Origin of the sequence: Pelomonas parva, assembly GCF_043555835.1 — a bacterium.
GTDB classification, from domain to species: domain Bacteria; phylum Pseudomonadota; class Gammaproteobacteria; order Burkholderiales; family Burkholderiaceae_C; genus Pelomonas; species Pelomonas parva.
Window position 1 is genome coordinate 56,117 of sequence record NZ_JBIGHV010000004.1, and the last position, 221,395, is coordinate 277,511.

General features: G+C 68.9%; 212 protein-coding genes, 2 tRNA genes, 3 pseudogenes and 1 riboswitch (2 of these 218 cut by a window edge). Of the genes and pseudogenes, 89 read left to right on the top strand and 128 right to left on the bottom strand.

Annotation, left to right across the window (positions count from 1 at the left end; translation table 11 throughout):
• Positions 1-170: the 5' end (the start) of a winged helix-turn-helix domain-containing protein gene (locus ACG00Y_RS10910; RefSeq protein WP_394478692.1), read on the bottom strand. Its footprint begins 2,470 nt before the window's first position; the window shows 170 of its 2,640 coding nt (coding positions 1-170); its start codon is at positions 168-170; the stop codon falls past the left edge of the window.
• Positions 171-278: 108 nt separating this feature from the next.
• Here ACG00Y_RS10910 and ACG00Y_RS10915 point away from each other — a divergent pair, with 108 nt between their 5' ends.
• The 5 genes from ACG00Y_RS10915 to ACG00Y_RS10935 all read left to right on the top strand — a co-directional run bounded on the left by ACG00Y_RS10915 (position 279) and on the right by ACG00Y_RS10935 (position 4,750).
• On the top strand, positions 279-1,955 hold the full coding sequence (locus tag ACG00Y_RS10915; RefSeq protein ID WP_394478693.1) for an alkaline phosphatase D family protein: 1,677 nt from the start codon (positions 279-281) through the stop codon (positions 1,953-1,955).
• Positions 1,956-1,974: 19 nt separating this feature from the next.
• A complete protein-coding gene (locus ACG00Y_RS10920; RefSeq protein WP_394478694.1) occupies positions 1,975-2,553 on the top strand; it encodes a DVUA0089 family protein in 579 nt (192 codons plus the stop codon).
• A gap of 32 nt (positions 2,554-2,585) precedes the next feature.
• Complete coding sequence (locus tag ACG00Y_RS10925; protein ID WP_394478696.1) at positions 2,586-3,653, top strand: alpha/beta fold hydrolase; 1,068 nt, start codon at positions 2,586-2,588, stop codon at positions 3,651-3,653.
• A 117-nt stretch (positions 3,654-3,770) separates the two neighbouring features.
• Complete coding sequence (locus ACG00Y_RS10930) at positions 3,771-4,169, top strand: hypothetical protein (protein WP_394478697.1); 399 nt, start codon at positions 3,771-3,773, stop codon at positions 4,167-4,169.
• An 11-nt stretch (positions 4,170-4,180) separates the two neighbouring features.
• The gene (locus tag ACG00Y_RS10935; RefSeq protein ID WP_394478699.1) at positions 4,181-4,750 is read left to right on the top strand and encodes a PEP-CTERM sorting domain-containing protein; all 570 of its coding nucleotides are present in this window, start codon (positions 4,181-4,183) and stop codon (positions 4,748-4,750) included.
• Between the two features lie 63 nt (positions 4,751-4,813).
• On the opposite strand, the gene ACG00Y_RS10940 is transcribed toward ACG00Y_RS10935, so the two are convergent.
• Positions 4,814-6,502, bottom strand: a complete 1,689-nt coding sequence (locus tag ACG00Y_RS10940) for a methyl-accepting chemotaxis protein (protein WP_394478700.1) — start codon at positions 6,500-6,502, stop codon at positions 4,814-4,816.
• 161 nt (positions 6,503-6,663) lie between these two features.
• On the opposite strand from ACG00Y_RS10940, the gene ACG00Y_RS10945 reads away from it, so the two are divergent.
• A complete protein-coding gene (locus ACG00Y_RS10945; RefSeq protein WP_394478701.1) occupies positions 6,664-8,463 on the top strand; it encodes a glycosyltransferase family 2 protein in 1,800 nt (599 codons plus the stop codon).
• Positions 8,464-8,512: 49 nt separating this feature from the next.
• On the opposite strand, the gene ACG00Y_RS10950 is transcribed toward ACG00Y_RS10945, so the two are convergent.
• Positions 8,513-9,484 (bottom strand): PEP-CTERM sorting domain-containing protein, encoded by a 972-nt coding sequence (locus tag ACG00Y_RS10950; RefSeq protein WP_394478702.1) that lies wholly within the window; start codon positions 9,482-9,484, stop codon positions 8,513-8,515.
• Between the two features lie 153 nt (positions 9,485-9,637).
• Here ACG00Y_RS10950 and ACG00Y_RS10955 point away from each other — a divergent pair, with 153 nt between their 5' ends.
• Together ACG00Y_RS10955 and ACG00Y_RS10960 are read left to right on the top strand one after the other, a co-directional pair.
• A complete protein-coding gene (locus ACG00Y_RS10955) occupies positions 9,638-10,843 on the top strand; it encodes a glycosyltransferase (RefSeq protein ID WP_394478703.1) in 1,206 nt (401 codons plus the stop codon).
• 93 nt (positions 10,844-10,936) lie between these two features.
• Positions 10,937-11,134, top strand: a complete 198-nt coding sequence (locus tag ACG00Y_RS10960) for a hypothetical protein (RefSeq protein WP_394478705.1) — start codon at positions 10,937-10,939, stop codon at positions 11,132-11,134.
• Between the two features lie 50 nt (positions 11,135-11,184).
• On the opposite strand, the gene ACG00Y_RS10965 is transcribed toward ACG00Y_RS10960, so the two are convergent.
• From ACG00Y_RS10965 to ACG00Y_RS10990, 6 genes are all read right to left on the bottom strand, one after another.
• Entirely contained in the window at positions 11,185-11,607 is a 423-nt protein-coding gene (locus tag ACG00Y_RS10965; RefSeq protein ID WP_394478706.1) for a GFA family protein, read from the bottom strand.
• A 121-nt stretch (positions 11,608-11,728) separates the two neighbouring features.
• Entirely contained in the window at positions 11,729-12,127 is a 399-nt protein-coding gene (locus ACG00Y_RS10970; protein WP_394478708.1) for a VOC family protein, read from the bottom strand.
• 88 nt (positions 12,128-12,215) lie between these two features.
• Positions 12,216-12,653, bottom strand: coding sequence for an SRPBCC family protein (locus ACG00Y_RS10975; RefSeq protein ID WP_394478709.1), 438 nt, complete (start codon positions 12,651-12,653; stop codon positions 12,216-12,218).
• Positions 12,654-12,835: 182 nt separating this feature from the next.
• Positions 12,836-13,117 carry a hypothetical protein gene (locus ACG00Y_RS10980; RefSeq protein WP_394478711.1) on the bottom strand — a complete coding sequence of 94 codons (282 nt, stop codon included), beginning with the start codon at positions 13,115-13,117 and terminating at the stop codon, positions 12,836-12,838.
• Between the two features lie 445 nt (positions 13,118-13,562).
• Positions 13,563-13,877, bottom strand: a complete 315-nt coding sequence (locus ACG00Y_RS10985; RefSeq protein ID WP_394478712.1) for a hypothetical protein — start codon at positions 13,875-13,877, stop codon at positions 13,563-13,565.
• A 120-nt stretch (positions 13,878-13,997) separates the two neighbouring features.
• On the bottom strand, positions 13,998-14,390 hold the full coding sequence (locus ACG00Y_RS10990) for a hypothetical protein (RefSeq protein ID WP_394478714.1): 393 nt from the start codon (positions 14,388-14,390) through the stop codon (positions 13,998-14,000).
• Between the two features lie 144 nt (positions 14,391-14,534).
• Here ACG00Y_RS10990 and ACG00Y_RS10995 point away from each other — a divergent pair.
• Both ACG00Y_RS10995 and ACG00Y_RS11000 read left to right on the top strand, forming a co-directional pair.
• A pseudogene (locus ACG00Y_RS10995) lies at positions 14,535-14,714 on the top strand (tyrosine-type recombinase/integrase); the annotation flags it as partial.
• On the top strand, positions 14,711-14,941 hold the full coding sequence (locus tag ACG00Y_RS11000; RefSeq protein ID WP_394478716.1) for a DUF6429 family protein: 231 nt from the start codon (positions 14,711-14,713) through the stop codon (positions 14,939-14,941). The pseudogene ACG00Y_RS10995 and the gene ACG00Y_RS11000, both read left to right, overlap by 4 nt.
• Before the next feature lie 150 nt (positions 14,942-15,091).
• On the opposite strand, the gene ACG00Y_RS11005 is transcribed toward ACG00Y_RS11000, so the two are convergent.
• Complete coding sequence (locus ACG00Y_RS11005; protein ID WP_394478717.1) at positions 15,092-16,726, bottom strand: response regulator; 1,635 nt, start codon at positions 16,724-16,726, stop codon at positions 15,092-15,094.
• A 109-nt stretch (positions 16,727-16,835) separates the two neighbouring features.
• Positions 16,836-18,065, bottom strand: coding sequence for a class I SAM-dependent methyltransferase (locus ACG00Y_RS11010; protein ID WP_394478718.1), 1,230 nt, complete (start codon positions 18,063-18,065; stop codon positions 16,836-16,838).
• 56 nt (positions 18,066-18,121) lie between these two features.
• On the opposite strand from ACG00Y_RS11010, the gene ACG00Y_RS11015 reads away from it, so the two are divergent.
• On the top strand, positions 18,122-18,319 hold the full coding sequence (locus ACG00Y_RS11015; RefSeq protein WP_394478720.1) for a type II toxin-antitoxin system VapB family antitoxin: 198 nt from the start codon (positions 18,122-18,124) through the stop codon (positions 18,317-18,319).
• Positions 18,316-18,717: a type II toxin-antitoxin system VapC family toxin gene (gene vapC, locus ACG00Y_RS11020; protein ID WP_394478722.1), complete on the top strand. Its 402-nt coding sequence runs from the start codon at positions 18,316-18,318 to the stop codon at positions 18,715-18,717. The genes ACG00Y_RS11015 and vapC overlap by 4 nt, the downstream gene beginning before the upstream one ends.
• 4 nt (positions 18,718-18,721) lie before the next feature.
• Here the strand turns inward: vapC and ACG00Y_RS11025 are convergent, their stop codons facing one another.
• Entirely contained in the window at positions 18,722-19,393 is a 672-nt protein-coding gene (locus tag ACG00Y_RS11025) for a histidine phosphatase family protein (protein WP_394478723.1), read from the bottom strand.
• A 53-nt stretch (positions 19,394-19,446) separates the two neighbouring features.
• On the opposite strand from ACG00Y_RS11025, the gene ACG00Y_RS11030 reads away from it, so the two are divergent.
• Genes ACG00Y_RS11030 through ACG00Y_RS11040 form a run of 3 tightly spaced genes read left to right on the top strand, consistent with a single transcriptional unit; the run spans position 19,447 to position 21,877 of the window.
• Complete coding sequence (locus tag ACG00Y_RS11030) at positions 19,447-19,893, top strand: GNAT family N-acetyltransferase (RefSeq protein ID WP_394478725.1); 447 nt, start codon at positions 19,447-19,449, stop codon at positions 19,891-19,893.
• The gene (locus tag ACG00Y_RS11035; protein ID WP_394478727.1) at positions 19,886-20,545 is read left to right on the top strand and encodes an alpha/beta hydrolase; all 660 of its coding nucleotides are present in this window, start codon (positions 19,886-19,888) and stop codon (positions 20,543-20,545) included. Before ACG00Y_RS11030 ends, ACG00Y_RS11035 begins: the two co-directional genes overlap by 8 nt.
• 57 nt (positions 20,546-20,602) lie before the next feature.
• Entirely contained in the window at positions 20,603-21,877 is a 1,275-nt protein-coding gene (locus tag ACG00Y_RS11040) for a hypothetical protein (RefSeq protein WP_394478729.1), read from the top strand.
• Here ACG00Y_RS11040 and ACG00Y_RS11045 read toward each other — a convergent pair.
• From ACG00Y_RS11045 to secA, 8 genes are all read right to left on the bottom strand, one after another.
• Positions 21,874-22,314, bottom strand: a complete 441-nt coding sequence (locus ACG00Y_RS11045) for a GNAT family N-acetyltransferase (protein ID WP_394478730.1) — start codon at positions 22,312-22,314, stop codon at positions 21,874-21,876. The genes ACG00Y_RS11040 and ACG00Y_RS11045 overlap by 4 nt on opposite strands.
• On the bottom strand, positions 22,311-24,437 hold the full coding sequence (locus ACG00Y_RS11050) for a prolyl oligopeptidase family serine peptidase (RefSeq protein WP_394478732.1): 2,127 nt from the start codon (positions 24,435-24,437) through the stop codon (positions 22,311-22,313). The genes ACG00Y_RS11045 and ACG00Y_RS11050 overlap by 4 nt, the downstream gene beginning before the upstream one ends.
• 87 nt (positions 24,438-24,524) lie before the next feature.
• A complete protein-coding gene (argJ, locus tag ACG00Y_RS11055; RefSeq protein ID WP_394478734.1) occupies positions 24,525-25,754 on the bottom strand; it encodes a bifunctional glutamate N-acetyltransferase/amino-acid acetyltransferase ArgJ in 1,230 nt (409 codons plus the stop codon).
• A 116-nt stretch (positions 25,755-25,870) separates the two neighbouring features.
• The gene (locus ACG00Y_RS11060; RefSeq protein ID WP_394478736.1) at positions 25,871-39,124 is read right to left on the bottom strand and encodes a YDG domain-containing protein; all 13,254 of its coding nucleotides are present in this window, start codon (positions 39,122-39,124) and stop codon (positions 25,871-25,873) included.
• A gap of 77 nt (positions 39,125-39,201) precedes the next feature.
• Complete coding sequence (locus ACG00Y_RS11065) at positions 39,202-40,899, bottom strand: ShlB/FhaC/HecB family hemolysin secretion/activation protein (protein WP_394478737.1); 1,698 nt, start codon at positions 40,897-40,899, stop codon at positions 39,202-39,204.
• A 537-nt stretch (positions 40,900-41,436) separates the two neighbouring features.
• Complete coding sequence (locus ACG00Y_RS11070; RefSeq protein WP_394478739.1) at positions 41,437-42,024, bottom strand: FxDxF family PEP-CTERM protein; 588 nt, start codon at positions 42,022-42,024, stop codon at positions 41,437-41,439.
• A gap of 24 nt (positions 42,025-42,048) precedes the next feature.
• Complete coding sequence (locus ACG00Y_RS11075; protein ID WP_394478741.1) at positions 42,049-42,609, bottom strand: FxDxF family PEP-CTERM protein; 561 nt, start codon at positions 42,607-42,609, stop codon at positions 42,049-42,051.
• 215 nt (positions 42,610-42,824) lie between these two features.
• A complete protein-coding gene (gene secA, locus ACG00Y_RS11080) occupies positions 42,825-45,569 on the bottom strand; it encodes a preprotein translocase subunit SecA (RefSeq protein WP_394478743.1) in 2,745 nt (914 codons plus the stop codon).
• A 179-nt stretch (positions 45,570-45,748) separates the two neighbouring features.
• On the opposite strand from secA, the gene ACG00Y_RS11085 reads away from it, so the two are divergent.
• The gene (locus tag ACG00Y_RS11085) at positions 45,749-46,084 is read left to right on the top strand and encodes a hypothetical protein (RefSeq protein ID WP_394478745.1); all 336 of its coding nucleotides are present in this window, start codon (positions 45,749-45,751) and stop codon (positions 46,082-46,084) included.
• A 235-nt stretch (positions 46,085-46,319) separates the two neighbouring features.
• Positions 46,320-46,631 carry a hypothetical protein gene (locus tag ACG00Y_RS11090; protein WP_394478747.1) on the top strand — a complete coding sequence of 104 codons (312 nt, stop codon included), beginning with the start codon at positions 46,320-46,322 and terminating at the stop codon, positions 46,629-46,631.
• 128 nt (positions 46,632-46,759) lie between these two features.
• On the opposite strand, the gene ACG00Y_RS11095 is transcribed toward ACG00Y_RS11090, so the two are convergent.
• From ACG00Y_RS11095 to petA, 8 genes are all read right to left on the bottom strand, one after another.
• Positions 46,760-48,127 carry a Fic family protein gene (locus ACG00Y_RS11095; RefSeq protein WP_394478748.1) on the bottom strand — a complete coding sequence of 456 codons (1,368 nt, stop codon included), beginning with the start codon at positions 48,125-48,127 and terminating at the stop codon, positions 46,760-46,762.
• Positions 48,128-48,384: 257 nt separating this feature from the next.
• On the bottom strand, positions 48,385-48,687 hold the full coding sequence (locus ACG00Y_RS11100) for a hypothetical protein (protein ID WP_394478749.1): 303 nt from the start codon (positions 48,685-48,687) through the stop codon (positions 48,385-48,387).
• A 235-nt stretch (positions 48,688-48,922) separates the two neighbouring features.
• Positions 48,923-48,998 (bottom strand) — tRNA-Thr (locus ACG00Y_RS11105).
• Positions 48,999-49,025: 27 nt separating this feature from the next.
• The gene (locus ACG00Y_RS11110; RefSeq protein WP_394478750.1) at positions 49,026-49,529 is read right to left on the bottom strand and encodes a ClpXP protease specificity-enhancing factor; all 504 of its coding nucleotides are present in this window, start codon (positions 49,527-49,529) and stop codon (positions 49,026-49,028) included.
• Complete coding sequence (locus ACG00Y_RS11115; RefSeq protein ID WP_056874934.1) at positions 49,529-50,146, bottom strand: glutathione S-transferase N-terminal domain-containing protein; 618 nt, start codon at positions 50,144-50,146, stop codon at positions 49,529-49,531. Before ACG00Y_RS11115 ends, ACG00Y_RS11110 begins: the two co-directional genes overlap by 1 nt.
• A 139-nt stretch (positions 50,147-50,285) precedes the next feature.
• Complete coding sequence (locus tag ACG00Y_RS11120; RefSeq protein ID WP_394478752.1) at positions 50,286-51,056, bottom strand: cytochrome c1; 771 nt, start codon at positions 51,054-51,056, stop codon at positions 50,286-50,288.
• A gap of 24 nt (positions 51,057-51,080) precedes the next feature.
• On the bottom strand, positions 51,081-52,487 hold the full coding sequence (locus ACG00Y_RS11125) for a cytochrome b (RefSeq protein WP_394478753.1): 1,407 nt from the start codon (positions 52,485-52,487) through the stop codon (positions 51,081-51,083).
• A gap of 8 nt (positions 52,488-52,495) precedes the next feature.
• The gene (petA, locus tag ACG00Y_RS11130) at positions 52,496-53,092 is read right to left on the bottom strand and encodes a ubiquinol-cytochrome c reductase iron-sulfur subunit (RefSeq protein ID WP_394478755.1); all 597 of its coding nucleotides are present in this window, start codon (positions 53,090-53,092) and stop codon (positions 52,496-52,498) included.
• Between the two features lie 177 nt (positions 53,093-53,269).
• Between petA and mscL the strand changes: the two genes are divergently transcribed.
• Complete coding sequence (gene mscL, locus ACG00Y_RS11135; protein WP_394478757.1) at positions 53,270-53,692, top strand: large conductance mechanosensitive channel protein MscL; 423 nt, start codon at positions 53,270-53,272, stop codon at positions 53,690-53,692.
• Positions 53,693-53,825: 133 nt separating this feature from the next.
• A complete protein-coding gene (locus ACG00Y_RS11140) occupies positions 53,826-56,231 on the top strand; it encodes a DUF1631 family protein (protein ID WP_394478759.1) in 2,406 nt (801 codons plus the stop codon).
• On the opposite strand, the gene pdxA is transcribed toward ACG00Y_RS11140, so the two are convergent.
• On the bottom strand, positions 56,215-57,210 hold the full coding sequence (gene pdxA, locus ACG00Y_RS11145) for a 4-hydroxythreonine-4-phosphate dehydrogenase PdxA (protein WP_394478761.1): 996 nt from the start codon (positions 57,208-57,210) through the stop codon (positions 56,215-56,217). The two genes, ACG00Y_RS11140 and pdxA, sit on opposite strands and share 17 nt — an antisense overlap.
• Before the next feature lie 165 nt (positions 57,211-57,375).
• On the opposite strand from pdxA, the gene ACG00Y_RS11150 reads away from it, so the two are divergent.
• Positions 57,376-59,193, top strand: coding sequence for a rhamnogalacturonan lyase B N-terminal domain-containing protein (locus tag ACG00Y_RS11150; protein ID WP_394478763.1), 1,818 nt, complete (start codon positions 57,376-57,378; stop codon positions 59,191-59,193).
• Between the two features lie 18 nt (positions 59,194-59,211).
• Here the strand turns inward: ACG00Y_RS11150 and ACG00Y_RS11155 are convergent.
• A pseudogene (locus tag ACG00Y_RS11155) lies at positions 59,212-59,334 on the bottom strand (Nif3-like dinuclear metal center protein); the annotation flags it as partial.
• A 121-nt stretch (positions 59,335-59,455) separates the two neighbouring features.
• On the opposite strand from ACG00Y_RS11155, the gene ACG00Y_RS11160 reads away from it, so the two are divergent.
• On the top strand, positions 59,456-60,376 hold the full coding sequence (locus tag ACG00Y_RS11160) for a M14 family metallopeptidase (RefSeq protein WP_394478764.1): 921 nt from the start codon (positions 59,456-59,458) through the stop codon (positions 60,374-60,376).
• A 4-nt stretch (positions 60,377-60,380) separates the two neighbouring features.
• On the opposite strand, the gene ACG00Y_RS11165 is transcribed toward ACG00Y_RS11160, so the two are convergent.
• Together ACG00Y_RS11165 and ACG00Y_RS11170 are read right to left on the bottom strand one after the other, a co-directional pair.
• Positions 60,381-60,944, bottom strand: a complete 564-nt coding sequence (locus ACG00Y_RS11165; RefSeq protein ID WP_394478766.1) for a hypothetical protein — start codon at positions 60,942-60,944, stop codon at positions 60,381-60,383.
• Positions 60,945-61,149: 205 nt separating this feature from the next.
• Positions 61,150-61,896, bottom strand: a complete 747-nt coding sequence (locus tag ACG00Y_RS11170) for a Nif3-like dinuclear metal center hexameric protein (protein WP_394478768.1) — start codon at positions 61,894-61,896, stop codon at positions 61,150-61,152.
• Positions 61,897-61,914: 18 nt separating this feature from the next.
• On the opposite strand from ACG00Y_RS11170, the gene ACG00Y_RS11175 reads away from it, so the two are divergent.
• Positions 61,915-63,099: a trypsin-like peptidase domain-containing protein gene (locus tag ACG00Y_RS11175; protein WP_394478770.1), complete on the top strand. Its 1,185-nt coding sequence runs from the start codon at positions 61,915-61,917 to the stop codon at positions 63,097-63,099.
• Here ACG00Y_RS11175 and tatC read toward each other — a convergent pair.
• The 12 genes from tatC to argB form a co-directional block, all read right to left on the bottom strand.
• Positions 63,075-63,878, bottom strand: a complete 804-nt coding sequence (gene tatC, locus ACG00Y_RS11180) for a twin-arginine translocase subunit TatC (protein ID WP_394478772.1) — start codon at positions 63,876-63,878, stop codon at positions 63,075-63,077. The genes ACG00Y_RS11175 and tatC overlap by 25 nt on opposite strands.
• Positions 63,878-64,348 carry a Sec-independent protein translocase protein TatB gene (gene tatB / locus ACG00Y_RS11185; RefSeq protein ID WP_394478774.1) on the bottom strand — a complete coding sequence of 157 codons (471 nt, stop codon included), beginning with the start codon at positions 64,346-64,348 and terminating at the stop codon, positions 63,878-63,880. Before tatB ends, tatC begins: the two co-directional genes overlap by 1 nt.
• Positions 64,349-64,585, bottom strand: coding sequence for a Sec-independent protein translocase subunit TatA (gene tatA / locus ACG00Y_RS11190; RefSeq protein ID WP_394478776.1), 237 nt, complete (start codon positions 64,583-64,585; stop codon positions 64,349-64,351).
• A gap of 48 nt (positions 64,586-64,633) precedes the next feature.
• Positions 64,634-64,981: a histidine triad nucleotide-binding protein gene (locus tag ACG00Y_RS11195; RefSeq protein ID WP_394478778.1), complete on the bottom strand. Its 348-nt coding sequence runs from the start codon at positions 64,979-64,981 to the stop codon at positions 64,634-64,636.
• Positions 64,981-65,304 (bottom strand): phosphoribosyl-ATP diphosphatase, encoded by a 324-nt coding sequence (locus ACG00Y_RS11200; RefSeq protein WP_394478779.1) that lies wholly within the window; start codon positions 65,302-65,304, stop codon positions 64,981-64,983. The genes ACG00Y_RS11195 and ACG00Y_RS11200 overlap by 1 nt, the downstream gene beginning before the upstream one ends.
• Complete coding sequence (gene hisI / locus ACG00Y_RS11205) at positions 65,297-65,686, bottom strand: phosphoribosyl-AMP cyclohydrolase (RefSeq protein ID WP_394478781.1); 390 nt, start codon at positions 65,684-65,686, stop codon at positions 65,297-65,299. The genes ACG00Y_RS11200 and hisI overlap by 8 nt, the downstream gene beginning before the upstream one ends.
• Positions 65,687-65,690: 4 nt before the next feature.
• On the bottom strand, positions 65,691-66,116 hold the full coding sequence (locus ACG00Y_RS11210; RefSeq protein ID WP_394478783.1) for an NUDIX domain-containing protein: 426 nt from the start codon (positions 66,114-66,116) through the stop codon (positions 65,691-65,693).
• Complete coding sequence (locus ACG00Y_RS11215; protein ID WP_394478785.1) at positions 66,113-66,979, bottom strand: ATP-binding protein; 867 nt, start codon at positions 66,977-66,979, stop codon at positions 66,113-66,115. Before ACG00Y_RS11215 ends, ACG00Y_RS11210 begins: the two co-directional genes overlap by 4 nt.
• Before the next feature lie 23 nt (positions 66,980-67,002).
• A complete protein-coding gene (slmA, locus tag ACG00Y_RS11220; RefSeq protein ID WP_394478787.1) occupies positions 67,003-67,626 on the bottom strand; it encodes a nucleoid occlusion factor SlmA in 624 nt (207 codons plus the stop codon).
• 9 nt (positions 67,627-67,635) lie between these two features.
• Entirely contained in the window at positions 67,636-68,322 is a 687-nt protein-coding gene (locus tag ACG00Y_RS11225; protein WP_394478789.1) for a response regulator, read from the bottom strand.
• A gap of 76 nt (positions 68,323-68,398) precedes the next feature.
• Positions 68,399-69,073: a pyrimidine 5'-nucleotidase gene (locus ACG00Y_RS11230; protein WP_394478790.1), complete on the bottom strand. Its 675-nt coding sequence runs from the start codon at positions 69,071-69,073 to the stop codon at positions 68,399-68,401.
• A complete protein-coding gene (gene argB, locus ACG00Y_RS11235) occupies positions 69,073-69,978 on the bottom strand; it encodes an acetylglutamate kinase (RefSeq protein WP_394478792.1) in 906 nt (301 codons plus the stop codon). The genes ACG00Y_RS11230 and argB overlap by 1 nt, the downstream gene beginning before the upstream one ends.
• 66 nt (positions 69,979-70,044) lie before the next feature.
• Between argB and ACG00Y_RS11240 the strand changes: the two genes are divergently transcribed.
• From ACG00Y_RS11240 to ACG00Y_RS11250, 3 genes are read left to right on the top strand one after another with little or no spacing between them, the layout of a single operon-like run.
• Positions 70,045-70,938 (top strand): cation diffusion facilitator family transporter, encoded by an 894-nt coding sequence (locus tag ACG00Y_RS11240; RefSeq protein WP_394478794.1) that lies wholly within the window; start codon positions 70,045-70,047, stop codon positions 70,936-70,938.
• Entirely contained in the window at positions 70,935-71,375 is a 441-nt protein-coding gene (dtd, locus tag ACG00Y_RS11245) for a D-aminoacyl-tRNA deacylase (RefSeq protein ID WP_394478796.1), read from the top strand. The genes ACG00Y_RS11240 and dtd overlap by 4 nt, the downstream gene beginning before the upstream one ends.
• Entirely contained in the window at positions 71,375-71,734 is a 360-nt protein-coding gene (locus tag ACG00Y_RS11250; RefSeq protein WP_394478798.1) for a cupin domain-containing protein, read from the top strand. The genes dtd and ACG00Y_RS11250 overlap by 1 nt, the downstream gene beginning before the upstream one ends.
• A 21-nt stretch (positions 71,735-71,755) precedes the next feature.
• Here the strand turns inward: ACG00Y_RS11250 and ACG00Y_RS11255 are convergent, their stop codons facing one another.
• Entirely contained in the window at positions 71,756-72,538 is a 783-nt protein-coding gene (locus ACG00Y_RS11255; RefSeq protein WP_394478800.1) for an SDR family oxidoreductase, read from the bottom strand.
• Positions 72,535-72,864: a nuclear transport factor 2 family protein gene (locus ACG00Y_RS11260; protein ID WP_394478802.1), complete on the bottom strand. Its 330-nt coding sequence runs from the start codon at positions 72,862-72,864 to the stop codon at positions 72,535-72,537. The genes ACG00Y_RS11255 and ACG00Y_RS11260 overlap by 4 nt, the downstream gene beginning before the upstream one ends.
• Positions 72,865-72,963: 99 nt before the next feature.
• On the opposite strand from ACG00Y_RS11260, the gene ACG00Y_RS11265 reads away from it, so the two are divergent.
• The gene (locus tag ACG00Y_RS11265; protein WP_394478804.1) at positions 72,964-73,875 is read left to right on the top strand and encodes a LysR family transcriptional regulator; all 912 of its coding nucleotides are present in this window, start codon (positions 72,964-72,966) and stop codon (positions 73,873-73,875) included.
• Between the two features lie 160 nt (positions 73,876-74,035).
• Here ACG00Y_RS11265 and ACG00Y_RS11270 read toward each other — a convergent pair whose 3' ends face one another.
• The 13 genes from ACG00Y_RS11270 to ACG00Y_RS11330 all read right to left on the bottom strand — a co-directional run bounded on the left by ACG00Y_RS11270 (position 74,036) and on the right by ACG00Y_RS11330 (position 92,069).
• Complete coding sequence (locus ACG00Y_RS11270; RefSeq protein ID WP_394478806.1) at positions 74,036-77,320, bottom strand: GH36-type glycosyl hydrolase domain-containing protein; 3,285 nt, start codon at positions 77,318-77,320, stop codon at positions 74,036-74,038.
• Positions 77,317-78,039 (bottom strand): carboxylesterase family protein, encoded by a 723-nt coding sequence (locus tag ACG00Y_RS11275; protein WP_394478808.1) that lies wholly within the window; start codon positions 78,037-78,039, stop codon positions 77,317-77,319. Before ACG00Y_RS11275 ends, ACG00Y_RS11270 begins: the two co-directional genes overlap by 4 nt.
• Positions 78,036-80,996, bottom strand: a complete 2,961-nt coding sequence (locus ACG00Y_RS11280; protein WP_394478810.1) for a glucosidase family protein — start codon at positions 80,994-80,996, stop codon at positions 78,036-78,038. The genes ACG00Y_RS11275 and ACG00Y_RS11280 overlap by 4 nt, the downstream gene beginning before the upstream one ends.
• A gap of 44 nt (positions 80,997-81,040) precedes the next feature.
• Positions 81,041-81,853 carry a carbohydrate ABC transporter permease gene (locus tag ACG00Y_RS11285; RefSeq protein WP_394478812.1) on the bottom strand — a complete coding sequence of 271 codons (813 nt, stop codon included), beginning with the start codon at positions 81,851-81,853 and terminating at the stop codon, positions 81,041-81,043.
• A complete protein-coding gene (locus tag ACG00Y_RS11290) occupies positions 81,850-82,743 on the bottom strand; it encodes a carbohydrate ABC transporter permease (protein ID WP_394478814.1) in 894 nt (297 codons plus the stop codon). The genes ACG00Y_RS11285 and ACG00Y_RS11290 overlap by 4 nt, the downstream gene beginning before the upstream one ends.
• Complete coding sequence (locus tag ACG00Y_RS11295; RefSeq protein WP_394478816.1) at positions 82,740-84,011, bottom strand: sugar ABC transporter substrate-binding protein; 1,272 nt, start codon at positions 84,009-84,011, stop codon at positions 82,740-82,742. Before ACG00Y_RS11295 ends, ACG00Y_RS11290 begins: the two co-directional genes overlap by 4 nt.
• A gap of 7 nt (positions 84,012-84,018) precedes the next feature.
• Positions 84,019-85,446 carry a glucoamylase family protein gene (locus tag ACG00Y_RS11300; protein WP_394478818.1) on the bottom strand — a complete coding sequence of 476 codons (1,428 nt, stop codon included), beginning with the start codon at positions 85,444-85,446 and terminating at the stop codon, positions 84,019-84,021.
• Between the two features lie 71 nt (positions 85,447-85,517).
• Entirely contained in the window at positions 85,518-88,451 is a 2,934-nt protein-coding gene (locus tag ACG00Y_RS11305; RefSeq protein ID WP_394478820.1) for a TonB-dependent receptor, read from the bottom strand.
• 43 nt (positions 88,452-88,494) lie between these two features.
• Complete coding sequence (locus tag ACG00Y_RS11310; protein WP_394478821.1) at positions 88,495-89,499, bottom strand: LacI family DNA-binding transcriptional regulator; 1,005 nt, start codon at positions 89,497-89,499, stop codon at positions 88,495-88,497.
• A gap of 443 nt (positions 89,500-89,942) precedes the next feature.
• Entirely contained in the window at positions 89,943-90,908 is a 966-nt protein-coding gene (locus tag ACG00Y_RS11315; protein WP_394478822.1) for a tripartite tricarboxylate transporter substrate-binding protein, read from the bottom strand.
• 18 nt (positions 90,909-90,926) lie between these two features.
• Positions 90,927-91,067, bottom strand: a complete 141-nt coding sequence (locus ACG00Y_RS11320) for a hypothetical protein (RefSeq protein ID WP_394478824.1) — start codon at positions 91,065-91,067, stop codon at positions 90,927-90,929.
• A 40-nt stretch (positions 91,068-91,107) separates the two neighbouring features.
• Positions 91,108-91,407: a hypothetical protein gene (locus ACG00Y_RS11325; protein WP_394478825.1), complete on the bottom strand. Its 300-nt coding sequence runs from the start codon at positions 91,405-91,407 to the stop codon at positions 91,108-91,110.
• A 101-nt stretch (positions 91,408-91,508) separates the two neighbouring features.
• Positions 91,509-92,069: a GNAT family N-acetyltransferase gene (locus ACG00Y_RS11330; protein WP_394478827.1), complete on the bottom strand. Its 561-nt coding sequence runs from the start codon at positions 92,067-92,069 to the stop codon at positions 91,509-91,511.
• Between the two features lie 249 nt (positions 92,070-92,318).
• Here ACG00Y_RS11330 and ACG00Y_RS11335 point away from each other — a divergent pair, with 249 nt between their 5' ends.
• The 5 genes from ACG00Y_RS11335 (at position 92,319) to ACG00Y_RS11355 (ending at position 97,908) form a co-directional block, all read left to right on the top strand.
• Positions 92,319-92,741 carry a CopG family transcriptional regulator gene (locus ACG00Y_RS11335; protein WP_394478829.1) on the top strand — a complete coding sequence of 141 codons (423 nt, stop codon included), beginning with the start codon at positions 92,319-92,321 and terminating at the stop codon, positions 92,739-92,741.
• A gap of 19 nt (positions 92,742-92,760) precedes the next feature.
• The gene (locus ACG00Y_RS11340) at positions 92,761-93,783 is read left to right on the top strand and encodes an extracellular catalytic domain type 1 short-chain-length polyhydroxyalkanoate depolymerase (RefSeq protein WP_394478831.1); all 1,023 of its coding nucleotides are present in this window, start codon (positions 92,761-92,763) and stop codon (positions 93,781-93,783) included.
• A gap of 172 nt (positions 93,784-93,955) precedes the next feature.
• Entirely contained in the window at positions 93,956-94,384 is a 429-nt protein-coding gene (locus ACG00Y_RS11345) for a hypothetical protein (protein WP_394478833.1), read from the top strand.
• Complete coding sequence (locus ACG00Y_RS11350) at positions 94,381-95,844, top strand: RAD55 family ATPase (protein WP_394478835.1); 1,464 nt, start codon at positions 94,381-94,383, stop codon at positions 95,842-95,844. Before ACG00Y_RS11345 ends, ACG00Y_RS11350 begins: the two co-directional genes overlap by 4 nt.
• 42 nt (positions 95,845-95,886) lie before the next feature.
• Positions 95,887-97,908 (top strand): diguanylate cyclase domain-containing protein, encoded by a 2,022-nt coding sequence (locus ACG00Y_RS11355; RefSeq protein WP_394478837.1) that lies wholly within the window; start codon positions 95,887-95,889, stop codon positions 97,906-97,908.
• A 16-nt stretch (positions 97,909-97,924) separates the two neighbouring features.
• Here ACG00Y_RS11355 and htpG read toward each other — a convergent pair whose 3' ends face one another.
• The 6 genes from htpG to ACG00Y_RS11385 all read right to left on the bottom strand — a co-directional run bounded on the left by htpG (position 97,925) and on the right by ACG00Y_RS11385 (position 104,363).
• Positions 97,925-99,805: a molecular chaperone HtpG gene (htpG, locus tag ACG00Y_RS11360; RefSeq protein WP_394478839.1), complete on the bottom strand. Its 1,881-nt coding sequence runs from the start codon at positions 99,803-99,805 to the stop codon at positions 97,925-97,927.
• A gap of 80 nt (positions 99,806-99,885) precedes the next feature.
• Positions 99,886-100,332, bottom strand: coding sequence for a type II toxin-antitoxin system VapC family toxin (locus tag ACG00Y_RS11365; RefSeq protein ID WP_394478841.1), 447 nt, complete (start codon positions 100,330-100,332; stop codon positions 99,886-99,888).
• Positions 100,319-100,606, bottom strand: a complete 288-nt coding sequence (locus ACG00Y_RS11370) for an AbrB/MazE/SpoVT family DNA-binding domain-containing protein (RefSeq protein ID WP_394478843.1) — start codon at positions 100,604-100,606, stop codon at positions 100,319-100,321. Before ACG00Y_RS11370 ends, ACG00Y_RS11365 begins: the two co-directional genes overlap by 14 nt.
• A gap of 66 nt (positions 100,607-100,672) precedes the next feature.
• A complete protein-coding gene (locus tag ACG00Y_RS11375) occupies positions 100,673-101,797 on the bottom strand; it encodes a 3-deoxy-7-phosphoheptulonate synthase (protein WP_394478845.1) in 1,125 nt (374 codons plus the stop codon).
• A 214-nt stretch (positions 101,798-102,011) separates the two neighbouring features.
• Positions 102,012-103,475, bottom strand: coding sequence for a metalloprotease TldD (gene tldD, locus ACG00Y_RS11380; RefSeq protein WP_394478847.1), 1,464 nt, complete (start codon positions 103,473-103,475; stop codon positions 102,012-102,014).
• Between the two features lie 9 nt (positions 103,476-103,484).
• A complete protein-coding gene (locus ACG00Y_RS11385) occupies positions 103,485-104,363 on the bottom strand; it encodes a LysR family transcriptional regulator (protein ID WP_394478849.1) in 879 nt (292 codons plus the stop codon).
• A 91-nt stretch (positions 104,364-104,454) separates the two neighbouring features.
• On the opposite strand from ACG00Y_RS11385, the gene ACG00Y_RS11390 reads away from it, so the two are divergent.
• Entirely contained in the window at positions 104,455-105,426 is a 972-nt protein-coding gene (locus ACG00Y_RS11390) for an NAD(P)H-binding protein (RefSeq protein WP_394478851.1), read from the top strand.
• Between the two features lie 104 nt (positions 105,427-105,530).
• Positions 105,531-106,712 (top strand): PQQ-dependent sugar dehydrogenase, encoded by a 1,182-nt coding sequence (locus ACG00Y_RS11395; protein WP_394478853.1) that lies wholly within the window; start codon positions 105,531-105,533, stop codon positions 106,710-106,712.
• Here the strand turns inward: ACG00Y_RS11395 and rsmI are convergent.
• Positions 106,690-107,610, bottom strand: a complete 921-nt coding sequence (rsmI, locus tag ACG00Y_RS11400) for a 16S rRNA (cytidine(1402)-2'-O)-methyltransferase (protein WP_394478855.1) — start codon at positions 107,608-107,610, stop codon at positions 106,690-106,692. The genes ACG00Y_RS11395 and rsmI overlap by 23 nt on opposite strands.
• Between rsmI and ACG00Y_RS11405 the strand changes: the two genes are divergently transcribed.
• The 3 genes from ACG00Y_RS11405 to ACG00Y_RS11415 are packed head-to-tail and all read left to right on the top strand — an operon-like array spanning position 107,603 to position 109,231.
• The gene (locus ACG00Y_RS11405; RefSeq protein WP_394478857.1) at positions 107,603-108,007 is read left to right on the top strand and encodes a YraN family protein; all 405 of its coding nucleotides are present in this window, start codon (positions 107,603-107,605) and stop codon (positions 108,005-108,007) included. The genes rsmI and ACG00Y_RS11405 overlap by 8 nt on opposite strands.
• Positions 108,008-108,023: 16 nt before the next feature.
• Positions 108,024-108,602 (top strand): SIS domain-containing protein, encoded by a 579-nt coding sequence (locus tag ACG00Y_RS11410; protein WP_394478859.1) that lies wholly within the window; start codon positions 108,024-108,026, stop codon positions 108,600-108,602.
• A gap of 17 nt (positions 108,603-108,619) precedes the next feature.
• Complete coding sequence (locus ACG00Y_RS11415; RefSeq protein WP_394478861.1) at positions 108,620-109,231, top strand: BON domain-containing protein; 612 nt, start codon at positions 108,620-108,622, stop codon at positions 109,229-109,231.
• Between the two features lie 3 nt (positions 109,232-109,234).
• Here the strand turns inward: ACG00Y_RS11415 and ACG00Y_RS11420 are convergent, their stop codons facing one another.
• Genes ACG00Y_RS11420 through ACG00Y_RS11430 form a run of 3 tightly spaced genes read right to left on the bottom strand, consistent with a single transcriptional unit; the run spans position 109,235 to position 112,326 of the window.
• Complete coding sequence (locus tag ACG00Y_RS11420) at positions 109,235-110,125, bottom strand: NAD(P)-dependent oxidoreductase (protein ID WP_394478863.1); 891 nt, start codon at positions 110,123-110,125, stop codon at positions 109,235-109,237.
• A 2-nt stretch (positions 110,126-110,127) separates the two neighbouring features.
• Positions 110,128-111,264, bottom strand: coding sequence for a PilT/PilU family type 4a pilus ATPase (locus tag ACG00Y_RS11425; RefSeq protein WP_394478864.1), 1,137 nt, complete (start codon positions 111,262-111,264; stop codon positions 110,128-110,130).
• An 18-nt stretch (positions 111,265-111,282) separates the two neighbouring features.
• Positions 111,283-112,326: a type IV pilus twitching motility protein PilT gene (locus ACG00Y_RS11430; protein ID WP_394478866.1), complete on the bottom strand. Its 1,044-nt coding sequence runs from the start codon at positions 112,324-112,326 to the stop codon at positions 111,283-111,285.
• A 26-nt stretch (positions 112,327-112,352) separates the two neighbouring features.
• On the opposite strand from ACG00Y_RS11430, the gene ACG00Y_RS11435 reads away from it, so the two are divergent.
• The 6 genes from ACG00Y_RS11435 to ACG00Y_RS11460 all read left to right on the top strand — a co-directional run bounded on the left by ACG00Y_RS11435 (position 112,353) and on the right by ACG00Y_RS11460 (position 118,592).
• Positions 112,353-113,021, top strand: a complete 669-nt coding sequence (locus ACG00Y_RS11435) for a YggS family pyridoxal phosphate-dependent enzyme (protein WP_394478867.1) — start codon at positions 112,353-112,355, stop codon at positions 113,019-113,021.
• Positions 113,018-114,427, top strand: a complete 1,410-nt coding sequence (locus ACG00Y_RS11440) for an aminotransferase-like domain-containing protein (protein WP_394478869.1) — start codon at positions 113,018-113,020, stop codon at positions 114,425-114,427. The genes ACG00Y_RS11435 and ACG00Y_RS11440 overlap by 4 nt, the downstream gene beginning before the upstream one ends.
• A gap of 45 nt (positions 114,428-114,472) precedes the next feature.
• Complete coding sequence (locus ACG00Y_RS11445) at positions 114,473-115,165, top strand: c-type cytochrome (RefSeq protein WP_394478871.1); 693 nt, start codon at positions 114,473-114,475, stop codon at positions 115,163-115,165.
• The gene (locus ACG00Y_RS11450; protein WP_394478873.1) at positions 115,162-116,451 is read left to right on the top strand and encodes a c-type cytochrome; all 1,290 of its coding nucleotides are present in this window, start codon (positions 115,162-115,164) and stop codon (positions 116,449-116,451) included. Before ACG00Y_RS11445 ends, ACG00Y_RS11450 begins: the two co-directional genes overlap by 4 nt.
• A 213-nt stretch (positions 116,452-116,664) precedes the next feature.
• Positions 116,665-118,221, top strand: a complete 1,557-nt coding sequence (locus ACG00Y_RS11455; protein ID WP_394478875.1) for a methyl-accepting chemotaxis protein — start codon at positions 116,665-116,667, stop codon at positions 118,219-118,221.
• 35 nt (positions 118,222-118,256) lie between these two features.
• Positions 118,257-118,592 (top strand): TonB family protein, encoded by a 336-nt coding sequence (locus tag ACG00Y_RS11460; protein ID WP_394478877.1) that lies wholly within the window; start codon positions 118,257-118,259, stop codon positions 118,590-118,592.
• 1 nt (position 118,593) lies between these two features.
• Here the strand turns inward: ACG00Y_RS11460 and ACG00Y_RS11465 are convergent, their stop codons facing one another.
• The gene (locus ACG00Y_RS11465) at positions 118,594-119,028 is read right to left on the bottom strand and encodes a cold-shock protein (protein ID WP_394478879.1); all 435 of its coding nucleotides are present in this window, start codon (positions 119,026-119,028) and stop codon (positions 118,594-118,596) included.
• A gap of 71 nt (positions 119,029-119,099) precedes the next feature.
• Here ACG00Y_RS11465 and ylqF point away from each other — a divergent pair, with 71 nt between their 5' ends.
• Entirely contained in the window at positions 119,100-120,038 is a 939-nt protein-coding gene (gene ylqF, locus ACG00Y_RS11470) for a ribosome biogenesis GTPase YlqF (RefSeq protein ID WP_394478881.1), read from the top strand.
• 15 nt (positions 120,039-120,053) lie between these two features.
• On the opposite strand, the gene ACG00Y_RS11475 is transcribed toward ylqF, so the two are convergent.
• Both ACG00Y_RS11475 and ACG00Y_RS11480 read right to left on the bottom strand, forming a co-directional pair.
• On the bottom strand, positions 120,054-120,221 hold the full coding sequence (locus ACG00Y_RS11475) for a hypothetical protein (RefSeq protein WP_394478883.1): 168 nt from the start codon (positions 120,219-120,221) through the stop codon (positions 120,054-120,056).
• Between the two features lie 71 nt (positions 120,222-120,292).
• Entirely contained in the window at positions 120,293-121,480 is a 1,188-nt protein-coding gene (locus ACG00Y_RS11480; RefSeq protein WP_394478885.1) for a YbfB/YjiJ family MFS transporter, read from the bottom strand.
• Between the two features lie 80 nt (positions 121,481-121,560).
• On the opposite strand from ACG00Y_RS11480, the gene ACG00Y_RS11485 reads away from it, so the two are divergent.
• Positions 121,561-122,379, top strand: a complete 819-nt coding sequence (locus tag ACG00Y_RS11485; protein ID WP_394478887.1) for a M90 family metallopeptidase — start codon at positions 121,561-121,563, stop codon at positions 122,377-122,379.
• 54 nt (positions 122,380-122,433) lie between these two features.
• On the opposite strand, the gene ACG00Y_RS11490 is transcribed toward ACG00Y_RS11485, so the two are convergent.
• From ACG00Y_RS11490 to hrcA, 9 genes are all read right to left on the bottom strand, one after another.
• Positions 122,434-122,988 (bottom strand): protein phosphatase CheZ, encoded by a 555-nt coding sequence (locus ACG00Y_RS11490; RefSeq protein WP_394478888.1) that lies wholly within the window; start codon positions 122,986-122,988, stop codon positions 122,434-122,436.
• 125 nt (positions 122,989-123,113) lie between these two features.
• Positions 123,114-123,908: a DUF2520 domain-containing protein gene (locus ACG00Y_RS11495; protein ID WP_394478890.1), complete on the bottom strand. Its 795-nt coding sequence runs from the start codon at positions 123,906-123,908 to the stop codon at positions 123,114-123,116.
• On the bottom strand, positions 123,905-124,669 hold the full coding sequence (locus ACG00Y_RS11500; protein WP_394478892.1) for a class I SAM-dependent methyltransferase: 765 nt from the start codon (positions 124,667-124,669) through the stop codon (positions 123,905-123,907). Before ACG00Y_RS11500 ends, ACG00Y_RS11495 begins: the two co-directional genes overlap by 4 nt.
• A gap of 88 nt (positions 124,670-124,757) precedes the next feature.
• Positions 124,758-125,672: a serine O-acetyltransferase EpsC gene (gene epsC, locus ACG00Y_RS11505; RefSeq protein ID WP_394478894.1), complete on the bottom strand. Its 915-nt coding sequence runs from the start codon at positions 125,670-125,672 to the stop codon at positions 124,758-124,760.
• A 48-nt stretch (positions 125,673-125,720) separates the two neighbouring features.
• The gene (locus ACG00Y_RS11510) at positions 125,721-128,741 is read right to left on the bottom strand and encodes a PAS domain S-box protein (protein ID WP_394478896.1); all 3,021 of its coding nucleotides are present in this window, start codon (positions 128,739-128,741) and stop codon (positions 125,721-125,723) included.
• A 116-nt stretch (positions 128,742-128,857) separates the two neighbouring features.
• Entirely contained in the window at positions 128,858-129,457 is a 600-nt protein-coding gene (locus ACG00Y_RS11515) for a YdeI/OmpD-associated family protein (protein ID WP_394478898.1), read from the bottom strand.
• 3 nt (positions 129,458-129,460) lie between these two features.
• Positions 129,461-130,570 (bottom strand): ThuA domain-containing protein, encoded by a 1,110-nt coding sequence (locus ACG00Y_RS11520; RefSeq protein WP_394478900.1) that lies wholly within the window; start codon positions 130,568-130,570, stop codon positions 129,461-129,463.
• Positions 130,567-131,718 carry a PDDEXK nuclease domain-containing protein gene (locus tag ACG00Y_RS11525; RefSeq protein WP_394478902.1) on the bottom strand — a complete coding sequence of 384 codons (1,152 nt, stop codon included), beginning with the start codon at positions 131,716-131,718 and terminating at the stop codon, positions 130,567-130,569. Before ACG00Y_RS11525 ends, ACG00Y_RS11520 begins: the two co-directional genes overlap by 4 nt.
• A gap of 358 nt (positions 131,719-132,076) precedes the next feature.
• Complete coding sequence (gene hrcA / locus ACG00Y_RS11530; protein ID WP_394478903.1) at positions 132,077-133,084, bottom strand: heat-inducible transcriptional repressor HrcA; 1,008 nt, start codon at positions 133,082-133,084, stop codon at positions 132,077-132,079.
• 67 nt (positions 133,085-133,151) lie between these two features.
• On the opposite strand from hrcA, the gene ACG00Y_RS11535 reads away from it, so the two are divergent.
• The 3 genes from ACG00Y_RS11535 to rapZ are packed head-to-tail and all read left to right on the top strand — an operon-like array spanning position 133,152 to position 136,635.
• Entirely contained in the window at positions 133,152-134,018 is an 867-nt protein-coding gene (locus ACG00Y_RS11535) for an NAD kinase (RefSeq protein WP_394478905.1), read from the top strand.
• Complete coding sequence (gene recN / locus ACG00Y_RS11540) at positions 134,018-135,715, top strand: DNA repair protein RecN (RefSeq protein ID WP_394478907.1); 1,698 nt, start codon at positions 134,018-134,020, stop codon at positions 135,713-135,715. Before ACG00Y_RS11535 ends, recN begins: the two co-directional genes overlap by 1 nt.
• Positions 135,712-136,635, top strand: coding sequence for an RNase adapter RapZ (gene rapZ, locus ACG00Y_RS11545; RefSeq protein ID WP_394478909.1), 924 nt, complete (start codon positions 135,712-135,714; stop codon positions 136,633-136,635). The genes recN and rapZ overlap by 4 nt, the downstream gene beginning before the upstream one ends.
• A gap of 153 nt (positions 136,636-136,788) precedes the next feature.
• On the opposite strand, the gene ACG00Y_RS11550 is transcribed toward rapZ, so the two are convergent.
• Positions 136,789-137,754 carry a hypothetical protein gene (locus tag ACG00Y_RS11550; RefSeq protein ID WP_394478911.1) on the bottom strand — a complete coding sequence of 322 codons (966 nt, stop codon included), beginning with the start codon at positions 137,752-137,754 and terminating at the stop codon, positions 136,789-136,791.
• A 227-nt stretch (positions 137,755-137,981) separates the two neighbouring features.
• Between ACG00Y_RS11550 and ACG00Y_RS11555 the strand changes: the two genes are divergently transcribed.
• Genes ACG00Y_RS11555 through ACG00Y_RS11565 form a run of 3 tightly spaced genes read left to right on the top strand, consistent with a single transcriptional unit; the run spans position 137,982 to position 141,204 of the window.
• A complete protein-coding gene (locus tag ACG00Y_RS11555) occupies positions 137,982-138,374 on the top strand; it encodes a BlaI/MecI/CopY family transcriptional regulator (RefSeq protein WP_394478913.1) in 393 nt (130 codons plus the stop codon).
• On the top strand, positions 138,371-140,086 hold the full coding sequence (locus tag ACG00Y_RS11560) for a M56 family metallopeptidase (protein ID WP_394478915.1): 1,716 nt from the start codon (positions 138,371-138,373) through the stop codon (positions 140,084-140,086). The genes ACG00Y_RS11555 and ACG00Y_RS11560 overlap by 4 nt, the downstream gene beginning before the upstream one ends.
• Before the next feature lie 2 nt (positions 140,087-140,088).
• A complete protein-coding gene (locus ACG00Y_RS11565) occupies positions 140,089-141,204 on the top strand; it encodes an FAD-dependent oxidoreductase (protein ID WP_394478917.1) in 1,116 nt (371 codons plus the stop codon).
• A 12-nt stretch (positions 141,205-141,216) separates the two neighbouring features.
• Here the strand turns inward: ACG00Y_RS11565 and ACG00Y_RS11570 are convergent, their stop codons facing one another.
• From ACG00Y_RS11570 to mutM, 3 genes are read right to left on the bottom strand one after another with little or no spacing between them, the layout of a single operon-like run.
• Positions 141,217-141,519 carry a hypothetical protein gene (locus ACG00Y_RS11570; RefSeq protein WP_394478919.1) on the bottom strand — a complete coding sequence of 101 codons (303 nt, stop codon included), beginning with the start codon at positions 141,517-141,519 and terminating at the stop codon, positions 141,217-141,219.
• Complete coding sequence (mutY, locus tag ACG00Y_RS11575) at positions 141,520-142,536, bottom strand: A/G-specific adenine glycosylase (protein ID WP_394478921.1); 1,017 nt, start codon at positions 142,534-142,536, stop codon at positions 141,520-141,522.
• Positions 142,521-143,339, bottom strand: coding sequence for a bifunctional DNA-formamidopyrimidine glycosylase/DNA-(apurinic or apyrimidinic site) lyase (gene mutM / locus ACG00Y_RS11580; protein WP_394478922.1), 819 nt, complete (start codon positions 143,337-143,339; stop codon positions 142,521-142,523). The genes mutY and mutM overlap by 16 nt, the downstream gene beginning before the upstream one ends.
• Before the next feature lie 40 nt (positions 143,340-143,379).
• Between mutM and ACG00Y_RS11585 the strand changes: the two genes are divergently transcribed.
• The 19 genes from ACG00Y_RS11585 to ACG00Y_RS11675 all read left to right on the top strand — a co-directional run bounded on the left by ACG00Y_RS11585 (position 143,380) and on the right by ACG00Y_RS11675 (position 161,151).
• Positions 143,380-145,110 (top strand): tetratricopeptide repeat protein, encoded by a 1,731-nt coding sequence (locus tag ACG00Y_RS11585; RefSeq protein ID WP_394478924.1) that lies wholly within the window; start codon positions 143,380-143,382, stop codon positions 145,108-145,110.
• Complete coding sequence (locus ACG00Y_RS11590; RefSeq protein WP_394478926.1) at positions 145,107-145,634, top strand: outer membrane lipoprotein LolB; 528 nt, start codon at positions 145,107-145,109, stop codon at positions 145,632-145,634. The genes ACG00Y_RS11585 and ACG00Y_RS11590 overlap by 4 nt, the downstream gene beginning before the upstream one ends.
• Positions 145,618-146,517 (top strand): 4-(cytidine 5'-diphospho)-2-C-methyl-D-erythritol kinase, encoded by a 900-nt coding sequence (gene ispE / locus ACG00Y_RS11595; protein WP_394478927.1) that lies wholly within the window; start codon positions 145,618-145,620, stop codon positions 146,515-146,517. The genes ACG00Y_RS11590 and ispE overlap by 17 nt, the downstream gene beginning before the upstream one ends.
• A 40-nt stretch (positions 146,518-146,557) precedes the next feature.
• A tRNA-Gln gene (locus ACG00Y_RS11600) sits at positions 146,558-146,634 on the top strand.
• Between the two features lie 64 nt (positions 146,635-146,698).
• On the top strand, positions 146,699-147,661 hold the full coding sequence (locus ACG00Y_RS11605) for a ribose-phosphate pyrophosphokinase (protein WP_394478928.1): 963 nt from the start codon (positions 146,699-146,701) through the stop codon (positions 147,659-147,661).
• 150 nt (positions 147,662-147,811) lie between these two features.
• The gene (locus ACG00Y_RS11610) at positions 147,812-148,432 is read left to right on the top strand and encodes a 50S ribosomal protein L25/general stress protein Ctc (RefSeq protein ID WP_394478929.1); all 621 of its coding nucleotides are present in this window, start codon (positions 147,812-147,814) and stop codon (positions 148,430-148,432) included.
• Positions 148,433-148,513: 81 nt separating this feature from the next.
• Positions 148,514-149,146, top strand: a complete 633-nt coding sequence (pth, locus tag ACG00Y_RS11615) for an aminoacyl-tRNA hydrolase (protein ID WP_394478931.1) — start codon at positions 148,514-148,516, stop codon at positions 149,144-149,146.
• Positions 149,143-149,568, top strand: coding sequence for a hypothetical protein (locus ACG00Y_RS11620; protein ID WP_394478933.1), 426 nt, complete (start codon positions 149,143-149,145; stop codon positions 149,566-149,568). Before pth ends, ACG00Y_RS11620 begins: the two co-directional genes overlap by 4 nt.
• Positions 149,564-149,795: riboswitch (cobalamin riboswitch) on the top strand. Its footprint overlaps the gene before it by 5 nt.
• Before the next feature lie 75 nt (positions 149,796-149,870).
• On the top strand, positions 149,871-151,736 hold the full coding sequence (locus ACG00Y_RS11625) for a TonB-dependent receptor domain-containing protein (RefSeq protein ID WP_394478935.1): 1,866 nt from the start codon (positions 149,871-149,873) through the stop codon (positions 151,734-151,736).
• A gap of 7 nt (positions 151,737-151,743) precedes the next feature.
• A complete protein-coding gene (gene cobU, locus ACG00Y_RS11630) occupies positions 151,744-152,301 on the top strand; it encodes a bifunctional adenosylcobinamide kinase/adenosylcobinamide-phosphate guanylyltransferase (RefSeq protein WP_394478937.1) in 558 nt (185 codons plus the stop codon).
• Positions 152,294-153,148: an ABC transporter substrate-binding protein gene (locus ACG00Y_RS11635; protein WP_394478939.1), complete on the top strand. Its 855-nt coding sequence runs from the start codon at positions 152,294-152,296 to the stop codon at positions 153,146-153,148. The genes cobU and ACG00Y_RS11635 overlap by 8 nt, the downstream gene beginning before the upstream one ends.
• Positions 153,145-154,128, top strand: a complete 984-nt coding sequence (locus ACG00Y_RS11640; RefSeq protein ID WP_394478940.1) for a FecCD family ABC transporter permease — start codon at positions 153,145-153,147, stop codon at positions 154,126-154,128. The genes ACG00Y_RS11635 and ACG00Y_RS11640 overlap by 4 nt, the downstream gene beginning before the upstream one ends.
• Positions 154,125-154,883 carry an ABC transporter ATP-binding protein gene (locus ACG00Y_RS11645; protein WP_394478941.1) on the top strand — a complete coding sequence of 253 codons (759 nt, stop codon included), beginning with the start codon at positions 154,125-154,127 and terminating at the stop codon, positions 154,881-154,883. Before ACG00Y_RS11640 ends, ACG00Y_RS11645 begins: the two co-directional genes overlap by 4 nt.
• Complete coding sequence (locus tag ACG00Y_RS11650) at positions 154,880-156,169, top strand: cobyrinic acid a,c-diamide synthase CobB (protein WP_394478942.1); 1,290 nt, start codon at positions 154,880-154,882, stop codon at positions 156,167-156,169. The genes ACG00Y_RS11645 and ACG00Y_RS11650 overlap by 4 nt, the downstream gene beginning before the upstream one ends.
• A gap of 3 nt (positions 156,170-156,172) precedes the next feature.
• Entirely contained in the window at positions 156,173-156,742 is a 570-nt protein-coding gene (cobO, locus tag ACG00Y_RS11655; protein ID WP_394478943.1) for a cob(I)yrinic acid a,c-diamide adenosyltransferase, read from the top strand.
• Positions 156,742-157,671 carry an adenosylcobinamide-phosphate synthase CbiB gene (gene cbiB, locus ACG00Y_RS11660; RefSeq protein WP_394478944.1) on the top strand — a complete coding sequence of 310 codons (930 nt, stop codon included), beginning with the start codon at positions 156,742-156,744 and terminating at the stop codon, positions 157,669-157,671. The genes cobO and cbiB overlap by 1 nt, the downstream gene beginning before the upstream one ends.
• A complete protein-coding gene (locus tag ACG00Y_RS11665; protein ID WP_394478946.1) occupies positions 157,668-158,645 on the top strand; it encodes an aminotransferase class I/II-fold pyridoxal phosphate-dependent enzyme in 978 nt (325 codons plus the stop codon). Before cbiB ends, ACG00Y_RS11665 begins: the two co-directional genes overlap by 4 nt.
• Positions 158,642-160,084, top strand: a complete 1,443-nt coding sequence (locus ACG00Y_RS11670) for a cobyric acid synthase (RefSeq protein ID WP_394478947.1) — start codon at positions 158,642-158,644, stop codon at positions 160,082-160,084. The genes ACG00Y_RS11665 and ACG00Y_RS11670 overlap by 4 nt, the downstream gene beginning before the upstream one ends.
• A gap of 14 nt (positions 160,085-160,098) precedes the next feature.
• The gene (locus ACG00Y_RS11675) at positions 160,099-161,151 is read left to right on the top strand and encodes a S1/P1 nuclease (RefSeq protein WP_394478948.1); all 1,053 of its coding nucleotides are present in this window, start codon (positions 160,099-160,101) and stop codon (positions 161,149-161,151) included.
• A 13-nt stretch (positions 161,152-161,164) separates the two neighbouring features.
• Here ACG00Y_RS11675 and ACG00Y_RS11680 read toward each other — a convergent pair whose 3' ends face one another.
• From ACG00Y_RS11680 to hisF, 4 genes are read right to left on the bottom strand one after another with little or no spacing between them, the layout of a single operon-like run.
• Complete coding sequence (locus tag ACG00Y_RS11680; RefSeq protein ID WP_394478950.1) at positions 161,165-161,413, bottom strand: YfhL family 4Fe-4S dicluster ferredoxin; 249 nt, start codon at positions 161,411-161,413, stop codon at positions 161,165-161,167.
• A gap of 2 nt (positions 161,414-161,415) precedes the next feature.
• The gene (coaD, locus tag ACG00Y_RS11685; RefSeq protein ID WP_394478951.1) at positions 161,416-161,913 is read right to left on the bottom strand and encodes a pantetheine-phosphate adenylyltransferase; all 498 of its coding nucleotides are present in this window, start codon (positions 161,911-161,913) and stop codon (positions 161,416-161,418) included.
• Positions 161,910-162,524, bottom strand: coding sequence for a 16S rRNA (guanine(966)-N(2))-methyltransferase RsmD (rsmD, locus tag ACG00Y_RS11690; RefSeq protein ID WP_394478953.1), 615 nt, complete (start codon positions 162,522-162,524; stop codon positions 161,910-161,912). Before rsmD ends, coaD begins: the two co-directional genes overlap by 4 nt.
• A complete protein-coding gene (gene hisF / locus ACG00Y_RS11695) occupies positions 162,521-163,282 on the bottom strand; it encodes an imidazole glycerol phosphate synthase subunit HisF (protein ID WP_394478955.1) in 762 nt (253 codons plus the stop codon). The genes rsmD and hisF overlap by 4 nt, the downstream gene beginning before the upstream one ends.
• Positions 163,283-163,394: 112 nt before the next feature.
• Here hisF and ACG00Y_RS11700 point away from each other — a divergent pair, with 112 nt between their 5' ends.
• Positions 163,395-163,976: a CHRD domain-containing protein gene (locus tag ACG00Y_RS11700; RefSeq protein WP_394478957.1), complete on the top strand. Its 582-nt coding sequence runs from the start codon at positions 163,395-163,397 to the stop codon at positions 163,974-163,976.
• Here ACG00Y_RS11700 and hisA read toward each other — a convergent pair whose 3' ends face one another.
• The 11 genes from hisA to ACG00Y_RS11755 are packed head-to-tail and all read right to left on the bottom strand — an operon-like array spanning position 163,977 to position 171,748.
• A complete protein-coding gene (gene hisA, locus ACG00Y_RS11705) occupies positions 163,977-164,726 on the bottom strand; it encodes a 1-(5-phosphoribosyl)-5-[(5-phosphoribosylamino)methylideneamino]imidazole-4-carboxamide isomerase (RefSeq protein WP_394478958.1) in 750 nt (249 codons plus the stop codon).
• Between the two features lie 54 nt (positions 164,727-164,780).
• Positions 164,781-165,428 (bottom strand): imidazole glycerol phosphate synthase subunit HisH, encoded by a 648-nt coding sequence (hisH, locus tag ACG00Y_RS11710; RefSeq protein ID WP_394478959.1) that lies wholly within the window; start codon positions 165,426-165,428, stop codon positions 164,781-164,783.
• Positions 165,428-166,030 carry an imidazoleglycerol-phosphate dehydratase HisB gene (gene hisB / locus ACG00Y_RS11715; protein WP_394478960.1) on the bottom strand — a complete coding sequence of 201 codons (603 nt, stop codon included), beginning with the start codon at positions 166,028-166,030 and terminating at the stop codon, positions 165,428-165,430. The genes hisH and hisB overlap by 1 nt, the downstream gene beginning before the upstream one ends.
• The gene (gene hisC, locus ACG00Y_RS11720) at positions 166,018-167,097 is read right to left on the bottom strand and encodes a histidinol-phosphate transaminase (RefSeq protein ID WP_394478961.1); all 1,080 of its coding nucleotides are present in this window, start codon (positions 167,095-167,097) and stop codon (positions 166,018-166,020) included. The genes hisB and hisC overlap by 13 nt, the downstream gene beginning before the upstream one ends.
• Positions 167,084-167,539 carry a PIN domain-containing protein gene (locus ACG00Y_RS11725; protein WP_394478962.1) on the bottom strand — a complete coding sequence of 152 codons (456 nt, stop codon included), beginning with the start codon at positions 167,537-167,539 and terminating at the stop codon, positions 167,084-167,086. Before ACG00Y_RS11725 ends, hisC begins: the two co-directional genes overlap by 14 nt.
• An 11-nt stretch (positions 167,540-167,550) precedes the next feature.
• Entirely contained in the window at positions 167,551-167,790 is a 240-nt protein-coding gene (locus ACG00Y_RS11730) for a CopG family transcriptional regulator (protein ID WP_394478963.1), read from the bottom strand.
• Between the two features lie 57 nt (positions 167,791-167,847).
• Positions 167,848-169,155: a histidinol dehydrogenase gene (hisD, locus tag ACG00Y_RS11735; protein WP_394478964.1), complete on the bottom strand. Its 1,308-nt coding sequence runs from the start codon at positions 169,153-169,155 to the stop codon at positions 167,848-167,850.
• On the bottom strand, positions 169,152-169,808 hold the full coding sequence (gene hisG, locus ACG00Y_RS11740; protein ID WP_394478966.1) for an ATP phosphoribosyltransferase: 657 nt from the start codon (positions 169,806-169,808) through the stop codon (positions 169,152-169,154). Before hisG ends, hisD begins: the two co-directional genes overlap by 4 nt.
• On the bottom strand, positions 169,805-170,047 hold the full coding sequence (locus tag ACG00Y_RS11745) for a BolA family protein (protein WP_394478968.1): 243 nt from the start codon (positions 170,045-170,047) through the stop codon (positions 169,805-169,807). The genes hisG and ACG00Y_RS11745 overlap by 4 nt, the downstream gene beginning before the upstream one ends.
• Positions 170,048-170,075: 28 nt before the next feature.
• Entirely contained in the window at positions 170,076-170,831 is a 756-nt protein-coding gene (locus tag ACG00Y_RS11750; protein WP_394478969.1) for an ABC transporter permease, read from the bottom strand.
• Positions 170,828-171,748: an ABC transporter ATP-binding protein gene (locus ACG00Y_RS11755; RefSeq protein WP_394478971.1), complete on the bottom strand. Its 921-nt coding sequence runs from the start codon at positions 171,746-171,748 to the stop codon at positions 170,828-170,830. The genes ACG00Y_RS11750 and ACG00Y_RS11755 overlap by 4 nt, the downstream gene beginning before the upstream one ends.
• A 60-nt stretch (positions 171,749-171,808) precedes the next feature.
• On the opposite strand from ACG00Y_RS11755, the gene ACG00Y_RS11760 reads away from it, so the two are divergent.
• From ACG00Y_RS11760 to ACG00Y_RS11775, 4 genes are all read left to right on the top strand, one after another.
• Positions 171,809-172,471 (top strand): TetR/AcrR family transcriptional regulator, encoded by a 663-nt coding sequence (locus tag ACG00Y_RS11760; RefSeq protein ID WP_394478972.1) that lies wholly within the window; start codon positions 171,809-171,811, stop codon positions 172,469-172,471.
• Positions 172,472-172,484: 13 nt separating this feature from the next.
• A complete protein-coding gene (locus ACG00Y_RS11765) occupies positions 172,485-173,258 on the top strand; it encodes a hypothetical protein (RefSeq protein WP_394478974.1) in 774 nt (257 codons plus the stop codon).
• A gap of 108 nt (positions 173,259-173,366) precedes the next feature.
• Positions 173,367-173,708 carry a hypothetical protein gene (locus ACG00Y_RS11770; protein ID WP_394478976.1) on the top strand — a complete coding sequence of 114 codons (342 nt, stop codon included), beginning with the start codon at positions 173,367-173,369 and terminating at the stop codon, positions 173,706-173,708.
• A gap of 108 nt (positions 173,709-173,816) precedes the next feature.
• A complete protein-coding gene (locus tag ACG00Y_RS11775) occupies positions 173,817-174,167 on the top strand; it encodes a hypothetical protein (protein WP_394478977.1) in 351 nt (116 codons plus the stop codon).
• Positions 174,168-174,170: 3 nt separating this feature from the next.
• Here ACG00Y_RS11775 and ACG00Y_RS11780 read toward each other — a convergent pair whose 3' ends face one another.
• Complete coding sequence (locus ACG00Y_RS11780; protein ID WP_394479678.1) at positions 174,171-175,586, bottom strand: wax ester/triacylglycerol synthase family O-acyltransferase; 1,416 nt, start codon at positions 175,584-175,586, stop codon at positions 174,171-174,173.
• Between the two features lie 121 nt (positions 175,587-175,707).
• Here ACG00Y_RS11780 and ACG00Y_RS11785 point away from each other — a divergent pair, with 121 nt between their 5' ends.
• Positions 175,708-175,959 carry an acyl-CoA-binding protein gene (locus ACG00Y_RS11785; protein WP_394478979.1) on the top strand — a complete coding sequence of 84 codons (252 nt, stop codon included), beginning with the start codon at positions 175,708-175,710 and terminating at the stop codon, positions 175,957-175,959.
• Between the two features lie 29 nt (positions 175,960-175,988).
• On the opposite strand, the gene ACG00Y_RS11790 is transcribed toward ACG00Y_RS11785, so the two are convergent.
• The gene (locus ACG00Y_RS11790; protein ID WP_394478980.1) at positions 175,989-176,315 is read right to left on the bottom strand and encodes a polyhydroxyalkanoic acid system family protein; all 327 of its coding nucleotides are present in this window, start codon (positions 176,313-176,315) and stop codon (positions 175,989-175,991) included.
• A 138-nt stretch (positions 176,316-176,453) separates the two neighbouring features.
• Here ACG00Y_RS11790 and ACG00Y_RS11795 point away from each other — a divergent pair, with 138 nt between their 5' ends.
• A complete protein-coding gene (locus ACG00Y_RS11795) occupies positions 176,454-177,221 on the top strand; it encodes a tetratricopeptide repeat protein (protein WP_394478981.1) in 768 nt (255 codons plus the stop codon).
• 138 nt (positions 177,222-177,359) lie between these two features.
• Positions 177,360-177,809, top strand: coding sequence for a hypothetical protein (locus tag ACG00Y_RS11800; protein ID WP_394478982.1), 450 nt, complete (start codon positions 177,360-177,362; stop codon positions 177,807-177,809).
• Here the strand turns inward: ACG00Y_RS11800 and ACG00Y_RS11805 are convergent.
• The 3 genes from ACG00Y_RS11805 to ACG00Y_RS11815 are packed head-to-tail and all read right to left on the bottom strand — an operon-like array spanning position 177,806 to position 181,346.
• The gene (locus tag ACG00Y_RS11805; protein WP_394478984.1) at positions 177,806-178,339 is read right to left on the bottom strand and encodes a GNAT family N-acetyltransferase; all 534 of its coding nucleotides are present in this window, start codon (positions 178,337-178,339) and stop codon (positions 177,806-177,808) included. The genes ACG00Y_RS11800 and ACG00Y_RS11805 overlap by 4 nt on opposite strands.
• Complete coding sequence (locus tag ACG00Y_RS11810; protein WP_394478986.1) at positions 178,336-179,352, bottom strand: aminopeptidase; 1,017 nt, start codon at positions 179,350-179,352, stop codon at positions 178,336-178,338. Before ACG00Y_RS11810 ends, ACG00Y_RS11805 begins: the two co-directional genes overlap by 4 nt.
• Entirely contained in the window at positions 179,349-181,346 is a 1,998-nt protein-coding gene (locus ACG00Y_RS11815) for a molybdopterin-containing oxidoreductase family protein (protein WP_394478987.1), read from the bottom strand. The genes ACG00Y_RS11810 and ACG00Y_RS11815 overlap by 4 nt, the downstream gene beginning before the upstream one ends.
• A gap of 291 nt (positions 181,347-181,637) precedes the next feature.
• On the opposite strand from ACG00Y_RS11815, the gene ACG00Y_RS11820 reads away from it, so the two are divergent.
• Positions 181,638-183,017, top strand: coding sequence for a TAXI family TRAP transporter solute-binding subunit (locus ACG00Y_RS11820; RefSeq protein ID WP_394478988.1), 1,380 nt, complete (start codon positions 181,638-181,640; stop codon positions 183,015-183,017).
• A gap of 54 nt (positions 183,018-183,071) precedes the next feature.
• Here ACG00Y_RS11820 and ACG00Y_RS11825 read toward each other — a convergent pair whose 3' ends face one another.
• The 6 genes and pseudogenes from ACG00Y_RS11825 to ACG00Y_RS11850 form a co-directional block, all read right to left on the bottom strand.
• The gene (locus ACG00Y_RS11825) at positions 183,072-183,653 is read right to left on the bottom strand and encodes an RES family NAD+ phosphorylase (protein WP_394478990.1); all 582 of its coding nucleotides are present in this window, start codon (positions 183,651-183,653) and stop codon (positions 183,072-183,074) included.
• 9 nt (positions 183,654-183,662) lie between these two features.
• A complete protein-coding gene (locus ACG00Y_RS11830) occupies positions 183,663-184,133 on the bottom strand; it encodes a hypothetical protein (protein ID WP_394478992.1) in 471 nt (156 codons plus the stop codon).
• A 19-nt stretch (positions 184,134-184,152) separates the two neighbouring features.
• Positions 184,153-184,308 (bottom strand): hypothetical protein, encoded by a 156-nt coding sequence (locus ACG00Y_RS11835; protein WP_394479684.1) that lies wholly within the window; start codon positions 184,306-184,308, stop codon positions 184,153-184,155.
• A 39-nt stretch (positions 184,309-184,347) separates the two neighbouring features.
• Positions 184,348-184,458 (bottom strand): annotated as a pseudogene (locus tag ACG00Y_RS11840) (DNA polymerase III subunit beta); the annotation flags it as partial.
• A gap of 172 nt (positions 184,459-184,630) precedes the next feature.
• On the bottom strand, positions 184,631-186,013 hold the full coding sequence (locus ACG00Y_RS11845; protein WP_394478993.1) for a sensor histidine kinase: 1,383 nt from the start codon (positions 186,011-186,013) through the stop codon (positions 184,631-184,633).
• Positions 186,010-186,678, bottom strand: a complete 669-nt coding sequence (locus ACG00Y_RS11850) for a response regulator transcription factor (protein WP_394478995.1) — start codon at positions 186,676-186,678, stop codon at positions 186,010-186,012. Before ACG00Y_RS11850 ends, ACG00Y_RS11845 begins: the two co-directional genes overlap by 4 nt.
• Positions 186,679-186,755: 77 nt before the next feature.
• On the opposite strand from ACG00Y_RS11850, the gene ACG00Y_RS11855 reads away from it, so the two are divergent.
• Both ACG00Y_RS11855 and ACG00Y_RS11860 read left to right on the top strand, forming a co-directional pair.
• On the top strand, positions 186,756-187,991 hold the full coding sequence (locus ACG00Y_RS11855) for an ABC transporter substrate-binding protein (RefSeq protein ID WP_394478997.1): 1,236 nt from the start codon (positions 186,756-186,758) through the stop codon (positions 187,989-187,991).
• Positions 187,988-189,055 (top strand): ABC transporter ATP-binding protein, encoded by a 1,068-nt coding sequence (locus ACG00Y_RS11860; RefSeq protein ID WP_394478999.1) that lies wholly within the window; start codon positions 187,988-187,990, stop codon positions 189,053-189,055. The genes ACG00Y_RS11855 and ACG00Y_RS11860 overlap by 4 nt, the downstream gene beginning before the upstream one ends.
• 50 nt (positions 189,056-189,105) lie before the next feature.
• Here the strand turns inward: ACG00Y_RS11860 and ACG00Y_RS11865 are convergent, their stop codons facing one another.
• The 3 genes from ACG00Y_RS11865 to ACG00Y_RS11875 form a co-directional block, all read right to left on the bottom strand.
• Complete coding sequence (locus ACG00Y_RS11865) at positions 189,106-190,257, bottom strand: YbdK family carboxylate-amine ligase (RefSeq protein ID WP_394479000.1); 1,152 nt, start codon at positions 190,255-190,257, stop codon at positions 189,106-189,108.
• Between the two features lie 55 nt (positions 190,258-190,312).
• Positions 190,313-191,122 carry a gamma-glutamyl-gamma-aminobutyrate hydrolase family protein gene (locus ACG00Y_RS11870; RefSeq protein ID WP_394479001.1) on the bottom strand — a complete coding sequence of 270 codons (810 nt, stop codon included), beginning with the start codon at positions 191,120-191,122 and terminating at the stop codon, positions 190,313-190,315.
• 85 nt (positions 191,123-191,207) lie between these two features.
• Positions 191,208-191,366, bottom strand: coding sequence for a hypothetical protein (locus tag ACG00Y_RS11875; protein ID WP_394479002.1), 159 nt, complete (start codon positions 191,364-191,366; stop codon positions 191,208-191,210).
• 158 nt (positions 191,367-191,524) lie between these two features.
• On the opposite strand from ACG00Y_RS11875, the gene ACG00Y_RS11880 reads away from it, so the two are divergent.
• Both ACG00Y_RS11880 and ACG00Y_RS11885 read left to right on the top strand, forming a co-directional pair.
• The gene (locus tag ACG00Y_RS11880; protein WP_394479004.1) at positions 191,525-192,604 is read left to right on the top strand and encodes a porin; all 1,080 of its coding nucleotides are present in this window, start codon (positions 191,525-191,527) and stop codon (positions 192,602-192,604) included.
• A gap of 161 nt (positions 192,605-192,765) precedes the next feature.
• Complete coding sequence (locus ACG00Y_RS11885; RefSeq protein WP_394479005.1) at positions 192,766-193,476, top strand: energy transducer TonB; 711 nt, start codon at positions 192,766-192,768, stop codon at positions 193,474-193,476.
• 132 nt (positions 193,477-193,608) lie between these two features.
• Here the strand turns inward: ACG00Y_RS11885 and ACG00Y_RS11890 are convergent, their stop codons facing one another.
• The 5 genes from ACG00Y_RS11890 to ACG00Y_RS11910 form a co-directional block, all read right to left on the bottom strand.
• Positions 193,609-195,687 (bottom strand): putative bifunctional diguanylate cyclase/phosphodiesterase, encoded by a 2,079-nt coding sequence (locus tag ACG00Y_RS11890; protein WP_394479007.1) that lies wholly within the window; start codon positions 195,685-195,687, stop codon positions 193,609-193,611.
• A gap of 155 nt (positions 195,688-195,842) precedes the next feature.
• On the bottom strand, positions 195,843-196,202 hold the full coding sequence (locus ACG00Y_RS11895) for a hypothetical protein (protein WP_394479008.1): 360 nt from the start codon (positions 196,200-196,202) through the stop codon (positions 195,843-195,845).
• Positions 196,199-196,624: a putative toxin-antitoxin system toxin component, PIN family gene (locus ACG00Y_RS11900; RefSeq protein ID WP_394479010.1), complete on the bottom strand. Its 426-nt coding sequence runs from the start codon at positions 196,622-196,624 to the stop codon at positions 196,199-196,201. The genes ACG00Y_RS11895 and ACG00Y_RS11900 overlap by 4 nt, the downstream gene beginning before the upstream one ends.
• Positions 196,625-196,663: 39 nt before the next feature.
• Complete coding sequence (locus tag ACG00Y_RS11905; protein ID WP_394479011.1) at positions 196,664-198,127, bottom strand: chemotaxis protein CheW; 1,464 nt, start codon at positions 198,125-198,127, stop codon at positions 196,664-196,666.
• Between the two features lie 7 nt (positions 198,128-198,134).
• Positions 198,135-199,844, bottom strand: a complete 1,710-nt coding sequence (locus ACG00Y_RS11910) for a methyl-accepting chemotaxis protein (protein WP_394479012.1) — start codon at positions 199,842-199,844, stop codon at positions 198,135-198,137.
• A gap of 140 nt (positions 199,845-199,984) precedes the next feature.
• Here ACG00Y_RS11910 and ACG00Y_RS11915 point away from each other — a divergent pair, with 140 nt between their 5' ends.
• On the top strand, positions 199,985-200,407 hold the full coding sequence (locus ACG00Y_RS11915) for a PilZ domain-containing protein (RefSeq protein WP_394479014.1): 423 nt from the start codon (positions 199,985-199,987) through the stop codon (positions 200,405-200,407).
• Between the two features lie 21 nt (positions 200,408-200,428).
• On the opposite strand, the gene ACG00Y_RS11920 is transcribed toward ACG00Y_RS11915, so the two are convergent.
• The 8 genes from ACG00Y_RS11920 to ACG00Y_RS11955 all read right to left on the bottom strand — a co-directional run bounded on the left by ACG00Y_RS11920 (position 200,429) and on the right by ACG00Y_RS11955 (position 209,344).
• The gene (locus ACG00Y_RS11920) at positions 200,429-201,886 is read right to left on the bottom strand and encodes an MBL fold metallo-hydrolase (protein WP_394479016.1); all 1,458 of its coding nucleotides are present in this window, start codon (positions 201,884-201,886) and stop codon (positions 200,429-200,431) included.
• The gene (locus ACG00Y_RS11925; RefSeq protein ID WP_394479018.1) at positions 201,883-203,382 is read right to left on the bottom strand and encodes a S1C family serine protease; all 1,500 of its coding nucleotides are present in this window, start codon (positions 203,380-203,382) and stop codon (positions 201,883-201,885) included. The genes ACG00Y_RS11920 and ACG00Y_RS11925 overlap by 4 nt, the downstream gene beginning before the upstream one ends.
• Positions 203,383-203,535: 153 nt before the next feature.
• The gene (locus tag ACG00Y_RS11930; protein WP_394479020.1) at positions 203,536-204,081 is read right to left on the bottom strand and encodes a hypothetical protein; all 546 of its coding nucleotides are present in this window, start codon (positions 204,079-204,081) and stop codon (positions 203,536-203,538) included.
• A gap of 16 nt (positions 204,082-204,097) precedes the next feature.
• Positions 204,098-204,976: a glycoside hydrolase family 16 protein gene (locus ACG00Y_RS11935; RefSeq protein WP_394479022.1), complete on the bottom strand. Its 879-nt coding sequence runs from the start codon at positions 204,974-204,976 to the stop codon at positions 204,098-204,100.
• Positions 204,977-205,006: 30 nt separating this feature from the next.
• Complete coding sequence (locus ACG00Y_RS11940; protein ID WP_394479023.1) at positions 205,007-206,344, bottom strand: GH1 family beta-glucosidase; 1,338 nt, start codon at positions 206,342-206,344, stop codon at positions 205,007-205,009.
• An 11-nt stretch (positions 206,345-206,355) separates the two neighbouring features.
• Entirely contained in the window at positions 206,356-207,174 is an 819-nt protein-coding gene (locus tag ACG00Y_RS11945) for a carbohydrate ABC transporter permease (protein WP_394479025.1), read from the bottom strand.
• Positions 207,171-208,067 (bottom strand): carbohydrate ABC transporter permease, encoded by an 897-nt coding sequence (locus tag ACG00Y_RS11950; RefSeq protein WP_394479026.1) that lies wholly within the window; start codon positions 208,065-208,067, stop codon positions 207,171-207,173. Before ACG00Y_RS11950 ends, ACG00Y_RS11945 begins: the two co-directional genes overlap by 4 nt.
• Entirely contained in the window at positions 208,067-209,344 is a 1,278-nt protein-coding gene (locus tag ACG00Y_RS11955; RefSeq protein WP_394479028.1) for an ABC transporter substrate-binding protein, read from the bottom strand. The genes ACG00Y_RS11950 and ACG00Y_RS11955 overlap by 1 nt, the downstream gene beginning before the upstream one ends.
• Positions 209,345-209,633: 289 nt before the next feature.
• On the opposite strand from ACG00Y_RS11955, the gene ACG00Y_RS11960 reads away from it, so the two are divergent.
• The 6 genes from ACG00Y_RS11960 to ACG00Y_RS11985 all read left to right on the top strand — a co-directional run bounded on the left by ACG00Y_RS11960 (position 209,634) and on the right by ACG00Y_RS11985 (position 219,160).
• Positions 209,634-210,686 (top strand): LacI family DNA-binding transcriptional regulator, encoded by a 1,053-nt coding sequence (locus ACG00Y_RS11960; RefSeq protein WP_394479030.1) that lies wholly within the window; start codon positions 209,634-209,636, stop codon positions 210,684-210,686.
• Between the two features lie 553 nt (positions 210,687-211,239).
• Positions 211,240-214,260 (top strand): TonB-dependent receptor, encoded by a 3,021-nt coding sequence (locus ACG00Y_RS11965; protein WP_394479032.1) that lies wholly within the window; start codon positions 211,240-211,242, stop codon positions 214,258-214,260.
• 97 nt (positions 214,261-214,357) lie between these two features.
• Complete coding sequence (locus ACG00Y_RS11970) at positions 214,358-215,896, top strand: tryptophan halogenase family protein (RefSeq protein WP_394479034.1); 1,539 nt, start codon at positions 214,358-214,360, stop codon at positions 215,894-215,896.
• Entirely contained in the window at positions 215,893-216,603 is a 711-nt protein-coding gene (locus tag ACG00Y_RS11975; RefSeq protein ID WP_394479036.1) for a SapC family protein, read from the top strand. The genes ACG00Y_RS11970 and ACG00Y_RS11975 overlap by 4 nt, the downstream gene beginning before the upstream one ends.
• 8 nt (positions 216,604-216,611) lie before the next feature.
• Positions 216,612-217,619 (top strand): cupin-like domain-containing protein, encoded by a 1,008-nt coding sequence (locus ACG00Y_RS11980; protein WP_394479038.1) that lies wholly within the window; start codon positions 216,612-216,614, stop codon positions 217,617-217,619.
• On the top strand, positions 217,616-219,160 hold the full coding sequence (locus tag ACG00Y_RS11985) for a tryptophan halogenase family protein (protein ID WP_394479040.1): 1,545 nt from the start codon (positions 217,616-217,618) through the stop codon (positions 219,158-219,160). The genes ACG00Y_RS11980 and ACG00Y_RS11985 overlap by 4 nt, the downstream gene beginning before the upstream one ends.
• Positions 219,161-219,372: 212 nt before the next feature.
• On the opposite strand, the gene ACG00Y_RS11990 is transcribed toward ACG00Y_RS11985, so the two are convergent.
• A protein-coding gene (locus ACG00Y_RS11990) for a molybdopterin-dependent oxidoreductase (protein ID WP_394479042.1) crosses the window boundary here: on the bottom strand, positions 219,373-221,395 show its 3' portion. The gene runs 182 nt beyond the window's last position; only the last 2,023 of its 2,205 coding nucleotides appear in the window; the start codon falls outside the window, past its right edge — the gene reads right to left on this strand; its stop codon occupies positions 219,373-219,375.

A 221,395-nucleotide genomic window follows, 5' to 3' on the forward strand; every position in this document is an offset into this window, starting at 1 on the left:
GCCAGCGCCTGCGTCAGCAGAGCCGTCTTGCCATAGCCGGCGGGGGCGCAGACCAGCAGCACGCGCTGTTCGTCCAGCGCCTTGTCGACGGTCGCCAGCAGCGCCGGTCGCGGCAGCAGCAAGCCGTCGCGGGGGCGCGGCGCGCGGGTCTTGGTGTGGGCGAGGGCCATTGGGCGAAATGATAAGGACGTGCCCGGCTGATCCGGCCCATGGTTTCACTGTCGCAGCCCGGTCATGCCAGGTGGCGATAGTCGCGGCCACATCAAACGAGGTCAGCCATGGGTCGCCCCACCAAAGTCCAGCCCGCACGCACCGGCAACAACCGCCGCGACTTCTTCAAGCGTTCCGGGGCCGGCGCCGCCGCCCTGGCGGCAGCACCCGCGCTGCTGCCGCTGAGCGCACAAGCCGCCGTCAACACCGTCTTCCAGCATGGCGTGGCCAGCGGCGACCCGCTGGCGAACCGCGTCATCCTGTGGACGCGCGTGACACCCGCCACGCCCAAGCCGGCCGTCACCGTCACCTACGTCATCGCCACCGACCCGGCGCTGACCCAGGTGGTGCTGCGCGGCAGCACCAAGACCAACCCGGGCCGCGACTACACCGTCAAGGTCGACCCCGCCGGCCTCAAGCCCGCGACGACCTACTACTACCAGTTCACCGCCGAGGGCGCCTCCAGCCCCGTGGGCCGCACGAAGACGCTGCCCACCACCGGCGCGCAAAGTCTGCGCATGGCCGTGGTGAGCTGCTCCAACCACGCCTACGGCTACTTCAATGCCTACGGCCGCATTGCCGCGCGCGCCGACCTCGACCTGGTCATGCACCTGGGCGACTACCTCTACGAATACGGCGCCGGCCAGTACGGCAATGTGCGCACGCCCGAGCCGGCGCACGAGATGGTGACGCTGGCCGACTACCGCCTGCGCCACGCCCAGTACAAGCGCGACGTGGACTCGCAGGCCATGCACCGCCAGCATCCGCTGGTCGCCATCTGGGACGACCACGAGATCACCAACGACGGCTGGAAGGACGGCGCGCAGAACCACCAGCCCGGCACCGAGGGCGACTGGAACGCCCGCGTCGCCGCCGGCCTGCAGGCCTATTACGAGTGGATGCCTGTGCGCCCGGCCAACGGCAACCTGCGCGACAACCACCGCGGCTTTGCCTACGGCGACCTGGCCGACCTGCTGATGCTGGAGGAGCGCCTCAGCGCCCGCTCCAAGCAGCTGACCACGGCCACGCACGCCACCGCCTTCGGCCCCGGCTTTGCGACCACCGACCCCGGCTACGGCGACCCCAGCCGCACGCTGCTGGGCGAGGCGCAGGAAGCCTGGCTCATCAACCGCCTGCGCACCACGCCCGCGCGCTGGAAGCTGCTGGGCCAGGGTGTCATGTTTGCCCAGCTCAAGGCGCCCGGCACCGACCAGGCAAAGGACCCCGGCCTGTACTTCATCAACGGCGACCAGTGGGACGGCTACGAGCCGGCGCGCAACCGCCTGTACGCCGCCATCCAGGGCGACGCCACGAACGCGAAGGTCGACAACCTTGTCGTGCTGACCGGCGACATCCACAGCAGCTGGGCCGCCGACCTGCACCCCAACCCCTACAACCCGGCGGCCTATGACAAGACGACCGGCGCGGGCTCGCTGGGCGTGGAGTTCGTCGGCACCTCGGTCTCGTCGCCCGGCATCGACACCGACACGACCGGCGCCGTGGCCGGCGCCATCCGCTTCTACAACCCGCACTTCAAGTACGTGAACCTCACGCGCCGCGGCTACATGCTGCTGGACGTGAACCGCGACCGCGTCGTCGGCGAATGGTGGTATGTGGACACGGTGGCCAGCCCCAGCAACGTCGAGACCTTCGCCACCGCCTTCGAGGTACGCAACGGCGAGAACCGGCTGCGCCCCTCGGCCCAGACGCCCACGCGCGCCAACCCGCCGCTGCTGGCTCCCTGACCTTTTGCCGAGAACTCCCATGCGCCATCTCATCGCCATCGCCCTGCTCGCGGCCACCTCGGCCCAGGCCGCCGACCTGAGCCTGTCCGGCCAGGCCATCAACCACAACGACAAGATCGTCATCGACTTCCAGGTCGCCGCCGGCAGCACGGTCAGCCTGTGGACCGACTCCTGGCAGTCGGGCCTGAACTTCGACCCGCAGCTCTTCCTCGCCAGCGGCGGCGCCATCGTCAATGCCGACGACGACGGCGGCAGCTTCATCAACGCTGGCGCGGGCGACTTCGACGCCGGCCTGCAGTTCACGGCCGCTGCGGCCGGCAGCTACCGGCTGGTGCTAAACGCCGCCTCCAACGACGCGCTGGGCACCACGCTCGGCGACGGCTTCGCCTACGACGCCGAGGCGCCTATCGCGCTGGCAAGCTGGGATCAGCCCAGCTACGACCTCAACGCCAACGACCAGAAGGGCGGCTTCTGGCGCCTGCACCTGAGCGGCGTCGAGCAGGCCGCCGTGGTGCCCGAGCCCGACCGCTACGCCATGCTGGCCGCCGGCCTGATGAGCATCGCGCTGGTCGTGCGTCGGCGCCAGCGCAAGCAGTAAGCCAGCAGGACTGGGCCGCTTAAAGTGGCCCCATGTCCACGCCGGCCGCACTGCGCCAGGAACTGCGCTTCACCCACCTGCCCTCGGGTGCGCGCATCGCCTGGGCGCGCAGCGGCCATGGCCCGGCCCTGCTGCGCGCCGGGCACTGGATGACGCACCTGGAGTACGACGCCGTCTCCGCCATGTTCCGGCCCTGGCTGGAGCGGCTGGGCCAGAACTTCACGGTCTACCGCTACGACGAACGCGGCTGCGGCCTGTCGGGTAGTGACGACGTGGCGGCCGGCCTGGAGTCGTCAGTCGAGGAGATCGCCGCCGTCGTCGCGGCCGCCGGCCTGCCACGCGTCGCGCTGCTGGGCATCTCCGGCGGCGCGGCGCCCGCCATCGCCTACGCCGCGCGCCACCCCGAGCGCGTCAGCCACCTGGTGCTGCTGGGCGGCTATTCGCACGGCCTGCTGTGCCGCCAGCTCAGCGCGGAGCAGCGGGCCTACCTGCAGGCGCAGGCCCAGCTGATCGAACTGGGCTGGGGCGTGCGGGATGCACCGGTGCAGCAGTTCTTCACCAGCACGATGATCCCGGACGGCGCGCCCGAGCAAGTGGCCGCACTGAACGAACAGCAGCGCCGCTCCTGCGACGCGGCGCGCGCGGTCAGCCTGTTCCGCTCACGGCTGACGCTGGACGTGCGGGCCGAGATCGGCCGCGTGCAATGCCCGACGCTGGTGTTTCACGCCGACGGCGACGCGGCCGTTGGCATCGAGCAGGGCCGCGAACTGGCCGCCGCCATTCCCGGCGCGCGCTTCGAGTCGCTGCGCACGCGCAACCACGTGCCGCTGGCCGGCGAGCCCGCCTTCGAGCGATTCTGCGAGGCCATGACGGAGTTCGTGGGCGCGGGTGCGGGCACGTTCAATGGCACCGCCTTCACACCGCGCGAGCGCGAGCTGCTGGCGCTGGTGGCACGCGGCTGCGACAACCTGCAGATTGCCGCCCAGCTCGGCCTGGCCGAGAAGACGGTGCGCAACGGGCTGTCCAGCCTGTACACGCGGCTGGGCGTCGAGGGCCGCAGCCACGCCGTCGTGCGGGCGCGCGAACTCGGCTTCTCGTAGATCGGGACGGCTGTCCCGGCCGCAGCCCGCGTTTTCGCGCCGAAGCGGACGCCTGTCCCGTAGCCCCGCGGGCCACGCTGGCCTGCAATGGGTGACCTGTTCAACAAGGTTCACCCCATGGCAAGACTTGACTCCATCTTTCACCCCGCCGCTCGCTCCGTGCGGCTGTTCGGCCTCTACCTGATCGTCACCGGCACCGCGCTGCTGCTGGCCCCGGCTGCGCTGCTGACACCGCTGGCGCTGCCCGTGCCGCAGGACGTCTGGGTGCGCATGGCCGGCGTGCTGGCGCTGGCCCTCGGCGCCACGGACGTGCTGACGGCGCACGCCGGCTCGCCGCTGCTGTGGCGAGCCACCGTGTGGCGGCGCGCCGTGGCCGGCGCCGCGCTGCTGGGGCTCGTCGCGGCCGGCATCGCGCCGCCCGCCGTCATCCTCTTCGCCGCCATCGACATCGCTGCCGCCTGCTGGACCGCCCGGGCCCTGCGCAGCGTCAAGCCCACCCCGCTACAGCACGCCTGAAGGAAACACGCATGAACCGCATGACCCACCACCACCTGCCCCGCCTCGCCTCCACCGCCCTGCTCTGCGCCACGCTCGGCGCGGCTCAGGCCGCCAGCTTCAGCGCCAGCGTGCAGGGCAGCTCCGAGATCGTCGAAGTCGTCGACCCCAACGGTCCGGTCGTGCGGGTGCAGACCCTCGCCGAAGGCAGCGGCATTTGGGGCCCGCTGACCTACCACTCCGGCGACGTGATCGACCTGGCCACCGGCCAGGGCACGGGCACCAACCGCTTCGTCGCGGCCAACGGCGACGAGCTGCACGGCAGCTTCAGCGTGCAGATGCTGCCGGGCGCCGACGCTTCGCTGTTCAGCCTGATCGGCCAGGTCAGCTTCACCGGCGGCACCGGCGCCTTCGTCGGCGCCACCGGCGGCGCCAGCTTGCTCGGCAGCGGGCAGTTCATCTCGCCCTCGATGGCGATGACGCGCTTCGACTTCAGCGGCGACGTGTCGGCCGTGCCGGAGCCAGGTTCGGTCGTGCTGATGCTGGTCGGGCTGGCCGGGCTCGGTTGGTTGAGCCGCAGAGAAACGGGGCTTGCCCCTTGACGGGTGGGTCAGCGGCCGGCGCCAGCAATCGCTGGTCAAGCCGGGCCAGCTGGCCGCCGGCGGTCAGAAGCTTTCCCAGTTGCCCTCGGCCTTGGCGGCCATCACGGGCCGCGCCGGTGCCGCCGTCGCGGCGGGTGGCCGGGCCGCTGGCGGGGCGGGCCGGCGCTTGGCCACCGCAGCCGGCGCGGGCACCCGTACCTCGCTGCCGAGCTTGAACTGGTCCACCACCTCGGCCAGCCGCGCGGCCTGGTGCTTCAGGCTTTCGGCCGCTGCGGCGGACTCTTCGACCAGCGCGGCGTTCTGCTGCGTGACCTGGTCGAGCTGGTTGACGGCTTCGCTGACCTGGTTGATGCCCTTGGCCTGCTCGCCGCTGGCCGCGTCGATCTCGCCGATCAGGTCGGCCACGCGCTTCACATGGGCGACGATCTCGCCCATGGTGGTGCCGGCCTCGGCCACGAGGTGCGAGCCGGCATCCACCCGCTCGACGCTCTGGCCGATCAGGCTCTTGATCTCCTTGGCGGCCTCGGCCGAGCGCTGCGCCAGCACGCGCACCTCGCTGGCCACGACCGCAAAGCCGCGCCCCTGCTCGCCGGCGCGGGCGGCCTCCACGGCCGCGTTCAGCGCCAGGATGTTGGTCTGGAAGGCGATGCCGTCGATGGTGGCGATGATGTCGACGATGCGCCGCGAGCTGCTGGTGATCTCGTCCATCGTCGTGACGACGCGGCCCACCACTTCGCCGCCCCGGGACGCCACGCCGCTGGCGCTGCTGGCGAGCTGGGTCGCGGTGCGGGCGATGTCGGCGTTCTGCTTCACCGTCGCGCTCATCTCCTCCATCGAGGCCGCCGTCTGCTCCAGGTTGGCGGCCTGCTCCTCGGTGCGCTGCGACAGGTCGGCGTTGCCGGTGGCGATCTCGGACGAGCCGGTGGCGATGGAGTCGGAGCTGTGGCGGACCTGGCTGACGATCTTCACCAGGCTCTCGTTCATCGCCACCAGCGCCCGCAGCAGTTGCGCCACCTCGTCACGCCCATGCACGGTGATGCGCTGGCGCAGGTCGCCGACGGCGACGGCCTCGGCCAGCTGCACGGCCACGGCGACCGGGTGGGTGATGGAGCGCGTGATCAGCCAGGCCAGCACCGCGCCCACGCCGAGGGCGAACAGCGCCGCTGCCAGCGTGATCCATTCGGCGCGCTGCTGGATGGCCTGGGCGGCCTCGAACTCCTGCTGGGCCACGCGCACCTGCAGGCGCTGCAGTTCGCCCAGGCTGGCCGCCACCTGCGGCGCCATCTCGGCCACCTTGCCGTCGTAGAGCGCCCGTGCGGCCTCGGCATCGCCCTTGAGCAGCGCCGCGCGCGCCGGTGCCAGGCCTTGCTGGGCGTAGCTGCTGCGGGCGGCCACGAAGCGGTCGGCCAGCTGCTTTTCTTCCGGCGTCAGTTGGGTCGCCAGGTACAGCTTCAGCAGCTCGTCGATGGCCTTGATGTTGCTGGCCATCTCCTCGGTGTGCCTGGTGATCACCGCCGGCTCGGCCTTGAGCATCATGTCCGCGAGCAGGAAGCGGTTGCGGATCGTCAGCCGGCTGATGTCGCCCAGCTGGGCCAGCGGCACGGTGCGGTCCTGGTAGACCGTCTCCAGCCCGGCGGCCACCTGGCCCAGGGCGGCCCGCCCCAGCAGCGCCACGGCGGCCAGCAGGCACAGCACGACGCCGAAGGCCAGCCCCAGGCGCGGGCCAATCCTGATCTGCTTCAACCAATCCATGTTGTTCTCCCATGAAGTGGCGCAACTCTAGGCAGGGCCCGACTGCGCTGTCAAAGAATTTTGTGCGACGCAGCAATGGCCAGGCGGCGAGCACGGCGCGGCGGCACGGGGCGCGCCTCTAGGATTCGGCTTCCGCCAGCCGCGCGAGCCCAAGCCCCCTGATGAATCCAACCGCCCTGCCCCGCTTCAGCGTCATCGTCGCCAACTACAACCATGCCGCGCTGGTCGGCCGCGCCGTCGACAGCGTGCTGGCGCAGGACTACCCGCCCGGGCTGCGCGAGGTCATCGTCGTCGACGACGGCTCTACCGACGACTCGCGCGAACGGCTACAGGCCTGGGCGGGCTGCGACGACGTGAAGCTGGTGTGCCAGGAGAACCGCGGCCAGACGGCGGCCTTCGCGGCCGGCCTGGCAGTGGCGACCGGCGACTATGTCTGCCTGCTGGATGCCGACGACCGCTGCCATCCAACCAAGCTCGCCGAGATCGCCCGCCACCTCGGCACGCTGCAGGTGGACGGCGACAACCTCTTCCTCTGCCACGACCTCGACATCCTTGACGGCGAAGACGGCGAGCCCATCGCCGGTGGCTGGTTCGAAGTCATCAACCAGCAGCGCTTCGGGCCGCTGCTGCACATCTCGGCGGCGCATCACTTCTTCCCGTTCGCCGTCACCTCGGGCATGGTGTTCGGCCGCCTGCTGCTGCAGCGGGTGATGGCGCAAGTGCCGCTCTGGGAGTGGCGCATGGGCTCGGACTTCGTGCTCGGCCACGTGGCCATGATCCTCACGGGCGAGGTGCACTACCTGCAACAGCGCCTGGGCGACTACGTGGTGCACGGCAACAACAACCTTGCCAGCATCGAGAACGGGCGCTTTCGCGCCAAGCCCGTCTGGAATGACCGCGGGCCCAAGCACCTGCGCCTGCTGGAGCTGATCATCGATGCCCAGCCCTTCACGGAGCATCAGCGCGACGACCGCCTGGGCTACATCGGCCGGCTGGCCCACGTCCTGCGCGCCGACCCGCTGAGCCGGCGCCACCCGCAGCCGCTGCTGAGCTTCATCGTCGATGCCCAGGGCGCCCCGCCCGCCTGGGCGCTGGCCACGGCCCAGGCGCTGGCGGCGCTGAGCGGCAGCCACCACGAGGCCGTCTGGGTGGGCGACGCGGCGACGCTGACCGCCCTGCCCGCCGCCTGCACCGGCCCGCGCGCCGAGACGCCCGACGGCGCCGATGCCTATGCCCGCATGCGCGCCGGCTTCCTCGCGGCACGCGGCGGCTACCTGTGCTTCCTCGGCGCCGGCGACCGGCCGGACCCGCTCTTCACCGCCAAGCATCTGCGCGCCCACCGCTTCGGCAACCTGCCCATGCTGACGGCCAGCGACCTGCGCCTCATCGATGCCGACGGCGTGCTGGTGCATCACGGCATCCTCCTGACGGCCAGCGGCTGGGGCGGCGGCACGGTCAACGCCTTTGCCCACGTGCTGCGCGACTGGCCGCTGGCGCCGCTGTCGGCGATGGTGCTGCGCCGCACGCCCTTGCTGGCCGCCTTCTTCGCGCTCGACCGCCTGCCGCTGCCGCCGCGCGCCGCCGGCTGGCTGCTGGCGCATTACCTGCTGCAGATGGGCGGCGCCACGCGCCTGGCCGAGAACCTGATGGACCTGCGCCTGCCGCGCGAGGCGACGCCCAATGCGTCCTGGCTGTCGCAGTTCGTCGACCGCGACGGCCCGCTGCCGGCCATCGACCTGGCCGCTGCGGCGGAACAGCTGTTCGCCGCCTATGCCCGCGCGAGAACGCGGGAACGCATGTTCTTCTCCGACGGCTGGGAGACGCGCTTCCTGCGCTGGCTGCTGCAGTCGGGCGGCGGCGACACGCCCGCACGGCTGGAGCGCCAGGCCCTGGCCGCCGACGACGCGGCCTGGGGGCAGCGCATGCAGGCCCAGCTGCGCGCGCTGCTCAACCGGCCCTGAAAAAACAAGGCGCCCGAGGGCGCCTTGTTCGTTCAGGGGCGAGTGACGATCACTCGCCGTCGCCCTGCTTGCGCTTGCGCCGCGCCAGACCGGCTGCGCCGACCGCCAGGCCCACCAGGGCCAGGCTGGCCGGCTCCGGCAGGTCACGCGCGTCCACGGCAGTGAGCGCGAAGGCTTGCGGTTCACCGTTCAGCTCGAGCGGGTCGCCGTAGAAGGACGACGCGCTACCGGCGAACACCTCACCGTAGCCACAATTCATGCTGCGTGCATCGCCATAGCCAACACCGTCGCCGTAGCCGCAATCGCCGCCGGTGAAGGTGTAGGTGCCGACGTTGGCCATTGCACTGTTGTCCACCTCGGACAGCACATCGACAAAGTCGCCGGCCGCGACGATGCCGAGGTTCACGCTGTAGTAGGCGCCGCTCCAGGCGTAGTTGCCGTCGCTGAAGTTGTCGTCGCTGCCGAAGAGGTCGACGCCGCTGCGCGAACCCGTGCTGCCGGTGTCATCGGTCGTGACGATGGCGGCCGAGCTGAACACCGAGTTCCAGCCCGTGGTGCCGTTCAGGTTCGTCTTGACCGAGGCGGAATACCTGGAGGTCAGGGACTCGCCGCTGTCCAGAGGGCGATAGTTGGCGTTGGCCGAGATGTTGCCGCCGTAGATGTAGAAGCTCAGCGTGTAGTGCTGGGCCACGCCGGTCGTGTTCGTGAAGCGGTGGGCGAACTGCGCATGCGCCGCGCTGTTGCCGACGCCGGCGCTGTTGGAGTTGACCGCATAGGCGCCGCCGACGTTGGCGAACGCGTAGCCATAGGAGCTGCCGGTGGGGTCGCTGATGGACGATTGGCTGCTGACGTAGCTGCCGTCGCCGGTGGCATACGTGGCGGGCGAGGCTGGGCCGCTGGCAACCGCCGCCATCGAACTGGCGCCGACGACCGGCGCGGCGTTGGCAACGCCGACCTGGCCCAGCAGAGTGGCCAGCGCGGCAAGGGTGAGCCGGGAAAGACTGGATTGGGGCAAGATCATGTTCAGGTGCTCCTTCTTGGTTGTTTTGCGAAACGATGAACGCCTCGCACCCGCAAGCTCCGGGCCAGCAGAAAATTTCCAATGCCCACAGCCATTTAGCTTGCAGACCTCACCCCCCTAATTCGTTTTTTGTAAAGCTTCTCGACACCGCCTATGCCCCGCATCTTGATGGTCTGGGAGATGGGGGCCAACATGGGCCACATCGACCGCCTGCTGCTGACCGCCCGTGCGCTGCGTTCACGAGGGCACGACGTGAGCTTCGTGCTGCGCGACCTGTCGCGTGCCCACGCACGCATCGCCGCCGAGGGTTTCGCGATGGGCCAGGCGCCCGTCTGGCTGCCGCAGCTTGCCAACCCACCCCGGCTCCACAACTACACCAGCGTGCTGGCCGCCGCCGGCTGGCTGGACGCCCCCGGGCTGGCCGGCCTGATCGGCGGCTGGCGGCGCTGGTACGACCTGCTGCAGCCCGACGTGCTGATCTGCGACCACGCGCCCACCGCCCTGCTGGCGTCCCGGGGCTCGGACATGACCGTCTGGACCATCGGCACCAGCTTCGAGGTGCCGCCGCGCGGCGAGCACTTCCCGCCCATGGCGCACTGGGACCCCGCCGCCGCCGGGCGCAGTGCCGCCGATGACGCGCTGCTGCTGCCGGTGGCCAACCAGGCGCTGGCGCTGCTGGGCCTGGCGCCCTTGCGCCGCCTGATCGACCTCTTCGACGGCTGCCACCAGGCCATCGCGTCCATCCCCGAGCTGTCGCACTACGGCGGCTATGGCGCCGACATGCCGTTCTGCGGCCCGACCTACGTCGGCGACAGCGGCGCCCAGCCCGTCTGGCCCGGCGGCAAGGGCGCGCAGGTGTTTGCCTACCTGAGCCCCACCCACCCCGAATTCGCGCGGCTCATGCAGGCGCTGCGCGAACTGGGCGTGCGCGCACTGGTCCACGCCAAGGGCCTGTCCCCCGAGGCCGCGCAGCGCCTGGCCGGGCCGCAGATGCGCTTCGAGGCGCAGCCCGTCAAGCTGGACGCAGCCCTGGCCGAGGCAGACCTGGTCGTCTCCCACGGCGGCCTGGGCACGGCCACTGCGGCGCTGCTGGCCGGCAAGCCGCAGCTCGCAGTGGCCAACCACATGGAGCAGTTGATGACCGGCCGGCGGCTCGGCACCCAGGGCCTGGGCATCGCCGTGCCGCCCGGCGCCCCCAACCCCGACTGGCGCCGGCTGATGAGCCAGCTGCTGGAGGATGGCCGCTTCACCGCCGCCGCGCGCGCCGTGGCCGAGCGCCATCGCGGCGAAAGCGCGGCAGGCACGGCAGAACGCCTGGCCGACCGCGTCGAGGCGTCACTGGGCGAAGCGCGTCATTGATCCCGGCCATCGTCCCGGCCTGAACGTCGGCTTGTCCTACCTGCGACGGGCAAGCTGGCACTCACCATGCGGCTTCAACTACCGACATGAGCCATGACCGACCCGCGCAACGTTGCCCACGACAAGAAGGTGCATCAGCAGAAGAAGCACCGGGGCGAGGAAGTGGCGCCCGGCGCCGACCACACCCCCCAACCCGGCAAGAAGACCCACATGGAGAGCCACGCTTCCGACATCCCCAAGCCTCCCGACGAGGCTGCGCCGATGCCGACTGAAGAGAAGCCGCTGACTTGACTCCTTTGCGCCATGCGGGCACGACGTGCTCGATGCCATGAACCCAGCCACTAGCCAAACTCCTGGTGCTGAGGCAGGTCATCGGTGATCGTGAACCATGGCGCCTTGGACCCCACAAAGATGTGCGCCGTGGGGCGGATGGTTGGCGCATCGACAAGCGTGCCCAGGGTGACGTGCACGAACTGGCCTTCTCGAACCACCGAGTACAGCAGCGACCCACAGGTCTTGCAGTGAGCGTCATGGGCGTCGGCCTGCCCGAAGACCGACAGGCGCTCCTTGCCCTTTGTGACGCGGAACTTGCTGCGCTCAATGCCTGCGAATGGCTTGAAGGCCGACCCTGTGGCGCGGCGGCAGTTGGCGCAGTGGCAGTTCTGGGCGTAAACGAACGCGTCGACGACGGCGTACTGAACCTCGCCACACAGGCAACTGCCACCAAGCGTTTGAGAGTTATCGCCGGCGTTGGACTTGTTCACTTGATGGTCCCGGTTGACACGGCGGCCATTCCTGGCGCCGAAGGTTTGCACTGAGCCAAGCCGCCGGGCGGCGGGCCGTACTGGCGTCTTCTCACGAGATGGGCTGCCGCCTTCGGCGCGGCTATGGTTGTCCGATCTGCTGCGCCACCTCCCAGCTGTGCCCTGCGGGATCGACGAAGTTGGCAGTTCTCATGCCCCATGGCCTGTCCCTCGGGCCTGTGAGAATCGCGACGCCCTGACTGCCAAGCCGGGCGCACACGGCGTCGACATCCGCCACCCAGATGCTGATCTGGAAACGCGAGCCCGCTTCTCTTGGGGCGACTGAGCCCGGCGCGACGATCTCGGCGGCGCTCTCCACCTTCAGCAGGTTCACCAGCAAGTTCTCGAACTTCGCCACCGCCGAGTTCCCGTCCTCGAACACGATGGGCACCTGGAACACCCGGGCATAGAAGTCCTTCGCGGCCGGCAGGTCCTCCACGAAGAGGCTGATGGCGCTGAGGGTGTCGGTTGCGTTCGTCATGGGATGTCCTTCTGCAGCGTGGGCATGAAGGCACGACGAACGAAGCCACGTCAAATCGACAGCTTGCGCCGGGGTGCGGCGTCGCTGGCTACCGCTCGCAGAGATCCTTGAGGCGCGCCAGGGCCTTGGGATAGGTGTCGAGCATGTACTGCTCGTACTCGGGAACCGTGTCCAGCGTCACTGTCACGCGGCATCCGCCCGGAACATCGACGAAGCGGTAGTTCTCGTGTGCCGGCGCCCACGCCCGGACCTTCTCGCTCGTGGTGTCCTCGACACCGTCTACTATCATGCCGATGTGGCGGATCGACACATACTCGTTGGGCGTGTTCTCAGCAATGACTGCCGACATCCCGTCGCCAGACGGCGCGAGGAACTGGATCTTGGCGCCCTTGCCCCAGGAGCCGACGAAGTAGGACCCCTCACAGAATGGCGCTGTCCAAGCCTTGTAGCTCTGTGCACCAAGCATGTTGGCCCAAGCGACTGCTCGCGGCGCGTTGATACCGATCTCGAACGTCAGTGTCTTCATGATCGACTCCTGCAATGCCCAAAAGGCAGTCTCGGGCGCTCAACTTCTCGACGGACGCCTGAACTGAGAATTGATTTGACGCGAAACGTCCGAGCCGGCGCGGATGCGGGCCGGGAACTCCAAGCCGACCTGTCACAGATGACCGGGAAAGGCTTGTGAAGCCTGGACTGCCCTGGGATTCTCTACGCGCGAGTGTCAATGCCAACCGCGTGGCCCTGCGAACGTGACATGGCCAGTAGAGCGGCCTCCAACATCTTGGTTGAAGTGATGTCGCCGCGAGACTGCGCGCCATCGATTCCCGCGCGAACTCTCTCTACGAAGTTGATTCTCTCCGGATCGGTGGCCGCGTGACTTTCACCGATGCCTCCTGCTACTGGCACCTTCATTGTCATCGCCATGAATGGCCTGCTCTCGTCGAGCGACATCTTGCCGCCGCGAATCTGCTCGTTGAGCCAGCTTCGCATGTCTTGTCTTGTCATGCTGCCGAAGTCGGCCCTTCTGACGCCTTGTTCATCCGCTGCCATGGGGCTTTGCCCGAATTCGGCTGAGGCCGACACCGTGGCAGTTGTGCCAATTCTTGTTCTCTGAACAGAGTAGATCTCAGTCGTAGCTGGTCCAACTCTCATGCTGTTCTCTCCTTCCCTGCCGAAATGAGGATTCCTCCGTCATTGGAGACGTTTCGCTCAGCCGTGCGCGGACGCAGATTCTTGCCCCACTGTTCGACAGTAGTGCTGCGAGAAGCGGGGAAGAAGGGCAAGTCTTCTCGTGAAAGAACCCGCCCAGGCGCCCTACGTTTGCCGATCACCGTCAGAGGTGGCTTCTGCGGCCGAACGTGAAAGGTCAGCGGGCGGCGAAGCCGTCCGCTGCAGCAAAAGGTTGAACCGCACCGTTCGATCGAACCACAACGACTCAGCCAACAGAGCTGCCCTCCACAGCCCGCTCCGTGCTGCACATCGCGCAGTATCTTGCCTGCGGCGTCCGGAGCGGCTTCCCACATTCTCGGCAAGGCGGTCCATAAATACTGACCCGGTGATGGAACAAGGCATTGGGGTTCGCTTCCTTGAATCCGGTGATTCGCTCGTAGGCAGTCAAAGCCTCTTGGCCAAAGCCCTTTGTGCTGGCTTCGGCAAGGGAGCATTGATGCATCTCTCGGTATGCCTTGATCTGCGTGACCGCATTCGCAAGCGAAGGAGCGACCTGCTCCCACTCGTCCTCGGTCAGCATCGGAAGATCCATTCGACAGCGCCAGCAGTAGATCGTTCGCGGCATGTGCGGTTCAACGTTGGAATTCAGCCGATCAGCCAGCGGAGCTGGCGCAGGTCGGCTGCAATGACCGGTTGAGCGTCATTTTGGCGCCGACCAAGGGTCCATTCGGGTGACCTTCTGGATGGAGCCAGACCACAGACCCAAGTGGCCTTTATCCGTCATCGAGAAGACACCCTCAACGATGACATATCGATTGTTGGCGCTTGCCGCTGACTTCTTTCGCACGCCCTCGACATCGAGCCAAAGCCCGTTCTTCGTGATGCCCTGCAAATAGTCTTCTCGATGGAGGTAAATCGCATTGCCTTCGAACTCCAGCCGGGCGAAGCCTATTACGACTCTGACCTGCTTGCCGTCGAACTCCCTCGGCGTAGCGATGAGACTGATTAACGAGACGTCGACCGGCTGTGCAGACGCCGCGGTCGCGAAGGCAAAAAGCCCGATAAATGCCGCACGCCTCTTCATGATGCTCAACGTGTTATCAATCGCAGATGGGCGTCGCCTACCACGGCTACCGTCGCGCTAACCAGCTCCACGACGGGCTCGGTAAGCGCTTGATCCAGCTGAGACTTCTGGCGATTTGACTGTTGTTTCATACTATGTCGAGCTGGCAATAGGCGCCACTGCTTCGCCACCCATCTGCTGCAAGCCGGCAGCGACATCCGCACGGTGCAGGAACTCCTGGGCCACTCCGACGTGGCCACCACGATGATCTACACCCATGTGTTGAAGTTGGGCGGCGGCGCCGTGCGCTCGCCGCTTGATGCATTGACTGCGGCGCGACCGGAGGCCCTATGAACCTGGACACCGAACGGATCGATGACGCCGTGCTGGCCTTGCTGCTGCTGGGCCTGCATGACGGTGATCGCGCGTGGAAGTCCTTCGACTGGGACGCGATGGGGCGGCTGCACGAGAAGGGGCTGATCAGCGACCCTGTCGGGAAGGCGAAGTCCGTGGCCTTCACCGAGGAAGGGCTGCACAAGGCGCAAGCCCTGCTGCAGTCGCTGTTCGCCAAGCCGGATTGAGGCACGGGCTTGCACGGCTTCAGCCCATAGCCAGCCACTGCGCCAACCGCTGCTCCCGCAGCCCCATGGAACCGCTTGATCTCCGCAGGCCGGCGTGCAGCCAGCGCCTCGGCGTGGCCTGCTGGACGCGGCGGCCTGACGGCCGTTGGCTCAGCCCTTTCGCTCCAGCAGCCGCCGGCCCGCATCGGTGTAGCTGGCGTGCAGGGGCTCTATCGTCTGGCGCAGCCGGTGCAGAGCATCGGGCGCCAGGTGCTGGCCATGGTGGTTCAGCGTGGCGCGGGCCAGGTTGATGATGCGGGCGTTGAGGCTGCCCTGGGCCAGTCCGGCCAGCGCTTCCAGCGTGCGCTGGTGTTGCTTGCTGACCAGGTGTGCCATTGCCTCGTTCGCCTGCGCGTTGATGTCGAGGGCGGTGTCGCGCACCAGGTGCTCGATCGCGGGCATGGCGGCGGCGGCTAGCTCCAGCAGGCGGGTGCGTGGGCGCGACACGCAGAAGCGCCGCGCCAAGCGCGTGGCCCAGGTCGTCGCCTCCGGAATCGGCTGCTGCCCGGCGCAGCGCACCAGCAGCAGGATCAGGTTGCTGGCCATCTCGTAGCTGAAATCGGGCCGGTCGATCTGCTCGGCCAGCTCGCGCAGGCCCGCCAGCGCCGACGCGGCACGCCGCAGCGCCAACTGCAGCGCCACTTCGGCGGTCAGCTTCAGCATGCCAACGCGGTAGCTGTCGGGGTGACGGCCGAGAGCACCGTCCAGGAACTTGTATGTCCGCTCGCAGCCTTCGGCGCTGGCCAGGTCCAGGCTCGCGATGGCCAGCCCGACGACGCCCTGGTAGTCCAGCGTGCGCGACTGCGCGCCAATCGTCAGCGCTGCACCGAGGTGCTTGGCCGCCTCGCTGCTCTGGCCGAGGTAGAGCTGCAGCGAACCGAGCTTCTGCAGGCGCGACACATTGCCGGGCGTGATCTGCACCGCCTTGGCGAACACGTCCACGGCCGCCTCGACCTTCATCTCCTCCAGCAGCGCATGGCCGTAGACGTCGTAGGCATCGGCATACGCCGGGTTCTCCGTCAACAGCGTCTCCAGCGCGCGGCAGGCCTTGTCGGCATCGGCGCCGCCCAGGTCGATCTTGGCCAGGCCCAGCCGGGCCCAGGGCACGGCCTTGTAGGCCAGCAGCGCCTCGAACATGCGGCGCGCCGCGTCGAGCTGGCCCAGGCGCAGGTAGAGCTCGGAGCCGATCCGCGCGGCATAGACCTTGTAGGTCGGGCTGTCGCGGAACATCGCTTCGCACAGCAGGGCCGCCTTTGCGTAGTCGCCGGCCTCGATGGCCTGGAACACCAGCCTGAAGGCCTGCTTGCGCTCCAGCACCACCTGCAGCCGCTCCTCGAACTGGCGGGCGGTGAAAGGCTTGAGCAGGTAGTCGTCGAGCGCGCCTTCCAGGGCGTCGGCGACATGCTGGTAGCGAGCCTCGCCGGTCACCATGATGAAGGCCGTCTGCATGGGCAGGCCCTTGGCCTGGCGCAGTTCGTCCAGCAGGTCCTGGCCCGTCATGTCGTGCGGGCCCTGCTGGCGAAACGTCATGTCGCTGACGATCAGGTCATAGGCTTGCGGCGCGTTCTTGATCAGGCGGCGTGCCTCCTCCGGCCGGCGCGCCAGTTGCAGATGCTGATGCCGAACGCCCAGCTCGCGCAGGATGCGGCTGAGCACCGAGCGCGACAGCTCGCCTTCGTCAATGATCAGGACGTGCAGCTGATCGGCCGGCACGCCGCCGGACAGCCACCGCGGTTGGTTTCCCAAGGACACCTCTCCCAAGTCGCCCCAAGGCTGGCCACGAGTGCCGGACGATGAGGATGCGTGCGCATCTTTCCACATTCGACAGGCGCCGGCAGGCTGCGCGTCGGATCGCTCAGTGCTGCGCCAGCAACTGCTCCAGCCGCTGCTCCCGCAGCCCGTAGAAACGCTTGATCTCCGCAATCTGCGCCAGCAGCTCCGGCCGGCGCGCGGCAAGCGCCTCGGCCGCCAGGCCTTGGGCCTTCACGGCCAGGATCATCTTGTTCTTGCTGGTGTGCTCCAGCGCGATGAACTCGAACACCTGGGTGCGGTAGCCCTGGCTCTCCAGCAACAGCGCGCGCAAGCTGTCGGTCACCATCTCGGCCTCCTGGCCCAGGTGGATGCCGTGCTGCAGCATGGGCCGCAGCACCGCCGGCATCGTCATCTGCGGGCGCAGCTCCTTGTGGCAGCAGGGCGAACTCATGATGACCCGGGCGCCCGACTGCAGGCCGACGTGCAGCGCATGGTCGGTGGCGATGTCGCAGGCATGCAGCGCGATCATCACGTCCAGCGGCTGCACGGCCTGGGTGCGCACGTCGCCCTGGTCGAAGCGGATGCCGGTGATCTGCTCACCGGCTATGACGGCGTTGCACAGCTTGACCATGTCATCGCGCAGCTCGATGCCGGTCACGCGCGGCGTGTGGCCGTGGGCCTGCAGCCACTCGTGGACGGCAAAGGTCAGGTAGCCCTTGCCGGAGCCGAAGTCGGCCACCCGTACCGTGCCGGCCAGGCCGGCCTCTTCGACGGCCGAGGACAGGATCTCGACGAAGCGGTTGATCTGCTTCCACTTGCGCGCCATGGCCGGCACGAGGGCGGGCTCGCCCTTGACGAGGTGGGTCAGGCCCAGTGCCGACCAGACCGGCCGGGCCATGTCCAGCGGGCGTTGCTTGGCCTTGTCGTGGGTCGCCGGCACCGGCGCTTCGGCGCCTTCGACGCGCGTCACCCGCAGCGTCTCGCGGCCCTTGCGGCTGACGGCGAACTGCACTTCCTCGGTCGCCGTGTGCAGGTGGGCATTGCGAAAACGCGCGCCCAGCAGCGTGGCGATCTCGGCGACGCCGGCCTCGGGCGCATGGTTCTTGGTCACGTCTTTGGTGCGGTGCCGCCACAGGAAGCTCAAGGCCGCCTCGCCGCGCAGCTCGACCAGGCGCACGGTCAGGCGCTCGACGTCCTCGTCGTCGCCCACCGGCCCCGACAGCAGCAGCTTGCCGAACTGGCCGCCGGCCAGGGCCAGGCGGATGAGGTGCAGGAAGCGCTCGGAAGCGGGTGCCGTGGCGGCGGGGGGCGGGGTGATCAGGCTTGTGAACATCGAAGCGGATTGTCTTCGAGGCGAAGATAATGTGTATCCCGTCGCAGGAGATACACATGCGGACCAACATCGTGATCGACGACGAGCTGATGACCCAAGCCTTGAAGGCCACTGGCGCCAAGACCAAGCGCGAGGCGGTCGAGCTGGGCCTGCGAACACTGCTGCAGCTGAATCAGCAGGCAGAGATCCGGAACCTGCGCGGCAAGGTGCAATGGACGGGCGACCTCGACGCCATGCGGCGCGACGGCAAGTGATCCTCGTCGACTCCAGCGTCTGGATCGACTACCTGCGCGGCACCGACACGCCGCAGACCCGCAAGCTCGATGGGCTGCTCGGCACCGTTCCTCTGGCCGTCGGTGACCTCATCCTCACCGAGGTGCTGCAGGGTTGCGGCAGCGAACGGCAGTTCAACGAGGTGGAACGACTGCTGTCGTCGCTCACTAGGGTCACGCTGGGCGGCCCGGACATCGCCGTCGAAGCCGCCCGCAACTTCCGCCGTTTGCGCGCCAAGGGCGTCACGGTGCGCAAGACCATCGACACGGTGATTGCCACGCGCTGCCTGCTGGACGGCTACGAGCTGCTGCACGACGACCGGGACTTCGATGCGTTCGAAACGCACCTGGGACTGCGCGTCGTGCATTGCGAGGATTGATCTCTCAAGCGTGCGTGACCAGCCCGCGCGTCTGAGCCGTATCCAAATGAGGCAAGGTGTTGAACGTGACCAGGTGATGCCGCTTCGGGTTGAACGCGAACTCCGTGACCGCCGAGTTGCGGATGCGCAGGTTCAGCTCAACGAAGGTCTCGGGCGGGCAGGCCAGCACCTGGCTGACGGCCGTGGCGATCGGCCCGCCGCTGGAGACGATGAGCACCTGCTTGCCCACGCCCAAGGCCAGCACGCGCGCCAGCGCATCGGCCACGCCGGCGGCGAAGTCGGCGTGCGCCGGCATGCCCACCGGCGCCGTCTCGCCGCGCATCCAGGCCAGCAGGCCTTGGCGCAGCAGGCGGAAGTGCTGCTTGACAGCCTCGGGGTCGGTCGGCGCGGCCAGCGGCCCGGGGTGGATGGCGCGCACGACGGCTTCGCTGTCGTACTCGTTCAGGCCCGGCAGCGCCACGGCAGGCAAGGCCTCGCCGTAGCCCTCATTGATGCCGGCCAGCGACTGCGCATGCCGGCGCAAAGTGCCGGTGAAGACGGCGTCGAAGCGCTGGCCGCGCTCGCGCCAGTAGGCGCCGAGATGGCGGCATTGCTCGTGGCCGGTGGCGCTGAGCTGGTCGTAGTCGGCAGCACCAAAACTGGCCTGGCCATGGCGGACGAGGTAGAGGCTTCCCATGGCGAACATCATGTCCGGGGGAGGCGCCCGCAGCTGTCGCGACAATGACGCCAATGCTGCTGCGACTTGCCACCCCCGAAGACAGCCCCGAACTCTGGCGCGTGCGCTATGCCGTGACGGAGAACACGCTGACGCCCGGCCGCATCGCCGACACGGATCTGCACGCCTATCTGCAGGACTACGGCCGCGGCTGGGTCATCGAACTCGAACCCGGGCGCATCGCGGGCTTCGCCATCGGCGACGCCCGCGACGGCAACATCTGGGCGTTGTTCGTGGACCCGGCGCTGCACGGCCAGGGCCACGGCCGGCGGCTGCACGACGTGATGGTGGACTGGCTGTTCGCGCAAGGCCTGACCCGCCTGAACCTCGGCACCGAGCCCGACTCGCGCGCCGAGGCCTTCTACCGCCGTGCCGGCTGGCGCCCGACCGGCGAAGGCCTGGACGCCCACGGCGACAAACGCTTTGAACTGAATCGCGAAGACTGGAATCCCCATGCTTGAGACCCATGAAATCGAGACCGGCCCCCACCCGCGCACGACGCTGATCGTGCTGCACGGCCTGGGCGCCGACGGCCATGACTTCGTGCCCATCTGCGGCGAGCTGGACCTGACCGCCCTCGGCCCGGTGCGCTACGTGTTCCCGCACGCGCCGCAGCGGCCGGTGACCATCAACAACGGCTATGTGATGCGCGCCTGGTACGACATCCGCGTCACCGACCTCGTACGCGAGGAGGACGAAGGCGGCCTGCGCGAATCGCAGCAGCAGATTGCGGAGCTGATTGACCGCGAACGCGAGCGCGGCGTGCCGGCGGCGCGCATCGTCGTGATGGGCTTCTCGCAGGGCTGCGCGATGACGCTGATGACGGCACTGCGCTACCCCGAGCGTCTGGGCGGCGCCGTGGGGATGTCGGGTTATCTGCCGCTGGCCTCGCTGGCCGCCGCCGAGCGCTCGGCGGCCAACGCCGACCTGCCGATCTTCCTGGCCCACGGCACGCACGACCCCATCGTGCCCCACGCCCGTGGCGCCGCCAGCCGCGATGCGCTGCGAGCGATGGGCCACGAGGTCGAGTGGCACGACTACCCGATGCCGCACTCGGTCTGCGCCGAAGAGGTCGAGGCCATCAACGCCTGGCTGGTCAGGCAATTGGCCTGAGTTCGCAGGCCTGTTTTGCGGGTCGCATGCATGTGGCCCGGCGATGATTCATGAGTCATGGAGCGCCTGGCCGAACAGATCGTTGACTGGCACAACCGCCACCCCCTCGCACGCCGCATCGGCGTGGGGGATGTGCACACCATCGGCGTCATCGCCCTGCCCTTCGTGCGCGCGAATGCGCAGTCCGGCGCTTTCGTGGAGCCGGTGCTGACGGATGCCGTCAGCGCGTTCGACGAACTCGCCGGCTCGCCGCCGGTGTCGCGCTGGGCGGTGGGTGCGCAACGCCTGGGCGCGCTGCCACGCCTGCTGCAGACCTTCCTGGGCGGGCGCCGGCGCACGCAGTGGCGGGCCTTCAGCGAAAAATTCCTGCCCGGGCTGAGCGCGGGGCGCATCGAGCGTTTCGCGCTGGCGCACGGCTTCGCCGAGCCGCCCGCCACACCCGAGAGCCGGCCCTGGCGGGTCATCGTCATCGACGAGCGGCTGGCCAGCGCCCATGCCGGCTGGCCTTTCGAGCTCTACCTGATGAGCGCCGGCATCGACGTCGGCAGCGCCCGCACCCGCGTGCTGAGCGGGCGCGGCATTCCGTCGCAGATCCTTGGCCGCCGCCTGTGGGACCCGCTGCGCGCCGGCGCCGCAGCCGGCGTGCTGGTGCTGCTGCTGGCAGCAGCGACCTGGCTGCTCTGGCCCCACCGCGCGGCCGAGCCGGTCGTGCCGCCAGCCTCGGCGGCCTCAGCGGCCTCGGCGGTCGCCCCGGCCGTTGCGGCCGCCGCGTCCCTGCCGGCGCCGGCCGCGTCCGAGCCGGCATCCGAGCCAGCGCCCGAGCCGGCCGCCTCGGCGCCGGACGATGCCGCCAGCGACATTGCAGCCCCCCCGGTGCCGGACATCCGGCCCCGCTTCGTCGAGCGCACCGACGGCAAGGTGCTGCCGCCGCTGCATGGCCGCTCGGTGCCGGAGAAGGCGCCAGAGCCAGCCGCCGACAAGACGGCGGTGTCGAAGCCCGCAGACAAGCCCGCCGCCGCTTCAGCCGCCTCGCCCATCAAGCCCGAACCCGTGGACCCGCGCCTGGCACAGCTGGCCCAGGCGCCGGACAAGATCGTCGTCGCCCTGGTCGGCCCGCCCGGCAGCAAGGCAGACGCCGAGGCGCTGCTGCAGAAGATGCGCGCCGGCCTCGTGGGCGTGCACAGCAACCCCGATTCACTGCAGGCCGACGTCATCCAGACGCCCGACGGCTGGCGCGCGACGGTCTGGCCCTTCCCGAGCCGGGAGCAGGCTCAGCTGATCAATGCGACGCTGGTGGCGCGCGGGCTCAAGACCAAGGCGGTGAACTTCTAGGTCCGGCGGATGACGAAGGCGCGCTTGTCGCCGCTGTCGAAGCCGCAGCCCTCGTAGAAGGCCCAGACGGCGGGGTCCTTGCGGCTGGTGGTCAGCACGACCTTGTACGCGCCCGCGGCCCATGTTTGCTCGATGGCATGGCGAATGACGGCCCGACCATGGCCCTGCTGGCGATGGTCGGCATGGGTCACGACGTTCTCGATGACGCCGTAGCTGCGCCCGCCGCGCGTCAGGTTCGGGATGACGACGAGGTTGCAGCTGGCGATCAGCGCATCACCCGCGAACAAGCCGAAGTGGCGCAGCCCGGGATGCGCGAACACGGCGCGCACCGCCTCTTGCGAAGGCGGTACATCACCGGCGTTCAGGTGCTCGTAGAGCGCCATGAGGGCGTCGACATCGCCGACGCCCAGGTCGCGAATCGCGACCGCTACCGTCACTTCACTTCCAACTTCATGGTGTTGGCAATGAAGGCCAGCACGTCGCTGCGCTCCTCGATGATCTTGGAGGTGGGCTTGCCCGCGCCGTGACCGGCATTGGTCTCGATGCGGATCAACTTGGGCGCGGCGCCGGTGTCGACGGCCTGCAGCGCGGCGGCGTACTTGAAGCTGTGCGCCGGCACGACACGGTCGTCATGGTCGGCCGTCGTGATCAGCACGGCCGGGTACTTGGCGCCACTCTTGATGTTGTGCATCGGCGAGTAGGCGTGCAGCGCACGGAACATCTCGGGGCTGTCCTTGCTGGTGCCGTAGTCCGACGCCCAGGCCCAGCCGATCGTGAAGTTCTGGTAGCGCAGCATGTCCATGACGCCCACCTGCGGCACGCCGGCGGCGAACAGGTCCGGGCGCTGGTTGACGACCGCGCCGACCAGCAGGCCGCCGTTGCTGCCGCCGTTGACGGCCAGCGTCGCCGGGCTGGCGATGCCCTGCTTGACCAGCCATTCGCCGGCGGCGATGAAGTCGTCGAAGACGTTCTGCTTCTTCAGCTTGGTGCCGGCCTCGTGCCAGGCCGAGCCGTACTCGCCGCCGCCGCGGATGGCGGCGATGACGTAGACGCCACCCATGCGCAGCCAGGTGGCGGCCGTGACACCGTAGCCCGGCGTCATGGCGATGTTGAAGCCGCCGTAGCCGTACAGCAGCGTCGGGTTGGTGCCGTCCAGCTTCAAGCCCTTCTTCGCGGCGATGAAGATGGGGAAGCGCGTGCCGTCCTTGCTGGTGACGAACTCGCGGCGGGTCTCGAACTCCTCGGCATTGAAGGCGGTCTTGGGCTTCTTGAACAGCGTGATCGCGCCGGTTTTCACGTCGTAGCGCAGCACCTCGGCCGGCGTGGTCAGGCTGGTGAAGCTGAAGAAGGTTTCCTTGTCGGTCCAGCGGCCGCCGAAGCCGCTGGCCGTGCCGATGCCGGGCAGCTTGACCTCGCTGAGCGGCTTGCCGTCGGCGCCGTGCACACGCACCAGGGTGGCCGCGTCGTTCAGGTAGCTCAGCAGGAAGCGGCCGCCGACGGCGGATGCGCCGGTCATCGCATCCTTGCCCTCGGCCACCAGCGTCTTCCAGCCGGCCGGCGCGGGGTTCTTCAGGTCGATGGCAATGAGGCGGCCGCGCGGCGCGTCCTTGTCGGTCTTGACGATCAGCTTGCTGCCCAGGACGGCGACCGGGTTGTACTGGGCGTCAAAGTCCAGCGTGAGGGTCTGCGGCTTGCCGCCGGCGAAGCCACCCTTGGGCAGCGGCAAGGTCATCAGGCCGTTCTTGCTGCCGCCTTTCCAGACGGTGATGAGCAGCAGCTGGCCGTCGTCCGACACGTCGGCACCGAAGCCCCATTCCTTGTTGTCGCGGTTCTCGGCGACGAGCACGTCTTGGGCCTGAGGCGTGCCCAGGCGGTGGTAGTAGAGCTTGTGGAAGTAGTTGGCGCCGGTGAGCTTGGCGCCTTCGGCGGGCGCGTCGTAGCGCGAGTAGAAGAAGCCCTTGCCGTCGGCCGTCCAGGCGGCGCTGCTGAACTTGACCCAGTCGATCTTGTCTTCCAGGTCCTGGCCGGTGGCGACGTCGCGCACCTTCCAGGTCTGCCAGTCGGAGCCCGCGCCTGCCACGCCATAGGCCAGCAGCTTGCCGTCGCGCGAGGGCACGGCGCCGGTCAGCGCGACGGTGCCGTCCTTGGAGAAGCCGTTCGGGTCCAGCACGACAGTGGGCGTGTCCTTCAGGGACTTGGCGGTGTACAGCACGTTCTGCTGCTGCAGGCCGTCGTTGCGGCTCCAGAAGTAGCGGCCGCCTTCCTGGAAGGGGATGCCGAAGCGCTCGAAGTTGTACAGCTCGGTGTAGATACGCCGCGCCGGCACCCGCTGCGGCATGGCGGCGAGGAACTTGTCGGTGACCTCGTTCTGGGCGGTGACCCAGGCCTTGGTCTCGGCGCTGTTGTCGTCTTCCAGCCAGCGGTAGGGGTCGGCGACGGTCGTGCCGTGGTAGGAGTCGACCTGGTCGACCTTGCGCGTGACGGGATAGTTCAAGCCTTGGGCCTGGGCGCTTGTGGCGAGCATGGCCGAGATGGCGAGGGCGGGCAGGGTGAGCTTCATCAGGGGTGTCCTGGTTGAGAGGACACTGATTTTCGGCGACGCGCGCGGGCGCCGCCGATGGTCATGCGATGAAACCCTGAGGGCCGCTCAGCTCCGGTAGTCGGCGTTGATGGTCACGTAGTCGTGGCTGAGGTCGCAGGTCCAGACCGTCGCGCTGGCCGCGCCGCGGTTCAGGCCGACGCGGATGGTGATCTCGCTCTGCTTCATGACGCGCTGGCCGTCTTCCTCGCGGTACTCGGGCCGGCGGCCGCCGCGGGTGACGACGTGGACATCGTCCAGGTGCAGGTCGATGAGGCTCTGGTCCAGGTCGCCGATGCCGGCGTAGCCGACCGCCGCCAGGATGCGGCCCAGGTTGGGGTCGCTGGCGAAGAAGGCCGTCTTGACCAGCGGCGAGTGGGCGATGGCGTAGGCCGCCAGCTTGCACTCGGCCTCGTCGCGGCCGCCCTCGATGGTGATGGCGATGAACTTGGTTGCGCCCTCGCCGTCCCGAACGATGGCCTGGGCCAGCTCCTGCGCCAGTGCGATCAGCGCCTCGCGCAGGGTCTTGGCATCGGCGCTGTCCAGCGACGTGATCTCGGCGTGCGCTGCGCGGCGAGAGGCGATCAGCAGGAAGCAGTCGTTGGTGGACGTGTCGCCGTCGATGGTGATGCGGTTGAACGAAGCATCCGCCGCTTCCTTGACCAGCGGCTGCAGCAGGGCCGGGGCGATGTTGGCGTCCGTCGCGACGAAGCCCAGCATCGTCGCCATGTTGGGCCGGATCATGCCGGCGCCCTTGGAGATGCCGCTCAGCGTGACCGGCACGCCGCCCAGCGTGATGCGACGCGACGCGGCCTTGGGCAGCGTGTCCGTCGTCATGATGCCCAGCGCCGCCTCGCCCCAGCCATCGTCGCGCAGCGCCGCCAGCGCGCCAGGCAGGCCGGCGGTGATGCGGTCGACGGGCAGCGTCTCCATGATGACGCCGGTGGAGAAGGGCAGCACCTGTTCTGGCTTGCAGCCGATCAGCTCGGCCAGCGCCTGGCAGGTCTGGCGCGCACGGGCCAGGCCGTCGGCGCCGGTGCCGGCATTGGCATTGCCGGTGTTGATGAGCAGCGCTCGCACGCCCGAACCGGCGGCCAGGTGCTCGCGACACACCTGCACGGGTGCGGCGCAGAAGCGGTTGGTCGTGAAGACGCCGGCCACCGCCGCGCCCTCCTCCAGCGCGATGACGCTGAGGTCGCGCCGGTTGGCCTTGCGCACGCCGGCCATCGTCACGCCGAGGCGCACGCCCGGCACGGGCAACAGGGAGGCGGGATCGGGGGCGGAGAGATTGACGGGCATGGCGCGCTCGGGTTGGTCAGGGAAAGCGCGCGAATTCTATGAAGTGACGGCGACGGCGCCGTGGCACCCGCCCAGGTTGACCCCGGACGGGTGGCCCCTCCTACCCCTGCCTGCCCTCACCTGGCATTGCCCAGGCGGACGCGCGCGGAGGCCGCCTGGCCATCGGAGGTCTGTGCCACGACCTGCACGTCGAGCGCGCCGGTGCCCGCTGGCGGCACGCCTTCCAGGCGGCCCGTCTGCGCATCGATGCGCAGCCAGGCCGGCAAGGGTCGGCCGTCGCTCAGGGTGGCGCTGTAGGTCACCTGCGCGCCGGCCGGCGGGCTGAAGAGGCGGTCGGTCGCGAAGCCGCGGCCGATGTCCGCAGGCTGCAGTTGGGTGACCGGCTGAAGCACGACCAGGCGCGCAGCGGTGGGAGCGGCGGTCGAGCCGGCATCCACCGCAGCGGCCGCAGGAGCCGAAGGCGCCGCAGCGGCGACGGCATCCGGCGCCGGCGCGGCATTGGTTGGCGCTGCAGCCGGCGCCGCAACCCCACCGCCCAGCACCGTCAACGAACCGGACGGCCCCATCGCTGTGCCGCCGGCCGCCGGCAGTGGCGCGTTCAGCACCGGCTGCGTGACGGACGGGTTGGCCAGCGCGTCGCCGGGTGTCTGGACGACCTGCGTCTGCAGGTTCTCGGACTTGACGGCAGGCGAGGGCTTCACGGTGAGCACGCCGTCCACCAGCGTCAGCGCATAGTTCTGCGCACTGGCACCGCTGATCTGGATGGCGTAGCTGCCGGGTGGCGTGCCCGCGCCGCTGGGGGCGCTGAGGGCGGCACCCTGGACGACGGCGGCGGTGTCCTGGTAGCGCAGCTGGCTGGCGTCGAGCGACCAGGTCAGTGCCGGGTCCTGCTCACCGGCCGTCTTGGTCTTGTCGTCGGCCGTCAGCGTCAGGGGCGCCTGGGTCACGGTCAGTACGCCATTGCGCACGGTGACCGCGTAGTTGGCCGCCGTGGCCTGGCCGCTGATGGCGTGCGTGCCGGCCGTGGCCTGGGCGCCGGTGGCCGTGCTCACGCCGGCCACCTGCACTGCGGCGGCACTGTCGCCGTACTTGAGCTGGCTGGCGCTCACGGTCCAGGTGGCCGTGGGTTCGGCCGCGCCGTAAACCTTGGTCAACGGGTCGAAGGCCAGCGTCAGCGGCGCCTTGTCCACGCTCAGCGTGGCTGGCACGAACTGGGTGATGCGGTAGTTGGCATCGAGCTTAAGCGTGCCCAACGTGATGGCGTGGTTGCCGGCTGTGGCCTGGGCGCCGGTGGCGGTGTCCAGCTGGCCGGTGGCGGCGCCGGTGTCGCCCGCGACCAGGCCGGTGAGGCGATAGCTGAGCGTGGGGTCGGCGTCGCCGTAGACCTTGCGCTGGTCGTCGGCCGTCACGCTCAGCGCACGCGGCGTGATCGCGGCGCTGGACTGCGGCTGCACGTCGACCGTGTAGTTGCCCAGGTCCGCGCCGCCCAGCGAGGCGACGACCGCGACGACCTTGCCCTGGCCGACGTTCCTGTCGGCGAAGTTGCCGGTGACGCTGTTGACCAGGACCTGGTCGCCCGTCACCAGGCCCTGCCACTGCACGCCCTGTGCGCTGACCTGGGCGGCCAGCGTGCCGTCGTAGACCTTGTCCTGCGCCTGCAGGCCGGTCACGGTCAACGACCTGGGGGCGATGTCGGCGGCCAGGCCGGTGGGCTGGCTGATGCTGTAGTTGCCCGCAGCGGCGCCCTCCAGCGTGCCGGCCACGGTGATGGGCTTGGCCGTGCCGACGTTCTTGTCGGCGAAGTGGCCGGTCTGCGTCAGCGTGACGACATCGCCGCCGACGAGGCCGACGACGCTGCCGCCGCTGAGCGTGGCGACGGTGCTGCCGTCGTAGACCTTGGTGGCAGCGACGGTGCCGGAGATGGTCACCGTGCGCGAGCTGACGCTGGCGCTCAGGCCCGTGGGCTGCACGACGCTGTAGTTGCCGGCGTCCGTGCCCGCCAAGGTGTTGGCGGCGATGACGGCCTTGGCTGTGCCGAAGTTCCGGTCGGTAAAGTTGCCGGCCTCCACCAGCGCCACGGTGTCACCACTGACGATGCCCACCAAGCTGCCGCCGGTCAGCGTGGCCGCCGTGCTGCCGTCGTAGACCTTGTCGGCCACCGTGGTGCCCGTGACCGAGACAGCCTTGGGCGCGACCGTGCCGGTCAGGTTGGTGGGCTGGATGACGCTGTAGTTACCGGCATCGCTGCCGGCCAGAGCGCTGGTGGCGATGACGGCCTTGGCCGCGCCCACGTTCTTGTCGGCGAAGGCGCCGGTCTCGTTCAATGTGACCGAGTCGCCCGCCACGAGACCGGCGACGCTGCCACCACTGAGCGTGGCCGTGGTGCTGCCGTCATAGACCTTCTCGGCCACGACGGTGCCGGTGACGGTGACGCTCTTGGGTGTGACGCTGCCGCTGAGGTTGGTGGGCTGCGTGAGGCTGTAGTTGCCGGCATCGGCGCCGCCCAGCACGCCGGCCGCGGTGACGGACTTGTTGCTGCCGGCGTTCTTGTCGGCAAACATGCCAGCCTGCGTCAACGAGACGCTGTCGCCGCCCACGAGGCCTTGCAGCATGCCGCCGGTGAGTGCGGCGGCCGTGCTGCCGTCGTACACCTTGTCGACGACCGTGGTGCCTGTGACCGTGATGGTCTTGGGCGTGACGGCCGCTGTCAGGTTGGCGGGCTGCGTCAGCTGGTAGTTGCCGGCATCGATACCGCCGAGCGTGTCGGTCGCGGTGACGGTCTTGACCGCCGCCGCGTTCTTGTCGGCGAACTGGCCGGACTGGGCGAGCGTGACGGTGTCGCCACCCACCAGGCCGCTCAGGCTGCCGCCGCTCAGCGAGGCATGGGTGGTGCCGTCGTAGACCTTGTCGGCCACCGTCGTGCCACTGACCGTGATGACCTTGGGCGTCACGCTGCCGGTCAGGTTGGCGGGTTGTGTCAGCGCGTAGTTGGCGGCGTCGCCACCGCCCAGGGAATTGGCGGCGGTGACGGCCTTGCCTGCGCCGACGTTCTTGTCGGCAAAGGCGCCGGCCTGCGTCAGGGTCACCGTGTCGCCGGTGACCAGTCCGTCCAGGCTGCCACCCACCAGCGTCGCAGCGGTGCTGCCGTCGTAGACCTTCTCGGCCACGACGGTGCCGGTGACGGTGACGCTCTTGGGTGTGACGCTGCCGCTGAGGTTGGTGGGCTGCGTGAGGCTGTAGTTGCCGGCATCGGCGCCGCCCAGCACGTCGGCCGCGGTGACGGACTTGTTGCTGCCGGCGTTCTTGTCGGCAAACATGCCAGCCTGCGTCAACGAGACGCTGTCGCCTCCCACGAGGCCTTGCAGCGTGCCGCCGGTGAGCGCGGCAGCCGTGCTGCCGTCGTACACCTTGTCGACGACCGTGGTGCCCGTGACCGTGATGGTCTTGGGCGCGACGGCCGCTGTCAGGTTGGCGGGCTGCGTCAGCTGGTAGTTGCCGGCATCGCCGCCGCTCAGTGTGCCGGTGGCGATGACGGTCTTGGCTGCGCCTGCGTTCTTGTCGGTGAACTGGCCGGATTCGGCCAGCGTGACGGTGTCGCCATTCACCAGGCCGCTCAGGCTGCCGCCGCTCAGCGAGGCGATGGTCGTGCCGTCGTAGACCTTGTCGGCCACCACTGTGCCGCTGACGGTGATGGTCTTGGGCGTGACGCTGCCGGTGAGGTTGGTGGGCTGGGTCAGCGCGTAGTTGCCAGCATCGGCGCCACCGAGGAAGTCGGCTGCCGTGACCACCTTGCTGGTGCCGGCGTTCTTGTCGGCGAAGCTGCCAGCCTGCGTCAGCATGACGGTGTCGCCATTGACGAGGCCATCCAGGCTGCCGCCCACCAACGTGGCGGCGGTGCTGCCGTCATAAACCTTGTCGGCAACGGCCGTGCCGATGACGGTGATGGTCTTGGGCGTCACGGTGCCGGTCAGGCCGGTGGGTTGGGTGAGCGCGTAGTTGCCGGCGTCACCGCCGCCCAGTGTGCTGGTGGCCGTCACCGCCTTCGTGGCGCCGACGTTCTTGTCGGCGTAGTGGCCGCTTTCGGCCAGCGTGACGGTGTCACCGCCCACCAGGCCCTGCAGACTGCCGCCGGTGAGTGCGGCGGTCGTCGAGCCGTCATAGACCTTGGCCGCCACGGTGGTGCCGGTGACGGTGATGGCCTTGGGCGTGATGTCGGCCGTCAGCGTGCCCGGCTGCGTGATCGTGTAGTTGACCGCGTCGCCGCCGCCGAGCGTGTCGGCAATCGTCACGGTCCTGGCGATGCCGGCGTTCTTGTCGGCAAAGCTGCCGGCCTGCGCCAGCGTGACGGTGTCGCCAAACACCAGGCCCTGCAGGCTACCGCCGGTGATGGCGGCCGTGGTGCTGCCGTCATAGACCTTGTTGGCCACGGCGCTGCCGGTGACGGTGATGGCCTTGGGCGTGATGTCGGCCGTCAGGCCGGTGGGCTGCGTGATGGTGTAGTTGCCCGCGTCGCCGCCGCCGAGCGTGTCGGCAATCGTCACGGCCTTGGCGATGCCGGCGTTCTTGTCGGCAAAGCTGCCGGCCTGCGTCAGCGTGACGGTGTCGCCGCCCACGAGGCCCACCAGGCTGCCGCTGCTGATCACCGCCGTCACCGTGCCGTCATAGACCTTGGCAGCCGCAACGCTGCCGGTGACCGTGAGGGCCTTGGGCGTGATGTCGGCTGTCAGGCCGGTGGGCTGGGTCAGCGAGTAGTTGCTGGCGCTGCCACCGCCGATGCTGTTGGCGGCTGTCACCGGCTTGGCCGTGCCCGCGTTCTTGTCGAGGAAGCTGCCAGCCTGTGTCAGCGTGACGGTGTCGCCGCCAACGACGCCCTGCAGCGTGCCGCCGCTGAGCGCGGCCAGCAGGCCGCCGTCGTAGACGCGGCTGGCCACGCTGGTGCCGGTCACCGTCAGCGCCTTGGGGCTGATGGTGGCGGCCTGGGTGCCAAAGCTCAGCGTGTAGTTGCCGGACTGCGCGCCGGTCAGCGTCAGGCCACCGAACTGCACCTGCGAAGCCAGCAGGACCTGGGCGCTGTCATAGGTGGCCGTGGCCGTGCCGGTCAGCGAGACGGTGTCCAGCGAATACGGCTTGCCGTCTGCCGTGCTGCCGGCGCCGGCCGTCTGGCTGGCCAGCAGCGCGCCGCTGCCGGTGGGCGTGGCGGCCGTGTTGCCGTCGTAGGCCTTGCTGGCCGCGACCGAGAGGCCGCTGACGTCCAGCGCCTTGGGCGTGATGTCCGCCGTCACGGAGCCGGCGCTGATCGTGTAGTTGCCGGCGTCCGCGCCGCCGAGCGTCAGGCCCGACAGCGTGACCGACTTGCCCGTGCCCGCGTGGCGGTCCGCAAACGCACCGGCGCCCGTGCCGGAGAGGGACACGGTGTCACCGCTCAGTGCCTTGCCGTCGTTGAAGGTCGCACCGCCCGAGGCGATGGCGCCGGTGCCCGTCACCTGCGCGGTGGTCGTGCCGTCGTAGACCTTGCCGGCTGCGCTCAGGCCCGTGACGTTGATCGCCTTGGGGTTGACGACGAAGTTGCTGCTGCCGGGGGTGACGTTGACCTGGTAGCCGAGGTCGGCGGCGAACGTGCCCTGCCCGTTCAGCGTCACCGTGTAGGTGCCGGCCGGGATGAAGCCGGCGCCGGAGGGCGTGTAGCTGCTGGTGGAGAAGTTCAGCGCGCCGGTGGTGGCCGAACCCTGGGTGTCGCCGTCGATGAAGCCGGCAACATTGACACCGGGCACCGCGCCCGCCGTGCCGTAGTCGATGGTGGAGCCGGCGCCGACCGAGACGGTCAGCGTGGGTGCGGTGCTGTAGAGGAACCAGCTGCCGCTGGCCGCATAGCCCGGCGTGGCGCCGGCCGCATAGCTCTGTGCATAGTGCTTGCTGTAGCCGGTCATGCCCTCGGTGGTGTCGGTGGGCGTGGTGGAGTAGACGAGGTAGCGGCCGTTGGGCGCGCTCAGGCCGGTGTTGGCGGCCTTGTTGTTGACGAAGTTGCGGCCGGCGGCCAGCACGATGTTGGCGTTGTTGCTGGTGACGGTGCCGTCCAGCGTCAGGTCGGCACTGGCGCCGCTGGCGTGCAGCGTGATTCCGTTGTTGGCCGTCAGGCCGCTGCTGTCCACCGCCGTGCTGCCGTTGGTTTTGAGGTCCAGGCTGCCCAGGTTGCCGGCGACGTTGCCCACGGTGTTGGTGCCGGCGGTCAGCGTGGCGGTGCCGTCGTAGCCGAAGCGCATGCGCGCGGCGTTGACCGTGCTGCCCGACGCCTGAGTGAGGTTGCCGGCATCGAGGCTGAAGAGCAGGTTGCCGGTGCTGGCCGTCACGGCGGACGAAGCGCCGAGCGCAATCGTGCCGTCATAGACGAAGAGCTCCAGATCACGGCCATTGGCCGCGCCGGACTTCAGCACGCCGTTGACGTTCATGCCGCCGCTGCCGCCCGTGATCTGCAGGTGGGCATCCAGCGTGCTGGCGCCGCGCAGCATCGATGCCTGCGTGAAGTCCAGCGAATTGACGACCATCGCGCCGCCCTGGCTGTCACTGCCAAGCTGCACCTTGTCAAAGCCCGAGCTCTGGTGGATGACGGCACCGACCTCGGCCGTCGTCATCGACATGCCTGTGCCGCTGGCCGCACCCAGTGTCATGCCGGCGGCAAGGTCGGCCGCAGAGACCTGCAGCGTGCCGGAGCCGCTGAGCTGGGTGTCGGACGCCAGCACCAGCCCGCCACCGACGGCGCTGTGGCCGCCGGCATACAGCTCGATGCGGTCCGTGACGCCGCCGCCCAGATGCGCACCACTGTTGAAGCGGATGCCGCGGCCCAGGCTGCCGCTGTCGACGCCGTTGTTCTTGACCTGGACGAACAGGCCGCTGAGGTTGGACAGGCGGACGGTGCCGGCGTCGTTGCTGGTCTTGTCCGTGCTGTTGCGCAGGTCCATCCACAGATGGCCGCCGCCGACGTCCACGGACGTGCCGGCCGCCTGGCTGATGACGGCGGTGCAGGTGCTGCAGTCGTTGTCGACCACGCCGTTGGCCACGCTCTGGTTGGCGATGGCGGTGAAGTTGCCGCCATCGGTGTCGATGTTGGCGCGCAGGTGCACCGAGCGGCCGGCTTCCAGCTTCAAGTTGCCACCGGTGCCAATGGCCGACACGTTGATGTCGCGCAGCACGGTGATGTCGTTGCTGGCCTGCAGCGTGACGCTGGTGCCGGCGTTGAGCAGCGCGGTCAACGCGGCGGGCGTGATGACGACGTCCGCGCCGGTGTTGGCCGAGAAGCCCAGCGTGCCGCCGCTGAAGCCCACGGTGTTCAGGCCGCCGGTGGTGCCGGCGAAGAGGCTGCCGCCCCAGTTGCTGTTGCCGCCGCTGCCGTTGACCTGGTCGACCGTGGTGGGCGTGGCGCTGTTGTCGGCCACCAGCGTCAGCCCGTAGGCGTGGCTGGCGTTGTTGCCTGACGTGGTGTTGGGCGCGACCCAGACCAGCGGCCGCCAGGCCACCTGCTCGGCGCCGGTGACCGCAGCGGGCAGCAGCGTGGCACGCACATCCGTGAAGAAGCTGTAGCCATCGGAGGCCGTGGTGGCCAGGCCGTCGGCGGCCGAGGCCGCGCCGATGAGGCTGTTGCGCCAGCTCACCGGGCCGGCCGCGCCGTGCGCGCCGGAGAACAGAGTCACGGCGCCCGCACCGTCGATGCCGCAATAGGCCAGGTTGCTCAGCAACAGCAGGTCGCCGGTGGCGACGAGGTTGCCGCTGACGTTGCGCTTGAGCGTGATGCTCTGGCCGCTGACCGCATCGCCCGCGCTGCTGCCGGTCAGGCTGTTCGTGTCGGAAACGACCGCGCCGACACCCGTCTCGCCGTACGCGTGGCCGTTGCTGGCGTTGACCCAGGTGGCGGCGCCCGCGCCGGCCGCGGGCGTGCCGCTGCCATTGCCGTAGACGCTGGTCCAGTCCACCGAGCGCACCATGTAGCTGGTGGTGCCGCCGCTGCGCAGCACGACGACGCCGGGGTCGATGACGGCGCCGTAGGTGGCGAAGTCGTAGCTGGACAGGCTGCGGCCGACGTGGTCGCCCGCCGTGGCGCCGGTAAGGCTGTTGGCCGCCGTCACGGTGCCGGCAATGCCGCCGGCCGGTGCGAACGTGACCGCACCGACGCCGGTCGTCGCGCCGTTGCTCCACCAGGGGCTGGCGATGACGTGCCGCCCGCCGTCCAGCGCCGTGATGCCGGACAGCAGGTAGTGCAGGCCCGTGCCCGGGTCGACCCAGGCGTTGTAGCCGATGGCATCGCCCGCTTGCGTGCCCACCAGGCTGTTGCTGCTGTTGATGCTGCCGCCAGCCGCGCCCGTGCGCAGTTGGCCGTTGCTGCCGTTCAGCCAGGTGGCGGCGCCCAGCGACGTGGGCGCGTCGGTCCGCGTCCATGCCGAAGTCTGCTGCCACAGCGGCGAGCCGATGACCGCATTGCCGTCTGCCAGCGCGACAACGCCACCCGCGCCCACGCGGTCGCCGGTGTTGTCGGACGTGCGGATGGTCCAGTCGTTCACGAGCACGTCGCCGCGCACGATCTGGTAGATGTAGTCGTTCGGCACGGTGAAGCCGAAACCGGCAGAGCCGGTGGTGCCGACCAGGCTGTTGCTGCCGTCCACGGTGCCGGTGATGCCGGCGGTGCCGCTGCCCCAGGTGACCGCGCCGCGCTCGTCCCACCACTGCGGGTTCAGCAGCACGAAGTTGCCGTTGGTCAGCTGCGTGACGCCGTCCAGCGGCAGGCGGTACCCGAGCAGGTCGCTCGCATGGCTGCCCACCAGGCTGTTGGCCGCCGACAGCGTGCCGCCGCTGCCGCCACCGGCCAGCGCGCCGGTGCTGCCGTTGAACCAGCTCACGGCGCCGGCCTGGGTGGCGCCGGTGTTGTTCCAGCCCGGGCTGGCCACCAGCACGTTGCCGTTGCTCAGGCGCTGGACGATGGGCGTGCCGTTGTAGGTGAAGCCGGTGTAGAGGTAGTCGTAGGACTCTTCGATGGCCAGGCTGCGGGCCGGCGTGACGCTGAAGCTCTTGCCCAGCGTGATGTTGGCGCCGCCGACGTAGAACTGCCCGGTCTTGACGTCGCTCGACGTGCCGAAGGAGTACGGGCCGGTGGGCCGAATGCTGGCCGTGGTGACGGGGTCGCCGCCGACGGTGGCGTCGCTGATGACGGGCACGACCCAGTTGGTGTTGGGCAGGGTGCCCAGGCGGTCGCCGGCGGCGGTGATGGCGCTCTGGTTGACGTCGCTGTAGGTGTCGGGCGTGCTGCCGACCAGGCTGTTGCTGGCCGAGACGACGCCCGTCCGGTTGCCGCTGCCGACCCAGGTGATCGCGCCTCGGCCGCCGTTCCAGTAGGGGCTGATGGCGATGTAGTTGCCGTTGTCCAGCGTCTGGCCAAGCAGGCCGAGGTGGTCGCCCGTGGTGGTGAGCCGGTAGGTGGTGTCGGTGAAACTGATGCCGCCGCGCGTGGCATTCGCGCTGCTGGTGCTGAACACGTCGGCGACGCTGCCCACCAGGCTGTTGCTGGACGAGATGGTGCCGGCCAGGCCGGCGCTGCCGTCGCCCCAGGTGATGGCGCCCTTGCCGCCGTCCCAGCCGGGGCTGCGCACGAGGAAGTCGCCGTTGGCCAGCAGGTCGACGGTGGCGCTGAGCACGGCGTTCCAGTCGCCCATGACCTTCTGCAGGTTGCTGGAGTCGTTGGTGCTGGCGACGCTGCGCTGGTCGGCGTAGTGCAGGCTGCCGACGTAGTCGCCGGCATGGTCGCCCACCAGGCTGTTGCTGGACGACACCGCGCCGCCCACGGCGTTCTGGCCGGTGGCGTAGCCGGTGCTGCCGGCCAGCCAGGTCACGGCACCGTAGGACACGGTGCTGGTGGCGCTGCTGCGGTTGCCCCAGTCGGGGCTGAGCACGAGGGCGTTGGGGCGCAGGCCGTCGCCGTCCAGCGTGCCCACAGGCAGCACGCCACCGGAGCCGACACGGCTGCTGGCGGTGGTGCCGTAGAGGCTGTTGTTCGTGGACAGAGCGCCGGTGATGCCCACCGTGCCGGAGCCGCGCACCGCAGCGCCGCCGTCCACCGCGCCGACATCGGCGTTCGGCGCCAGCACGATGTAGTGGCTGCCGGACAGCTCCGCCACGCCGGTGCCCACGCCGTCGCCTGCGGTAGCGCCAACGAGCGCATTGCTGGCGCTGACCGAGCCGGCCAGGCCCGTGGCGCCAGCCGCAAACGCCACCGCGCCTCGGCCGGTGTTCCAGTCGTTGTCGACAACGAGGTAGTTGCCGTTCTTCAGCACCTTGACGCCGGTGCTGCTGGCGATGGCCCGCAGGCTGGTCGTGTCGCTACCGCTGTAGATGCGGGTCGAGATGGGCGAGGTAGCACTGTTGCTGACGCTACCCAGCAGGTCGCCCACGCCGCCGATCAGGCTGTTGCCGCTGCCCACCGCACCGCCCGTGGCGCTGCTGCCGAAGATGTTGCCGGTGCTGCCATCGACCCAGGTGACGGCACCGTTGGGGCTGTTCTCGAGGAAGCGGCCGACGGTCGCATTGCCGCTGTCGGCCCAGTAGGGACTGGCCACGACATAGCCCTGGCCGCCGCCCACCGACTGCACGCCACCGCTGGCGACGAAGTCGTAGCTGTGCGTGCCCACCAGGCTGTTGCTGCTGGAGACCGCGCCCACCGTGCCGCCCGCCGCGCCATAGGTGGCGGCGCCGGCATAGATGTTGGCGCCGTTCGTGAAGGTCGGGCTGGACACGGCATAGCTGCCGCCGGGCAGCGCGGTGAGCGTGCTGCCCACGGCGTCGCCCGACGCGCCCGGGGGCGCCGTGCGCAGGTTGTTGTTGCCGCTGTCCTTGTTGATGAAGGGCAACGACGAGCTCAGGCCGACAACGTAGACCTGCTTGCTGTTGCTGTCGATGTCCGAAGGCGCCTGGCTGCGGATACCGGTGCTGCCCACCAGCGCGGTGCTGGCCGACACCGCACCGCCGGCCGCCGCATTCGCCAGCGCACCGGTGCTGCCATTCATCCAGGCCACAGCGCCGCGGCCGTTGAACCAGTTGCCGGCCGCGATGGCGACGTTGCCGTCGGTCAGCTCGACGAGCTTCGTCGTGCCCTCCACAGCCACGCCGCCGTACACGTCGTAAGTGGTGACGCTGCCCAGGCGGTCGTTGGCCGTGATGGTCACGCTGCCGCTGGTGTTGACCGTCTCGCCGGCATAGACGTAGCGCGTGACGCTGTCGGTGTTGGCCGTGCTGCCCAGCAGGCTGTTGCCGCTGCCGATGGCGGCGCTGCCGCTGCCGGCCGCGCTCTGCCAGGTGATGGCACCCGCCGAAGCCGTGGTGTTGGACTGGATGGCGTAGGCGCTGGGTGCGACGACGTTGAACGGGTCGGTGACCGTGAGGCTGAAGGTGTTGACGCCGCTGACCGTGCCGTACTTCGGGCTCAGTACCAGGTAGTTGTCGTTGCCCAGCACCTTCACGCCGCCGCCACCGGCCTCGTCGCCCGCGTTGCTGCCACGCAGGTTGGCCAGCAGCGCGCCACTCTGGCTGTTGAACAGGTAGACGGCGCCGGTGGCGGTCGTGCCGCCCGTGTCGGCCTTGGGCGCCGTGATGATGACGTTGCCGTTGCCCAGCACGTGCGTGAACGTACCGAAACCGCTGGTGGCCGAGGCGGTCGGGTCCGCCAGGTCCAGGCTGGCCAGGGAGCTGCCGGCGTTGTCGATGATGATGTTGCGCGGGTCCAGCAGCAATTGGCCCGGGCGGCCGTCGCGGCTGCTGAGGTCAGCCTGGCCCTGGAAGACCAGGTCCTGCTTGCCCGACACCTCGGCCTGGCCGCCAGCACCGGTCTGCATACCGCCCCGGGCACTCAGCGCGCCGGCGAACAGCGTCTTGTTGTCGGACCACACCACCACCTGGCCGCCATCGCCATGCGCTCCTTTGGCGTCTGCGCGGAGCGTGGTGGATGCGTTCACCCCCACGTCCGTCGCATGGCCGATGTCCGCCTCGCCGCCCTGGAAGCCACCACCCACGCGCACCCGCCCGCCCAGCGTGCTGCCGCTGGCATCCAGCGTGGCGGCGCGCAGCTGCACGCTGCCAGCCGTCAGGTCGACATGGCCGCCCTGCCCGGCCGAAGCCTGGGCGCTCAGCGTGCCGGAGCTGTAGATGATCGAGCGGCTGTCGGCGCCGGTGCTGCCGGTCACCGCGATGCTGCCGCCGCGCGTGGCGCCATCGGCCGCGATGCCGGCCTGCGCCGTCTGGATGATGGTCTCGGCCTGGATCTTCACCGCGCCGCCGGCGCCCTGCGTGGACGACACGTCCAGCTTGCCCGACTGGCCCACGTAGTCGCCCTGCACCGAGATCCGCCCGCCGTCGCGCGCGGCGATGCTGCCACCCAGGTCCAGGTTGCCGCCGCTGAGCTGCACGCTGCCGCCCTGCGCCGAGATGCTGCCGCTGTTGTTCACCAGGCGCACCACGCCGTCCTGCTCCACCATCCGGGCGGCACTGCTGCCGCCGGCCACGGCCTGCTGCTGCAGCTGACGCGCCGCGCCCGCCGCAAGGATGACCTGGCCGCCATCGGCCACGATGGCCTGGCGGTTGTCGATCAATGTCTGGATCGTGGCGGCCTCGACCTTCACGCCCAGCAGCTGCGCGCCGTCGAAGTTCAGCGTGACGGCGTCACCGCCGGCCAGCGCCACCGTGCCGAGGCGCGCACTGATGACGCCCTCGTTGCGCACCTCGGGCGCCAGCAGCGCCACATAGCCCGCTGCGGCGGCCGACAGGCTGCCCTGGTTGACGACCGCGCCGGCCACCGCCCCGCGCGTGAAGCGCGAACGGCCGGCCATGAAGTCCTCGTCAGCCAGGTGCAACGTGGAGGCGACAAGGCCGCCCACGTCCACCTGCGCGCCCTTGCCAAAGACGATGCCGTTGGGATTGACCAGCATGACCTGGCCGTTGGACGTCAGCTTGCCGAAGATCTGCGAGACATCCGAGCCGACGACGCGGTTCAGCGCCACGGACTTCGCGTCGGGCTGCTTGAAGTTCACCTGCGCCTGCGCGCCGATGTCGAAGCTCTGCCAGTTGATGGCGGCCTTGCCCGTCGTCTGGTTCACGTCCAGCCGCGCACCGCTTTGCTGCAGCTGCGCCTGGCCCTGCGTGACGACGCCACCCTGGGGCAGCGCAGTCGGCGCTGGGGGCGCCTGCTGCGCGAAGGCCGACAAGGCCGCACCCGCCATCACCGCACCGGCCACCGCCCTGGACGCCCCCGAGCGGCCCTTGCCGCGGCCGCCGACATGCTCGGCCACCGCAACGAAGGCGCCGAGCGCATCGTTCCACACCAGCCTGAACGCACGATTCATTGCACCGGGACCACGAGCTTTCATGTCACACCTCTGAATTCGTCTTCAATCAGGCCAGGGTGGCGAGACGCGCGGGCTCAGAAATACTTGGCCAACGACAGCAGCGCCCGCGTCTCACGATGCGTGCCATCTGCGTCGGCCAACGTCACCGGGTTGCGCGTGGGGTTCACGCCGTGCCGCTGTGCCAGGCCTACGCGAACCTGCACGGCGCCGGGCGCGTTCCAGTTCAGCTCCAAGCCCGAGCCGCGCAGATGCAAGCGGTTGGGCTGCAGCGTGGCCACGTTGACGCGTTCATCGCGCCACCCCAGGGCTTGGTCGTGGAATACCGTGACCGCCCACGTGTCGGAGAACTTGTACTTCCAGTCCGCCGTCACAAGCAGGCCGGTGTCCACACTGGGCTCCGACACGCTGTAGGCGCGCACGGCATACGGGCCCGACACCTGGAACTTCTCGGCCGAGTCCAGGTTCTTGCTGGCGATCTGGGCGGATGCGGCGAGCGTGAGGGTCTGCTGCGCGTTCAGTCGCTGCATGCGGGTCACGGTGCCGCTCACCTTGGCAAAGCGGCCATTGCGGGCCGGACCGCCGGCGACCTGATCGCTGGAGAGGTCGACCGCATTGCCGGACAGATCCAGCCGGCCCGCCGCCAGCTGGCCCGACACGATCCACACGCCGCCGCCGGCCCAGTCGTCCAGGCTGTCGAGATTGAAGCCCAGCGTCACCAGGTCGATGTGCTTGCGGCTCAGCTCGATACCGGCCACGAGGTTCTTGAAGCTCTTGCGTTCGGCGCTGCCCTGCAGGTTCAGATTGCGCTCGGCGCTGCGCTGCACGGGATAGATCAGCGTGCCACCCACCGTGTTGGCCTTGCCGGAATAGCGCACCGTGTTCAGGCTGTAGCCATAGTCCAGGCCCGACGCCTGCACCGAGGCCCTGAGGCCGTCGCTGCCCACCGGCAAGGACAAGCCCGCGCGTGCATATCTGGACCCCTCGCTGGCGAAGGTCATCAGCGTCCACTGATCGCCGCGCGCCAGCGGGCCGTTCAGCGCCAGATTCACCGCCGCACGGGCCGCGCCAGTGGCGCGCGCGCCGGTGTTGTCGAGCAAGGCACTGCCGGTGAGCAGCGGCGCGTCCGTCACAGCCACGACGATGCGACTGTCGCCCTCCTTCTCGCCCGGCTCCAGCACCGAGGCGGCGTGCATGCCGGGCATCTCATTGAGCAGCGTCACCGAGCGCTGGATGTCATCGGTTCGCAGCGGCTCGCCCTCGCGCTGGCGGGCCAGCATGAACTCGCGCACGCGCGACTCGGGCAACGCACGCGGTGCGCCGCGGTTCTCGATGCGCAGGCCCGACAGGCGCCCCTCGGCGACGCGAATCACCACCACGCCGTCGCGGATCTCCTGCTCGGGCAGCCAGGCTCGCGCCAGGTAGCCGCTGCGGCGGTAGGCCTCGATGAGGGCGTCAGCCGCGCGCTGCAGCGACGCGAGGTCGGACTTCTGTCCGACCCAGGGCTTGAGAACGGCCTGCACGGTTTCGGCGTCCAGCAGCCTGGCCCCCTGCACGTCGAAACGTTTCACGAGGACGGCCACGCTGGCAGCCGCCTTGGACGGCGCGGGCTGCGCGGGTGGCGGCAGGTCGGGCCTGCGCGTTCGGCTGGACGCCCTCTCGGCTTCACGCAGCAGGTCTTCACCCGTGGGTGGCGTCTGCGCTTGCGCAGTCGAGCCGAGGGCCAAGTACAGGCACGCCGCCAGGGGGGGCAGCGATCGGGGGGCTCGCAGCATTCACGTCTCCAGCTATTGGGATGCGATTGGCCCGCAACCATCCTGGGAGGAATGCGCTCGAGCTGGCGCTTCGCTCAGCCTCGCAGGCCAAGTCGTCCCTACCAAGGACACTGCGGCGTGGCGGCTTTGCCGCGCCTGGCGCGTCTCTCAAGGAACGTCTTTTACCTGAGACCAGCCCGTCCTAACACTTTTGTAAGTGCACAAATCCACACTTGACGGTGCCGCGTGTCAATCACATTGATGAGGGGAAGACCCGCTGTGCCTGTGCGCTGCAGGACGCGTTGCCAGGCAGCGTCGTCACCATTTCAGGCGCGAATCGAGCGCTCCGCAGCCAAGAACGCCCACCGCCGCAGCACACCCGCCGGGTCTGCGGCGCCTCGTGGCCGGTTCTTGTCCATCGATTCGCAACTGGGCTTCACGCTTGCCGACCACCCTCCGCCACCCTCACGCCGTAGCGTTTCGCCCCTGCAAGAGTGCGCCGGGCGCACAAGAGAAAAGGCTCCCGAAGGAGCCTTTGCAAGCAGTGCGCTTGTCGGATCAGCGCGGCGAGCGGCGGCGGGTGCTGAAGAACGCACCGGCTAGCGCCAGGCTGGCCAGCGCAAAGCTGGCCGGCTCCGGCAGTTCAGCCACGGGCGCCAGGTTGATGCCGCCGCTGTAGCTGAAGCTGTTGCGCAGCGCCTGTTCGGGCGTCTGCTGCACGTTCGGGTCACCCGCCACGCCTTCCACGAAGAACAGGAAGTCGCCGTGAGCCTCGAAAGGGTCCGCGCTGTAGCCGAACGTGAAGCGGGTGCCGCCGATGTCGCTGATGTCGTAGACGAGATCGGAGCCACCAATGCCCACAAAGCCGGCGCGCGTGAAGGTGATGCCCTGGTTGGACCAGAAGGCCAGATCGGCGCTGGTGTCCAGCCACGCATCGATTTGTGCAACGCCGTTGAAGTGGATCAGGAACTCGTCGCGGAAGGCGCCGGCCTGGGTATGGGTGACCACCGGGGAACCCGCCTGGGTGCTGAGCCCGGCGGAGTAGCCGCCGCCCAGGGCTTCCAGCACGAGCGTGTGCGGCGCAGCCTGCGCACCTTGAAGGGCAACGGCCAGGAGGGCGGAGGTGATGAAGGTCTTGATCGACATGATGTGGATGCGATTGGAAGAGGTTCAGGCGCTGCGGCGGCGGCGGACCACGTAGCCCACAGCCATCAGGCCGGCGGCGAACAGGGCATAGGTCTGCGGCTCGGGGATGGGCGACGTCGAGGGCGCCGCGATCGGGGTGACGCGGAAGCTGAAGCTGTAGGTGCCCACGCTGCTGCCGTTGTTGCCGGCCAGCAGGGAGCCCTTGACGACGAGCGTCAGGGGGCCGGCGAAATCGGTCGCGGGCAGTGTGTAGGTCTCGCGGCCATCCAGGTTGCCGCGGAAGAAGGTCAGCGTCTGGCCGAAGCCGACACCGTTCAGCGTCACGCTGGAGATGTCGATGTCGGCGCTGCCGCTGTTCAGGATCTGGGTGCTGAGCGCGCCGTTGATCGAACTCCAGCCGGTGTAGCCGTCCAGCTTGTAGACGTCTTCGAAGCTGCCAGCACCGCTGATGGTGTGCGAACTACCGGCCGAGAAGGTGCCGCCGGCGGTGCCAGTCATGTTGACGGTGATGGGGTCGCTAGCCTGGGCCGTGCCAGCGAGCAGGGCGGCGGCGAGGGCGATGGAGGCGGTGAGCGGCGTGTTCATCAATGACTTCCTGGTTCTCTATCAGGGACTTCCCTGGGCATGGACTGCACTCTAGGGGGGACGACTTTCGGCGGGCACCCCTCAGCCGCGTGGCCCGAGCGGCTGTTTGTGCTCAAACGCACGTATTTCCCCCTAGATGGGTGGGGCGCCAGGAGCATTGGCCCAATGAGAACGGGCCGGCAAAGCCGGCCCGTTGAGGATTCACGCCCGCAGGTTCAGGCCAGCTTGCCGTGGCAGCTCTTGAACTTCTTGCCGCTGCCGCAGGGGCAGGGGTCGTTGCGGCCGACGTGGCCGTACTGCGCCAGCAGGGTCGCCGGGTCGACTTCCTGGCTGACCGAGCCGTCCTCGTTGGGGTGCTGGTAGGTCACGTTGGACACGGCCTCGGCGCGGCGCTCGATCGCCTCGGCAGCGCGGTCGGCTTCCTCCTGGCTCTGGATGCGCACGTTCAGCAACGTGCGGGTGACTTCCATCTTCACGACGTCCAGCAGCTGCGAGAACAGCTCGAAAGCCTCGCGCTTGTATTCCTGCTTGGGGTTCTTCTGGGCGTAGCCGCGCAGGTGGATACCCTGGCGCAGGTAGTCCAGCGCAGCCAGATGCTCGCGCCAGCGCTGGTCGATGCTCTGCAGCAGCACCATGCGCATGAAAGGGTTGAACTGCTCGATGCCGACGCGCTCCACCTTGCTGTCGAACAGCGCGTCGCCCGCCTTGACGACGGCCGCGACGATCTCCTCGTCGGTGATGGAGTCGCTGGACTTGACGAGGTCGGCCAGCGAGATGTCGATCTGCCATTCGTCCCGCAGCACCTGCTCCAGACCGGGCAGGTCCCACTGCTCCTCCAGGCTCTCGACCGGCACATAGGTGCGCACAACGTCGGTCAGCGTGGATTCGCGCAGCGACGCGATCTGCGCCCCCAGCTGCTCGGCTTCGAGGATGTCGTTGCGCTGCTGGTAGATGACCTTGCGCTGGTCGTTCGACACGTCGTCGTATTCCAGCAGCTGCTTGCGCATGTCGAAATTTCGCGCCTCGACCTTGCGCTGTGCGCCTTCGATGCTGCGCGTGACGATGCCGGCCTCGATGGCCTCGCCCTCCGGCATCTTGAGCCGGTCCATGATGGCGCGCACGCGCTCACCGGCAAAGATGCGCATCAGCTGGTCGTCCAGCGACAGGTAGAAGCGCGAGCTGCCCGGGTCGCCCTGGCGGCCGGCACGGCCGCGCAGCTGGTTGTCGATGCGGCGGCTTTCGTGGCGCTCGGTGGCGATGATGCGCAGGCCGCCCTCGGCCTTGACCTTGTCGTGCAGGCCCTGCCACTCGTCGTGCAGTTGCTGGATGCGGCGCGCCTTCTCTTCCGCCGGGATGGCCTCGTCCGCCTCGATGAACTGGACCTGCTTCTCGACGTTGCCGCCCAGCACGATGTCCGTGCCGCGGCCGGCCATGTTGGTGGCGATGGTGATGACACCGGGCCGTCCGGCCTGGGCGACGATCTGCGCCTCTTTCTCGTGCTGCTTGGCGTTCAACACGTTGTGCGGCAGGTTGGCCGCCTTCAGCAGGTTGGAGATCAGCTCCGAGTTCTCGATGGACGTCGTGCCCACCAGCACCGGCTGGCCACGCGTGTGGCAGGCGCGGATGTCTTCGATGACCGCGGCGTACTTTTCCTTGTCGGTCTTGTAGACCAGGTCCAGCTCGTCCTTGCGGATGGTCGGGCGGTTCGGCGGGATGACGACGGTCTCAAGCCCGTAGATCTCCTGGAACTCGTAGGCCTCGGTGTCGGCCGTGCCCGTCATGCCGGCCAGCTTGCCGTACATGCGGAAGTAGTTCTGGAAGGTGATCGAGGCCATCGTCTGGTTCTCGGCCTGGATCTGGACGCCCTCCTTGGCCTCGACGGCCTGGTGCAGGCCGTCGCTCCAGCGGCGGCCCGACATCAGCCGGCCGGTGAACTCGTCGACGATGATGACCTCGCCGTTCTGCACGACGTAGCCCTGGTCCTTGTGATAGACGTGGTGGGCCCGCAGCGCTGCATTGAGGTGATGCATCAGCGTGATGTTGGCCGCGTCGTACAGACTGGCGCCTTCGGCGATCAGACCGGCCTGGCTGAGCAGCGCTTCAGCGTTCTCGTGGCCGTCTTCGGTCAGGTGGATCTGGTGCGATTTCTCGTCCACCGTGAAGTCGCCCGGCTCGATGACGCCTTCGCCGGTGCGCGGGTCCAGTTCGCCGATCTGCTTCTTCAGGCCCGGCACGATGGCGTTGATCTTCAGGTAGACGTCGGTGTGGTCGTCGGCCTGGCCCGAGATGATCAGCGGCGTGCGCGCCTCGTCGATGAGGATGGAGTCCACCTCGTCGACGATGGCGTAGGACGTGCCGCGCTGCACGCGGTCGGCCGTCTCGTAGACCATGTTGTCGCGCAGGTAGTCGAAGCCGTACTCGTTGTTGGTGCCGTAGGTCACGTCGGCGGCATAGGCCGCCTGCTTCTGCTCGCGCGGCATCTGCGGCAGGTTGATGCCGACGGTCAAGCCAAGGAACGTGTACAGCTTGCCCATCCACTCGGCGTCGCGGCGCGCGAGGTAGTCGTTCACGGTGACGACGTGGACACCCTTGCCCGCCAGCGCGTTCAGGTAGACGGGCAGCGTCGCCATCAGCGTCTTGCCTTCGCCGGTGCGCATCTCGGCCACCTTGCCGGCATTCAGCACCATGCCGCCGATCAGTTGCACGTCGAAGTGGCGCATCTTCAGCGCGCGCTTGCTGCCTTCGCGGCAGACGGCGAAGGCCTCCGGCAGGAGGTCGTCGACCGTCTCGCCGCCGGCGATTCGCTGCTTGAACGCTTCCGTCTGGGCGCGCAGTTCGTCGTCGCTGAAGCCCTCGTACTTCGGCTCCAGCGCATTGATCTGCTGCACGGTGCGGCGGTACTGCTTGAGCAAGCGCTCATTGCGGCTGCCGAAAATCGAGGTGAGAAGCTTGGGCAACATGCTGCGGGAGGGGGCTGAGCGGGGCTGGGCGAGAGCCGGCGAATACCGGATGACGCGCGAATCTTGGGGCTGCGCGAGGCAATGCAAGGCGGGTTTGCCTGGCCACGCAAAGCGGCGCAGTTTAGCAGCGGGCCCGGGCCGGCCCACCTGCCCGCCGGGCGCCTCACTACACTGGCTCCATGTCCGCTCCCCGCTACCTCGCGCCCAAGATCCAGCGCGTCAGCGTGCCCGACCCGATGCCGGTGGCGCAGGCGCTGCGCGCCCACGAGGGCCTGGTGCGACTGGGGGAGCGGCTGGAGGCGTCGCGGCGCCGCTTGCGCGTCATCGCGCCCGGCCTGCCCGGCAACCTGATGGCCAGCATCCAACCCGGCCCGCTGGACGAGGACGGCTGGAGCCTGCTGGTCGCCAACGCCTCGGTCGCCGCCAAGCTGCGCCACCTGCTGCCGCGGTTGGAAGCGCTGCTGGCCCAGGCCGGCTTGCCCGGCCGCATCCGCATCAAGTTGTTGCAGCAATAGAAAAACCCACTGCCGTCAGATTGACGGGCGGTGGGTTTTTGGTTGGTGCCGGCTATCGGATTCGAACTGATGACCTACCGCTTACAAGGCGGGGAACCAGTTAGGGCACCGATGCACGAAGTCTGAACCCATTGGGGTTTGACGTTAGCGGGCACCAACATCAGCGCCGCGTTTGGTAGCCGTTTGGTCCGATGACTAAACACCGGACCAGACACTGCACTTTGAGGAGTGCAGGATGGCCAGCGCCACCAACCTGAAGAAGAAGGTCCTTGCCAACGGCAAGGTGAAGTACCAAGCCCAGGTCTGGCATGAGGGCAGGTTCTACTGCTCGAAGACCTTTGACATGGGAAACGTCGCCCGGGACTACAAGCAGGAGCGGCTTCGCGCCATCGTCAGAGGCAAGTTCAAGCCAGCGGCAGAGCGTGCCGCCCAGCGTCGAGCCGAAGAGGCGCTGGACCAACCCATGACTCACTGGGCCTCTCTATATCAAGGTGCTGAACGACCCGAGTTTGTGGTCGGTGCCCCAGGCCAGCGTTGGCGACCATGAGGCTGGTGCCGTCGACACGGACTGGCACATCAACGCTGCCGCCTTGGCCAAGGCCTGGCCGCGCCTGGTGAGCAGCACGTTCTTGTGCTGATGGCCGCCGAGGCCGGCCGGAGTTTCAACGTTGAAACTTACCTGGGCCGCCCCGCGTCAATCCATCGCTGCGTCATGCCTCTCGCGAGGTTGTAGCGGGCGCAGTTGTAGGGCTCGAGGTGGTCCAGTTCGGTGTTCACGATGGCGCTCAAGGCCGCCAGGTCTGCGGTGGCGATGGGCACCTCCGACAATGCGTTTTCCAGCGTTCGGCCGTGGAAGACGACGAACTGCATGAGCTCATTCAAGGCCTGTCGGTACCGGGCTCGAAGCGGGTCGGGCACGGCCAGGGAAGCGCGCAGCACGCTGTACTTCTGAATCGAGCGCCGGTAGACGAACTCAAACAGCTCCACGGCCGCAGCCACGTTGCGCTGCTCGTAGACGCCGAGCATGGCGGTCGCATAGTCCGTGCGCTCCACGTCCAGGAAGGACAGGGGCGCGCAGTTGTGCAGCATGAGCGGCATGTTGGCGCTCAGGCGACTCGTGCGCTTGTTGCCATCCGCAAAGGGCTGCAGGTAGGCCAGGTTGACCCAAAGGAAGAAGGCGGCCTCCACCGGGTTCCGGATTTGGCGGACCTTCTCGACGATGGACTTCAGCGTGTCTTCCAGGAGCGCGGGGATGTTGCTCGGGGAGTAGACCGAGCCGTCGATGTTCACCACGCGCCGTCGGATGCTGCCGATGTCCCGTGAGTCCTTCAGCAGGTCCCGCATCAACCTGGACTGCAGGTCGACGATGACGGGCACCGTGATGCCCTCGGTCGGCACCGCGTCGACCATGAACTCGATGGCATCCTTGTGGTTGAGCAGCATCAAGGTGTCTTCATCGAAGGGGCCTGCCTGCTGCCCGAGCTCGAACAGCTCCTTGGTATCGAGCAAGCTCTTGTTGTTGCCCTCCAGGCGAGAGGACGACCAGGACAGGTCGATGAGCAGTTGCTCCAGCACCTCGCGCGCATAGGTTCCCGCAGGCTGCTGGTCACGGCTGCGGCCAGCGTTGAACAGGTCGCTGGCCAGCTGCGGTGGCAGCAAGCTGGATTGGTTGGGGACGTAGTTGCCCACGAAACTGCTCTCGTAGCCCACCGGGGTACGGGTCCCCAAGGGCGCACGAAGCGATTCGACCAAGGGCAGCGCTGCCGGCGACCATTGCAGCAGGCCTGGCCTTGCTGGTGTTAGCGCGTCGGAAGGCGAGGCACCTACTGCAGCCCTGGCCGCCTCCGTGGCCACGTAGCGGGTGGACCGGCCGTCCCCCAGTCGTTCCAGAAGGCCCGCCGCCAGGAGGTCTCGCAACGCACGGTTGATGGTGGGACGGGAAGCCTGGAGGACTTGCTCCAGTGCGCCAGGTTGTACGGGCTCCCCGGCGGCCAGAACCAGCCGCAGCAATTCATCTTGACGGGGTGAGAGGGCGGCGGTCATCGCGCAGGGAATTTTGTCAATCTTGTCAGCCGAGGCGGCTCGAGTCCAAATCTTGTCACCATGACAACAATAGACCAAAAACTTATCACTCACAAAGGCGATGACAAGAATTTTGATGAGATTAAGGGCTTGATGACAAGAAAGTTGGGATGAGCCAGCAATACCCGCGACGCACGCCCCCGTGGATGGCCCGGAAGACAGACCGCACCCGATGGGATGCGGCCGATGAATCAAAGCTCTTCTGGTGCGCCGCGTCGTCAGCGGGTCTGGGGCTTGCGCCGTTTGGCGGCGCTGGGACTGCGGCCCGCCATCAAGCCCACTGACTTGCAGGCCTCCTCAAACCCTTTGAACGCCTCGGTGCGCAGCGCGAGCGTCATCTCCAGCAGCTGGCTGGCCGGCGCCTCTTCACCGGCCACCGCCTTGCCCCGCCGCGTCGTCAGGCGATGACCGGCTGACACCAGCATCTCGGCCTCGTCGCGAACGGCCGCTCCGGCGGCCTCGACCGCACGGACGGCCTCGACGAGCGGATGTTCGCGACGGGCTTCGATGTCCTGCGCCAATTCCGCCCGCAATTGCGGACGCAGTTCGGCAGTCAGCTCGGCTCGGAGTTGAACCTCCAGCTGCGCGCGCTCGTCGGCCTTTCGGCGCTCGTGGTCGGCACGGTACTGCTCGATGAGCTCTCGCTCCCGTGCCTGCTGTATAAAAGCAAAAGTCCTCGCGTGATAAGTGCTTATCAGGCAAGGACTTTTTCAGAAACCCGCAGTGTCTTGGTTCAAGACGCAGGGGCTGGATAGATGGTGCCGGCTATCGGATTCGAACTGATGACCTACCGCTTACAAGGCGGTTGCTCTACCAACTGAGCTAAGCCGGCGAAAACTGAGAAGCGGATTCTAGACCGTCACTTCACTCGCTTGAGGGCTGGCCGTGGCGCACCGCCTGCGGGAGGCGTGTCGTCACCATCGTCACCGCCCTCGGCCGCTTCACTCGCCAGCCGCAGCCCGCTGCGACGCGGTTCGGCGGGAGCGGGAATGGGCGCGGGTGCGACACCGTCGGCCTGGGGCTCCGGCGCGGGAAAGGCCATGCCCTGACCGTTCTCACGCGCGTAGATCGCGACGACATGGTCCACCGGCACGACGATCTCGCGCGCAACACCGCCGAAGCGGGCCTTGAACTGGATGAACTCGTTGCCGAGGTCCAGCCCGCTGGTCGCATCGAAGCCGACGTTCAGCACGATCTCGTTGTTGGACACGTACTCCATCGGCACCTGCACCGTGCGGTCGACATGGACCGCGATGTAGGGCGTGAAGCCGTTGTCCGTGCACCAGTCGTGCAGCGCGCGGATCAGGTACGGACGGGTGGACGTGCCGTTGCCCGCGCCGCCGGGAGCAGCGGTCTGGTCCATCAGCGGCGCATGACCTTTTCCGAGGGCGTCAGCGCCTCGATGTAGGCGGGGCGGCTGAAGATGCGCTCGGCGTACTTCAGAAGCGGCAGCGCGTTCTTGGACATGTCGATGCCGTAGTAGTCCAGGCGCCACAGCAGCGGCGCGATGGCCACGTCGAGCATCGAGAAGTCGTCGCCCAGCATGTACTTGTTCTTCAGGAAGATCGGCGCGAGCTGGGTCAGGCGGTCGCGGATCTGCGCACGGGCCTTCTCGAGCTGCTTGTCCGTCGCCTTGGTGGTCGTGCCGCGGCCTTCGAGGATGTTCACGTGGGCGAACAGCTCCTTCTCGAAGTTCAGCAGGAACAGGCGCACGCGGGCGCGCGCCACCGGGTCCCCGGGCATCAGCTGCGGATGCGGGAAGCGCTCGTCGATGTACTCGTTGATGATGTGCGACTCGTACAGGATGAGGTCGCGCTCGACGAGGATGGGTACCTCGTTGTACGGGTTCATCAGCGCGATGTCTTCGGGCTTCGCGAACAGGTCAACGTCACGGATTTCGAAGTCCATGCCTTTCTCGAACAGCACGAAGCGGCAGCGGTGCGAGTAGGGGTCGGTGGTACCGGAGTAGAGGACCATCATGGCTTGGGCTCCCGAGGGGTCAGTCAATCAAAAGCGCGCGGCGGGTGGCCGCGCCGAAAAAGCAAACGCAGTGGGTGGCTACAAGCGCGCCCCACTGCGTGGTTCGGCACCGCCGTGAGGCGGCACCGGGACTTGGCTGTTACTTCACGTCTTTCCAGTACGCGGCATTCAGGCGCCAGGCAAAGATGGTCATGAAGCCGAGGAAGATCAGCACGATGACGCCGAGCTGGAAGCGCTGCGCCTGTGCCGGCTCGCCCATCCACTGCAGGTAGGCGACGAGGTCGGCAACGGCTTCGTCGTACTGGCGCTCGTTCAGCGTGCCGGGCGTCAGTTGCTCGTAGCCGGCGAAGACATGAATCTTCTTGGTGGCATCGTGCGGGTCGGCCACCTCCTCGAACTTGGCAGCGCGCTGGCCCTGCAACTCCCACATCACATGCGGCATCGCGACGCTGGGGAAGGCCAGGTTGTTCCAGCCCGTCGCCTTGGTGTCGTCGCGGTAGAAGTTCCGCATGTAGGTGTAGAGGTAGTCAGCCCCCGAACCCTTGGAGACATCGGCGCGCGAGCGGGCGATGACGGTCAGGTCGGGTGGGTTGGCACCGAACCAGTCCTTGGCGTCCTTGGGGTCCAGGCTGACCTTCATGGTCTCGCCGACCTTGTCGGCGGCGAACAGCAGGTTGCTCTTGATGTCGGCTTCAGTGAGGCCGATGTCGCGCATGCGGTTGTAGCGCATGAAGGCGGCGGAATGGCAGTTCAGGCAGTAGTTGACGAACAGCTTGGCGCCGTTCTGCAGCGCTGCCATGTCCGACATCTTCTCCTTGGGGAACTTGTCCCACTCGATGCCGCCACCGGCGGCTTGCGCGTTGCCGACGAAGCCCAGGGTGACCAGCAGGATGGCGATCAGCTTTTTCATTGGTGTTCTTGCTCCGTGGCTCAATCAGTGGGCCTGGAAGGTCACACGGTCGGGCACCGGCTTGGGCGTGCCCAGGCGGCTCCACCACGGCATCAGCAGGAAGAAGCCGAAGTAGAACAAGGTGCCGACCTGCGCCACCAGCGTGCCGATGTCGCTGGGCGGCTGGATGCCGAGGTAGCCCAGGACCAGGAAGAACACGACGAACACGGCGTACATGTACTTGTGCCAGTCAGGGCGGTAACGGATCGACTTGACCGGGCTGTGGTCCAGCCAGGGCAGGACGAACAGGATGACGACGGCGCCACCCATGACGACCACGCCCCAGAACTTCGCGTCGAAGACCTTCAGCAGGAAGATCGCGACGGCGGCAGCCACCAGCAACGCCACCTTGGCCGCGCCGCCGAACTTGCCTTTCAGGAAGCTCAAGATCGCTGCAGCGCCGATCAGCACGCACAGCACGTTGACCATGGTGTCGGTCGTGGCGCGCAGCATCGAGTAATAGGGCGTGAAGTACCAGACCGGGGCGATGTGGGCCGGCGTCTTCAGCGGGTCGGCCGGGATGAAGTTGTTGTACTCAAGGAAGTAGCCGCCCATCTCCGGTGCGAAGAACACGATGGCCGTGAACGCCATCAGGAACAGGCAGACCGCGTAGATGTCGTGCACCGTGTAGAACGGGTGGAAGGGCACGCCATCCAGCGGCTTGCCGTTCGCATCCTTCGGGCCCTTCTTGATCTCGACGCCGTCGGGGTTGTTGGAGCCGACATCGTGCAGCGCCAGCAGGTGGGCCACCACCAGACCCAGCAGCACCAGCGGCACGGCGATGACGTGGAAGCTGAAGAAGCGGTTCAGCGTCGCGTCGCCGACGACGTAGTCGCCGCGGATCATCAGCGCCAGGTCTTCGCCCACAAACGGCACAGCGGCGAACAGGTTCACGATGACCTGGGCGCCCCAGTACGACATCTGGCCCCAGGGCAGCAGATAGCCCATGAAGGCTTCGGCCATCAGGCACAGGAAGATCGCGCAGCCGAAGATCCAGACCAGCTCGCGCGGCTTGCGGTAGCTGCCATAGATCAGGCCGCGGAACATGTGCAGGTAGACGACCACGAAGAAGGCCGAGGCGCCCGTGCTGTGCATGTAGCGGATCAGCCAGCCCCAGGGCACGTCGCGCATGATGTACTCGACGGACGCGAACGCGAGGTTGGCGTCCGGCTTGTAGTGCATCACCAAGAAGATGCCGGTGACGATCTGGATCACCAGCACCAGCAGCGCCAGCGAGCCGAAGATGTACCACCAGTTGAAGTTCTTCGGCGCGTAGTACTCCGACATGTGGACCTTGTAGGCGTCGAACGCGGTCGGGAACCGGTTCTCCAGCCAGGTCATCGTCTTCACGCCTGCCGAGGCGCCTGCGGGAGCTTCCTTGAATTCAGCCATGATCGTCCTTAAGCCTTCTTGTCTTCGCCGATCAGCAGGCGGGAGTCGCTCAGGTACATGTACGGCGGCACCTCGAGGTTGTCCGGCGCGGGCTTGTTCTTGAAGACGCGGCCGGCCATGTCGAAGGTCGAGCCGTGGCAGGGACACAGGAAGCCGCCCGTCCAGTCGTCCGGCAGCGACGGCTGCGCACCGGGCGTGAACTTGTCGCTGGGCGAGCAGCCCAGGTGCGAGCAGATGCCGACGGCGACGAAGTACTCGGGCTTGATCGAGCGGTACTCGTTCTTGGCGTAGTCCGGCGTCGGGTAGGCCTTGCGGTCGGAATTCGGGTCGGCCAGCTGACCATCGACCTTCTTGAGTGCTTCCAGCTGCTCGGGCGTGCGGCGCACGATCCAGACCGGCTTGCCGCGCCACTCGACGGTGAGCTTCTCGCCGGGCTTGATGCCGGAGATGTCGACCTCCACCGGCGCGCCGGCAGCCTTGGCTCGCTCGCTGGGTGCAAAGGTGCTGACGAAGGGCACGGCAGTCGCGACGCCGCCCACGGCGCCGGCACAACCGGTTGCAATCAACCAGGTGCGTTTGCCTTGGTCCACTTGCTGGTCACTCATGAGGGTCCTCTAAGGAGACTTCTGATCAGGGGCAGCCCAGGATTCTAGCGGACGCTTTTCGCGACCCCAGCCTGGCGGGCGCCGGCACGAACGCAGGTTTACCCGGCTTCTGACGGCGGCGGCTTGGCGTCAACAATGGCGCCACCTTTTTTCAACGCAGTCAGCAGGAGCCGCCGCATGAGTTTTATCTCCGAATTCCGGGAGTTCGCCGTCAAAGGCAATGTCATCGACCTGGCAGTGGGCGTCATCATCGGTGGCGCCTTCGGCAAGATCGTCGACTCCCTGGTCGGCGACGTCATCATGCCCATCGTCAGCAAGATCTTCGGCGGCCTGGACTTCAGCAACTACTTCATCCCGCTGGCCGGGCAGACGGCCACGACGCTGGCCGATGCCAAGAAGGAAGGCGCCGTGCTGGCCTACGGCAGCTTCATCACCGTCTCGCTGAACTTCATGATCCTGGCTTTCGTCATCTTCCTGATGATCAAGCAGATCAACCGGCTCAAGCGCGAACCCGAAGCCGCGCCGGCTCCGGCCGAGCCGCCGGCCACGCCGGAAGACATCCAGCTGCTGCGTGAAATCCGCGACGCGCTGAAGCGCTGAACTGGTTTTCTGCCACCCAAGCCCGGTAAGCAATGGTTACCGGGCTTTTTTCTGCCACGGATTTGGCGACTTGCGGAAAACCCCAGCTTGTTGCAGGCACGATACTTTGACCGCTGCTTGTGCCAATTTGTAGATGAACGCGCCCGAGATCCGCCTCAACCCCCACCTCGAAGCCTCGCTGACCCGCATCCGTCTAGCGGGTGAGCAGGCGGCCGAGCGCTGCGCGGAAGGCCTGGGCCTGTCAGCGTTGTCAGCAGGCCAGATCAAGCGGCGCGACGCGCTGCTGGCGGCGCAGTTCGTGTTCAGGCAGCAACAGGCCGTGTTCATGCAGCGCTTCCTGATGAGCCTGCGCAAGCATGTCATCGCCGAACAGTCCGAGACCAAGCCGGCAGCCGCACCGGCGGCCAAGAAGGATTGGAGCGAGCTCTCGCTGATGGACGACGACCAGGTCAACAACCTCGTCGCGGCCGACCGCATCGGCCTGGCCATCGGCCACCACTGCGAATGGGAGCTGCGCGAGGTCGAGTCCTATGTCGCCGGCGTGCAGGTCGGCGAGCGCAACCCGCTGCGGCCCGAACTCATCGGCCAGGCCTTGCTGGACGCGACCCAGTCGATCACCGACGACCCGCTGACCCGCCAGACGCTGACCGACGAGCTGACCCGCTCGCTGGCCCAGGAGATGCGCGGCTGCTACGCCGACATCGCCGAGCTGCTGCGCTCCCGCGGCCTGCGCCCGCAGGACTTGCGCGTGCGGGCCAAGGGGGACGCCGCTGCCTCGCGCCATGGCGGGCTTGGCGCGTCCAGCCAGCAGGCCGACCTCGACTCCGGCCACGGCGGCATGTCGACCCGTGGCGGCGGCTACGGCGGCCATGGCCATGGCGGTTCGGGCCATGGCGGGCTGGGCGGCCAGGGCGGCGGTCGCAACAGCGGCTTCGGCGGAGGCGGCGGGCGCGGGGGAAGCGGTGGCGGCATCGGCCGCGTCGACCCGCAGATGATGGACCTGCTGCGCCGCCTGGCGCACACGCCGGCGAGCTATGACGGCCATGACAGCGGCCACTCCAGCCGCATGGGGCTGGACACGCTGACCGGCGAGCCCAGCGCCTGGGGCCAGTTGCCGGTGCCGACCAACCTGATCCACCAGCACCGCGACGAGCTGCGCCAGGCGTCCACGGGCCGGCTGGACCACATGGTCATCGACGTCGTCAGCAGCCTGTTCGACCAGATCCTGTCCGACCCCAAGGTGCCGCCGCAGATGGCACGCCTGCTGGCCCGCCTGCAGCTGCCGGTGCTGCGTGCCGCATTGGGCGACGAGACCTTCTTCTCGTCGCGCCGCCACCCGGTGCGCCAGTTCGTCAACCGCCTGGCCTCGCTGGCCTGTGCCTTCGACGACTTCAGCGAAGACCCTGGCCGGCCCTTCCTGGCCCATGTGCGCGACCTCGTGCAGGACGTGGCCCAGGGCGACTTCGATCGCATGGACGTCTACACGGCCAAGCTGGACGAGCTGGAAACCTTCATCGCCGACCAGAGCCGCCAGACACTCAAGGCCTCGGGCGATGCCGCCGCCGTCGTCGAACGCCGCGAGACCGACCTGCGCCTGCAGCAGCGCTATGCGCTGCAGCTGCAGCAACAGCTGTCCAAGGTGCCGATGCAGGAGTTCCTGCGCAGCTTCCTGGCCGGCGTGTGGAGCCAGGCCATCGTGCTGGCCTCGCGCGAGGGTGCGCCGGAACGCGCGCTGCGCCTGCGCACGCTGGGCCGCAGCCTCGTCATGAGCGTGCAGCCCAAGGGCGGCACCGCAGCGCGCGCCGACTTCCTGCGCGAGCTGCCCAACCTGATGCGCACCCTCAACGAGGGTCTGGACCTGATCCGCTGGCCGGACGGCCCGCGCAAGGACTTCTTCGGCGCGCTGCTGCCGGCCCATGCCGAGTCGCTGAAGGGCCAGGCGCCCAGCGCGCTGGACACCAACCTGCTCATCAAGCAGCTGGACCAGATCTTCGGCGTGCCGCCACCGGCCGAGGCCGACCTCGCCAAACCCGTGCCCGGCGAGACGCTGCCCGCCGACCTCGATGCCAGCCAGCGCCTGACGCCGGCCGAGGCCAAGAGCCTGGGGCTGGTGGAGGAATCCGGCGTCGACTGGAACGGCGAGCTGGACCTGGACCTGTCCGGCAACGACGCTGCCGCCGCCGCCGAGCCGCTGCAGGCCATGGACATCTCCATCGACGGCCTGCCCGCCGCCGAAAGCGCGCCCGAGCCCAGCAGCGGTGCGCTGCTGATGGACAACATGCAGTTGGGCTTTGCCTACCAGATGCACACCGGCGACGAGTGGCAGAAGATGCGCCTGGCCCACATCAGCGCGGGCCGCAGCTTCTTCATCTTCACGCACGGCAGCCGGCACCAGGAGACCGTCACGATGACGGCCCGCATGTTGAAGAAGCTCTGCGAGGCCGGCCGCATGCGCGCCTACGAGACGGCGCATCTGCTGGAGCGAGCGACGGCGCGCGCCCGTTCCCAGCTCGCGGCGCTGTCTACGCCGGCACGCTGAGTTTTCTCGCCATGGCGACAGCCGCAGCGAGGCTGGCGGGGTCGGCGATGCCGCGCCCCGCGATGTCGAACGCGGTGCCATGGTCGGGGCTGGTGCGCACAAAGGGCAGACCCAGCGTCACGTTGACGCCCTGCTCCACGCCGAGGTACTTCACCGGGATCAGCCCGTGGTCGTGCGTCATCGCGACGACCACGTCGAACTCGCCACGCCGTGCGCGCATGAAGACGGTGTCGGGCGCGTAGGGGCCGCTCGCGTCCCAGCCTTCGGCGCGCGCATCGGCGATGGCTGGCGCGATGTGGTGGATTTCCTCGTCGCCGAACAGGCCGCCCTCGCCCGCGTGCGGATTCAGGCCGGCCACGGCGATGCGAGGCGCCGCAATGCCCATGCGCTGTAGCGCCACGCCGGTGATGCGCAGCGTCTCCAGCACAGCCTCGCGCGTCACGCGGGCGATCGCCTCGCGCAGCGAGCAGTGAATGGTGACCAGCACCGTGCGCAGCTCCTCGTTGGCCAGCATCATGCGCACCGCAGGCCCGCCGGCCAGCGCCTGCAGCATCTCCGTGTGCCCCGGATAGGGCGAGCCGGCCGCGTGCAAGGCCTCCTTGTGGATGGGCGCCGTGACGAGGGCGCGCGCGTGACCCGACTGGATCAAGCCCACGGCAGCCTCGATGCAACGTGCGGCGGCCGCGCCGGCGCGCGCGTCGACGCGGCCAAGCGGCAGCTCGGCCAGGCCAGCAGGCAGGCCCGCCGGTTGCCAGACCGGCAGGCAGCGGGGTGGCAACCGGCCCAATGCCTGAGGGCTCTCAAGTTCGGCGACCGCCAGGCCGCCGCCGAGGCGTGCCAGCGCGGCACGCATCACCTGCACATCGCCGACGACGAGCGCATCGCGCGGCGCATCGCCCAGCCAAAGGCGCGTCAGGATCTCGGGGCCGATGCCACAGGGATCGCCCTGGGTCAGCAACAGCGGCAGCACATTCGTCATGCCGCATTGTCTCCACGGGCGCAGCGCCGTGGGTCGCACGCGACGCCTCACACAACACTCAACCGAATGAGCGAAGCGCGCCAAGGCCGCTTCCTAGACTGCGCCCGAGCATTCCAAACCGGACGCAGGAACGGGCCTGCAGTCCACCCATACCAAGGAGACAACATGTTCGACTCCCGTCGTTGGCGACAACTCGTGGCCGGCTTTGCCACGGCCGTACTGGCCGCAGCCGCGCCACTGGCCCAGGCCGCGTTCAGCATCACCACTCGCTGGGACGGCGGCAACGCCGCCCAGCCCCAGTACGAGGTGGACACCAATGCCGGCCTGGTCTTCAAGATCCGGGCCTACGACAACGGCGTCAGCACGCAGTCGGCCGGTGACATCTCCAGCCTGCTCTACAACGGCGTGCAGTACCAGAACGCCTCGCGCGGCTCGCAGCTGAACTCGGGCTTCGACTACCTGTACAGCAACGTCTCGGCCGTCAGCGTCAGCGCCGAGATGGTCTCCAGCACGGGCGCCGCCACGCCCGCCTCGACGGCGCAGAACGGCGTCGTCACGGGCGGCAGCTACATCAAGATCACCGTCACCAGCAACAGCAGTACCGGCGGTGTGCTCAAGCACTACTACTTGGCCAAGGCGGGCGAACCGCGCATCTACATGGCCACGCACTTCACGCAGGAGCCCGACACGCTGAATCTGGTGCGCTACATCCTGCGCGTGCCGGTGGGCGTGCTGTCCAGCGGCCCGGCCGCCGGCCTGCCCGGCGGCCTGACACCCAGCGGCAGCTGGGCGCAAGACCTGCGCAGCACCGACACCACCATCGAGGCCGGCGACGTGTTCAGCTTCGCCTCGGGCAGCCTGGCCGGCCAGACGCGCTCCAAGCACTACGCCAACATGCGCGTGAAGGACTGGAACTTCTTCGGCGGCCGCAACAGCGCCGGCACCGTGGGCCTGTGGTTCTACCGTGACAACCACGAGGGCAGCTCCGGCGGCCCCTTCTACCGCAGCCTGCTCAACCAGATCACCAGCACCGACAACGAGCTGACCTACATCGTCAACTACGGCGAGGCGCAGACCGAGGCCTACCGCCTGGGCGTGCTGAACAGCTACACGCTGATGTTCACCAACGGCAGCTCGCCCACGGCACCCGACACCAGCTGGTTCTCGCTGATGGGGCTGCAGGGCTATGTGCCGGCGTCGGGCCGGGGCACGGTGGCCGGCGTGGGCCTGGCCGGCACCGTGGCCGGCAACGTCTACACGGTCGGCTTCTCGAACAGCCAGGCCCAGTACTGGGCCGGAGCCAACCTGGCCAGCAACGGCTTCTTCAAGAGTACCGGCATGCGGCCCGGCACCTACACGCTGAAGGTCTACAAGAACGAACTGGCCGTCTACACCGGCAGCGTCACCGTCAATGCCGGCGGCACGACGACGCTGAACACGTTGACGATCAACGCCGACCCGGCGGCCACGACCTCGCTGTGGCGCATCGGCAATTGGGACGGCTCGCCCGCCGAGCTGCGCAACGGCGACAAGCTGACCTGGATGCACCCCTCCGACGTGCGCATGGCCAGCTGGGCACCCGGCAGCTTCGTCGTCGGCAGCTCGGCCACCACGGCCTTCCCCGCCTATCTGTGGAAGAGCGTGAACGATGCTCAGATCGTGCAGTTCAACCTGAGCGCCGCACAGGTCAAGAACTCGACCGTGCGCATCGGTATCACGACCGCCTTTGCCGGTGGCCGTCCGCGCATCACCGTGAACAACAGCTGGACCGCAGCCAACCCATCGCCCTCCACGCAGCCGGGCACGCGCACGCTGACGGTCGGCACCTACCGGGGCAACAACACGACCTACAGCTTCACGGTGCCCGCCAGCGCGCTGGTGGCCGGCACGAACACGATGACCATCAACGTCATCAGCGGCTCGTCCGGCACCACCTACCTGAGCCCGGGCGTCTCCATCGACGCGCTCGACTTCAGTCAGTAAACGTGCGGCAACCCAGCCTCAGGCCGGGTTGTCCACGTCGATGAACTGCCAGCTCAATCCCAGGTCCTGCGCGACCTGGGCGCCCACGCCCTGCACGCCGTAGCGCTCGGTCGCATGGTGGCCGGCAGCGATGAAGGCCACCCGGCGCGGTGGCCTTCTGCCGTCCTGCCCAGCCGCTTGCCCAGCAACATGCTGCAGCCTTTCATCGGGCGGCGCGGCGGCTGGCAGACTGCCGACCACCCACGCAGCCACGGAGACCCGCTTGCCCTCAGCCCCCTACCCCATCGGCACCCCGGGCCAGGCCTGGGGCCCCACGGAAGTGGCCGCGTGGCGCGCAGGCGTCGTCCGGCAGCGCAGCTACACCGCCGACGTGCTGGCCGCTCTCGAGCCGCTGCGCCAGGACTTCGATGTCAGCGAGTACGGCGCCGTCGTCTACGACGACCAGCGCTTCGCCCTGATGGTCTTGCGCAGCCGCCACTGGCGCGACGACTTGCCCACGCTGGTGGTCACCGGCGGCGTGCACGGCTACGAGACCAGCGGCGTGATGGGCGCCCTGCAGTTCCTGCGCGAGCACGGTCTGGAGACCGCCGGCCGGGCCAACCTGCTGACGGTGCCCTGCGTCAGCCCCTGGGCCTACGAACGCGTGCAACGCTGGAACCGTGACGCGCAGGACCCCAACCGCAACTTCCGCCCCGACAGCCCGGTGGGCGAGTCTGCAGCGCTGGTGGCCCTGCTGGCACCGCTGCGCGGCCGTGTGTTGCTGCACATCGACCTGCACGAGACCACGGACAGCGACGAGGCCGAGTTCCGCCCCGCGCTGGCGGCCCGTGACGGCGAGGCCTTCGCGCCGGACAGCGTGCCCGACGGCTTCTACCTCGTTGACGACGAAGACCGCCCCGAGCCCGAGTTCCAGCGCGCCGTCATCGACGCCGTCGCCCAGGTGACGCACATCGCGCCGCCCGATGCCCAGGGCCTCATCATCGGCTGCCCGCTGCAATCGCCCGGCGTCATCCGCTACGCCGTGACGAGGAAGAACCTGTGCGCCGCCATCACGGCAGCGCGCTTCAGCACGACCACCGAGGTCTACCCCGACAGCCCGCGCACGACGCCGCAGCAATGCATCGCCGCGCAGGTCACCGCCGTGCGCGCGGCCATTGCCTACGCGCTGTCGGCCACGGCCTGACGCGCTACTGGCACGTCCGCACGTCCTTGGCGCCAGCGCCTTGCGTGGCCTGCAGATGCGTCAAGGTGCGCGCCATCCGGCCCATGCGGCGCGTCACCAAGCCCTGCGCGTCGCGCTCGAGCTTGACGCAGAGATCGGGGTCCAGCCCCATCGCGATGCGCTCCTCGAAGGTGGGCCTGGGCGAGTTGCTGCGCGGATCGGTCGTGGCCGGGTTGGCCAGTGCACCACGCAGGACCTCGATGCGGGGCCGCAGGTTCAAGGGGCCACTGCTTGAAGCGGGCTGCGCCGGCGACGGCACCACGCCGTGGGCGCCGACCGTCGCGGTTGCGCCGTCGGGGCTGGCCACGGCGCCTGTGGCGATGACGAACTCCGGCGGCACGATGACCCGGATCTCCACCGGCACAACCACCGCCTGCGGCCGTTCGACCGGCGTGCGGCGTGGGCTCGGCGGCGGCACCAGACGCAACACCAAGGCCTGACTGGCCTCAGCACCGCCGACCGGCGAGCGGCGCCCTTGCCAGAGCAGCAACAGCACCGCAGCATGCGCCATCAGCACGGCCAGGATCACGACACGCCGGTGTCGCCCGGACCCACCGGGCCACCGCACCCCGACGGCACTCAAGCCGCAGGCCGATGCGCGTCCACGCACCAACGCGGCGCCACGGTCAGGGCGGAGGGGCTGCGGCGACAGGCGTGACAGTGCATCGGCGCATGCTAGGCGCCGTCACCGGCTGCGGCGTTACGCCAGCATTAGGGCGCGGTGGGGCGATCGCTCAGGCCGGGTTGGGCACGTCGATGAAACGCACCTCCAGCCCCAGCTCGGCCGCCACGCGCTCGCCCACGCCCTGCACGCCGTAGCGCTCGGTCGCATGGTGGCCGGCGGCGATGAAGGCCACGCCGGTTTCGCGGGCGTAGTGGGCCTGGGGCTCGGAGATCTCGCCGGTGATGAAGACATCGGCGCCGGCCGCGATCGCCGCCTCGAAATAGCCTTGCGCGCCGCCCGTGCACCAGGCGACGCGGCGCAGCGGCCGACCATCGCCCTCGGCCAGCACCGGCTCGCGGCCGGTCAGCGTGCGCAGTTGCGCCGCCAGCCCGGCCAGCGTCGTCGGCGCGGTGCTGGCGATGAAGCCCAGGTCCTGCTCGCCGAAACGGCCATCCGCCGTCCAGCCCAGGCGCTTGCCGAGCTGCGCGTTGTTGCCCAGCTCGGCGTGCGCGTCCAGCGGCAGGTGGTAGGCGAACAGGTTGATGTCGTGCTGGATCAGCCGCGCCAGCCGCTGCTTCATCCAGCCCGTCACGCGGCCGTCCTGGCCGCGCCAGAACAGGCCGTGGTGGACCAGGATGGCATCGGCGCCCGCCTCGATGGCAGCGTCGATCAGCGCCAGGCTGGCAGTGACCCCGCAGACCAGCCGGTTGACCTCGGCGCGGCCCTCGACCTGCAGACCGTTCGGCCCATAATCTTTGAAGCGCCCGGGCTCCAGCCATTGATTGAGCTGGCGTTCCAGCGCGGTGCGATCGGTCATGGCTTGTGAGGTAAACGGGTGTTGAAGCGGCTCTGGCTGATTTTCGCGCAGGCGGTCACGGTGGCGCTGGCCGCCCTCTTCGTCATCTCGACGCTGAAACCACACTGGCTGCAGCAGCCGCGCTGGCCGGAGGCGACCATCGCCGAGACGGCCCGCCAGATCGCGCTGCCGCCCTCGCCGCCGGCCTCGGTCGTGCGCACCGGCTATGCACAGGCCGCCCGGGCCGCACTGCCCTCCGTCGTCAGCATCACCGCGAGGAAGGCGCCGTCTCGCTCGGCGGGCCGCGCGCGCGACCCCTTCCATTTCGGCTTCCCGTTCGGTCCGCGCCAGCCGCGTGGCAACCCGCAGCTGGGCCTGGGCTCGGGCGTCATCATCTCGGCCGACGGCGTGCTGCTGACGAACAACCATGTCGTCGAGGGCGCATCCGACATCGAGGTGCAGCTCAGCGATGGCCGCCAGACCCGCGCCACCATCGTCGGCACCGACCCCGAGACCGACATCGCGGTGCTCAAGATCACCCTGCCCGACCTGCCCGCCATCGGCCTGGGCGATGCGGCCAACCTGCAGGTCGGCGACGTGGTGCTGGCCATTGGCAACCCGTTCAACGTCGGCCAGACGGTCACCTCGGGCATCGTCTCGGCGCTGGGCCGCAACCAGCTGGGCATCAACGCCTTCGAGAACTTCATCCAGACCGACGCAGCCATCAATCCCGGCAACTCCGGCGGCGCGCTGGTGGATGCCGACGGCCGGCTGGTGGGCATCAACACGGCCATCTTCTCGCGCAGCGGCGGCTCACTGGGCATCGGCTTCGCCATCCCCGTGGACGTGGCCCGGCAGGTGGCCTCGGCCATCCTGAAGGACGGCGCCGTCGCCCGCGGCTACATCGGCGTGGAGCCGCGCGAGCTGACGCCGGAGCTGGCCGAGGCGCTGAACGTGGGCGACGTGAAGGGTGTGCTGATCCGCAGCGTCTACAACGACGCGCCGGCGGCCAAGGCGGGCATCAAGCCCGGTGACGTGCTGACCCGCGTCGGCGAGCAGGCGATCACCTCGCCGGCCGAGCTACTCGCCAGCGTCGCAGCGCTCAAGCCGCGCAGCCAAGTCGAGGTGCTCGTGCAGCGCGGCGGCAAGGCGATGAGCTTCTCGTTGGCCGTGGGGCTGCGCCCCCCGCCCGAGCAACGTCAGCGGGCTTCCGAGGAGGACTGATCCTCGGCGTCTTCCGGCGCCTGGGTGTGCTTGACGAAGTACTTCGCCGCGAACAGGCCGACCTCGTAGAGCAGGCACATCGGGATGGCCAGCGCGAGCTGAGAGACGATGTCGGGCGGCGTGATGATGGCCGCGATGACGAAGGCCAGCACGATGAAGTAGCCACGCCACTCGCGCAGCTTCTCCACCGACACGATGCCCATGCGCGCCAGCACGACGACGACCACCGGCACCTCGAAGGCCGCGCCGAAGGCGATGAACATGTTCATCACGAAGCCGAGATAGGCCTCGATGTCAGGCGCCGCCGTGATGCTCTTGGGCGCAAAGCTCTGGATGAAGGCGAAGACCTGGCCAAAGACGAAGAAGTAGCAGAACGCCACGCCGCCGAAGAACAGCAGCGTGCTGGACAGCACCAGCGGCATGACCAGGCGCTTCTCGTGCGAATACAGACCTGGCGCGACGAAGGCCCAGGCCTGGTAGAGCACGATCGGCAGCGACAGCATGAAGCCGGCCAGCATCGTGATCTTGATCGGCACGAAGAAGGGCGCGATGACGTTGGTCGCGATCATCTTCGTGCCCTCGGGCAGGTTGGCCACCAGCGGTGCGGCCAGCCAGTCGTAGAGCTGACCCGGGCCAGGGTAGAAGCACAGCACGCCGAAGCAGACGGCGATGGCGATGACGGCGCGCAGCAGCCGGTCGCGCAACTCCATCAGGTGGGCGACGAAGGGCTGCTCGGTGCCGGCCAGTTCGTCGTGGTCGGGCTTCTGGAAAGAACTCATCAACGGATACCTGGCGGGCGGAAACGCGCCACGCGCGCGGCACCTGACTGCGTATGCCGGCGGACGCCGGCCTTTTGCTTGAACCACATCGGCGTACTGCCGCGCTTGAGGCGCCAGTTCTTCTTCGGGTGGCGGTACTCAGGCGCCGGCGCCGCGAGTGCCGAGTCATAGGACGAATCGCTACTCACGTCCTGCCAGGTCTGGTTCAGCGCGTTGGTGGCGCTGTCGACCTCTTGGCGCACGCTCTGCTCGACGTCGCTCACCGCCGTCTGGAACTGGGACTTCATCTTCTGAAGCTCCTCCAGCTCGATGGAGCGGTTTACCTCCGCCTTCACGTCGGCCACGTAGCGCTGCGCCTTGCCCAGCAAGGCGCCGACGGTGCGGGCGACGCGCGGCAGCTTCTCGGGGCCGATGACGATCAGCGCCACTGCGCCGATCAGCGCGATCTTGTCAAAACCGAAGTCCAACACTTAGGACTTGGTCTTGGCGTCGACGTCCACGGTGTTCGGGTCGTTGACCTTGCCGGCGGTGACCTGCTGCGGCGGCTTGGCCGCGTCTTCGGACGTCGTACCGTCCTTCACACCGTCCTTGAAACCCTTGACGGCGGCGCCGAGATCCGAACCGACGTTGCGCAGCTTCTTCGTGCCGAAGATGGCGATGACGACGACGAGGACGATCAGCCAGTGCCAAATACTGAATGAACCCATGATGCTTGCTCCTTGTGGACTGGCTCAAATTCTAGGTGAGGGCTACCCCTAGCCTTTCAACCAGGGTCTGGGGCCGCCCATCACATGCAAATGGAGGTGATAAACCTCCTGGCCGCCATCCTGCCCGGTGTTGATGACATGACGGAAACCGTTGGTGACGCCCAACTCCTTCATGAGCTTGGGGCCTAGGGCCACCATGTGACCGAGCAGCTGGCTTTCAGCCTCCGTCACGTCGGCCATGGAGGCAATGTGGCGCTTGGGGATGATGAGGATGTGGACCGGCGCCCAGGGATGGATGTCGTGGAAGGCGAGGACTTGTTCGTCCTCGTAGACCTTCTTGCTCGGAATCTGGCCGGCGACGATCTTGCAGAAGATGCAGTGGGGGTCCGCGCTCATCACTTGTGTCCTCGTTGGGCGAATTCCGTCAGGCCGGACAGACCTTCGCGCCGGGCCAGTTCGTTCAGCACGTCCTCGGGCTTGAGCCCGAAGTGGGCCAGCGCCACCAGGCTGTGGAACCACAGGTCGGCCACTTCGTAGACGACTTTCTGCGGGTCGCCGTCCTTGGCGGCCATGACGGTCTCGGTGGCTTCCTCGCCGACCTTCTTCAGGATGGCGTCCAGGCCCTTGTCGAAGAGCTTGGCGACGTAGCTGGTGCTGGGGTCGGCACCTTTGCGCGATTCGATGACCGCGCTGACGCGGGAGAGGATGTCGTCACTCATAGATCTTCGCGGGGTCTTTCAGCACAGGCTCGGTGGCGCCCCAGACGCCGTTCTCCAGCTTCTGGAAAAAGCAGCTGTGGCGGCCGGTGTGGCAGGCGATGCCGGGTTCATGGCCCAGCTGCGTGATGGTCAGCAGCACGACGTCGTTGTCGCAGTCCATGCGGATGGCATGCACCTGCTGGAAGTGGCCGCTCTCCTCGCCCTTGTGCCAGAGCTTGCCGCGCGAGCGGCTCCAGTACACGGCCTGGCCGCGCTGGGCCGTCAGCGCCAGCGCCTCGCGGTTCATCCACGCGAACATCAGCACGTCGCCCGTGCCCTGCTCCTGGGCGATGACGGGCACCAGGCCCTTGTCGTCCCACTTCACTTCATCAAGCCAGTTCATCTTTTCAGTCTAGGTGAGTCGGGCCGACGTGGCCGCGCTCTTGGGCAAACCAGTTCAGCACGGGGATGGTGCCGGGCAGCACGGGTCTGACCTGCACCGGCAGGCTGGCCCAGGCCATCTGCTGACCTTCCAGCATCTGGAACTCGCCGGTCCAATCGAACACCTTGCAGAAGTTCAGCCGCACGCGGGCATGGGGGTAGTCCATGACCAGCGTCTGCCACGGGTGGGCGGCACCTATGCAGATGCCCAACTCTTCATGCAGCTCGCGGGCCAGTGCCTGCTCGACGCTTTCGCCCGCCTCGACCTTGCCGCCAGGGAACTCCCAGTAGCCGGCGTAGACCTTGCCTTCGGGGCGCGAGGTCAGCAGGAACTGGCCGTCAGGCGCGACGAGCACGCCCACCGCAACTTCGGTGATCTCGCGTTCGGTCATTCGACCCGCCCCGCCATATCCCGCGCGAACTGGTAAGCCACCCGGCCCGAGCGCGAGCCGCGCTCCAGCGCCCAGATCAGCGATGGCTGGCGAGCGGCCTCGATGGCCGCCTCATCCAGCCCAAAGTGACGCAGCCACTGGCCGACGATGGCCAGGTATTCGTTCTGGCTGAAGGGATAGAAGCTGATCCACAGCCCGAAGCGCTCGGACAGCGAAATCTTCTCCTCGACCGCCTCACCGGGATGGATCTCGCCATGCTCGCCTCGCGTGCCGCCCAGGTTGTCCACCATCTTCTCGGGCAGCAGGTGGCGGCGGTTGCTGGTGGCGTAGATCAGCACGTTGTCGCCGGCCGCCGCCACGGAGCCATCGAGCACGCTCTTCAGCGCCTTGTAGCTGGCCTCGCCTTCGTCAAAGCTCAGGTCGTCGCAAAAAACGACGAAGCGCTCCGGGCGGGCTGCGACCTGCTCGACGAGGTCGGGCAAGTCCACCAGGTCGGCCTTGTCGACTTCGATGAGGCGCAGGCCCTGGGCCGAGAACTCGTTCAGCACCGCCTTGATGAGGGAACTCTTGCCTGTGCCCTTGGCGCCCGTCAGCAGCACGTTGTTGGCCGGCCGGCCGGCGACGAACTGGGCCGTGTTGCGCAGCAGGCGCTCCTTCTGCGGCTCCACTTCCTGAAGGTCGGACAGGCGGATGCGGCTGACGGCACGCACCGGCTCCAGCACCAGCGCGCCGTGCCGCCGGCGGGCGCGGAAGGCGGTGGACGCGGCCCAGTCGGGCGGCGTGGCGGCGTGGGGCAGAACCGCTTCGAGACGGGTCAGCAGACCCTCGGCGCGGTTGAGGAAGGATTCCAGAGCGGCAGACATCGCCGCAGTTTAGGCGGGCCGCCTCAGCCGATGCTTCGCAGCGACGCTTCCAGCTGCTCCGTCGGCAGCCGCTTGAACCCCGAGCGGGCATAGCGCTGCAGCCGCCCGATGATGAAGCTGACCCACACCGAGGCCTGCGCGTTGGCCTGCACGGTCGGCGTCAGCGAGCCCTGCGCCTCGGCCGCCGCGCGCAAGACCTGGCGCAGCGAGGACTCGATGCGATCGAAGAACTGGTTGATGCGCGCCGTCAGCCGCTCGTTCTCGTAGACCAGCGCGTCGCCCACCATGACGCGCGTCATGCCCGGGTTCTTCTCACCGAACTGCAGGATGACGCTGGCGATGCGCGCGGCGGCACCGGGGGGCGGCAGCGGGTGAGGGGCGTCGACGACCTGGTGGACGAGACCGAAGACGCTGCTCTCGATGAAGTCGATGAGCGCCTCGAACATCTGCGCCTTGCTGGCGAAGTGGCGGTACAGCGCCGCCTCGCTCACATCCAGCTTGGCCGCCAGCGCCGCCGTCGTGATGCGGTCGGCGCCAGGCTGCTCCAGCATGCCGGCCAGCACCTGCAGGATTTGCGTGCGGCGCTCGCCAGGCTTGGGGCGTTTCTTGGGAGCGGGGGCGGCAGTTGCGGGCGGGTCGGCGTCCATGGCGCGATGCTAGTCGCGCAGCCAGCCGAGGCGCCGGGCCTCGTAGATCGCTTCCACCTTGGAGCGCACGTGCAGCTTGCGGTAGACGCGCTTCACATACGTCATGACCGTGTGCGGCGACACCTGCATGAACTGCGCAATCTCGTCGAAGGTGAAGCCCTTGGCGGCCAGGTGCAGCACGCGCGACTCCTGCTCCGACAGTGCGACGATCTCCTCGTCGGCCAGCGTGGCGGCCATGGCCTCGGGCGAGGGGCCGGTCGACGCCTGGGCGCCAGGCGCCAGGCGCACCAGCAGGCGGCGGGCAATGATGGGGCTGATGGGGCTGCCGCCGGCGCGCAAAGACCGCAGCTGACCAGGCAGGTCCAGCGCCAGGCTGTCCTTGAGCAGGTAGCCGGTGGCGCCGGCCTCGATGCTCGCCACCACATGCTGTTCGTCGCCGAACACCGAGATGACCATCACCTCGCACTGCGGCCGCGTCTGCGCGGCGTGGCGGATCAGCTCGATGCCGCTGCCGCCGGGCAGGTCCAGGTCGACCAGCAGCACGTCGGGCAGCAACTGGTCGAACATGCGGCGGCCCTGCGGCAGGTCGGGCGCGATGCCGAGCAGTTCGATGTCGGGCACGCTGCCCAGCGCGTGGGTGAAGGCCTCGCGGAAGCGGGCCTGGTCTTCGACGATGAGAACCGAGAACGGAGTCATTGATTCTTCTGATTCTTCAATGGCGCGAAGCCGGTATTGTCGTGCCAGGAGCGCCCGTTGCCATGCACGTCTTCCTTCAGAACTTGGGGGCCCGGGCCAGCGCAGACAGCGACCGCACGCGGCGGCTCACATAGGCGGGGCGGTGATGCAGGCGGCGGCCGTCGGCGGCCTTGCGCAGCCAGCGCTGCATCCACACCGTGGCCATCCCCAGGCTGCGGGCAGACTTCTGGTGGATGAGCGTGTCTTCGACGAGCACGCACTGCTCGGGCCGCAGCCTCAGGCGCGCCAGCACGATGCGGAACATGCGCGCATCCGGCTTGGGCCGTGACTCGCGGAAGCAGCTCATGTCCTCGACGCAGACCATGCCTTCGAAGACGCCCGTCAGCCCGATGGCCGCCAGCACGCGCTTGGCGTAGGCGCGTGGCGCATTGGTCATCAGGAACTTGCGGCCCGGTAGCCGGCGCAGCGCGGCCAGGTCTTGCGCGTGGCCGTGCAGGTGCGGGTCCAGGCCCGGCAGCAGATGGGTCTCGTGCAGGAAGTGCGCAGCCTTCACGCCATGGTGGCGCTGCAGGCCGGTCAGCGTGGCGCCGTAGCGGTTGAAGTAGCCATGGCGCAGCGCCACGGCCTCCTCGGTCGTCAGGCCGAGGTGCGTCTCGATGTAGCTCGTCATCGACGCGTTCAGCTCGGGGAAAGCGCGCTGCGACGCGTTATGCAGCGTGTCGTCGAGGTCGAACAGCCAGACTCTGGACATCAACGCGAACTGATCATGGTGCCGTAGGCTTGGTCCGTCAGCACCTCCAGCAGCATCGCGTGCGGCACGCGGCCGTCGATGATGTGGACGGCGTTGACGCCGCTCTTGGCCGCGTCGATGGCACCGGCGATCTTGGGGATCATGCCGCCGCTGATCGTGCCGTCCTCCACCAGCTCGTCGATGCGGCGCGGCGTCAGCTCGGTCAGCAGCTCGCCGTTCTTGTCGAGCACACCGCGGATGTTCGTCAACATCAGCAGCTTCTCGGCCTGCAGCACGGTGGCCAGCTTGGCGGCGACGACGTCGGCGTTGATGTTGTAGCTCTCGTTGTGCTCGCCGAAGCCGATGGGGCTGACGACGGGGATGAACTGGTCGTCCTGCAGCGCCTTCACGACGCTGGGGTCGATGGAGACGATGTCGCCCACCTGGCCGACGTCGTGTTCCTTGGCCGGGTCGTCCTTGTCCAGCATCTTCAACTTCTTGGCGCGGATCATGCCGCCGTCACGCCCCGTCAGGCCCACGGCCTTGCCACCAGCGGCGTTGATGAGGCCGACGATGTCCTGCTGCACCTGGCCGGCCAGCACCCACTCGACGACCTCCATCGTCTCTTCATCCGTGACCCGCATGCCCTGGATGAACTGGCCCTTCTTGCCCAGTCGGGAGAGGGCCCCTTCGATCTGCGGCCCGCCGCCGTGCACGACGACCGGGTTCAGGCCCACCAGCTTGAGCAGCACCACGTCTTCGGCGAAGTCCTGCTGCAGGTCCGGGTCGGTCATCGCATTGCCGCCGTACTTGATGACGATGGTCTTGCCGTGGAACCTGCGGATGTAGGGCAGGGCCTGGGACAGGATCTCCGCCTTCTCGCGCGGGGCGATGTGGGAAACGTCGGTGGTGTGGGGGCTGGTCATGCGCTGGGCTCCGGTGCAATGGCGCGCATTCTAGGAAGTCGTTGGCGGGCCGCGACAATGTCGTGCATGCACGCCAGCGCCTACCTCAAGCTCTCGGTCGCGACGGCGCTGGTGACCATCCTGCTGAAGAGTGCCGCCTGGTGGTGGACGGGCTCGGTCAGCCTGGCCGCCGACGCGCTGGAGTCGCTCGTCAACCTGGCCGGTGCCGTGTTCGCGCTGGCGATGGTCACGCTGGCCGCCCGGCCGCCGGACGCCGAGCACCCCTATGGCCACCACAAGGCCGAGTACTTCTCCAGCGGCTTCGAGGGCATCCTCATCATCGCGGCGGCACTGGGCATCTTCTGGGGCGCCATCGACCGATGGCGTCACCCGGAGCCGCTGAACGCCATCGGCCTAGGCGTGGGCCTGGCCGTGGTCAGCTCGGCGCTGAACGGCGCCCTTGCCTGGGCCATGCTGCGCAAGGCGCGCGAGGTGCGCTCGGTGGCGCTGGAGGGCGATGCGCGCCACCTGTTCACCGATGTCTGGACCTCGGCCGGCGTCGTCGCCGGGCTGCTCGGCGTCATGGCCACCGGCTGGCACTGGCTGGACCCGCTGCTGGCCGGCGTCGTGGCGCTGAACATCCTGCGCGAAGGCGTGCACCTGATGCGCCAGTCCACGCGCGGGCTGATGGACGAGGCGCTGGACGCCGACAGCCTGACCCGCGTGCAGGCGGTGCTGGACCGCTTCGGCGGCGAGCAGCACATCCGCTTCGACCACGTCGTCAGCCGCGTCGCCGGGCAGCGCCGCTTCGTCGACCTGCACATGCACATGCCGGCCACCTGGACGCTGGGCCACGCCGCGCAGCTGCGCGGCGAAGTGGAGCAGTCGTTGATGCGCGCGCTGCCGGGCCTGCGGGCCAGCATCCAGCTGCTGCCCATGGACGTGGAGGCCCATGCCATGAACGAGGAGGACGTGAATTGATCGCCGTGCTGCAACGGGTGCGCGAGGCGCGCGTGGAAGTGGGCGGGGCCGTCATCGGCGCCATCGGCCCGGGCCTGCTGATGCTGGTCTGCGCCGAGCCGGCCGACACGCCGGCCGTCGCCGAGAAGCTGGTCGCCAAGGCGCTGAAGCTGCGCATCTTCAGCGACGCGGCGGGCAAGATGAACCTCAGCCTGCAGGACGTGGGCGGCGGGCTGCTCATCGTCAGCCAGTTCACGCTGGCGGCGGACGTGAGCGCCGGCAACCGGCCCAGCTTCACCGGCGCCGCGCCGGCTGAGCAAGGCCGGCGGCTCTACGATCACACGCTGGCGTTTGCGAGCCGGCAACACCCGGACGTTGCCAGCGGCGAGTTCGGCGCCGACATGCAGGTGCACCTCGTCAACGACGGGCCGTTGACGATTCCGATGCGGATGAACTGATGACGCCTGCAATCATCCTGATGGACTCGACCGATGGCCGCGAGCCGGTGCTGGACCGGCCCCGCGAAGACCGCCGCGTGCAGGGTGCGCCGCTGCGACGCACCTGGACGCTGCACGAGGCCGGCCCCGTGAGCGCCGGCGTGTGGGAATGCGAGGTCGGCCGCTGGCGCATCGTGTTCCCTGCCGGTCGGCAGGAGTACTTCCACGTGCTGCAGGGCCGCGTGCGGCTGCATGGCCCGGCCGGGTTCACGGAAATCACCCGCGGCCAGGGCGGGGTCATCCCGCCTGGCTTCGAGGGCGAGTTCGAGGTGCTGGAGCCCGTGCGAAAACAGTTCGTCCTGGTGGACGTGGCGGGCTGATTCACCAATGGCGGCCGTCGACTACAGGGTGGGAACCGTGCCGCCGTCGATCCGGTACTCCGCGCCTGCGATCGAAGCAGATCGCGGGGACGCCAGGAAGGCAATTAGATCGGCCACTTCGCTTGGTTTGGCGGGTCGCCCCACCGGAATGCCGCCCAGCCAGTCCATGACGATCTTCTTGCCGCCTTCGTAGTCCGTGCCGGCCTCGTCGGCCATCCGCTGGGCAAACACCACGGAAGCCTCGGTCTCGATCCAGCCCGGCGCCACGCTTAGCACGCGAACTCCCTTGGGCGCTACTTCCCTTGACAGCGCCTTGCTATAGGTCGTGAGAGCCGCCTTGGCTGCGGCGTAGGCGGTGGTGGCCTCCGGCAAAGGCAGCAAACGCTGGATGGAACTGACGTGGATGATGACACCCGAGCCTTGCGCCAGCATCGTGGGCAGCAACGCACGATCCAGGCGTACTGCAGGCATCAGGTTCAGGTTCAACTCGGCGAACCAGTGCTCATCGCTGATCGCAGCGAAACCACCAGCGGGAGTTTTTGAGCCTCCGAGCACATTGATCACGATGTCGACGCCGCCCCACTTCTGCAGCAGGGTCTGAGCAAGCTGGCTCGTACCTTCTGCCGTCGACAGGTCGGCAGCGACATAGGTGACACCCTCCAAGGGCTGCTCTGGCACCGTGCGTGCGGAAGTCGCCACCCGGGCGCCGGCCTCCACAAGGGCTTGCACGACAGCGGCGCCCAGGCCCAGCGTGCCACCGGTGACCACGGCCCGCAGGCCATTCAGTTGAAGGTCGAAGCTCATACGGTGATCTCCAGGTTTGCGATCAGGCCGCGCTCAAGGCGGAACGAGAGCTTCAAATCGATGGGGCTGCCCGGGAAGCTACCGACCGTGTGGCTGGACACCACATGGAGCCCGTCGATCAGTTCCACCGAGAACGGGTCGTTGGTGTAGGTGTACAGCGTCGATGACTCGGCCTTCCACGCCTTGATGGCTTCGCGGCCGGTGTGGGTCTTGCGTTTGTCTATCACCACCCCCTTGGGCGTGAAACAGCGTGCGACTTCTTCGGGACCTTGCGTGTCTGCTGCGAAGTACGCGGCAATGGGTTCTGGGAGAGTGAGAGCCGACATGGTTGAACTCCTTGGTTGCGACGGTTCACACGATGCGCCCTGGGGACAAATTCGGGAATCTCCTAGAATGATCATTGGCCATGTAGCAAACGATACACAATGCGTGGGTCCGACTTTGCCGAGCTGAAGGCCTTCGTCGCCGTCGTGGAGCGCCAGAGCTTTGCCCGGGCCGCCGAGCATCTGGGCCTGTCGCCCTCGGCACTCAGCCAGACCATCCGACAGCTCGAAGGCCGCATCGGCGCTCGCCTGCTGAATCGCACGACGCGCAGCGTCGCGCCGTCAGCCAGCGGCGAGCGTCTCTACCAGCGCATCGCGCCGTTGTTTCGAGAGATGGCTGTTGCAGTCGCCGAGGCCGGCGAAGCGACGGGACGGATGAGCGGCACCCTTCGCATCAACACGCCGGGCATCGCTGCGAGAACCATCATTGCGCCCCGCCTTTCAAGCTTCCATCAGGCGCACCCTGACGTTTTGCTCGACATCGTGGTCGACGATGCGCTGGCGGATATCGTCACTGGCCGCTTCGACGCCGGCATCCGCGTGGGTGGACGGCTCGAGAAGGACATGGTGGCCGTCCGCCTCACGCCTGACCTGAACATGGTGGCGGTGGCATCCCCGGACTACCTCGCGCGTCGAGGGACGCCCAGTACACCTGACGAGCTGCATGACCATGCCTGCGTCAACTGGCGGCTACAAATGGACGGCAGGCACTATCGCTGGGAGTTCGAGAAACGCGGCCAGCGACTCGAAGTCGCGGTAGACGGCCCCGTCGTCACCAATCACGCCGACATCGGCGTTGCTGCCGCGCTGAACGGGCTCGGCATCGCCTATCACTTCGAGAGAGACGGCGTGGCTGAGCTCCTCGCCCAGGGACGGCTGGTCCAGATACTGGCGGACTGGTCGATCTCGCGCCCGGGCCTGTTCCTGTACTACCCGAACCGGCAGCATCGCCCGGCTGCGCTCGGGGCGTTCATCGACTGCCTGCTGGATAGAAAGCCGTTCGACCGGGCCTAGCAACGCGCCCAGAGTTCAAGGAAATCGATGTGGGCACCATCAGACGTGCTGCAGCGCACCGAGAAGTAACGCAGCCTTCAAGCTGGACCCCGAGGCACGCGAGGCCGCGATCCAGGCGCTGCGCGAGCAGGGCCAGCGACCTGGAAACGACGTAGGCCGCTCAGCCCAGCTCGATGGTCCAGCGGCTGACGCTGCCTGCCGCCGGACGCGTCAGCGCCAGCGCCCCCATGCGGTAGGCGTGCAGCCTGCGCTGCGCCGGCAGCTCCTGCCCGGCGGCGTCACGCACGCGCTCCACGCCATGGCCGCGTGCACCCACACGGTAGGTCAGCTCGAAGCGCAGGTCGGCCAGCGTCAGCTGCACGGTCAGGCCGTCCAGCACGGCCGGCATGACGGGGTCCACCACCAGCGCGTCGTGCTCCAGCCGCAGGCCCAGCAGCGAGCCGATCACCAGGCCCAGCGCGATGCCCGGGCCGCTGGAGTAGATGCGCCAGCCACCGTCCAGCGCCACCTCGCCGGCCAGCGCGCGGCCGTAGTGGGCCTGGGCGACATAACGGTCCGCAAAAGCGGCATCCGAGCTGGAGTAGTAGCAGTTGGCCTGGCGCCGGCTGGCGCTGGGCACGCGGTCGGTCAGCGCGATCGGGTGGGCCAGCGTCAGCGCCTGCAGGAAGGCCTCCGCGTGGCCCAGGTGGGCCAGCATCTGCGCGTAACGCAGATGGGCGTGCATGTACATGATGCCGATCTCGCGGCCGAAGAAGCTGCTGGTCTCGGCGCGCTGGAAGAAGCGCGACGGCCCGCCGCGGTAGGGCAGCGGCGCGTCGAACAGGCGGGCGCCGTCGGGGCCCTTCAGGTGCTGCTCGATCAGCTCGGCCTGCAGTCGCGCCTGCTCGGGCGTGAAGAGGCTGTCGAGCACGGCGTGCATCATCGGCAGCAGGCTGTAGCGCAGGCCGGTGCGGGTGTCGCGCGGGTGTATCCACAGCTCGCGCTCGCCCTGCTCAGGGAAGAGCGCGTAGCCGGTGGCGACGTCGTCCTGCACCAGCAGGCGCTGGAACTCGGCGCGCACGCTGGCGGCCTCGGCGATGAGGCCGGCGGCCTCCGCGCTGCGGCCGATGCGGCCAAAGGCGGTGGCCAGCGTGTGCAGCATCTGGTGGTGCAGCGTCACCGTCCAGGCGCTGCACATGCGCTCGCGCAGCGCCGGGTCGGCGGGCTGCAGGGAGTCGTTCCAGTCGCCATGCCAGTAGGCGGCCAGGCCGGTGCCGGGAACGACGCGTTGGCGGATCAGCGCGAGGGCTTGCTCGACATGCGCCGCCAGCGTGGCGGGCTCGCCGTCATGGAAGGCCACGACCTCGTCGAGCAGTCCGGCGTCGCCCGAGGCGATCAGGTATTGCGCCAGGCCCAGCAGCGGCCAGAAGACGATGTCGCCATGCGAATCACCCGCGCGGATGCTGCGCTCGCGCTCGAAGAACATGAACCACTGCGGCCAGTCGCCGTCGGGGTTCTGCGCCGCGAAGACGCGCAACAGCAAGTCACGCACGGGGGCGGGTTGGCCCAGCGCCAGCAGCATCTCCAGCGGGCCCTGGCAGACATCGCGCGTGCCCCAGCCGCCGCCGGAATACTGCTCCAGGCCGCGTGGCGACAGGTAGTGCACCAGGGCGTTGTGGGCGTACCAGGGCAGAATGTCGCGCAGCTGGGCCAGGGCCGGATGGGCCAGCTGCCAATGCGGCAGGGCCAGCGGCTGCGGCGCGGGCGGCGTGGCCTGCAGCAGCTCGCCGCGCAAGGTCATCTCGACGGCGGTGGCAGGCGCGAAGTCGAGCACCAGCAGCGGCTCACCGCGGCTGACGCCGTCGTCATAGAGCCGGCCGTCGTCGCCGACGATGACCAGGCCCGGCGCATCGACGACGAAGGCGCCTTCGGGGAAGCGCTCGGCGAGGCCGCTGCCCTCGGGCGGCGTGATGCGGAGCTGGTCGCCGCTGTGCACCCAGGCGGGCTTGCGCGGCTCGGCGCCGTCGTCGCCTCCTAGCGCAAGGTTGAGGCTGACGCGCACGCGCAGCGGCCCGCCTTGCAGCACGCGCAGCGCAAAGGTCATCGCATCTGGGGCCGCACCGGCTTCGGCCGTGACCTCGATGAGGCCGCCCGCGTGAGCGTAGAGCCAGCGGCAGCGCTGCGGCTGCATCTCGAAGGCCGAGGGCAGGCCCAGCAGCTGCCAGTCGTCGCTCGCTGCAGCCACGAACACGCGCAGGCCGGCCGTGCGGAACAGGCCCAGCAGGCTGCGCTGCGTGGACAGCAGGCGGTTGATGCTGACGTGGCCTTGCGTCAGCATGGAATGGAAGACGCCGCCCATCCAGCACGTGGACGTGAGCGCGCCTTCGTCGGGCAGCAGGTGATCGCCGCTGCGCAGGATGTGGCCGTGCGGGCGCTGCACGAGCAGCTCCTTGGCGCGCAGCACGACGTGGGCCGCGTCGCCGCTGAAGAAGCTCAGCAACTTGCCGTCCTGCCATTCCTCGTGGCGGCGCTCGCCGGTGAAGAGCTGGCGGCGGGACTCGGCGTCCAGGTCGAGGCTGGCGAGCTGCGGCGCGCTGGCGAACAGGCTGGCGGCGGGCGGCAGGCCGGGCATGTCGACCGGCTCAGCCGCCTGCGCCTCGGGCAGGGCCAGCAGCGCGGGCAGACGGGCAAGATCGGCGTCGCTGGTGGCCTCGGGGTGGTGGGTTTGCAGCGTCAGGAAGAAACCGGCGGCGACGCTGGCGCCGGGCGCGAGGGCGATGGGCGCGTCCTGCAGCGCGACGACTGCATGCTCGTGCTGCAGCCGCTGGCCGGGCAGGCCGGCCGTGAGCGCGGGCGGCGCCAGGCCCTCGCGGGCGGCATGGCCCCAGACCTGGGCGGCGTCGGTGGCAAACGATTCGGCGCGGCGCAGCGAGCCGGCCAGCAGCCAGGGGTGCAGCCCCTTCTGCGCCTGGTTCTGGCGCGCCGCCAGCAGCACGCCGTGCGTCGCGTCGTGCAGCGGCTGCAGGTCGAGGTAGTGGCTAACGTAGAACTCGTTGGTGCGCACCGCGCCGTAATCGGCCAGGCCCACGTCCTGCACCAGCACCGGCGCGATCTCGCAGGCGGCGGTGCTGGTGTTCTCGGCAAGCAGATGCCAGAACAGCGTGGCCTCGTCGGCGGCCAGACGCAGCTGCAGGCGCAGGGCCAGGTCTTGCCAGCTGCCGCGCATTTCGAAGGCGCCCGCTTCGGCGTGGACGCTCAACGCCGACTGCGGCCCGAGCAGCGGCACGGCCTGCCAGCCGGCTGCGTCGCGGCGGCGCAACCAGATATTGGCCGGCCCACCTTCCAGCTCGTTGCCGGGGAACAGGTTGAGCAGCAGGCCGGGCGCGAGCAGCAGCCGGCGCAGCGCGCCGTGAGACAGCAGCTCGGCTTCGAGGCCGGCGGTGTTGCGAATGGAATGGACGGTCATGTTTGTCGCTGCGCCAACAGCCAGGGCAGCAGTTCGGGGTCTTGGTAGGCGGGGGTCCACGAATCGTGGCCCACGCCGGGGTAGATGGTCAGGGAGGCCATGCCGCCGGCCGCGCGCAGCGCCTCGACGCAGGCCACGTGGGGCGCCAGCGGCACGACCTGGTCCTGATCGCCGTGGTAGGCGCGCACCTGCACGTTGCGCATCGCGGCGACCTTGGCCGGATCGCCAAAACCGCAGACCGGCGCGATGGCCGCGAGGTCGCGCGGGTAGGTGGTGGCCCACTGCCACATGCCGTAGCCGCCCATGGACAGCCCGGTGCCGGTGCAGCGCTGCGGATCGACAGGCAGCCGGCCCTGCAACGCGCCCAGCAGCTTGTGCAGGCGCTGCGGGTCCCAGCGCGCGCCCTCGTCGCACTGCGGGCTGATGAGGATGAAGGGGTAGGCCGCGCCGCGTGCGACATGCATGGGCGGGCCGTGGACCTTGACCTTCTCCAGGTCGGTGCCGCGCTCGCCGGAGCCGTGCAGGAAGACAACCAGCGGCCAGCGCGCCGAAGTCTGGGTGTACTCGCGCGGCAGCCAGACCCAGAAGCGCTCGCCCGCCAGTGTCCACGCGCGCTGCTCGCCGGCGGCCAGGCCGTCGGGCACCGTGGGCGGCAGCGCCGCGCAGGCAGTCAACAGCGCGGGTGTCGTCCACAGCAATTGGCGGCGGTTGATCGTCATGGCGTGGGCTCCAGTTGAACGGTGTTGGCGCCGGCGGGCAGCGGCAGCTCGCGGCCCTGCCAGGGCAGTACACGGTTGTCGAGGTTAGCGCGCGGCAGCGGGCCGGCACCGGGCCAGGCCAGGCGAAGCTCGCCGGGAAGGCGGTCGGGGCGCCGGTCGATGTGCAATGTCCAGCCGGTGCTGTTGCGCACGAGGCGGTAGTCGAGCCGGCCCCAGGCGGTGGACAGGCCGGTCACGCCGATGTCGCCGGCCGCGCGCCAGGCGGGCGACAGGCCGGCGCCGAGGACGAGGCTGCCGGTGCTCTCGCGCTCGTAGGCGAGCAGGTCCAGCGCGGCGCGCAAGTAGTCGGACGAAATCCAGGCATGCGGCATGTCGCCGAGGAACTGCACCTTGCGCGCGTCGGGCAGCACGACCTCGGCCCAACTGTGCCAGCCGGCCGGGCGCTGGTGGGTGAAGAACCATGCGAGCAGCCGGTGCGCGTCGTCCACGCGGCCCAGGCGCGCCAGCGCGCTGACGTTGCGCAGCTCGTAGGGCGTGTAGTCCTTCCAGGCCTTGGCGCCGGTGATGCGCGCGTCGGCCTCGGCGACGTAGCGGTCGAAGGTGCCGCGCAGCAGATTGGCTGGCAGCTTGCCTTCGGCTTGCGCGGGGTTGAGTGCCATCGTCGTGGAGGTGGCGTCGAAGTCGCCGCGGTCAGCGGCGCCCGCGATGTGGTCGAGCTTGTAGTGCTTGGCCGTGGCGGCGATGGACGCGCTCAGATCGGCTTCGAATTCGTCGCGGGACACCGCCCAGCGAACGGCGTGTGGCGTGTCGCCCAGCGCCTGCGCGATCTGCACGGCGTCCTTGTAGCCACGCAGCGCCCAGAAGTCGTCCCAGTAGGAGTAGGCCGGCTTGTCGGAATAGCCCTCGTGGCTGATGGAGGGTGGCATCAGCCCTTTGAATCTTGGATCGGCGCCGGGCTTGCGCTCGCTCTGTCGCAACGCCTCCATCCACGCGACGACGCGCTGCACGTGCGGCCAATGGCGCTGCAACAGCGCGCGGTCCTGCGTGTGCCGCCACAGCTCGGCGACGGCGAACAGATATTGGCCGTGGCTGTCGTTCTCGACGACCGGGTCGGCGCCGCGCTGGTCCACGCAGCAGGGCACCTTGCCGGACTCGAAGATGAAGCCGGCGTACCAGTCGACGAACTCGCGCGCCGCCTGCAGCTCGCCCATGCGCACAAGGCCGGCCACCATCATGGCGCCGTCGCGAATCCAGGCGCGGGCATAGGAGCGCGTGCCGGGGCGCAGCGAGGGGCCGTCGCGGGCCATGAGGATCTGCGCGAGCGCGGCGCGCATCGTGTCGACGATGGGCTGGGCTTGCGGGGGCAGGCGCAACTCCAGCACGCCGAGACGGTCACGCCATTGCGCGGCGGCGACGGCGAGGCGGGTGTCGAGGGCGGTCGCATCTCCTCCCGTGACCCAGCCGATGGTGCGGGCTTCGCCGGGCGCTAACTCAACATCGAAGCGCATCAGCGCCGAGGGCAGTTGCTCGCTGTCGGTCAGCTGTGTCAGCGGCGGGGCTTGCAGCAGTGACGCGAGGCCAGGGCCCGCGCCCCAGGGCGCGGCGCGGACTTCGGCGGGCGTCTCGCGCGGCTTGATGTTCAAGCTGGACGCCGTGAGCTGAGCGTCGCCCCAGGCCAGCATGGGCAGCGGGCTGACGCCGCCCGGCGTCGACAGGAACTGCTGCGGCGGGTTGACCTGCCAGGGGCGCAGGGCGAGCAGCAGCGAATACCGCTGCGGCTTGCCCGTCGGGTTGCGTAGCGTGTAGCGGGCCAGCAGGTGTGGGGCCTTGGCCGAGCCGTCGGCGCCGGCTTCGACGCGCAGCTCCACGTCGGCATGCCGCCACTGGACGACGGGCAGCGCGTGCTCGATGAGGCTGTGTTCGGTGCGAACCTGGGCCCAGGTGACGAGGCGGCCATCGGCCAGCCGGACGACTGGCTCGATGCTGGGGCCGCCACGGGTCAGCTCGATGGCGCCGTCTTCGCTGACGAGCCCGGAGCGCTGCGCGCCGCCGTCCACGCCGGCGACCGTCCAATAGTTCTGCTCGCCGAGGAAGGCGCGGGGCAGTTCGCCACGCGGCAGGGCCTTGGCGACCTCAGCGATGGCGGCATTGCGGTCGGGCCATTGCGCGGCATCGCGCAGTTCGACCTCGGGCGGCTTCTTGCCTTCGTGGCGAACCCGCAGCCACCGCCATTCCTGCTCGCCGAGGAAGAGCGCGCGGCCGGGGCGGGCGGACAGCAGCTTCCAGCGCCGGTTGTCGTCGGACACCTCGACACGCGTGGCCGCACCGCTGGCAAACCACAGGCCGTTGAACTCGCGCAGGCGGTGGAAGTCCAGCGTCACTTCGCCGCCGCCGAGCTTGCGTCTGGGTTCGGGCCAGGTCTTGGGCGCGGGGTCGCGGGGTTCGAGGTTCAGTGCGCCGACGCACAGGGACCCGGTCCCGCCGCCGCCCTGCTGGCCGGCAACGACGACGAACTCGATGAATTGGCTGCGTGTGAGCGTGCGGTCCTGCGTCGGGCCCCAGGCGAAGGCGATATGGCGGCGCTTGAAGCTGGTGTCGGTGAGCGTGTCGGGCAGGGCCAGCGCGGGGCGGTTGATCCACCAGACGTTGTCACCGCTGGCGTCGACGAACTTGATCTGCACGTCGTTGGTTGTGCTCGTGCCTTTGATCTGTGTGGTCAGGGCAAAGTCTGTCGGCCAGTCGAGTGGCAGTTCGCGGCGGAGGACGGCGTAACCGGAGACGCCGGAGAAGTCGTAGTCGAGGCAGAGGCTGTCGTCCTTGACGTCACGGCGGACGGTCGCCTTCACCTGGTCGGAGGCGGTGGCCTGCCAAGGGGTGGCGTCCTTCATGTCGTCGAGGACGGTGGCAGTGGCCATCTGTGCGATGGTCAGCATCAGCGGGAGAAGGACGTATCTCATGCTGTTGCTTTGTGCGAAGGCCCATGCCACCGAAAAGCCCCCCCTCACTTCACACTCCCCATCAACAACCCCTGCATGTAATACCTCTGCAGCGCCACAAACAACACCAGCACCGGCAACACCGTGATCACGGCCCCCGCCATCATCAATTCACTGTCCTGCACATGCTCCCGCGACAGCGCAGCCAACGCCACCGGCAGCGTGTGCATCTCCCCGTCGGTCAGCACGATCAACGGCCACATGAAGTCGTTCCAGCTGCCCAGAAACGCGAACACGGCCAACGTCACCAGCACCGGCTTCAACGTCGGCAACACGATGTTCCAGAAGATCCGCCACTCCCCCGCGCCATCCAACCGAGCGGCTTCAAGCAACTCATCCGGTACCCCCCGCGCGTACTGGCGAACCAAAAATATCCCGAAGATCCCGGCCATGCTGGGGATCAGCACGCCCATCCAGGTGTTCACCAGCCCCATGCCCTTGAGCATCAGGAACAGCGGCAGCATCGCCACCTGCCCGGGAATGACCAACGCGGCGATCAACAACCCGAACACCCGCTCGCGATGGCGGAAGCGCAGCTTGGCGAACGAGTAGCCGGCCAAGGTGTTGAAGCTCACCGACATCAGCGTGCTCACCACTGCCAGCCCCAGGCTGTTGACGAAGGCGCGCTTCAGGCCGCCATCACCGAGCAGCGCCCGGTAGTGCACCAGCGTCGGCTCGTGAGGGATCAAAGGCGGTGGCAAGGTGGACGCACTGCCCGCGGGCATCAGCGACACGCAGACCATCCAGATCAATGGAAAAACGGCCAGCCCGGCAAAGGCCCACAGCAGCCCGTTGACGAGCACGGTCTTGGGTTTCATGCGCCCTCCCCCGTCAGCCGCCGCTGCAGCGCAATCAAGCCCTTGCTGACCACCACGATGATGACGAAGAGCACGAAGGCAACCGCCGAGGCCAGGCCCAGGTTCCACCACTTGAAGCCTTCGTCGTACATCAGGTACAGCACGCTGACCGTGCTCTGCAGCGGGCCGCCCTGGGTCATGACGTAAGGCTCGGCAAAGAGCTGGAAATAGCCCGCCGTCGTCAGGATGGCGACCATCAAGAGCGTGGGCGCGATATTGGGCACGGTGATGTGGCGGAACTGCGCCCAGCTGCGCGCGCCGTCCAGCCGCGCGGCCTCGTACAGGTCGTGCGGCACGGCCTGCAGCGCGGCGATGAAGATGATCATGTTGCCGCCAAAGTTCTTCCACGCGGCGAAGCCAATGATGGTGGGCATCGACCAGTGCGGATCACCCAACCAATCGATGGGGTCGACACCGAAGGACAGCAAGGTGTAGTTCACCAGGCCGTACTTCACGTGGAAGAGATAACGCCAGATCACCGCGACCGCCACCAGCGTGGTGACGACGGGGGCGAACAGCGCGGTGCGCAGCAGCGGCTTGAAGCGGACCAGCTTCGACTGCAGCAGCACGGCGGCGGCAAGAGACAGCGCGATGGACAGCGGCACGCCCAGCACGACAAAGTAAGCGGTGTTGCCCAGGGCCTGCCAGAACAGCGGCAGGCTCAGCACCTGGACGTAGTTGTTCCAGCCCTGCCAGCGCAGGTTGCCGATGTCGGCCAGCGCGTAGATGTCGAAGTCGGTCAGGCTCAGCGCCAGGCCGGCGAAGACGGGCACGCCGAAGAACAGCGCGATGACGATGAGTGCCGGGGCGGCGAAGGCCCAGGCGGCGAGGGATTCGCGATTGCGCCTCATCCTGTGGCCTTGTCCAGCATCCAGCGGCGCTTTTCGAGGATGCCGTCGACGCGGGCATCCAGGCCGCGCACGGCGACGTCGATGCTGTCCCGCCCACCGACGACGCGCGCGGCGGCGAACTGCATCTCGTTGGCGATGCGCTCCCACTCGGGCACGGCCGGCGTCGGGCGCACGCGCTCAAACTGGCGGAAGAAGGCGGCCGCGTGGCGGTCCCCGGCCAGCGTGCCGCCGCCTTCCAGCGGCATGGCCCAGGTGCTGCGGCGCGGCGGCAGGTCGCCGGTCAGACGGTAGAAGTCCAGCTGCACATCGGGCCGGCTCAGGTAGCTGATCAGCGCCCAGGCCTCGGGCTTGTGGCGCGAGCGCTTGAACATGGCGAGGCTGGCACCGCCGGCGATGGAGGCACCGAGACCGGTCGGCCCGGGCAGCTCGGCGGTGGTCCACGCATCGCCCAGTTCGGGCGGCAGGCGGCGTTTGAACTCGCCGATGTTCCAGGGGCCGGAGATGTAGAAGGCGAAGGTGCCGCGCCCGAATTCCTGCCAGACGTTGGCGACCTGGTTGTTCGTCAGGCCCGGCGCGTCGCCGAGTTGGAAGCGCTCGGCGTAGAAACCCAGCGCACGGCGGAAGTCGGGCGACGAGAAGTTGCCGAACCGGCCGCCCTCGCGCAGCACCTCGGACGGCTGCTGCAGCGCCAGCGCCAGCAGTGGTTCGAACTCGTTGGTGGGCAGCAGCAGCGGCGTGGCCATGCCGTGTTCGCGCAGCTTTGCCAGGGCGGCGCGCCAGGCGGCCCAGTCCTGCGGGATCTGCGGGATGCCCGCCTGCGCGAGCAGGTCCTGGCGCACGAACAGCAGCCGCGTGTCGACGTACCAGGGCAGTCCCACGCGCTGGCCGCTGGGCGCATTGGTGGCCCAGATGCCGGCGAAGTAGTCGGCCGCCTGCAGCATCGGCGTGCGGTCTAGCCAGGGCTGCAGCGGCTCCAGCGCGCCCAGCGCCTGCATCTCGGGCAGCCAGGTGTTGCCCACCTGGGCGAGGTCCGGCGTCGCGTCGCCGGCGAACGCCGTCAGCAGCTTCTCGTGCGCAGCCGTCCAGGGCAGCTTCTCGACCTTCACGCGCACGTTCGGCCGCTCGCGCTCGAAGCCGGCGATCAGCTCGGCCGCGACCTCCGCCTCCCGGCCCATGGCCCAGAAGCGCAGCGTCGTCGTGCCGCTGTCGCGCGCGCAGCCCGCCAGGGGAGCAACTGCAGCAGCGGTGAGCAGGCGGCGACGTTGCATGAACGGGTCAGCCGAGCCAGCCGCCCGTGAAGCCGGCGCGCTTCAGGCCACGTACCAGGTGCGCGTTCTTGCGCATGACGCTCCAGACCAGCTCGCCCCGGTGGTTGCCCATCATGGCCAGCAACGGGCCCTGGTCGATGCCCAGCATGTCGGTGTCCACCCAGCCCTTGCCCGGCTCGATGCGGCCGTGCGTCAGGCGCACGTCGGGGTAGTTGAAGCTGGGGTTGAAGGCATCCCAGAAGCCGTAGCGGCCCCAGGTGTGCGGGTAGCGCTGCTTGATGGCCATCAGCGCGGGGATGACGATCTCCGGCGCGAAGGCGATGGAGCTGCCTGCCGCGTAGGGCGCCAGCGTGCCGTCGTCGTGCAGGCCCATGCCGCGGCCGGCGTAGCTGATGAAGCGGCGTTTCTCGGTCTTGCCGGTGGTCGTCGTGTAGGTGAGCTTGATGTCCGCCGGGCCGTCGCTGGCGCTGACGCCCCAGATCTCGGCGCTGTAGCCCTGCCAGCCCAGCGGGTTGGCGGCGGCGTAGTCGCGCTGCGCGTAGGTGGCGCGGCGCGAGTTCTCGAAATAGTCGAAACCCTTGCCACGCATGTAGGCATCGCGGATGCCGCGGAAGTCCACCCAGCAGTGCGTGAACTGGTGGCCGAACAGCGGCGGGAAGCGCAGCAGCGTCTGGCCGTAGCTCTCGCCCCAGCTGTCGCGGTCGTAGGTGCTGAGCCAGGCGTCGTAGGCTTCGGGCTTGACCGGCCGCGTGGGCGAGCCCAGGGCAAGCAGATAGACCATCAGGGCCTCGTTGTAGCCCTTCCAGTCGTTGGGGATGTGGCCCTTCTCGGGCGTCCAGCCATGGCCGATGGACGGTGGGCGCACCTGGGCCCAGGCCCAGTCGACGCGGCCGTAGATCTCGTCGACAAGGCGGCGGATGGCGGCCTCGTCGGCATCGGCGCCGTCGAAGAAGCTCTGGGCATGCAGCGCGCCCATCAGCAGCAGCGCGGTGTCGACGGTGGACAGCTCGCAGCGGCCGAAACGCAGGCCTTCCTTCATGTCGAGGAAGTGATAGAAAAACCCCTTGTACCCGGCCACGCCCTTCTTGCCCGGGCCTTGCGGCAGGCCGGCGAAGAAGCGCAGGGTGTTGAGCGTGCGTTCACGCGCCTGGGCCCGGGTGATGTAGCCGCGCGCCACGCCCACGGGATAGGCGCTGAGCGCAAAGCCGACCGCCGCGATGCTGGCGAACGACGGCGTGGGCCAGCGGTCGGGCGCGAGACCGGTCTTCGCATCCGTCGTCTCCCAGAAGAAGTCGAAGGTGCGGCGCTCCAGGTCGGCGAGGAAGGCGTCGGCAGCCTGCAATGGCATCGTCGTCTCGGCCCAGCTGGGCAGGTTGGCGGCCAGCGCAAGGCCGGCACCCTGCGCCAGCAGGGCGCGTCGTGTCAGTGGAGTCATGATGAACGGCGATTGTGGGAGCCGGCCGCACCTTCAGTGCATTCAGTGCAGCCGGCGCCCGAACGGCAGGGTCAGAACGAGTAGCTGGCGCCCAGCTTGAACTGGCGCATCGGCCCGCGCACGCCGGTGCGGGTATCGAAGTTGGCGTTGTCGCCGCCCAGCGCGTTGCGCGGCGGGGTCGACGGGCCGCCGACCCAGTCGTCGTAATAGCCCCAGTTGGCCGTATTGAACAGGTTGAGCACGTCGGCGCGAAGCTGCAGTTCGCCGCCATACACCTTGAAGTTCTTGGCCAGTGCGAGGTCGAACTGCTTGAAGGTGTCTGAGCCGCGCGCCACGGCGACGCAACCGTTGGCGCCGGAGAACCCGGTGTGGCAGTCCACCACCCGGCGCGGCTGGCCGTCACCCACGGTCAGCTTGCCCGACAGCTGCATGCCCCAGGGCAGTTTGTCCATCATGCCGCCGACGACCAGGCGGTGCTTCTCCGCGTCCTTGGCCGGGCGGAAGCCATAGGTGCTCTTGCCATAGGTCCAGTCGAAGATGTCGTCGGACCACTCGTTGTTGGTGGTCTGGGCGTCCGTGTAGGTGTAGGCCGCCGTCATGCTCCAGCCGCTGGCTTGGCTGTAGGGCTTTTCCAGCGACAGGAACAGGCTGGTGGCCTTGTTCTGTCCGGCAAAGTCGCCCAGCACCAGCGTGCCGAAGTTGCGTGGCGCGCCGCCCCACAGCGGGTCCACCGAGTTGGAATTGCCGAAGCCGCCGTTGGGGTCGCGGTTGCCGTTGAACCAGATGAACTGGTTCTTGGCGTGGATCTTGGAGACCGCGACGTCCATGTTCCACATGCCCAGCGCCTGGCGCAGGCCCAGGCTCATCTGGTCGGCAAACGGCATCTTGAAGTCGTTCTTGATCATCCAGATCTCGCCGCCCGGCGCGGCGTTCTTCTGCAGTTCGTCCAGCGCGTTGTTGGCCATCCTGCGGTCGTAGCTGCGGCCCCAGCCGCCATAGACCACCGTGGCCTTGTTGCCCAGCACGTCGAAGGACGCGCCGACGCGCGGGGCGAAGGCGCTCTTGAAGGCCTTTCGGGAGTTGCCGGTGGAGATGTAGTCGGCAATGTTGATGCCGCCCTTGGCCAGCGACTGCGCGTAGGTCTGGCCCGCAGGGGCGGTAATGCCGTCGACCGTGCGGCCGTCCAGCGCGTTCAGCCCCGCGACGCGGTCTGCAGGCGTCACGTAGCTGTTGTTCAGCATGTTGTCTTCATAGTCCCAACGGATGCCGAGGTTCAGCTCCAGCTGCTTGGTGAGCTTCCAGTCGTCTTGCAGGTAGATGCCGTACTGCTTGTTCTTGAAGTTGGCCGAGGCGGTCGGGATGGCGAGCCGGATGTTGCACTGGTCGCTGGACAGGCCGCTGCTGCTGACGTTGGTACCCGTGCAGGTTAGGCCGCTGTAGTAAGGCTGGCCGGTGGTGGTGTTCAGCACTGTGTCGATGGTCGGGACGCGGAAGGCGGTGCCGCTGAGGTCGTACTCCATCGCCTTGAACTGCACGCCGCCCTTGATGACGTGGCCGGCCAGGCCCGTGTAGGTGAGGTCGTTCTTCAGGTAGATGCCGCTCTGGCGGCGGTCCTGCGCGTTGCCCGAGCCGCCGGTGAAGAAGATGTCCTGGACGTTGTTGATGGCGTTGGTGGGCGAGTACTTGAAACGGACCTGCGGGTCGCTGGAATCCGACTGGGGATTCCACTTGGTGCTTTCCCAGCCGGCGCGCGCTTCATTGAGCCAGTCGTCGCCGCTGTACTCGTGGGTCACGTCAACACGGTAGGTGTTGTTGTTGTTGTTGATGGCCGTGCTCGGCGCAAAGCGGTCACCGTCGACCGAATAGCCGGTTTCCTTGCGCAGCGTGGTCGAGATGTCCAGGCGCTGCCGGGCGTCGATCTCTGCGGACAGCTTGCCGAACAGCAGGTGCTGCTCGAACTGCCCATTGAAAGCACCTTGCTGCCCGGCGATGCCCGGCACGAGGCCGGGGCTGCCGGGGTATTTGTCCAGATTCATCGCGGTGAGCTGGCGCGGCCGGTCCAGCGACTTGCCGTCGTAGGCGAGGAAGTAGTGCAGCGTGTCCGGCTTGATCGCCCCACCGATGCTGAAACCCGCCTCGATCTGCTTGTTGGAGGGCGGCGAGATGCCGTTCGCTTCGTCCTTCTTCTGAATAGGGCTCAGCGCGGTCCAGTTGCTACCGGTGCGGTTGACGTAAACGTTTCCATGCGTTTCATTGCCGCCCGATTTGGTGACTGCAGTGATGGCCACGCTGGACACCTGGTCGTACTCGGCCTTGTAGTTCTGCGTCAGCACGCGGTACTCGGCGATGGCCGTCTGCGGGAAGGGGTTGCCCTGGCTGGTGTTCTGCCCTGACACGCCGCCGCGCAGGATGTTGTTCTTCTGGCCCACGCCGTCGATGAAGACATTGACCGAGTCGATGTTCTGCGAGCCACCGCGCAGCCGGGTGTTGCCACTGGCATCGGTGTCGAAGCGCACGCCGGGCGCGAAGTCGGCCGCCGACAGGAAGTTGCGTGAGGCCTGCGGGATGGCTTCGATCATCCGGTTGGACACCGTCGTGCCGACCTGGGAATCGATCACGCCCTGGCGCTGCGAGGTGCCCTGGACGACGACGGTCCCCAGCTGGTTGGTGGCGCTGCTCAGGTCCAGCGTCGCGTTCTGGCCGACCGACAGCGTGACGAGGCTGCCCGTGCTGGCGCCGGCCACGCGGACCTCATAGCTGCCCGGGTTCAGGCCCAGCAGCACATAGCTGCCGTCGGCCAGCGTCCTGGCGCGGTAGATGCTGCCGGTGGCCTTGTTGATGGCCACGACATCCGTGCCGGCCGGCGCGGCCACACCGGCTGCGGTGATGGTGCCACGCACGGTGGCGTTGGAGGTCTGCGCCGACGCGGCGCCAGCGAGCGCGAAGCAGACGGCGGTGGCCAGCGCGTGGCGGGCCCACGGCGTGCGGTGATTTGTGGTTCTCATGATGTCCTTGTCTCCTGGTTGTGTGCTGTGGTTTCGGACGGGATCAGGTCTTGGCGCCGCAGGAGCGGCGCACGACGAGCTGCACCGGCATCACGGTGGCGCTGCGGTCGTGGCTGTCTTGTTCAAGCGCATCGGCCAGCGCGTCTAGCGCCTGCTGGCCCAGCGCCGCGATGGGCACGTGCATGGTGGTTAGCGCCGGGCTGACATAGCGGGCGACGGGGATGTCGTCAAAGCCGGCGAGCGCGATGTCCTCGGGGACGCGCACGCCTGCGGCAATCAGCGTGCCGAGCAGGCCGATGGCCATGATGTCGTTGGCGGCGAAGACGGCGTCGGGCCGCTCGGCCGCCGGCAGGCCCAGCAGGAAGGCGCCGGCCCGCTCGCCGCCGGCCTCGGAGAAGTCGCCTTCCAGCAACCAGGGCTGGACACCGGCGGGCAGCCCGGCACGGTGGCCGCGCTCGCGCTCGCGCGCCTCGAAGTTGGCCGCCGGGCCGCCCAGGAAGGCGATGCGCCGCCGGCCGGTGGCGACGAGGTGCTCGGTCATCTGTCGCGCGCCGCCGAAGTTGTCGACAGCAAAGACGCGCTGCGTCGGCGCGCGCACGCCGGAGTTCAGCAGCACGGCGGGCAGGGACAGCGGCAGGTTCTGCGACAGGAAGTCGTCGTCGGCATGCGGGGACATGACGATGAGACCGTCGACGCGGCCGTTCATCGCCCGCAGCGCGGCGGCCGCCTCGTCGGCGTCGTCATGCGAGCTGGACAGCAGCAGGTGCAGGCCGCGCGCACGGGCGGCCTGGTCGATGCCGCGGATCAGCTCGGAGAAGAACTCGCCGTGCAGGTCGGGCAGCAGCGCGCCGATGGTGTCGGTGCGGCGCGTGATGAGGCTGCGCGCGGCGCCGGAGGGGCTGTAGCGCAGCTCGCGCGCCACGTCGACGATGCGCTGGCGGGTGTCGGGCAGCACATTGCCGGCACCGTTGAGCGCGCGCGAGACGGTCGCCACCGACACGCCGGCAACGCGGGCGACATCCTTGATCGTGGCGGGCGAGGCGCTCATGTGTCAGTCGAATTGGAAGGCGCACGCGGGCCGCGTGGCCGAGGGGCTCGGCCGCGCCGGGCGGGCTCTCGCGGGCATGGATTGCGCAGGCCGTGAGGGGCCACGCGGGAACGGTTGTCTCATCCGTCGGACCGGCTGCGCTGTAGCGCGTCGGCTATCATGTAAACGTTTTCACGTGATTTTGTCGACCTGCTGCGGGTGAGTCAACAGCGTGTTTACCCGGCGCGGCGGGCGCAGTCGTGCGCGGCCAACACCGGGGCATCGCCGGCTGCTTCGCCGACCCGGATAGGCATCTCTTCGAAGTGGACGACGAAGACATGTGGGTGCTTGATGGCGACCACGGGCTGGTGGTCGACAAGGTCAACGCCGCTGACGGACGAAGGGCCCGCCACGCGAAACGTGGCGGGCCCTTCTCAGGCGTGGCGCAGGCGCGGTGCCGTCAACTAGTCGGCGTACACCCCAGCCGCCTTGATGACCGGCCCGAGCTTGTTGATTTCGGCCTCGACGAACTTCTTGTGCTCCGCCGGCGCAATGCGTCCGTCAGTGACCAGCACGGCGCCCAGCGCTTCCTGGCGCTTCTGGAAATCGGCGTCCTTCAGCGCGGCGCGCAGCGCCGTGTTGACCTTGTCGATGACCGCCTTGGGCGTGCCCTTGGGCGCGTACAGGCCGTGCCAGATCGTCAGGTTGAAGCCCTTGAGCCCGGACTCGTCCGCCGTCGGCAGTTTGGCCAGCGCGCCGCTGGTCAGGCGCTTGGAAGACATGACGGCAAAGGCCTTCACCTTGCCGGACTCGATCTGGCTGGTGGTGTTGGTGGTCTGGTCGCACATGATGTCGACCTGGCCGCCGAGCAAGTCGTTCATGGCAGGCGCGGTGCCCTTGTAGGGCACGGTGGTCATGTCGATCTTGATGGACTGCTGGAACAGCAGACCGCACAGGTGCGAGGCCGAGCCCGTGCCCGCGTTGGCCAGGTTGATCTTGCCCTTGTTGGCGTCCAGCCACTTGGCCAGCTCGCCGTAGTTGGCCGCCGGCAGCGTGCTGCGGCCGATAAGCGTCATCGGCACGTCGTTGACCATGCCGAGGTACTCGAAGTCCTCCAGCACTTTGAAGGGCAGCGTGCGGTAGAGCGCTGGCGCCGTGGCCATGCCGATGTGGTGCAGCAGCAGCGTGTAGCCATCGGGCGCGGCCTTGGCCACCTTGTTGGCGCCCAGCGTGCCGCCGACGCCGCCGACGTTCTCGATGATGACGGTGCCGCCCAGCGGCTTGCGAAGCGCTTCGGCCAGGTCGCGGGCGACCTTGTCGGTGGGGCCGCCTGCCGTGAAAGGCACGACGATGGTGACGGGCTTGTCCGGGTAGGCAAAGGCGGGCATGGCGGCCATCAGGCCGGCGGCGAGCAACAGGTTCTGGCGCATGGGGCGTGTCTCCATCGGTTAGCGACGGTCTTCAATGAGTCTGCCGTCGTTGGGCAGGCTGCCGGGCGGCAGCAGGTTGACCTCGACCCGCAGTTTGTTCAGGTCGTGGGCCGTCAGCATCGGGCTTTCCACGAGGCCGGGGGCTGTGGACTTCCACATTTCGACCTGCAGGGCGACAACGTCCTGCCCCAGGCCCAATTCACTCGTCGCCCCGCCAGCGCAGCAGCCGGCGCTTGATCTCGTCCTGCAGCTTGCGCGCATCGGGGGCCGACTTCAGCGTGTAGCTGTCCCACTCGGGCGTGCGCGCAGGCCGTCTGGCGAGCTGCGCCTTCACCGTGGCGCCGTCCACGGCCAGCGTCATCACGAGGTTGCCAGCCAGCAGCCAGCCCTCGCTGCGTTCGGTCAGCAGGTGCTGGTCGCGGATGAAGCGCTTCAGCGCCAGCAGCGTCGAGTCCGCGTTGAATGCCAACGGCGCGATGTCCCAGGAATCGTCACTCATGCCAGCCATCTCCTTGTGCGTTGGCGCGACCGACACTGTGCACGACGCGCGCCTCTGTCGGCGCGCCAACACCTTCGGGGCCTCGACGGCCCGGGCAGGCCTCAGGCGGCGAAGGCGATCGCTTCGGGCTCGGCGCGCGGCAGGCTGGCCCAGCGGTCGGCGCTCAGCTCGTAGAGCAGGGCCGCGGCGCTGCCGGGGCCATCGGCCAGCGCGCCCTTCAGGCGCAGGCCCAGGCACTCCAGCGTCTTGCGCGTCGGTGCGTTGCTGGGCAGCACGGCGGCGACGACGGCGCCCTCGTGGCGCTGCTCGAACGCCTGCTCGATGGCGTGCAGCGCCATCTCCGACGCCAGGCCGCGGCCCCAGGCCTGGGGCGTGATGCGGTAGTACAGGTAGAGGCCGGCATGGCCGGCGACGCTGCGGTGCATGAGGCCGCCAAAACCAATCAGCACCTCCGGCTTGTCACGCTCGGCAATGGCCCAGTGGCCGAAACCCAGCTTCTGCCAGTGGGCGATCCAGCCCTGCAGCTGCGCCTCGACGGCACCAGCGCCCTGCGGCGTGGCGGCGGCGCAGAAGCGGTTCACGGCGGGGTCGGCATACAGCGCGATCAGCGTCTGCAGATCATTTTCCCGAGGCGGCCGCAGCACGAGGCGGTGGGTCACCATGGCCGCTGGCACGGCAGGAACAGGCGCGCAGAACTCACTCGGAACCATGGACGACGCTAACTCGGTGAAAACCCTAGGAGGGTAGCCGCGCGCCGCGCGCAACGGAAGCCCGCACCGGCGGAGTTGTCGCATTACTGTCACAAATCGTGACATGCACCCACCAAGCGGTTCAAACGCCCGTGGCCGCGTCGTCACGATCAAACACAAAATAGGTTTAGTGGATTCCAAGTGGATGGTTCATGATGCACCATGCCTGCCACTCCCCTGCTCTCACCCAAGGCGGCCAAGCCCGTCGACGAAAAGCTGACGATCAACATCGGCTGCGTCGACCTGGGCCAGATCGACCTGCTCGTCCAGGAAGGCTTCTACGCCAACCGCAGCGACCTGATCCGCACGGCCATCCGCAACCAGATCGCCACGCACGCCGAGGTGGTGCGCCAGGTCGTCACGCGCAAGAGCATCGTGCTGGGCATCCAGCAGTTCAGCGCGGCGGACCTGGCCCAGGCCCAGGCGGCCGGCGAGAAGCTGCAGATCCGCGTGCTGGGCCTGGCCGTCATCGCGCCCGACGTGACGCCCGAGCTGGCGCTGGCCACCATCGAGTCGCTGACGGTGCTGGGCGCGCTGCATGCCAGCCCTGCCGTGAAGGCCGCCCTGGTCGGGCGGCTGCTGTAAACCAGTCATGAAAGTTCCCATGAACTCGCAGTTTTCCCAGTTGATGAAGGACGCCACCGCGCTCACGCGTGCCGGCGACCTGCAGGCCGCGATGGCCGCCATTTCGACGGCACTGGCCCATGGCGCGAAGCCCGCCCAGCCGGCGGCCGATGACCGCGTCATCGACGTGGAGGCGCGCGTCATCGAGAGCGACGCGGCTGCGGTCACCGGCACCGAGCAGTTCGTCTGCGGCCACTTCAGCCATCGCGCCGGTGCGCGCGACTACCGGCTGTTCATCCCGGCGGCTCAGGCCGACAAGCCCCGCGCCCTCGTCCTGATGCTGCACGGCTGCACGCAGAACCCCGACGACTTCGCCAGGGGCACGCGCATGAACGCGCTCGGCGCCCAGTACAACGCGCTGGTGCTCTACCCGGCGCAGACGCGCCAGGCCAATGCGCAGGGCTGCTGGAACTGGTTCAAGCACAACCACCAGGGCCGCGACCGCGGCGAACCGGCGCTGCTGGCCGCGATGGTCAGGCACATCGCCGAGACCCACGGCGTCGACCCCGCGCACATCTACGTGGCGGGCCTGTCGGCGGGCGGCGCGATGGCGGCGATCCTGGCGTCGACGCACCCGGACGTCTTCGCCGCCGCCGGCGTGCATTCGGGCCTGCCGGCCGGCGCGGCGCGCGATCTGCCGGGCGCGCTGGCGGCCATGCAGGGCCAGGGCGGCCATGCACCGGCGGGCACCCAGTCGAGCGTGCGCATGATCGTGTTCCACGGTGACGCCGATGCCACCGTTCACCCGAGCAATGCCGAGCGAGTGGTGGCGGCGCACGGTGCAGGGGCGGTCCGTGTCGACGAGCACGCCGGCCTCAGGCACGGCACGCGCACCTGCACGCGGCGGCTGCACAAGGACGCACAAGGCCGCGTCGTCACCGAGCAATGGCGGGTGCAAGGCGCCGGCCACGCCTGGTCGGGCGGCGACCCGGCGGGCAGCTACGCCGACGCTCGCGGGCCGGACGCCAGCGCGGAAATGATGCGGTTCTTCCTCGAGCGCTGACCTCCGAGCGCCTGCGGCCGGCGTTTCCACCTCGCCCGCGTCATTGGTTCAAGGTACACGCGGTGGCGCTTCTCCCCGCAAAACGGGCTGGGCCCGACCGTTACACGCGCCAGCCGGCACGCCGCGTCACGACGCCTACACTGAACCACTACACCCCCTACCTCCACGACCCATGCACAGTCGAGAGAGCAGCCGGTTGACGGCGCCTCTGGCTCATCGTGTCGCAGAGGACGCCGACGCCGACCACATTGCCACCGCGATCCTCGCGCTCTGGACGGACATCGAAGCCGCACTGCAGCCCATCGTGGGTCGTCGTGGCGTCGCGGCACTGTTCAAGCGCGCGCTGCACCTGACCACGGCGCAGCATCCCTGGCTGGCACCGCTCAAGCCGGGCCAGGAAGACGCCGTCGACATGGCTCATCTGAGGCAGCTTGTCGCCGAACAAGCGCCAGCCCAGGCTGGCGCCGCCGGCAGCGCGCTGTTCGAGAACTTTCGCGAGCTGCTCACAGCGCTGATCGGCACACCGCTGAGCGAGCGGCTGCTGCAGGCCGTCTGGTCGAATTCTTCAAGCGCTGCCCCGGCGCAGGACCCCACGCCATGACTTCCAAAGTGACCATCAACAGCCTGTCGACCGGCGTGCCCGGCCTCGACGACTTGCTGGGCGGAGGCTTGCCGGAGTTCTCGTTCAACCTGATCGCCGGCCAGCCTGGCTGCGGCAAGACGACGCTGGCGCACCAGATCATGTTCTCGCTGGCCACCGAGGCGCGGCCGGCGCTGTACTTCACCGTGCTGGGCGAGCCGCCGCTGAAGATGCTGCGCTACCAGCAGCAGTTCGCCTTCTTCGACCACGACGCCATCAACCGCAGCGTGCGCTTCGTCAACCTCTGCGATGAGGCGATGGCGGGCGACCTGGACCGCGTGCTGGCGCGCATCACGGAGGAAGTCGCGGCTCATGAGCCGGCGCTGGTGTTCGTCGATTCCTTCCGCTCCGTCGTGCTCGCCACGCAGGGCGACGGCAACGCGCACAACCATCTGCAGCGCTTCATGCAGCAGCTGGGCATGCTGATGACGAGCTGGCAGGCCACCACCTTCCTGATCGGCGAGTACTTCACCGATACCGACGCCAACCCGGTATTCACGGTGGCGGACGGGCTGATCTGGATGCGCCAGAACGTGCAGCGCAACGCCATGGTGCGCAAGATGGAGATCATGAAGATGCGCGGCCAGCCCTCGCTGCCGGGGCTGCATGCCTTTCGCATCACCGACGACGGTCTGCAGATCTTCGTGCCGGCGACCGGGTCGGTGGCCGACGCCGCCCTGGGCGCCACCGAACGCGCGTCCATGGGGGTGCCCGGCCTGGACGACATGATGAACGGCGGCCTGCCGCGCGGCTATTCGCTGCTGCTGGCGGGGCCGTCCGGGTCGGGCAAGAGCATCCTGGCGGCGGCCTTCCTGAACGCCGGCGCGCGCAACGGCGAGACGGGCGTCATCGCCGCCTTCGAGCGCCGCCCCAACCGGGCACACGACAAGGAGCTGGAGCAACACATCAGGAACGACCGCATCGGCCTGGTGGAAAGCCACGCGACCGACGTCTCCATCGAAGAGGTGATGCACCTGCTGGCCCGCGAGATCCAGCGCCTGAAGGCCAGCCGCGTCGTCATCGACTCGCTATCGGGCTTCGAACTGGCCCTCGGGCCGTCGTTCAAGGAGGACTTCCGCGAATCGCTGCTGCGCCTGGTGGCCTCGCTGACCGGCATGGGCGTGACCGTGCTGATGACCTCGGAACTGGAGGACCGCTACACCGACCTGCGCTTCAGCCCCTATGGCACGGCCTTCATGACCGACGCCATCATCGTGCAGCGCTACATCGAGGTGGAGAGCCGGCTGCGGCGCGTGATGGCGGTGGTCAAGGTGCGCGACAGCGCCCACTCGGACGAGCTGCGCGAGTACAGCATCGATGACAGCGGCATCCGCCTCGGCACGATGCTTGCCGGGCAGGAAGGCCTGCTGGGCGGTCGCCCGGCCACCCGACGCCGCGCCGTCACTGCGGACGGGACCTGACCGCAGCGGTCTGGCCCACACCCAAGCACCCGCAGGAGGCGTATGGAAACCAGCCCTGAACCTCCCGCAACGGCGCCGACGGCGCTCGAGGCCGAGGTTGCCGCGCTGGAACGCCGGACGCTCAGCGCCCGCGCCGAGCTGGCCGACGTGCTGGCCGACTTGGCCCAGGCGCAGGCGCAGCTCGGCAGCAACCACGCGCAGCAGTTGCTGGAGGCGAACGAGCAACTGGTGATCGATGCGGTGCGTTCACGCTCCTTGGCGGAATCGGCGGCGCAGCGGGTGAACGACCTGACGAAGGCCAGCGAACTCGACGGCCTGACGGGGCTGCCGAACCGGGTGCTGTTGTTCGACCGCTTCTCGCAGGCGCTGACGCACGCCAAGCGGCGCGACAACCGCCTCGCCCTGCTGTTCCTGGATCTCGACCAGTTCAAGCAGATCAACGACACGCTGGGGCACAAGATCGGCGACGCCGTCTTGCGCGCGGTCGGGCAGTGCCTGAACGACTGCGTGCGCGAGGTGGACACGGTGTGCCGCCTGGGCGGCGACGAGTTCGTGCTGCTGCTGACCGAGGTCGCCAGCGCGGCCGACCCCGGGCGAGTGGCCGAGAAGCTGCTGGCCTCATTGGCCCAGCTCACCGAGGTGGACGGCGTGGCCGTGCGGGTGGCCGCCAGCATCGGCATCGCCGTGTTCCCCGACGACGCGGCGGACGTCGAGCGCCTGGTCGATTGCGCCGATCAGGCGATGTACCGAAGCAAGCGCGCTGGTGGCAATTGCTACCGCTTCTTTTCCATTCAAGACCCGCACGCGGGTTCGGGGTTGCCAGGCAAGCCCCGGGACGCGGGCGGTGCGCAGTTGCTGGAAGCGAACCAGAACCTGGTGCTGTCGGCCATGGCCGCCTCGGCTGCGGCGGAGCAGAAGGAGCTGCTGCTGAAGGACCTGCGGCACGCGGCCACGAACAGGGACGAGTTCCTCAGCGTGCTGGGCCATGAGCTGCGCAACCCGCTGGCGCCGCTGGTCACCACGCTGGACGTCATGCGCCTGCGCGCGGGCGGCTACGAGACGGTCGAGCACTCGACGATGCGCCGCCACCTCGGCCACCTGATGCGCCTGGTGGGCGACCTGCAGGACGTGGCCAAGATCGCCACGGGCAAGGTCGACCTGCGGCTGGAGACCGTGCAGATCGGCGACATCGCCGTGGAAGCCATCGCCATGGCCAAGCCGCTGCTGGAGAAACGGCAGCAGCACTTCAGCTTCCACGAGGCGCCGCAGCCTCTGACCTGCAGGGGCGACCCGGTGCGGCTGGAGCAATGCATCGCCAACCTGCTGATCAATGCGGCCAAGTACACGCCGCCGGGCGGCAGCATCTCGCTGGCGACGCGACGGGACGGCGAGCAAGCCGTCATCAGCGTCAAAGACAACGGCCGAGGCATTGCCGCCGAGGCGCTGCCGGAGGTGTTCAACCTGTTCTTCCAGGAGCGCGGCGGCGATGCGCAACTGCGCGACGCGGGGCTGGGTGTCGGGCTGGCGCTGGTGCGCAGCCTGGTGGGCCTGCACTCAGGCAGCGTCGCCGTGCACAGCGACGGCGCCGGCCTGGGCAGCGAGTTCACGATCCGGCTGCCCCTGCTGGCCGCCGACGAGACCGAGCCGATGCAGGCCGCGCCGGCAGACGCCGCCGAGCCAGCGCAGCCCGCGCGCCGCATCCTCATCGTCGACGACAACTACGACGCGGCCGATTCGCTGAGCATGCTGCTGCGCCTGTACGGCCACGAGGTGTGGGTGGCTACGCACCCGGTCGCCGCGCTGCAGATGGTGGCCACGGCAGCCCCCGACCTCGCGCTGCTGGACATCGGCCTGCCCGGCATGGACGGCTACGAGCTGGCGCGGCGCATACGCCAGCAATATCCCGAACTGCGCGTGGCCATGGTGGCCTTGAGTGGCTATGGCCGCTCTGTTGATTTCGAGAACAGCAAGCAGGCCGGCTTCGATGCCCACCTCGTCAAGCCCGTGCAGATCGACGAGCTGGAGCGCGTGGTACGGACGGTGCATTTCACGCCACCCGCCTAGGCGGGCGGCGTGACGGTCAACCCGTCAGCAGCGCGTTGACGCGGCGAACGTAGGCGGCCGGGTCTTCCAGGTGGCCACCTTCGGCCAGCACGGCCTGGTCGAACAGCACCTGGGCCAGGTCGTCGAAGTGGCTGCTGCCATCCAGCTTCTTCACCAGCGCATGGTCGGCGTTGATTTCCAGCGTCGGCTTGCTCTCGGGCGCGGCCTGGCCGGCCTGCTTCAGCAGGCGTGCCAGATGGCCGCTCACGTCGCCCTCTTCAACGACGATGCAAGCGGGCGAGTCCACCAGGCGGGTCGTCACGCGCACGTCCTTGGCGCGGTCCTTCAGCGCTTCCTTCAGCTTGTCCAGCAGCGGCTTGAGGCTCTCGGCGGTCTCGTCGGCCTTCTTCTTCTCGTCCTCGTCCAGCAGCTTGCCCAGGTCCACGGCGCCCTTGGCGACGGACTGCAGCGCCTTGCCTTCGAACTCGTAGAGGTGGCTCAGCATCCACTCGTCGACGCGGTCCACCAGCAGCAGCACCTCGATGCCCTTCTTGCGGAAAATCTCCAGCTGCGGGCTGTGCTTGGCGGCGGCCAGCGAATCGGCGGTGATGTAGTAGATGACCTCCTGGCCTTCCTTCATGCGGCCGACGTAGTCCGCCAGGCTGACGTTGGCGTCGGCGTGCGTGGAGGCAAAGCGGAACAGCTTGGCCAGGCGCTCCTGGTTGGCGTGGTCTTCGCCGATGCCTTCCTTCAGCACCTGGCCGAAGTCGGTCCAGAAGGCGGCGTACTTGTCCTTGTCGGCCTGCTCCTCGCTGTTGGCCAGGCTCTCCAGCATGCCCAGCACCCGCTTGGTGGAGCCCTCGCGGATGGCCTTCACGTCACGGCTTTCCTGCAGCAGCTCGCGGCTCACGTTCAGCGGCAGGTCGGCCGAGTCGATGACGCCCTTGACGAAGCGCAGGTAGACCGGCATCAGCGCCTCGGCGTCGTCCATGATGAAGACGCGCTTCACGTAGAGCTTCACGCCGCCGCGCTTGTCGCGGTTCCACAGGTCGAACGGCGCCTTCTGCGGGATGTAGAGCAGCTGCGTGTACTCGCTGCGGCCTTCCACGCGGTTGTGCGTGTAGGCCAGCGGCGCCTCGCTGTCATGGCTGATCTGCTTGTAGAACTCCTCGTACTGCTCGGCCGTGACCTCGCTCTTGCTGCGCGCCCACAGCGCCGATGCCTTGTTGACCGGCTCCCATTCGTCGGTGACGACCTGCTTGGCGGCGTCCGCGTCCCAGGTCTCCTTCTTCATCAGGATGGGCAGCGAGATGTGGTCGCTGTACTTGCTGATGGTGGACTTGACCCGCCAGGTCTTCAGGAACTCTTCCTCACCGTCGCGCAGGTGCAGGATGACGTCGGTGCCGCGGCCGGGCTTGGTGATGGTCTCCAGCTCGTACTCGCCGGTGCCTTCACTGCTCCAGCGCACGCCCTGGTCTTGGGCCAAGCCGGCGCGGCGCGTATCGACGGTGATGCGGTCGGCCACGATGAAGCCCGAGTAAAAGCCCACGCCGAACTGGCCGATGAGCTGCGCGTCCTTCTTCTGGTCGCCTTCGAGCTTGGCCATGAACTCGCGCGTGCCGCTCTTGGCAATGGTGCCCAGGTGCGAGGCGGCTTCCTCGGCGCTCATGCCGATGCCGTTGTCGCTGATGGTCAGTGTCTTGGCTTCCTCGTCGAAGCTGACGCGCACTTCCAGATTGGGCGTGTCCTCGAACAGCGCCGCGTTGTCCAGTGCCTCGAAGCGCAGCTTGTCGCAGGCGTCACTGGCGTTGCTCACCAGCTCGCGCAGGAAGATCTCCTTGTTGGAGTACAGCGAGTGCGTGACGAGGTGCAGGATCTGCTTGACTTCGGCCTGGAAGGCGTGGGTTTGCTTGGTCATGGCTGGTGCGATATCTGGGTAGTCTTGGGCAGAAAGCCCGGCGAGGTTCGATGTGGGGGCTGGGCTCGGCCCTTCAACCCCTAGCCCGGCTGCGGCGCAATCACGACCAGGCGCGAAAAGTAGTTTCTGTAGGGCACGGGGTCGCGGGTCAGGACGCTCAGATTCGCAACCGCCGCATGGGCACCGATGTAGAAGTCAGGCAGTGGCTCTTGTTTTGAACCGCCCCGATATCGGTACAGCGCGAATGCCGCCGCTGTCAACGCCGCGCAGCCCCAGGGAAGAGGCGTCCGCAGCGTGCCATAGACGTCGAGCAGCTCATCCAGGGCATCGATGTCCGGGCCGGGCACAAGCAACTCCGTGTAGACGATGAGATTGACGTGCAGCGGGGAACGTTCGCCGAGCCGCTGAAGTTGTTCAATGGCCCATTCGTGCCACTGGCTGTTCGCGTCGATGCAGTCGATCCAGATGTTGGTGTCGACCAGGGTTCCGGCGCTGCCGTCGTAGTTCGCGAGGTCAGCGCCGGCCACGGGCTGCAGACTTTGGCCCGGCCTCGTCGCCGCGCAGGAAGGTCATGATCTCGTCAGCGCCGAGTTGTTTGAACTCGCCCTTCAAGCTGGCTTGAACACGGGCTGCAGCCGCTCGGAGCTTTGCGCGGCGGTCGTCCTTGACCCCGGTACCTACCGGCGTGATCACGATCTTGCTGCCCTCAAGGCTGAACGACACCTCGCTGCCGGGGGCCACACCCGCCGCGATGCGGATGTGCTTCGGGATGGTGACTTGGCCCTTCTCGCTGATCTGCATGCAACCTCCGGTAGGAATTCCGAGTTGGAATCCTACTCCCCGCACTGCGGCCATTCAATGACAGTGTCAGCGCCGCGCCTTCACAGCCTCGGACAGCACATCCAGCACCGCCAGCGAGTCGTCCCAGCCCAGGCAGGCGTCGGTGATGCTCTTCCCGTAGGCCAGTTTGGCGGGATCGTCCTGGCCCGGCGTGAACTTCTGGGCGCCGTCGTTCAAGTGGCTCTCCACCATGACGCCGAAGATGCTGTTGCTGCCTTCGCGCAACTGGCCGGCGATGTCCCGGGCCACGTCGACCTGCCGCTGATGCTGCTTGCTGCTGTTCGCGTGCGAGCAGTCCACCATCAAGCGCTGCGGCAGCTTGGATTTCTCCAGGTCAGCGCAGGCCGCAGCGACATGGGTCGCGTCGTAGTTGGGCGCCTTGCCGCCGCGCAGGATGACGTGGCAGTCGGCATTGCCGCGCGTCTCGACGATGGCGACCTGGCCGTTCTTGTGCACGGACAGGAAGTGGTGGCCGCGCGCCGCCGCCTGGATGGCGTCGGTCGCGATCTTGATGTTGCCGTCGGTGCCGTTCTTGAAGCCGATGGGCGCCGACAGGCCCGAGGCCAGTTCGCGGTGCACCTGGCTCTCGGTCGTTCGCGCGCCGATGGCGCCCCAGGCGATCAGGTCGCCGATGTACTGCGGCGAGATCACGTCCAGGAACTCGGAGCCGGCCGGCACGCCCAGGCGGTTGATCTCCAGCAGCAGCTGGCGGGCGATGCGCAGGCCTTCGTCGATGCGGTAGCTCTCGTCCAGGTAGGGGTCGTTGATGAGACCCTTCCAGCCCACCGTCGTGCGCGGCTTCTCGAAGTAGACGCGCATGACGATCTCCAGCGTGCCGGCGTACTTCTCGCGCTCGATCTTCAGCTTGCGGGCGTAGGCCAGCGCCGCGTCGGGGTCATGGATGGAGCAGGGGCCGATGACGACAAGCAGGCGGTCGTCCTCGCCGCTCATGATCTTGCGGATGCTCTGGCGCGTGTTGCTGATCAGGCCTTCCATCGCTGTGCCGCGGATGGGGAAGAAGCGGATCAGGTGCTCCGGCGGCGGCAGCGGCGTGACGTCGACGATGCGCTCGTCATCGGTGGCGCTGGTCTTGTCGTCCTGGGAGTACCAGCGCTGGGCTTCGGGTTGGACGGAGGAGACTTTGGCGTTCATCTGGGGCACCTCTGGAAATGTCGGGACATAAAAAAACCGCCGGGCTTTGGAGGCCCGGCGGTTCGTAGGGAGTCTGGGTTCAGCGCGCGCGCTCAGGACTCTCCACCGCCGGGGCGGGGAAAAAACCAAAAGCTAAAAACTGCGGCGCGGTACATGAGATCGGAATCTAGCACGGTGGCAAATGCGGGCTTTCGCGAGACGCCAAGGCAGGCTTTCAGGCCGTGCCACCGACGGTGAGCCCGTCGATGCGCAGCGTCGGCTGCCCCACGCCCACCGGCACGCTCTGCCCTTCCTTGCCGCAGACACCCACGCCGGTGTCCAGCGCCATGTCGTTCCCAATCATGCTGACGCGGGTCAGCGCGTCCGGGCCGTTGCCGATGATGGTGGCGCCCTTGACCGGGTACTGGATCTTGCCGTTCTCGACCCAGTAGGCCTCGCTGGCCGAGAACACGAACTTGCCGCTCGTGATGTCGACCTGCCCGCCGCCGAAGTTGGGCGCATAGAGGCCCTTCTTGATCGACGCGATGATCTCCTTCGGGTCGTCCTTGCCGCCCAGCATGTAGGTGTTGGTCATGCGCGGCATGGGCACGTGGGCATAGCTCTCGCGGCGGCCATTGCCGGTGGGGGCGACCTTCATCAGGCGCGCGTTCATCGCGTCCTGGATGTAGCCCTTCAGGATGCCGTCCTCGATCAGCACATTGCGCTGGCTGGCGCAGCCCTCATCGTCCACATTCAGCGAGCCGCGGCGGTCGGGAATGGTGCCGTCGTCCAGCACCGTCACGCCCTTGGCGGCCACACGCTGGCCGATGCGGCCGGCGAAGGCGCTGGACCCCTTGCGGTTGAAGTCGCCTTCCAGCCCGTGGCCGACCGCCTCATGCAGCAGCACGCCGGGCCAGCCCGGGCCGACGACAACGGTCATCTCGCCGGCCGGTGCGGGGCGGCTCTCAAGATTCGTCAGTGCCGCGTGCACCGCCTGCTCGACATAGCTCGCAATCATCTCGTCGGTGAAATAGGCCAGGCCAAAGCGGCCACCGCCACCGCCAGAACCCACCTCGCGGCGGCCGTTGCTTTCGGCAATCACTGTGATGGACAGACGCACCAGCGGCCGCACGTCGGCCGCCAGCGTGCCGTCAGCGCGGGCGATGAGCACGACCTCGTGCTCGGCGGCCAGGCCCGCCATCACCTGGGCGATGCGCGGGTCCTTGGCGCGGGCCATCTTCTCGGCGCGCTCCAGCAGCGCCACCTTGGCCGCGCTGTCCAGGCTGGCGATGGGGTCGGCCACGCCGTACAGCTCGCGGCTGCCGGCCACGCGGCCTTGTGACGGCACCTTGACCTTTTTGCTCTGTCCGGCCGCAGCGATGGTGCGCACCGTGCGCGCCGCATCGAGCAGCGACTCCAGCGAGATGTCATCCGAGTAGGCAAACGCCGTCTTCTCGCCCGCCACGGCGCGCACGCCTACGCCCTGGTCAATGCTGAAGCTGCCGCTCTTGACGATGCCCTCCTCCAGGCTCCAGCCCTCGGCGCGGGTGGTCTGGAAGTAGAGGTCGGCATCGTCGATGCGGTGCTCGGTGATGACGCGCAGCGCCTGCGACAGCGAGGCCTCGGTCAGGCCAAAGGGCTCCAGCAGTTGCGAGCGGGCGGTGGCCAGGCGGGCCAGGGTGGGTTCGACGGCGATCATGCGTCGAGTTTAGGCCGGGCCTGCCGACCAGGCCGTCACCAGGGCCTCGAACACCAGTCGCAGCCGCGGCGTGTCGCGCAGCTCGCGGTGGGCGGCCAGCCACAGCGGCAGCGGCGGCACGACGAACTCGGGCAGCACCGGCACCAGCGCCGCGTCGCGCGCCGCCAGCGCCCGCAAGCCGACGCCGATGCCCAACCCTGCCCGCAGCGCCTCCCAGTTGACGAGCTGGTTGTCGCAACGCCAGGCAAAGAACTCGCGGTCCACGTCGACGCCGCCGGCCCGAAAGCCGTCGATCAGCTGCGTGGAGCGGTCATGGCCCAGCCAGACATGCTCGGCCAGCGTCGCCGGCGTCGGCATGCCGTGGCGGGCGAGGTAGTCGTGGTGGGCATAGAGGCCCAGCGGCCAGTCGGCCAGGCGCCGGGTCAGCAGCGCGGGCTCGGTGGGGCGGGTCATGCGCACCGCCAGGTCCGCGCTGCGGGCGAGCAAGTCCTCCAGCGCATTGCTGGCCACCAGCTCGATCTGGATCTCCGGGTGGGCCGCGCGCAGCGGCACCAGCGCTGCGGGCAGGAAGTGCGCGCTGACGATCTCGCTGGCGGTCAGTCGCACCGTGCCGGCCAGCGAGGTGTCGCGTGCCGCCAGTGCCAGGCTCAGCCCCTGGGCGGCCTCGCGCATGCGGCAGGCGGCGGGCAGCAGCTCCTGGCCGGCTGCCGTCAGGCGCAGGCCGCGCGGGTGGCGTTCGAACAAGGCCAGCCCGGCGGCCGCCTCGAGTGCGGCGAGCTGGCGGCTGAGCGTCGGCTGGGTCTGACCCAGCGCGCGCGCCGCCGCTGCGGTCGAGCCGCCCTCGGCCAAGGCCAGGAAGACCTGCCAGTGGTTCCAGTCCAGGTTCATCGATGCGATTTTGCATGACGGGGATGCGGCGATGCGCATTGCGGCAGTGAACGCCAGGCGGGACAGTGCCGCATCCCTTCCGGAGTTCCTCATGACCGACCGCCACGTCCTCATCCTCGGTGCCGCCGGCCGCCTGGGCCGCGAGCTGACCACCGCCTTCGCCCGCGCCGGCTGGCACGCGCGCGCCCAGTTGCGTGGCGAGGCGCCGCCCGAGTGGCGTGGCCTGCACCTCGTCAGCCCGCTGCGCGCGGACGCGCTCGATACCGCCGCCCTCGGCCAGGCGGCCGCCGGCTGCAGCGTCGTCGTCAACGCGCTGAACGCGCCCTACCACCGCTGGGACCAGGCCGCCCTGCCGCTGGCCCGCTCGGCGCAGGCCGCCGCCCGGCAAGCCGGCGCGCTGCTGATGCTGCCCGGCAATGTCTACAACTTCGGCCGCGAGCTGCCGGCCCGGCTGGCACCTGGCACACCGGAAGTAGGCGACACACCCAAGGCCCGTCTGCGCATCCGCATGGAGGGCGAGATGGCGGACGACACCGGGCTGGACTCGCTGGCGCTGCGCGCGGGCGACTTCTTCGGCGGCGCGGGCCGGGGCTCGTGGTTCGACCTCGCCATCGTCAGTCGCCTCGCCGCGGGCAAGCTCGTCTACCCAGGCGACGCCACGCTGCCCCATGCCTGGGCCTATCTGCCCGACCTGGCCGCGACCTTCGTGGCCCTGGCCGAGCAGCGCGGGCGCCTCAAGGGCCACCAGCGCCTGCACTTCGCCGGCAATGGCGTCAGCGGCGAGCAGTTGCGCCAGGCGCTCAGCGAGGCGAGCGGTCGCGAACTCAAGCTCGCCGGCATGCCCTGGGGGCTGCTCAAGCTAGCCGCGCCCTTCGTGCCGAGCTGGCGGGCGGTGCTGGAGATGCGCTACCTCTGGCTGCGCGCCCACTCGCTGGACGGCGCCGCGCTGGCCGCGCAGATCGGCCCGGAGCCCCACACGCCGCTGGTGCCGGCATTGCGCCAAAGCCTGGTGGCCCTCGGTCTTCCAGTGGCTCATCCAACCGCCGACCGCCTGACGGCCTGACACGGCTGCTAACAAATCAGCGCCTGTACGGGCGTCTCTAGGGATGTCAGCAGGCACTGTGCAAGCACAGCATCCAGCGCTCTCGCACCACGTTGGAGCACCGAATGAAGTCACTTGCCATTGCCTGCCTTGCGCTGGCCGCCACCGGGGCCGCGCCCGCAGCAACCTTGATCGGCTCGGGCTTCACTGCGCCCGTCTTTCTGGGTGCGCCCGTCGGCGATTCGCGCCTTTTCATCGTCGAGAGGGGCGGCGTCATCAAGGTGCAAGACAGCCTGGGCGGCGTGTCCACCGCGCTGGACATCACGGCCAAGGTCGAGAGCAGCAGCGGCGAGCGCGGCCTGCTGGGCCTGGCCTTCGACGCCGGCTTTGCGACCAACGGCCGCGTCTACGTCAACTACATCGACAAGACGACGCTGAGCACGGTCGTCGAGAGCTACTCGCTGACCGCCAGCGACATCGGCGCCAGCGCGCGCACCATCCTCACGGTCGCCCAGCCGGCCGGCCGCAGCAACCACAAGGCGGGCTGGATAGGCTTCAGCGCCGCCGACCCCGGCAATCTCTACATCGCCACCGGCGATGGCGGCGGCGGCAACGACCCCGACAACCTCGCGCAGAACCTCACCAGCAACCTCGGCAAGCTGCTGCGCGTGACGCCCGGCGCCGATGGCGGCTACACGGTGCCGACCGACAACCCCTTCGTCGGCGTCGCCGGCAACGACGAGATCTGGGCCTACGGCCTGCGCAACCCCTTCCGCAACAGCTTCGACCGCACGACCGGCGACCTGTGGCTGGCCGACGTGGGCCAGAGCGCGCGTGAAGAGGTCAACTTCGCCTCCGCCGCCTCCGGCCTGGGCCGTGGCGCCAACTACGGCTGGCGTCCGCGTGAGGGCAGCATCGACAACCCCGGCGTCGGCGACCCGGCACCGCCCAACCTGACCGAGCCGGTGTTCGACTACGGTCGCGCCAACGGCGACGCCACCGTCATCGGCGGCTATGTCTATCGCGGTGGCGGTGACGCCACGCTGGACGGCAAGTACGTGTTCGGCGACTTCGTCTCCGGCCGCATGTGGACGCTGGACGGCACCACGGCCACGCCGCTGGCCTCGCCCTTCAGCGGCTTCCAGCTGACCAGCTTCGGCGAAGGCGGCGATGGCTCGCTCTACGCCGTCGGCCTCAACGGCGACATCTACCTGCTGGCGGCGGCCGTGCCCGAGCCTGCGCCCGCGCTGCTGCTGGCGCTGGGCCTGGCGGCCGGTGGCCTGCTCACTCGTCGCCGCCGTTCTTGAGCTTCAACCCCGCGTCGTAGAGCCGGTTGCGCGGCGCGCCGGTGATCTGCGCAGCCAGCGCCACCGCCTGCTTCAGCGGCAGCTCGGCCACCAGCAGCGCCAACACGCGCAGCGCCTCGGCGGGCAGGTCGTCGTCGGCCGCCGCCTGGGGCGCGGTGGCGTGCAAAACCAGCACGAACTCGCCGCGCAGCCGCTGCGCATCGGCTGCCAGCCAGGCCGGCAGCGTGGCCGCCTCGGCGGTGTGGATGCTCTCGAACTGCTTGGTCAGCTCACGGCAGACCGTGACGCGGCGCGCGGGCGCCATCTCAGCCAGCAGCGCGATGACTTCGACGATGCGATGCGGCGCCTCGAAGACCACCTGGCTCTGTCCTTCGACGGCCAGCACGGCCTGCAGCGCCGTGCGGCGCTCGCCAGCTTTGGTGGGCAGGAAGCCGGCAAAGGCGAAGCTCGTCGCCGCCGTGTCGCCGGCGACGCTGAGCGCCGTCACCGCACTGCTGGGCCCTGGCAGCGGCAGCACGCGGTAGCCGGCGGCCACCACCTGCTGCACCAGCACGGCGCCGGGGTCGGAGATGGCCGGCGTGCCGGCATCCGACGCATAGGCCACGCGCTCGCCGGCCGCCAGGCGCGCGATGACCGTCGCACTGCCTTCGCGCTCGTTGTGCTGGTGCAGCGCGATGAGCGGCTTGTGCAGCCCCAGGTGGCGCAGCAGGCCACCGCCCTGGCGCGTGTCCTCGCAGGCCAGCGCGTCGACCAGGCTCAAGGCGTGGATGGCGCGCAGGCTCAGGTCCGCGAGATTGCCGATGGGCGTCGCGACGAGATAGAGCGTGGCGGCCGGATACTGCTGGCCGCCGGCTGCGGCCGCTGCGGCCTGGCAAAGCAATGAGGCGTCAATGTTCAACTGGGGCTCTCGATCAAAACCGGATTCAAAACCGGACACCAAGACGCGCGGCGACGCGGCGGAGGACGCAGCGCTGGCGCATCTTGAGCGCGCCGGCCTGCGCCTGCTGGAGCGGAATTATCGAGTCGGCGCCGGCCCCAGCCGCCATGCCGGCGAGGTGGACCTGATCATGATGGACCGCGACGGCACGCTGGTCTTCGTCGAAGTGCGCGCGCGGGCCGATGCCTCGCATGGTGGCGCGGCCGCCAGCGTGACGGCCAAGAAGCAGCAGCGCCTCATCTACGCCGCCCAGCACTACCTGCTGCGCCACGCCAGCCCGCCGCCTTGCCGCTTCGACGTTGTCGCTCTTGATGGAGATCAACTGACCTGGCTGAAAGCGGCCTTCGATGCCGGCTGACTATGATCCCGCCCTGATGATCGAACAGCGAATACAGCAGCAATTCTTCGAGAGCGCCGACCTGCTCTACCAAGCCGCCGAGCAATTGGCCCGCCCCCTGGCGATGGCCGCGCAGATGGTGGTGGACGCCATCACCGGCGGCAACCGCATCCTGTGCGCCGCGCACGGCCTGGCCAGCATGGACGCCGACTACCTCGCCGCCCGCCTGGCCGGCCGCTTCGAGCAGGAGCGCCCCGGCCTCGCGGCCTGGAGCCTGGCGGCCCAGGCGCGTGAGGCCGCCGGGCTGGACCTGACCCGCCTGCTGCAGGCCCACGGCCACCCGGGCGACGTGCTCATCATGATCGAGCCGCTGCGCGAACAGCGCGACGCCTGGCAGCCCGTGCTGGCCGTGGCCCATGCGCAGGAGATGAGCATCATCGCGCTCACGTCCCAGCCGCCGGGCGGCGCGGACGAGTGGCGCGGCGTGCTGCAAGACACCGACATCCAGATCCGCGTCAGCCACGGCCGCGAGCCGCGCGTTGTGGAAGCCCAGCGCGTGCTGCTGCATGCCTTGGCCGACGCCATCGACCTGCAATTGCTGGGCAGCGACGAGTAACCCACACCGGAAGATCCATGAAAAAGCTCACCCTGACCCTGACCGCCGCCACCCTTGCCAGCCTGCTTGCCACCGGCTGCGCGCCGCTGCTGATCGGCGGCGCGATGGTGGGCGGCGTCAGCGTCGCCACCGACCGCCGCACCTCCGGCACCCAGCTGGAGGACGAGACCATCGAGGTCAAGGCCGGCGCCCGCCTGCGCGAGCAGCTCGGCGACAAGGTCCACATCAACGTCAACAGCTACAACCGCGTCGCGCTGATCACGGGCGAGGCCCGTACCGAGGCCGACCGGGCCGAGGTCGAGCGCATCGTCACTGGCGTCGAGAACGTCAGCCGGGTGATGAACGAAGTGGCCGTGACGATGCACAGCTCGTTGAGCACCCGCTCCAACGATGTCGTCATCAAGAGCAAGGTCAAGGCCCAGCTGATTGACGCACGGGACCTACACAGCAACGCCTTCTACGTGGTCGTCGAGCGCGGCGAGGTGTTCCTGCTGGGCCGCGTGACCGAGCGCGAAGCGGCTCGTGCGACGGAGATCGCGCGCCAGGTCGGCGGCGTCAAGAAGGTGGTGCGGTCGTTCGAGATCATCAGCGAGGACGAGCTCGCTCGAACTCTCCCGAAGAAGTCGTGAGCGTCAGAGCCTCTTGATGAGGCTCGACGTGTCCCAGCGGTTCCCGCCCTGCGCCTGCACATCGGCGTAGAACTGGTCCACCAGCGCCGTCACCGGCAGGCGCGAACCATTGCGGCGCGCCTCGTCGAGCACGAGGCCGAGGTCCTTGCGCATCCAGTCCACCGCGAAGCCGAAGTCGAACTTGCCCTCGACCATGGTCTTGCCGCGGTTGTCCATCTGCCAGCTCTGCGCCGCGCCCTTGCCGATGACGTCCAGCACCTGGGCCATGTCCAGGCCCGCGTTCTGGCCGAAGCGCACGGCCTCGGCCAGGCCTTGCACGAGGCCGGCGATGCAGATCTGATTGACCATCTTGGCCAGCTGGCCCGAGCCCGGGCCGCCCAGCAGCGTGACGGCCTTGGCGAAGGCGAGCGCGAGCGGCCTGGCGGCCTCGAAGGGCGCGGTCTCGCCACCGCACATGACCGTCAGCGCGCCATTGACGGCACCCGCCTGGCCGCCGGAGACCGGGGCGTCGATGAAGTGCAGGCCACGCGCGGCGGCCACCGCCTGCAGCTCGCGCGCGACCGCAGCCGACGCTGTCGTGTGGTCCACGAACACCGCGCCCGCCGCCATACCGGCGAAGGCGCCGCTGTCGCCCAGCACGACCGAGCGCAGGTCGTCGTCGTTGCCGACGCAGCAGAACACGAATTCCGCGCCCTTGGCGGCCTCGGCCGGCGTCGCTGCGAAGGCGCCGCCGTATTCCTTGGCCCAGGCTTCGGCCTTGGCGACGGTGCGGTTGTAGACCGTCACCTGGTGCCCGGCGCGCGCCAGATGGCCGGCCATGGGATGGCCCATGACGCCCAGGCCCAGAAAGGCGACGCGGCGCGAGGGAACGGGGTCGTAGCTGCGAGTGCTCATGTTCAGAGAATGGTCAGGTGTTCGGTGCCGGTGGACAGATCGCCGCTGCGCGCGCGTTCGCTGTTCAGCTTGATCTGCAGCCGCAGGTCGTTGACCGAGTCGGCGTTGCGCAGCGCGTCTTCGTAGGTCACCTTGCCGGACTCGTAGAGGTCGAACAGCGCCTGGTCGAAGGTCTGCATGCCCAGCTCGCGCGAGCGCTTCATCAGCTCCTTGATCTCGGTGATCTCGCCCTTGAAGATCAGGTCGGAAATCAGCGGCGTGTTCAGCAGGATCTCCACCGCCGCCACGCGGCCCTTGCCCTCGCGGCGCGGCAGCAGGCGCTGGCTGACCAGCGCGCGCAGGTTCAGCGAGATGTCCATCAGCAGCTGCTGGCGGCGGTCCTCAGGGAAGAAGTTGATGATGCGGTCCAGCGCCTGGTTGGCGCTGTTGGCATGCAGCGTGGCCATGCACAGATGGCCGGTCTCGGCGAAGGCGATGGCATGGTCCATGGTCTCGCGGTCGCGCAGCTCGCCCATCAGGATGACGTCGGGCGCCTGGCGTAGGGAGTTCTTCAGCGCCGCCTCCCAGCTGTCGGTGTCGATGCCCAGTTCGCGCTGCGTGACGATGCAGTTCTTGTGCGGGTGGACGAACTCGATCGGGTCCTCGATGGTGACGATGTGGCCGTAGGTCGTCTCGTTGCGCTCGTCGATCATCGCGGCCAGCGACGTGCTCTTGCCCGAGCCCGTGGCACCCACGACGATGACCAGGCCGCGCTTGTGCTGCACCACCTCGCGCAGCACCGGCGGCAGGTCCAGCGACTCGATGGTGGGCAGCGTGGACGGGATGGTCCGCAACACCAGGCCGACCTGGCCCTGCTGGATGAACGCATTGACGCGGAAGCGGCCGATGCCATGCGGCGAGATCGCGAAGTTGCACTCCTTCGTGCGCTCGAACTCGGCCGCCTGCTTGTCGTTCATGATGGCGCGCGCCAGCTGCAGCGTGTGCTGGCCGGAGAGCGGCTGGGGCGACACCTTGGTCAGCTTGCCGTCCACCTTGATGGCGGGCGGGAACTCGGCCGTCAAGAAGAGGTCGGAGCCCTTGCGCGACAGCATCAGCCGCAGCAGGTCGTTGATGAACTTGGAGGCTTGATCGCGTTCCATGGTGGTTTCCTTGTGCGATCAGCCGGGGAAGTTCTCGGGGAACTTGGCCTTCGACCTCGCCTCGGCAGGCGAGATGATGTTGCGCCTCACCAGGTCCGTCAGGTTCTGGTCCAGCGTCTGCATGCCCTGCGAGTTGCCCGTCTGGATGGACGAGTACATCTGTGCCACCTTGTTCTCGCGGATGAGATTTCGGATGGCCGACGTGCCCAGCATGATCTCGTGCGCCGCGACGCGGCCGCTGCCGTCCTTCAGCTTGCACAGGCTCTGCGAGATGACGGCCACGAGCGACTCCGACACCATCGCCCGCACCATTTCCTTTTCGGCGGCGGGGAAGACGTCGACGATGCGGTCTACCGTCTTGGCGGCCGACGAGGTGTGCAGCGTGCCGAAGACCAAATGGCCCGTTTCGGCGGCCGTCAGCGCCAGGCGGATGGTTTCCAGGTCGCGCATTTCGCCGACGAGCACGCAGTCCGGGTCCTCACGCAGCGCCGAGCGCAAGGCGTTGGCGAACGAGTGGGTGTGCGGGCCGACCTCGCGCTGGTTGATCAGGCTCTTCTTGGACTCGTGCACGAACTCGATCGGGTCCTCGATGGTCAGGATGTGGCCGTACTCGTTTTCGTTGAGGTGGTTGACCATGGCCGCCAGCGTCGTGCTCTTGCCGGAGCCGGTCGGCCCGGTCACCAGCACCATGCCGCGCGGCTTGAGCGCCAGGTCGGCGAAGACCTTGGGCGCGGCCAGCTGCTCCAGCGACAGGATCTTGCTCGGAATCGTCCGGAACACGGCGCCCGCGCCGCGGTTCTGGTTGAACGCGTTGACGCGAAAGCGCGCCAGGCCCTGGATCTCGAAGGAGAAGTCGACCTCCAGCGTCTCCTCGTACATCTTGCGCTGGGTGTCGTTCATGATGTCGTACACCATGTCGTGGACCGCGCGGTGGTCCAGCGCCTCGACATTGATGCGGCGCACATCGCCATGCACCCGGATCATCGGCGGCAGGCCGGCCGAGAGGTGCAAGTCCGAGGCCTTGTTCTTGACCGAAAATGCCAGCAGCTGAGTGATGTCCATGGTGTACCTGTGAAGCTCGGTTGATTATGGCCATCTCAGATTCCCTCCAAGTCACCAAAACACGGATCACTGCGGCATGTGTCGCGGCCGGCCGTGCGCCCGATTCCGTCAGCCTTCTGGTTGTCAGCAAGACCTTCCCCGGCTCGGCAGTTCGCGAAGCCTTCGCGGCCGGCGCCCGCGCCTTTGGCGAAAACTACGTGCAGGAAGGCCTGGCCAAGGCGCAAGAACTGGCGGATCTCCCCATCGAGTGGCATTTGATCGGCCCGCTGCAGTCCAACAAGACGCGGCCCGTGGCCGAAGCCTTCGCCTGGGTGCATTCGGTGGACCGGCTGAAGGTGGCGCAGCGCCTGTCCGAGCAGCGCCCGGCCGAGATGCCGCCGCTGAACATCTGCCTGCAGGTCAACATCAGCGGCGAGGCCAGCAAGAGCGGGCTGCTGCCGGCCGAGGTCGCCGCGCTGGCACACCAGGTCGCCGCCCTTCCCCGCGTCACGCTGCGCGGCCTGATGGCCGTGCCCGAGCCAGGCCCGGGCGCGCTGGCCCAGCATCGGGTGATGGCGGCGCTGTTCGAGGCGCTGAAGGCGGAGGGCCTGGCACTGGACACCTTGTCGCTGGGCATGAGCGCCGACCTCGAAGACGCCATCCAGGCCGGCTCGACGATGGTGCGCGTCGGCTCGGCCATCTTCGGCGCGCGGTGAGCGGCGACGCGCCGCTGTATCGCCGGCTGGCCGACGAACTGGCCCAGTTGATCCAAAGCGGCGCGCTGCGCCCGGGCGACCGCCTGCCCTCGGTGCGCCAGACCCAGGCCAGCCGCAGCTGCAGCGCCTCCACCGTCTTCCAGGCCTACCACCTGCTCGAAGCGCGCGGGCTGATCCGCGCGGCCGAGCGGTCCGGCTACTTCGTCGCACCGGCCACCGCACTGCCGGCGGCCCGCGCGCTGGAGCCGCAGCCGGTCGCCGTCAGCGAGCTGGTCTTCCAGCTGCTCGGCACCGGCGGGCAGGCCATCCACGCGCCGCTGGGTTCGGCCTTCGCCAGCCCCACGCTGTTTCCTTTCGACAAGCTGCGCAGCGCGCTCACCGCCGGCAGCCGCCGCCTGGACCCGGCCGAGCTGACCCAGCAACTGCCCGGCGGCCATGAAGGGCTGCGCCGCCAGATCGCGCTGCGCTATCTGCGCCTCGGCATGAGCGTGACGCCCGACGAGATTGTGCTGACCGATGGCGCGCTGGAGGGGCTGAACCTGTCGCTGCAACTGCTGACCCGGCCGGGCGACGCGGTGCTGGTGGAGGCGCCCTGCTTCTACGCCGCGCTACAGGCGCTCGAACGTCTGGGGCTGCGCGCGGTCGAGGTGCCGACCGACCCGACCGAAGGCGCCGACCTGGATGCGATGGCCGCGCTGATCGCCCGCCACGCGCCTGCGGCGTGCTGGCTGATGACCAACTTCCAGAACCCGCTCGGCAGCTTGATGCCGCCTGCAGCGAAGCGCGCGTTGGTAGAGCTGTTGGAGGGCCACGGCATCCCGCTGATCGAGGACGACGTCTACGCCGAGCTGCAGCACACGGGCACGCCGCCGCTGCCCGCCAAGGCGCACTCGACACGCGGCGAGGTGCTGCACGCCGGCTCGTTTGCCAAGACGCTGGCGCCGGGCTATCGCGTCGGCTGGGTGGCTGCCGGCCGCTTCGCACCGGCGCTGCGGCGGGCCAAGCTGAGCCAGAGCCTGTCGGGTTCCTGGCCGGCGCAGGCCGCCATTGCGCAGTACCTGGAAGGCGGCGACTACGATCGCCACCTGCGCGCACTGCGCCGGGCGCTGGCGTCGCAGCAGCGGGCGTTACGGGCGGCGGTGCTGCAACACTTTCCGGCGGGCACCGAGGTCACGGCCCCGAAAGGCGGCTACTTCCTGTGGGTGACGCTGCCGCCCGGGCACGACAGCATGGCCCTGCAGCGCGCCGCACTGCTGGAGGGCATCAGCCTGGCACCCGGCCCGCTGTTCTCGGCCAGCGGCGGCTTTGCCCACTGCCTGCGCCTGAACAGCGGCCAGCCCTGGACACCCGCGCTCGCCGCCGCCGTGGCGCGGCTGGGCGAACTGCTACGGTCGCAGACGGCCTGATCTGCGCCTTACGCCGGCCCGCCGGCCCAGGCAAGATGACGGGCCATGCGCTCAACGATCCGCTCCCTCGCCGCCACGCTTTGCCTCGTCGCCACAGCGGCGCACGCCCAGCCCGTCCCCGACACCCTTGCACAACGCGCGATGGCCTGCACCGGCTGCCATGGCAAGGAAGGCCGCGCCGCGCCGGACGGCTACTACCCGCGCCTGGCGGGCAAGCCGGCCGGCTATCTGTACAACCAGTTGCTGAATTTCCGTGACGGCCGGCGCGACTACGGGCTGATGAGCGAGCTGATCGCGCCGCTGTCCGACGCCTACCTGAAGGAGCTAGCCGGCCACTTCGCGTCGCTGGATCTGCCCTACCCGCCACCGCAGCCGCCCAAGCTGCCCGCGCCGGAGCTGGCCCGCGCCGAGGCGCTCATCCGCAACGGCGACGCGGCTCGCAAGCTGCCCGCCTGCACCGCCTGCCACGGCGAGCGGCTGACCGGCGCGCAGCCGGCCGTGCCGGGCCTGCTGGGGCTGTCGCGCGACTACCTGAACGGCCAGCTCGGCGCCTGGCGCAGCGGCCAGCGGCGGGCGCAGGCGCCCGATTGCATGCAGCACATCGCCCAGGCGCTGACCAGCGCCGAGATCAACGCGCTGACGCACTACCTCGCCGGCCAGCCACTGCCCGCCGACCCACACCCCGCAGCCGCGCCACCCAGCCCGGCGCCGATGCGCTGCGGAGGTGTGGCGCCATGAAGCGGCTGCTGATCGCGCTGGCCCTGCTCGCCATGCCCGCTGTCGTCGCCTTCGGCCTGCTGGCCTGGCAGCGCAACCTGACCGACGCCACGCCGCCATCCACGACCCCCGTGAGCCTCGAACGCGGCGCCTACCTGGCGGCGGTGGGCAACTGCGCCGGCTGCCACACCGCGCGGGGCGGCGAGCGCCTGGCCGGCGGCCGGCCTATCCCCACGCCTTTCGGCACCGTGTTCTCGTCCAACCTGACGCCGCATGCCAGCGGCCTGGCCGACTGGAGCGGCGACGACTTCTGGCGCGCGCTGCACCTCGGGCAGAGCCGCGATGGCCGGCTGCTGGCGCCGGCCCATCCCGTCACCAACACCACGCTGGTGACACGCGAGGACGCCGACTCGCTGCATGCCTGGCTGCAGGCCCAGCCGCCCGTGGCCGCCGAGCGCCGCGCGCATGAACTGCGCTGGCCTTGGAACGGCGAGCTGACCAGCCAGCTCGCCGTCGCTGCCTGGCGGGCGCTGTACTTCAAGCCGGGCGTCTACCAGCCCGACCCGGCGCGGGACGCCGCCTGGAACCGCGGCGCCTACCTGAGCCAGGGCCTGGCCCATTGCAGCGCCTGCCATGCCAGCCGCGGCGTGCTGGGCGGCGACGGCGGCGCGGCGGACTTCCGCGGCGGCCTGCTCGCCGGCCTGGGCTGGGTGGCGCCCTCGCTGCTGGACCCGCTGGAGGCCGGCGTGCAGCGCTGGCCGGACGCGACGCTGCAGCGCTGGCTGCGCGACGGGCAGGCGCAAGGCCACACGGCACAGGGGCCGATGGCCGAGGTCGTGCTCGGCAGCACGGCGGCGCTGAACGACGCCGACCTTGCCGCCATGAGCGCCTATCTGCGCGCACTCCCCGAACAGACCGTCGCCCGGCCTCCGGCCGTCGACCCCGACCCGCGCCGCCGCGAGCGTGGCGCTCGCCTGTACCGCGACCACTGCATCGCCTGCCACGGCGAGCAGGGCGAGGGCCGCCGCAATGACGCCGGAGAAATGGCCTACCCGCCGCTGGCCGGCAGCCGCCTGGTGACCCAGGCCAGCGCCGCCAACCTGATCCGCGTCATCGAGCGCGGCGGCTTCGCGCCGGCCACGCCGGGCCAGCCCCGCCCCTACGGCATGCCGCCCTTTGCCGGCGTGCTCGGGGCGGACGAACTGGCCGCGCTGGCGAGCCACTTGCGGCAGTCCTGGGGCCATGCCGCTGGCGAGGTCGACGCCGTCGAAGTGCTGCGTTTGCGGGCAGCGGCCGCCGCGCGCTGACATGTAACGGCACCGGGGCGCCGGGCCGTCGTGAACGACTTCACGGCGAGCGTGAGGACACGGGAAGCAAATCGTCACAGGTCGCGACACACTGCGCGGCGGCCCGTCGCTGGGGCAGCCCAAAGAAGGGCATGCGGGCCTAAAGTTCATCTTGGACTGCACTGCGGCGACCTGCCGCCGATACCCGAAGACCACGACAAGGAATAGAACTGAATGAACTTCCTGACGCAACTGCGCATCGGCCAGCGCCTCTTCGTGAGCTTCGGCCTGCTGATCCTGCTGTTGATCGCGATCGGCTTCTATGGCGCCACCAACGCCAACCGCCTGGCCGGTGACCTGGACCGCACGGCCAACACCAGCCTGGTCAAGATCGCCTCGGCCAACGCGCTTGAAAGCCAGGTCAACATCATTGCCCGCGCTGTGCGCGACCTGCTGCTGCTGGACACCGCCGGTGCCATCAAGAAGCAGAAGACAGCGATCGTCGGCGCGGTGGAAGAAACCGAGAAGCAGCTGACCAGCCTGGAGGCTGCGGCCGCAGCGGCCAACGACGACACCGAGAAGGCGGTCGTCGCCGAAGTGCGCGCCCACAAGACCAAGTTCCTCGCCGCGCTGGAAAAGTTCCAGAAGATCCAGACCGACGGCAGCCCCGACGAAGCCCGCGAAAGCCTGATCACCGACCTGCGCCCCGCCCAGACGGCGCTGCAGGACGGCCTGAAGAAGCTGGTCGACATGCAGTTCGATAGCGCCAAGGCACTCGCCGTCTCAGGCGGCGAGCTGGCCCGTTCCTCGGTCCTGCTGACGGCCGGCTTGGTCGTCGTCGCTGCGGCCCTGGGCTTCGGTGCCTTTCTGCTGATCTCGCGCTCCATCGTCGGTCCGGCCCGCAAGGCCCAACACGCCGCCGAGGCCATTGCCGCCGGTGACCTGACGCAAGACATCCAGGTCGAAGGCCGCGACGAGCTGAGCCAGATGCTGCAGGCCATGAAGGACATGCAGTTGGCGCTGTCGGGCGTCGTGCGCGACGTGTCCACCGCCGCCAGCGAGGTGGCCTCGAACTCCGGTTCCATCGCCGACAGCAACTCAAACCTGGCCGAGCGCACCACGCGCTCCGCCGCCAGCCTGCAGAACACCGCCGCCTCGGTGGAAGAGATCGCCTCCACGCTGAAGGGCGCCAGCGACCTGACCCGCCGCGCCGCCGGCATCGCCGTGACGGCCCGCCAGGCCGCCAGCAACGGTGGCGCCGTCGTCTCCAAGGTCGTCGAGACCATGGAAGAGATCAGTGCCAGCTCCAAGAAGATCGGCGACATCATCGGCGTCATCGACGGCATCGCCTTCCAGACCAACATCCTGGCGCTGAACGCCGCCGTTGAAGCCGCGCGTGCCGGCGAACATGGCCGCGGCTTCGCCGTGGTGGCCGCCGAAGTGCGCGCGCTGGCTCAACGCTCGGCCGGCGCCGCCAAGGAGATCAAGGTGCTGATCCAGGAATCAACCGTCAAGGTCGAGAACGGCACCACACTGGTCAACAACGCCGGCGTGACCATCCGCAGCGTCGTCGACGAAGTCAACAACATGGGCCAGCTGATCGAGGAGATCTCGCACTCGGCCCAGGAGCAGGCCACGGGCGTGGGCGTCGTCAACGGCGCGATGAACGAGCTGGACAAGGCCACGCAGCAGAACACGACGCTGGTCGGCGACCTCAGCCGCTCGGCCGACGCGCTGCGCGACAGCTCGACCCGGCTCATCGAGGCGGTTGGCTTCTTCCGCGCCGCCTGAACCCGCACCCCCATCGTTTCGACCCGAGGTCTGCCATGTCCGCCTATCCGCGCCTGCTCCGCACCATCTCCACGGCGGCCGTCGGCCTGATGATCGCCTTCGCCGCCACCGCCAACCCGCCCAAGGTCGTCAAGAAGGTGCCGCCCGAGTTCCCGAACGAGGCGGCCAAGAAGGGCATCTCGACCGGCGTCATCAAGGCCAAGGTCAACATCGACGCTGACGGCAAGGTCAGCAGCGTCGAAATCCTGGAAGCCGAACCCAAGCGCGTCTTCGACCGCGCGGTGACGTCGGCGCTGATGGAATGGAAGTACGAGGCGCCCGGCGAGAAGACGAGCGTAGAAGTCAAGCTCGTGTTCAAGAACGAAGACTGAGCTAGCGGCGAAGCGCCGCCGGCACTTCGGCGGCCGTGCCGTCGGGCTGCCACCAGCGCATCCCGCCCGCCACCAGCATCACCGCGACAACGGCGCCGGCCGCCAGGCCCAGGCGCCGTTTTCTTTGCATCTGCCGCGTCCTGGCGCGGGCACCGGCGGTGGCCTCGCGCAACACCGCAGGCGGCGCCGCACGCGGCAGCCGCTTCAGGTTCACGGCCTGCTTGCGACCGTCACGGCCGGACACAACTTCAAAGCTGAACGGCTCATCCAGCCGGGGCCCCTCCCCGTCCATCGGGAATGCGCCCAGGCTGACAAACAGCTCATCACCACCATTCAGCGCCCGGATCGTGCCGTAACCGGCATCTGGGTTCCACGCGCTGAGAATTCCTTCGAATCTCATGTTCGCCCCAAGTCGACATGACAATCTTGGGGTCATACGGCACCGGCCCGGTAACCGGATGCAAAGCCGAATCCGTTCCGTCCCGCAATCCCAAGAATCCTCAACGCATGCCCATCAACTGGTTTCCCGGCCACATGAATGCCACCCGCCAGGCGATCAAGGATCGCGTGAAGGCGGGGCTGGACGTGGTCATCGAGCTGCTGGACGCGCGCCTGCCCGGCTCCAGCAGCAACCCGCTGCTGGCGGCGCTGACGACCGGCCGGCCGTCGCTGAAGGTCATCAACAAGCAGGACCTGGCCGACCCGGTGCAGACCGAGGCCTGGCTGGCCTTCTACAACGCCCAGCCGCACACGCGCGCCATCCCGCTGGATGCCGCTGACAAGGCCCCGGCCCGCGCCCTCATCAAGGCCTGCCGCGAGCTGGCGCCACTGCGCGGCGACATGCACAAGCCGCTGCGCGTGCTGATCTGCGGCATTCCCAACGTCGGCAAGAGCACGCTGATCAACACGCTGGTCGGCAAGCGCGCCACCAAGACGGGCGACGAGCCGGGCATCACGAAGATCGAGCAGAAGATCGTGCTGGAGAACGGCTTCTACCTGTTCGACACGCCCGGCATGCTGTGGCCGCGCATCTCCATCGAGCAAAGCGGCTACAACCTCGCCGCCAGCGGCGCCATCGGCCGCAATGCCTTCGACGAGGAGGAGGTGGCGCTGGAGCTGATCGCCACGCTCAAGCGCCGCTACCCGGAGCGGCTGCAGGAACGCTACGGCCTGGCCGAACTGGGTGCGGACGACGCGGTGCTGGAGGCCATCGGCCTGAAGCGCGGCGCCAAGATACGGGGCGGCGCGGTGCAGATGCACAAGGCCGCCGAAGCGCTGCTGGTGGACTACCGGCAGGGCCTGCTGGGCCGCATCACGCTGGAGAGCCCGGAAGAGATGGCGGCCTGGCGCAAGGCCGCTGCCGGCCTGCAGGCGCAGCAAGCCGCCGAGCAGGAAGCCGCAGCCGCAGCAGACAAGCTGCGCCGCAGCGGCCGCCGCAACGCCTGACCAGCGTCGCCGTCATCAGCGCCGGTAGCGGGGCTGCGCGTGGACGGGGCCGCTGTCGTGGTGGCTGCTGTAGCGGTGATGGTGGTCGCCACGATGACCACCGTGGCGGTGCGGCACGATGATGCAGCCCGACAGCAGGGCAGCGGAGGTCAACAGCGTGATGGCCAGGGCCAGTCGTTTCATGGGGTGATCTCCCGGCCGCTGGATGCGACCGTCCGCGCTTAACCGCCGAACGCGCTCGGCGGATGACGAGGTCACACAGAGTTACTCGCGTCACGCCCTTCACGCAACACGGCGGACAGGGCCAGCATGCCCAGCCCCAGCACGCCGGCCGTGAGCCACAGCGCTGCGTCGAAGCTGCCGCTGGCCTCCACCATGCGGCCCGTCAGCGCCGGCGCAGCGATCTGCGCGGCGCCATAGCTCAGCGTCAGCCGCGCCATCGCCTTCCCGGGGTTGGCCGGCGAGCGGCGGCCGACCAGGGCCAGCGTCAGGCTGACGATGCCGATGAAGGTCGCGCCGTACAGCAGCGCGCCGAGCAGCGCCGCCACGAGGCTGCCGAACAGCGCGGGCAGCAACACGCCGACGATCTGCACGCCCAAGGCAATCAGCAGCGCGCCGACGTCGCCGGTGCGGCGGGCGATGCGGTCCCATACGAACACCGCCGGCGTGGCCGCGAGGCCCACGAGCAGCCAGGCCCACGGCCCCTGACCGGCCAGCAACGGCTGCTTCTCGACGATGGCCACCGTGAAGGTGGCGTTGATGACGAAGCCCCAGCCGGCGCAGAAATACGCGGCCAGCATCAGCGCCATCCAGCGCCGGCTCGGCGCCGCGCCGGCGTGGGACTTCACGGCCGGTGGCGGAACCGGCGGGCGCCACAGCCAGGCCGGGATCAGGAACACCAGCCCCAGCAGCGCGAAGCCCTGCCATTGCGCGGCCCAGGCGAGGCTCAGGCCCGACATGCCCATCGCGCCCACGGCCGACACGACGATGCCCAGGCCCAGGCCGATGAAGTACAGGCCCAGCTCCGGCCGACGCCCGGAGCGGATCAACCAGCCCTGCACCAGGCCCGAGCCCAGCAGCATGCCGGCCGCGCCGCACAGGCCGCCGACATAGCGCGACACCGCCCAGCCGGCGAACGACGCGCTCCAGCCCATCAGCGCCGTGATGACCAGGGCCAGCGGCAGCGCCGCGCTGTACAGGCGCCGGCGCCAGACCGGGTTCTCGATGCCGGCGGCCAGCAGCGCGCCGCTCATGTAGCCGGCGTAGTTGATGGCCGCCAGCAGGCCGCCGTCGGCCACGCCCAGGCCGGCCTGACCATGCATCTGCGGCAGCAACGGCGTGTAGGCAAAGCGCGCCAGGCCGACGGTCAGCACGAGCGCGCAGATACCGCCCAGCAGCACCTGCCAGGCTTGCAGACCGGTTGGGTGGGCGGGCTCGGACATGCCCGCACGTTACGCGAGCCCAGCGCGCTTCAAGGTCCGCGGGGGCTTGCAAAGCGCGCCGCCGGGCCCAGTTGCCTGCCATGCCGCTGCTCATCTGGTTCGCCATCGCCCTGCTTGCCGCCACGGCCATCGCGTTGTGGCCGCTGTGGGTCAGGCGGCGGCGCGAGCGCCTGGCCGGCAAGCCCTTCCCGCCCGCCTGGCGGCGGCTGCTGCGTCGCCATGTGCCGCTGGTGTCACGGCTGCCGGCCCGCCAGCAGCTCAGGCTCAAGGGGCTGATGCAGGTCTTCCTGGCCGAGAAACCCATCCTCGGCTGTGGCGGGCTGAAGGTGACGGACGAGGTGCGCGTCACCATCGCCGCGCTGGCCTGCCTGCCGCTGCTGGGCGCGGCGCGCGGCATCTACCCGGAGCTGCGCCAGGTGCTGGTCTATCCGGGCGCCTTCGTCGTGGAGCGGCCGGTGACCGAGGGCGGCGTGCAGTCCGACCAGCGCCGCGTGCTGGCCGGCGAGAGCTGGAGCCAGGGCCAGGTGCTGCTGGCCTGGGACGAGGTCAAGCGCGGCGCGGCCACGCCGGGCGACGGGCACAACGTCGTCATCCACGAGTTCGCCCACCAGCTGGACCAGGCCAACGGCGCGGCGAACGGCGCACCCGCGCTGCCGACCACCGAGGCCTACCGGCGCTGGTCGACGGTGATGCAGAACGAGTTCGATGCGCTGCGCTGGCGGCTCGCGCGTGGTGAGACGGGCTTGATCGACGCCTATGGCGCAACCGACCCGGCGGAGTTCTTCGCCGTGATCAGCGAGCTGTTCTTCGAGCGGCCGGCAGAGCTTGTCGCCCACCACCCGGCGCTGTACGCGGAGCTGAGCGGCTACTACCGGCTGGACCCGGCGAGCTGGATTTGATGGCTTTGCGGGACAGACTGATCGAGTGCAGCGAGTAGCTCTGTCCCCAACTGACTAAAAACCCAGGCTGGCCAGCAAGTCGTCCACATCGTCCTGCTTGAGCGCCTTGTCGGGCGTCTGCACGCCGCCGAGTTCATCAGACGCCGCGACTGCGACGGGCGCGGGCAGCGACGAGATCAGGTCCTTGAGCGGCGGCTCGGCGCGCTCCAGCATCTTGCTGACCTTGTTGATGACCTGGCCAGAGAGATCCTGGAAGTCCTGCGACATCATGATCTCGGTGTGCAGCGACTTCTCGCGCGCGGCGAAGCTGGCAGCGTCCGACGCATAGGCCGCGCACAGCTTCATCAGTGCACGGGCACGGTCCGGGCTGATGTTGCTGGACAGCGCCAGGCGGTTCAGTGCGTCGGACAGCTCGCGGCCCTTCTTGCGCACGGCCTCGGCGTCTTCCTGCGCGGCCTCCACGAGGTTGAGCACCTTGGTGGCGGCCTGCTCGGTCATGCTGCGCACATACTGCAGACGCTCGCGGGCATCCGGCAGCTCATCGACGACGTTGTGCAGGATCTGGGCGGCGTCGGCGCGAATCAAGGCCTGGATGGAGGCGTCGGACATGAGGTACTCCCTGGTGGCCCCGACCACAGCGACAGGGGCGACGGCAGTCTAAGTCGCGCGCCCCCGGCCAGGAACGCGCCGGCGGGGGGCGAACGCCACCTTTGTCACGCGCGCTGCAAACGCTGTCAGGCGAGCAGCGTGCGGAGTGCGGCGACCTGCGTCGCGTCCAGCCGCCCGGCGGCCTCGGCCAGCGCCAGCTGGCGCCGCGCCAGTGCCCGCATCAGGTCATCCGGCAAGCCGGCCGACTGCAGCGCGTCGAGATGCCGCGCCAGCACACCGGCGTCGCCGCGGGCGACGGGGCCGGACACCGCCCCGGCCAGCCCGCGCGCGCCGGCCGTGTCCAGCGCACCGCGTGTCAGCGGCAGCAGCGCGGGCAGCGCGTCGCCCGCGGCCAGGCCGGCCGCGCGCCACAGCGCGCCGGCCTCGGCCAGCACGGCCAGCACGCCGCTGGCGGCCAGGTTGGCGGCAGCGTGATAGGCAGCGCGGGCCTGGGCGCTCATGGGCGACGGCAGCGCCAGCGGCACGAGGCCCAGCCGGTGTGCAAGGTCTTGCAGCGCAGGGCGATGGGTTTCGGCGGCCTCGATGCCGACATGCGCGCCGGCCAGGCCGGCATCACCCGCCAGCAGCTTCAGCGGGTGGAAGCCCGCCGCAGCCGGCGCCGCGGCCAACGCGGCCAGCGGCGTCGCGCCGCTGCAGTGCAGCGCGAGCTGCCCATCGCGCCAGGGCAGGCCGGCGGCCGTCGCGGCGATGTGGTCATCGGGAACGGTCAGCCAGACCCAATCGGCCCGTTGCACCACGTCGGCCAGGGCGGCTTCACCATCGGCACGGCGGGCGATGACAACCTCCTCGCCCGCCGCCCGCAACGCCGGCACCAACGCCCGGCCCAGCCGGCCGTAGCCGACGACGGCGTGCAGTTTCAAGGTTTGACGAACTTCAGCGTCATGCGGTCGCTCTCGCCGATGGCCTGGTACTTGGCGCGGTCCTTGTTGTTGTTCACAGGTGGCAGCGTCCAGACACCGCCTTCATGGTCGGCCGTGTCCTTGGGGTTGGCATTGACCTCGCTGCGGCCCGCCAGCTTGAAGCCGGCGGCCTCGGCGTACTTGATGACGACGGCTTCCTGCACATAGCCGCTGGCCGCCTTGGGGTCTTGCGTGCGCGAGGCCGGAAGGCGGTGCTCCACCACGCCCAGCACACCACCCGGCTTGAGCGTCTTGAAGGCGGCATTGAAGACGGCCTGGGTCTTCTCCGGGCCCTGACTCATCCAGTTGTGCACGTTGCGGAAGGTCAGCACCGCGTCGGCGCTGCCGGGCGGGGCGATGTCGAGCTTGCCGTTGGCGGGGTCAAAGATGGTCAGCTTGACCTTGCCGTAGACACCCATGGAGTCCATCTTGGCCTTGAAACGCCCGCCTTCGCCCGCTGCGGCGTAGAGCTGGCCGGCCTCGCGCAGGTAGGGCGCCAGGATCTCGGTGTACCAGCCGCCGCCCGGAGACAGCTCGACGACGGTGTCGGTGGGCTTGATGCCGAAGAAGCTCAGCGTCTCGTAGGGGTGGCGCCACGCGTCGCGGGCGACGTTGCCGACCGTGCGGTGCTCGGCGGCAACGGCGGCCTTCAGCGGGTCGGCGGGCTGGGCCTGGGCGGCGACGGCAGTCAGGGCAAGGGTGGCGATGAGCCAAGTCTTCATGGGTCTGTCTCCTGTTCGGGCAGCCAGTATCAGGGCGGCGCAAAGACCTGTCGAAGGTCAGCCGTCGGACGCGCAGGCCCGCAGGCTGTCAGCCGGGCTGGAGCGCGGCGCCGCCGTGCGACTGCATGTCCGCCTGCGTGACGACGCTGCCGGGCGGGACGCTGCGCGTCAACCACACATTGCCGCCGATGACGGCACCGCGCCCGAGGGTGATGCGGCCCAGCACGGTCGCGCCGGCGTAGATGACGACCTCGTCCTCGACCACCGGGTGGCGCGGCTGGCCCTTGAGCACATGGCCGTCGCCATCGGTGGGGAAGCTCTTGGCGCCCAACGTGACGTTCTGGTAGATCCGCACGCGCTCGCCCAGCACAGCCGTCTCGCCGATGACGACGCCGGTGCCGTGGTCGATGAAGCAGCCCGCGCCGATGCTGGCGCCTGGATGGATGTCGATGCCGGTCTCGGCATGGGCCAGCTCGGCAACCACGCGCGCGATCAGCGGCAGGCCCAGCCGGTAGAGCTGGTGGGCGATGCGGTGGCTGATGAGGGCGCGCAGGCCCGGGTAGCACAGCAGCACCTCGTCGACGCTGCGCGCGGCCGGGTCGCCCTGGTAGGCGGCGACGACGTCGCTGTCCAGCAGCTCGCGCACGCGCGGCAGCGTCTGCGCGAAGCGGGCAGCCAGCTCGGCCGGGTCGGCCGCCGGCACGCCGTCGCCGCGCTGGCGGGCCTCGTGGCCCAGCTCCAGCGCCGCCTGCTGGCGCAGCGTGGCCAGCGCGGCGCCCAGCGTGTGGCCGACGTAGAAGTCCTCGCCCTCGGGCTGCAGCGTCGGTGGCCCCAGGCGCATCGGGAACAGCGCGCCAGACAGGCTCTGGATCATGCAGGCCAACAGCTCGCGCGACGGCAGCTCGCGCCCGTCGCCGCGCCGGTGCTGCTCGCGCCAGCGCTGGCGGGCTGCACGCAGCGCGTCGACGACATGCTGCAGGTCGGCGGAGGGGGTATCGGTCATGTCGGTCTTCCTGGTTGTGCGGCGGGCGGGCAGCATCATCTCTTGGGGTCAGGCCCACTGCCCGCGACCCCGCGCCTTGGCGCGATAGACGGCGGCATCGGCGCGGTGGACCAGCCCGTCCCAGCCGTCGCCTGCGGCCAGCGCCACGCCCACGCTGGCGCCGATCTGCAGCTCCAGCTGGCCGATGCGGAACGGCGCGGCGGCTGCGGCGACGACCTTGTCTGCGACGGCCTGCGCATTGCCGGCGGACCGGATGCCAGGCAGCACGATGGCGAACTCGTCGCCCCCCAGGCGGGCGACCACGTCGGTGGGCCGCACCAGCGACTTCAGCCGCTCGGCAAAGGCCTTCAGCAGCGCGTCGCCCATGGGGTGACCGTAGGTGTCGTTGACCGGCTTGAAGCGGTCCAGGTCGACGTAGAGCAGGGCCAGGCCCTCGTCATGCTTGTCGTGGCGCTGCGCCAGGTAGGTCTGCAGGCCTTGCCGGTTCAGCACTTCGGTCAGCGCATCACGCTCGCTGAGCTGCAACAGCCGCAGCTCCTCCTGCTTCTGCGCCGTGACGTCCTGCGCGACGCCGACGAAGCCGTCGATGCCGCCATCGGGCAGCAGCAGCGGCACATAGGTCACCTGCTGGTTGCGCAAGCTGTTGCCGGCGGTCGAATCGCGCTCGAAGGTGACGGTCTCGCCCCGCAGCACGCGGCGGATGGCGGCCTCGCTGGCCGCGTATTCCGCCTCGCCGAGAACGTCCCGGATGTGCCGCCCGAGGATCTCTTCACGCGGCCGGGCACGCCAGCGCTCGAAGGCGGAGTTGACGAAGCGATAGGTCTCGTCCGGGCCGACGGCGGAGACGACGGCGGGGATAGCCTCGGCGACCGAGCTGAGCGTCAGGGTCTGCCGGTGGATGAGGTCGCGCGAGCGCACCTCCTGCGAGATGTCCCGCATCACCGAGGAATAGCGCGACACCCGGCCGCCTTCGTCCATGTGGGCGATGACCATGTGGCTGACCGGCACCATCCGCCCGCCCTCCACCAGCGCCTCGCTCTCGCCCAGCCACACGCCATGCGCGCGGGCATAGGGCGTGGCCTCGTCCAGCAGGCGCCGGCTGCTCGCGGGCGTGTAGTAGTCCTGGAAGGCACGGCCGCTCACATCCTCATCGGCATCGAAGCCCAAGGCCGCGCGCACGGCCGGGTTCATGTAGCTGACCCGGCCCTTGGCATCGGTCTGCACGACGAAGTCCGGCGTGTTGTCGAAGATGTCGGTCAGCTCGCGCAGCGCCCGCTCGGCGACCTTGCGCTCGGTGATGTCGACACCCGTCGTGAACAGGCCGCGCACCTCGCCCAGCTCATCGACGTCCGGCATCAGCTGGCTTTCGATGTGGCGCAGCTGGCCATTGATGACCTCCTCGGACTCGAAGCGCTGGGCCTGGCCCGCCAGCGCCGCCGTGAGGTAGGACACCGTCTGCGAATGGCCGGTGAGCTCCTCCCGCGTGCGGCCCAGGATCTCGTCGCGGCCGAGCCCATATCGGCGGCAGTGGGCCTCGTTGACGAAGCGGTAGCGCCCGCCGCGGTCCAGGTAGCCGATGCGGATGGGCAGGTGGTCAGTGATGCTGCGGATGAACGACTCCTGCGCCTGCAGCCGCAGTTCGAGGTTCTTGCGCTCGGTGATGTCCTGCATCGCGCCGACGACGCGGGCCGGCGTGCCATCGGCCTCGTATTCGGTGTCGCCGACGATGCGCACCCAGCGGCGCCGGCCGAGGGCCGAGCGCAGCGGTACCTCGACATGCCAGCGCTGGCCCGTGCGCACACCCTCCTCCAGGCAGGCGATGAGGCTGGGCTGCGCCTCACGCTCGATGAAGTCCAGCGCGCTGAGCAGTGTGGGCGCGTGGTCGTCGGCAACCTCGTGGATCTCCCGCACCGTCTCGGTCCAGTGGATGACCGAGCTGGCGAGGTCCAGCCGCCAGCCGCCCACGCCGGCCAGCCGGCCGGTGATGGCCAGGGCCGCCCGGCTCTCCTTCAGCGCGGCCTCCTGGCCCCGGCGCGCGGAGATGTCCTGCAGGAAGGCGATGGTCGCGAAGCCGTCGCCCTCGGGCACCGACGCGACCGACAACTCCATCGGGATGAGCCGGCCGTCCTTGTGCACCGCCGTCGCCTCCAGACGGCTGGCGAACGACTGCACGACGGACACCCGCGTGCTGTCGGACCGGATCAGCGACGACATCGTCAGCGCCATCGCTTCGTCGCGCGTCCAACCGAACGTGCGCTCGGCCTGCACGTTCCACTCCGTGATGCGGCCGGCCCCGTCGGTGGCGACGAAGGCGTCCGGCGCGTTCGTCAGGATGCTGCGCACGCGCTGCTCCGAGGCCTCCCGCTGCTCGATCTGCTGGCGCAGCGAGACATCGCGCGCCGCCAGCGCGTCGGCCATCATGTTGAAGCGCCGGGCCAGTTGGCCGATCTCGTCGTCGCCGCCCTCGACGGCGGAAGGCCGCAGGTCGCCGCGCGCAATGGCGTCGGTCATGCCTTCCAGCCGCCGCAGCGGGCGCAGCAGCTTGGCCACCACCAGCATGCCCTGGGCGATGAGCAGGCAGGCCAGCACCGCGACGGCCACGACCGTGGTCTGCCGGAAGCGCCGCGCCGCGTCGTTGCTCGCCAGGCGCTTTTCACGGGCCGCCTGGAAGATGGCTTCGGCCAGGCTGCGGGTCTCGGTCAGCAAGGCCTTCACCGGCGGCTCCGGGCTGTCGGCCGCCAGTTGGCCGAGGCCTGTGTGCAGCCGGTCCAGCGTGGCCAGCCACTGTGCCCGCTGCGCCGGGTCGCCCACAGCGGCCTGCTGCAACAGCGCCTTCAGGTCACGCTGCCGATCACGCCAGTTGCCCGCATCCTGCTCGCTGCGTGAGCGCGCGTAGGCCTGCGTCAGGCTCAATAGCGACGACATTTCCCGCGCCGCCGCCAGCGCCCGTTGCTGGCCGGCCTCGGCATCCTCGGAGGAAGAGGCACCGCGCCAGAGCATGAAGGCCAGCGCCAAGGTGACGGCAGCCCCCAGGACCGCAGACAGCGTGAGCAGCGTGCGGACCTTCATCGCGCGGGCGCGCCCGCCTGACAGGCGCCGGTTGTTGGGGTGGCATTCATGGCGGCGACAGCCGTTGAACGGGGATGCGACAAGTATGCGAGATCACACCGACGACGGCCACCAAGCTAACGCCCGCTCTGCGGGTAGATCGTCTCGCCGCGCTTGAGCATGTCGACGAAGGCCGCGATCCGGCGCTGGCGGCCGGCCTCGGTCTTCAGGCTGTGCACGCGGAACGCCAGCGCGAAGCGGTTCTGCTCGCTGAGCTTGCCGAGCATGGCGCGGGCCGCGGGCTCGGCGTCAATGGCGGCCTGCAAGTCGTCCGGGATCTTCAGGTTGCGGCCGCTGCCGTAGGCGCGGTCCCAGCGGCCATCGGCCTTCGCCGCGTCGACCTCGCGCAGGCCGTGGGGCGTCATGCGGCCCGAATCGATCAGCCGCTGCACATTGGCCACATTGATCTGGCTCCACACGCTGCGGCTGCGGCGCGGCGTGTAGCGCTGCAGAAAGCTGGTCTCGTCCAGCCCCTTGCGCACGGCGTCAATCCAGCCCCAGCACAGCACCACATCGACGGCCTGCTTGGGCGTGATCGATGCCAGGCCCGAGCCGACCTTGTGGACCTTGATCCAGACCTCGTCGGCCTGGTCGTGGTGCGCGGCGAGCCAGTCGTGGAAGCTCTGCTCGTCGCGGAACTCGTGGACCTTCGCGGGGTCGACGGTGATCGAAACCATGCGCTAGCGCCCGGCCGGGCAGCTTGTGCCGCCCTTGCCCGCAGCCCATTCGGTCGCCTGCTCCAGCAGCCGCAGGTGGCGCGCGTCGGCGTAGGCCTCGGGCCGGTGGCCGATCGCCGAATAGAACGACCGCCCGCGACCGATGCAGCGCGTCCAGGCGATCGGGTGGTCGCCCATGGCCAGGTCGCCCGGCGCATAGCTCTTCTCGTCGAGCGTCGCCAGGACATGCGCGCCGCCGGTGCGCGGGTTGTTCTTGAAGGAGTACCACTCGTCGCTCATCGCCCAGCCGCTCCCGAGACCGGCGGTGATGGGGCTGGCCGTGTCTTCCACGACGACCTGCGCCTGCTGGAACTGCGGGTTCATCGGATGCCCCTTGAACCGCGCGCCGATCAGCGTGTCGACATACCAGTCCCAGAACACCTCCGGGTCGCCACCCGAGCCATGGAAGCCGACAAAGCCGCCGCCCTCCTCCACATGGGCGCGCAAGGCCGCTCGCTGCGACAGGGTCAGCACATCGCCGCTGACGTTGTTCCAGATCACGGCGTCGAACTGGCGCAGGAAGGCCGGCGTCATCGCCCCGCCCTTGTCCGTGAACGTCAGCGACCAGCCGCGCCTGGCGGCGATGGCCTTCAACGCGTCGCGCGCCGCCTGGATGGCGGGGCCATGCAGGAAGCCGTTGACCTTCTCGAACACCAGCAGCTTCGGCGACCCCGCCTCAACGGCGGCCTGCGGCACGTCGTTGTCGTAGCGGGCACAGCGCGCGGCCTGGTCGGCGTCCGACACGGGGACGTCGCGCAGTTCGGCATCGAGCGCGTCCAGTGCCGGAAAGCCGGGCCTGCCCGCCAGCGAGCGCAGCGTGATGATCGTCGCGAAGCTGGGCATGGCCGTGCGGGTGAACATCGCCGGCAAGGACCGCGCCTGGGGCCAGGTCTTGTGCAGCGCCGCGGTCGCCTGCGGGGACAGCAGCACGTCAATGAGCGGGCTGTCGACCGAGTAGGGCGCGGTGCGCAGCGGGCAGTCGGTGACGGCGCCGGCATGTGACGTGGCGGCGGCACAGCTCAGCAGAAGTGCGGCAACGCTGCCACGCCAGGATCTCGCGATTGCCTTGATCATTGCCCAGCCTCCACATCACCCCCGCCGACACGCCGCGCATCCAGCTCCCGCCTCGTCCTGTCCAACTCGTCCGCCAGCAGCTTCTCATCGGGCAGCACGGTTTGATACTCCGCCGCCAGCACCGTGTTGGGCAGGCCTTCCAGCGCGTAACGCGCCTCGGCCGCGCCCTTCTCGGCGCACAGGATCAGGCCAACCGGCGGGTTCTCGCCGGGCTTCATCCAATGCTCGCGGGCGTAGTTCAGGTAAAGGTGCATCTGGCCGGCGTCGGCATAGCTGAACCTGCCCACCTTCAGGTCGATGACCACGAGGCACTTGAGCCGGCGGTGGAAGAACAGCAGATCGACGCGAAACCAGTTGTCGTCGATGCGCAGGCGGCGCTGCCGGCCCACGTAGGCGAAGTCGTCGCCCAGTTCCAGCAGGAAGTCGGCCAAGTGCTGGATCAACGCAGCTTCCAGGTCAGACTCGGAGTACTCGTCCTTGAGGTTGAGGAACTCCAGGACGAAGGGGTCCTTCAGCGCTTGTTCGGGCGTGACGGCATCGCTGATCTCGGCTGCTTCGGCCTTTTGCAGCATGGCGGCCTTGTTGCGCGACAAGGCAAGGCGCTCGTAGAACTGGCTGCTGACCTGGCGGTCAAGCTGTCGCACGCTCCAGCCACAGCGCAAGGCTTCGGTTTCATAGAAGGCGAGCGCTGCGTCGGATTTGACCGAGAGCAGGCGTACATAGGCCGACCATGGCAGCGGGAAGGCCTGGGACAGTGCAGGCAGGTCAGGTGATTCTCCAGACATCGTCTGGAGAATCTGCCGGCCAGAAGATTTTGCAGACACCGTCTGCAAAATCTGGTCGGCAGGCCATGCCAAATAGAAGCTGCGCATCTGAGCCAGGTTGCGCCAACCAAAGCCGCGCCCGAACTGCCGGGTCAGGTCGGCGCCCAGGCGCTTGATCAGGTCTTCGCCGTAAGTGGCTCGCCCCCGCCCGCCCTGCTCGAACTCGACGATGCGCCGCCCGATCTCCCAGTAACTGGCCGTCATCAGCGCATTGACGCTGCGCGCCGCAGCATGGCGGGCCGCCTCCAGCAGCACGACGATGTCGCCGTGGATGCCGGTGTAGCCCGGCCCGGCATCGGCGCCGCCGGGAATGAGTTCGCTCATGGCTGCACCTCGGCGCGCTTCCAGGCTGTTGTCAAGTGGTAGGCCGTGCAGGACTTGAACCTGCGACCAAAGGATTCCGGTTTGTGCCCATTTCTGGACTCCCTGGACTATGCCTTCGCCATGGGCCGTGAGGCCGGTAGGCGGGCGCCGTCTAGTCTCTACACCTTCTCCTCGCGGAGCTTGGCTCGGCGTTGCCTTGTGCCTTACGGCCGTCAGGGTTCGCCGAATTTGACGCCATTCACTCGGGCGCTTTCGCGGCCCGGTGCACAACTTTCGCTATGAGTCCTCTGCTCTAACCAACTGAGCTAACGGCCCACTGAACAACAACTTCCAGTCTGGAAGAAGGGCCGGATTCTAGTCACCGCTGGCTGAGCGCCTGCCCCACCATCCGCGATGTGATGTCGACGATCTGGATCATGCGGTCGTAGGCCATGCGCGTGGGGCCGATGACGCCCAGCGTGCCCACAACCTGGCCGTCCACCTCGTAGGGCGCAGACACGATGGACAACTCCTCGTAGGGCACGACCTGGCTCTCGCCGCCGATGTAGATGCGCACGCCCTCGGCGCGGCTGGAGGTGTCGAGCAGGCGCATCAGCTGGGTCTTCTGCTCGAACAGGTCGAACAGGCGGCGCAGGCTCCCCATGTCATGGCTGAAGTCCTGCACGGTCAGCAGGTTGCGCTCGCCGGAGACGACGACTTGCTCGTCCGGCTGCTCCATGGCCTCGGTGCCCACCTTGACGGCCGCACTCATCAGCTGGGCAATCTCGCCACGCAGTTCGTCGACTTCGCTGCGCAGGCGTTCACGCACACCCTCCAGCGTCAACCCGGCATAGCCGTTGTTCAGGCGGTTGCTGGCCTCGGCGAGTTCGCCCTGGGTCAGGTCTTGCGCGGTGAAGATGACCCGGTTCTGCACGTCACCGTCGGGCGAGACGAGGATGACCAGCACGCGCCGCTCGCCCAGGCGCAGGAACTCGATGTGGTGGAAGACGCTGGGCTTCTTGGGCGACGTGACGACGCCGACAAAGCTCGACAGGTTGGACAGCATCTGCGCCGCGCTGGCGATGACGCGCTGCGGCTGGTCGGGCTGCAGCCGCGTCGTCTCCACGCCGATGAGGCCGGGCTGGGCCGTCAGCATCGTGTCGACGAACAGGCGGTAGCCGCGCGGCGTCGGCACCCGGCCGGCGCTGGTGTGCGGGCTGGCGATGAGGCCCAGCTCCTCCAGGTCGGCCATCACGTTGCGGATGGTGGCCGGGCTCAGCTCCAGGCCGGAAGCCTTGGACAGCGTGCGCGAACCCACGGGCTGACCGTCCGCGATATAGCGTTCGACCAGGGTTTTCAGCAGGGATTTGGAGCGCTCGTCGAGCATCTCTGCATTCTATGGACACGCCCTTTCCTTCATGGAGAGGCGATACCCCTGTGGTGTAATTTGCCGCATGGCCGAGCGCTTCAGACATGTCGCCATCGTGGGCAAGCATCAAGCGCCGGGCATCAGGCCGGTGCTGGAGGAAATTGCCCAATTTTTGTGCATCCACGGCATCGACGTTTCGCTGGAAGCGGAGACCGCGCTCAACACCGGCATGACGGGCTATGACGCCCTCTCCCACGACGAACTCGGCAAGGCCTGCGACCTGGCCGTCGTCGTCGGCGGCGACGGCACGATGTTGGGCTTTGCCCGTGAGATGGCGCGTTACGGCGTGCCGCTGCTGGGCATCAACCAGGGGCGCCTGGGCTTCATCACCGACATCCCCATCGAACGCTGGCGCGAGTCGCTGGCGCCCGTGCTGGCCGGCGACTACGAGGTGGAATCGCGCGCGATGCTGGAAGGCGCCGTGCTGCGTGACGGCGAGTCCATCTTCTCGGGCCTGGCACTCAATGACGTGGTCGTCAGCCGCGGCGGCACGGCGGGCATGGTGGAGTTGAAGGTCTCGGTGGGCGAGCAGTTCGTCGCCAACATGCGCGCCGATGGCCTCATCGTCGCCTCGCCCACCGGCTCCACGGCCTATGCGCTGTCGGCCGGCGGGCCGCTCATGCACCCCAGCATCGCCGGCTGGCTGCTGGTGCCGATCGCGCCGCACACGCTGTCCAACCGGCCCATCGTGCTGCCGGACCTGGGCGAGGTCAGCCTGGAGATCGTCGCCGGCCGCGACGCGTCGGTGAACTTCGACATGCAGAGCCTGGCCAGCCTGCTGCACGGCGACCGCATCACCGTGCGGCGCAGCCAGCATCAAGTCCGCTTCCTGCATCCCGAGGGCTGGAGCTACTACGCGACGCTGCGTCGCAAACTTCGTTGGTATCTCTGATGCTTCGCCATCTGTCCCTCAAAGACTTCGTCATCGTGCCCACGCTCGAACTCGACTTCGAGCCCGGCTTCGCCGTGCTGACCGGCGAGACCGGCGCGGGTAAGTCCATCCTCATCGACGCGTTGCAGTTGGCCCTAGGCGGCCGGGCCGACGCCGGCGTCGTGCGCGAGGGCGCGGCCAAGGCCGAGATCACCGCCGAGTTCGATACGCCCGCGCATCTGCGCGCCTGGTTGGACGAGGCGGGCTTCGACGCCGCCGACGACGCGCTGCTGCTGAGGCGCGTCATCGACGCCGCCGGCAAGAGCCGCGCGTGGATCAACGGCGGCGCGGCCACCGCCACGCAGCTGCGCGAGCTGGCCGACCACCTGCTCGACATCCACGGCCAGCATGCCTGGCAGGGCCTGACCCGCCCAGCCGCCGTGCGCGAGCTGCTGGACGGCTTCGCCGGCCTGGACACCGCGCCGCTGGCCCGCGCCTACGCCACCTGGAAGCAGGCGCTGGAGGCGCTGCAGGCGGCCCAGGGTCGGCAGGCAGACGCACTGCGGGAACGCGAGCGCCTGGCCTGGCAGATCGGCGAGCTGGACGGCCTGGCGCCCGCCGAAGGCGAGTGGGACGAGCTGAACGCCGAGCATGCGCGGCTGTCGCATGGCCAGTCGCTGATCGACGCGGCGCGCTCGGCGCTGGATGCGCTGGACGACGCCGAGCCCAGCGCCCAGTCGCTGGCCGGCGGCGCGCTGGACCAGCTGGAGCGCGTGCTCGACCACGACCCTCGCCTGTTGCCCGCCGTGCAGGCGCTGCGCGACGTGCAGGCCCAGCTGGCCGATGCCAGCCACACGCTGGCCGGCTATCTGCACAAGGCAGACCTCGACCCCGCCCGCCTGGCGGAGCTGGACGAGCGCGTCTCGGCCTGGATGTCGCTGGCGCGCCGCTACCGCCGCCAGCCGCAGGAGCTGCCGGCGCTGCTGGCGCAATGGCGCGCCGAGCTCGCCGCACTGGACGCCGCCAGCGACCCGGCGCTGCTCGAAGCATCTCTCACCGCCGCCCGCCAGGCCTTCGACGCCCAGGCCCGCGCCGCCACCCGCACGCGGCAGGATGCGGCGCCCCGGCTGGCCGCCGCCGTCACGGCCGCGATGCAGCAGCTCGGCATGGCCGGCGGGCTGTTCGACATCGCGCTGCAGCCGACCGACGGGCCGCAGAGCTACGGCCTGGAGGCCGCTGAATTCCTCGTCGCCGGCCATGCCGGCAGCACGCCGCGGCCACTGGCCAAGGTGGCCTCGGGCGGCGAGCTGTCGCGCATCGCGCTGGCCATCTCCGTGACGGCCAGCCAGGCCGCCAGCAGCGATGCGCCGGGCACGCTGATCTTCGACGAGATCGACGTCGGCATCGGCGGCGCCGTGGCCGAGACCGTGGGCCGGCTCATGAAGCAGCTGGGGCGCGACCGCCAGGTGCTGGCCGTCACCCACCTGCCGCAGGTGGCTGCCTGCGCTGACCGTCATCTCGTCGTCGCCAAGAGCCTGCAGCAGGGCGCCACGGCCAGCCGCGTCACGCCGGTGGCCGGCGAGGCGCGCGTCGCGGAGATCGCGCGCATGTTGGGTGGTGAGCGGCTGTCGTCCACCAGCCTCGCCCACGCCGAGGAGATGCTGGCCGCCTCCACGGTGACAACCCAGGCGACCAAGCCGAGGAAGGCCAGGCCATGAGCGACAACACCCCCGAGACCGACCTGCAGGGCGACGTCGTGTTGCTGACCGGCATGTCCGGCGGCGGCAAGTCGGTGGCCATGCACGTGCTGGAGGACGCAGGCTATTTCTGCGTCGACAACCTGCCCGCCGAGCTGCTGATGGACTTCCTGAAGCTGGAAGAACAGCGCGGCGAGCGCCGCGTCGCCATTGCCGTGGACGTGCGCTCGGCCGGCTCGCTGCCGCTCATGCTGCCTCTGCTGAAGGAACTGCGCGCCATGGGCGTGCCGGTGCGCTCCATCTTCCTGGACGCCAGCGACGACGCGCTGATGCGGCGCTTCTCCGAGACACGCCGCCCGCACCCGCTGCGCGACGGGCGCACCACCGGCGCCGTGCAGCCGGGCGGGGCCAATTCGGACAGCCACCGCCTGTTGCTCGATGCCATACAGCTGGAGCGGGAACTGCTGGTCGGCCTGAAGGCGGAGTCCACCGTCATCGACACCAGCCAGCTGCGCCCGGCGCAGCTGCGCGCCTGGCTCGGCGACCTCGTCGGCCCCAATGCCAGCAACAAGCTGACGCTGGTGTTCGAGAGCTTTGCCTTCAAGCACGGCGTGCCCAGCGACGCGGATTTCGTCTTCGACGTGCGCGTGCTGCCCAACCCCTACTACGACCGCGAGCTGCGGCCGCTCACGGGGCGCGACGCCCCGGTCGCGGCCTATCTCGCGGCCCAGCCCGAGGTCGGCATGATGATGGGCCAGATCGCCGGCTTCCTGTCGCGCTGGCTGCCCAACTTCGCGGCGGACCAGCGCAGCTACCTGACCGTGGCCATCGGCTGCACAGGCGGCCAGCATCGCTCGGTCTATCTGGTCGAGATGCTGGCGCGGCAGTTCGGCCATCACGGCCATGTGCTCAAGCGGCATCGCGAACTCGACGCGCGCTGACACTGAAGCTGGGTGTTCGGGCCGAGCGCTGGGCCGCTCCCAAGCCGGCCCGGCTGGCGATGTGCTTGCGGCTCGATGCCGCAAACATCGCCGTCCCCTTGGGGGACCGTCCAGGCTTGCCCGCGTTCAGCGGCGCAAGACTGGACGAGGGGCTCACCGATATGCCAACGGAAGCTTCATCCAGTAGGCCAGGTTGGCCTCGAAGTCACTCGCCGCAGCCGGGTCCAGGTTCGGGTTACTCAGGCGCACCACGCGCGGCTTGGCGAACTTGGCGCGCGCCACCGACGCGCCGTGATGGCGCCACAGGTGTGCATCGAAACTGCCATCCGCCTGCATCGCCCTCAAGCCCTTCTCGACCCGCGCCGCCAGCGCCGCCTGGCTGGGCGCGAAGTAGAAGTAGTACGGGTAGGGATAGACCAGCAGCAGGCTTGGCTCAACGGCCAGCTTTTGCATCTGCGCGTGCCGTGCCTCGAACTCATCGAACACCTCGCCCACGCCACGCGGGAACAGGTCGAAGCGGCCGGCCAGCAGCATGCGAAACAGGTTCTCGTAGCCGGACACGGTGAACACCTGCAGGCCGCTGGCCCGGTAGACATCGACGTCCGGCCAGCCCAGACCCTGGCCGACGGTGAAGCGCCGCAACGCGGCCAGGTCGGTCACCTTGGCCAGGTCCGGCAGCCGCCGCTCGTCGACCAGCGACACGCGCATGCCCAGCAGGCCGCGACGGGCGTCGAAAAGCACGGGCTTGGCGCGTGTCTTGCGCTGGGTGGACGGCGTGGCCCAGGTCACATGCAGCAAGCCGCGGTCAGCATTCAGCTCCACGAACTGACGCAGCTCGGTCAGCACCTCGTCGGAGGGCTCCAGCCGCACGGGGCCATGGCTGGCCTCGGTCCGGCGCAGCGCCGCGTCCAGCAGGTTGACCAAATCCAGCGAGCGTTTGTCCAGCGGCGACTGGGGCGCCGGATAGCGCAACACCGGCCCCCGGCCCGCCGGTGCCGCCTGGCCCTGGGCGGCGCCCACCAGCCCCGCGAGCCCGAGGCCCAGGCAATGCCGACGGCTGGCCATCGTCGGTGAGTGCGCCACCGGATCAGCAGGCGGCGAAGGGCGCGGTGGACTCATGAGGTCGGTTGTCTCGGTCGGCGCCGGTGCTGGTAGAACCGCCCGGCTTCTTGTACCCCCCGATTCTGCGACCGAGGACGGGCTGCCCGACAGCCGCCCGACAGGCTTGCGTGAATTTCTGGTGCCAAGCCTGGCCACGGTTTCGGCGGCACAGGCCATGAACCGAACCCCGGAATTCAGAACTCCAGTTCTAGACAATGCGTTCTAGAACATCTATGCTGAAAAGCATGAGCACCAAAACCACCGCCGCCGCACGGCCCACCGCTGCCGAGCTGGACCTGCTGCAGGTCCTGTGGCGCCTCGGCCCGGCCGACGCCAAGACCGTGCACGAGGCCTTGCAGCCCGACCGCCCCGAGGCCACTTACGCCACCGTGCTGCGCCAGCTGCAGGTCATGCACGGCAAGGGGCTGCTGAGCCGCGACGAGAGCCAGCGCCCGCAGCGCTACGCGCCGGTGCACGCGCAGGAGAAGCTGCAGCAGTCGCTCGTGCGGGACTTCATTGCCAAGGCCTTTGCCGGCTCGGGCAAGGCGCTGGTGCTGGCGGCCCTGAAGAACCATGTCAGCGCCAAGGAGCGCGCGGAGATCCGCCGGCTGCTGACCAAGACCGGAGATGACGCATGAGCCTAACGCTCGCCATGAATGCCTGGGGCTGGGCCCTCGTGAACTTCGTCTGGCAGGGCGCCGTCATCGGCGCCGGGGCAGCACTGCTGCTGGGCCTGCTGCGCAGCGCGTCGGCGCGCTGGCGCTATGCCGTCTGCGCGATCGCCATGCTGCTGTGCCTGGTGCTGCCGCTGGCGCAGTGCCTGGACCTGGCGCCGACCGAAGTCGAGTTCGCCGGCGAGGCGACGCTTGTCGAGCAGATGCCGGCCCTGGTGACCGCCTGGGGACTGGGCGCGGCGCTGATGCTGGGCCGCCTGGCGCTGGGCCTGGCCTGGGTGGCGCGCGCGCGCAGCCGCAGCATGCCGGCACCCGAGCAATGGCAGGTGCGGCTCGATGTGCTTGCCCGCCGCCTCGGCCTGAAGCGCGTCGTCAGCCTGCGGCTACTGCCCGACCTGCCCGGGCCGATCACGCTGGGCACGCTCAAGCCCTGCGTGCTGCTGCCGGCCGCGCTGCTCAGCCGCCTGCCCGTCGACCTGCTCGAAGCGCTGCTTGCCCACGAGCTTGCCCACGTGCGGCGCTGGGACTATCTGGCCAACCTGCTGCAGAGCGCGGTCGAGGCGCTGCTGTTCTTCCATCCCGTCGTCTGGTGGCTGTCGGCCCGCATGCGCGCCGAGCGCGAGTTGGTGGCCGACGAGATCTCGGCCGATCTGCTCGACGACCCGCGCCGCCTGGCCCGGGCGCTGCATGCGCTCAGCGAGCTTCAGCCCCGCCCGCTGCCAGCCGTGGCACTGGCCGCGCGCGGCGGCGACCTGCTGCGCCGCATCGAGCGCCTGCTGGCCCCGAAGCCGCAGGCCACCGGCTGGAAGCTGGCGCTGCCGGCGCTGTTGATCGCGGCGACCAGCTTTGTCGTGCAGGCCCGGGGCCGCGACATACCGGAGCCGCCCGCGCCTGCAAAGACCGTGGCCGCAGAGGTAAAGCCAGCGCAGGAGTTGCGCCTGCCGGTCAATGCCAAGCATGTCGTCGTCGTGGACGACGCGACCGGCGAGGTGCTGATGTCGCGCAATGCCGACGCCATCGTGCCCATCGCCTCGCTGACCAAGCTGTTGACGGCCATGGTCGTGCTCGACGCCAAGCTGGACCCGGCCGAGAAGCTGCGCATCACCAGCGACGACGTCGACACGCTCAAGCACAGCCGCTCGCGCGTTCGCGTCGGCACGCGGATGACGCGCCAGGCGGCGCTGGAGATGGCGCTGATGGAGTCCGAGAACCGCGCCGCAGCCGCGCTGGCCCGCACCTTCCCCGGCGGCGAGGCCGGCTTCGTGAAGGCCGTGAACGCCAAGCTGCGCAAGCTGGGCCTGAACCGCACGTCCATCGCCGAGCCGACCGGCCTGTCGCCGGCCAACACGTCGACGGCGACCGAGATGGCCGCCATCACCGCCGCCGCCGCGCGCTACCGCGAGATCGAGCGCATCACCAGCCTGAAAAAGGCCAAGGTGCCGGTGGACGGGCGCCAACGCGAGATCCGCAACACCAACCGGCTCGTTGGCGCCAAGGGCTGGAACATCCGCGTCTCCAAGACCGGCTACACCGAGGAAGCCGGCCGCTGCCTGGCCATGCGCATCCTCAACGGCAAACGCCCGATCACCGTCGTGCTGCTGGACGCCGACGGCTCGGCGCATCGGCTGCGCGACGCGGCGCTGATCCGCAAGTCGCTGGCGCGCAAAGCACCCTGAGCATGCAGCGCCGTCATCTGCTAGCCGCCGCAGGCGCGGCCCTCACCCTGCCTGCGCGCGCGCTCGACTTCGCCCTGCCACGCGCGCCCGCCGCGATGCGCATCAGCGTCGACCGCATCATCGACATCGCCGTCGGCATCCGCCCGTTCCGTGCCCAAGGGCCGCGCATCGAGGCCGAGCGGCTGTTCAGCAAGCACATCGTCCATCACTACGGCCACGGCGGCAGCGGTTGGTCGCTGAGCTGGGGCTCGGCGCAGCGCGCGCTGGCGATCATCCACGCCCAGGCGCGACCCGGCGAGCGCATCGCCGTCGTCGGCTGCGGCGCCATCGGCCTGACGACGGCGCGCACGGCCCAGCAGGCCGGCTTCAAGGTGCGGCTGTATGCCAAGGACAGGCCGCCGCACGTCCACTCCTCGGCTGCCACGGGTCTGTGGACGCCGGACTCGCGCATCGTCACCAGCGAGCACGCCAGCCCCGCCTGGCAGGCCGATTGGGTGGCCATGGCCCGCGCATCGTTCAAGGTGCACCAGAGCTATCTGGGGCTGCCCTCGGGGCCGGTGGAATGGCATGACGGCTACCTGCTGGCCGACGACGGTTTCGATGCGCCAGTGCCCGGCCACGTCGGCGAGCCCGACTATCCGCACCTGCACGCCGACCTGCGACCGCACGGCAAGGCCCTGGCCGCTGGCGAGCACCCCTTCCATGCGGCCCATGCGCGACGCTTCACGCAGTTGGTCTTCAACATCCCGGCCTACCAGCGCCTGTTGCTGGACGACTTCGCACGTGACGGTGGCGAGCTGGTGCAGCGCGAATTCCGCCAGCCGCGTGACCTGGCCCGCCTGCCCGAGCGCCTGGTCGTCAACTGCACCGGCGATGGCGCGCGCACGCTGATGGCCGACGCGAGCCTGACGCCCGTGCGCGGCCAGACGGCACGGCTCATCCCGCAACCCGAGGTGGACTATGCGGTGATCTATCGCGGACAGAACGTCGTTGCGCTGCCGCGCCGCGACGGCCTGCTCATCGCGGCGATGGGCGAGCACGACTTCGGCAACGCCGACCTGCGGCCCGACCGCGCCCACTCAGAGGCCGCCGTGCGGCGCCTTGCGGCCCTGTTCTAGAAGCCGCTGCGGTCAGCTCTCCGACGCCTCGGATTCGCCCAGCAGCAAGGCCAGCAGCACGGCAGTCCCTACCGGCATGAAGATGACGATGGCCACGAACCACGGCGCAAACGACCGGCCCGTGCGGCGCACCAGCTGCATCATGAAGACACAGTGCATCGCGCCGGTCACTATCAGGCCCAGCCCCGTCAGCGCGAGTCGGGCCACCGGCGGGTCCTCCTCGTTCGCGCCACTGATCAGCAGCCACAGGCAGAGCCCGGCCGCCAACAGCGTGATCAACGCGTATTCGATGCCGCTCTTGATGTCGGGTCTCATTCAACTTTCCTCGATCAGCTTCTTCAGGGGCGCGGGCAACGCATAGCTCGCTAGTTTCTCCCGCGCCACCCAGGTGCCGCCTGGCAGCGCACCCTCGGGCGCATCGGCCCGCAGCGTGTGCAGCACCCAGTCGAAGTGGGTCAGCGCGTGCTGGATGCGCGGCAGCGTCGCCAGCTCGCCGCCGGGCAGGGCCGCGCGGGCACTCGCCTCGTCGTCGAACATCGGCAGCGTCCACAGCCCCGCCCACACGCCCGTGGCCGGGCGCTGGTGCAGCAAGACCTGGCCCTGCTTCTCCACCCACAGCCACCAGTTCTCGCGCCGGCCGCGCTTGAGCTTGCGCGTCTTGACGGGGTAGCGCGTCGGGTCGCCTTGCTGCTGGCCACGGCACATGGGCTGCACGGGGCAGATCAGGCAGTCGGGTGAGCGTGCGCCACAGACCGTCGCGCCGAGGTCCATCAGGCCTTGCGTGTAGCGGTCCACGTCCTGTTCGGGCAGCAGTTCGGTGGCGAGGTCCCACAAGCGCTTCTCGGCGGCGCTGCTGGCGAGGTCACCATCAAAGGCGAGCACGCGACCCAGCACCCGCTTCACATTGCCGTCCAGGATGGCCACCCGCTCGCCGAAGCAGAACGCGGCGATGGCAGCTGCGGTGGAGCGGCCGATGCCGGGCAGCGTCTGCAGGCCCGCCGCCGTGCCGGGGAACGCGCCGCCATGCAGCTCGGCCACCGCCTTGGCGCAGCCATGCAGGTTGCGCGCGCGGCTGTAGTAGCCCAGGCCGGCCCATTGCGCCAACACTTCGTCCAGCGTCGCCGCAGCGAGGTCGGTGACCTTGGGCCAGCGCGTGAGAAAGCGCTCGTAGTAGCCCAGCACCGTCGTCACCTGCGTCTGCTGCAGCATGACCTCGGACAGCCAGACGCGATACGGGTCGCGCGTGTTCTGCCAGGGCAGCGTGTGGCGACCATGGCGGCGCTGCCAGGCGACGACGGTCTTGCCGAAATCCTGGATCAGCGCTTCTGGCATGACGGGCAGAAAAAAGTGGAACGCGCGCCCTGCACGATGCGCCGGATGGCCGTGCCGCAACTCCGGCAGGACTCGCCTTCGCGGCCGTAGACCTGGGCCTGCATCTGGAAGCTGCCGGCCACGCCGTGCGCATCGCGGAAGTCGCGCAGCGTCGTGCCGCCGGCCTCCAGCGCCTGGCCCAGCACCGTGCGCACGGCCAGCGCCAGCTTGTCCGCACGCGGCCGGCTCAGTTTGCCGGCGGGCAGGCGCGGATCGATGCCGGCCATGAACAGCGCCTCACAGGCGTAGATGTTGCCGGCGCCAACGACGATGTCGCCCGCAAGCAGCGCCTGCTTGATGGCGACGCGCCGGCCGCTCAAAGCCGCGTGCAGGTGCAGGCCGTCGAAGCGCTCGTCGAAGGGCTCCAGGCCCAGGCTGCCCAGCAGCGTGGCCACCGGCTCGGCGTCCAGCGCCGCGCCCCAGACAACGGCCCCAAAGCGGCGCGGGTCGGTCAGCCGCAGCAGGCCACGGTCGGTGTGCAGGTCGAAGTGGTCATGTGCCCCGGCGGCCGGCGTCGTGTCGAGGAAGGCCAGTGAACCCGACATGCCCAGGTGCATCAGCAGCCCGCCGCTGTTCTCCAGCGGCAGCCACAAATATTTACCCCTTCTTTGCACGCTGCCGACCAGGGTGCCGAGCAGCGTTTCGGGGTCAACGCCGATGGGCCAGCGCAGGGGTTTTCCCAGGCGCAGACCGGTCACCCGGGCTCCGTGGATGGCGCCTGCAAAGCTGCGGCGCGTGACTTCGACTTCGGGCAACTCGGGCATGAGGGCGAAATCATAATCAGCGCCTGTTCTCGGAGTCTGAATGCCGTTCACGCTACGCCGCATCGCCTGTGCCACTGCCCTGCTGCTGGGCCTGCATGCCGCCCATGCCCAGCAGGCCCCGTCCAAGCCGCCGACCAACTCGGCCATGGACGCGCCTCTCTTCTACCAACTGCTGATCGGCGAACTGGAGCTGAACAACGGCCAGGCCGGCGTGGCCTTCCAGGTGCTGCTGGATGCCGCGCGCCGCACCGGCGACGCGGAGCTGTTCAAGCGCGTCGTCAACATCGCGCTGCAGGCCCGCGCCGGTGACCAGGCACTGCTGGCTGCGCGCGCCTGGGCCGACACGGTGCCCACGTCCAGCGAAGCCCACCAGACCATCGTGCAGCTGCTGGGCCTGCTGAACAAGCCCGCCGAGGTACCGCAGCCGCTGCGCGCTCTGCTGCGCCTGTCGCCCGCCGAGCAGCGCCCGGGGCTGCTGGCCTCGCTGCCGCGCCTGTTCCAGCGCTCGCCCGACCCCAAGGCCGTGCTCGCTGCGCTGGCCCCCGTGCTGCAGGCGCAGACCGGCGACCTCAAGCCTGCGGCCCTGTTCACCGAGGCGCGGCTGGCCATCAATGCCGGCGAGAACGCCCGTGCCCTCGCGCTGACCCGTGAATTGGCCCGCGCCCAGCCCGACGGCGACGACGCGATGCAGCTGGCCGTCGACCTGCTGCCTGCTGAGCCGCAAGCCGAGGGCCTCGTCACCGAGCGCCTCAAGCTCAAGCCCGACCAGCACGCACTGCGCCAGGCCTATGCCCGCGCCCTGGTCAAGGGCCAGCGCCCGGCGGAGGCGGCGCGCGAGTTCCGCCTGCTCACCGAAGCCACGCCGGACAACCCCGCGCCCTGGCTGGCACTGGGCGCGCTGGAACTGGACCTCAAGCATCTGCCTGCCGCCGAGGCCGCGCTGCGCGAAGCGCTGAAGCGCCTGGACACGCCGGCCGCCGGCAGCGACACCGACATCAAGGCCCGTGTCGACGGCCGCCAGAGCGCCTGGCTGCTGCTGGCCCAGGTGGCCGAGCAGCGCGGCGACCTGAAGGCCGCCGAGGCCGCGCTGCTGAAGGTGGACGGCACCGGGCTGGACGTGCGCTTTCGCCGCGCCAGCCTGCTGGCCCGCCAAGGCAAGCTAGCCGAGGGCCGCAAGCTGCTGCAGCCGGCCGCCAACGCGGACGACACCGAGGCCCGCGCCGCGCTGCTCGCCGAGGCCCAACTGCTGCGCGAGCACCGCGACTACGCCGGCGCCTTCGCCGTCCTGAAGACCGCCACCGAGCGCTTCAAGGACGACACCGACCTGATCTACGAGCAGGCCATGATGAGCGAGAAGCTGGGCCGCTTCGACGAGATGGAAGGCCTGCTGCGCCGGGTCATTGAAATGAAGCCGACGCACCACCACGCCTACAACGCGCTGGGCTATTCCATGGCCGATCGCAATGTGCGCCTGCCAGAAGCCAAGCAGCTCATCGAGCGCGCCCTGCAGCTGGCGCCGGGCGAGGCCTTCATCGTCGACAGCCTGGGCTGGGTGGAGTTCCGCCTGGGCAACCTGCCCGAAGCCGCACGGCTGCTGCGCGAGGCGCACACCGGCCGGCCCGACGCCGAGATCGCCGCCCACCTCGGCGAGGTGTTGTGGGTCAGCGGCGCCCAGGACGAGGCGCGACGCGTGTTCACCGAAGGCCTGCAGCGCGAGCCCGGCAACGAGGCGCTGCGCGAGACGCTGGACCGCCTGAAGGTGAAGCTTTGAGGGCCGCCGCCGTCATCCTCGCACTGGCCCTGGCCGGTTGCGCGCAGGTGCCGCAGGCGCCGCCTGCGGCGAGCACCGAAGCCCGCCTCAGCGGTCGCCTCAGCGTGACCGTGGCTGGCACCGTGCACAACCGCGGCAGCGGCGGCGCGGCCAGCTTCGAGCTGATCGGCGACGCGCAGGCCGGCCGGCTGGACCTGACCTCGCCGCTGGGCACGCTGGTCGCCCGCGCCAGCTGGCAGCCGGGCCTCGTATCGCTGCAGACGCCCGATGGCGAGCGGCGCTTCGACGACCTCGACGCGCTGACCCGCGAGATGCTGGGCGAGACCGTGCCCGTCGCCGCGCTGTTCGACTGGCTCAACGCCCGCCCCTGGCCGGCGGCGCCGCACCAGAAGACGGCCAACGGCTTCGAGCAACTGGGCTGGCGCATCGAGCCCAAGCTGCCCGCCCTCGTCGCCACGCGCCTGGCCGACCCGGTCGTCACGCTGCGCGCCAGATTGGATGGGGGCGATGAAGGCACTCCATGACCTGGCCGCGCCGGCCAAGCTGAATCTCTTCCTGCACGTCGTCGGCAAACGCGCCGATGGCTATCACCTGCTGCAGTCGGTGTTCGTGCTCATCGACTGGGCGGACACGCTGCATGTCGAACTGCGCGCCGACGGCCGGCTGGCCCGCCACGACGTACTCGGCGGTGACCTTCCTGCCGATGACCTCTGCCTGCGCGCCGCGCGGCTGCTGCGGCTGGAGACCGGCTGCACGCTGGGCGCCGACATCCACCTGGAAAAGCGCTTGCCCGCCGGCGCCGGCATGGGCGGAGGCTCTTCCGACGCCGCCACCACGCTGCTCGCGCTGAACCGGCTCTGGGACCTGCGACTGCCGCTGGACCGGCTGCTGGCCCTGGGACTGAAGCTGGGCGCCGACGTGCCCTTCTTCCTCGGCGGCGGCCCGGCCTTCGTCGAGGGCATCGGCGAAATCCTGCATCCGCTAACGCTGCCCGAGCAGCGCTTCGCCGTCGTCAAGGGCCCGGCCGGACTGGCGACCAAAGACATCTTTTCAAGCGATCTCTTGGCAAGGAGCGAAAACCTGGCTATAGTCGCGGGCTTTCCCGCCCTGGCTGGAACTGCAGAAAACTTATGCGAAGGCTTTGGTCGAAACGACCTCCAGCCCGCAGCAGAAGCGATCAGCAGTGACGTCCGAGAGGCCCTTGCGCTGATGTCGAAGCAATTCGGCAACGCCCGGATGACGGGCTCAGGCGCTGCGGTTTTCTCAGTGCTCGCCGGAGTTGGAAAAGAAAAAGAAGGCAATGACGACCAGTCCCTGGCGACATTGCTGCAGGCTCAGCCTGCAGCGTGGATCGGTCGAATCTGCCGCAGCTTGGCTCAACACCCGCTCGCGGGCTGGGCCGACTGAAGCAAGTTATAGGGTGCAGCAGCTCTGCTGTGTCCTGTGTAGGGGAGTCGCCAAGTTGGTCAAGGCATCGGATTTTGATTCCGACATGCGAGGGTTCGAGTCCTTCCTCCCCTGCCAAATTTCTTCTGTATTTCGCTGAACCGGCTCTTTCTTCAGCGGGCCACTGACTCAAGGAAGCACAGTGCTGCTCAACACGGTTCTCTTCACCGGCAACGCGAACCCGGTCCTCTCCCAAGAGATTGCCACCCACCTCGGCCTCGAACTCGGCAAGGCGGTGGTCGGTCGTTTCTCGGACGGCGAGGTGACCGTCGAGATCCAGCAGAACGTCCGCGCCCGCGACGTGTTCGTCATCCAGCCCACCTGCGCGCCGACGAACGAGAACCTGATGGAGCTGCTGATCATGGCGGACGCGCTCAAGCGCTCCAGCGCCCGCCGCATCACCGCCGTCATCCCCTACTACGGCTACGCCCGCCAGGACCGCCGCCCGCGTTCCACCCGCGTGCCCATCTCGGCCAAGGTCGTCGCCAACTGCCTGGAGACCGTGGGCGTCGAGCGCGTGCTGACGATGGACCTGCACGCCGACCAGATCCAGGGCTTCTTCGACATCCCGGTCGACAACATTTACGCCTCGCCGGTTCTGCTGTCGGACCTGAAGAGCCGCAACTACAACAACCTCGTCGTTGTCAGCCCGGACGTCGGCGGCGTCGTGCGCGCCCGCGCGCTGGCCAAGCAGCTGGGCTGCGACCTGGCCATCATCGACAAGCGCCGGCCGGCCGCCAACGTCTCCGAAGTCATGCACGTCATCGGCGACATCGACGGCCGCAACTGCGTGATCATGGACGACATGATCGACACCGCCGGCACGCTGGTGAAGGCGGCCGAGGTGCTGAAGGCGCGCGGCGCCAAGAGCGTGTTCGCCTACTGCACCCACCCCATCCTGTCGGGCCCGGCCATCGAGCGCATCGCCAACTCGCAGCTCGACGAAGTCGTCATCACCAACACCATTCCGCTGACCGACGCCGCCAAGGCCTGCAAGAACATCCGCCAGTTGTCGGTGGCCTTCCTGTTTGCCGAAACCATCCGCCGTATTTCCGATGGCGAGTCGGTCACAAGTCTTTTCTCGGAGCAGAACAACAATTTCTGATCCGTCCGAGTAGGGTCCCTCCCGCAAGCGTGGCCCTCCCTTTTCTCCGAGCAGAACAACAACTTCTGAGCGGAGATTCCGCCGCCGTCGCAAGACGGCTTTTCAACGGTACCTGGTCGCGGGTGCCGTTTCTCTTTTTTGGAGAAAACCATGAAGTTTGTTGCCTTCGAGCGCAAGTTGCAGGGGACCGGAGCGAGCCGCCGCCTGCGTGTGGCCGGCAAGGTGCCGGGTATCGTTTACGGCGCCGGTGAGCCCGCACTGATCGAACTCGATCACAACGCGCTCTATCACGCCCTCAAGAAGGAAGCCTTCCACAGCTCCCTGCTGGACATGGAGCTGAACGGCGCCGTGACCCAGGTCTTGCTGCGTGACTTCCAGGTGCACCCGTACAAGCCGCAAGTGCTGCACTGCGACTTCCAGCGCGTGGACGCCACGACCAAGATCACCAAGAAGGTGCCGCTGCACTTCGTCGGTGAAGAGACGTCCGTCGCGGTCAAGACCGACAAGTGCACGGTCAACCACGTCATCACCGAGCTGGAAATCGCCTGCCTGGCCCAGCAACTGCCCGAGTTCATCGAGGTGGACCTGTCCGGCCTGACCCAAGGTCACTCGCTGCACGTCAACGACATCAAGCTGCCCGCCGGCGTCAAGGTCGTCACGCACGGCAAGCCGAACCCGGTTGTCGCGACGCCGGTCGCCCCGGTCGCTGAAGAAATCGTCGTGGCCGCCGCTCCGGCCGCCGACGACGGCAAGAAGAAGAAGAAGAAGTAATTTCTTCCCGGCAGACCTGCCGAATGGAAAGGGCCCGAGAGGGCCCTTTTCTGCTTTCTGGCCCCTCGATAATCCACGTCCATGATTCGCTTGCTTGTCGGCCTGGGCAACCCGGGCGCCGAATACGAAGACACCCGCCACAACGCCGGCTTCTGGTGGGTCGACGGCCTGGCACGCGGGCTCAAGGTGAGCCTGGCGCCGGACAAGGCCTATCACGGCCTCGTGGCGCGCGCGAACAACGCGCCGGGCGCCAGCGGCCCGATCTGGCTGCTGCAGCCCATGACCTACATGAACCTTTCCGGCAAGTCGGTCGCGGCGCTGGCGCGCTTCTTCAAGATCGCGCCGGAAGAGATCCTGGCCATCCACGACGAGCTGGACTTGGCCCCTGGCGAGATGAAGTTCAAGAAGGGCGGCGGCGACGGCGGCCACAACGGCTTGAAGGACATGCGCGCCCAGCTGGGCAGCGGCGACTTCTGGCGGCTGCGGCTGGGCATCGGCCACCCGGGGCACAAGGATGAAGTGGCTGGCTATGTGCTGCGCAAGCCACCGCTGGCGGAGCGCCAAGCGGTGGAGGACTGCATCGAGAAGAGCTACGGCGCCGTGGAGCTGATGCTGCGCGGCGAGATGGACAAGGCGCTCGCGAAAATTCACGCCAAGCCACCGCGGCCCAAGCCCCCAAAACCCCTGCCCCCGGTAGAAACTCCGGTGCCATGAAACCCCTGCTCGTCGCCCTGGCCCTGAGCATCGCCCTGCCGGCGCTGTCGCAGACCCAGGTACGCCGAGCGCAGGTTTATCGCTGCGGGCCGGACGGCCGCGAACTGCGTGACTCGCCCTGCCCCACGGGCGCGGCCACCGCCAACAGCGTCGACTACGACCAGCCCAGCGACGCCGACAGCCGCGCCGCGCGCAACCGGCACCTGGCCGAAGCCAAGCAGGCGGCGGCGCTGGCCAACGCCCGCCGCGCCAGCGAGGCCGAGGCGCGCCGCCAGCGCAGCCAGCATGTGGGCCTGCAGACGCTGCCGCCGCTGCCCCAGCCCGCCAGCGGACCGCAGGTCGTGCACCTGCAGCCGCCCAAGACGGTCAAGCCGAAGAAGCCGGCCACCAACGCCACCAAGACCAACGGCGCCGGCCGATAGAATCCGCGCCGTTGGTGCTCGCGCCCGCCTTCACGGCGGGTGCAGTTCAACGGGAATCAGGAGGGTGGGTCACGACGTGACGAACCTAACCTGAGCTGTCCCCGCAACGGTAAGTGGACGAGGCCCAGCCTCACTGTTCAACCAGCAAACCACTGGTGCGCAAGCACTGGGAAGGTGTTGAACGGCGCTCCATCAGCCCGGATACCGGCCAACAACGGGGCTTGTCGCTCAATGAGCGGAAGCCGTTTTCAGCCTTGCTGCGGGGGTCAGCACGGCTGGTTGATCGTTTGCGTTCCTCTTCCATGTCCCAAGTTTTCCTCGCGGCCCGTCGGCCGCTGCTCGCCTTGTCCGTGCTGGCCCTGGCCGCGTCCGCCCATGCCCAGAACAAGCTCGACACCGTCGTCACCACCGCCACGCGCTCGCCGCAGAAACTGTCCGAGGTGCTGGCCGACCTGACCGTCATCACCCGCGCCGACATCGAGCGCCAGGCCGCCGCCAGCGTGGCCGACCTGCTGCGCAACAACGGCTGCGCCGAGATGGTCCGCAACGGCGGCGCCGCGTCCACCACATCCATCTACCTGCGCGGTGCCGAGACGCGCCACACGCTGGTGCTCGTCGACGGCGTGCGCATGGACTCGCAGGCCTCCGGCGGCGCCAGCTGGCAAGGCATCCCCATCTCGCAGGTCGAACGCGTCGAGGTGCTGAAGGGCCCGGCCAGCGCCATCTACGGCTCGGACGCCGTCGGCGGTGTCGTGCAGATCTTCACGCGCAAGGGCGGCGGCAAGGTCAGCGCCGATCTGGGCGTAGCCTATGGCAACCTGGGCACCTACAAGGCCGACGGCGGCCTGTTCGGCAGCGCCGGCATCGTCGACTTCGCCTTCACGCTGGCCGGCGAGGAGAGCGACGGCTTCAACGCCACGACGCCCGACAGCGCCTTCAGCTACGTGCCCGACCGCGACGGCTGGCGCAAGTACCAGGCCACCGCGCGCGTCGGCGCCCAGTTGGCCCAGGGCCATCGCGCCGAGGTCTTGTTCGTCAAGAACTACGCCAACGGCCAATACGACGCCTCCAGGTCCCGGCCGCTCGTCGACGACCACACGCTGCAGGACGCCAACGCCACCCGCCTGGCCTGGACGGCGCAGTGGGCGCCGGCGCTGCAGACGCAGCTGAGCTACGGTGAGTCGCGCGACCGCTACCAGACCACGCCTTCGGTCTACCTGACCGACACCAAGATCCGCACGCTGGCGCTGACCGGCTCCTACCTGCTCGCCAAGGGCCAGCAGATCAACTTCCAGGGCGAGCGCATCGAGGACAGGCTGGAGAACAGCGGCCTGGTCACGTCCGGGGTCGGCAAGCGCAGCCGCAACGCCGTCGGCGCGGGCTACCTGCTCAACGCCGGCGCCTTCAGCCTGCAGGCCCATGCCCGCCATGACGACGACAGCCAGTTCGGCAGCGTCGACACCGGCACGCTGCTGGCCGGCTACGAAGTGGCCACCGGCCTGCGCATCGTCGGCTCCGTGGGCACCGCCTTCCGCGCACCCACGCTCTACCAGCAGGGCACCGTCTACGGCCCCGACCTCGCCAAGCCGGGCGTCGAGGCGCTGGATGCCGAGCGCGGCCGCAACTTCGAGTTCGGCCTGAAGTACGGCGCGGGCGACAGCGAGTTCACCGCCACCGCCTACCGCAACCGCATCCGCGACCTCATCATCTTCGGCGCGGCCGGCAGCTGCCAGAGCAGCTTCGGCTGCTACGAGAACGTGTCGCAGGCCCGCCTGCAGGGCCTGAGCCTGGCCGGCAGCACCAAGCTGGCCAACGTGACCCTGCGCGCCACGCTGGACTTGCAAAAGCCCACGGACGCCAGCACCGGCCTGCTGCTGGCCCGCCGCGCCAAGCGGCTGGCCACCCTCGGCGCGGACACCCAACTGGGCGACTGGCTGCTGGGCGCCAGCGTGCAAGCCTCGGGCCACCGCTTCGACAACGCCGCCAACACGCGTCGCCTGGGCGGCTACGGCCTCGTCAACGTCAACGCGCAGTACAAGCTGGGCCGCGACCTGCGCCTGCAGCTGAACCTGGACAACGCCTTCGACCGCGCGCACACGACGGCCTACGGCTACGCGTCCGCGCCGCGCACGGCGCTGGTCTCGTTGCGCTGGTCGCCGCAGCTTTGACGCCGTGATGACCGCGCACCACCTCATCGTCGGCGGCCAGCGCAGCGGCAAGTCGCGGCAGGCCGAGCGGCTGGCCTTGCGCTGGCAGGCCGGGGGTGGGCGGGTCACCGTCGTCGCCACCGCGTTGGCGCTGGATGGCGAGATGCTTGCGCGCATCGCCCACCACCAGGCCACGCGGCCGGCGGGCTTTGACACGATTGAAGCCCCGCTGGCCTTGAGCGCAGCGCTGCAGCAAGCAGACGACGCGGGCACGCTGCTCGTCGTCGACTGCCTGACGCTGTGGCTCACCAACTGGCTGATGCCGATGAGCGGTGCGCCCGATCGCAACGGCTGGGCCGTCGAGCGGCAGACGCTGCTGGGCCTGCTGCCGCAGCTGGCCTCGCCGGTCGTCTTCGTCTCCAACGAGGTGGGCTGGGGCGTGTCGCCGCTGGGCCGCGAGGTACGCGACTATGTCGACGAACTGGGCCGGCTGAACCAGGACGTGGCGCGGCGCTGCGGCCAGCTGACATTGATGGTGGCCGGACAGGCCTGGACACACGCTGTTGAGGAGGCTGCCGATGCTTAGATTCCTAACCCTGCTGTTGCTTGCCGTCGCGCTGCCCGCAGCCGCCGTCGAGATCAAGGACGACCTCGGCCACACGACGGTCATCACGGCCGCGCCGCAGCGCATCGTCAGCTTGCTACCTTCGCTGACCGAGACGGTCTGCGAACTGGGCGCCTGCAGCCGACTCGTCGGCGTGGACCGCTACTCCAATTACCCCGCACAAGTGAACGCCTTGCCCAGGCTGGGCGGGCTGGAAGACACCAATGTCGAGCTGATCGCGGCACTGAAGCCCGACGTGGTGCTGGTGGCCGTGTCCTCGCGCGTGGCCGAGCGGCTGCGGGCACTAGGCATGAAGGTCGTCGCGCTGGAGCCGCGCTCCTACCGCGACGTGCAGCGCGTGCTGACCACCATCGGCCAGGTGCTGGGTGTGCCGGATGCGCAGCGCGTCTGGCGCCACATCGAGGCCGGCGTGGCGGCGGCGGCCAGCAGCGTGCCGGCTCAAGCGCGCGGCGTGCGCGTGTACTACGAGGTCGCCAGCGGCCTGTGGGCGGCAGGCACCGTGTCCTTCATGGGCGAGACGCTGACCCGCCTGGGCGCCGGCAACATCATCCCGCCCGAGCTGGGCCCCTTTCCCAAGATCAACCCCGAGTTCGTCGTCAAGGCCAACCCGGCGCTCATCATGATCGGCCAGCGCGGCTCGGAAGGCTTGGCGCAACGCCCGGGCTGGGACCGCATAGCCGCCATCCAGCGCGGCCGCGTCTGCGTCTTCAAGGCCGAGGAAGGCGACATCCTCTCCCGCCCCGGCCCGCGCATGGCCGAGGCCGCGCAGATCATGGCGCGCTGCCTGCGCGAGAAGGCGTCTTCGTGACAAACCTGCGCCCCGCGCTGCTGCTGGTGCTGCTGCTCGCCGCGGGCGCTGCCGGCGTGCTGGCCGGCGTGCTGACCGGCAGCACCGGCTGGGCCGACCTGCAGGACGGCAGCATGAGCGTCATCCTGTGGGAGATCCGCCTGCCCAGGTCGTTAGGCGCCTGGCTGGCGGGCGCGCTGCTGGGCATGGCCGGCGCGATGGCGCAAGGCCTGTTCCGCAACCCGCTGGCCGACCCCTATTTGCTGGGCAGTGCGTCGGGCGCCGGCCTGGCCGTGGCCGTCGCGCTGGCGCTGACCGGCATCTCGCCGCAGACCTCCTCGCTGCTGGCCCACATCGGCCTGACCGGCATCGCCTTCGTCGGCACGCTGGTGGGCGTGGGGCTGACGCTGATCCTCGCGCGTGGCGTGGAGCAGACGCTGCGCCTGCTGCTGGCCGGCGTCGTCGTCGGCGTGGTGCTGAACGCGCTGACCGGCCTGGCCACGCTCTGGGCGCCGGACATCCTGCGCGCCATGCAGGCCTTCCTGCTCGGCAACACCGGCCTGTTGGGCTGGAGCAGCGTCTGGGTGATGGCGGCCTGCGGCGGCGTGGCTCTGCTCATCGGCCTGCTGGCCAGCCCGGCGCTGGATGCGCTGACGCTGGGCGAGGCCACCGCCGCGTCGCTGGGCATGCGCATGGGACTGATGCGACTGCTGCTGATCGGGGCGTTCGCGCTGGCCACGGGTGCTGCAGTCGCGCAGACCGGCATCGTCGCCTTTGTCGGCCTGGTCGCGCCCCACCTCGTGCGCGCGCTGTGCCCGATGCTGCACGGCCGTTTGATCATGATGTCGGCTGCGGCCGGCGGCGCGCTGCTGCTGGCGGCGGACGTGCTGGCGCGTGGGCTGATCCGGCCGCAGGAGCTGCCGGTCGGTCTCGTCACCGCACTGCTCGGCGGCGTCTACCTGCTGGTGCTGATGCATCGCCGCGGAGCACCCAGGCGATGAGCGCGCTGCAAGCCCAGATCCAGCGCGTCCGCATCGACGGCCGCGATCTCATCAGCGACATCGAGCTGACGATCCCGCAAGCCCGCTGGACCGCCATCGTTGGCCCCAACGGCGCCGGCAAGTCCACGCTGCTGCGCGCCGTCGCCGGCCTGCAGCGCTGCGACGGGTCCGTTCAACTGGCGGGCAAGCCGCTGGCTGAATGGCCGTCCCGCGAGCGTGCCCGCCATCTCGCCTGGATGGGCCAGCAGGAAACCGGCGCCGACGACCTAACGGCACTGGACGTGGTCATGCTCGGCCGCCTGCCGCACCGCCCCTGGCTGGCGCCGCCCACCGCCGCCGACCAGGCCGCCGTGCACGCCGCCATGCAGTCCACGCAGAGCTGGGCCTGGCGCGAGCGGCGCCTGGGCTCGCTGTCGGGCGGCGAGCGGCAACGCGTGCTGCTGGCCCGCGTGCTGGCCGTAGCCGCGCCGCTGACGCTGATGGACGAGCCGCTGGCCCACCTGGACCCGCCGCACCAGGCCGACTGGATGGCGCTGGTGCGCGCCCGCGTGGCGGCCGGCCACAGCGTCGTCAGCGTGCTGCATGAACTGCACCTGGCGCTGCAGGCCGACCACCTCGTGCTGATGGCCGATGGCCGCATCGTCCACACCGGCGCGCCGGCCGACGCAGCCACGCACGACGCGCTGCGCCGTGTCTTCGGCCCCAGCCTGCACATTGCACAGATCGAAGGGCGCTGGGTCGCCCTGCCTTTATGACTTACTGCCCCGCCCTCTTCATCAGTGCGCCCGCCTCGGGCTCCGGCAAGACCTGCGTCACCGCGGCCATTGCACGCAGCCAGGTCCGGCGCGGCCAGCGCGTGCGCGTGTTCAAGACCGGCCCCGACTTCCTCGACCCCAGCATCCTGGAGCGCGCCAGCGGCGCACCGGTCTACCAGCTGGACTTGTTCATGGGCGGCTTCGCGCATTGCCAGGCGCTGCTGGCCGCCGCGGCCCGCGAGGCCGATCTCATCCTCGTCGAGGGTGTCATGGGCCTGTTCGACGGCAAGCCCAGCAGCGCCGACCTCGCCGCCGCCTTCGGGCTGCCGGTCATGTGCGTCATCGACGCGTCGGCCATGGCCCAGACCTTTGCGGCGCTGGCCACCGGGCTGGCCAACTTCCGGCCCGGGCTGCAGCACTGCGGCGTCGTGGCCAACCGCGTCGGCAGCGAGGCGCACGGCCGCATGGCGGCCGAGGGCCTGCCCGACGACCTGCCACTGCTCGCCGCACTGCCGCGCGAGCCCCGGCTCATCCTGCCCGAGCGCCACCTGGGCCTCGTGCAGGCGCTGGAGCAGCCGGGGCTGGACGCGCAGCTGGACGCCTGGGCCGACGCCTGGGACGCGGCGCGGCGGCCGGGCTTCGCCTTCAAGCCGCTGCCCATCGAGGACGCCATCGAGACGGCCCCGCGGCCGCTGCTCGCTGGCCGGCGGATCGCCATCGCCCGCGACGCGGCCTTCGGCTTCATCTACCCAGCCAACCTCGACACACTGCGCGCGCTGGGTGCCGAGCTGCACTTCTTCTCGCCGCTGGCGCACGAGCCACTGCCCGCCTGCGATGCCGTCTGGCTGCCCGGCGGCTACCCCGAGCTGCGCACCGAGCGCCTGGCCGCACACCCGACGCTGGCTGGCGCGCTGGCACGGCATGTCGCCGCCGGCAAGCCGCTGCTGGCCGAGTGCGGCGGCATGCTGGCGCTGCTGGACGAGCTGACCGACGCCGCCGGCGACACCCACCGCATGGCCGGCCTGCTGCCGGGCCGGGCGCATGTGCAGCAACACCTGGCCGCACTGGGCCTGCAGGCCATCGCCTGGCCCGAGGGCCCGCTGCGCGGCCACAGCTACCACTACTCGACGCTGGAGACGCCGCTGCCCCCCATCGCCAAGGCCAGCAACCCCAACGGCGGCAAGACCGCCGAGGCGCTGTACCAGCAGGGCTCGCTGCGCGCGAGCTATGTGCACCACTACTTCCCGTCCAACCCCGAGGCTGTTGCCGCATTCTTCAAGAGCTGACCCATGGACATAGAAACCCCGCCGCTGGACCACAAGCGCCTGGAGCAGCCCGCCGAGCGCCGCGGCCTCGTGCTGGTGCACACGGGCGACGGCAAGGGCAAGAGCACGGCCGCCTTCGGCCTGGCGCTGCGCGCGCACGGGCGCGGCAAGCCGGTGCTGATCTACCAGTTCATGAAGGTGCCCAGCGCCCGCTTCGGCGAGCACCGCATCTTCGAGCAGCTGGGCGTGCCCATCGTCGGCCTGGGCGACGGCTTCTCGTGGAAGAGCAAGGACCTGGAGCATTCAGCCCAGCTGGCCCGCGACGGCTGGGCGCGCGCCGAGGCCACGATCCGCGCGGGCGAGCATTTCCTCGTCGTGCTGGACGAGATCATGTATCCGCTGCGCTATGGCTGGGTGCCGCTGGACGCGGTGCTGCAGTGCCTGCGCGAGCGGCCGGCGCATGTGCACGTGGTGCTGACCGGGCGCGGCGCGCCGGCCGAACTGGTCGAGCTGGCGGACACGGTGACGGAGATGACGCTGGTCAAGCACCACTACAAGGCCGGCGTTCCCGCCCAGCGCGGTATCGAGGATTGATGGCGCTGATGCTGCCACTGGCCCTGCTGGTGGCGCTGCTGGTCGACCGCGCCTTCGGCGAGCCGCCGGCGTGGATGCACCCGGTCGTCGGCATGGGCCGCTACCTGGGCTGGTTCAGGCTCACCCGTCTGCCGGCGCCGCTGGCGTTCGTGGCGGGCGCGCTGGCCTGGACGGTCGCCGCCGCCGCCGTGGTGTTCATCGCGCTGTGGCTGGAGGGCCAGGTGTTGCTCTCGCTGCAGCCCTGGCTGTCGCCGCTGCGGCTGGCGGGCGCGGCCGTGCTGATCGGCCTGCTGCTGAAGCCGCTGCTGGCGTGGCGCATGCTGGCCGAGGAGGCCATGGCCGTCGAGGAGGCCATGGCCGTCGAGGCGGCGCTGGCCGAATCGCTGGGCGCAGGCCGCGCGCGGCTGTCCCGCCTCGTCAGCCGCGACACGTCGGCGCTGACCGACACCGAGGTCCGCGAGGCCGCCATCGAGACACTGGCCGAGAACCTGAACGACTCGGTCATCGCGCCGCTGTTCTGGTTCGCCATCGCCGGCCTGTCGGGTGCGGCGCTCTACCGCTTTGCGAACACGGCGGATGCGATGTGGGGCTACCGGGACGAACGCGAATGGAGCGGCAAATGGGCCGCGCGCGCGGACGATCTGCTGTCGTGGCTGCCGGCGCGGCTGACGGCCTTGCTCATTGCGCGGCCCTCGCTGCGGCTGCTGCGCGAAGCCCGCCGCACGCCGTCGCCCAACAGCGGCTGGCCGATGGCCGCGATGGCGCTGCGGCTGGGCGTGCGTCTGGGCAAGCCGGGCGTCTACACGCTGCATGCCGATGGCCGGCAGGTCTCGTCCGACGACCTGCACGCGGCACGCACCGTGGCGTGGCACGCTGTCGTGGCCGGCGCCGCGCTGATCGCGCTGCTGGCCTGGACGCTGAGGTCATGACCCACACCCCACTGCTGGCCGAACACGGCGGCCCCGACGACGGGCCGCCGGCGGACTTCGACTTCTCGACGAACGCCAGCCCGCTGGGGCCGCCACCCGCGCTGCTGCGCGCCGTGCGGGCCGCCGACCGGCGCAGCTACCCCGATCCGAACTACCGCGCGCTGCGCCGACGGCTTGGTGATGGCGAACTGGTGCTGCCGACCGCCGGCGGCGCCGAGGGCATCCGTCGCCTGACCTTGGCCGCCCTGCTCACCGGCCGCCGCGAGGTGTGGGTGCCGCAACCCGGCTTTGGCGACTACGCGCTGGCTGCGCAGGCACTGGGACTGGCCGTGAAGCCCTATGCCCGGCCCGCCGACATCCGCCCTGCCGCACCCGCGCTGGTGTGGATCTGCGAGCCCTGCAACCCGACCGGCGAGAGCGTCGCGACCTGGCCCGGCGTGGATGCGCTGCTCATCGTCGACCGCGCCTACGAGCCGCTGCGGTTGCAGGGCGAGGCGCCCCCGCTGCCCGCCGGCGCCTGGCAGCTGATCAGCCCCAACAAGGCGCTGGGCCTGACCGGCATCCGCGCCGGCTACTGCGTGGCGCCCGCCGCCGACGCCGTCTGGGCGCATGCACTGTCGCTGGCGCCCAGCTGGGTGCTGTCGGCCGAGGGCGCGGCGCTGCTGATGCACTGGCTGGACGAAGACACACAAGCCTGGCTGGACGACGCACGCGCGCAGTTGCGGGTCTTGACCGCCGCCCAGCGCGCGCTGCTGGCCGGCCTGGGCTGGCAGCAGCGCGACAGCGGTACGAACTTCTGGCTGGCCCGGCCGCCGCAGGCCGACATGCTGCCGCGGCTGCGTGAGCGCGGCATCCGGCTGCGCGACGCGACCTCGTTCGGCCTGCCCGGCTGGGTGCGGCTGTCAGCCCAGCCACCGGCCGCACAACAGGCACTGCAGCTGGCCGTGCTGGAGATCGAGGGAGAGGACTCATGAGCAGAGGGAAAGCGGTCATGGTGCTCGGCACCACCAGCGGCGCCGGCAAGAGCTGGCTGGCCACCGCGCTGTGCCGCTGGTATGCGCGGCAGGGGCTCAAGGTCGCGCCGTTCAAGGCGCAGAACATGAGCAACAACGCGCGTGTGGTGCCAGGTCTGAACGGAGCGATGGGCGAGATCGGCAGTGCCCAGTACTTCCAGGCCCTGGCCGCGCGCCGCGTGCCCGAGGTGCGCATGAACCCGGTGCTGCTCAAGCCCGAGGCCGACACGCAGAGCCAGGTGGTCGTGCTGGGCGAGGTGGACGCGGCCTTGTCGCGCATGCCCTGGCGCGAGCGCAGCGCGCTGCTGAAGCCGCGCGCCCGCGCGGCGCTGCTGGAGCTGCTGCGCGAGAACGACGTCGTCGTCATCGAGGGCGCCGGCTCCCCGGCCGAGATCAACCTGGCGCCCAGCGACTACGTGAATCTAGGCACCGCGCGCGATTCGCAGGCCGCCTGCCTGCTCGTCACCGACATCGACCGCGGCGGCGCCTTTGCCCACCTCTACGGCACGCATCAGCTGATGCCGGCCGATGTGCGTGCCCAGGTCCATGGCTTCGTGCTGAACCGCTTTCGTGGCGACGCCGGCCTGCTGGCGCCCGGCCCCGAGCAATTGCAGGCGCTGACCGGCGTGCCCACCATCGCCACGCTGCCCATGTGGCGCGGCCATGGGCTGCCTGAAGAGGACGGTGTGTTTGACAGCGCCGCCACCGGCGAGGGCCTGCACATCGCCGTCATCGCCTACCCGCGCCTGTCCAACCTGGACGAATTCCAGCCGCTGCGCCAGCTGCCCGGGGTGCGCCTCTCCTGGGCGCGCGAGCCACGCGACCTGGCCGGCGCGGACTGGATCATCCTGCCCGGCTCCAAGTCCACCGCCGCCGACCTGGCCTGGCTGCGCGCGCAGAAGCTGGACCTGGCCATCAACGCCCACCGCGGCCGCGTGCTGGGCATCTGCGGCGGCCTGCAGATGCTGGGCGAGGCACTGATCGACACGCACGGCGTGGACGGCAATGCGCCGGGCCTGGGCCTGCTGCCCCTGGTCACCGCCTTCGAGACCGAGAAGCTGCTGAGCAACACAGCTTTGCACTTCGGTGCGACGGATGGACCCTGGGCCGCGCTGGCCAGCATGCAGACTGAGGGTTATGAGATTCGCCATGGCCGCACCCAGCCCCACCCCGGCCTGCCGCCGCCACAGGTGGCGCTGCGCAACGCAGCGGGCGACGCCATCGGCTGGCAGGCCGGACGTGTGCTGGGCGTCTACGCCCACGGCCTGTTCGAACAACCCGCCGTGCTGCAGGCGCTGTTCGGCCAGACGGGCCGGCCGCTGGAGGCGGTGTTCGACGGGTTGGCAGACTTCATCGACCTGCACTTCCAACCGGGCAGACTCGCGGGCTTGATCACATGAAGAGGGAATTGCCCATGGTCCGCCGACTTGCCGCCCCCCTGCTGCTGGCCTTTGCCACCACCGCGCACGCCTGGAGCGGCGCCGGCCACCAGACCGTGGGCACGCTGACTGAACAGCTGCTGCAGGGCACGCCCGCCGCGCAGCACGTGGCCCGGTTGCTGGGCGACGGGGTCACGCTCGCCCAGGCCAGCGTGTGGCTGGACTGCGCGCGCGGCATCGACCCGGCCCGCGGCTTCGACTACACGACGCGAGGCCGCTATGCCGAATGCGCGCCGTTCGAGACCGACGCCGGCATCGCCCAACTGCGCGCCTTCGTGCAGCGCAACCACCGCCAGTGCCAACCCGCGCCCGGCGCCGAGGACTGCCACCGCGGCTACCACTACGCCAACCTCGCCTACCAGCGCAGCCGCTACCTGCCCGGCAGCACCGGCGCGCGGCCGGACGACATCGTCGGCGCCGCTGCGGCGGCCATCGCCGTGCTACGGGGCCAGCCAGCACCGGCGCCGTTCGGCTTCGAGTCGCCGCGCGACGCGCTGCTGGTGATCGCCCATCTGGTGGGCGACATGCACCAGCCGATGCACATCGGCTCGGTCTACCTGGACGCGCAAGGGCAGCCGGTCGATCCCGACAAGACCGGCCTGGACCCTGCCACGTTCACTCGCGGCAGCAACCAGATCGTCATTCCGGCCCGCCCGCCTACCGGCGCCGCCGGCCTGCAGGCCGTGGCGGCCGGCTGGCGCATGCCCAACCTGCATGGGATCTGGGACGGCGTGCCCGCCTCGCTGACGCCGGCCGGTATCGACGCCGCCTGGCTGCGGGCCGCACGGCAGGTGCCGGTCACGCCCGGCGACATGGCCGGCTGGCCGGCGCGCTGGTCCAGCGAAACGCTGGACCAGGCCCGGCCGGCGCTGCACGACCTCGCGTTCGGCCCCCGCCAGGGCGAGATCTGGACCGTCAAGCTGCCGCCGGACTATGAGGCCCGCATGGCCACGATCAAGCGCCGGCAGCTGACGCTGGCCGCCGCACGGCTGGCGCAGATCCTGCGGGCGACGCTGGGCGCACCGTGATGTGCCGCCGCGCTCAGGCGGCGGTTAGGCGCTGGTACTTCTGCAGCAGCGTGTCACGGCTCTCGATGTGAGCCGGGTTGACGGGGATGCAGGCGACGGGGCAGAGCGTCACGCACTGCGGCTCGTCGAAGTGGCCGACGCACTCGGTGCACTTGGACGGCTCGATCTTGTAGAACTCCTCGCCCATGGAGATCGCGTTGTTCGGGCAGGCGGGTTCGCAGACGTCGCAGTTGATGCACTCATCAGTGATCATCAAAGCCATCGTCAAGCCTCCTTGAACTTATCGTTCAAGCGCGCCAGCACGCCGGGCGACACGAACTCCGCCACCTCGCCGCCCAGCGTCGCGATCTCGCGCACGAAGGTGCTGGACGTGTACTGGTGATGCTCGCCGGGCGTCAGGAAGATGGTCTCGACCTCGGGCATGAGCTTGCGGTTCATGCCGGCCATCTGGAACTCGTACTCGAAGTCGCCGCCCGTGCGCAGCCCGCGCACGACGACGCGGCCCGCATGGCTGCGCACGAAGTCGCGCAGCAGGCCGTCGAAGGCGCAGACCTCGACATTGCCCAGCGGGGCCGCCGCCTCCTGCACCATGGCCAGCCGCTCGTCCAGCGGGAACAGCGTCTTCTTGTGATGGCCCACGGCCACCGCCACCACCAGCCGCTCGAACATGCCGGCCGCGCGGCGCATCAGGTCTTCGTGGCCGAGGGTGATCGGGTCGAAGGTGCCCGGGTAGATGGCCGTGATGATGGTGCGCGTGGTCATGAGGGCGAATTGTCGTCGCGGCGCAGAAGTTGGTAGTGAACCGCGCCTGCCCGGCCCTGACGCCAGGCGGTGAATCCGTCTGGCGGGGCGATCTCGTGAGGAGACTCGACGTAGATCACACCGCCCTCGGCGAGCAGCGGTACGGCAGCCGCCAGTGCGCGGTCGAACAAGTCGTCGGCAAACGGCGGGTCGAGAAAGATCAGGTCGAAACGGTCCGCGCAGGCCGTCATCCAGTTCAGCGCGTTGGCGCGGTGGATGGTGATGGCCGTGGCCTGCAGGCGCTTCTGGCTCGCGCGCAGCCCGTCCACCAACGCGGACTCACGCTCCAGCATCACGACGGCCTCCGCTCCGCGCGACGCGGCCTCGAAGCCCAGCGCCCCGGTGCCGGCGAAAGCGTCCAGCACGCGCCAGCCGTTCAGCGTCTGACCGAGCCAGTTGAAGAGGGTTTCACGGACGCGGTCCGACGTGGGGCGCAGGCCGGGCAGGTCCGGCACTGGCAGCTTCGAGCGCTTCCACTGGCCGCCGATGATGCGGATCTCCCCGGAAGCGGTTCGCGCCGCCGGGGCGCCAACGCGAGGTCCGCGCGATGGTTCCCGCCGATCCTTGCTCACTGCCGCACCGGGATGCCGCGCGCCGCCATCAGCGCCTTGGCCTCGCCGACGGTGTGCTCGCCGAAGTGGAAGATGCTCGCGGCCAGCACCGCGTCGGCGCCGCCAAGGGTGATGCCGTCCGCCAGGTGGTCCAGCGAGCCGACACCGCCGGAGGCGATGACGGGCACCGGCACCGCGTCGCTCACAGCGCGGGTCAGGGCCAGGTCGAAGCCGCTCTTGGTGCCGTCGCGGTCCATGCTGGTCAGCAGGATCTCGCCGGCACCGAACTCGGCCATCTGCTTCGCCCACTCGACCGCATCCAGGCCCACGTTCTTGCGGCCGCCATGGGTGTAGACATCCCAACCGGAGCCATCGGCGCGGCGCTTGGCGTCAATCGCGACGACGATGCACTGGGCGCCGTACTTGTCGCTGGCGGCGCGGATCAGCTCGGGGTCGGCCACGGCGGCCGAGTTGAAGCTCACCTTGTCAGCCCCGGCATTCAGCAGCCGCCGCACATCGGCCACGGCGCGCACGCCGCCGCCCACCGTCAGCGGGATGAAGACCTTGGACGCGACCGCTTCGATGATGTGCAGGATCAGGTCGCGGCCGTCGCTGGTGGCGGTGATGTCGAGGAAGGTCAGCTCGTCGGCGCCCTGCTCGTTGTAGCGGGCGGCGATATCGACGGGGTCGCCCGCGTCACGCAGGCCGACGAAGTTGACGCCCTTGACCACGCGGCCGGCAGTGACGTCGAGGCAGGGAATGATTCGTTTGGCGAGCATGAGAGCGGGACGGAAAGCGAAGCCGGATTATTCCTTCGATAGCTAGGGGCTTCGCAGCGCGGGCCAGGCAACGCCCAATCGCGCCTGCACAACCCACCCCACGGAGACGACGATGCGACTGCTTTCCTCCACCCTGCTCGCCGCCAGCCTTACCCTGGGCGCGACTGTCGCGTCAGCCCACACGACCGTCTTCACGGGCACCTTCGCGCCCGAAGCGCCGAACGCCACCGGCTCGGGCACGCTCATGCTCGAATACGACGAAGACGGGCACACTCTGTTCATCAAGGCGACCTGGGCGGGCCTGTCGGGCAACACCAGCAACGCCCACATCCACTGCTGCACGCTTGTCGCCAACACCGGCACCGCCGGCGTGGCGCTGGCGCAGGCCAGCATCAACCGCCTGCCCGACTTCCCGCTGGGCGTGAAGGCCGGCTCCTACGAGAAGGTCATCAACCTGCTGGACGCCGGCATGTACAGCGCCACCTTCGTGAGCGCCAGCGGCGGCACCGCCGCGGCAGCGGAAGCCCGGCTGATCGCGAACCTGACGTCGGGCAACGCCTACTTCAACATCCACTCCAGCACATTCGGCGGCGGCGAGATCCGCACCTTCGTCACCGCCGTGCCGGAGCCGCAAACCTACGCGCTGATGGCCGCCGGTCTGGGCCTGCTGGCCCTGCGCCGCCGCAGGGGCTGATCAGCCTGCTGCGGCCATCAACGCGTCGGCGCGCGCCTGGCCGGCGGCGAAGTCGAGGTCACCGGTGTAGATGGAGCGGCCGCAGATGACACCCTCGACGCCGTCGCCGAACACGGCGCACAGGCGTTCGATGTCGGCGATGTCGGACAGGCCGCCCGAGGCGATGACCGGGATGGTCAGCGCCTGGGCCAGCTTGACGGTGGCCTCGATGTTGATGCCCGTCAGCATGCCGTCGCGGCCGATGTCGGTGTAGATGACGCCTTCGACGCCGTAGTCCTGGAACTTCAGCGCCAGGTCGACGACTTCGTGGCCGGTCAGCTTGCTCCAGCCGTCGGTGGCGACCTTGCCGTCCTTGGCGTCCAGGCCGACGATGATGTGGCCGCCGAAGGCCGTGCAGGCGTCGCGCAGGAAGCCGGGGTTCTTGACCGCGGCCGTGCCGATGATGACGTAGCTGAGGCCGTCGTCCAGGTAGCGCTCGATGGTGTCGAGGTCACGGATGCCGCCGCCGAGCTGGATGGGGATCTCGTCGCCCACCTCCTTGATGATGGCCTTGATGGCCGGCTCGTTGACCGGCTTGCCCGCGAAGGCGCCATTCAGGTCCACCAGGTGCAGACGCCGCGCGCCGGCATCAAGCCAGCGCCGCGCCATGGCGGCGGGGTCTTCGCCGAAAGTGGTGGAGTCGTTCATGTCGCCTTGTTTGAGGCGGACACAGCGACCGTCTTTCAGGTCGATGGCGGGGATCAGCAGCATGGCCGGGGGCAGCGTGGGGAGGTGGTTGAGAAAGTGCGGACCGAAGCGAGACGGTCAAGGTTTCCAATGAAGGAAGTTGCGGTACAGGGCGAGGCCCAGCGCGGCACTTTTCTCGGGGTGGAATTGGGTCGCAAAAATGTTATCCCGCGCCACTGCGCAGGTAAAGCGAGCGCCGTAGTCGGTCTCGCCGGCGCTGTGTTCCTGCAACGCCGTCGTCGCGTAGAAGCTGTGCACGAAGTAGAACCAGCTCTGGTCGGGAATGCCATCCCACACTGGATGCGCCCGTGCCTGGTGCACGCGGTTCCAGCCCATCTGCGGCACCTTGAAGCGGCTGCCGTCTTCCTGCAGCCGGCCTTCCAGCCGGAAGCGCTGCACGCGGCCGGGGATGAGGCCCAGGCCCGGCGTGTCCTGCTCCTCGCTGTGGTCCAGCAGCATCTGCATGCCGACGCAGACACCCAGCAGCGGCTTGGTGGCGGCGGCTTCGAGCACGGCTTCCTTGACGCCGGAGTCGGCCAGCTCGCGCATGCAGTCGCGCATGGCGCCCTGGCCAGGCAGCACGACACGATCGGCGGCGCGCACCACATCGGGGTCGCAGGTGATGGCCACGTCAAAGCCCTGGCCCTCGGCGGCGTGGATGACGGCCTGCGACACGGAGCGCAGGTTGCCCATGCCGTAGTCCACCACGGCAACGGTTCTGGTCATCAGAGGCTGCCTTTGGTGGAGGGAATCACGCCCGCCGAACGCGGGTCCTGCGCCGCCGCCATGCGCAGCGCACGGCCGAAAGCCTTGAACATGGTCTCGGCCTGGTGGTGGGCGTTGTGGCCCTTCAGGTTGTCGATGTGCACCGTGGCCAGCGCGTGGTTGACGAAGCCCTGGAAGAACTCGAAGGTCAGCTGCGTGTCGAAGGCGCCGATGCTGCCGGCCGTGAACTTGACGTCCATGTGCAGGCCCGGGCGGCCGGACAGGTCGATGACGACGCGCGACAGCGCCTCGTCCAGCGGCACGTAGCTGTGGCCGTAGCGCGTCAGGCCGGCCTTGTCGCCCACGGCCTTGGCGACGGCCAGGCCGAGCGTGATGCCGACGTCTTCCACCGTGTGGTGGCCGTCGATATGCAGGTCGCCCTCGCAGTGGATGTCCAGGTCGATCAGGCCGTGGCGGGCGATCTGGTCGAGCATGTGGTCGAAGAAGCCGATGCCGGTCTGCAGCTTGGACTGGCCCGTGCCGTCGAGGTTGATGCGCACCGTGATGCGCGTCTCGCGGGTGTTGCGGGTGACTTCGGCAATGCGGGGGGCTAGTTCAGACATGCTTCGAGCGCTTGGAGCAGCGAGGTGTTTTCGTCGGGCGTGCCGACGGTGAGGCGCACACAGTTCGCGAGCAGCGGGTGCAGCGCCGAGACGTTCTTGATCAACACGCCGCGTGCCTTCAGTGCCGCAAAGGTGGCGGCCGCGTCCTGCACCCTCGCGAGGATCATATTGCCCTGACTGGGCCAGGGCGTGATGCCGGGCATGGCCTGCAGCGCGGCGAACAGGCGCTCGCGCTGCTGGCGCAGCTCGGCCGCCTGGGCGGCGTAGACCTCGGCGTGTTCCAGCGCGAAGAAGGCCGCTTCGGCGTTCAGCACGCTGATGTTGTAGGGCGGGCGCAGCTTCTCGATCTGGTCCACCAGCTCACGCGCGCCCAGCAGGTAGCCGATGCGCACGCCGGCCAGGCCGAACTTGCTCATCGTGCGCATGACCAGCACATTGGGCTGGCGGGCCATCAGCGCGAGGCTGTCGGCGCTGGCGAAGGGCTGGTAGGCCTCGTCCATGACGACCAGACCCGGCGCGGCCTTGGCGATGCGCTCGATGACGGCGGCGCCCCACAGCGTGGCGGTGGGGTTGTTGGGGTAGGCCAGGTAGATCAGCGCGGGCTGGTGCTCGGCAATGGCAGCCAACATCGCGGGCTCGTCCAGCTCGAAGTCGTCGGCGCGCAGTGGCACGCCGATGAAGTTGAGCCGCTGCTGGCGGGCCAGCGCCTCGTACATGACGAAGCCGGGCACCGGGGCCAGCACGGTGGCGCCTGGCTTGGCGACGGCGATGGTCAGCAGGCCGATCAACTCGTCGGAACCATTGCCGAGCGTGACGCCTACGTCGTCACCCACGCCGGCGTGGCGGGCCAGTGCGCGGGCCAGCTCGGCGGTGCGCTCGGCCGGGTAGCGGTTCAGTGCCAGCGCGCCCAGGCGCTCGCCCAGCGCCCGCTGCAGCTCGGCCGGCAGGCGGTAGGGGTTCTCCATCGCGTCCAGCTTGATGACGCCAGCGCTGGGTTGCACGACATAGGCGTGGGCGGCGCGCACGTCGGCGCGGATCTGGGCGAGGGCTTGTTCAAGCGGCGTCATGGGGCTGGTCCAGCAGTTCAGGGCCGGCGAGGAAAGGATTGACGATGCGCAGCTTGTCGATGCGCTGGTCGTGTTGCAGGTCTTCTGTCAGCAGCAGCTCACAACCCTGATGCTGGGCGGCGGCGACCATCAGCGCGTCCCAGTAGCTCAACTGGTAGCGGCTTTCGGCTGCCCAGGCCGTCTCGACCGTCGGCTGGTCGATCTGCCAGGGCCGCCAGAGCTGGTAGCGGCGGACTTCCGCACGCGCGTCACCGGCCGAGATGGCCGTCGCAAAGCGCTTGCGGGCATTGGCATAGAACTCGTTGAGCACCTGGGTGCTGACGCGGCCACAGCGACGCAACCAACACCGCTCCAGCCACTCGCGCGCCCGTTGCTGCTTGGCCAGATCGCGGTCATCGAACGCGTACAGCAACACATTGGTGTCGACGAAGACGGTCAGCATGGCACCCGACCTCAGCCGCGCGGCTGGCTTCGGTCGTACATCTCGTCGCGGGTCAGATAAGGCCCGGTCGACGATCCCCAGCTGCGCCACTCGAGCGCTTCACGCATCGCCCGCTCGTAGGCATCGTCGTGGCGCATCTTCTCGGCCAGCATCTCGCCGACCATCCGGGACACGCTGGTGTTACGTCGCGCGGCTTCGAGCCGGGCCCATTCGGCGACGGCGTCGTCCATGGAAACGGTGACGTTCTTCATGGCCCGGAGATTACACGAAGTTCGTGTTGCACGAACTTCGTGTCTTTACAAGCCTGACTACCGCAGGCGCAGTTCGGCCGCCCGCGCATGGGCCTGCAGGCCCTCGCCATGGGCCAGCGTCGACGCGATGCGGCCCAGTGCCTGGGCGCCCTCGGCGCTGACCTCGATGAGGCTGCTGCGCTTCTGGAAGTCGTAGACGCCCAGCGGCGACGAGAAGCGCGCCGTGCCGGCGGTGGGCAGCACGTGGTTGGGGCCGGCGCAGTAGTCACCGAGGCTTTCGCTGGTGTAGGCGCCCATGAAGATCGCGCCGGCATGGCGCAACAGCGGCTCCCAGCGCTGCGGGTCGGCGGCGCTGATCTCCAGGTGTTCAGGAGCAATGCGGTTGCTGATCTCGCAGGCCTCTTCCATGGAGCGCGTCAGGATCAACGCGCCGCGGCCGGCCAGCGACGCGCGGATGACCGCTTCGCGCGGCATCTCCTGGACCAGGCGGTCCATGCTGGCGCTGACGGCGTCCAGGAAGGCGGCGTCCGGGCTGAGCAGGATGCTCTGCGCCAGCTCGTCGTGCTCGGCCTGGCTGAACAGGTCCATGGCCACCCAGTCCGGCGGCGTGGTGCCGTCGGCGATGACGAGGATCTCGCTCGGGCCGGCGATCATGTCGATGCCGACCTGACCGAAGACATGCTTCTTGGCCGACGCGACGTAGGCATTGCCCGGGCCGGTGATCTTGTCGACGCGCGGGATGGTGGCCGTGCCATAGGCCAGCGCGGCCACGGCCTGAGCGCCGCCGATGGTGAAGACGCGGTGCACCCCCGCCACGGCGGCGGCGGCCAGCACCAGCGGGTTGCGCACGCCGTCGGGCGTGGGCACGACCATGATGATTTCGCCGACACCCGCGACGTGGGCGGGAATGGCGTTCATCAGCACGCTGCTCGGGTAGGCCGCCTTGCCGCCCGGCACGTAGATGCCGACGCGGTCCAGCGGCGTGACCTTCTGGCCCAGCAGGTTGCCGTCGTCGTCGCGGTAGCTCCAGCTCAGGCCGCAGGCTTGCAGCTGGCGCTCGTGGTAGGTGCGCACCCGCTTGGCGGCGGCTTCCAACGCATCGCGCTGCGCCGACGGGATGGCGGCCAGCGCGGCCTGCAGGTCGGCCTGGGTGATCTCCAGCGCGCCGACGCTGTCGGCCTTCACGCGGTCGAAGCGGGCGGTGTAGTCCAGCACGGCGGCGTCGCCGCGCTGCTGTACATCGGCCAGGATCTCGGCCACGCGGGCCTCGATGGCGGCATCGTCTGCAGCCGACCAGAAGCGCAGGCGCTCGAACTCGGCGTCGAAGCCGGCATCAGCCGTGGACAGTTGGCGGACGAGTTTCATGCAATAGCCGCCGCGAAGGCGTCGATCAGCGGCCGCAGCGTGTCGCGCTTCAACTTCAGCGCGGCCTGGTTGACGACGAGGCGGGACGAGATGTCCATGATGTGCTCCACCTCCACCAGCTTGTTCGCGCGCAGCGTGCCGCCGGTGGAGACGAGGTCGACGATGGCCTCGGCCAGGCCGGTCAGCGGCGCCAACTCCATGGAGCCGTAGAGCTTGATGAGATCCACGTGCACGCCCTTGTCGGCAAAGTGCTGGCGGGCGATCTCGGTGTACTTGGTGGCGACACGGATGCGCGAGCCCTGCTTGACGGCGGCGGCGTAGTCGAAGTCCGCGCGCGTGGCGACGCTCATGCGGCAGCGGGCGATCTTCAGGTCCAGCGGCTGGTACAGGCCGTGGGAGCCGCCCTGCGCCAGTGCCTGCTCGTGCAGCACATCGCGGCCGGCCACGCCGAGGTCGGCGCCGCCGTACTGCACATAGGTCGGCACGTCACTGGCGCGCACCATGACGATGCGCACGCCATCGCGGTTGGTCGGCAGGATGAGCTTGCGCGAGGTCTCGGGGTCTTCCAGCACCTCGATGCCGGCGGCGCGCAACAGCGGCAGCGTCTCTTCGAAGATGCGGCCCTTGGAGAGCGCCAGGGTCAAGCCGCTCATTTGGCACTCCATTCTTCGGGGCTCAAGGTCTTCATCGACAGCGCGTGAATCTGCTCCTTCATGCGCTCGCCCAAGGCCGCGTAGACGCGCTGGTGGCGCTTGATGCGGGTGAGGCCGGCAAACTCGTCTGACACGATGGTCGCGAAGAAATGGCGGCCGTCGCCCTCGACTTCGAGATGCGCGCAGGGCAGGCCTGCGGCGATGAAGTCGCGCACTTCTTGCGGGGTCGGGTCGGCCATGAGTGGTCCTTCTGGGAAACCCGGCATTTTAGGAACGTATCTTGTAGCCGCTCTTCAGCAGCGACAAAGCGACGCCCGCCGTCACGGCGAAGCTGATGCCGACCACGCCCAGGCTGAGCCACGGCGACACGTCGCTGACACCGAAGAAGCCGCGCCGGAAGCCGTCGATCATGTAGAAGAACGGGTTCAGGTGGCTGATGCCTTGCCAGAAGCCCGGCAGCGAATGCACCGAGTAGAAGACGCCGGAGAGAAACGTCATCGGCATGATGATGAAGTTCTGGAAGGCGGCCAATTGGTCGAATTTCTCGGCCCACAGGCCGGCGATCAGGCCCAGCGTGCCCATCAGGCCGGCGCCCAGCACAGTGAACACCAGCACCCACAGGAAGTTGTCCATGCCCGGGGGCGCGAACCAGATCGTCACCAGCAGCACGCCCGCGCCCACCGCCAGCCCGCGCACGGCGGCCGCCCCGACATAGGCCACGAACCAGGCCAGCGGCGACAGCGGCGTCAGCAGCAGGAAGACGAGGTTGCCGGTGATCTTGCTCTGGATGAGGCTGGACGAGCTGTTGGCGAATGCGTTCTGCAGCACGCTCATCATGACCAGGCCGGGGATGAGGAACTGTGTATAGCCGACGCTGTCATAGACCTTCACGTGGTCTTCCAACGTGTGGCCGAAGACCAGCAGGTACATGACCGCCGTCAGCACTGGCGCGCACACGGTCTGGAAAGCGACCTTCCAGAAACGCAGCACTTCCTTCTTGAACAGGGTCGAGGCGCCATTCATGCGTGCTCTCCCTGCATGATTTCCAGGAACACGTCTTCGAGGTCGGCGCGGCCGATCTCTAAGTCTTCGACCGGCACCCCGACCTTTCTCAGCTCTGCCAACGTGGACTCCACCTCTGCAGCGTCATGCGCTGTCACCTGCACGATGCGGCCGGTCACCCGCGCCCGCGCCGCGATGTCCGGCGGCAGCGCCGCGTCGGTCTTGAAGCGCAGCATCGTCGACGCCGTGCCGGCCAGCAGCTGCGAGGTGCGGTCCAGCGCGACGATGCGGCCGGCCTTCAGCATGGCGATGCGCTGGCACAAGGCCTCGGCTTCCTCGAGGTAATGCGTCGTCAGCAGCACCGTGTGGCCTTCCTTGTTGAGGCGGGCGATGAACTGCCACAGCGTCTGGCGCAGCTCCACGTCGACACCGGCGGTCGGCTCGTCCAGCACGATGACCGGCGGGCGGTGCACCAGCGCCTGGGCCACCAGCACGCGGCGCTTCATGCCGCCCGAGAGCTGGCGCATGTTGGCGTTGGCCTTGTCGGTCAGACCCAGGTTGTGCAGCAGCTCGTCTATCCAGTCGTCGTTGCCGTGCACGCCGAAATAGCCGCTCTGGATGCGAAGCGTCTCGCGCACGCTGAAGAAGGGGTCGAACACCAGCTCCTGCGGCACCACGCCCAGCGCCTTGCGGGCGGCGGCGTAGTCGTCGACAACGTCATGCCCCATGACGCGCACGCGACCTTCGGTGGCCTTGGTCAGGCCGGCCAGCACGCTGATCAGCGTCGTCTTGCCTGCGCCGTTGGGGCCCAGCAGGCCGAAGAACTCGCCGGGCTGAATGTCGAAGCTGACCCCGTCCAGCGCCTTCAGCTGCCCTCCCCGGTAAGTTTTCTTGACGTTCTCGAAGGAGATGGCGGGCGGGGAACTCGGATTCGGCATAGCCTGCCATTCTAAAAGTCGGCCCTATTCCGGTGCCGATCACTGCCAGAATCCCCCGCGATGCCCACGCCCAAGAAACCCCGCCGCACCGCCGAGCGCATCCTCGAGGTCACGCTGGATCTGTTCAACCGCTTTGGCGAGCCCAATGTGTCGACGACGCTGATCTCGGCCGAACTGAAGATCAGCCCGGGCAATCTGTACTACCACTACCCGGCCAAGGACGAGCTGATCAACGCCCTCTTTGGCCGCTACGAAGCCGAGCTGAACGAGTTGCTCGGCGCGGCCGACAACGTGCGCAACGTGGAGGACGCCTGGCTGTTCTTCCACATGCTGTTCGAGCTGATCTGGAAGTACCGCTTCCTCTACCGCGACCTGAACGACCTGCTGTTCAAGAACCGACGGCTGGAGACCCACTTCCAGACGCTGCTCGCCGCCAAGGAGCAGGCCATGCGCAACGTGCTGTCGGGCCTGCATCTGGGCGGCGCGCTGAAGATGGAGCTGCGCGACGCCACGCCGACCGCCAGCGCGATGGTGGTCGTCGTCAGCTACTGGCTGAGCTACGAATACGTGCGCGACCCGCGCCGCGCGCTGGAGCCCGACCGCGCCGGCGCGGCGCTGCTGCGCGGGGCGTTCCATGCACTGAGCCTCTTGCTGCCCTACCTGGAGCCGGCCTCCCGGGATCATCTTTTCAACCTCGCCGGCAACTATCAACAACAGCCCTGAAGGAGACAACGTGATGGCCAAGTGGACCGCCTTTCCCTACGACAACGCCGCCTTCGTCTATACGCCCGCGACGCTGAAGAAGCAGTGGGGCCGGCTGCATGCCGGCGACGCCGAGCCCTTCCCGAAAGACGCGGCTGTTCAGCAGGCCTGGATCCACTTCCACGCCGGTGAGTTCCAGGCCGCGTACGACGCCGGCCTGGCCGCCGGCGGCGCCGGCATCACCGTCGCCAACAAGGCCCAGGGCATCTACGCCAACTACCTGGAGAAGAAGGAGAAGGCCAAGCTGGAGATGTTCCTGGAGATCGCCGAGCGCGCGGAGGCGCAGCAGGCCGCCGAACCCAAGAACCCGAACGCCTGGTACTGGCAGGCCTACGCCCTGGGCCGCTACGGCCAGGGCATCAGCATCGCCAAGGCGCTGGCGCAAGGCCTGGGCACCAAGGTCAAGGGCGCGCTGGAGAAAACCATCGAGCTGGCACCCAAGCATGCCGACGCGCACATCGCGCTGGGCGCCTTCCATGCCGAGGTCATCGACAAGGTCGGCAAGCTGCTCGGCCGCACGCAGGGCGCCGACACGGCCACCGGGCTGAAGATGTTCGAGCAGGCCTTGAAGCTCAACCCGACCAGCGCCATCGCGATGATCGAACGCGCCAACGGCCTGGTCATGCTGGAGGGCGACAAGCGAATGACCGAGGCCGAGAAGCTCTACGCCGACGCGGCCGCGTGCGAGGCGCTGGATGCGATGGAGCAGCTCGACGTGGAGCTGGCGCGCGAAGAGCTGGAAGAGTGAGTCGTGACGGATGTCACGAACCACCCACCCGCGCCTCCGGGGGTGCGCGCTGGCGCGTGGCAACGTAAGCTTCGTTCCATCAAACACCCACTCAACGAGACAAGCGCCATGAAGTTCCTGATCCCCGCCCTCGCCGCCGTTGCAGCCTTCTCTGTCCAGGCCGCCAACAAGCAGACACCCGAGCAGTCCGAGCTGCGCGCCGAGTGCGCCATGAGCTACAGCGACACCAGCAGCATCGCCACGCCGGTCGCCGCCAACGAATACCAGTTCGTCTACTCGAACGGCAAGTACAAGGGCGAAGCCCGCCCCGGCAAGGTGCTGCCCTGCACGTCGAAGCAGTACGCCGCCTACCTGGACAACAAGGCCGACCCCGCCAAGGTGATGTCCGCCTACCCCACCGCCGCCGGCCGCCCGACGCTGAAGAAGAAGGCCGAGCCCGCCAAGCTCTGATCCGGGCTAACGCTCAGGCAGCACAAGGCGCTCTTCGGAGCGCCTTTGCGTTTGGGGCCGCAGCGGCGTAATCTTGACCGTGCCTACCCGGCACTCAGGAGGTACGCCATGAGAACCCTCGCAGCAGCCCTTGCCGCACTGGTTACCGCCCTCCCCGCTTCTGCCGCCAACACGCCTGCCGACTACGCCCAGGCCACGTTGCGCGACGGTTGCGCCCAGAGCTACGCCAGCTACATCGCCCATGCCGCACCCGGCAGCCCGGCGCCCGCCTTTGCCGGCGAACGCATCAAGGGCGACAACCGCTACTACAACGACGCCAAGCCCTGCGACGAAGCGCAGTACGCGGCCTACCTCGCGAAAGCGGACCCGGCCACCGTGGCGATGGCCCACCCGACCAGCGCGGGCAAGAAGGTCAAAGCAAAGAAGGTCGAGCCAACCGCAGCTGCCAAACCGAAGTGAGCGTCAGGACGGGTCCAGCCCCCACGGCATCATCAGCGACAGCATCAGCAGCTTCTCGAACTCCGGTGCGAAGTTCGCGATGATGGCCTCGGGGTCGGGGCACAGGCCCTGGTCGGTGATGAGGCCGAACTGCACGCGGCCGGCATAGGTCAGGATGGACAGGCCCATGCCGATGTCGCCCGACTGCGGCACCCAGAACATCACCTTCTCCACCGTCGAGCCGCAGAACTTCAGCGCCTCGGCCGGGCCGGGCACGTTGGTCATCACGGCCGTCGCCTTCTTGGCGAACAGGTTCAGCATCGCGTGCTGCACCGGCTTGATCAGCAGGCCCGCGACCGACAACAGCCCGAAGGCCATCACCGGCTGGAAGCTGCCCTTCAGCTCGCTCATGCGCGCCCGCACGGCGAACAGCCGCTCCACCGGGTTGGCGATGCCGATCGGCAGCACCAGCGGCACCAGGCCGAAGCGGTTGCCCAGTTGCCAGGCATGCTCCAGCGGTCGCAGGTTGACCGGCACCATCGCGCGGATCTCCTTGCCCGCCGGGTCCTCGCCCTTGTCGGCAAGGTACTTGCCGATGGCGCCTGCAGCGCAGGCCAGCAGCACGTCGTTGATGGACGCGCCCAGCGCCTTGCCCACGGCCTTCACCTCGTCCAGCGCCAGGCTGTCGTCCCAGGCCACCGTCTTCTTCGCGCCGGGCTTGCCCTTCAGGCGCGTCGGCGAATCGTCGGGCATCAGCGCAAACGCGGCCACGTCGGACACGGCCTGGTAGCCCATGCGGGCCATCTCCAGCGACGAGTCCATCGGCGTTGCACCGCTCATCGCCACGTCGATGCCCTTGGCGACGCCCTTGCCGGTCATGCCGATGGCCTTGACGGTCATGTTGGACATCGGCCGCAGGAAGGCATCGAGCAGCCAGTCGGCCTCGCCGGGCGGCTCTTCCTTCGGCGCCCGCCGGGGCGGCGCCTTGCCGCCGTCGGTGATGGACAGCATCACGGCGATCAGCGCGATGCCATCGGCGATGCAGTGATGGATGCGGGCGATCAGCGCGCTGGTGCCGTCGCCCATGTCCTCGATGAGCTGGAACTGCCACAACGGGTGAGCCGGGTCCAGCGGCTGCGAGCACAGCTCGGCGACGCGCTCGCGCAGCACCGCGTCGTTGCTCTGGCCGCGCAGCGGCAGCGGCAGCTCGGCAACGACGTGGCGGGCGATGTCGAAGTCCTTGTCCAGCACCCACTGCGCGCCGATCAGGCCGTCCTCCACCACCTTCTGCCGAAAGCGCGGGTACTGCAGCAGCCGCTCGGCCACGCGCTCGCGCAGGCAGTCCAGCGTGATGCCGGGCCGGATGGACCAGACCCCGACGATCATCATCAGGTTGGCCTCGGTATCCATGCGCAGCCAGGCGGTATCCACCTTCGACATGCGTTCGCTGGTCTGGCCCACGGCGTCTCCTCTGTTGTCGTTTTTGGCGGGCCTAAACTCGGCCGCCCCGTCGTTCGATTGTCATCAGAATCGACGCCCCCAATCAGCCTGGAGAACCCCCGTGAGCCTGAAGGACCAATTCGAAGCCGCCGTCGCCGACTCCAAGAACCTGCCCGAGCGGCCCGACAACTCGACGCTGCTCAAGCTCTACGCCCTCTACAAGCAGGGCAGCAGCGGCGACGTCGACGGCAAGCGCCCCGGCTTCACCGACATGGTCGGCCGCGCCAAGTGGGACGCGTGGAACGAGCTGAAGGGCACCGGCAGCGATGACGCGATGCAGCAGTACATCGACTTGATCGAATCGTTGAAGTAACGCGCCACGGCGCCCAGAAAGAGCCGGCTTCAAGCCGGTTTCTTTTTGGCCGGCGCCTTCTTCTTGCCGGCGCTGAGCAGCACGTCCAGCTCCTTCTGGATCTCGCCCTCGATGGTCGACTTGAACGCGCCGAGCAGGAAGCCCAGCTGCGCGACCAGCTCGAAGCCATCGGCCTTGACGGTCAGCTCACCCTTCACGCCCGAGCGCGTGAACTCGACGGTGTCCTCGTCATCGCCCTCGTGTACGGTGCATGCCATGTCGAACTTCTGCTCGACCTGCTCGGCCCATTGCCAGGCAATTTCACGCGCCTTCTTCAGGCCCAGGTCGTGGTCTCGGTGAATGCGGATCTCGGCCACGGCGGCTCTCCTCTATGTGGTGCGCTGCACTCTAAGCGAGAAGCCTTGCGTAACACCCTGCCGCCCTGATTGCACGGATACTTCAGCGCCTCAAAAGCCGGGCAAATGAAAAGCCCGCCAGCCGCCCAGGGAGGAACCTTGCGACCCGTCGACCCCGACCCGCACAGCCTCGACCCGCTCGAAGAGGGTCTGGCGCATCTGCGCGCGGCCGAGCCCGACCATGAGCAGGCGGTCTACTGGTTCCGCGTCGCGGCGGACGCGGGCAATGCCGAGGGCCTGGCGATGTTCGCCTTCTGCCAGCTCGAAGGCCTGGGCCTGCCGCGCGACCCCGAGCAGGCCCGCCAGCGCCTGGAGCGCGCGTCCAGCGAAGGCAGCCTGACGGCCAAGTTCAACCTCGGCCGCATGCTCGTCGCCGGCTGGGGCGGTGCGCCCGATGCGGCGCGCGGCGTGGCGCTCTACACCGCTGCGGCGGCCCAGGGCCATGCGGACGCCACCTTCAACCTCGCCAGCTGCCTGGACGCCGGCTGGGGCTGCCAGGCCGACCGCCTCGCCGCCAAGGCCTTGTTCCTGCGCGCCCGCGCGCTGGGCAGCACCTTGAAGGCGCCGGGCCTGCGCGTGCGGCAGCGCGAGCTGGACGCGGTGCGTCAGCTGGCTCGCCGCTTCGCGCACGGCGGCGACCTGGCCCACCTCATTGAGGAGCGCCAGCACGAGATCGCGTTGATGCACGAGCTTGTGCACCACCCCCGCCGCAAGCCGCGCCTGAGTCGCCGCCAGCAAGGCTGGTTGACGAGCGCCGTCAGCGTCACCGCCGTTGTGGCGGGCCTGGCCGGGGCGGTGGCCGGGCTCTTTGGGTGGCGAGGCGGCCAGACGCTGAAGCATGATGCAGGCCCGACCTCCATCCGGTGAGTCATTGAAACCATGTTCACCACGCCCCTGAAAGCGCACCGCCACGCCGACATCTACCGCCTCGGCAATGCCGAGGCCGTGTTCGGTGAACTGCTCAAGCGCGATGCCGGCCTGCGCGCCAAGGTGCACTGACCCGGCATGGCGACCCGAAGCCGCCCCCCCTGGGTCGAGGCGGCGTTTCCGCTGCCCTTTCTGCTGGTCGCAGCCGGCATGAACTTGGGGATCTGGCAGAACGATGCCGACTTCCTGCGCGGTGACGTGCAGCAGGTCGAGGCCATCATGGTTGACGCTGGTCCCCTCGAGCGCCGAACCAGCCGACCGAGGTACAGCCCGACGTTTCAGCCTGTGGCCGGCGGCGCGCCGTTCACGCTCACCACGCAGCCCTTCGTCGCCGATGAACTTCCGCCGCTAGGCAAGCCGGTCGTATTGCTATGCAGCAGGTACACGCCCACCCATTGCCGCACGCCAGCCAGCCAACCGCAACTGCCGAACTACGCATTTACCGGTCTCTGGACGCTTTTGTCCATCGGCACTGCGGCCCTCATCTGGCAGCCGATGTGGCGCAGACGACGACGGCGGGCCGGCTAGCCCGCCGGGATGCGCGGCGGCTTGGGATGCAGCCTCGCCATCGACAGCACATCCTCGTACACGCCATTGCGCAACCCATACGCCTTGAGCCGCCCTTCAAGCTCAAAGCCATGCCGCTCGTACAGCCGGATCGCCCGCGCGTTGTCGTGATAGACCGTCAGCTCGATGCGCAGCACCTGCGCCCAGTTGTCGGCGTAGTCGATCAGCGCGGCCATCAGCGCCTGGCCAACGCCCTGCCCTTGCGAAGCCTTCGCAACCGTGATGCCCAGCCCCATCGCATGACGGCGGCGCACCGAGGGGCCGACCGTGTGCAGGCCGGCAAGGCCCACGGGCTTGTCGTCGATCACCGCCGCCAGCACCAGCTCGTTGGAACCGGCCGCCGGTGGGTTCATGCCGGCGATGCGCTGGGCCCAGATTTCCTCGCTGGCGAAGGGCAGTTGCAGCGTGCCGCCAAAGACGTCGGGGTCGGCAAACTGCTCGGCGATTGCCGCAGCGTCAGCGGGTTTGACTCGTCGCAGGGTCAACTTCATTCAAGGCCTTTCAATCGGGCGCGGCGTTCTTCTCTGGGCAGCGGCGCCAGCCGCTCCACCGCAGCGTGGAATCTCACCCAGTCTCGCCCCTCGCGCTCGAACAGGCGCATGAACGCGGGCACGAGTTCGTCATACGCGGCCAGGATGGCGAAGTTGGCGTTGTTGGCGCGCTGGAACCAGGCGTCGTAGCCGGGCGCCTCGCGCGGGGCGCGTTCGCGCAGCTCGGCCAAGACAGCGGCCTTGCCGGCGCTGCGAGCGTCGGGCGGACCTGCGTAGACCGCCAGCAGCCGCTCGCGCCCTTCGCGGGCCAGCTTGAGGAAGGCCGCGCGCCGCGCCCGGCCGGCCTCGAAGGCGGCCAATGCGTCGCGCTTGTTGGCCAGCCATTGGCGGGCGCCGATCAGTTCGACCGCGCTGGCATAGGCCTCGTTGAAGCCGGTGTCGTCGCTGGCGTAGACGCGCTGGTGGGCCAGCTCGTGGAAGATCATCGCGGCCAGCTCGCCCTCGGCGTAGCGGATGAAGGTGTTGAGCAGCGGGTCGCCGCCCAGCAGGCGGCTCCAGCCCAGCGTGGAGTACGCGGGGATGGCCTGCACCTGCGCCTCCCAGCCCTCGGCCTTCAGCGCGTCGGCCTGGGCCTGGGCGCGCTTGAGGTCGAACCAGCCCTGGTAGCCGGCGCAGCCCATGATGGGATAGCACCAGGTCTTGAGCGACATGCCGAACTCGGGCGCGGCGATGACGTTCCAGACCGCCGCCGGGCGGCCAAGGTCGGCGTAGCGACGGTAGCTGTTGTTCTCGGGCAAGGCGAGGCGGCTGCTGGCGAAGTCGCGCATCTGCTGCGACAGGCGCAGGCGCTGGGCGAGGTCGGCCGGCGTGGCAGGATCGGCCAGCCAGTCGTCCACCGGCTTGGCAGCACGCGTGATGCCGAGGTGGCCGCCAGCCGCCTGGCTCCAGTGGCCGAGGGCGCTGCAGCCGCCCAGGGCCAGCAGCGATGCCGACAGCAGCAGGCGACGGATCAAGCCGCTTCCACTTCGACGAGGCAGTCGTAGAAGGCCGGCGCCTCGCCCATGTCCGTGAGGCGCTGGTGGGTCACCTCGTTGACGTTGGTGCCCTGCGCGCCCAGCTTGCGCCACCACACGCCCAGGCCATTGACGACGCCGGGCCGCGCGCGCTTGCTGACCTTGAGACGGGCAACGTAGCGGCCGCGGTCGTTGAAAGCCGACACCATCGCGCCATCGGCCAGGCCACGCAAGGCGGCGTCGTCGGCGTGCATCTCTATGAGCGGCTCGCCCTCGATGTCGCGCAGGCTCTTCACGTTGACAAAGCTGCTGTTCAGGAAGTTGCGCGCCGGCGGCGAGATCATGGCCAGCGGGTAGCGGGCGGCCAGCTCGGGCGAGCTCTGCGCGCTCTCGTAGTTGGGCACGTAGTCGGCGCCCGCGGCCTGGGCGCGGCCGTTGGGCGTGCGGAAGCCGCCTTCGGCAAACGGCGCTTCGGCGATGGGCAGCGGCAGCCAGCCCTGCTGGCGCAGCAAGCACATGTCGACGTCGGGCGTGAAGGCCTGCGCCACCAACGCCTCGTCGCTGTCGCTGAAGCACGGGTCGGTCAGGCCCATGGCTGCGGCCAGCTCGCGGAAGATCTGCGTGTTGGGCTTGGCCTCGCCCAGCGCCGCGACGGCCGGCTGGTTCATCAGCACGTCGGTGTGGCCGTAGGACGTGTGCACGTCCAGATGCTCCAGCTGGGTGGTGGCGGGCAACACGTAGTCGGCCAGGTCGGCCGTATCGGTCATGAAGTGCTCGAGCACGACGGTGAGCAAGTCCTCGCGCTGGAAGCCCTTCACCACCTTGGGCGACTCGGGCGCCACGGCGACGGGGTTGCTGTTGTAGACGATCAGCGCCGCTATCGGCGCGTCAGCCTGCAGCAGCGCATCGCCGATGGTGCTCATGTTGACCATGCGCGGCTGACGTCCGGCCAGCAAGTCGGGGCGTTCGAGATTCGGATTCTTGAAGGGCGCGTTCCAGCCCGAAGCCGACAGCAGCACGCCGCCGCTCTGATGGCGCCAGGCGCCGGTCAGGCAAGGCAGCAGCGCGATCAGGCGCACCGCATTGCCGCCGCCGCGCACGCGCTGAAGGCCGTAGTTCATGCGAATGGCTGCGGGCTTGGTCGTTGCGTAGTCATGCGCCAGGGCGCGCACCTCGTCGGCGCTGATGCCGCAGGTCTCGGCCACGCGCTCGGGCGGCCAGGCCAGGGCCTTGGCGCGCAGTTCGTCCCAGCCGTCCACGTAGTGCTCGATGTAGTCGCGATCCAGCCAGTCGTTGGCAATCAGCTCATGCATCAGCCCCAGCGCCAGCGCGCCGTCAGTCCCTGGCAGTACGGCGATGTGCTGGTGGCACTTGTCTGCCGTCTCGGTCTTGCGCGGGTCGATGCAGATGAGCTTGGCGCCCTCGCGCTTGGCCTGGTTGGCGTAGGTCCAGAAATGCAGGTTGGACGCGATGGAGTTGCTGCCCCAGATGACTATGAGCTTCGCGCCCGCGAAATGACGCGTGTGCATGCCCAGCTTGTGGCCAAAGGTGGCGGCCAGGCCCGCGCCGCCTGCGGAGGCGCAGATGGTGCGGTCCAGCCGCGCGGCGCCCAACGCGTTCCAGAGGCGCCCCGCCATGGCCTCGCCCTGGATCAGGCCCATCGTGCCGGCGTAGCTGTAGGGCTGGATGGTCTGCGGGTCTGGAACAGCCTTCAGCCGCGCGGCGATGTCGGCGATGGCTTCGGCCCAGCTCACCTGCACGAAGCGCGGCGCCTCGGTCTTCCTGCTGACGCGCTTGAGCGGGTGGAGCACGCGCTCGGGGTGGTACGTCCGCTCGGGGTAGCGCGAGACCTTGGTGCACAGCGCGCCGTGGGTGTTGGGATGGTCGGCGCGGCCTTGCACCTTGATGACACGCTCGTTCTCGACGGTCACCTGCATGGCGCAGGTGTCAGGGCAGTCGTGGGGGCAGGCGCCGTGGACGGTGCGGGTGGTCATGGCTGTCGCGGTCTCTGGGAAGAGATGCGATTGTCGCGTGCGGCTTCCTGCCGGGCCCGCTCAGGGTCACTGGGCGAGCAGTCGGCAGCACTGCGGAAACGGACGTAACAGTCCGGCCAACGGGCCTCCCCTACGATCCGCCGCTCCTCCATCGGCAAAGGCCCAGCCCGTGCGACGTTCCGGCATCACGACCCTCCTCACCCATGGGGCCACCGCTCGTGCGGGTGCTCAGGAACGCAAGCGACTCTGCAACACGCAGGCCCAGCACTTGCCCGCTCAGGACGGCAAGCCATGACGCCGATTCAGCAATGGCAGGCCACCCGCAGCCTGCGCCTGCTGCTGCAGACGCTGCGCGACTTGACGGTGTCGATGGGGCCGCTGCTGCTGCTCGGCGGCGGCCTGCTGGTGGCGGCCTATTGGTGGCTGGACCCGCAGCCGCCGCGCCAGGTGCGGCTGGCCACCGGCCCGGCCGGCAGCGCCTACGCCGGCTTCGGCGAGGGCTATGCGAAGGCGCTGGCGCGCGAGCGCATCCAGGTGGCGCTGATCGCCACCGAAGGCGCGCTGGACGACCTGGCCCATCTGCGCGCGGGCACCGCCGATGTGGGGTTCGTGCGCGGCGGCATGGCCGATCCGGTGGCCGACACCGAGGCCGGCATCGTCTCGCTGGGCAGCCTGTTCTACGAGCCGATCTGGATCTTCTACCGCCGCGATCTCGGCGTCGCGCGCCGCCAACCCGGCGGCGAGCTGCAGCGCCTGGACCAGCTGCGCGGCCTGCGCGTCAATGTGGATCAGGACGGCAGCGGTGTGCCGCAGATCGTCGAGAAGCTGCTGGCGCTGAACCAGCTGAAGCCGAGCGACCTGCAACTGTCCAACCTGGCGCCCGACGCTGCGGGTGAGGCGCTGCGCCAGGGCCAGCTGGACGCTGCGGTGCTGATCTCGGCGCCGCAGGCCGGCGTCGTCCGCGCGCTGCTGCGCGACCCGGCCATTGCGCTGATGGCCTTCGAGCAGAACGAGGCCTACTCGCGTCACCTGCCCTTCCTGTCCACCGTGAGCCTGCCGCGCGGCGTGGTGGACCTGGCGGCCGACGTGCCGCCGCACGACGTGCCGCTGCTCGCCACCACCACCGCGCTGTTGGCGCGCGAGCAGACGCACCCTGCGCTGCGCCAGCTGTTCGCCCAGGCCGCGCTGCGCCTGCACGGCGAGGCCGGCTGGTTCAACGGCGCGCGCGACTTCCCCAACACCCGCACCAGCGAGCTGCCGGTCAGCGCCGAGGGCGACCGCGCCATCAACGGCACGCCGCCGGCCTGGGCCCGCTACCTGCCCTTCTGGGCCGGCAATCTGCTGGAACGCATGTGGCTGGTGGTCGGCGGCCTGCTGGTGCTGATGCTGCCGCTGTCGCGCGTGGTGCCGCCGCTCTACACCTTCCGCGTGCGCTCGCGCGTGTTCCGCTGGTATGCGCGGCTGCGCGAGGTGGAGGCCAAGCTGGAGGCCGGCATCGATGAGCACGACGCGTTGCTCGACGAGCTGGATGAGCTGGACCGTGTCACCCACCGCATTGCGGTGCCGCTGTCGTATGCCGAAGAGCTTTACGCGTTGCGCAACAACATCTTTGCGGTGAGGAAGCGGCTGCTGGCGCAGCGGTCGCGGGCAACAGGTGGGCCGGCCGGCTGATGAGCGAGCGGCCGGTCGGCGTGTTGCCTGTCCGTCTGCTGGACAACAGGCTTCTCATGGCACCAGCGGCACCTGCGACCCCCTGATGGCACCGGCCAGGACTGCGTGCAAATTCCCTGTGCCGCGCTCTGTAAGCCGCTCTGCCCAGACTGCGCGCAGGCTTGTCAGCGTGTCGCCGAAGATCGCGTAACAGTGCATGTTGTGTTGTTGGGCTGAGCAGTAGACGAATCCGGCAAATCCTTGTGCATGGGCCTCAGCGGCCAGTTCCTGCGTGTGGCTGAGCCGTAGCGACTGCAGCACTGGCCAACTGCTTGCATGCATGCGCAAGTCAAGCAGCGGCAAGGACCGAGACGTCTGGACGCAAAGCAATGTGCGCATCGCAGCAGTCTGCATAGAGACGGCCGTGGCCTCGCGCCGGCAGAGCGACTCATACACCGCGGTCTCAGGAGCCTCGGCGAAGTAGCCGACCGGAAGGCCGGACACGTCGAAGCGGCCGCTCAGCAGGTGCGCCGGCGGCAACAGCACACGTCCGACGCGCAGGGAGCCGCGTCGTGCACGGGCGCGCTGGATGCGATAGAGGACGGCAGGGGCCGGGAGATCAAAACTGGGAGCGAATTCGAGGTCGGCGAGCTTCATGCGGATCGATCAAGTACCCTCCGCCGATGCAAGCTCCAGCACCCGTGACGTGTCGCCTTGTTCGATTGCCTGGCGAGGGGTCCTGCCGCTGAGACCGCCCAGCGGCGTCTCCAGGAACGACAGCATGGCCCAGCCTTCGCTGGTGCCCAGGGCCTTGGCGAGTTCGGGGATCGCGTCCCAAAGCCCGGGCTCGAACTGCCATTTCGGCAACCGAAAGCCCCGGCGGGTTTGGGTGAGCCCAATGGCTCGACCCTTCGCGATCCAAGCGTTGATGGTCACTCGGGTGGTGCTTGCTAGCTCGGCAGCTTGCTCCGTGGTCACGATGTCGTCGGCCTGCAGCCGTTCCGTCCTGGCAGCGAGGCTGCCGGCAAGGAGGGAGCGGGTCTGCGCTGAGGAGACATAGGGCGATGGGCGCTGGGGGGCACGGGTGACGCGTGCCGAGCTTCGGGCGGAAGTTTGTGTGGTGGAGACGGTCTTCATGGCTGATGGATCGACTGCTTCAGGGGGCGTTGCGCGCATTGACCTTGGTCGCGCCGAAGAAACCTCTCAGCTCGCGGACGCGGCCGAGCTTCAACTTGATCGGTAGCGAGACCATGCCAACGGCCGAGGGCGGCGGAGGCGGCAGGCGCAGCAACTGCGGCGGCTCGCTGGCCAAGCACAAAAATTCGTCGTAAACGGAGAGCGCCCGGCTTGGCCGACTCAACACGTTTTCGAGGATAGGCAGCCTATGCCGTCTCTCCACGATGCCCCTGACTACTTGCAACGCGCCCAGGACTTGGTCTTGGGGAGCTCTCAGGACGATCATCTGATCCTTTCGTTTGGCAAGTTCGTTAAGTCCGATTATGCCAAACAGCCTTCAGCCACGCGACACCTACGCCACAAGGGGGCCGCGCAGCGACGACTAGCAGGTTGCGGAGGCCCGCCGAAACTGGCCGTCCTAGGCTGACTGTCGCTAGCCAGCCTGATGCAGTCGCTCCTCACGCCGCCGGCAACGTCAACCTCGCAATGCACCCCTGCGGCGCCGCCGGCAGCAGTTCCGCGCTGCCCCCATGCCGCTCGGCGATCTCCCTCACGATAGCCAGGCCCAGGCCACAGCCCTCACCGTGCGCCGATCCCCTAACGAAGCGCTCGAAGGCGCGCTCACGCAGCTCGGGCGCCAGGCCGGGGCCGTTGTCCTCCACGTCCAGCCACACGTCGTCGCCCGCGCGGCGCAGCTTCACGGTGAGGGTGGCGCCAGAGCCGGCATAGCGCACGGCGTTGTCGATGAGGTTGATGAGCGCCTCGCGCAGCAATACCTCCACGCCCTGCACGCTCAATCCTTCGTGGATCACCTCGGCCCCCAGGTCGCAGCCAGCGGCCAGCGCGCGCGGCACCCAGTCGGCGGCGACCTCGCGCACCAGCCGGCCGCAGTCCACCGCCGCCCAGCCTTGGGCCGCCACGGCCTCGGGCTCGGCGCGGGCCAGCGTCAGCAGTTGCGACACCAGGCGGGCGCTGCGCACGGCGCTCTCGCGCACACGCTCCAGACGCTGGCGCAACGCGGGGTCAGACGTTGCCTCCAGCGCCAGTTCGGCCTGGCTCTTCAGCCCGGCCAGCGGCGTGCGCAGCTGGTGGGCCGCGTCGCTGATGAAGCGGCGCTGCGTGGCCAGGCTTTGCTGCACCTGGCCCAGCAGCTCGTTGACCGCGCCGGCCAGTGCGCGCACCTCGGGCGGCGCGGCCTGCAGTTGTACCGGGTCCAGCGCGTCGGCGCGCCGGCCCTCCATCTGCTGCTGCAGCTCGGCCAGCGGCTTCAGGCCTTTGCGGATACCGGCCCACACGCCCATGCTCATCAGCGCGATCAGCAGGGACAGGGGCAGCGCCGTGTCCAGCAGCATGCGACGCGCCAACAGGTCGCGCGGCGCGCTGGAGCGGGCGATCTGCACGCGCAGCGCCGAGTCGGGCGCACCGGCGGCGGCGAGCTGCAGGTCCAGCGACACGACGCGCATGGGCTCGGGCACGGTGGCATCGAAGAACACCGGCTCGTTCAGGGTCGGCGAGCCGGGCGGCGCCGGCATGCGCGCATCGCCCAGCAGCAGCTGACCCGGTGGCGAGCTGACCATGTACATGACGCGGTCCTCCGGGTCGGCGGCCAGGATGTCCTGCGCCGAGCGCGGCAGGTCCACGAACAGGCCGCTGGCCGTGGGCCGGATCTGCCGCGCCAGCGCGCGGGCGGCCTGCAGCAGGCTGGCGTCCACCAGCTCGTCGGCATGCCGGCTGGCCACGCGGTAGGCGCCGAAAGCGGCGACGCCCCACAACACGATCTGCGGCAGCAGCAGCCACAGCAGCAGTTGCCGGTGCAGCGAGCGGCCGGCCGGTTTGCTCACGGCGACGACGTGGCTTCGAGCAGATAGCCCAGGCCGCGCACCGTGCGCACGGCCAGGCCGGAGCCTTCGAGCTTCTTGCGCAGGCGGTGGATGTAGACCTCCAGCGAGCCGCCGCCGGAGCTGTCCTCGCTGCCCCAGGCCTCGGCGATCTGCGCCTTGGTGACGACGCGGTCGCGCTCGGTCAGCAGCAGGTCCAGCAGCGTCCACTCGCGCGGGCTCAGGTCCACCGGCTCGCCGGCGATGCTGGCGCGGCGGGCGGCGCGGTCCAGCGTCAGGCCGCGCAGTTGCTGGGCCGCGTTGCTGGGCCGGCCGCGGCGCAGCAACGCGTGCAGGCGGGCCTCCAGCTCCGGGAAGTCGAAGGGCTTGGTCAGGTAGTCGTCCGCGCCGGCCTGCAGGCCGGCGACGCGGTGCTCCAGCGCGTCCAGCGCCGTCAGCACGAGGATGGGCAGCGTGCGGCCGGCCTCGCGGACGCGCTTGAGCACGGTGAGGCCGTCGACCATCGGCAGGCCCAGGTCGAGGATGGCGATGTCGAAGTCCTGCTTCTTCAGCAGGTACTCGGCCACGGCGCCGTTCTCGGCCCACTCGACCTTGAAGCCGGCGTTAAGCAACTGCTGCTGCAGCGCGTCGGCCAGCAGGGCGTCGTCTTCGGCGAGCAGCAGGTTCATGGCCCGTGACTGTAGCGGCGGCAAGCCTTATGGTTAATACGATATTAAGTTTCTTAATAGTCGGTAATGATGCGGCCATGCTCCGCGCCTGCGCCCTCGTTATGGCCTTGCTGCCCGCCGTTGCCCGAGCCGGGCCGCAGGTGGATGTCGTGCATTGGTGGACGTCCCCCGGCGAGACGGCGGCCATGCATGCGCTGGCCGACGCCTACCGCGCCGCCGGCGGCCAGTGGCGCGATCTGGCGGTGGTGGCGTCCGAGCAGGCGCGCGCCGTCGTGCTGGCGCGCATCCAGGCCGGCAACCCGCCGATGGCCGCGCAGTTCAATGCCTCGCAGCCCTTCCAGCAGCTCGCCCGCCAGGGCCGGCTGAACGCGCTGGACGACATCGCCGCACAAGGCCGCTGGGCCGAGACGCTGCCCGCCGTGTTGCTGGACGCCGTGCGCGTGGACGGCCACATCTACGCCGCGCCGCTGAGCGTGCACATGCCGGCCTGGCTGTGGAGTTCGAAGGCCGCGCTGCGCAAGGCCGGCGTGAAGCAGGAGCCGCGCAGCATGGGCGAGCTGTTCGTCGCGCTCGACAAGCTGCAGGCCGCCGGGCTGACCCCGCTGGCCCACGGCGGCCAGCCCTGGCAGGACATGAACCTTTTCTCCGCGGTGCTGGCGAATCAGGGCGGGCGCGACCTGTACCTGGCCGTGTTCCGCGACCGCGATGCCGCTGCGCTGCAGGGCGAGGCGCTGCGCCAGGTGCTGACGAGCTACAAGAAGTTGCGCCGTTATGTCGACCCCGGCTCACCCGGCCGCAGCTGGAGCGACACGACCGCCCTGCTCATCAGCGGCCGCGCCGGGCTGGGCTTCATGGGCGACTGGGCCAAGGGCGAGTTCGCCCAAGCCGGCCAGCAACCGGGCCGCGACTACGGCTGCACGCCAGGCCTGAGCCCGAGGTCGCCCTACATCGTCGACGGCGACGTGCTTGTCTTTCCGAAGGACAAGGACGGCAGCGCCCTGCCCGCGCAACGCCTGCTCGCGCGGGTGGCGACGGCGGCGACCACGCAGTTGGCCTTCAGCGCCCGCAAGGGCTCGGTGCCGGTGCGCACCGACCTCGACACCCGCACGCTCGACGCCTGTGCGCAGATCGGCGCGGCAGCGTTGCGCGACGCCGGCCGGCTGGTGGGCAACACCGAGATGCTGCTGGCGCCCGAACAACTGACGGCGCTCGAACGTGCCGTCAGCGACTTCTGGAACCGCGACATCCCCGTCCAGACGGCGCAGCAGACCATCGCCAGGATTCTTCAAAACACCGACAGGAGACAGCCTTGACCCGCGTTCACATCCAGGACCTCAGCATCCGCTTCGGCAGCCACGACGTCATCAAGGGCCTCGACCTCGACGTCAACAGCGGCGAGTTCCTCGTGCTGCTGGGCCCGTCGGGCTGCGGCAAGTCGACGCTGCTGCACACCATCGCCGGGCTCAACCCGGTCAGCGGCGGCAGCATCCACATCGGCGAGCAGGACATGACGAACGCCGAGCCCAGCCAGCGCGGCGTGGGCATGGTGTTCCAGAGCTATGCGCTGTACCCGACGATGACGGTGAAGGAGAACCTCGCCTTCCCGCTGAAGATGGCCAAGACGCCCAAGGCCGAACTGGAGAAGCGCGTGGCCGCCGCCGCCGACATGCTGCAGCTGGGCCCCTTGCTGGAGCGCCGTCCCGGCCAGCTCTCCGGCGGCCAGCGCCAGCGCGTCGCCATCGGCCGCGCGGTGGTGCGCGAGGCCAAGGTGCTGCTGCTGGACGAGCCGCTCTCCAACCTCGACGCCAAGCTGCGCACCGACCTGCGCCGCGAGCTGAAGCTGCTGCACAGCCGCCTGGGCAACACGATGATCTACGTGACGCACGACCAGGTCGAGGCGATGACGCTGGCCACGCGCATCGTCGTCATGCACCAGGGCGTCATCCAGCAGATCGGCACGCCGGCCGAGGTCTACGAGAAGCCGAAGAACCTGCTGGTGGCGGGCTTTGTCGGTTCGCCCGCCATCAACCGCATCGAAGGCCAGGTGGGCGAAGGCGGCCTGTTCGTCGCGCCCGGCATCAGCCTGCCGCTGCCCGCTGCGCTGTCGTCGCGCAAGCAGGGCGAGGTCCTGACGCTGGCCGTGCGGCCCGAGAACGTGCGCCTGGAAGCTGGCCAGCCATTCGCAGCCGAGATCCAGCTCGTCGAGCCGTTAGGCAACCAGCATGTGGTGTGGATGAACTGCGCGGGCATCACGGTGTCGGCCGTGCTGCCGGGGCAGCCGGTCGTGGAAGACGGCGCCAAGGTGAGCTTTGGCTTCGATGCGGCCAAGACGATGTGGTTCGACGCGGCGGGGGAGCGGGTCGAGACCCGCAGCTGAAGCGGTCGCGATGCGTCAGCGTTTCGGCAGGTGCCGCCACCCCCAAGCCGTCATCGAGCCCCGAGCAAATCCCCGCACAGTGCGGCCGAGTACGCCGCCAGCGTCTCGCCGCTCGGAGCCGACCCCTCGGGCAGGCCGCCGCCAGAGAGCCGGCACCACAGCGCGCGCATGCGGGCGTGGTCTTCCTCCGCGTCGAGGCTGCCGGCCAGCGTTTGCAACGCGGCTTGGTCCATCGGCGTGGGCTGCTGCGCGGCGATCTGGGTCGACAGCATCCGCGCCCAGTCGCGCGCGATCAGCCATTGCCCTCTCACGGGGTCGAACACGCGCGCCTTCAGCCCGTCGCGGCAGGCCAGGAAGCGGCTGACCTTGCCCTCGGTGACGTAACGCCGCGGTTGGGGCAGGTGCAGTTGGCCGTGCAGCGCCAAGCCGGCGAGCGCGCGCGTCCAGGCGGCCAGGTTGACGGCCTTGTCAACCGTCAGCGGCGTGTCGAACACGCGCACCTCAACGGTGCCGAACTCAGGCTTGGGGCGCACGTCCCAATAGATGTCCTTCAGCGACTCGGCGATGCCGGTGGCGTAGAACTCCTCCGCCAATGATTCGAAGTGCGCCCAGTCGAGCAGGTAGGGCATCGGCCCGCCATGAGGGTAGACGAGTGGCTCCAGTGCCCGGCAGGAAGCGAAGCCGGAGTCGCCGTGCTGGAGGAAGGGCGAGGCGGCCGCCAGCGCGATCAGCAGCGGGGTGTGGGCCTGCAGCACATTGGCCACCCGCAGCGCGGTCTCGCCATCGGGCATGCCCACGTGCACATGCATGCCGTAGGTGGAGAAGCGCTTGGGCAAGAAGCCGAAGCGCTGGTCGAGCACCTGCGCACGTGGGGTCGGGCTCAGCACACGCTCGTTCCAGAACTGGGCCACGTGTGTGCCGCCGCCGCGCACGGCCAGGCCCTGCGCCCAGGCCACGTCCTGGAGTTGTGCCACGCGCGCATGCACCTCCTCGCGCAGCGACTCGGCATCGCGGTGCACGCTGGAGTTCAGCTCAATGGTGGACTGCGTGGCCTCCAGCGCGTATTGCTTGCCCTGGGGCGTGGTGTCGAGTTGCTCCCACAGCGTCTGGCCGGAAGGAGACAGCTGGCCGGTGATGGGGTCGACGACCTGAAGCTCAAGTTCCAGGCCCACGGTCAACGGGTCAGACACGGAAAACTGCATGTTGTCGCTCTCATGGTTGGCGCGTCAGGCAAGCGGCAAAAAACCGCTCGCTCATTCACTCTCCGCGCGATGCCTTCGCGGTGGCGCAGGCCTGGAGAAAGTCCCTGAGCAGCGGCTGGTCGTCAAAAGGGCTGTCACCGCGCTCGGCGGTGAATTCCGGGTGCCACTGCACGGCCGCAATGTAGCTGCCCTCATGGCAGCTGATGGCCTCGATGGTCTGGTCGTCCGGGCTGAAGGCCTCGATCCGGAAACCCGGCGCGAGCCGGCGTATCGCCTGGTGGTGGATGCTGTTGACCCAGGTGCGCTGCTGGCCAGGGTAGACATCGGCGAGCCAGCCGCCCGGCTGGATGTCGACGCAGTGGTAGTTGTGTTCGTACACACCGTCGGCGAAATGGATCACCGAGTGCCCGTGCTGCGTGGCCAGATCCTGATAGAGCGTGCCGCCAAACGCGACGTTCAGGATCTGCAGGCCGCGACAGATGCCGAACACCGGTTTGCCCGCCGCGACGAAGGCGCGGATCAGCGCAATCTCGTAGGCGTCGCGCACCGCGTCGCCTGCCCACTCAGGGCGCAGCGGCTCCTCGCCATAGGTCTGCGGAGCGACGTCGGCGCCGCCTTGCAGCACCAGCCCGTCCAGCGCCGCCGCATAGGCGTGCAAGTTGATGGTGCGCGGCTGCAGGCTGCCGGTGGCCATGGCAGGCACCATCACCGGCACCGCATCCTGCGTCATCAACCACAGCGCAACCGACTGCTCGAGGTAGTGGAGCGTCTTGGTCCACACGCCGCCCAAGTCAAGCACCGGCAGGTCTGGGTGGTAGATGCGGGCGGAAACGCCGATCAGCGGGGGTGTGAGGATGGAGTTCAAGGTTCGGCAAGGCAACCGTGTGATGAGCAGCCGAGTTTCACGCCCTGGCCATCTCGGCGCCCCCCGACAGGCGCTCTGCTGCTTGTCAGCGAAAGCCGCGCCACGATGGCAAACGTCGCCGGCCCAGCGCACCCAGGCGATAGCTGCCGTTCACCGGCCCGTAGCTGACGGCGCGCAGGCCGTTGGGCAGGCGACCTGGCGGCCGCTTGTGAGGCCCCCACCAGCGCAGGTTTGGCGGCGTCACGGGTCAGACACCGTAACGCAGGCCCGACCTGCGATTGGCGACAAAACCTGAACAGTCCGTTCCGGCGCCCCCGTCTTTTGATCGCGCTGCACTGCCCGATGTGCCGGCCTGTGAGAGGCCGCCAACCGGCGGCCCGACAACCGATCGAAAGACGAACCATGCAGTCCAAGACCCTTGCCCTGTCCGCACTGGCACTGGCCGCCAGCGCCTCCGCCTTCGCCCAGTCCCCCACCACGCAGGTGTCGCTGTACGGCATCCTCGATGCCAATGTGCAGGTGCTCGACGGCGCCGCGCGCCAGACGCGTGTGCAGTCCGGCGGCCTGTCCGGCTCGCGCTTCGGCGTGCGCGGCAGCGAAGACCTCGGCGGCGGGCTGAAGGCCTTCTTCACGCTGGAGTCGGGCATCAACGCCGACGACGGCACCCATGGCCAGAACGCCTTCTGGGGCCGGCAGGCCTTCGTGGGCCTCGGCACGCCTTACGGCAAAGTTTCGCTGGGCCGCCAGTACGGCAGCGTCTACACGCTGACCCACGAGTTCAGCCAGTTCTCCAATGTCGGCACCGGCGCCAGCACGGCCGTCATCGGCGGCTTCGGCGGCTATGAACCGGTGCGCGGCGGCAACAGCTCGGCCGCCGCCAACGGCGGGCCGGCGCGCGTGAACAACTCGGTGAAGCTGGAAAGCACCAGCTACGGCGGCTTCAGCGCCGGCGCGCTGTGGGGCATGGGCGAAGTGGCCGGCAGCACCGCCGACAACCGCGTCGCCGACATCCACGGCCGCTACACCGGCCATGGCCTGGACGCGATGGTGTCCCTGGTGGACGACAAGGCCGACGCCATTCGTCAGCACGTCCGCACCGTGTCCGCTGCGGCGGCCTATGACTGGAACAGCTTGCGCTTCAATGGAGGCGCCATGCAGGTCGACGACCGCAGCGCCGCCGACCGCGACGGCCAGGGCTATTGGCTGGGCGCTAGCTACCGCACCGGCCAGCATGTGTTCAAGGGCCAGTATGTCGAGAGCAAGAACGACGGCGCGCAGTTGGACGGCAAGACGCAGGCCTTCGGCGTGGGCTACCAGTACGACCTGTCCAAGCGCACCGCGCTGTACAGCTCGGTCACGCGCTTCAAGAACGACGGCGTGGGCTATGTCGGCCGCGCGGCCGGCACCATTCCGGTGGGCCTGACCGATGCGAACGAGCGCAACATGACCGAGTTCGTGGCCGGCATCCGCCACAGCTTCTGAGCGGTACGCGGCGGGGCGGCGCCTTGAAGGCTCCCGGGGTCTTGCAGCACCGGGCCTCTTCTTCATGCGGTGGGGGAGCGGGTCGACGCGTGAGCCGTCACGGCGGTCTGCTGGAATGGGTCTTGCGTGTCGCATGCCCCCCGCCCCCACTGCCTCCCCTCATGCACGATTTCGCCCCGCTGCCGCGTTTGCTGGCGGCGCTGAGCCTGACGATTCCCTTGTTGAGTGCGGCGCAGGCGCCCGCCATGACCGATGCCGAGCGCGCCAGGCGCGACGCGGACAAGGTGCTCAACTTCATCAAGTTCCATGCGGTGAAGGCCAGGCCGGTGGCCGAGCCGGCCGACAAGCCGCGCAAGCCCGCCGCACCTGGCCCGCAGCGCGCGGCCAGCCCGATGCGCCATGCCGAAGCCGCGCCGGCCGAGCCGGCCGTTGCGGAAACCGCTCACGCGTCGGCAAGCACCCAAACGCTGCCCACGGCTGACGCAACGACGCCGCCGGCGCCAGCGCAGCCGGCAGCCAGTTTCGGCACATCGCCCGTGAGCGCGCCTGCCGCAGCGGCCGCGACCATAGCCCCCCCGGAGTCCGTGGCGGAACCCGACACGGAGGAGCCTGAAGAAGTCGCGCTGCAACTCCAGCGCTTCGTGGAACCGGTGCTGACAGCCTCTGCGCAAGCCACGCTGGTGGGCCGGCCGCGCAATGTGACGGTGCGGTTCACGGTGGAGCCCAACGGCACCGTGAGCAAGGCCGACGCTTTGGCAGACGCGCCCCGCCGCCTGGCCAGGCCGGCCGTCGACGCCGTCCTGCAGTGGCAGTTCGCACCGTTGCCGCAGCCACGCACGGTCGACGTCGAGATCGCCTTCCGGCCCGGCTGAGCCTGCCGGCGCCGGTCGCCGCGCTGGCATCCAGGGCCGCGCGCCGCTACGCCGACATCCTCGGTGCGATCGACGGCATTGCTTTCCACGCCAAGATCCTCGCGTTTGACGCTGCCGTCAAGTCGCGGCCTATCAAGGGCCTGGCGGTGTTGAGACGGCCAGGCTGACTCGCCAAAGCTCGCCGAACGGCGCCTCGGCCAGCGGCCGGCTCAGCAGGAAGCCCTGCACCTGCTCACAGCCTTCACGGCGCAGGAAATCGAGCTGCGCCTGGGTCTCCACGCCCTCGGCCACGGTGGACAGACCCAGGCTGCGGGCCAGGGCGATGACGGTGCGGATGATGGCCTCGTCGCCCTGCTGCTCACCGATGCCGCTGACAAAGCTGCGGTCTATCTTCAAGGTCTCGATGGGCATCTGCTTCAGGTAGGCCAGCGACGAGTAGCCGGTGCCAAAGTCGTCCACCGACAGGCGCACGCCCAGGCAGTCCAGCGCGGCCAGGGCCTCCAGCGCGTTGTCGGTCTTCATGATCACGCTCTCGGTGATCTCCAGCTCCAGCCGCCCGGGCGCCAGGCCGCTGCGCTGCAGCACGGCGCGCACATGGTCGACGAAATCGCCGCGCTCCAACTGGCGCACCGACACGTTGACGCTGACATGCGGCACCGGCAGCCCCTCGCTGTCCCAGCGCACGAGTTGCTGGCAGGCCTGCTCCAGCACCCAGGCCCCCAGCTCGACGATTAGCCCGCTCTCCTCGGCCACGCTGATGAAGCGCCCGGGCGGCACCGCGCCCAGCTCGGCACTGTGCCAGCGCAGCAGCGCCTCGGCGCCTGCCGGCGTGCGCGCGTCGCTGCAGCTCAGCTTCATCTGGTAGGCCAGGCTCAGCTCGCCCTCGGCCAAGGCGCGGCGCAGCAGGCGCACCATGCGCGAGCGGTCGAGCGCGGCCGCCGTGAGCTCGGGCCGATAGAACTGGTAGCGGTTGCGCCCCTCGGCCTTGGCGGCGTACATGGCCGCGTCCGCAGCATGGAACAAGGCGTCGCCGCCCTGGCCGTCGCCCGGGTAGAGGCTGATGCCGATGGACGCCGACACCTGGAACTCCTGCCCCGCCAGCAGCACCGGCAGGAAGAGCGCCTCGATGAGGCGATGCGCCAGCTGTGGCGCTTCGCGGGCGGCATCCTGGCAGTCGAGCACGCAGACGAACTCGTCGCCGCCGATACGCGCCAGCAGCTCCGCACGTCGCAGCAGCGCGGACAGGCGCCGGGACACCTCCTTCAGCACTTCGTCGCCGACCGCATGGCCCTGGGCGTCGTTGATCTCCTTGAAGCGGTCCAGGTCGATGTAGAGCAGCGCCAACTGCCGCTGCTGGCGCTCGGCCGTGGCGCAGGCGCGGCGCAGGTGGTCGCTGCACAGCAGGCGGTTGGGCAGGCCGGTGAGCGGGTCGTGGTGGGCCAGGTGGTCCAGCCTCGCCCGTGCCTGCTCCAGTTCGGCGGTGCGTGCCGCGACCCGGCCCTCCAGCTCGTCGTTGGCATCGCGCAGCTGCCGGCCCTGCGCGTCCAGGACGTGCTGCGCCCGCCGCACGAACAGCAATTGCAGGCCATAGAGCAGCGCCATGGCCGCCCCCAGGCCCCAAAGCAGGCTGCGCGCCGTGGCCCGCAGGCGCTGCACGAAGCCGGTCACGTCCTGGTAGGTTTCCAGCACACCGACGATGACGCCGTTCTCGCGCACCGGCACATAGCTGCCGATCACGTCGATGTCGCTGCGCGTGCCCTCGAAGGCATCAAAGCGGTCGCGATGCGTCAGCGTGCTGGCCGGCTTGCCGCTGCTGGCGGCCAGGAAGCCCGGATTGCTGCGCTTGTCTTCACCGATCTGCTGGGGGTCGGACGAGAACACCGTCATGCCCTGCAGGTCGAACACCTTGACCTTGATGATCTGGCTGCCCGCCATCAGCGCGGCGGACTTCGCCTGCCAGCCGGCCTGCGCTGCATGAGCCCGCAGCACCTCGGGCGAGCGCTCGCGCAAGCGCACCTGCGGCGCGAACTCCTGCCAGAGCGCATTCACGAACACCGCCGCCATGGCCTCGTTGCGCCGCTCGGCCATGTGCAGCAGCTCGGCTTCGGCGCGCTGCTGCACCTGCCAGCTCAGCAGGGCGCCGATGGCGGCCACGACCAGCAGCGACACCAGCGAGAAATAGCGCGTGAGTCGGAACCTGGGCTCGTTCATCAGCGCCTTGGTCGGTTGGGGGCCGGGCCATCCTACTCACTCAGCACCGATCCGCAATTCGCGCAAATCGGGGGCCGCCAACGAGCCTTGCCTGCGTCAAGGAGCCGTTGATGTCAGCGGTGCTGCGGCGGGCTATGGTCCATGACTCGCGCCGCTCAGGCCTTCTTCTTCGGCGTTCGGCTGGCCGCCGCTGCCCTATTGGCGGGCTTGACGGGCTTGGCTGCCTTGCCGGTGGCCGCAGCGCGCGGCGCCAGCGGCACCCAGCCTTCGGGCAACTCGTCGCCTTCGCGGGGGGGCTCGCCGCCATTGCGCGAGAGCAAGGCCTCCAAGGCCGTGCCCGTGGCCCGCTGCCGGCGCTCGTCGAAGAAGGCTGCCGTCTTGAGCACCGCGATCCTCTCGGCCACAGCGATGGCGACGAACTGGTTCAGGCTGGTGCCGTCGGCCTTGCTCAAGGCTTCGGCCTCTGCCTTGACGGACTTGGGCAGGCGCAGGGCGTAGGTGGTGAGCGTGGTCATGTTGGCAGGCTCCTCAAGTAGTCGGCCGGCGTGCACAGCAGCACGCCAAAGCGCGCCGGCGCGTCGCCGAAATCACGCTGGTTGAAAGACATCAACACGCCGGCGCGGCCATTGATGGCCGCCTCCAGCACCATTTCATCGGCAGGGTCCCTGACCTGCGGCCGCCACCTGAAGTGGCCGTGGGCCACGTCGGCCATCGCAGCGATATCGTCCAGCGCCGCCAAGACCTGCCGCCGTGTGGCGCCGATCGCTCCCAACTGCTCCGGCCGGGTGGCCACAGATTCGTATTCGAGCGCCAGCGCGACGCTGAGCACCAATTGCAGGCGGCCGGCACGCGCCAGGCGCAGCACTTCGGCCGAGCCGCCCTGCGGACTGCGCAGGGCGGCCACCAGCACATCGGTATCCAGCACCACTCGCATCATGCTGCGGATGATATCGCTGGCGATGTGACCCCAGCCGACTCAGCCCCCCGTCGCCGCCAGGTGCGCGCGCAGATCGACCACTGCGTAGCTGGCCGCCTGCTCGGAGGTCTGCGTGGACACCACCGCCATGCTGCGGCCACCGATGCCGACGTGGCACAGGCTGCCGGCATGGGCGGGGATCATGGCCTGCATCGAGACGATGGGAATCGCCAGGCGGCGCTCGCCATCGGCCAGCACCAGCAGCTGTTGCGCACGCCCGTCGCCATGCGGCTGGCCCGGCCGCGCAAAGACGTCCCGCACGGGCACGGCATGGCCGCGCCAGGTCAGCCGCGCCGGCAGGCCGGCCGCCAGCCGCTCGCGCACGGTCTCGGGCATGGGCAGCACTTCCTGCAGGCCGTCCACCTCGCAGGCAATCAACCCTGCGGCCTCGAACACCATGTAGGGCTTGCGGCTGCGCGCCTGCACCGCTGCTGCCGCCGCTGCCGCGCTCGCCACACGGCGCACGCTGAGTGCCGATTCCGAAAACTCCGCCATCAGCCGCTCGGGGTCCAGCGCCTGGACGATGCCTTGCTCGACCGCCAGCTCGGCGGCCACGAAGCCGGCACGGTCGCGGCCGAGCTCGTCGTCCGCCCCCGCCGCCGGCGCCGGCGCGGCGACGTGGATCAGGCCGAGGATCTCGTGCACCAGCAGGCCGAGCCGGCGCTCGCCGTGCCGCACCACGCACATCCAGGCGGCAGGCTGGCGGTCCGGCGTCGCACGCAGGGCTTCGGTGAGGTCGATCACCGGCACCACATGGCCGCGCCAATCGCACAGGCCGCGGGTCGCCGGCCGGGGCAGCGGCGCGGGGCGCAGCGCCGGCACGCTCAGCAGCTCGGCGATGTGATCCGGCGGAATGCCGATCAGCGCGTCGCCGACACGGAAGGCGCCAAGACTGATTCGCGGGACCGCTGAACTCGCCGGGTCCTCGGCAGGCGCATCGCCGTCATCGGCCTGGCCGACGTCCAGGCCTGCCGCCGCGCACCAGGTACGGGTCAGCGTGGCCAGCCGTTGCGGGTCCAGCAGCACGAGCGGCGGCTCGCCTTCGTCGAGCAACGCGGCCTGCACGAACAACTCGTCGGGCGCGTCGTCGTGAAAGAGCTGGCTGACGGCGTTCGCCGGGCAGCGGCGCAGGCCGATCAAGGCATCAACGAGCAGGCCGAGCACCTGCCCGCCCTGCGAGAGGATGACGATGCGGGCGTCGCGCGCCGCCGGCTCGGCGTCGTCCGCGTCGCTGGCGGCATCGGGCTGCTGCCAGCGCTTCAGATCCACCACGGGCACCAGCTGCGCGCCGAACGAGATGACGCCCACGGCACCGCCCGCGCGCCGGGGCAAGGCAGCCATGTCCGGCGGCACGGCGATCGCCTGGACGATGTAGCGGCGATCGATGCCGACGTGGCGGCCGAGCGCGCGCATGGTGGCGATCACGCCGTCCTCGCCACCGGCCGGGTTCGCTGCGTCAGCCATACCGGCCTCAGCCGTTCTGCGAGCTGATCTGCAGGTCCAGCAGCAGGCCGGTGACGTTCTGCGTGGCGGACGCCTGCTCCTTGGTCGCCGAGCTGATCTGCTCGATGGAGCGTGTCGTGTCGTCCACGCAGCGCTGGATGCGCGTGAACGCCTCCTCCACCTGTTGCGACAGCCGGCCGCCCTCGTCCACGCGGTTGACGGTCTCGGTGATCAGCTTGGAGATTTCGCGCGTGGCAAGGGCCGACTTCTCGGCCAGCTTGCGCACCTCCTCGGCCACCACCGAGAACCCGGCACCGTGCTCGCCGGCCCGCGCCGCCTCGATGGCCGCGTTGAAGGCGAGCAGGTGCGTCTGGCCGGCGATACCGCTGATCGTGTCGATGATCTCGGTGATGTCCTTGGAAGACTCCTGGATGGCGATGATGGACTCGCGCGAGCGCTTGAGCAGCTTGCTGCCGTCGTCGGCCTCGCGCTGGGTCTGGCCGGCCAGCTGCGTGGACCGCTGCGTGCCCTCGGCGATGCTGTTGATGGAGCCGGCCAGGCCGTCCATGACGCCCGAGATCGCGCCGACGTTGCCGGCAATGGCCTGCTCGCGGGTGACCTGGGTGGTGACCTCCATCGCGAACTTCACCACCTTGTAGGGCTTGCCGTCGAGGCCGAGGATGGGGTTGTAGGTGGCCTGTATCCACACCTCGACGTCGCGCTTGCCGCGCCGCTGGAAACGGCCCGACTTGAACTGACCCTCGTTCAGGTCGGCCCAGAAGTCGCGGTACTCGCGCGACCTGGTGAACGCCTCGTCGCAGAACATGCTGTGGTGGCGGCCCTGCACCTCGGCCTGCGTGTAGCCGACCACACGCAGGAAGTTCGCGTTGGCGGTGACGACGTTGCCCTCCATGTCGAACTCGATGACGCCTTGCGAGCGGCCGATGGCCTCCAGCTTGCCCTGCGCCTCCTGCGTGGCGCGGCGGGTGGGCGTGATGTCAGTGGCGAACTTGACGATCTTCACCGGCCGGCCTGCGGCATCCAGGATGGGGTTGTAGGAGGCCTGTATCCACACCTCGCTGCCGTTCTTGGCGATGCGCCGGTACTCGCCCGCGTCGAACTCGCCACGGCCCAGACGCTCCCAGAAGGTGATGTAGTCCTGCGAGCGGGTGTAGTCCTGGTCGCAGAACATGCGGTGGTGCTGGCCCACCACCTCGTCCAGCGTGTAGCCGAAGGTAGCGAGGAAGTTGTTGTTGACGCTCAGCACGCGACCCGTCAGGTCGAACTCGATGACGGCCTGCACGCGGTTGATGGCCTGGATGCGGCCCTCGAAGTCGGCACTGCGCAGCTTGTTCTGCGTGATGTCGGTGGCGAACTTGACGACGCGCACCGGCTTGCCTTCGGCGTCGAAGATCGGCACATAGGAGGCCTGCAGCCAGACCTCCCGATCGTGCTTGGCCAGCCGCGCGAATTCGCCGGCGTGGGTCTTGCCGCTGCCCAGATGGGTCCAGAAGGCGGCGTACTCGGCGCTGCGGATATAGGCCGGGTCGCAGAACATCCGGTGATGCTGCCCGACCACCTCGTCGAGCGCGTAACCCATGGTCGACAGGAACAAGTCGTTGGCATGCTGGATGTGGCCGGTCATGTCGAACTCGACCATAGCCTGCGAGCCGTCGAGCGCCCGGTAGAGGCTGGTCAGCGTGTTGCTGTCGGGGTTCTTCAGGAAGGCGGTTGGCACGGGGCGCTCCGGTTCGAGGGCTTGGAGAGCCACGCAGTTTCGGGCGCAATGGATTTCCCTGTCGCGGAGATTGCGCGCACTAGTTCCGCAGTCGGCCGGGTAGCTCATCGCGCATACTGCCGCCATCAAGAACCCCCGACATGTCGCCCAGCCCCGCACCCTCTGCTGACCCCGACGGCGTTGCCGGGCCGGGCGGCCCGTCGCAGGGCCCGCTCCCCCGTCCCAGCGGCGTCGACGAGCGCCAACACCGCCGTGCCCGCGCGCACTGGCCGATCCGCCTGATCGGCGCCTCGGGCAAGGTCGCGTCCGGCTGGGTCTGGGACGTGTCCGAGGGCGGCATGGGCGTGGTGAGCAGCGTGCACATGCCGGTCGGCTCCATTGTCCAAACGGCCGTCGCGATCCCGAACCCGAAAGACCCGCAGCGCCACCTCGCGGTGCAGGCCAAGGTGCGCGTCGTGTTCGCGTCGTTCACCGGCACGCAGACGCGCCTGGGCGTGCAGTTCCTGGCGCTGCCGCTGGAGGTGCGCATGGCCATCCACGCCTACGTGGTAGGCCACGCCTGAAGCTGGCAGGTTCGGCGCGCCTCAGCGCCGCCCGATGACCGTCAGCAGATCGCCGTAAGGCACGACGCGGCCGTGCAGCGGCGCGATGCGCTCGACCGGCAGTTGCAGTCGCTCGATGTTCTCGACCAGGTTGACGTTGCTGTCGCTGGGCCGGGCCGGCGGCGGGCTGCCGGGCGGCGCGGGGTTGTAGGCGTCGGCCTCGATGAGCAGGCGCGCGTGTGGCACGTAGACCATCAGGAAGCCCTGCGAATGCTGGCTGCCGACGATGGCGTGCATCTCGATACGACGCTCGCCGTCGACCAGCGCGAGCTGCCCGTCCACGCCGAGGATCTCCGGCTTTCGGCCTGACCTGGCGAGTGCATCGGGCGCCACGGTATTGGCCTGGGCCAGCACGCGCTCGTAGTAAGGCTTGGTGAGCTGGCTGGTGACCAGCGTCGCGCCCTCGGCGATGACGGCGCGCAGGCCGCCGGCATGGTCGAAGTGGTGGTGGGTGTTGATGACCGTCTTCAGCGGCTTGCCTGGCACGAGCCGGCGCACCTCGGCCAGCACGACGGCGGAGCGGGCGTCGTGCAGCGGCGCCTCCACCAGCACGACGTGGTTGCTCATCTCCACCAGCACGCTGTTGTGCGAGCCGCCGCCGAGGAACCAGACGCCATCGGCCAGCTTCTCGGTGACGACGCGCTCGGCGTGGGCCTTGACGTTGTCGGGCACGGCGATGTCCAGCGGCGGGTTGACCTGCACCTCACTGACCGTCAGGTCGAACACCGGATGGCCGCCCTGGCTTTGCTGGATGCGCATCGGGAACTGGGCGGTGCCGCTGGGCCGGTAGTCGCCGTAGCGGGTGACGACGTCGGTGTCGCCCAGCACCGGGTTGGGCAGTTTGGAGTCGACGCGCACGACGCGACCGGCGGCGTCCAGCCAGGCCGTGGCGGTGAGCAGGCCGGGGACGGCGTAGGTCAGCGTGTCGAAGGTGCTGCCGCCCTCGCTGCTGCGGCCGGCCACGGCGCCGTGCTGGCGGGCGGCGATGACGACGCCGTGCGGCGAGGTCCACAGGTCGTGCAGGCGCTGCTCCCACAAGGCCGGCACGGCGGCGAAGCTGGTGCCGGCCACGCCCCAGGACCAGCGTTCCCGCGCGAAGCCGGTGACGCGTTGCACGGACGCGGTCTGGCCGGCCGGCATGTCGGCGCGGCTGCGGGCGTAGGCCTCGCGCATCGCGTTGTTGGCGTAGTCGAAGGAACGGGCGAACTGCGTGTAGTTCATCCACGGCCAGGCGCCGCCGGGCTCGCGGGCCTGGCCGAAGACGCCGCCCGTGCCGCTCGCCTGGAAGCTCAGCGTCTTGACGTTGGCGCTGCCAAGCGCCAGGTCGGCGCGCTGCAGAAGCGCGGCGGCATCGGGCGCAGCCGGCGTGAGGGCGCAACCGGGCAGCACGGCGGCCATCAGCCATGCAGTCGACAGACCGAGGTAGCGGCGGCGGCTCATCGATTGCTCCAGACCTTGAGCAGCTCGGCCGAGCCCTGGGCGCGGATGCCGTTGTCGTTCATGATGGCCTCGGTCGCGTCGGCCACCTCGGCACGCGGCAGCACCAGCAGCTCCTGGCCCTCGCCCACGAAGCGGAAGGCGACGAACTCGCCGCTGGCGTCGCGCAGCAGCTCCACCAGGTGGGCCAGGTTCTTCACCGGCGTGCCGTTGACGGACGCCAGCACGCGCAGGATGGGGCTGCCGTAGCCCCGCGCGAGCTTGTGCGACTGCAGCGGTGACGAAACCATCACCAGTTGCTGGCCGGCAAAGTCCGGGCGGTCGCGCAGCCGTGTGAGCAAGGGGCTGCCCATGCGGGCCTGGGCCATCGCCGCAGGCATGCTGACGCCCAAGGCTGTCAGGCGGTCGGCCGTGGGTGTCGTGAACACCAGGGGGCCATAGAGGAAGTACGGCGGAAACTCGCCGTTGAGCGAGCCGGGGATGAGCAGGTCGGGCTGCACCACGACGGGCAGCTTGAGGGCCAGTTGCTTGCCGTCGCGCAGCACCTGCACGGGCACGCTGCCATTGCGAGCGAGTTGCTGCACGAGGTAGCCGGAGCGCACGCGCAGGTTGTCGCCGATGCGCACCATGCCTTCGTCGTCGATCTGTACGTCGCCGATGTGGGTCAGCACGTCCATGGGCTTCAGGGGCGTGCCCGGCGTGGGCTGTGGCGTCACGACGAGCAGGCCCGCCACACCCTTGGGCACCTTGGCATAGGCGCGCAAGGCCGGGTTCTGCAGCACCTGCGCGCCCTCGAACAGGCCGGGCTTGCCGTCGTAGCGGCCGTCGGCGATGTCGGCGAGGAAGAGGTCGATCTCTTCGTTGGGGATGATGTAGCCGATGTTGTCGCCGGCCCCCAGGCGGGCAAAGGCCAGGCCCATCATCTCGTCACCACTGAGCGCCGGGCCACCGCTGTTGCCGGGGTTGATGGCGGCGTCGATCTGGATGCGCAGGCCCTGCGTGGGGAAGCTGTAGCTGACGAACTCGATGCGCGAGACGATGCCCTTGGTGATGGACAGGCTGGTGCCGCCGGTGGGGTAGCCGTAGGCCATCACGCCATCCTTGACGGCGGGCAGCTTGGCGGCGCGCTTGACGGGCGGGCGGCTGTCGAAGAAGGACTCGTCCTCCAGCTTCAGCACGGCCAGGTCGATGCCGGGCGCGATGAACTCGACGCGCGCGCCGATCTTCTCGCCGGACTGGTTGCCCTGCACCTGCACCTGGCTGGCGTAGGCCACGACATGGGCGTTGGTGAGGATGCGCTTGCCGTCGATGACGACGCCGCTGCCGGTGGACTCGCGCGGCGCGCTCTTGCCCCAGGGGCGCAGCAGGTCAGGCCCGCGCGAGGTGGTGAAGATCTTGACGACCGAGTTCTCGACGTTGGCGACGGCATCGGCAGCGCAGGCGCTGAACGCCGCGCACAAGGCCAGGCCGGCCAGGACGGCATGACGGATCAGTTGCATGGACAGGGGCGGCGTGACGCCGGCGTAGTTGGCGGGAGCGCAGCCGCCACTGCGCGCCTGCGGCGCGGAGTATGGCCCCGGCGCTGCCGCCCTCTCCCCTGCCCCCGCCACTGCCGGCAAATGCTCAGGTGGTCGAGCGAAACGCCAAACGCGTCACTGCGCTGCCGACGCTGCGGCCTGCGCCGGCAGCGCCCAGGCAAAGCCCTCCACGCTCTTGGCGAACTGGTCGGTCAGCGCCTTGTACGGGTTGCCCGGCGGCGCCTTCAACAGCACGATGAGGCGATGGCCGCCGTTGACCACCACGTAGCTGATCGACCGCAGGCCGTTGGGCAAAGCGCCCTCGTAGCGAGCGCCGTCCACGCCGCCCACCAGAACCGGCTTGGCGGCGTCGCGGGTCAGGCTCTTGTCGAAGGGGTTGCCGAACTTGACCGCGCCGTCCAGCGCGTCGTAGGGCTTGGCCGGGTCGGGCTCGGCATGGCTCCAGACGAGGATGAAGACGGCCTTGGGGTCGTCGGTGCGCGAGTAGACCGCCATGCCCGCCGGCTTGCCGGCCTTGTCGGGCCTTTCCTCGCGGTTCACCACCGTCACGCCGTCGGGGGCGACGAAGCTGCCGAAGGGGAGCTTCACTTCGGCGGCGTGGGCGGGTGCCAAGCCGAGCAGGCCGGCCGCCAGGGCCAGCGTCGAAAGCAGGCGTTGCATGGCTAGTGCTCCTGGCTCAGTCTTCCTTGTAGATGCGCACCCAGTCGACCTTCATCTGCGATGTCGCTGGCGTGGTCGCGTCCGGCGCGCCGGGCCAGTCGCCGCCCACCGCCAGGTTCAGGATGACGAAGAAGGGCTTCTCGAACACCCAGGTGCCGCCGGCCGGCAGGTCGGCCGGCGTCAGGCGGTGGTACTGGCGGCCATCGACGTACCAGACGATCTCGTTGGGCCGCTTGATGATGGTGTAGGTGTGGAAGTCGTCGATCACCGGGGCGCCGAGGTCGATCGACTTGCCGATGCCTTGCGCGCCCGAGTAGCCTGGGCCGTGCAGCGTGCCGTAGGTCGAGTTGGGCGTCTGCGGCACGAACTCCATGATGTCGATCTCGCCCGACTTGGGCCACGGGTTGGTGGCGATGTCGGTGCCCAGCGTCCAGAACGCCGGCCAGATGCCCTTGCCGGTCGGCAGCTTCATGCGCGCCTCGACCTTGCCGTAGGTGAAGCTGACCTTGTTGTTGCTGTGGATGCGCGCCGAGGTGTACTCGCAGGGCTTGCCGTTCCAGCAGGGGCCGGGGTTGGTGGCCTTCTCGGCGGTGATGACCAGCATGCCGGCGCCGTCGTGCTGGGCGTTGCGCGCCTGGTTCGTGTAGTACTGGAACTCGCGGTTGCCCCAGCCGTTGTTCTCGGCGTTGCCGAGGTCGTAGTTCCAGGTCTTGGCGTCGGGCACGGTGCCGGCGGCGGCGTTGAACTCGTCGCTCCAGACCAGGCTCCATTTGTTGGACGGCGCGGGGGTGGCAGCCGTCGCCGAGCCGCCGCCGCCGCCGCAGGCGGCCAGCGCAAACGCGACGGCGGGCAGGAAGTGGCGCCAGGGGCGGGGAGCAGGTGTCAGGACTTGCATGGTTTTGTCTCCGGGGTTGTCGTTGTGAGATCAGCCGCGCCAGTCGCGCAGGAAGTCGCGGTACCAGTCGGCGCTGGCCTTGGGCGTGCGGGCCTGGGTGGCGTAGTCGACATGGACGATGCCGAAGCGCTTCAGGTAGCCGCTGGCCCATTCGAAGTTGTCCATCAGGCTCCAGACCATGTAGCCGGCCATGGGCACGCCCTGCGCCATCGCGCTGGCGACGGCCGCGATGTGCGTGCGCAGGTAGTCGGTGCGGTCGTCGTCCTGCACGCGGCCGTTGACGACGGCGTCGTCCTTGAAGGCGCCGCCGTTCTCGGTGATGTAGACGGGCGGCAGGCCAGCGTAGTCGCGGTGCAGCAGCACGAGCAGGTCGGTCAGGCCTTGCGGGTAGATCTCCCAGTCCATGTCGGACACCGGCAGGCCGCGACCCTTGGCGTTCCAGTCCTCGCCGCTGGCCGAGACGACGCTGCGGGTGTAGTAGTTGACGCCGAGGTAGTCCATGGGCTGGGCGATCGCGGCCATGTCGCCGGCCTCGACGACCGGCGCGTCGGCACCCAGCTCGGCCAGTACGTCGGCCGGGTAGGCGCCCTTGAACAGCGGGTCGGCATACCAGCGGCGGCCGCGCGAGTCGGCCAGGTCGGCGGCGGCGATGTCGGCCGGCATGGCCGTGGCGGGCACGCAGGACGACAGGTTGAGGACGATGCCCAGTTGACTCTTGGCGCCGTCGGCGCGCAGCGCCTGCAGCGCCAGGCCGTGGGACAGCAGCAGGTGGTGCGACACCTGCGCGGCGATCTTCCTGCTCTTGATGCCGGGCGCGAAATTGCCCTGGTCGTGGCCCAGCGTGGCGACGACCCAGGGCTCGTTGTGCGTGGTGAGGCCGTCGATGCGGTCGCCGATGCGCGCCTGCACATGGCGGGCGTAGTCGACGAAGCGGTGCACGGTGTCGCGGTCGTTCCAGCCGCCACGGTCCTGCAGGCCTTGTGGCAGGTCCCAGTGGTTCAGCGTCGCCCAGGCCGCGATGCCGCGCGCCTTCAGGCCGTCGACGAGGCGCTCGTAGAAGTCCAGGCCCTTGGGGTTGAACTCGCCGTGGCCCAGCGCCTGCACGCGCGGCCAGGCGATGGAGAAGCGGTAGGCGTTGACGCCCAGCGAGGCGATGAGGTCGAGGTCTTCGTCGAGGCGGTGGAAGTGGTCGCAGGCAATCTCGCCGTTGCTCGCGTCGGCGATCGCGCTCGGCTGCTTGCAGAAGCGGTCCCAGATGGACTCACCCTTGCCGTCCTCAAAGGCCGCGCCCTCGATCTGGAAGCTGCTGGTGGCCACGCCCCAGACGAAGTTGGGCGGAAATTGACGATGCAGGGAGACTTGTGACATGAGGGTTCTTTTTATTTGACGGCGCCGGCGGTCAGGCCCGCGATCAGTTGGCGCGACGAGATGACGAACAGGACGATCAGCGGCAGCGTTGCGATGGCCGAGCCCGCCATCAGCGCACCCCATTCGGTGGACGTGGTGCTGAACAGGCTGCGCAGGGCCAGCGGCAGCGTGTAGTTCTCGGCCGTGCGCATGACGATCAACGGGTTCATGAAGTTGTTCCATGAACTGATGAAGGTGATCAGCCCCAGCGTGCCCAGCGCCGGCTTCATCAGCGGCAGCGCGATGCGCCAGTAGATGCCCAGCTCGCTGGCGCCGTCGATACGCGCGGCGCTCAGCAACTCCTTGGGCACGGTGCTGGCCGCGAACTGGCGCATCAGGAAGATGCCGAAGGCGCTGGCCGCACCGGGCAGGTAGAGCGCGCGGTGCGTGTCGATCCACCCCAACGCGTCCATGACCATGAAGCTGGGGATCATGTTCATGAAGCTGGGCACCATCATGGTCGCCATGACGAGGGCGAACAGCGCCTTCTTGAAGCGGAACTCCAGCATCGCGAAGGCATAGCCGGCCATGGAACAGAACAGCAGCGTCAGCGCCGTGGACATCAGGCCCACGTAGAGGCTCCAGCCGACGTTCTTCCAGAACGGCAGGCGGGTCGTCAGCACCTTGAGGTTGTTGAGCAGTTCGTCGCTGAAGAACAGCGGCGGCGGTACGTTGAAGATGTCGGTGCGCGACTGCGTGGCGAACACGAACATGAAATAGAACGGCGCCAGCATGAACAGCGCGCCGATGCCGACGATGGCGTAGGCCAGGAACTTCGGTGTTTGCTTCATGCCTGCACCTGCTTGTCGGCGAACGCCTTGTTCGTCAGCCAGGTCAGCAACGCAATGATCGCGAACATGATCCAGGCCAGCGCGCTGGCGCCACCGAAGTCGCTGAAGTCGAAGGCCAGGCGGTAGAGGTACATGGCCACCGTCATCGCGGCCTGGTCGGCGCCGCCCTTGCCGTTGGTCAGGATGAAGGGCTCCTCGAACAGCTGCAGCCCGCCGATGATGGACAGCGTCACGCCGAACAGGATCATGGGCTTGATGCCGGGCAGCGTGATGCGCAGGAACTGCTGCCAGGGGCCGGCGCCGTCGAGCTTGGCGGCCTGGTAGAGGTCGTTCGGGATGGTCTGCAGCGCGGCGAGATACAGCACGAGGTTGAAGCCGACGTAGCGCCAGAACACGATGATGGCGACCGCCGGCTTGATGGCCTCGGGCGAGCGCATCCAGTTGATGTTCTCGGTGCCGAACATCGCGTGCAACGCCTGGTTGACCAAGCCGTAATCGGTCGAGAACAGCGAGCCGAACAGCATCGCGATGGCGACGGTCGACGTGATGTAGGGTAGGAAGTAGGCGCCCGAGAACACACCGCGCCAGCGCCCGAAGGAGCGATGCAGGAAGACCGCCAGCGGAATGGCGACGAGGTGCTGCGGCACGCCAGTGGCGATGGCCAGCCACAGCGTGTTGCGCAGCGACTTCCAGAACCAGCCGTCGGTCAGCGCAAAGGCGAAGTTGTCGAAGCCGACGAACTTCATCGCCTCGATGCCACTCGTCGGCTCCCAGGACTGGAAGGCCAGCCAGGCGGAGAACACCAACGGGAACAGGCCGAAGACGGCGAACAGGATGAGGAAGGGGCTGACCAGGAAGTAGGGCGCCCAGCGGGAGGGGATGCGGAAACTCATCAGCGGTTCGCTCGGTGGACGAGAAGGGCCTGGGCGTCTTCCAGGGCCTTGGGGATGGGCTTGCCGTACTCCAGCACGTTGTCCAGCTCGGCGTTGATGACCTCGTCGGCGAACTTGTGCTGCTTGTGCATCTTGACGACGGGGATGCGCCTTGCGGCGTCGCGCCACAGCAGACGCGCCTTCTGGCCGCCGAGGAAGGGCAGCGGCTGCTCGAAGAAGTCGCCCTCCTGTGCGGCCAGCAGCGCCGGGAAGGCGTCCTGCGACTTGAAGGCGTCGAACTGGCGCTGGCGGTCCAGCGTCAACTCCTGGATGAGCTGCCAGGCGAGCTGCTTGCGCTCGGGCGCCGAGCGGCGCGGGATGGCGTAGTAAGTGCCGCCGTAGGAGCAGTAGGTGTTCTCGGGCAGTTGCGCCACTCGCCACTTGCCGGCCGTGCCGGGCGCGACCCAGTTGGCCATCTGGCCGGCCATCCAGGCGCCGGACATCTCGGTGGCCAGGCGGCCGCGCTTGAGCATCTCGGCCCAGTCGTTCTGCCAGACCTCCACCCGCGCATCCAGTCCCTGCTTGCGCACCTTGCGCGCAAGCTCGAAGGCGCGCACGAAGCGGGCGGAGGTGATCTGCGGGCGCTGCTGGTTGTCGAAGAACTGGCCCTCACCCGGCGGCGTGCCGCCGCGCACGATGATGTCCTTCAGCAGGCGCACGTCGCCAATCAGGTAGGCGCCGGTCCTGGCCTTGATCTGTGCGCCGGCCGCGACGTAGGCATCCCAGGAGGCCGTCAGGTCGGCCTCCTTCAAGCCGGCCTGGGCCAGCAGGTCGGCGCGGTAGAACAGCGAGCCGGGGCCAATGTCGCTGGGCATCGCGACGATGCGGCCCTCGCGGTTGCGCGCCGTCTCGATGGCGAACGGCACGAAGCGGTCCCTGAAGCGCTCGGCGCCGAAGGCCGGCGCGGACAAGTCCTCCAGGCCGGTGCCCAGCGAGAAGCGGCCGAGGTAGCTGGTCTCCAGCGCGATGACGTCCGGCAGGTGGCCGGACGTGGATAACGCTGTCGTCATCGCCGTGTGATGGTCGTCGTACTGGCGGCTGATGACCTGGGCGCGCACCTCGGGGTTGCGCTGGCTCCAGCCCTTCAGCAAGTCCTTGGCGATGACGTCGACGAGCGGGAAGGCGGCGACGGTCAACGACTGCCCGCCCGAAGCGAAGGCCGGGCCGGCGGCCTGCAGCGCACCGCCGCAAGCGGTGGCCAGCAGATGGCGGCGGGTGAAGGAGTTGGATGCAGACATGGTTTTGAAAGCGCTTTCAAGATTGTGCATCGAGCCTCGATCGCACCCAGCAGCACAAACCCTAGGGCCACTTCAGACGAAGGCTTGTTGCCACCGACACGAACCGGCGGCATCCGGGCCTGCGGCTTCCTGGGAGGAGGCTCTTGCAGGGCACCCGAACAAGGGTGAATACTAGGCGGCGGCAGACCATCATCACTGATGATTGAAAGCGCTTTCAGTTTCAGCCCCCCCAAGCCATCGCCTGCCTTCGGTCCGCAACGACCCCGCGCCTACACTTGCATCCTCGCCGATGAACCACGACAAGCCGACTCCCGACAAGAAAGCGCCTTCAAGCCGCCCGGACGGCGTCGTCACGCTGGAGCAAGTGGCGGAGCTGGCGGGCGTGTCGCCCAGCACGGTGTCGCGCATCCTGAACGGCACGGCCGCCGTCAGCCAGGTCAAGAAGGACGCCGTGCAGGCGGCCATCCTGGAACTGGGCTTCCGCCCCAATCCGGTCGCGCGCGGCCTGGCAGGCGGGCGCACGCTGTCCATCGGCGTCGTCACGCAGATCATCTCCAGCCCCTTCTACGGCGAGGCGCTGCTGGGCATCGAGCGCGAGCTGGAGCAGGCCGGCTACGTGCCGCTGTTCGTGTCCGGCAACTGGAACGAGGACGACGAGCGCAAGGCCATCGAGACGCTGCTGTCGCGCCGCGTCGACGGCGTCATCGTGCTGGCGGGCCGGCTGTCCGACGCCGAGCTGAGCCGGGTGTCCGACAGCCTGCCCATGGTCGTCGTCGGCCGGCAACTGGCCGGGCCGCGCCTCTTCAGCTTCAGCTTCGACAACCGCCTGGGCGCGCGGCTGGCCACACAACATTTGATCGAGCAAGGTCACCGGCGCATCGCCTTCGTCGCCGGCGATCTGCTGCACGATGACGCCATCGAACGCCAGAACGGCTACTTCGACGCGCTGGCCGCCGCCGGCATCGCGGTCGACCAGGCTCTCATCGTGCAGAGCGACTACACCGAGGCCGGTGGCATGCTGGCGGTCAGCCGGCTGCTGGAGCGCGACGCGCACTTCACGGCGCTGTTCACCTCCAACGACCAGATGGCCATCGGCGCCTGCCTGGGCCTGCATCGGCGCAACCTGCGCGTGCCCGACGACGTCTCGCTCGTCGGATTCGACGACCTCATCATGGCGCGCTACGCCATGCCGCCGCTGACCACCGTGCGCCAGTCCGTCTACGAGATCGGCATCGAGGCCGCCAAGGCCATGCTGGACCTGCTGCGCGGCACCAAGCCCAAGGCCGCGCTGCCCGGGCCGGAGCTGGTCGTGCGCGAGAGCACGCGCCGCATGGCGCGCTAGAGATGTAGCCCCTCGCCCAGTCTTGCCGCGCTGAACGCGGGCAAGCCTGAGCGGTCTTGCAGACCGCGCTGCGCCAGTGGCGCAGCCCTTCGGCAGGCACAGGCCCGAGGGGACGGCGATGCTTGCGGCATCAAGCCGCGCGCACATCGCCAGTGGGCCGGCTTGGGATAGGCCCGGCGCTCGGCCCAAAGACCAATTCACGGCTCTCGCAGAGCGACTGTTGTTCCTCCCGGGAAAACCATGTGGCCGATCTCAGGGCCCTGCCGCATGATTGTCTGAAAGCGCTTTCATTCGTTTCAGCGAGCTGCCGCTTTTCAACCCGGAAGTACCCGTACCCAGCGCCACGGGCAGCGCCGATCCCAGCAGGGATCAGCTCTGCAGGGCGATCAGGTACCGAAACCACACCCCCGGCTCTTCCCGCCTGGCGTTGCCGCCAAGCCGCAGACCAAGGGTGTTGCCTAGGTTGAAAGCGCTTGCAATCAACTACGCTTGAAAGCGCTTTCAGTTCGTCATCGAGCCCACTCGACAAGACCACAACTCTGGAGACAAAAGCATGAGAACACCCCGCCCCGCCCTTCGCCTCACCAACCTGGCTGCCGCCAGCGGCTTGCTGTTCGCCAGCGCTGCGGTGCTGGCCCAAGGCGCCCCCGGCAACCCCAATGCAGGCCCCACCGCCAGCACGTCCGTGCCGCAGGCGCTGGCCAGCACGACGCAGCTGGAAACGGTCGTCGTGACCGGCATCCGCCGCTCGCTGGAAACCTCGGTCAACCTGAAGCGCTCGTCTTCGGGCCTGGTGGACGGCATCGTGGCCGAAGACATCGGCAAGTTCCCCGACACCAACCTGGCTGAATCGCTGAGCCGCATCAGCGGCGTGTCCATCGACCGCGCGAACGGCGAAGGCACCCGCATCACCGTGCGCGGCATGGGCCCTGACTTCAACCTGGTGCTGCTCAACGGTCGCCAGATGCCCGGCGCCAGCCTGGACGGCAGCGCGCCCAGCTCGCGCTCGTTCGACTTCTCCAACCTCGCCTCCGACGGCGTCGCCGCGCTGGAGGTCTACAAGACCAGTCGCGCCAGCAGCCCGACCGGCGGCATGGGTGCGACCGTCAATGTCCGCACCCAACGCCCCTTCGACATCAAGGAAACGATTGCCAGCATCGGCGTGAAGATGGTGGCCGACCAGTCCGCCCGCCGCCTGCCTGGCGAACAGCAGGGCAAGAAAGTAACGCCTGAACTGAGCGGCATCTACAGCACGCAAAGCAACGACGGCATGTTCGGCATCGCGCTGATGGGCACCTACCAGGTGCGCGACTCCGGCTATTCGCAGGCCAACGTCAGCAGCGGCTGGAAGACCTTCAACGGCATCCAGGACAACGACTGGAGCGGCCCGAACGCCGTCTGGGGCGGCCTGCCGCCCGCAGCCCAGGCGGGCGAGATCAAGAACCGCCCGGCCGTCGACTCCATCTACAGCGTGCCGCAGAACCTGAACTACTCGTTCACCGGCGTGCACCGCGAGCGCTTGAACGGCCAGCTTGTCATGCAGTTCAAGCCGATGAAGGACCTGGTCGGCACGCTGGACTTCGTCATGTCGGAGCAGAAGTTCCGCCAGCGCCGCAACGACATCTCCGCCTGGTTCAACTTCGGTGGCCAGTTCGGTGAATTCCAGACCGGCTCGCCCTCCTCGCCCGTCATCTACGGCGAGCACATGACCAACTCCGACCTGGCCATGGGCGCCTCGCGGATCAGCACCAAGAACAAGAACCAGCAACTCGGCCTGAACCTGAAGTGGAAGGCCACCGACGCGCTGAACTTCGAGTTCGACGCCCACCGCGCCACCGCCACGTCCGGTGCCAACGACCCGCTGGGCACCAGCGTGACGCTGGGCACAGCGTCCCTGGTCCGCGGCGACACCTTTGTCGACTTCAGCAACAAGTTCCCGGTGCTGTCGATGGTCGGCGGTCTCGACCCGACCAAGCAGGAACTGCAGGGCTCGGTGTTCGGCAACAGCTATCAGAAGAACCAGGTCAGCCAGGTGCAGGCCAAGGGCAACTGGCGCATCGATGACGACAGCAGCCTGGACTTCGGCCTGACGCTGACCGAGGTGAAGAACCGCTCGGCCTTTGCCAACGTGCAGCGCGACACCTGGGGCGGCGGCGCCGCCGGCGGCCCGGCCGCCATGCCCGACGACATCTGGAAGACCGACTCGATCAGCAAGTACTTCAGCCGCATCCCCGGCTCGAACGACCCGCGCCTGTTCAACCAGTTCTACACCTTCAACTTCGAGGACCTGCGCGCTGCGGCCATCAAGGCCCTGGGCTCTGACACGCTGCTGAAGGCCTCGTTCGACTGGCAGGACGACTACCGCACGACGGAGAAGTCGCAGGCCGCGTTCGGCCAGTACAACCTGGCCTGGGAGTGGGGCATGCCCATGGAAGCGGCCGTCGGCGTCCGCTACGAGCGCACCAAGGTGGGCTCGCCGTCCACAGAGAAGATCCCGGTGTCGGTGGCCTGGGTGGCCAACAACGAAATCCCCATCTCGTTCAGCGGCACACGCTCGGCGTCGCGCCAGGGCAAATACGACTACGTGCTGCCGTCCATCGACCTCAGCGCCGATGTGACCAACGACACCAAGCTGCGCGTCAGCTACGGCCAGACCATCGGCCGCCCGGGCTGGAACGCCATCCAGGGTGGGCAGCGGATCGACCCGCTGGCGCGTATCGACGGAGGTGTGGCCTCGGTGGGCAACCCCGACCTGAGGCCGCTGAAGTCCAGCAACATCGACTTCTCCGCCGAGCACTACTACGCCAAGAGCAGCTACATCGCGGCGAGCTACTTCCGCAAGTCCCTCAAGGACTACAACCAGGCGGTCGTCGAGCGCAAGAACCTGTTCGGCCTGAACACGCCGATCGGCAACGCGATGTACAACCAGGCGCAGACCGCCGGCGGCTGCGGCGCCGATTCCGATTGCATCCGCAGGTACATCTTCGCGAACTTCCCGACGGCCCCTGGCGTCAGCCCGGGCGCTGCAGGCGGGTCCATCGGCACCATCACCGCACAGCCCACCGACCCGCTGCTGATGTTCAATGTGGGCTCCTTCGTCAACAACGACCGCACCAGCAAGATCAACGGCATCGAGCTGAACGCGCAGCACATCTTCGGCAACAGCGGCTTCGGCGTGTCGGCCAACTTCACGAAGGTGAAGTCCAACCTGGCCTACGACAACAACAAGCGCGGCGGGCAGACCGACGTGCTGGTGGGCATGGGCGACTCGGGCAACCTGGTCGGCTTCTTCGAGAACGAGACATGGACGACGCGCCTGGCCTACAACTGGCGCGGCAAGTTCCTGGCGGCCAACTACGACGGCGTGGAAGGTGCCCAGCCTCTGTACGTGGAGCCCTTCGGCCAGCTGGACTGGAGCGTGGGCTACAACGTCAACCAGCACCTGCGCCTGCAGTTCGAGGCCATCAACCTGACGGACGAGTACACCCGCACCCACATGCGCAACGAGAACCAGGTGGGTGCCGTCACCCAGCTGGGCCGTCGCATCATGATCGGCGCGCGCTACAAGTTCTAAGCTTCAGTCTGGTTCGGCGGCACTTGGTTCTGGGGTGCCGCCCTTGTTCGCCGATGGGCGAGGCCGCGCGAGCGGCCATTTTTGTTTGAGGCTCCCTGTGAACGACAGACTGCGTGAGGTCGTGGTGTTAGGCGGCGGCTCGGCCGGCTGGCTGGTGGCCGGCCTGCTGGCCGCCGAGCACGGCGACCGCCTGAAGATCACGCTGATCGAATCCAGCGACGTGCCCACCATCGGTGTCGGCGAAGGCACCTGGCCGTCCATGCGCGACACGCTGCGCCGCATCGGCCTGTCCGAGCCCGAATTCATCCGCCGCTGCCAGGTCTCGTTCAAGCAGGGCTCGCGCTTCGACGGCTGGGCACGCGGCGCGCAGGGCAGCGAAGGCGACCGCTACTACCACCCCTTCATGCTGCCCGTCGGCTACGGGGACGTGGACCTGGTGCAGCCCTGGCTGGCCACGCAAGGCGCGAGGCCGTTTGCCGACGTCGTCAGCCCCTCCGTGCAGGTCTGCGAGGCCGGCCTGGCGCCCAAGCAGGTGCAGACGCCCGGGTTCGCGGCTGTCGCCAACTACGCCTATCACTTCGACGCCGGCCTGTTCGGCCAGCTGCTGCGCGAGCACGCGATTGCCAGGCTCGGCGTGCACCACGTCATCGACCATGTCGACGCCGTGCTGTCACACGAGAACGGCGACATTGCCGCGCTGCAGACCCGCGAGCATGGCCCCATCTCCGCCGACCTCTTCATCGACTGTTCCGGCCTCACCTCCCGCCTCATCGGCCAGCACTTCGGCGTGCCGCTGAAGAGCGAGCGCGACGTGCTCTTCAACGACGCCGCCATGCCCGTGCAGGTGCCCTACGCGCAGCCCGACGCGCCCGTGGCGTCGGTCACCGTCGCCACGGCCTGGGCCAAGGGCTGGATCTGGGACATCGGCCTGCCCACGCGGCGCGGCGTCGGCTGCGTCTACTCGCGGGCCCACGCCAGCGACGACGAGGCGCATGCGGCGCTGCAGGCCTATCTCGATGCGACCGGCGCACCCGCCGAGCGCCCCGCGCCGCGCGCCATCCGCTTCGACCCCGGCTACCGCGAGCAGTTCTGGGTGCGCAACTGCGTCGCCATCGGCCTGTCCTCGGGCTTCATCGAGCCGCTGGAGGCTTCGGCGCTGGCGCTGGTCGAGCTGTCCGCCCAGCGCCTGTGCGACGAGCTGCCGATGACGCGCGTCAGCATGGACGCCGTCGCCCGCCGCTTCAACGACGACTTCAGCTACCGCTGGGCCCGCGTCATCGACTTCCTGAAGCTGCATTACGCATTGAGCCAGCGCGACGACAGCGACTACTGGCGCGCCCACCGCGACCCGGCCACCTGGCCCGAGCGCCTGCGCGAACTGCTGCCGATGTGGAAGCTGCGCGCGCCGGCCCGCCACGACTTCGGCCGCATCGACGAGGTCTTTCCGTCGGCCAGCTACCAGTACGTGCTCTACGGCATGGGTTTTCGCCCTGACGCTGAAGGCGTCTCCGCCGCCAAACTTCAGGCAGCCCAGGCCTGCTTCGACGAGGCTGCCCGCCAGGCACGCCGCCTCCTCTCTGGCCTGCCCGGCCACCGCAGCCTGATCAATCACATCAAGAACCAAACAGAGACATGACCCGTCCCACCCTGCTCGACAACGTCACCCACCGCCATCTGCGCGTGCGCACCGAGCGCTCGGCCGCCTTGGGCGATGCGCGCCAGTCGGCCCTGGCCCTGCCGGGCGAGTTCCGCCAGCTGCAGGCGCACTTCCCCATCGTCTTCCAGTTGGTGGAGGGCGATGCAGGCTTCCAGCCCGTGGCCTTGTTCGGCCTGGAGGAAGGCCAGAACCTGTTCCTGACCGACACCGGCTGGGACTGCAACGCGCTGCCCATGGCGATGCAACGCGATCCCTTCCTGATCGGCCGCGCCCCCGACGACGGCCTGCAGCTGCACATCGACATGGACAGCCCGCGCATCGTGCGCCCCGAGGAGGGCGAGGTCGGCACCGCCATCTTCCTGCCGCACGGGGCTTTTAGCGACTATCTCGACCGCACCGTGCAGCTGATGGAACACCTGCACGCCCAGGCACGGCACCTGCCCGTCTTTATCGAGGCGCTGACGCGCCACCAGTTGCTGGAGCCCTTCGTCATCGACATCGAGACGCCCGGCGGCGAGCAGGCGCGGCTGTCGGGCCTGTACACCATCCACGAGGAGCGCCTGGCCGCCCTGCCCGGCGCTGCACTCGAAGCGCTGGCGCGCGAAGGGCATCTGATGCCCATCTACATGCAGATCGCTTCGCTGGCGCAACTGCCCGTCCTGCTCGAACGGGCGAACCGACGCTGAACCGACCCATGCGCGCAGTACCCGACTGGACCGGGCCTTTCGATCCCGACAAGCTCCCCGACGAGCTGCTGACCGGCGACCGGCCCTACATCGTGCGCGGCGCGTTCGCGCACTGGCCCGTCGTGCAGGCGGCGCGCCAGTCGGACGAGGCCCTGGCCCGCTATCTGATGGGCTTCTACCGCGGCATGCGCATCGGCCTGTTCCAGCTGGCGCCCGAGGCCCGCGGTCGCGTGTTCTACACCGACGAGACGCTGCGGGACTTCAACTTCAGCCGCCACGCCGCCACGCTGGACCAGGTGCTGGCCGGCCTGCTCGGCATCGCGCAGACGCCCGAGCCGCCGGCGCTGTACGTCGGCTCGACCACGGTGGACGCGGTGCTGCCCGGCTTCCTGGACGCCAACGTCATGGGCCTCGGCGCACGCGACGCGCTGGTCAGCCTGTGGCTGGGCAACCGCACCCGCATCGCCGCCCACTACGACCTGCCCGACAACCTCGCCGTCGTCGCCGCCGGCCGGCGCCGCTTCACGGTCTTCCCGCCCGAACAGCTCCACAACCTCTACATGGGCCCGCTGGAGCCGACGCCGGCAGGCCAGCCCATCAGCCTCGTCGACTTCGAGAAGCCGGACCTTGAACGCTTCCCGCGTTTCACCCGCGCGCTGGAGGCCGGCGAAGTGGCCGAGCTGGCGCCTGGCGACGCCATCTTCATCCCCAGCATGTGGTTCCACCACATCGAGGGGCTGGAGCCCGTCAACCTCCTCATCAACGCCTGGTGGCGCCAGACGCCGGACCACGTCGACTCGCCGCTGAATGCGCTGCACCTGGCCCTGATGACCATGCGCAACCTGCCCGAGAAGGAACGGCGCATCTGGCAGCACCACTTCCAGCATTTCGTCTTCGACGCGGACGACAGCACCTGGGCCCACATCCCGGAGGCCGCTCGCGGCCTGCTGGAACTGCCCGACGAAACCACCTCGCGCCAGGCGCGCGCGCAACTCCTGAGCAATCTCAAAAGATGAACACCACCACCAAGCCCTTCAACCGCGTCGTCATCGCCGGCGGCGGCACCGCCGGCTGGATGATGGCCGCGCTGATGAGCAAGCTGCTCGGCAAGCGGCTGGACATCAAGCTCATCGAGTCCGAGGAAATCGGCACCGTTGGCGTGGGCGAGGCCACCATCCCCGCGCTGCTGACGTATCACAACCTGCTCGGCATCAACGAGGCCGAGTTCATGGCCGCCACCAACGCCACCTTCAAGCTCGGCATCAATTTCGAGGGCTGGAAGAACATCGGCGAGAACTACTTCCACTCCTTCGGCTCGACGGGCAACGACCACTGGAGCGCCGGCTTCCAGCACTTCTGGCTCAAGGGCGTCGCCGAAGGCCTCTCCCGTCCCTATACCGACTACAACCCCGAGACGCTGGCGGCGATGGCCGACCGCTTCGCCCATGTGCCGCGCGGCGGGCTGAACTACGCCTATCACATGGACGCCGGCCGCTATGCCAAGTACCTGCGCGCGATGAGCGAGCGCCACGGCGTGCAGCGCATCGAGGGCAAGATCGCCGCCGTACTGATGGATGGCCCGATGGGTCGCGACGGCGACATCACCGCCGTGCAGATGCAGGACGGCAACCGCATCGATGGCGACCTCTTCATCGACTGCACGGGCTTCCGCTCCCTGCTGCTGGGCGAAGCGCTAGGCGTGGGCTATGAGGACTGGTCCTACTGGCTGCCCTGCGACCGCGCCGTGGCCGTGCAGACGGCCTCCGTGCGCGAGGCATGGCCCTACACCCGCTCCATCTGCCACCCCTTCGGCTGGCAATGGCGCATCCCGCTGCAGAACCGCGTCGGCAACGGCCTGGTCTACAGCAGCAAGGAATTGAGCGACGCCGACGCGCCCGAGGTGCTGAAGAAGAACGTCGAAGGCGAGCTGCTGATCCAGCCGCGCGTCATCAAGTTCCTGCCCGGCCAGCGCGACAAGGTCTGGGAGCGCAACTGCATCGCCGTCGGCCTGGCCAGCGGCTTCGTCGAACCGCTGGAGTCCACCAGCATCCACCTCATCCAGCGCGCCGCCATCCGGCTGATGCAGCTGTTCCCGTCCGGCGGCATCCAGCAGGCCGATGTCGACGAATTCAACCGGCAATCCAAGCACGAGCTGGAGCACATCCGCGACTTCATCGTGCTGCACTACACCGTCAACGAGCGCACCGACTCCGCGCTCTGGAAGCATGTGCGCGAGATGGACCTGCCCGCCTCGCTGCAGCACCGCATCGCGCTGTTCCGCGAGACCGGCCGCGTCTTCCGCCCCAACGACGAGCTGTTTGCCGAGAACTCGTGGATACAGGTCATGATGGGCCAGGGCATCACGCCCGAGCGCTACCACCCGGTGGCCGACCTGATGGGCCGGCAGGAGCTGAGCACCTTCCTCAGCGACATCCACCTCAAGGTCACACGCACCGTGGCCGGGCTGCCGCAGCACCAGGCGTATGTGGAGCAGCTGTGTGCGCCGTATCGCAATGCCAGCCTGAGCCAGTTGGCCGCGGTGCCAGCACAGCGGTAGGGCGGGTCGCGACCCGCCGTTTGGTGGCGGTGCTGGGCTTCGTTAGGTTTTGGTTGCTTTTGCCGGGCGGGCTGCCTCATCGCTGCATTGCCGGGGGTCCGTCCCGCAAGGGCAACCAAACCCAACCCAGGCGGCATGCCGCCACCAAACGGTGGGTCATGCCCAGGCTGCGGCTGCCGCGAACGCGGACTGAATAGCTGACATGCGCCCACTCAGGCGGGCGCAACCTCCACGGCCACGCCGCTCAGCACCGCATTGCCGCTGAGCGGGTCGCGCGCGGCGTCGTCCAGCAGCGCGTTCATGTTGACCCCCGGCCGCTCGCGCGCCACACCCAGCAGCACACCGTCCAGGTCATGCCCCCAGCCATGCGGCAAGCTGACCACGCCGGGGCTCATGTCGGCGCTGCGCTCGACGCGTGCGATCAGCTCGCCCACGGCGCTCTTGACCTTGGCGAACTCGGCCAGGCCCAGCCGGTCGGCGTCGCCGGGGTTGACGAGCAACGTGCAGCGCTCCGGCCCCTTGGCGAGCACGGGCAGGTTGTGCATCCAGCTGTTGCCCGAGCGGGTGTCGCGGCGGCCGATGAGGCTGAACGCCGGCGCGGGCTCGGCCTTCACCGAGGCCAGGTCCGCCAGGATGGACGGCGGCGCCAGCTCGATCTTGCCGCTAGGCGTGCGCAGCACTTCGGGGATGCGCGGCGTCAGCGCACCGAGGTCGATGCCGCCGCCGTCGACGGTGCTCGCGGCCTTGACCTTGGCGAGGTTGAGCCCGTCGGGCTTGCGGCCGAACTGGTCGCCGTAGGGACCGATGCGCAGCTGCAGGTCGATGAGCCGCTCGGGGCCGCGCCAGGGTTCCAGCGCGCTCAGGATGGCGGGCGTGTTGTCGCCGGCAAAGCGACGTACATCGGACTCAATGGCCTCGTCGTCGAGCTGCGCCACATCCACACCGAGGCCGCGGCCTTCCAGCAGCGCGCACAGCCGCAGGATGGTCTGCCACTCCTGCGGCGTGCCGGCTTCGGCGTCGAACACCGGGCCCGAGAAGCGCGCGTGGTTGCGGTGGCTCAACTGCGGGAAGGCGACGTCGAAGTGCAAGTCCTCCAGCGGCGACAGGCCCGGCAGGATGACGTCGGCATGGCGGGTCGTCTCGTTGACGTAGATGTCCAGGCTGAGCATGAAGTCCAGCCCGTCCAGCGCCTGGGCTATGCGTGGCCCGTTCGGCGCCGACAGCACCGGGTTGCTGGCGATAGTGATCAGCGCCTTGATCTGGCCCTCGCCGGCAGTCTGCATTTCCTCGGCCATCACCGTGATGGGCAGCTCGCCGAAGACCTCGGGCGCGCCGGACACGCGGCTCCTGCGCCGGCCGGTCGTCACGCCTTTGCCACTGCCAGGCTTGCCCTGCGTGTTGGACGCGAAGGCTGCAGCCTTCGCGAACATTGCGCCGCCCTCGCGGTCCAGGTTGCCGGTCAGCACGTTGATGAGGTCCACCAGCCAGGAATTCACCGTGCCGAAGCGCGTCGTGCAGGTGCCGATGCGGCCGTAGACGGCGGCGCGCGGTGCAGCGGCCAGCTCGCGGGCGATGCGGCGCTGCACGTCCGCCGGGATGCCGCAGCCGGCGGCGGTGATCTCGGGCGGGAAGGGCAACACGGCGGCGCGGGCTTCTTCGAGACCGTTGACGTGTTCCTCCAACCGGCCCAGCTTGACAAGACCCTCTTCGAACAGCGTGTGCGCGATGCCCAGCAGCAGCAGCGCGTCGCCGCCGGGGCGGATGGGCAGATGCTCGTCGGCGGCGGCGGCCGTCTCGCTGCGGCGCGGGTCCACCACGACGATGCGCCCGCCGCGTGCCCGCATGGCCTTGGCCTTGCCGCGGTAGTCGGGCACCGTCCACAGGCTGCCGTTGCTGACCATCGGGTTGCCGCCCAGGATGAGCAGGTAGTCGCAGCGCTCAATGTCGGGCAGCGGGATGGAGAGCCAGTGGCCGAACATCAGACCGGCGCTGAGCTGCTTGGGCATCTGGTCCAGCGTCGAGGCGCTGAAGGCATTGCGTGTGCCTAACGCCCGGACAAGACGGGGCGTGTAGGCCAGCAGGCTGACCTTGTGCGCGGCGGGGTTGCCGATGGTCAGCGCGACCGAGTCCGGCCCGTGGTCGCGGTGAATGGGCAGCAGGCGCCGCTCGATCTCGGCAAAGGCCTCATCCCAGCTCGCCTTGACGAAGACGCCGTCGCGCTTGATCAGCGGCGTG

Bases quoted from the DNA above. Each gene is read 5' to 3' on its own strand.
- ACG00Y_RS11415 (WP_394478861.1), top strand. From the start codon at position 108,620: ATGAAAAAGCTCACCCTGACCCTGACCGCCGCCACCCTTGCCAGCCTG.
- ACG00Y_RS10950 (WP_394478702.1), bottom strand. From the start codon at position 9,484: ATGATCTTGCCCCAATCCAGTCTTTCCCGGCTCACCCTTGCCGCGCTG.
- ACG00Y_RS11550 (WP_394478911.1), bottom strand. From the start codon at position 137,754: ATGAGTCCACCGCGCCCTTCGCCGCCTGCTGATCCGGTGGCGCACTCA.
- ACG00Y_RS11935 (WP_394479022.1), bottom strand. From the start codon at position 204,976: ATGCAAGTCCTGACACCTGCTCCCCGCCCCTGGCGCCACTTCCTGCCC.
- hisF (WP_394478955.1), bottom strand. From the start codon at position 163,282: ATGCTCGCCAAACGAATCATTCCCTGCCTCGACGTCACTGCCGGCCGC.
- ACG00Y_RS11200 (WP_394478779.1), bottom strand. From the start codon at position 65,304: ATGAGTGACGACATCCTCTCCCGCGTCAGCGCGGTCATCGAATCGCGC.
- ACG00Y_RS11570 (WP_394478919.1), bottom strand. From the start codon at position 141,519: ATGAGACCCGACATCAAGAGCGGCATCGAATACGCGTTGATCACGCTG.
- ACG00Y_RS11260 (WP_394478802.1), bottom strand. From the start codon at position 72,864: ATGTCGGCTCTCACTCTCCCAGAACCCATTGCCGCGTACTTCGCAGCA.
- ACG00Y_RS11195 (WP_394478778.1), bottom strand. From the start codon at position 64,981: ATGAGCGCGGACCCCCACTGCATCTTCTGCAAGATCGTCGCCGGCCAG.
- ACG00Y_RS11070 (WP_394478739.1), bottom strand. From the start codon at position 42,024: ATGTCGATCAAGACCTTCATCACCTCCGCCCTCCTGGCCGTTGCCCTT.
- hisA (WP_394478958.1), bottom strand. From the start codon at position 164,726: ATGCTGCTGATCCCCGCCATCGACCTGAAAGACGGTCGCTGTGTCCGC.
- rapZ (WP_394478909.1), top strand. From the start codon at position 135,712: ATGAGCGACAACACCCCCGAGACCGACCTGCAGGGCGACGTCGTGTTG.
- ACG00Y_RS11345 (WP_394478833.1), top strand. From the start codon at position 93,956: ATGCACAGTCGAGAGAGCAGCCGGTTGACGGCGCCTCTGGCTCATCGT.
- ACG00Y_RS11490 (WP_394478888.1), bottom strand. From the start codon at position 122,988: ATGTCCGACGCCTCCATCCAGGCCTTGATTCGCGCCGACGCCGCCCAG.
- ACG00Y_RS11285 (WP_394478812.1), bottom strand. From the start codon at position 81,853: ATGAAACCCAAGACCGTGCTCGTCAACGGGCTGCTGTGGGCCTTTGCC.
- ACG00Y_RS10935 (WP_394478699.1), top strand. From the start codon at position 4,181: ATGAACCGCATGACCCACCACCACCTGCCCCGCCTCGCCTCCACCGCC.
- ACG00Y_RS11510 (WP_394478896.1), bottom strand. From the start codon at position 128,741: ATGAAGGTCCGCACGCTGCTCACGCTGTCTGCGGTCCTGGGGGCTGCC.
- ACG00Y_RS11805 (WP_394478984.1), bottom strand. From the start codon at position 178,339: ATGAAGTTGACCCTGCGACGAGTCAAACCCGCTGACGCTGCGGCAATC.
- ACG00Y_RS10970 (WP_394478708.1), bottom strand. From the start codon at position 12,127: ATGACGAACGCAACCGACACCCTCAGCGCCATCAGCCTCTTCGTGGAG.
- ACG00Y_RS11765 (WP_394478974.1), top strand. From the start codon at position 172,485: ATGGCCAAGTGGACCGCCTTTCCCTACGACAACGCCGCCTTCGTCTAT.
- ACG00Y_RS11250 (WP_394478798.1), top strand. From the start codon at position 71,375: ATGACGCCTGCAATCATCCTGATGGACTCGACCGATGGCCGCGAGCCG.
- ACG00Y_RS11975 (WP_394479036.1), top strand. From the start codon at position 215,893: ATGACCCGTCCCACCCTGCTCGACAACGTCACCCACCGCCATCTGCGC.
- ACG00Y_RS11280 (WP_394478810.1), bottom strand. From the start codon at position 80,996: ATGAGATACGTCCTTCTCCCGCTGATGCTGACCATCGCACAGATGGCC.
- ACG00Y_RS11565 (WP_394478917.1), top strand. From the start codon at position 140,089: ATGCAGCGCCGTCATCTGCTAGCCGCCGCAGGCGCGGCCCTCACCCTG.
- ACG00Y_RS11370 (WP_394478843.1), bottom strand. From the start codon at position 100,606: ATGCAGATCAGCGAGAAGGGCCAAGTCACCATCCCGAAGCACATCCGC.
- ACG00Y_RS11265 (WP_394478804.1), top strand. From the start codon at position 72,964: ATGCGTGGGTCCGACTTTGCCGAGCTGAAGGCCTTCGTCGCCGTCGTG.
- ACG00Y_RS11050 (WP_394478732.1), bottom strand. From the start codon at position 24,437: ATGAAGCTCACCCTGCCCGCCCTCGCCATCTCGGCCATGCTCGCCACA.
- ACG00Y_RS11955 (WP_394479028.1), bottom strand. From the start codon at position 209,344: ATGTCTGCATCCAACTCCTTCACCCGCCGCCATCTGCTGGCCACCGCT.
- ACG00Y_RS10955 (WP_394478703.1), top strand. From the start codon at position 9,638: ATGCCCCGCATCTTGATGGTCTGGGAGATGGGGGCCAACATGGGCCAC.
- ACG00Y_RS10915 (WP_394478693.1), top strand. From the start codon at position 279: ATGGGTCGCCCCACCAAAGTCCAGCCCGCACGCACCGGCAACAACCGC.
- mutY (WP_394478921.1), bottom strand. From the start codon at position 142,536: ATGCCAGAAGCGCTGATCCAGGATTTCGGCAAGACCGTCGTCGCCTGG.
- ACG00Y_RS11635 (WP_394478939.1), top strand. From the start codon at position 152,294: ATGCTTAGATTCCTAACCCTGCTGTTGCTTGCCGTCGCGCTGCCCGCA.
- ACG00Y_RS11475 (WP_394478883.1), bottom strand. From the start codon at position 120,221: ATGAAACGACTGGCCCTGGCCATCACGCTGTTGACCTCCGCTGCCCTG.
- ACG00Y_RS11320 (WP_394478824.1), bottom strand. From the start codon at position 91,067: ATGTGGAAGTCCACAGCCCCCGGCCTCGTGGAAAGCCCGATGCTGACG.
- ACG00Y_RS11485 (WP_394478887.1), top strand. From the start codon at position 121,561: ATGCCGCTGCTCATCTGGTTCGCCATCGCCCTGCTTGCCGCCACGGCC.
- ACG00Y_RS11075 (WP_394478741.1), bottom strand. From the start codon at position 42,609: ATGAACACGCCGCTCACCGCCTCCATCGCCCTCGCCGCCGCCCTGCTC.
- ACG00Y_RS11980 (WP_394479038.1), top strand. From the start codon at position 216,612: ATGCGCGCAGTACCCGACTGGACCGGGCCTTTCGATCCCGACAAGCTC.
- ACG00Y_RS11925 (WP_394479018.1), bottom strand. From the start codon at position 203,382: ATGCAACTGATCCGTCATGCCGTCCTGGCCGGCCTGGCCTTGTGCGCG.
- ACG00Y_RS11460 (WP_394478877.1), top strand. From the start codon at position 118,257: ATGTCCGCCTATCCGCGCCTGCTCCGCACCATCTCCACGGCGGCCGTC.
- ACG00Y_RS11520 (WP_394478900.1), bottom strand. From the start codon at position 130,570: ATGATCAAGGCAATCGCGAGATCCTGGCGTGGCAGCGTTGCCGCACTT.
- ACG00Y_RS11985 (WP_394479040.1), top strand. From the start codon at position 217,616: ATGAACACCACCACCAAGCCCTTCAACCGCGTCGTCATCGCCGGCGGC.
- ACG00Y_RS11900 (WP_394479010.1), bottom strand. From the start codon at position 196,624: ATGATGCGAGTGGTGCTGGATACCGATGTGCTGGTGGCCGCCCTGCGC.
- ACG00Y_RS11850 (WP_394478995.1), bottom strand. From the start codon at position 186,678: ATGAACCTGCTGCTCGCCGAAGACGACGCCCTGCTGGCCGACGCGCTG.
- ACG00Y_RS11670 (WP_394478947.1), top strand. From the start codon at position 158,642: ATGAGCAGAGGGAAAGCGGTCATGGTGCTCGGCACCACCAGCGGCGCC.
- ACG00Y_RS11255 (WP_394478800.1), bottom strand. From the start codon at position 72,538: ATGAGCTTCGACCTTCAACTGAATGGCCTGCGGGCCGTGGTCACCGGT.
- ACG00Y_RS11305 (WP_394478820.1), bottom strand. From the start codon at position 88,451: ATGAGAACCACAAATCACCGCACGCCGTGGGCCCGCCACGCGCTGGCC.
- ACG00Y_RS11150 (WP_394478763.1), top strand. From the start codon at position 57,376: ATGTTCGACTCCCGTCGTTGGCGACAACTCGTGGCCGGCTTTGCCACG.
- ACG00Y_RS11340 (WP_394478831.1), top strand. From the start codon at position 92,761: ATGAACTCGCAGTTTTCCCAGTTGATGAAGGACGCCACCGCGCTCACG.
- ACG00Y_RS10980 (WP_394478711.1), bottom strand. From the start codon at position 13,117: ATGCGAAGCTGGCTCAACGAGCAGATTCGCGGCGGCAAGATGTCGCTC.
- htpG (WP_394478839.1), bottom strand. From the start codon at position 99,805: ATGACCAAGCAAACCCACGCCTTCCAGGCCGAAGTCAAGCAGATCCTG.
- ACG00Y_RS11950 (WP_394479026.1), bottom strand. From the start codon at position 208,067: ATGAGTTTCCGCATCCCCTCCCGCTGGGCGCCCTACTTCCTGGTCAGC.
- ACG00Y_RS11780 (WP_394479678.1), bottom strand. From the start codon at position 175,586: ATGTCGAAGGTGGATACCGCCTGGCTGCGCATGGATACCGAGGCCAAC.
- hisH (WP_394478959.1), bottom strand. From the start codon at position 165,428: ATGACCAGAACCGTTGCCGTGGTGGACTACGGCATGGGCAACCTGCGC.
- ACG00Y_RS11445 (WP_394478871.1), top strand. From the start codon at position 114,473: ATGCGCTCAACGATCCGCTCCCTCGCCGCCACGCTTTGCCTCGTCGCC.
- cobU (WP_394478937.1), top strand. From the start codon at position 151,744: ATGACCGCGCACCACCTCATCGTCGGCGGCCAGCGCAGCGGCAAGTCG.
- ACG00Y_RS11215 (WP_394478785.1), bottom strand. From the start codon at position 66,979: ATGTCTGCCGCTCTGGAATCCTTCCTCAACCGCGCCGAGGGTCTGCTG.
- ACG00Y_RS11745 (WP_394478968.1), bottom strand. From the start codon at position 170,047: ATGGCCGACCCGACCCCGCAAGAAGTGCGCGACTTCATCGCCGCAGGC.
- ACG00Y_RS11065 (WP_394478737.1), bottom strand. From the start codon at position 40,899: ATGCTGCGAGCCCCCCGATCGCTGCCCCCCCTGGCGGCGTGCCTGTAC.
- ACG00Y_RS11325 (WP_394478825.1), bottom strand. From the start codon at position 91,407: ATGAGTGACGATTCCTGGGACATCGCGCCGTTGGCATTCAACGCGGAC.
- ACG00Y_RS11965 (WP_394479032.1), top strand. From the start codon at position 211,240: ATGAGAACACCCCGCCCCGCCCTTCGCCTCACCAACCTGGCTGCCGCC.
- ACG00Y_RS11390 (WP_394478851.1), top strand. From the start codon at position 104,455: ATGACCGACCGCCACGTCCTCATCCTCGGTGCCGCCGGCCGCCTGGGC.
- ACG00Y_RS11115 (WP_056874934.1), bottom strand. From the start codon at position 50,146: ATGATGGTCCTCTACTCCGGTACCACCGACCCCTACTCGCACCGCTGC.
- ACG00Y_RS10960 (WP_394478705.1), top strand. From the start codon at position 10,937: ATGACCGACCCGCGCAACGTTGCCCACGACAAGAAGGTGCATCAGCAG.
- ACG00Y_RS10925 (WP_394478696.1), top strand. From the start codon at position 2,586: ATGTCCACGCCGGCCGCACTGCGCCAGGAACTGCGCTTCACCCACCTG.
- ACG00Y_RS10930 (WP_394478697.1), top strand. From the start codon at position 3,771: ATGGCAAGACTTGACTCCATCTTTCACCCCGCCGCTCGCTCCGTGCGG.
- hisB (WP_394478960.1), bottom strand. From the start codon at position 166,030: ATGTCTGAACTAGCCCCCCGCATTGCCGAAGTCACCCGCAACACCCGC.
- ACG00Y_RS11330 (WP_394478827.1), bottom strand. From the start codon at position 92,069: ATGGTGACCCACCGCCTCGTGCTGCGGCCGCCTCGGGAAAATGATCTG.
- ACG00Y_RS11585 (WP_394478924.1), top strand. From the start codon at position 143,380: ATGCCGTTCACGCTACGCCGCATCGCCTGTGCCACTGCCCTGCTGCTG.
- ACG00Y_RS11410 (WP_394478859.1), top strand. From the start codon at position 108,024: ATGATCGAACAGCGAATACAGCAGCAATTCTTCGAGAGCGCCGACCTG.
- ACG00Y_RS11120 (WP_394478752.1), bottom strand. From the start codon at position 51,056: ATGAAAAAGCTGATCGCCATCCTGCTGGTCACCCTGGGCTTCGTCGGC.
- ACG00Y_RS11405 (WP_394478857.1), top strand. From the start codon at position 107,603: ATGTTCAACTGGGGCTCTCGATCAAAACCGGATTCAAAACCGGACACC.
- ACG00Y_RS11450 (WP_394478873.1), top strand. From the start codon at position 115,162: ATGAAGCGGCTGCTGATCGCGCTGGCCCTGCTCGCCATGCCCGCTGTC.
- ACG00Y_RS11560 (WP_394478915.1), top strand. From the start codon at position 138,371: ATGAGCCTAACGCTCGCCATGAATGCCTGGGGCTGGGCCCTCGTGAAC.
- hisC (WP_394478961.1), bottom strand. From the start codon at position 167,097: ATGACGCCGCTTGAACAAGCCCTCGCCCAGATCCGCGCCGACGTGCGC.
- ACG00Y_RS11620 (WP_394478933.1), top strand. From the start codon at position 149,143: ATGAAACCCCTGCTCGTCGCCCTGGCCCTGAGCATCGCCCTGCCGGCG.
- tldD (WP_394478847.1), bottom strand. From the start codon at position 103,475: ATGATCGCCGTCGAACCCACCCTGGCCCGCCTGGCCACCGCCCGCTCG.
- ACG00Y_RS11905 (WP_394479011.1), bottom strand. From the start codon at position 198,127: ATGGCTGACGCAGCGAACCCGGCCGGTGGCGAGGACGGCGTGATCGCC.
- secA (WP_394478743.1), bottom strand. From the start codon at position 45,569: ATGTTGCCCAAGCTTCTCACCTCGATTTTCGGCAGCCGCAATGAGCGC.
- ACG00Y_RS11825 (WP_394478990.1), bottom strand. From the start codon at position 183,653: ATGAAGCTCGCCGACCTCGAATTCGCTCCCAGTTTTGATCTCCCGGCC.
- ACG00Y_RS11140 (WP_394478759.1), top strand. From the start codon at position 53,826: ATGAACGCGCCCGAGATCCGCCTCAACCCCCACCTCGAAGCCTCGCTG.
- ACG00Y_RS11335 (WP_394478829.1), top strand. From the start codon at position 92,319: ATGCCTGCCACTCCCCTGCTCTCACCCAAGGCGGCCAAGCCCGTCGAC.
- ACG00Y_RS11010 (WP_394478718.1), bottom strand. From the start codon at position 18,065: ATGTTCACAAGCCTGATCACCCCGCCCCCCGCCGCCACGGCACCCGCT.
- ACG00Y_RS11890 (WP_394479007.1), bottom strand. From the start codon at position 195,687: ATGAACGAGCCCAGGTTCCGACTCACGCGCTATTTCTCGCTGGTGTCG.
- ACG00Y_RS11770 (WP_394478976.1), top strand. From the start codon at position 173,367: ATGAAGTTCCTGATCCCCGCCCTCGCCGCCGTTGCAGCCTTCTCTGTC.
- pdxA (WP_394478761.1), bottom strand. From the start codon at position 57,210: ATGACGAATGTGCTGCCGCTGTTGCTGACCCAGGGCGATCCCTGTGGC.
- ACG00Y_RS11895 (WP_394479008.1), bottom strand. From the start codon at position 196,202: ATGACCACGCTCACCACCTACGCCCTGCGCCTGCCCAAGTCCGTCAAG.
- ACG00Y_RS11930 (WP_394479020.1), bottom strand. From the start codon at position 204,081: ATGCAACGCCTGCTTTCGACGCTGGCCCTGGCGGCCGGCCTGCTCGGC.
- ACG00Y_RS11525 (WP_394478902.1), bottom strand. From the start codon at position 131,718: ATGAGCGAACTCATTCCCGGCGGCGCCGATGCCGGGCCGGGCTACACC.
- ACG00Y_RS11240 (WP_394478794.1), top strand. From the start codon at position 70,045: ATGCACGCCAGCGCCTACCTCAAGCTCTCGGTCGCGACGGCGCTGGTG.
- cobO (WP_394478943.1), top strand. From the start codon at position 156,173: ATGGACATAGAAACCCCGCCGCTGGACCACAAGCGCCTGGAGCAGCCC.
- ACG00Y_RS11515 (WP_394478898.1), bottom strand. From the start codon at position 129,457: ATGGTTTCGATCACCGTCGACCCCGCGAAGGTCCACGAGTTCCGCGAC.
- ACG00Y_RS11085 (WP_394478745.1), top strand. From the start codon at position 45,749: ATGTCCGCTCCCCGCTACCTCGCGCCCAAGATCCAGCGCGTCAGCGTG.
- ACG00Y_RS11680 (WP_394478950.1), bottom strand. From the start codon at position 161,413: ATGGCTTTGATGATCACTGATGAGTGCATCAACTGCGACGTCTGCGAA.
- ACG00Y_RS11430 (WP_394478866.1), bottom strand. From the start codon at position 112,326: ATGGACATCACTCAGCTGCTGGCATTTTCGGTCAAGAACAAGGCCTCG.
- ACG00Y_RS11090 (WP_394478747.1), top strand. From the start codon at position 46,320: ATGGCCAGCGCCACCAACCTGAAGAAGAAGGTCCTTGCCAACGGCAAG.
- ACG00Y_RS11295 (WP_394478816.1), bottom strand. From the start codon at position 84,011: ATGCAACGTCGCCGCCTGCTCACCGCTGCTGCAGTTGCTCCCCTGGCG.
- ACG00Y_RS11865 (WP_394479000.1), bottom strand. From the start codon at position 190,257: ATGCAGTTTTCCGTGTCTGACCCGTTGACCGTGGGCCTGGAACTTGAG.
- ACG00Y_RS11665 (WP_394478946.1), top strand. From the start codon at position 157,668: ATGACCCACACCCCACTGCTGGCCGAACACGGCGGCCCCGACGACGGG.
- petA (WP_394478755.1), bottom strand. From the start codon at position 53,092: ATGAGTGACCAGCAAGTGGACCAAGGCAAACGCACCTGGTTGATTGCA.
- ACG00Y_RS11675 (WP_394478948.1), top strand. From the start codon at position 160,099: ATGGTCCGCCGACTTGCCGCCCCCCTGCTGCTGGCCTTTGCCACCACC.
- ACG00Y_RS10985 (WP_394478712.1), bottom strand. From the start codon at position 13,877: ATGCTGACCGAGGACGAGTGGGAGCAGGTCGCTCCTTCGCTTGCGAAT.
- ACG00Y_RS11310 (WP_394478821.1), bottom strand. From the start codon at position 89,499: ATGAGCGCCTCGCCCGCCACGATCAAGGATGTCGCCCGCGTTGCCGGC.
- ACG00Y_RS11315 (WP_394478822.1), bottom strand. From the start codon at position 90,908: ATGCGCCAGAACCTGTTGCTCGCCGCCGGCCTGATGGCCGCCATGCCC.
- ACG00Y_RS11855 (WP_394478997.1), top strand. From the start codon at position 186,756: ATGCTCCGCGCCTGCGCCCTCGTTATGGCCTTGCTGCCCGCCGTTGCC.
- ylqF (WP_394478881.1), top strand. From the start codon at position 119,100: ATGCCCATCAACTGGTTTCCCGGCCACATGAATGCCACCCGCCAGGCG.
- ACG00Y_RS11025 (WP_394478723.1), bottom strand. From the start codon at position 19,393: ATGGGAAGCCTCTACCTCGTCCGCCATGGCCAGGCCAGTTTTGGTGCT.
- ACG00Y_RS11610 (WP_394478929.1), top strand. From the start codon at position 147,812: ATGAAGTTTGTTGCCTTCGAGCGCAAGTTGCAGGGGACCGGAGCGAGC.
- ACG00Y_RS11465 (WP_394478879.1), bottom strand. From the start codon at position 119,028: ATGACCCCAAGATTGTCATGTCGACTTGGGGCGAACATGAGATTCGAA.
- ACG00Y_RS11800 (WP_394478982.1), top strand. From the start codon at position 177,360: ATGGCGACCCGAAGCCGCCCCCCCTGGGTCGAGGCGGCGTTTCCGCTG.
- ispE (WP_394478927.1), top strand. From the start codon at position 145,618: ATGAAGGCACTCCATGACCTGGCCGCGCCGGCCAAGCTGAATCTCTTC.
- ACG00Y_RS11375 (WP_394478845.1), bottom strand. From the start codon at position 101,797: ATGAACGCCAAAGTCTCCTCCGTCCAACCCGAAGCCCAGCGCTGGTAC.
- ACG00Y_RS11945 (WP_394479025.1), bottom strand. From the start codon at position 207,174: ATGAAGCAAACACCGAAGTTCCTGGCCTACGCCATCGTCGGCATCGGC.
- ACG00Y_RS11755 (WP_394478971.1), bottom strand. From the start codon at position 171,748: ATGCCGAATCCGAGTTCCCCGCCCGCCATCTCCTTCGAGAACGTCAAG.
- ACG00Y_RS11500 (WP_394478892.1), bottom strand. From the start codon at position 124,669: ATGAAGACTTGGCTCATCGCCACCCTTGCCCTGACTGCCGTCGCCGCC.
- ACG00Y_RS11535 (WP_394478905.1), top strand. From the start codon at position 133,152: ATGGCCGAGCGCTTCAGACATGTCGCCATCGTGGGCAAGCATCAAGCG.
- ACG00Y_RS11920 (WP_394479016.1), bottom strand. From the start codon at position 201,886: ATGAGCCGCCGCCGCTACCTCGGTCTGTCGACTGCATGGCTGATGGCC.
- ACG00Y_RS11730 (WP_394478963.1), bottom strand. From the start codon at position 167,790: ATGAAGAACGTCACCGTTTCCATGGACGACGCCGTCGCCGAATGGGCC.
- ACG00Y_RS11880 (WP_394479004.1), top strand. From the start codon at position 191,525: ATGCAGTCCAAGACCCTTGCCCTGTCCGCACTGGCACTGGCCGCCAGC.
- ACG00Y_RS11625 (WP_394478935.1), top strand. From the start codon at position 149,871: ATGTCCCAAGTTTTCCTCGCGGCCCGTCGGCCGCTGCTCGCCTTGTCC.
- ACG00Y_RS11035 (WP_394478727.1), top strand. From the start codon at position 19,886: ATGCTTGAGACCCATGAAATCGAGACCGGCCCCCACCCGCGCACGACG.
- ACG00Y_RS11000 (WP_394478716.1), top strand. From the start codon at position 14,711: ATGAACCTGGACACCGAACGGATCGATGACGCCGTGCTGGCCTTGCTG.
- ACG00Y_RS11230 (WP_394478790.1), bottom strand. From the start codon at position 69,073: ATGTCCAGAGTCTGGCTGTTCGACCTCGACGACACGCTGCATAACGCG.
- recN (WP_394478907.1), top strand. From the start codon at position 134,018: ATGCTTCGCCATCTGTCCCTCAAAGACTTCGTCATCGTGCCCACGCTC.
- ACG00Y_RS11700 (WP_394478957.1), top strand. From the start codon at position 163,395: ATGCGACTGCTTTCCTCCACCCTGCTCGCCGCCAGCCTTACCCTGGGC.
- ACG00Y_RS11885 (WP_394479005.1), top strand. From the start codon at position 192,766: ATGCACGATTTCGCCCCGCTGCCGCGTTTGCTGGCGGCGCTGAGCCTG.
- ACG00Y_RS11425 (WP_394478864.1), bottom strand. From the start codon at position 111,264: ATGGAACGCGATCAAGCCTCCAAGTTCATCAACGACCTGCTGCGGCTG.
- ACG00Y_RS11060 (WP_394478736.1), bottom strand. From the start codon at position 39,124: ATGAATCGTGCGTTCAGGCTGGTGTGGAACGATGCGCTCGGCGCCTTC.
- ACG00Y_RS11110 (WP_394478750.1), bottom strand. From the start codon at position 49,529: ATGGACCAGACCGCTGCTCCCGGCGGCGCGGGCAACGGCACGTCCACC.
- hisG (WP_394478966.1), bottom strand. From the start codon at position 169,808: ATGAGCGGCTTGACCCTGGCGCTCTCCAAGGGCCGCATCTTCGAAGAG.
- ACG00Y_RS11225 (WP_394478789.1), bottom strand. From the start codon at position 68,322: ATGACTCCGTTCTCGGTTCTCATCGTCGAAGACCAGGCCCGCTTCCGC.
- ACG00Y_RS10945 (WP_394478701.1), top strand. From the start codon at position 6,664: ATGAATCCAACCGCCCTGCCCCGCTTCAGCGTCATCGTCGCCAACTAC.
- pth (WP_394478931.1), top strand. From the start codon at position 148,514: ATGATTCGCTTGCTTGTCGGCCTGGGCAACCCGGGCGCCGAATACGAA.
- ACG00Y_RS11960 (WP_394479030.1), top strand. From the start codon at position 209,634: ATGAACCACGACAAGCCGACTCCCGACAAGAAAGCGCCTTCAAGCCGC.
- ACG00Y_RS11775 (WP_394478977.1), top strand. From the start codon at position 173,817: ATGAGAACCCTCGCAGCAGCCCTTGCCGCACTGGTTACCGCCCTCCCC.
- argJ (WP_394478734.1), bottom strand. From the start codon at position 25,754: ATGCCCGTCAATCTCTCCGCCCCCGATCCCGCCTCCCTGTTGCCCGTG.
- ACG00Y_RS11915 (WP_394479014.1), top strand. From the start codon at position 199,985: ATGTCGCCCAGCCCCGCACCCTCTGCTGACCCCGACGGCGTTGCCGGG.
- hisI (WP_394478781.1), bottom strand. From the start codon at position 65,686: ATGAACTGGCTTGATGAAGTGAAGTGGGACGACAAGGGCCTGGTGCCC.
- ACG00Y_RS11385 (WP_394478849.1), bottom strand. From the start codon at position 104,363: ATGAACCTGGACTGGAACCACTGGCAGGTCTTCCTGGCCTTGGCCGAG.
- ACG00Y_RS10975 (WP_394478709.1), bottom strand. From the start codon at position 12,653: ATGAAGACACTGACGTTCGAGATCGGTATCAACGCGCCGCGAGCAGTC.
- ACG00Y_RS11940 (WP_394479023.1), bottom strand. From the start codon at position 206,344: ATGTCACAAGTCTCCCTGCATCGTCAATTTCCGCCCAACTTCGTCTGG.
- mscL (WP_394478757.1), top strand. From the start codon at position 53,270: ATGAGTTTTATCTCCGAATTCCGGGAGTTCGCCGTCAAAGGCAATGTC.
- ACG00Y_RS11725 (WP_394478962.1), bottom strand. From the start codon at position 167,539: ATGCTGACCGTCTTCGTCGACACCAATGTGTTGCTGTACGCGTTCGAT.
- ACG00Y_RS11170 (WP_394478768.1), bottom strand. From the start codon at position 61,896: ATGACCGATCGCACCGCGCTGGAACGCCAGCTCAATCAATGGCTGGAG.
- ACG00Y_RS11480 (WP_394478885.1), bottom strand. From the start codon at position 121,480: ATGTCCGAGCCCGCCCACCCAACCGGTCTGCAAGCCTGGCAGGTGCTG.
- ACG00Y_RS11420 (WP_394478863.1), bottom strand. From the start codon at position 110,125: ATGAGCACTCGCAGCTACGACCCCGTTCCCTCGCGCCGCGTCGCCTTT.
- slmA (WP_394478787.1), bottom strand. From the start codon at position 67,626: ATGGACGCCGACCCGCCCGCAACTGCCGCCCCCGCTCCCAAGAAACGC.
- ACG00Y_RS11275 (WP_394478808.1), bottom strand. From the start codon at position 78,039: ATGACGATCAACCGCCGCCAATTGCTGTGGACGACACCCGCGCTGTTG.
- ACG00Y_RS11455 (WP_394478875.1), top strand. From the start codon at position 116,665: ATGAACTTCCTGACGCAACTGCGCATCGGCCAGCGCCTCTTCGTGAGC.
- ACG00Y_RS11750 (WP_394478969.1), bottom strand. From the start codon at position 170,831: ATGAATGGCGCCTCGACCCTGTTCAAGAAGGAAGTGCTGCGTTTCTGG.
- hrcA (WP_394478903.1), bottom strand. From the start codon at position 133,084: ATGCTCGACGAGCGCTCCAAATCCCTGCTGAAAACCCTGGTCGAACGC.
- ACG00Y_RS11555 (WP_394478913.1), top strand. From the start codon at position 137,982: ATGAGCACCAAAACCACCGCCGCCGCACGGCCCACCGCTGCCGAGCTG.
- ACG00Y_RS10920 (WP_394478694.1), top strand. From the start codon at position 1,975: ATGCGCCATCTCATCGCCATCGCCCTGCTCGCGGCCACCTCGGCCCAG.
- ACG00Y_RS11355 (WP_394478837.1), top strand. From the start codon at position 95,887: ATGGAAACCAGCCCTGAACCTCCCGCAACGGCGCCGACGGCGCTCGAG.
- tatC (WP_394478772.1), bottom strand. From the start codon at position 63,878: ATGAGTTCTTTCCAGAAGCCCGACCACGACGAACTGGCCGGCACCGAG.
- ACG00Y_RS11040 (WP_394478729.1), top strand. From the start codon at position 20,603: ATGGAGCGCCTGGCCGAACAGATCGTTGACTGGCACAACCGCCACCCC.
- ACG00Y_RS11210 (WP_394478783.1), bottom strand. From the start codon at position 66,116: ATGACCGAACGCGAGATCACCGAAGTTGCGGTGGGCGTGCTCGTCGCG.
- coaD (WP_394478951.1), bottom strand. From the start codon at position 161,913: ATGACCACGCGCACCATCATCACGGCCATCTACCCGGGCACCTTCGAC.
- ACG00Y_RS11820 (WP_394478988.1), top strand. From the start codon at position 181,638: ATGACGCCGATTCAGCAATGGCAGGCCACCCGCAGCCTGCGCCTGCTG.
- ACG00Y_RS11645 (WP_394478941.1), top strand. From the start codon at position 154,125: ATGAGCGCGCTGCAAGCCCAGATCCAGCGCGTCCGCATCGACGGCCGC.
- ACG00Y_RS11125 (WP_394478753.1), bottom strand. From the start codon at position 52,487: ATGGCTGAATTCAAGGAAGCTCCCGCAGGCGCCTCGGCAGGCGTGAAG.
- epsC (WP_394478894.1), bottom strand. From the start codon at position 125,672: ATGACCGATACCCCCTCCGCCGACCTGCAGCATGTCGTCGACGCGCTG.
- ACG00Y_RS11270 (WP_394478806.1), bottom strand. From the start codon at position 77,320: ATGACCGTCCATTCCATTCGCAACACCGCCGGCCTCGAAGCCGAGCTG.
- ACG00Y_RS11300 (WP_394478818.1), bottom strand. From the start codon at position 85,446: ATGACTCCACTGACACGACGCGCCCTGCTGGCGCAGGGTGCCGGCCTT.
- ACG00Y_RS11030 (WP_394478725.1), top strand. From the start codon at position 19,447: ATGCTGCTGCGACTTGCCACCCCCGAAGACAGCCCCGAACTCTGGCGC.
- ACG00Y_RS11350 (WP_394478835.1), top strand. From the start codon at position 94,381: ATGACTTCCAAAGTGACCATCAACAGCCTGTCGACCGGCGTGCCCGGC.
- ACG00Y_RS11830 (WP_394478992.1), bottom strand. From the start codon at position 184,133: ATGAAGACCGTCTCCACCACACAAACTTCCGCCCGAAGCTCGGCACGC.
- ACG00Y_RS11815 (WP_394478987.1), bottom strand. From the start codon at position 181,346: ATGACCACCCGCACCGTCCACGGCGCCTGCCCCCACGACTGCCCTGAC.
- ACG00Y_RS11395 (WP_394478853.1), top strand. From the start codon at position 105,531: ATGAAGTCACTTGCCATTGCCTGCCTTGCGCTGGCCGCCACCGGGGCC.
- ACG00Y_RS10940 (WP_394478700.1), bottom strand. From the start codon at position 6,502: ATGGATTGGTTGAAGCAGATCAGGATTGGCCCGCGCCTGGGGCTGGCC.
- hisD (WP_394478964.1), bottom strand. From the start codon at position 169,155: ATGAAACTCGTCCGCCAACTGTCCACGGCTGATGCCGGCTTCGACGCC.
- tatA (WP_394478776.1), bottom strand. From the start codon at position 64,585: ATGGGTTCATTCAGTATTTGGCACTGGCTGATCGTCCTCGTCGTCGTC.
- ACG00Y_RS11290 (WP_394478814.1), bottom strand. From the start codon at position 82,743: ATGAGGCGCAATCGCGAATCCCTCGCCGCCTGGGCCTTCGCCGCCCCG.
- cbiB (WP_394478944.1), top strand. From the start codon at position 156,742: ATGGCGCTGATGCTGCCACTGGCCCTGCTGGTGGCGCTGCTGGTCGAC.
- mutM (WP_394478922.1), bottom strand. From the start codon at position 143,339: ATGCCCGAGTTGCCCGAAGTCGAAGTCACGCGCCGCAGCTTTGCAGGC.
- ACG00Y_RS11095 (WP_394478748.1), bottom strand. From the start codon at position 48,127: ATGACCGCCGCCCTCTCACCCCGTCAAGATGAATTGCTGCGGCTGGTT.
- ACG00Y_RS11015 (WP_394478720.1), top strand. From the start codon at position 18,122: ATGCGGACCAACATCGTGATCGACGACGAGCTGATGACCCAAGCCTTG.
- ACG00Y_RS11435 (WP_394478867.1), top strand. From the start codon at position 112,353: ATGGCCATCTCAGATTCCCTCCAAGTCACCAAAACACGGATCACTGCG.
- ACG00Y_RS11760 (WP_394478972.1), top strand. From the start codon at position 171,809: ATGCCCACGCCCAAGAAACCCCGCCGCACCGCCGAGCGCATCCTCGAG.
- argB (WP_394478792.1), bottom strand. From the start codon at position 69,978: ATGACCAGCCCCCACACCACCGACGTTTCCCACATCGCCCCGCGCGAG.
- ACG00Y_RS11650 (WP_394478942.1), top strand. From the start codon at position 154,880: ATGACTTACTGCCCCGCCCTCTTCATCAGTGCGCCCGCCTCGGGCTCC.